164 protein-coding genes, 5 pseudogenes and 2 riboswitches (2 of these 171 cut by a window edge) are annotated in these 230,686 nt (G+C 73.7%); of the genes and pseudogenes, 105 read left to right on the forward strand and 64 right to left on the reverse strand.

What is annotated here, in order from left to right; translation table 11 throughout:
- Nucleotides 1-1,316 carry the 3' portion of an SDR family NAD(P)-dependent oxidoreductase gene (locus J5Y05_RS05905; RefSeq protein ID WP_210868766.1) on the forward strand. 160 nt of this gene lie to the left of the window's left edge, so only the last 1,316 of its 1,476 coding nucleotides appear in the window; its start codon lies off the left edge, out of view; its stop codon occupies nucleotides 1,314-1,316.
- 516 nt (nucleotides 1,317-1,832) lie between these two features.
- Nucleotides 1,833-2,006, forward strand: a complete 174-nt coding sequence (locus J5Y05_RS05910; protein ID WP_210868769.1) for a hypothetical protein — start codon at nucleotides 1,833-1,835, stop codon at nucleotides 2,004-2,006.
- Nucleotides 2,007-2,102: 96 nt separating this feature from the next.
- Here J5Y05_RS05910 and J5Y05_RS05915 read toward each other — a convergent pair whose 3' ends face one another.
- Nucleotides 2,103-3,443, reverse strand: a complete 1,341-nt coding sequence (locus J5Y05_RS05915; protein WP_210868771.1) for an amidase — start codon at nucleotides 3,441-3,443, stop codon at nucleotides 2,103-2,105.
- A 292-nt stretch (nucleotides 3,444-3,735) separates the two neighbouring features.
- Between J5Y05_RS05915 and J5Y05_RS05920 the strand changes: the two genes are divergently transcribed.
- Nucleotides 3,736-6,786, forward strand: a complete 3,051-nt coding sequence (locus J5Y05_RS05920) for an alpha-mannosidase (RefSeq protein ID WP_210868773.1) — start codon at nucleotides 3,736-3,738, stop codon at nucleotides 6,784-6,786.
- Complete coding sequence (locus J5Y05_RS05925; RefSeq protein WP_210868775.1) at nucleotides 6,783-7,805, forward strand: aldo/keto reductase; 1,023 nt, start codon at nucleotides 6,783-6,785, stop codon at nucleotides 7,803-7,805. The genes J5Y05_RS05920 and J5Y05_RS05925 overlap by 4 nt, the downstream gene beginning before the upstream one ends.
- A 53-nt stretch (nucleotides 7,806-7,858) precedes the next feature.
- Here J5Y05_RS05925 and J5Y05_RS05930 read toward each other — a convergent pair whose 3' ends face one another.
- On the reverse strand, nucleotides 7,859-9,346 hold the full coding sequence (locus tag J5Y05_RS05930) for a lipase maturation factor family protein (RefSeq protein ID WP_210868776.1): 1,488 nt from the start codon (nucleotides 9,344-9,346) through the stop codon (nucleotides 7,859-7,861).
- Between the two features lie 115 nt (nucleotides 9,347-9,461).
- Here J5Y05_RS05930 and J5Y05_RS05935 point away from each other — a divergent pair, with 115 nt between their 5' ends.
- Nucleotides 9,462-11,549 carry a SpoIIE family protein phosphatase gene (locus J5Y05_RS05935; protein ID WP_210868778.1) on the forward strand — a complete coding sequence of 696 codons (2,088 nt, stop codon included), beginning with the start codon at nucleotides 9,462-9,464 and terminating at the stop codon, nucleotides 11,547-11,549.
- 38 nt (nucleotides 11,550-11,587) lie between these two features.
- Nucleotides 11,588-12,451, forward strand: coding sequence for an Fpg/Nei family DNA glycosylase (locus J5Y05_RS05940; protein ID WP_210868789.1), 864 nt, complete (start codon nucleotides 11,588-11,590; stop codon nucleotides 12,449-12,451).
- Between the two features lie 15 nt (nucleotides 12,452-12,466).
- On the opposite strand, the gene J5Y05_RS05945 is transcribed toward J5Y05_RS05940, so the two are convergent.
- The 3 genes from J5Y05_RS05945 to J5Y05_RS05955 all read right to left on the reverse strand — a co-directional run bounded on the left by J5Y05_RS05945 (nucleotide 12,467) and on the right by J5Y05_RS05955 (nucleotide 14,584).
- Nucleotides 12,467-13,135: a zf-HC2 domain-containing protein gene (locus J5Y05_RS05945; RefSeq protein ID WP_210868791.1), complete on the reverse strand. Its 669-nt coding sequence runs from the start codon at nucleotides 13,133-13,135 to the stop codon at nucleotides 12,467-12,469.
- A gap of 251 nt (nucleotides 13,136-13,386) precedes the next feature.
- On the reverse strand, nucleotides 13,387-13,902 hold the full coding sequence (locus J5Y05_RS05950; protein ID WP_210868793.1) for a hypothetical protein: 516 nt from the start codon (nucleotides 13,900-13,902) through the stop codon (nucleotides 13,387-13,389).
- A gap of 136 nt (nucleotides 13,903-14,038) precedes the next feature.
- The gene (locus tag J5Y05_RS05955) at nucleotides 14,039-14,584 is read right to left on the reverse strand and encodes a sigma-70 family RNA polymerase sigma factor (RefSeq protein ID WP_210868795.1); all 546 of its coding nucleotides are present in this window, start codon (nucleotides 14,582-14,584) and stop codon (nucleotides 14,039-14,041) included.
- A 232-nt stretch (nucleotides 14,585-14,816) separates the two neighbouring features.
- Here J5Y05_RS05955 and J5Y05_RS05960 point away from each other — a divergent pair, with 232 nt between their 5' ends.
- Nucleotides 14,817-15,965 (forward strand): CapA family protein, encoded by a 1,149-nt coding sequence (locus tag J5Y05_RS05960; protein WP_210868797.1) that lies wholly within the window; start codon nucleotides 14,817-14,819, stop codon nucleotides 15,963-15,965.
- A 33-nt stretch (nucleotides 15,966-15,998) separates the two neighbouring features.
- Here the strand turns inward: J5Y05_RS05960 and J5Y05_RS05965 are convergent, their stop codons facing one another.
- Nucleotides 15,999-17,441 carry an amino acid permease gene (locus J5Y05_RS05965; protein ID WP_210868799.1) on the reverse strand — a complete coding sequence of 481 codons (1,443 nt, stop codon included), beginning with the start codon at nucleotides 17,439-17,441 and terminating at the stop codon, nucleotides 15,999-16,001.
- A gap of 241 nt (nucleotides 17,442-17,682) precedes the next feature.
- Here J5Y05_RS05965 and J5Y05_RS05970 point away from each other — a divergent pair, with 241 nt between their 5' ends.
- Nucleotides 17,683-18,525, forward strand: a complete 843-nt coding sequence (locus tag J5Y05_RS05970) for a polysaccharide deacetylase family protein (RefSeq protein WP_210868800.1) — start codon at nucleotides 17,683-17,685, stop codon at nucleotides 18,523-18,525.
- Between the two features lie 33 nt (nucleotides 18,526-18,558).
- Here the strand turns inward: J5Y05_RS05970 and J5Y05_RS05975 are convergent, their stop codons facing one another.
- A complete protein-coding gene (locus J5Y05_RS05975; RefSeq protein ID WP_210868802.1) occupies nucleotides 18,559-19,224 on the reverse strand; it encodes a class F sortase in 666 nt (221 codons plus the stop codon).
- 332 nt (nucleotides 19,225-19,556) lie between these two features.
- Here J5Y05_RS05975 and J5Y05_RS05980 point away from each other — a divergent pair, with 332 nt between their 5' ends.
- Nucleotides 19,557-20,054 (forward strand): hypothetical protein, encoded by a 498-nt coding sequence (locus J5Y05_RS05980; protein ID WP_210868804.1) that lies wholly within the window; start codon nucleotides 19,557-19,559, stop codon nucleotides 20,052-20,054.
- Nucleotides 20,055-20,227: 173 nt separating this feature from the next.
- Here the strand turns inward: J5Y05_RS05980 and J5Y05_RS05985 are convergent, their stop codons facing one another.
- The 3 genes from J5Y05_RS05985 to J5Y05_RS32165 form a co-directional block, all read right to left on the reverse strand.
- Nucleotides 20,228-20,752: a hypothetical protein gene (locus tag J5Y05_RS05985; RefSeq protein ID WP_210868806.1), complete on the reverse strand. Its 525-nt coding sequence runs from the start codon at nucleotides 20,750-20,752 to the stop codon at nucleotides 20,228-20,230.
- 184 nt (nucleotides 20,753-20,936) lie between these two features.
- A complete protein-coding gene (locus J5Y05_RS05990; RefSeq protein ID WP_210868808.1) occupies nucleotides 20,937-21,701 on the reverse strand; it encodes a bestrophin-like domain in 765 nt (254 codons plus the stop codon).
- A gap of 15 nt (nucleotides 21,702-21,716) precedes the next feature.
- A complete protein-coding gene (locus J5Y05_RS32165; protein ID WP_281730664.1) occupies nucleotides 21,717-21,848 on the reverse strand; it encodes a hypothetical protein in 132 nt (43 codons plus the stop codon).
- 912 nt (nucleotides 21,849-22,760) lie between these two features.
- Between J5Y05_RS32165 and J5Y05_RS06000 the strand changes: the two genes are divergently transcribed.
- The 3 genes from J5Y05_RS06000 (at nucleotide 22,761) to J5Y05_RS06010 (ending at nucleotide 26,944) form a co-directional block, all read left to right on the forward strand.
- Nucleotides 22,761-23,672 (forward strand): SCO0930 family lipoprotein, encoded by a 912-nt coding sequence (locus J5Y05_RS06000; RefSeq protein ID WP_210869738.1) that lies wholly within the window; start codon nucleotides 22,761-22,763, stop codon nucleotides 23,670-23,672.
- A gap of 318 nt (nucleotides 23,673-23,990) precedes the next feature.
- The gene (locus J5Y05_RS06005; protein WP_210868812.1) at nucleotides 23,991-24,803 is read left to right on the forward strand and encodes an SAM-dependent methyltransferase; all 813 of its coding nucleotides are present in this window, start codon (nucleotides 23,991-23,993) and stop codon (nucleotides 24,801-24,803) included.
- A complete protein-coding gene (locus J5Y05_RS06010) occupies nucleotides 24,800-26,944 on the forward strand; it encodes a putative bifunctional diguanylate cyclase/phosphodiesterase (protein WP_210868814.1) in 2,145 nt (714 codons plus the stop codon). The genes J5Y05_RS06005 and J5Y05_RS06010 overlap by 4 nt, the downstream gene beginning before the upstream one ends.
- A 155-nt stretch (nucleotides 26,945-27,099) precedes the next feature.
- Here the strand turns inward: J5Y05_RS06010 and J5Y05_RS06015 are convergent, their stop codons facing one another.
- Entirely contained in the window at nucleotides 27,100-27,984 is an 885-nt protein-coding gene (locus J5Y05_RS06015; RefSeq protein WP_210868816.1) for a LysR family transcriptional regulator, read from the reverse strand.
- Between the two features lie 131 nt (nucleotides 27,985-28,115).
- On the opposite strand from J5Y05_RS06015, the gene J5Y05_RS06020 reads away from it, so the two are divergent.
- The 6 genes from J5Y05_RS06020 (at nucleotide 28,116) to J5Y05_RS06045 (ending at nucleotide 34,370) form a co-directional block, all read left to right on the forward strand.
- On the forward strand, nucleotides 28,116-28,787 hold the full coding sequence (locus J5Y05_RS06020; RefSeq protein WP_210869739.1) for a succinate dehydrogenase: 672 nt from the start codon (nucleotides 28,116-28,118) through the stop codon (nucleotides 28,785-28,787).
- 2 nt (nucleotides 28,788-28,789) lie between these two features.
- Nucleotides 28,790-30,739, forward strand: a complete 1,950-nt coding sequence (locus J5Y05_RS06025) for a fumarate reductase/succinate dehydrogenase flavoprotein subunit (protein WP_210868818.1) — start codon at nucleotides 28,790-28,792, stop codon at nucleotides 30,737-30,739.
- Nucleotides 30,736-31,485, forward strand: coding sequence for a succinate dehydrogenase/fumarate reductase iron-sulfur subunit (locus J5Y05_RS06030; RefSeq protein WP_210868820.1), 750 nt, complete (start codon nucleotides 30,736-30,738; stop codon nucleotides 31,483-31,485). Before J5Y05_RS06025 ends, J5Y05_RS06030 begins: the two co-directional genes overlap by 4 nt.
- Nucleotides 31,486-31,772: 287 nt before the next feature.
- Nucleotides 31,773-32,543 carry a GNAT family N-acetyltransferase gene (locus tag J5Y05_RS06035; protein WP_210868822.1) on the forward strand — a complete coding sequence of 257 codons (771 nt, stop codon included), beginning with the start codon at nucleotides 31,773-31,775 and terminating at the stop codon, nucleotides 32,541-32,543.
- Nucleotides 32,543-33,379 (forward strand): lysophospholipid acyltransferase family protein, encoded by an 837-nt coding sequence (locus J5Y05_RS06040; protein WP_210868824.1) that lies wholly within the window; start codon nucleotides 32,543-32,545, stop codon nucleotides 33,377-33,379. The genes J5Y05_RS06035 and J5Y05_RS06040 overlap by 1 nt, the downstream gene beginning before the upstream one ends.
- Before the next feature lie 70 nt (nucleotides 33,380-33,449).
- Nucleotides 33,450-34,370 carry a DUF2382 domain-containing protein gene (locus J5Y05_RS06045; RefSeq protein ID WP_210868825.1) on the forward strand — a complete coding sequence of 307 codons (921 nt, stop codon included), beginning with the start codon at nucleotides 33,450-33,452 and terminating at the stop codon, nucleotides 34,368-34,370.
- A 45-nt stretch (nucleotides 34,371-34,415) separates the two neighbouring features.
- Here the strand turns inward: J5Y05_RS06045 and J5Y05_RS06050 are convergent, their stop codons facing one another.
- Together J5Y05_RS06050 and J5Y05_RS06055 are read right to left on the reverse strand one after the other, a co-directional pair.
- The gene (locus J5Y05_RS06050; RefSeq protein ID WP_210868827.1) at nucleotides 34,416-36,767 is read right to left on the reverse strand and encodes an ATP-binding cassette domain-containing protein; all 2,352 of its coding nucleotides are present in this window, start codon (nucleotides 36,765-36,767) and stop codon (nucleotides 34,416-34,418) included.
- 157 nt (nucleotides 36,768-36,924) lie between these two features.
- Nucleotides 36,925-37,974, reverse strand: a complete 1,050-nt coding sequence (locus J5Y05_RS06055) for an LLM class flavin-dependent oxidoreductase (protein WP_210868829.1) — start codon at nucleotides 37,972-37,974, stop codon at nucleotides 36,925-36,927.
- Nucleotides 37,975-38,041: 67 nt separating this feature from the next.
- Between J5Y05_RS06055 and J5Y05_RS06060 the strand changes: the two genes are divergently transcribed.
- Nucleotides 38,042-38,533 (forward strand): phosphatase domain-containing protein, encoded by a 492-nt coding sequence (locus J5Y05_RS06060; RefSeq protein ID WP_210868830.1) that lies wholly within the window; start codon nucleotides 38,042-38,044, stop codon nucleotides 38,531-38,533.
- A gap of 40 nt (nucleotides 38,534-38,573) precedes the next feature.
- On the opposite strand, the gene J5Y05_RS06065 is transcribed toward J5Y05_RS06060, so the two are convergent.
- Nucleotides 38,574-38,792 carry a dodecin gene (locus J5Y05_RS06065; protein ID WP_210868832.1) on the reverse strand — a complete coding sequence of 73 codons (219 nt, stop codon included), beginning with the start codon at nucleotides 38,790-38,792 and terminating at the stop codon, nucleotides 38,574-38,576.
- A 355-nt stretch (nucleotides 38,793-39,147) separates the two neighbouring features.
- Here J5Y05_RS06065 and J5Y05_RS06070 point away from each other — a divergent pair, with 355 nt between their 5' ends.
- Entirely contained in the window at nucleotides 39,148-40,350 is a 1,203-nt protein-coding gene (locus tag J5Y05_RS06070) for an extracellular solute-binding protein (RefSeq protein ID WP_210869741.1), read from the forward strand.
- A 46-nt stretch (nucleotides 40,351-40,396) separates the two neighbouring features.
- On the opposite strand, the gene egtD is transcribed toward J5Y05_RS06070, so the two are convergent.
- The 5 genes from egtD to J5Y05_RS06095 form a co-directional block, all read right to left on the reverse strand.
- Entirely contained in the window at nucleotides 40,397-41,359 is a 963-nt protein-coding gene (egtD, locus tag J5Y05_RS06075; RefSeq protein ID WP_210868833.1) for an L-histidine N(alpha)-methyltransferase, read from the reverse strand.
- Complete coding sequence (locus tag J5Y05_RS06080) at nucleotides 41,356-42,243, reverse strand: class II glutamine amidotransferase domain-containing protein (protein WP_210868836.1); 888 nt, start codon at nucleotides 42,241-42,243, stop codon at nucleotides 41,356-41,358. The genes egtD and J5Y05_RS06080 overlap by 4 nt, the downstream gene beginning before the upstream one ends.
- Nucleotides 42,243-43,562: an ergothioneine biosynthesis protein EgtB gene (gene egtB, locus J5Y05_RS06085; protein WP_210868838.1), complete on the reverse strand. Its 1,320-nt coding sequence runs from the start codon at nucleotides 43,560-43,562 to the stop codon at nucleotides 42,243-42,245. Before egtB ends, J5Y05_RS06080 begins: the two co-directional genes overlap by 1 nt.
- Entirely contained in the window at nucleotides 43,559-44,863 is a 1,305-nt protein-coding gene (gene egtA, locus J5Y05_RS06090; RefSeq protein WP_210868840.1) for an ergothioneine biosynthesis glutamate--cysteine ligase EgtA, read from the reverse strand. Before egtA ends, egtB begins: the two co-directional genes overlap by 4 nt.
- A 302-nt stretch (nucleotides 44,864-45,165) precedes the next feature.
- A complete protein-coding gene (locus tag J5Y05_RS06095) occupies nucleotides 45,166-45,618 on the reverse strand; it encodes a type II toxin-antitoxin system PemK/MazF family toxin (protein ID WP_210868842.1) in 453 nt (150 codons plus the stop codon).
- A 218-nt stretch (nucleotides 45,619-45,836) separates the two neighbouring features.
- On the opposite strand from J5Y05_RS06095, the gene J5Y05_RS06100 reads away from it, so the two are divergent.
- The 5 genes from J5Y05_RS06100 (at nucleotide 45,837) to J5Y05_RS06120 (ending at nucleotide 48,715) form a co-directional block, all read left to right on the forward strand.
- The gene (locus J5Y05_RS06100) at nucleotides 45,837-46,727 is read left to right on the forward strand and encodes an NAD(P)-dependent oxidoreductase (protein WP_210868844.1); all 891 of its coding nucleotides are present in this window, start codon (nucleotides 45,837-45,839) and stop codon (nucleotides 46,725-46,727) included.
- Nucleotides 46,728-46,922: 195 nt separating this feature from the next.
- Nucleotides 46,923-47,348, forward strand: a complete 426-nt coding sequence (locus J5Y05_RS06105; RefSeq protein ID WP_210868846.1) for a PPOX class F420-dependent oxidoreductase — start codon at nucleotides 46,923-46,925, stop codon at nucleotides 47,346-47,348.
- Nucleotides 47,349-47,415: 67 nt separating this feature from the next.
- Complete coding sequence (locus J5Y05_RS06110; protein ID WP_210868848.1) at nucleotides 47,416-47,850, forward strand: PPC domain-containing DNA-binding protein; 435 nt, start codon at nucleotides 47,416-47,418, stop codon at nucleotides 47,848-47,850.
- 84 nt (nucleotides 47,851-47,934) lie between these two features.
- Nucleotides 47,935-48,360 (forward strand): CBS domain-containing protein, encoded by a 426-nt coding sequence (locus tag J5Y05_RS06115; RefSeq protein ID WP_210868850.1) that lies wholly within the window; start codon nucleotides 47,935-47,937, stop codon nucleotides 48,358-48,360.
- Between the two features lie 10 nt (nucleotides 48,361-48,370).
- Nucleotides 48,371-48,715 (forward strand): DUF6343 family protein, encoded by a 345-nt coding sequence (locus tag J5Y05_RS06120; protein WP_210868852.1) that lies wholly within the window; start codon nucleotides 48,371-48,373, stop codon nucleotides 48,713-48,715.
- A 230-nt stretch (nucleotides 48,716-48,945) separates the two neighbouring features.
- Here the strand turns inward: J5Y05_RS06120 and J5Y05_RS06125 are convergent, their stop codons facing one another.
- On the reverse strand, nucleotides 48,946-49,509 hold the full coding sequence (locus tag J5Y05_RS06125; RefSeq protein ID WP_210868854.1) for an NADPH-dependent FMN reductase: 564 nt from the start codon (nucleotides 49,507-49,509) through the stop codon (nucleotides 48,946-48,948).
- A 121-nt stretch (nucleotides 49,510-49,630) separates the two neighbouring features.
- On the opposite strand from J5Y05_RS06125, the gene J5Y05_RS06130 reads away from it, so the two are divergent.
- Both J5Y05_RS06130 and J5Y05_RS06135 read left to right on the forward strand, forming a co-directional pair.
- Entirely contained in the window at nucleotides 49,631-50,386 is a 756-nt protein-coding gene (locus tag J5Y05_RS06130) for a TetR/AcrR family transcriptional regulator (RefSeq protein WP_210868856.1), read from the forward strand.
- A 131-nt stretch (nucleotides 50,387-50,517) separates the two neighbouring features.
- A complete protein-coding gene (locus J5Y05_RS06135) occupies nucleotides 50,518-51,570 on the forward strand; it encodes a LacI family DNA-binding transcriptional regulator (protein WP_210868858.1) in 1,053 nt (350 codons plus the stop codon).
- A gap of 140 nt (nucleotides 51,571-51,710) precedes the next feature.
- On the opposite strand, the gene trxA is transcribed toward J5Y05_RS06135, so the two are convergent.
- Nucleotides 51,711-52,112 (reverse strand): thioredoxin, encoded by a 402-nt coding sequence (trxA, locus tag J5Y05_RS06140; protein ID WP_210868861.1) that lies wholly within the window; start codon nucleotides 52,110-52,112, stop codon nucleotides 51,711-51,713.
- A 131-nt stretch (nucleotides 52,113-52,243) separates the two neighbouring features.
- On the opposite strand from trxA, the gene J5Y05_RS06145 reads away from it, so the two are divergent.
- Nucleotides 52,244-53,677, forward strand: coding sequence for a dihydrolipoyl dehydrogenase family protein (locus J5Y05_RS06145; RefSeq protein ID WP_210868863.1), 1,434 nt, complete (start codon nucleotides 52,244-52,246; stop codon nucleotides 53,675-53,677).
- Nucleotides 53,678-53,761: 84 nt separating this feature from the next.
- Here J5Y05_RS06145 and J5Y05_RS06150 read toward each other — a convergent pair whose 3' ends face one another.
- Together J5Y05_RS06150 and J5Y05_RS06155 are read right to left on the reverse strand one after the other, a co-directional pair.
- Entirely contained in the window at nucleotides 53,762-54,406 is a 645-nt protein-coding gene (locus J5Y05_RS06150) for a peptide deformylase (protein WP_210868865.1), read from the reverse strand.
- 122 nt (nucleotides 54,407-54,528) lie between these two features.
- Entirely contained in the window at nucleotides 54,529-54,891 is a 363-nt protein-coding gene (locus J5Y05_RS06155; RefSeq protein ID WP_210868868.1) for a tetratricopeptide repeat protein, read from the reverse strand.
- 191 nt (nucleotides 54,892-55,082) lie between these two features.
- Here J5Y05_RS06155 and J5Y05_RS06160 point away from each other — a divergent pair, with 191 nt between their 5' ends.
- The gene (locus J5Y05_RS06160; RefSeq protein ID WP_210868870.1) at nucleotides 55,083-56,048 is read left to right on the forward strand and encodes a pirin family protein; all 966 of its coding nucleotides are present in this window, start codon (nucleotides 55,083-55,085) and stop codon (nucleotides 56,046-56,048) included.
- Between the two features lie 1,411 nt (nucleotides 56,049-57,459).
- On the opposite strand, the gene J5Y05_RS06165 is transcribed toward J5Y05_RS06160, so the two are convergent.
- A complete protein-coding gene (locus tag J5Y05_RS06165; RefSeq protein ID WP_210868872.1) occupies nucleotides 57,460-59,304 on the reverse strand; it encodes a caspase, EACC1-associated type in 1,845 nt (614 codons plus the stop codon).
- 4 nt (nucleotides 59,305-59,308) lie between these two features.
- The gene (locus J5Y05_RS06170; RefSeq protein WP_210868874.1) at nucleotides 59,309-59,722 is read right to left on the reverse strand and encodes a hypothetical protein; all 414 of its coding nucleotides are present in this window, start codon (nucleotides 59,720-59,722) and stop codon (nucleotides 59,309-59,311) included.
- A 350-nt stretch (nucleotides 59,723-60,072) separates the two neighbouring features.
- On the opposite strand from J5Y05_RS06170, the pseudogene J5Y05_RS31575 reads away from it, so the two are divergent.
- Nucleotides 60,073-60,633, forward strand: a pseudogene (locus J5Y05_RS31575) (SDR family NAD(P)-dependent oxidoreductase); the annotation flags it as partial.
- 105 nt (nucleotides 60,634-60,738) lie between these two features.
- Here J5Y05_RS31575 and J5Y05_RS31580 read toward each other — a convergent pair.
- Entirely contained in the window at nucleotides 60,739-61,803 is a 1,065-nt protein-coding gene (locus J5Y05_RS31580; RefSeq protein WP_247614047.1) for a tyrosine-type recombinase/integrase, read from the reverse strand.
- A gap of 13 nt (nucleotides 61,804-61,816) precedes the next feature.
- Here J5Y05_RS31580 and J5Y05_RS06180 point away from each other — a divergent pair, with 13 nt between their 5' ends.
- Nucleotides 61,817-63,109, forward strand: coding sequence for an IS256 family transposase (locus J5Y05_RS06180; RefSeq protein ID WP_247614048.1), 1,293 nt, complete (start codon nucleotides 61,817-61,819; stop codon nucleotides 63,107-63,109).
- Nucleotides 63,110-63,313: 204 nt separating this feature from the next.
- On the opposite strand, the gene J5Y05_RS06185 is transcribed toward J5Y05_RS06180, so the two are convergent.
- The 4 genes and pseudogenes from J5Y05_RS06185 to J5Y05_RS31585 all read right to left on the reverse strand — a co-directional run bounded on the left by J5Y05_RS06185 (nucleotide 63,314) and on the right by J5Y05_RS31585 (nucleotide 65,678).
- The gene (locus J5Y05_RS06185) at nucleotides 63,314-63,535 is read right to left on the reverse strand and encodes a hypothetical protein (RefSeq protein WP_210868876.1); all 222 of its coding nucleotides are present in this window, start codon (nucleotides 63,533-63,535) and stop codon (nucleotides 63,314-63,316) included.
- A 263-nt stretch (nucleotides 63,536-63,798) separates the two neighbouring features.
- A complete protein-coding gene (locus J5Y05_RS06190; RefSeq protein ID WP_210868878.1) occupies nucleotides 63,799-64,344 on the reverse strand; it encodes an HAD domain-containing protein in 546 nt (181 codons plus the stop codon).
- A gap of 34 nt (nucleotides 64,345-64,378) precedes the next feature.
- On the reverse strand, nucleotides 64,379-65,071 hold the full coding sequence (locus tag J5Y05_RS06195) for a class I SAM-dependent methyltransferase (protein WP_210868880.1): 693 nt from the start codon (nucleotides 65,069-65,071) through the stop codon (nucleotides 64,379-64,381).
- A 1-nt stretch (nucleotide 65,072) separates the two neighbouring features.
- Nucleotides 65,073-65,678: pseudogene (locus tag J5Y05_RS31585) on the reverse strand (hypothetical protein).
- A 223-nt stretch (nucleotides 65,679-65,901) separates the two neighbouring features.
- Here J5Y05_RS31585 and J5Y05_RS06210 point away from each other — a divergent pair.
- From J5Y05_RS06210 to J5Y05_RS06220, 3 genes are all read left to right on the forward strand, one after another.
- Nucleotides 65,902-67,257, forward strand: a complete 1,356-nt coding sequence (locus J5Y05_RS06210) for an NsdA family TPR-like regulatory protein (protein WP_210868882.1) — start codon at nucleotides 65,902-65,904, stop codon at nucleotides 67,255-67,257.
- A gap of 1 nt (nucleotide 67,258) precedes the next feature.
- A complete protein-coding gene (locus J5Y05_RS06215; RefSeq protein WP_210868884.1) occupies nucleotides 67,259-67,795 on the forward strand; it encodes an NUDIX domain-containing protein in 537 nt (178 codons plus the stop codon).
- 98 nt (nucleotides 67,796-67,893) lie between these two features.
- Complete coding sequence (locus tag J5Y05_RS06220) at nucleotides 67,894-69,627, forward strand: AIPR family protein (RefSeq protein WP_210868886.1); 1,734 nt, start codon at nucleotides 67,894-67,896, stop codon at nucleotides 69,625-69,627.
- On the opposite strand, the gene J5Y05_RS06225 is transcribed toward J5Y05_RS06220, so the two are convergent.
- On the reverse strand, nucleotides 69,618-69,890 hold the full coding sequence (locus tag J5Y05_RS06225) for a CPCC family cysteine-rich protein (RefSeq protein ID WP_210868888.1): 273 nt from the start codon (nucleotides 69,888-69,890) through the stop codon (nucleotides 69,618-69,620). The two genes, J5Y05_RS06220 and J5Y05_RS06225, sit on opposite strands and share 10 nt — an antisense overlap.
- Before the next feature lie 379 nt (nucleotides 69,891-70,269).
- Entirely contained in the window at nucleotides 70,270-70,404 is a 135-nt protein-coding gene (locus J5Y05_RS32170; protein WP_281730665.1) for a hypothetical protein, read from the reverse strand.
- Nucleotides 70,405-70,643: 239 nt separating this feature from the next.
- Here J5Y05_RS32170 and J5Y05_RS32175 point away from each other — a divergent pair.
- The 5 genes and pseudogenes from J5Y05_RS32175 to J5Y05_RS31600 all read left to right on the forward strand — a co-directional run bounded on the left by J5Y05_RS32175 (nucleotide 70,644) and on the right by J5Y05_RS31600 (nucleotide 73,571).
- Nucleotides 70,644-71,862: pseudogene (locus J5Y05_RS32175) on the forward strand (beta-ketoacyl-[acyl-carrier-protein] synthase family protein).
- Between the two features lie 200 nt (nucleotides 71,863-72,062).
- A complete protein-coding gene (locus J5Y05_RS06235) occupies nucleotides 72,063-72,497 on the forward strand; it encodes a PaaI family thioesterase (RefSeq protein ID WP_210868890.1) in 435 nt (144 codons plus the stop codon).
- A gap of 126 nt (nucleotides 72,498-72,623) precedes the next feature.
- A pseudogene (locus tag J5Y05_RS32180) lies at nucleotides 72,624-72,809 on the forward strand (LLM class flavin-dependent oxidoreductase); the annotation flags it as partial.
- Between the two features lie 70 nt (nucleotides 72,810-72,879).
- Nucleotides 72,880-73,350 carry an LLM class flavin-dependent oxidoreductase gene (locus J5Y05_RS32185; protein WP_281730691.1) on the forward strand — a complete coding sequence of 157 codons (471 nt, stop codon included), beginning with the start codon at nucleotides 72,880-72,882 and terminating at the stop codon, nucleotides 73,348-73,350.
- On the forward strand, nucleotides 73,350-73,571 hold the full coding sequence (locus tag J5Y05_RS31600) for a hypothetical protein (RefSeq protein WP_247614049.1): 222 nt from the start codon (nucleotides 73,350-73,352) through the stop codon (nucleotides 73,569-73,571). The genes J5Y05_RS32185 and J5Y05_RS31600 overlap by 1 nt, the downstream gene beginning before the upstream one ends.
- 174 nt (nucleotides 73,572-73,745) lie before the next feature.
- Here the strand turns inward: J5Y05_RS31600 and J5Y05_RS32585 are convergent.
- A pseudogene (locus tag J5Y05_RS32585) lies at nucleotides 73,746-74,054 on the reverse strand (AfsR/SARP family transcriptional regulator); the annotation flags it as partial.
- Nucleotides 74,055-74,355: 301 nt separating this feature from the next.
- On the opposite strand from J5Y05_RS32585, the gene J5Y05_RS06250 reads away from it, so the two are divergent.
- Nucleotides 74,356-74,796 (forward strand): cysteine hydrolase family protein, encoded by a 441-nt coding sequence (locus J5Y05_RS06250; RefSeq protein WP_307853720.1) that lies wholly within the window; start codon nucleotides 74,356-74,358, stop codon nucleotides 74,794-74,796.
- A 445-nt stretch (nucleotides 74,797-75,241) separates the two neighbouring features.
- Here the strand turns inward: J5Y05_RS06250 and J5Y05_RS06255 are convergent, their stop codons facing one another.
- Together J5Y05_RS06255 and J5Y05_RS06260 are read right to left on the reverse strand one after the other, a co-directional pair.
- Nucleotides 75,242-75,871: a DUF6236 family protein gene (locus J5Y05_RS06255; protein WP_307853770.1), complete on the reverse strand. Its 630-nt coding sequence runs from the start codon at nucleotides 75,869-75,871 to the stop codon at nucleotides 75,242-75,244.
- Between the two features lie 21 nt (nucleotides 75,872-75,892).
- Nucleotides 75,893-76,237 carry a hypothetical protein gene (locus J5Y05_RS06260; protein WP_210868893.1) on the reverse strand — a complete coding sequence of 115 codons (345 nt, stop codon included), beginning with the start codon at nucleotides 76,235-76,237 and terminating at the stop codon, nucleotides 75,893-75,895.
- A 387-nt stretch (nucleotides 76,238-76,624) separates the two neighbouring features.
- Between J5Y05_RS06260 and J5Y05_RS06265 the strand changes: the two genes are divergently transcribed.
- The 7 genes from J5Y05_RS06265 (at nucleotide 76,625) to J5Y05_RS06295 (ending at nucleotide 131,074) form a co-directional block, all read left to right on the forward strand.
- Nucleotides 76,625-77,680 (forward strand): FecCD family ABC transporter permease, encoded by a 1,056-nt coding sequence (locus J5Y05_RS06265; RefSeq protein WP_210868895.1) that lies wholly within the window; start codon nucleotides 76,625-76,627, stop codon nucleotides 77,678-77,680.
- Nucleotides 77,681-77,682: 2 nt separating this feature from the next.
- Complete coding sequence (locus tag J5Y05_RS06270; RefSeq protein WP_307853721.1) at nucleotides 77,683-78,789, forward strand: FecCD family ABC transporter permease; 1,107 nt, start codon at nucleotides 77,683-77,685, stop codon at nucleotides 78,787-78,789.
- A 177-nt stretch (nucleotides 78,790-78,966) separates the two neighbouring features.
- Nucleotides 78,967-79,185, forward strand: a complete 219-nt coding sequence (locus J5Y05_RS06275) for an MbtH family protein (RefSeq protein ID WP_210868900.1) — start codon at nucleotides 78,967-78,969, stop codon at nucleotides 79,183-79,185.
- Complete coding sequence (locus J5Y05_RS06280) at nucleotides 79,182-81,236, forward strand: multicopper oxidase family protein (RefSeq protein WP_210868902.1); 2,055 nt, start codon at nucleotides 79,182-79,184, stop codon at nucleotides 81,234-81,236. The genes J5Y05_RS06275 and J5Y05_RS06280 overlap by 4 nt, the downstream gene beginning before the upstream one ends.
- A gap of 160 nt (nucleotides 81,237-81,396) precedes the next feature.
- Nucleotides 81,397-98,757 (forward strand): non-ribosomal peptide synthetase, encoded by a 17,361-nt coding sequence (locus J5Y05_RS06285; RefSeq protein WP_210868904.1) that lies wholly within the window; start codon nucleotides 81,397-81,399, stop codon nucleotides 98,755-98,757.
- Complete coding sequence (locus tag J5Y05_RS06290) at nucleotides 98,754-114,197, forward strand: non-ribosomal peptide synthetase (RefSeq protein ID WP_307853723.1); 15,444 nt, start codon at nucleotides 98,754-98,756, stop codon at nucleotides 114,195-114,197. The genes J5Y05_RS06285 and J5Y05_RS06290 overlap by 4 nt, the downstream gene beginning before the upstream one ends.
- The gene (locus J5Y05_RS06295; RefSeq protein ID WP_210868908.1) at nucleotides 114,194-131,074 is read left to right on the forward strand and encodes a non-ribosomal peptide synthetase; all 16,881 of its coding nucleotides are present in this window, start codon (nucleotides 114,194-114,196) and stop codon (nucleotides 131,072-131,074) included. The genes J5Y05_RS06290 and J5Y05_RS06295 overlap by 4 nt, the downstream gene beginning before the upstream one ends.
- Nucleotides 131,075-131,121: 47 nt before the next feature.
- Here J5Y05_RS06295 and J5Y05_RS06300 read toward each other — a convergent pair whose 3' ends face one another.
- Nucleotides 131,122-132,111: an ABC transporter substrate-binding protein gene (locus J5Y05_RS06300; protein WP_210868909.1), complete on the reverse strand. Its 990-nt coding sequence runs from the start codon at nucleotides 132,109-132,111 to the stop codon at nucleotides 131,122-131,124.
- 146 nt (nucleotides 132,112-132,257) lie between these two features.
- On the opposite strand from J5Y05_RS06300, the gene J5Y05_RS06305 reads away from it, so the two are divergent.
- The 7 genes from J5Y05_RS06305 to J5Y05_RS06335 all read left to right on the forward strand — a co-directional run bounded on the left by J5Y05_RS06305 (nucleotide 132,258) and on the right by J5Y05_RS06335 (nucleotide 138,998).
- On the forward strand, nucleotides 132,258-133,061 hold the full coding sequence (locus J5Y05_RS06305; protein ID WP_247614051.1) for a siderophore-interacting protein: 804 nt from the start codon (nucleotides 132,258-132,260) through the stop codon (nucleotides 133,059-133,061).
- A gap of 5 nt (nucleotides 133,062-133,066) precedes the next feature.
- Nucleotides 133,067-133,879 (forward strand): alpha/beta fold hydrolase, encoded by an 813-nt coding sequence (locus tag J5Y05_RS06310; protein ID WP_210868911.1) that lies wholly within the window; start codon nucleotides 133,067-133,069, stop codon nucleotides 133,877-133,879.
- Nucleotides 133,876-135,597: an ABC transporter ATP-binding protein gene (locus J5Y05_RS06315; RefSeq protein ID WP_210868913.1), complete on the forward strand. Its 1,722-nt coding sequence runs from the start codon at nucleotides 133,876-133,878 to the stop codon at nucleotides 135,595-135,597. Before J5Y05_RS06310 ends, J5Y05_RS06315 begins: the two co-directional genes overlap by 4 nt.
- A complete protein-coding gene (locus J5Y05_RS06320; RefSeq protein ID WP_210868915.1) occupies nucleotides 135,590-137,314 on the forward strand; it encodes an ABC transporter ATP-binding protein in 1,725 nt (574 codons plus the stop codon). The genes J5Y05_RS06315 and J5Y05_RS06320 overlap by 8 nt, the downstream gene beginning before the upstream one ends.
- An 80-nt stretch (nucleotides 137,315-137,394) precedes the next feature.
- Nucleotides 137,395-138,081 carry a TetR/AcrR family transcriptional regulator gene (locus tag J5Y05_RS06325; protein WP_210868917.1) on the forward strand — a complete coding sequence of 229 codons (687 nt, stop codon included), beginning with the start codon at nucleotides 137,395-137,397 and terminating at the stop codon, nucleotides 138,079-138,081.
- On the forward strand, nucleotides 138,081-138,464 hold the full coding sequence (locus tag J5Y05_RS06330; RefSeq protein ID WP_210868919.1) for a siderophore-interacting protein: 384 nt from the start codon (nucleotides 138,081-138,083) through the stop codon (nucleotides 138,462-138,464). The genes J5Y05_RS06325 and J5Y05_RS06330 overlap by 1 nt, the downstream gene beginning before the upstream one ends.
- Before the next feature lie 102 nt (nucleotides 138,465-138,566).
- Nucleotides 138,567-138,998, forward strand: coding sequence for a hypothetical protein (locus J5Y05_RS06335; protein WP_210868921.1), 432 nt, complete (start codon nucleotides 138,567-138,569; stop codon nucleotides 138,996-138,998).
- Between the two features lie 227 nt (nucleotides 138,999-139,225).
- Here the strand turns inward: J5Y05_RS06335 and J5Y05_RS06340 are convergent, their stop codons facing one another.
- Nucleotides 139,226-139,882 (reverse strand): TetR/AcrR family transcriptional regulator, encoded by a 657-nt coding sequence (locus J5Y05_RS06340; protein WP_210868923.1) that lies wholly within the window; start codon nucleotides 139,880-139,882, stop codon nucleotides 139,226-139,228.
- Between the two features lie 138 nt (nucleotides 139,883-140,020).
- Here J5Y05_RS06340 and J5Y05_RS06345 point away from each other — a divergent pair, with 138 nt between their 5' ends.
- Nucleotides 140,021-141,031 carry a glycoside hydrolase family 113 protein gene (locus J5Y05_RS06345; RefSeq protein ID WP_210869747.1) on the forward strand — a complete coding sequence of 337 codons (1,011 nt, stop codon included), beginning with the start codon at nucleotides 140,021-140,023 and terminating at the stop codon, nucleotides 141,029-141,031.
- Between the two features lie 141 nt (nucleotides 141,032-141,172).
- Here the strand turns inward: J5Y05_RS06345 and J5Y05_RS06350 are convergent, their stop codons facing one another.
- Nucleotides 141,173-142,084, reverse strand: coding sequence for an alpha/beta hydrolase family protein (locus J5Y05_RS06350; RefSeq protein ID WP_210868925.1), 912 nt, complete (start codon nucleotides 142,082-142,084; stop codon nucleotides 141,173-141,175).
- 103 nt (nucleotides 142,085-142,187) lie between these two features.
- Between J5Y05_RS06350 and J5Y05_RS06355 the strand changes: the two genes are divergently transcribed.
- The 7 genes from J5Y05_RS06355 to J5Y05_RS06385 all read left to right on the forward strand — a co-directional run bounded on the left by J5Y05_RS06355 (nucleotide 142,188) and on the right by J5Y05_RS06385 (nucleotide 150,128).
- Nucleotides 142,188-142,763 carry a TetR/AcrR family transcriptional regulator gene (locus tag J5Y05_RS06355; protein WP_210868928.1) on the forward strand — a complete coding sequence of 192 codons (576 nt, stop codon included), beginning with the start codon at nucleotides 142,188-142,190 and terminating at the stop codon, nucleotides 142,761-142,763.
- A gap of 155 nt (nucleotides 142,764-142,918) precedes the next feature.
- Nucleotides 142,919-144,343, forward strand: coding sequence for a DEAD/DEAH box helicase (locus J5Y05_RS06360; RefSeq protein ID WP_210868930.1), 1,425 nt, complete (start codon nucleotides 142,919-142,921; stop codon nucleotides 144,341-144,343).
- A 217-nt stretch (nucleotides 144,344-144,560) separates the two neighbouring features.
- Nucleotides 144,561-144,803 carry a DUF5302 domain-containing protein gene (locus tag J5Y05_RS06365; RefSeq protein WP_210868932.1) on the forward strand — a complete coding sequence of 81 codons (243 nt, stop codon included), beginning with the start codon at nucleotides 144,561-144,563 and terminating at the stop codon, nucleotides 144,801-144,803.
- A gap of 398 nt (nucleotides 144,804-145,201) precedes the next feature.
- Entirely contained in the window at nucleotides 145,202-146,707 is a 1,506-nt protein-coding gene (locus J5Y05_RS06370) for a Y4yA family PLP-dependent enzyme (protein WP_372450461.1), read from the forward strand.
- The gene (locus J5Y05_RS06375; protein WP_210868934.1) at nucleotides 146,704-148,044 is read left to right on the forward strand and encodes a pyridoxal-phosphate dependent enzyme; all 1,341 of its coding nucleotides are present in this window, start codon (nucleotides 146,704-146,706) and stop codon (nucleotides 148,042-148,044) included. The genes J5Y05_RS06370 and J5Y05_RS06375 overlap by 4 nt, the downstream gene beginning before the upstream one ends.
- A 4-nt stretch (nucleotides 148,045-148,048) precedes the next feature.
- On the forward strand, nucleotides 148,049-149,257 hold the full coding sequence (locus tag J5Y05_RS06380; protein WP_210868936.1) for an aminotransferase class V-fold PLP-dependent enzyme: 1,209 nt from the start codon (nucleotides 148,049-148,051) through the stop codon (nucleotides 149,255-149,257).
- A 103-nt stretch (nucleotides 149,258-149,360) separates the two neighbouring features.
- On the forward strand, nucleotides 149,361-150,128 hold the full coding sequence (locus J5Y05_RS06385) for a class I SAM-dependent methyltransferase (RefSeq protein ID WP_210868938.1): 768 nt from the start codon (nucleotides 149,361-149,363) through the stop codon (nucleotides 150,126-150,128).
- Nucleotides 150,129-150,230: 102 nt separating this feature from the next.
- On the opposite strand, the gene rpsR is transcribed toward J5Y05_RS06385, so the two are convergent.
- The 4 genes from rpsR to rpmG are packed head-to-tail and all read right to left on the reverse strand — an operon-like array spanning nucleotide 150,231 to nucleotide 152,123.
- Nucleotides 150,231-150,467, reverse strand: coding sequence for a 30S ribosomal protein S18 (rpsR, locus tag J5Y05_RS06390; RefSeq protein WP_210868940.1), 237 nt, complete (start codon nucleotides 150,465-150,467; stop codon nucleotides 150,231-150,233).
- A 36-nt stretch (nucleotides 150,468-150,503) separates the two neighbouring features.
- Nucleotides 150,504-151,658 (reverse strand): CobW family GTP-binding protein, encoded by a 1,155-nt coding sequence (locus J5Y05_RS06395; RefSeq protein WP_210868942.1) that lies wholly within the window; start codon nucleotides 151,656-151,658, stop codon nucleotides 150,504-150,506.
- Nucleotides 151,658-151,912, reverse strand: coding sequence for a type B 50S ribosomal protein L31 (locus J5Y05_RS06400; RefSeq protein ID WP_210868944.1), 255 nt, complete (start codon nucleotides 151,910-151,912; stop codon nucleotides 151,658-151,660). Before J5Y05_RS06400 ends, J5Y05_RS06395 begins: the two co-directional genes overlap by 1 nt.
- A 46-nt stretch (nucleotides 151,913-151,958) precedes the next feature.
- Nucleotides 151,959-152,123 carry a 50S ribosomal protein L33 gene (rpmG, locus tag J5Y05_RS06405; RefSeq protein WP_210868946.1) on the reverse strand — a complete coding sequence of 55 codons (165 nt, stop codon included), beginning with the start codon at nucleotides 152,121-152,123 and terminating at the stop codon, nucleotides 151,959-151,961.
- A 67-nt stretch (nucleotides 152,124-152,190) separates the two neighbouring features.
- Here rpmG and rpmB point away from each other — a divergent pair, with 67 nt between their 5' ends.
- Nucleotides 152,191-152,427: a 50S ribosomal protein L28 gene (gene rpmB / locus J5Y05_RS06410; RefSeq protein ID WP_210868948.1), complete on the forward strand. Its 237-nt coding sequence runs from the start codon at nucleotides 152,191-152,193 to the stop codon at nucleotides 152,425-152,427.
- Complete coding sequence (gene rpsN, locus J5Y05_RS06415) at nucleotides 152,427-152,732, forward strand: 30S ribosomal protein S14 (protein ID WP_210868950.1); 306 nt, start codon at nucleotides 152,427-152,429, stop codon at nucleotides 152,730-152,732. The genes rpmB and rpsN overlap by 1 nt, the downstream gene beginning before the upstream one ends.
- 144 nt (nucleotides 152,733-152,876) lie before the next feature.
- Here the strand turns inward: rpsN and J5Y05_RS06420 are convergent, their stop codons facing one another.
- Both J5Y05_RS06420 and otnK read right to left on the reverse strand, forming a co-directional pair.
- Nucleotides 152,877-153,536 (reverse strand): class II aldolase/adducin family protein, encoded by a 660-nt coding sequence (locus tag J5Y05_RS06420; protein WP_210868952.1) that lies wholly within the window; start codon nucleotides 153,534-153,536, stop codon nucleotides 152,877-152,879.
- Nucleotides 153,533-154,813, reverse strand: a complete 1,281-nt coding sequence (gene otnK / locus J5Y05_RS06425) for a 3-oxo-tetronate kinase (protein WP_307853726.1) — start codon at nucleotides 154,811-154,813, stop codon at nucleotides 153,533-153,535. The genes J5Y05_RS06420 and otnK overlap by 4 nt, the downstream gene beginning before the upstream one ends.
- Before the next feature lie 222 nt (nucleotides 154,814-155,035).
- On the opposite strand from otnK, the gene J5Y05_RS06430 reads away from it, so the two are divergent.
- The 4 genes from J5Y05_RS06430 (at nucleotide 155,036) to J5Y05_RS06445 (ending at nucleotide 159,369) form a co-directional block, all read left to right on the forward strand.
- Nucleotides 155,036-156,424 (forward strand): homoserine dehydrogenase, encoded by a 1,389-nt coding sequence (locus J5Y05_RS06430; RefSeq protein ID WP_210868954.1) that lies wholly within the window; start codon nucleotides 155,036-155,038, stop codon nucleotides 156,422-156,424.
- A gap of 31 nt (nucleotides 156,425-156,455) precedes the next feature.
- On the forward strand, nucleotides 156,456-157,919 hold the full coding sequence (locus tag J5Y05_RS06435; protein WP_210868956.1) for a GntP family permease: 1,464 nt from the start codon (nucleotides 156,456-156,458) through the stop codon (nucleotides 157,917-157,919).
- 124 nt (nucleotides 157,920-158,043) lie between these two features.
- Nucleotides 158,044-158,862 (forward strand): DeoR/GlpR family DNA-binding transcription regulator, encoded by an 819-nt coding sequence (locus J5Y05_RS06440; RefSeq protein ID WP_210868958.1) that lies wholly within the window; start codon nucleotides 158,044-158,046, stop codon nucleotides 158,860-158,862.
- A 153-nt stretch (nucleotides 158,863-159,015) separates the two neighbouring features.
- Nucleotides 159,016-159,369, forward strand: a complete 354-nt coding sequence (locus J5Y05_RS06445; RefSeq protein WP_307853727.1) for a zinc ribbon domain-containing protein YjdM — start codon at nucleotides 159,016-159,018, stop codon at nucleotides 159,367-159,369.
- Nucleotides 159,370-159,616: 247 nt separating this feature from the next.
- Here the strand turns inward: J5Y05_RS06445 and J5Y05_RS06450 are convergent, their stop codons facing one another.
- Together J5Y05_RS06450 and aztA are read right to left on the reverse strand one after the other, a co-directional pair.
- Entirely contained in the window at nucleotides 159,617-160,693 is a 1,077-nt protein-coding gene (locus tag J5Y05_RS06450; protein WP_210868962.1) for a fatty acid desaturase family protein, read from the reverse strand.
- 180 nt (nucleotides 160,694-160,873) lie between these two features.
- Nucleotides 160,874-161,617: a zinc ABC transporter ATP-binding protein AztA gene (aztA, locus tag J5Y05_RS06455; RefSeq protein ID WP_210868963.1), complete on the reverse strand. Its 744-nt coding sequence runs from the start codon at nucleotides 161,615-161,617 to the stop codon at nucleotides 160,874-160,876.
- 15 nt (nucleotides 161,618-161,632) lie between these two features.
- Between aztA and aztB the strand changes: the two genes are divergently transcribed.
- The 4 genes from aztB to aztD all read left to right on the forward strand — a co-directional run bounded on the left by aztB (nucleotide 161,633) and on the right by aztD (nucleotide 166,118).
- A complete protein-coding gene (aztB, locus tag J5Y05_RS06460) occupies nucleotides 161,633-162,487 on the forward strand; it encodes a zinc ABC transporter permease AztB (RefSeq protein WP_210868965.1) in 855 nt (284 codons plus the stop codon).
- A gap of 21 nt (nucleotides 162,488-162,508) precedes the next feature.
- Complete coding sequence (locus tag J5Y05_RS06465; RefSeq protein ID WP_210868967.1) at nucleotides 162,509-163,744, forward strand: hypothetical protein; 1,236 nt, start codon at nucleotides 162,509-162,511, stop codon at nucleotides 163,742-163,744.
- Nucleotides 163,741-164,730, forward strand: a complete 990-nt coding sequence (aztC, locus tag J5Y05_RS06470) for a zinc ABC transporter substrate-binding protein AztC (RefSeq protein WP_210868969.1) — start codon at nucleotides 163,741-163,743, stop codon at nucleotides 164,728-164,730. Before J5Y05_RS06465 ends, aztC begins: the two co-directional genes overlap by 4 nt.
- 188 nt (nucleotides 164,731-164,918) lie before the next feature.
- Nucleotides 164,919-166,118, forward strand: coding sequence for a zinc metallochaperone AztD (gene aztD, locus J5Y05_RS06475; RefSeq protein WP_210868971.1), 1,200 nt, complete (start codon nucleotides 164,919-164,921; stop codon nucleotides 166,116-166,118).
- Between the two features lie 138 nt (nucleotides 166,119-166,256).
- Here aztD and J5Y05_RS06480 read toward each other — a convergent pair whose 3' ends face one another.
- Entirely contained in the window at nucleotides 166,257-166,649 is a 393-nt protein-coding gene (locus J5Y05_RS06480) for a hypothetical protein (RefSeq protein ID WP_210868973.1), read from the reverse strand.
- A gap of 434 nt (nucleotides 166,650-167,083) precedes the next feature.
- On the opposite strand from J5Y05_RS06480, the gene J5Y05_RS06485 reads away from it, so the two are divergent.
- From J5Y05_RS06485 to J5Y05_RS06540, 12 genes are all read left to right on the forward strand, one after another.
- The gene (locus tag J5Y05_RS06485; RefSeq protein WP_210868975.1) at nucleotides 167,084-168,745 is read left to right on the forward strand and encodes an ABC transporter ATP-binding protein; all 1,662 of its coding nucleotides are present in this window, start codon (nucleotides 167,084-167,086) and stop codon (nucleotides 168,743-168,745) included.
- On the forward strand, nucleotides 168,742-170,985 hold the full coding sequence (locus tag J5Y05_RS06490; RefSeq protein WP_247614054.1) for an ABC transporter ATP-binding protein: 2,244 nt from the start codon (nucleotides 168,742-168,744) through the stop codon (nucleotides 170,983-170,985). The genes J5Y05_RS06485 and J5Y05_RS06490 overlap by 4 nt, the downstream gene beginning before the upstream one ends.
- Before the next feature lie 274 nt (nucleotides 170,986-171,259).
- Complete coding sequence (locus J5Y05_RS06495; protein WP_210868977.1) at nucleotides 171,260-173,050, forward strand: siderophore-interacting protein; 1,791 nt, start codon at nucleotides 171,260-171,262, stop codon at nucleotides 173,048-173,050.
- Nucleotides 173,043-174,161, forward strand: coding sequence for a FecCD family ABC transporter permease (locus J5Y05_RS06500; RefSeq protein ID WP_247614055.1), 1,119 nt, complete (start codon nucleotides 173,043-173,045; stop codon nucleotides 174,159-174,161). Before J5Y05_RS06495 ends, J5Y05_RS06500 begins: the two co-directional genes overlap by 8 nt.
- Nucleotides 174,158-175,225, forward strand: a complete 1,068-nt coding sequence (locus J5Y05_RS06505) for a FecCD family ABC transporter permease (protein WP_307853728.1) — start codon at nucleotides 174,158-174,160, stop codon at nucleotides 175,223-175,225. Before J5Y05_RS06500 ends, J5Y05_RS06505 begins: the two co-directional genes overlap by 4 nt.
- Nucleotides 175,222-176,076 (forward strand): ABC transporter ATP-binding protein, encoded by an 855-nt coding sequence (locus tag J5Y05_RS06510; RefSeq protein ID WP_372450462.1) that lies wholly within the window; start codon nucleotides 175,222-175,224, stop codon nucleotides 176,074-176,076. The genes J5Y05_RS06505 and J5Y05_RS06510 overlap by 4 nt, the downstream gene beginning before the upstream one ends.
- Nucleotides 176,073-177,065, forward strand: a complete 993-nt coding sequence (locus J5Y05_RS06515) for an ABC transporter substrate-binding protein (protein ID WP_210868979.1) — start codon at nucleotides 176,073-176,075, stop codon at nucleotides 177,063-177,065. Before J5Y05_RS06510 ends, J5Y05_RS06515 begins: the two co-directional genes overlap by 4 nt.
- A 302-nt stretch (nucleotides 177,066-177,367) precedes the next feature.
- A riboswitch (cobalamin riboswitch) is annotated at nucleotides 177,368-177,541 on the forward strand.
- 186 nt (nucleotides 177,542-177,727) lie between these two features.
- Nucleotides 177,728-179,251 (forward strand): CoA-acylating methylmalonate-semialdehyde dehydrogenase, encoded by a 1,524-nt coding sequence (locus tag J5Y05_RS06520; protein ID WP_210868980.1) that lies wholly within the window; start codon nucleotides 177,728-177,730, stop codon nucleotides 179,249-179,251.
- Nucleotides 179,252-179,257: 6 nt separating this feature from the next.
- Nucleotides 179,258-180,406, forward strand: a complete 1,149-nt coding sequence (locus J5Y05_RS06525) for an acyl-CoA dehydrogenase family protein (protein ID WP_210868983.1) — start codon at nucleotides 179,258-179,260, stop codon at nucleotides 180,404-180,406.
- Nucleotides 180,403-181,470: an enoyl-CoA hydratase/isomerase family protein gene (locus tag J5Y05_RS06530; RefSeq protein WP_247614056.1), complete on the forward strand. Its 1,068-nt coding sequence runs from the start codon at nucleotides 180,403-180,405 to the stop codon at nucleotides 181,468-181,470. The genes J5Y05_RS06525 and J5Y05_RS06530 overlap by 4 nt, the downstream gene beginning before the upstream one ends.
- A complete protein-coding gene (mmsB, locus tag J5Y05_RS06535) occupies nucleotides 181,467-182,366 on the forward strand; it encodes a 3-hydroxyisobutyrate dehydrogenase (RefSeq protein WP_307853730.1) in 900 nt (299 codons plus the stop codon). The genes J5Y05_RS06530 and mmsB overlap by 4 nt, the downstream gene beginning before the upstream one ends.
- Nucleotides 182,363-183,154, forward strand: a complete 792-nt coding sequence (locus J5Y05_RS06540) for an enoyl-CoA hydratase (RefSeq protein ID WP_210868985.1) — start codon at nucleotides 182,363-182,365, stop codon at nucleotides 183,152-183,154. Before mmsB ends, J5Y05_RS06540 begins: the two co-directional genes overlap by 4 nt.
- Nucleotides 183,155-183,200: 46 nt before the next feature.
- Here J5Y05_RS06540 and J5Y05_RS06545 read toward each other — a convergent pair whose 3' ends face one another.
- Nucleotides 183,201-184,643 (reverse strand): short-chain fatty acyl-CoA regulator family protein, encoded by a 1,443-nt coding sequence (locus tag J5Y05_RS06545; protein ID WP_210868987.1) that lies wholly within the window; start codon nucleotides 184,641-184,643, stop codon nucleotides 183,201-183,203.
- Between the two features lie 290 nt (nucleotides 184,644-184,933).
- Between J5Y05_RS06545 and J5Y05_RS06550 the strand changes: the two genes are divergently transcribed.
- From J5Y05_RS06550 to J5Y05_RS06560, 3 genes are read left to right on the forward strand one after another with little or no spacing between them, the layout of a single operon-like run.
- Nucleotides 184,934-186,442, forward strand: coding sequence for an MmgE/PrpD family protein (locus tag J5Y05_RS06550; protein WP_210868989.1), 1,509 nt, complete (start codon nucleotides 184,934-184,936; stop codon nucleotides 186,440-186,442).
- Nucleotides 186,442-187,362 carry a methylisocitrate lyase gene (gene prpB, locus J5Y05_RS06555; protein ID WP_210868991.1) on the forward strand — a complete coding sequence of 307 codons (921 nt, stop codon included), beginning with the start codon at nucleotides 186,442-186,444 and terminating at the stop codon, nucleotides 187,360-187,362. Before J5Y05_RS06550 ends, prpB begins: the two co-directional genes overlap by 1 nt.
- A gap of 19 nt (nucleotides 187,363-187,381) precedes the next feature.
- The gene (locus J5Y05_RS06560; RefSeq protein ID WP_210868993.1) at nucleotides 187,382-188,518 is read left to right on the forward strand and encodes a bifunctional 2-methylcitrate synthase/citrate synthase; all 1,137 of its coding nucleotides are present in this window, start codon (nucleotides 187,382-187,384) and stop codon (nucleotides 188,516-188,518) included.
- Between the two features lie 61 nt (nucleotides 188,519-188,579).
- Here the strand turns inward: J5Y05_RS06560 and nrdF are convergent, their stop codons facing one another.
- The 7 genes from nrdF to J5Y05_RS06595 all read right to left on the reverse strand — a co-directional run bounded on the left by nrdF (nucleotide 188,580) and on the right by J5Y05_RS06595 (nucleotide 197,040).
- On the reverse strand, nucleotides 188,580-189,602 hold the full coding sequence (nrdF, locus tag J5Y05_RS06565) for a class 1b ribonucleoside-diphosphate reductase subunit beta (protein ID WP_210868995.1): 1,023 nt from the start codon (nucleotides 189,600-189,602) through the stop codon (nucleotides 188,580-188,582).
- Between the two features lie 35 nt (nucleotides 189,603-189,637).
- A complete protein-coding gene (gene nrdE / locus J5Y05_RS06570) occupies nucleotides 189,638-191,845 on the reverse strand; it encodes a class 1b ribonucleoside-diphosphate reductase subunit alpha (RefSeq protein ID WP_443742823.1) in 2,208 nt (735 codons plus the stop codon).
- Nucleotides 191,800-192,234: a class Ib ribonucleoside-diphosphate reductase assembly flavoprotein NrdI gene (gene nrdI / locus J5Y05_RS06575; RefSeq protein WP_210868997.1), complete on the reverse strand. Its 435-nt coding sequence runs from the start codon at nucleotides 192,232-192,234 to the stop codon at nucleotides 191,800-191,802. Before nrdI ends, nrdE begins: the two co-directional genes overlap by 46 nt.
- Before the next feature lie 175 nt (nucleotides 192,235-192,409).
- A riboswitch (cobalamin riboswitch) is annotated at nucleotides 192,410-192,629 on the reverse strand.
- 283 nt (nucleotides 192,630-192,912) lie between these two features.
- Nucleotides 192,913-193,422: an Ig-like domain-containing protein gene (locus J5Y05_RS06580; protein WP_210869764.1), complete on the reverse strand. Its 510-nt coding sequence runs from the start codon at nucleotides 193,420-193,422 to the stop codon at nucleotides 192,913-192,915.
- Nucleotides 193,423-193,625: 203 nt separating this feature from the next.
- Nucleotides 193,626-194,642 (reverse strand): IPT/TIG domain-containing protein, encoded by a 1,017-nt coding sequence (locus J5Y05_RS06585; RefSeq protein WP_210868999.1) that lies wholly within the window; start codon nucleotides 194,640-194,642, stop codon nucleotides 193,626-193,628.
- A 207-nt stretch (nucleotides 194,643-194,849) separates the two neighbouring features.
- Entirely contained in the window at nucleotides 194,850-195,596 is a 747-nt protein-coding gene (locus tag J5Y05_RS06590) for an IPT/TIG domain-containing protein (RefSeq protein ID WP_210869001.1), read from the reverse strand.
- Nucleotides 195,597-196,242: 646 nt separating this feature from the next.
- Entirely contained in the window at nucleotides 196,243-197,040 is a 798-nt protein-coding gene (locus J5Y05_RS06595; RefSeq protein ID WP_210869003.1) for a sulfite exporter TauE/SafE family protein, read from the reverse strand.
- Nucleotides 197,041-197,126: 86 nt separating this feature from the next.
- Between J5Y05_RS06595 and J5Y05_RS06600 the strand changes: the two genes are divergently transcribed.
- The gene (locus J5Y05_RS06600; protein WP_210869005.1) at nucleotides 197,127-197,894 is read left to right on the forward strand and encodes an AraC family transcriptional regulator; all 768 of its coding nucleotides are present in this window, start codon (nucleotides 197,127-197,129) and stop codon (nucleotides 197,892-197,894) included.
- 135 nt (nucleotides 197,895-198,029) lie between these two features.
- Here the strand turns inward: J5Y05_RS06600 and J5Y05_RS06605 are convergent, their stop codons facing one another.
- The 3 genes from J5Y05_RS06605 to J5Y05_RS06615 all read right to left on the reverse strand — a co-directional run bounded on the left by J5Y05_RS06605 (nucleotide 198,030) and on the right by J5Y05_RS06615 (nucleotide 202,168).
- Nucleotides 198,030-199,991: a serine/threonine-protein kinase gene (locus tag J5Y05_RS06605; protein ID WP_210869007.1), complete on the reverse strand. Its 1,962-nt coding sequence runs from the start codon at nucleotides 199,989-199,991 to the stop codon at nucleotides 198,030-198,032.
- 158 nt (nucleotides 199,992-200,149) lie between these two features.
- Nucleotides 200,150-200,959 (reverse strand): ABC transporter ATP-binding protein, encoded by an 810-nt coding sequence (locus J5Y05_RS06610; protein WP_210869009.1) that lies wholly within the window; start codon nucleotides 200,957-200,959, stop codon nucleotides 200,150-200,152.
- A gap of 285 nt (nucleotides 200,960-201,244) precedes the next feature.
- Nucleotides 201,245-202,168 (reverse strand): LysR family transcriptional regulator, encoded by a 924-nt coding sequence (locus J5Y05_RS06615; RefSeq protein ID WP_210869011.1) that lies wholly within the window; start codon nucleotides 202,166-202,168, stop codon nucleotides 201,245-201,247.
- A gap of 142 nt (nucleotides 202,169-202,310) precedes the next feature.
- Between J5Y05_RS06615 and J5Y05_RS06620 the strand changes: the two genes are divergently transcribed.
- The 12 genes from J5Y05_RS06620 to J5Y05_RS06675 all read left to right on the forward strand — a co-directional run bounded on the left by J5Y05_RS06620 (nucleotide 202,311) and on the right by J5Y05_RS06675 (nucleotide 214,413).
- Nucleotides 202,311-202,793, forward strand: coding sequence for an ester cyclase (locus tag J5Y05_RS06620; RefSeq protein ID WP_307853733.1), 483 nt, complete (start codon nucleotides 202,311-202,313; stop codon nucleotides 202,791-202,793).
- Between the two features lie 180 nt (nucleotides 202,794-202,973).
- Nucleotides 202,974-203,879 carry a LysR family transcriptional regulator gene (locus J5Y05_RS06625; RefSeq protein WP_210869013.1) on the forward strand — a complete coding sequence of 302 codons (906 nt, stop codon included), beginning with the start codon at nucleotides 202,974-202,976 and terminating at the stop codon, nucleotides 203,877-203,879.
- Nucleotides 203,880-204,293: 414 nt separating this feature from the next.
- Nucleotides 204,294-205,859 carry a 4-hydroxyphenylacetate 3-hydroxylase N-terminal domain-containing protein gene (locus J5Y05_RS06630; protein ID WP_210869015.1) on the forward strand — a complete coding sequence of 522 codons (1,566 nt, stop codon included), beginning with the start codon at nucleotides 204,294-204,296 and terminating at the stop codon, nucleotides 205,857-205,859.
- 95 nt (nucleotides 205,860-205,954) lie between these two features.
- Nucleotides 205,955-206,890: a VOC family protein gene (locus J5Y05_RS06635; RefSeq protein WP_307853734.1), complete on the forward strand. Its 936-nt coding sequence runs from the start codon at nucleotides 205,955-205,957 to the stop codon at nucleotides 206,888-206,890.
- Entirely contained in the window at nucleotides 206,887-207,663 is a 777-nt protein-coding gene (locus J5Y05_RS06640) for an RraA family protein (protein ID WP_247614059.1), read from the forward strand. Before J5Y05_RS06635 ends, J5Y05_RS06640 begins: the two co-directional genes overlap by 4 nt.
- A 4-nt stretch (nucleotides 207,664-207,667) precedes the next feature.
- A complete protein-coding gene (locus J5Y05_RS06645; protein ID WP_210869017.1) occupies nucleotides 207,668-208,090 on the forward strand; it encodes a cupin domain-containing protein in 423 nt (140 codons plus the stop codon).
- 57 nt (nucleotides 208,091-208,147) lie between these two features.
- Nucleotides 208,148-209,695, forward strand: coding sequence for an aldehyde dehydrogenase family protein (locus tag J5Y05_RS06650; RefSeq protein ID WP_247614060.1), 1,548 nt, complete (start codon nucleotides 208,148-208,150; stop codon nucleotides 209,693-209,695).
- A gap of 13 nt (nucleotides 209,696-209,708) precedes the next feature.
- Nucleotides 209,709-210,110, forward strand: a complete 402-nt coding sequence (locus J5Y05_RS06655; protein ID WP_210869018.1) for a RidA family protein — start codon at nucleotides 209,709-209,711, stop codon at nucleotides 210,108-210,110.
- Between the two features lie 77 nt (nucleotides 210,111-210,187).
- Entirely contained in the window at nucleotides 210,188-211,651 is a 1,464-nt protein-coding gene (locus tag J5Y05_RS06660; protein ID WP_307853735.1) for a purine-cytosine permease family protein, read from the forward strand.
- A gap of 87 nt (nucleotides 211,652-211,738) precedes the next feature.
- Nucleotides 211,739-212,323 (forward strand): flavin reductase family protein, encoded by a 585-nt coding sequence (locus tag J5Y05_RS06665; protein ID WP_210869020.1) that lies wholly within the window; start codon nucleotides 211,739-211,741, stop codon nucleotides 212,321-212,323.
- Nucleotides 212,320-213,513 (forward strand): acyl-CoA dehydrogenase family protein, encoded by a 1,194-nt coding sequence (locus J5Y05_RS06670; protein ID WP_307853737.1) that lies wholly within the window; start codon nucleotides 212,320-212,322, stop codon nucleotides 213,511-213,513. Before J5Y05_RS06665 ends, J5Y05_RS06670 begins: the two co-directional genes overlap by 4 nt.
- Before the next feature lie 78 nt (nucleotides 213,514-213,591).
- On the forward strand, nucleotides 213,592-214,413 hold the full coding sequence (locus tag J5Y05_RS06675; RefSeq protein WP_210869022.1) for a fumarylacetoacetate hydrolase family protein: 822 nt from the start codon (nucleotides 213,592-213,594) through the stop codon (nucleotides 214,411-214,413).
- 83 nt (nucleotides 214,414-214,496) lie between these two features.
- On the opposite strand, the gene J5Y05_RS06680 is transcribed toward J5Y05_RS06675, so the two are convergent.
- The 3 genes from J5Y05_RS06680 to J5Y05_RS06690 form a co-directional block, all read right to left on the reverse strand.
- Nucleotides 214,497-215,675 carry an MBL fold metallo-hydrolase gene (locus tag J5Y05_RS06680; RefSeq protein ID WP_210869024.1) on the reverse strand — a complete coding sequence of 393 codons (1,179 nt, stop codon included), beginning with the start codon at nucleotides 215,673-215,675 and terminating at the stop codon, nucleotides 214,497-214,499.
- A 525-nt stretch (nucleotides 215,676-216,200) separates the two neighbouring features.
- The gene (locus tag J5Y05_RS06685; RefSeq protein WP_210869026.1) at nucleotides 216,201-217,853 is read right to left on the reverse strand and encodes an amidohydrolase; all 1,653 of its coding nucleotides are present in this window, start codon (nucleotides 217,851-217,853) and stop codon (nucleotides 216,201-216,203) included.
- A gap of 117 nt (nucleotides 217,854-217,970) precedes the next feature.
- The gene (locus J5Y05_RS06690; RefSeq protein ID WP_210869028.1) at nucleotides 217,971-219,302 is read right to left on the reverse strand and encodes an MFS transporter; all 1,332 of its coding nucleotides are present in this window, start codon (nucleotides 219,300-219,302) and stop codon (nucleotides 217,971-217,973) included.
- 170 nt (nucleotides 219,303-219,472) lie between these two features.
- Here J5Y05_RS06690 and J5Y05_RS06695 point away from each other — a divergent pair, with 170 nt between their 5' ends.
- Complete coding sequence (locus J5Y05_RS06695) at nucleotides 219,473-220,369, forward strand: LysR family transcriptional regulator (RefSeq protein WP_210869030.1); 897 nt, start codon at nucleotides 219,473-219,475, stop codon at nucleotides 220,367-220,369.
- Nucleotides 220,370-220,383: 14 nt separating this feature from the next.
- On the opposite strand, the gene J5Y05_RS06700 is transcribed toward J5Y05_RS06695, so the two are convergent.
- From J5Y05_RS06700 to J5Y05_RS06710, 3 genes are all read right to left on the reverse strand, one after another.
- A complete protein-coding gene (locus J5Y05_RS06700; RefSeq protein ID WP_247614336.1) occupies nucleotides 220,384-221,793 on the reverse strand; it encodes an oxygenase MpaB family protein in 1,410 nt (469 codons plus the stop codon).
- A gap of 104 nt (nucleotides 221,794-221,897) precedes the next feature.
- On the reverse strand, nucleotides 221,898-222,581 hold the full coding sequence (uppS, locus tag J5Y05_RS06705) for a polyprenyl diphosphate synthase (protein WP_247614061.1): 684 nt from the start codon (nucleotides 222,579-222,581) through the stop codon (nucleotides 221,898-221,900).
- A 329-nt stretch (nucleotides 222,582-222,910) separates the two neighbouring features.
- Nucleotides 222,911-223,474, reverse strand: coding sequence for a hypothetical protein (locus tag J5Y05_RS06710; protein WP_247614062.1), 564 nt, complete (start codon nucleotides 223,472-223,474; stop codon nucleotides 222,911-222,913).
- A gap of 441 nt (nucleotides 223,475-223,915) precedes the next feature.
- Here J5Y05_RS06710 and J5Y05_RS06715 point away from each other — a divergent pair, with 441 nt between their 5' ends.
- From J5Y05_RS06715 to J5Y05_RS06730, 4 genes are all read left to right on the forward strand, one after another.
- Nucleotides 223,916-225,550, forward strand: coding sequence for an ABC-F family ATP-binding cassette domain-containing protein (locus tag J5Y05_RS06715; RefSeq protein ID WP_210869033.1), 1,635 nt, complete (start codon nucleotides 223,916-223,918; stop codon nucleotides 225,548-225,550).
- Nucleotides 225,551-225,758: 208 nt separating this feature from the next.
- The gene (locus J5Y05_RS06720; RefSeq protein WP_210869035.1) at nucleotides 225,759-228,671 is read left to right on the forward strand and encodes a Na+/H+ antiporter subunit A; all 2,913 of its coding nucleotides are present in this window, start codon (nucleotides 225,759-225,761) and stop codon (nucleotides 228,669-228,671) included.
- Nucleotides 228,668-229,435: a Na(+)/H(+) antiporter subunit C gene (locus J5Y05_RS06725; protein ID WP_210869036.1), complete on the forward strand. Its 768-nt coding sequence runs from the start codon at nucleotides 228,668-228,670 to the stop codon at nucleotides 229,433-229,435. Before J5Y05_RS06720 ends, J5Y05_RS06725 begins: the two co-directional genes overlap by 4 nt.
- Nucleotides 229,432-230,686, forward strand: the 5' portion of a protein-coding gene (locus J5Y05_RS06730) for a Na+/H+ antiporter subunit D (RefSeq protein WP_210869038.1). The gene runs 497 nt beyond the window's last position; 1,255 of the gene's 1,752 nt are visible here — the first part of the coding sequence; the start codon lies at nucleotides 229,432-229,434; the stop codon falls past the right edge of the window. The genes J5Y05_RS06725 and J5Y05_RS06730 overlap by 4 nt, the downstream gene beginning before the upstream one ends.

Genomic DNA, 230,686 nt, shown 5'->3' on the forward strand with positions numbered 1-230,686 from the left:
ACGTCTACCGCATGGTCAAGCAGCGCCGCCGCCAGGAGCGCCGGGCCGCCAAGACCGCCCACGACAAGGCGGTCACCGAGGCCACCGCCACCGGCTCCGCCGAGCGCATCGACGACGAGACCGAGGGCATCCTGCCCTCCTCGCGCACCGAGGAGGGGCGGCTCGCCGGGATACTCCGGCGCCCGCGCTCCTGCTACGTCTGCAAGGCCCGGTACGTCGAGGTCGACTACTTCTACCACCAGCTCTGCCGGGAGTGCGCCGCCGAGAACCGCACCCGGCGCGAGGCCCGCACCGACCTCACCGGCCGGCGCGCGCTGCTCACCGGCGGCCGGGCCAAGATCGGCATGTACATCGCGCTCCGGCTGCTGCGCGACGGCGCCCACACCACGGTCACCACCCGCTTCCCCAACGACGCGATCCGCCGCTTCAAGGCCCAGCCGGACAGCGCCGAGTGGGTCCACCGGCTCAAGGTCGTCGGCATCGACCTGCGCGACCCCGCCCAGGCCGTCGCCCTCGCCGACTCGGTCGCCGCCGAGGGCCCGCTCGACATCCTGATCAACAACGCCGCCCAGACGGTACGGCGCTCCCCGCGGGCCTACAGCGAGCTGCTCGCCGCCGAGTCCGCCCCGCTGCCCGCCGGGGAACTGCCCGCCTCCGAGGTGATCGGCACCTACGGCTCCGGCGCCGTGGCCGAGCTGCCCGTCGCGGGCGGCGGCGCGCTGAGCGCCCAGGACGTCACCGGCCTCGCGCTGGTCTCCGGCTCGGCGTCGCTGGAGCGCATCGCCTCCGGCACCGCCATCGACGCGGGCGGACTCGTCCCCGACCTGCACGACACCAATAGCTGGGTCCAGACGGTGGAGGAGGTGACGCCGGTCGAGCTGCTGGAGGTCCAGCTCTGCAACTCGACGGCGCCCTTCATCCTGATCAGCCGGCTGCGCCCGGCGATGGCCGCGACGGCGGCGGGACGCGCGTACATCGTGAACGTCTCCGCCATGGAGGGCGTCTTCGCCCGCGGCTACAAGGGCGCCGGGCACCCGCACACCAACATGGCCAAGGCCGCGCTGAACATGCTGACCCGCACCAGCGCCCAGGAGATGTTCGACAAGGACCGCATCCTGATGACCGCCGTGGACACCGGCTGGATCACCGACGAGCGCCCGCACCCGGACAAGGTGCGCCTCGCGGAGGCCGGCTTCCACGCCCCGCTCGACCTGGTCGACGGCGCCGCCCGCGTCTACGACCCGATCGTGCGCGGCGAGGCGGGCGAGGAGCTGTACGGCGTCTTCCTCAAGGACTACGCGCCCGGCAAGTGGTGACCCCGGCCCCGCGAGCGCGGGCCGACGCGGCGGGCCCCGGGCCCGGTTGACGCCCCTCGGGGCGTCCCGGACCCGGGGCCCGCACCCGTCCCGGGCGGATGTGCGGGCCGCGAGCGTCCGTGCGGCCCACGCGATCAAACACGGACCGTCATCGCAGGGACGATCGGGACATCCGCCGAACGGGTGAGACCGGGCACGGTGTAAAAGTGGTCGAACTCGGTCAAAATGGGCTCAACTGGCCACAGAATGGCAGGCAATGCTTCCCCCATCTTTTGAGCCCTATAGAGCGCACGGCCGCTCATTTGGTTAATCTGGACCGGACGGGCGGCAACACGGGGTCCCACCCACACCCACGGTCCGTCATGGGACAAGCCGGTTCACCACGGCCTGCTCTCTCCTGCGAGATGCCGGCGCCACCGCGTCCGAACCGAACGAACCAGACCCGACGGGCGCCGGGTGCCGGTGGCAGACCGGCCGACGGGCCCCAAGGGTGACCCGACACATAAGGAGTGCGCGGTGACACCGGAGACGACCAACCCCGATCAACTCACCCTGGAGCGCGTCGAGCGCGCCACCCGCCGGCCCGGCGAGCTGGGCAGTCTCGACGTGTGGGCCCGGTCCGCCCCCATCCGCCTCGCGGGGTACGAGGACGACCTCGCCGAGCCCCACATCCTGCCCAGCGTGGACTGACCCCGCCACAGGAGCCCGCGGAGCGCGGTGACCGCATGGGCGTGCCCCCGCCCACGCCCATGCAGCCGGCCCGGCCCGGCCCAGCCCGCCCGCCGGCTACAGCGGCGCCGTCCGCCGCCACGGGCGCAGCTCCTCGATCCGCTCGGCCAGCCCGAGCAGCACCGTCTCCGACCCCGGACGCCCCACCAGTTGCACGGCACACGGCGCACCCGAGGGCAGCACGCCGAACGGCACCGCCATCGCGGGCCAGCCCGTCAGGTTCCACGGCGGAGTGAACGGCGAATACGACGAGTTGGCCATCACGTTCCGCAGCCAGCCCCGCTCGTGCCACGGCCCGGCCAGGGGGGAGCGGCGGGCCAGCGCCGGGGTGAGCAGCACGTCGTACTCGGTGAAGAACGGCTCCAGCCGCCCGCGCAGCTCCTCGCGCCCCTTCCCGGCGGCGGCCGAGCGGGCGAAGCGCCGGCCGATCGCCGCGTGCACCCGGGTCCGCCGCACCAGCCGGCGCGGGTCCAGCTCCCGCGCGTCCACCGACGTACCGGCCGACCAGTGGCGCAGCGCCGTCACCCCGAGCGAGGACGGGTAGGGCGGATCGGCCCGCCGCACCTGGTGACCGGCGCGCATCAGCACCCCGGCCGCCTCCCGCAGCGCCTGCCGGTACGGCGCGGAGACCGTGACACCGGCCATCGGGCTGCGCAGGGACGCCGCGACGCGCAGACTGCCGCCGGGCTCCCCGCCGCCGGGCCGCCCGTCCGCGAGGACGTCCAGCATCAGCCGCGTGTCCTCGACCGTCGTGGCCATCGGACCGTTCTCCGACATGCCGAACCAGTCGCCCTCGCCGATGCCCGCGGGCACCACCCCGTGCCCCGGCTTGATGGTGACCAGACCGCAGTTGGCGGCCGGGATGCGCAGCGAGCCCATGCCGTCGTTGCCCAGCGCCAGCGGCACCATTCCGGCGGCGACCGCGGCGGCGCTGCCGCCCGAGGAGCCGCCCGCCGAACGGGACGGGTCCCACGGGTTGCGGGTGATGCCGTACACGCCGTCGGTGGTGCCGAAGACACACAGCTCGGGCACGTTGGTCAGGCCCACCACCACCGCGCCGGCCGCCCGCAGCCGGGCCACGGTCACGTGATCCGCCCCGGCGGGCGCCCCGGGGGTCGCGGCGGAGCCGACGCGCAGCGGCTCGCCGCCGACCGCCACGTTGTCCTTGATGGCCACCGGCACGCCGGCCAGCGGCAGTTCGGCCAGATCGCCACGGGCGCCGACCTCGTCGGCCTCGGCGAGCGCGGCCTCGGCGCGTACCGTCCGGAAGGCGCCGATCCGGCCGTCGAGCCGCTCGATCCGGGCGAGGTGGGCGGCCACCACCTCGCGGGGCGTGGCGCGCTTCTCGCGTACGGCGGCGGCGATCTCGGCGGCGGTCCGGCCGGCCCAGTCGGTCACGGAGGGCTCCTCGCTGTGCGGTGGACGGGCCACCTGGGGATGGGGGACACCTGTGCCCCAGCACTCTGCCCCGCGGACCGCCCCCACGTCGAGCGCGGGCTGCTCCGAAGCGCCCTGGCCCGCCCCGGCCCGCCCCGGACCGGTCCGCGCGTGAGGTCCGTGGTCCGGCGCGGGGTTCGCGGGGCCCGGGGCGGGGGAGCTGTACTCCTCGTCGGTCCCTTCCGCCGCGCCCCCGCGCCCGGAGGGGCCCGGCCGTCCCGCAGGCCGCCCTCCCCGACCCCGGAGCGCCCCCATGCACGACGACCGCAGCCTCGTCGAAGGCCGCCTCAGGCGCGTCCTCGACGAGCGCGTCCGCCCCGCCGTCCACCCCGAGACCGTGCCCCTGGAGGTGGCGGTGTGGCACGCGCCCGGCGAGCCCGTCCCGGTCGCCGAGGCACTGGCGGCCACCCCCGAGCCCATCGCCCCCGGCACCGCCTGGGGCGCCCCCTGGGGCACCAGTTGGTTCCGGGTGACCGGCACCGTCCCGACGGCGTGGGCCGGCCGCAGCGTCGAGGCCCTGCTCGACCTCGGCTTCGACGACTCCGAGCCCGGCTTCCAGTGCGAGGGCCTGGTCCACGGGGCCGACGGAGCCCCGCTCAAGGGCCTCAACCCGCTCAGCCAGTGGGTGCGCGTCGCCGCCCCCGCCCGTGGCGGCGAGGCCGTGCGCCTGTACGTCGAGGCCGCCTCCAACCCCGTCGTCCTCGGCCCGCGCGGCTTCGCCCCCACCCCGCTCGGCGACCCGGCGACCGCCGGTGACGCGCCCCAGTACCGGCTCGGCCGCATGGACCTCGCCGTCTTCGACGAGACGGTCTGGAACCTCACCCTCGACCTGGAGGTGCTGGGCGAGCTGATGGCCGAACTGCCGGTGGACGCGCCCCGCCGCTGGGAGATCCTGCGCGCCGTGGACACCGCCCTGGACGCCCTCGACCTCCAGGACGTCGGCGGCACCGCCGGCCGGGCCCGCGAGCGGCTCACCGGCGTCCTCTCCGCGCCCGCCGTGCCCTCCGCGCACCGCGTCAGCGCCGTCGGCCACGCGCACATCGACTCGGCGTGGCTGTGGCCGCTGCGCGAGACGGTGCGCAAAGTGGCCCGTACCGTCACGGGCATGACCGCGCTCCTGGCGGACGAGCCGGAGTTCGTGTTCGCCATGTCGCAGGCCCAGCAGTGGGCGTGGATGCGCGACCACCGGCCCGACGTGTGGGCGCGGATGCGGGAGGCGGTCGCCGGCGGGCGGTTCGTGCCGACCGGCGGCATGTGGGTGGAGTCGGACACCAACATGCCCGGCTCCGAGGCGATGGCCCGCCAGTGCGTGCACGGCAAGCGGTTCTTCCTCGACGAGTTCGGCATCGAGAACGACGAGGTGTGGCTGCCGGACACCTTCGGCTTCGCCGCCGGGCTCCCGCAGATCGTCCGCGCGGCCGGCTGCCGGTACCTGCTCACCCAGAAGATGTCCTGGTCGCGTACGAACACCTTCCCGCACCACACCTTCCTGTGGGAGGGCATCGACGGCTCCCGGGTCTTCACCCACTTCCCGCCCGTCGACACCTACACCTGCTCGATGCGGGGCGCCGAGATCGCGCACGCCGTCCGCACCTTCCGCGAGAAGGGCGTCGCCCGCCACTCCCTCGCCCCGACCGGCTGGGGCGACGGGGGCGGCGGCACCACCCGCGAGATGATCGGCAGGGCGGCCCGGCTGCGCGACCTGGAGGGGTCGGCGACCGTGACCTGGCGGACCCCGCACGACTTCTTCCGCACGGCCGAGGCCGAGTACCCCCACCCGCCGGTCTGGGCGGGGGAGCTGTACCTCGAACTGCACCGCGCCACCCTCACCAGCCAGGCCGCCACCAAGCGCGGCAACCGCCACAGCGAGCACCTGCTGCGGGAGGCCGAGCTGTGGGCCGCCACGGCCGCCGTGCGCACCGGCTTCCCCTACCCGTACGAGGCACTGGACCGCATCTGGAAGACGGTCCTGCTCCACCAGTTCCACGACATCCTGCCCGGCTCCTCCATCGCCTGGGTGCACCGCGAGGCCCGCGCCGCCTACGCCCGTCTGGCGGCGGAACTCGGCGGCATCGTCGACGCCGCCCAGCGCGCCCTGGCCGGCGAGGGCACCACCCCGCTCCTCTTCAACGCCGCCCCGCACCCCCGCGACGGCGTCCCCGCCGGCGCCGCCGGCGCCGCCGATCCGCCGCGCCGCACCCGCCCGCGGCCCCGCCCCGGCGGCGGACACGTCCTGGACAACGGGCTGCTGCGCGTCGAGATCGACGCCCGCGGCCTGGTCGTCTCCGTCCACGACACCGCCGCCGGCCGCGAGACCATCGCCCCCGGGCAGGCGGCCAACCTCCTCCAACTCCACGCCGACTTCCCGAACATGTGGGACGCCTGGGACGTCGACGCCTTCTACCGCAACACCGTCACCGACCTCACCGACGCCGACGAGGTCGCCCCCGGCGCCGACGGGTCCTCGGTGCGCGTCGTCCGCTCCTTCGGCGCCTCCCGCGTCACCCAACTCCTCTCCCTCACCGAGGGGGAGCGCCGGCTGGAGGTGGAGACCGAGGTCGACTGGCACGAGACGGAGAAGTTCCTCAAGCTGGCCTTCCCGCTCGACGTGCGCGCCGAACAGTACGCCTCCGAGACCCAGTTCGGGCACGTCCACCGTCCCACCCACACCAACACGAGCTGGGACGCGGCCCGTTTCGAGGCGTGCAACCACCGCTTCGTCCACGTCGGCGAACCCGGCTGGGGCGTGGCGGTCGTCAACGACGCGACGTACGGCCACGACGTCACCCGCTCCGTGCGCGCCGACGGCGACCTCGGGACGACGACCACGGTCCGCGTCTCCCTGCTGCGCGCGCCGCGCTTCCCCGACCCCCACACCGACCAGGGCGTCCACCGCTTCCGGCACGCGCTGGTGCCGGGCGCGGAGATCGGCGACGCGGTCCGCGAGGGCTGGCGGATCAACCTGCCGGAGCGCCGCCGTACGGGCGCGGGCGCCGTCGCCCCGCTGATCACGGTGGACCGGGACGCGGTCGTGGTCACCGCCGTCAAGCTCGCCGACGACGGCAGCGGTGACGTGGTGGTGCGCTTCCACGAGGCGCACGGCGGCCGGGTCCGGGCCACGCTCACCTCCGGCTTCGGGGCCGACGGCGTCCAGGAGACCGACCTGCTGGAGCGCCCGCTGCCGCGGACCCCGGCGCCCCGGCTCGACGGCGACCGGATCGCCGTCGCACTACGGCCCTTCCAGCTCATGACGCTGCGGCTGACCCGCCCGGCGACCGCCACGGCACAGGAGGGGACCGCATGACGGGCACACCCCAGGACCCGGCCCCCCGCACCCGGCTCGGCGCCGGGCCCGTCGAGGTCGGACCCCTCGGCTTCGGCGCCGCCGCCATCGCGGGCCTGTACACCGAGGTCCCCGAGGAGCAGGCGCACCGGGCCGTCGACGCCGCCTGGGACCGCGGCATCCGCTACTTCGACACCGCCCCGCACTACGGACTGGGCCTGTCCGAACGCCGGCTCGGCGCCGCCCTGCGCACCCGGCCCCGGGACGCGTACACCCTTTCCACCAAGGTGGGCCGGCTCCTGGAGCCGCTGCCGGGCGGCGCGGGGCCCGGCGACGACCTCGCCGGAGGCTTCGCCGTGCCCGCCACCCACCGCCGGGTGTGGGACTTCAGCGCCGACGGCGTACGCCGCTCCCTGGAGGCGAGCCTCGAACGCCTCGGCCTGGACCGGGTCGACCTCGTCTACCTCCACGACCCCGACGACCACGCCGAGGAGGCGTTCCGCGAGGGGTACCCCGCCCTGGAACGGCTCCGTGCCGAAGGCACCGTCCGGGCGATCGGCGCCGGCATGAACCAGACCGCGATGCTCACCCGGTTCGTCCGCGACACCGACGTCGACGTGGTGCTGTGTGCCGGCCGCTACACCCTCCTCGACCAGAGCGCGCTGGCAAGGCTGCTGCCCGCCGCGCTCGACCGCGGCACCTCCGTGGTGGTCGGCGGCGCCTTCAACTCCGGGCTCCTCGCCGACCCGGGCCCGCGCGCCACGTACGACTACGCCGCGCCGCCGGCCGGGCTCCTGGAGCGCGCCCTTCGTCTGAAGGGGCTCGCCGAGCGGCACGGCACCTCCCTGCGCGCCGCCGCCCTCGCCTTCTGCGCCGCCCACCCGGCCGTCGCGTGCGTGCTGGCCGGGGCGCGGTCGGCGGCCGAGGCGCACGACTGCGCCGACCGGTTCGCCGAGGCGGTGCCCGCCGCGTTCTGGCAGGAGCTGCGGGACGAGGGCCTCCTGCCGCCCCGGGCGCCGGTCCCGGGGGACCCCGGCTGAGCGGACCGCCGAGCGGGGGCGCACCGGGGTCGGGGCCGCGCGCCCCCGGCGGGTCAGCGCGGGGCGGGCCCGTCCTGCCCCGGCTCGGAACCCGGCTCGGGACCCGGCCCCGCCCCCGGCTCGGAACCCGGCTCGGGCCCGGCCAGCCGGGTCGGCGGCAGGTACTCCCGGACGACCGTCCGCTCCCACCACGCCCCCGTCGCCCGCCGCTCGTCCCGGTGGGTGAACCGGTACCGGAACAGCCGGGCCCGTACGTAGCGCGGCGGCGCGTCCGCCGGGAACGGCGAGCGGCGCAGCAGCCGCAGCGTGTCCCGGTCGTTCTCCAGCAGCCGTTCCACCAGCGCCCCGAACCAGGACGCGGCGTACGCCGGGGACAGCGCGGCGAACCACATCAGCCAGTCCAGCCGCAGGTGGTACGGGGCGAACTGGCGCGGCCGGCGCCGTGGATCGCCGGGCTTGCCCCGGAACTCGTACTCCCGCCAGTCGGAGTCCTCCCGGGCCACCGCGTCGGCCGTGCCCTCGATCACCACCTCGTACCGCACCCGGTTCACGCTGCCGAAGGCGCCATAGGTGTTGACCAGGTGCAGCGGGTCGAAGGAGCGGTTCATCACCTGGCGGCGGGAGACCATGTTGAGCACCGGGCGGTGGCTGAGGAACACCAGCAGCGCCGCCACCGCGAGGACCAGGGCCTCGTACCAGAGCGGCGCCCCGGGAAGCGACGGCGCGGAGCCGGGGAAGCGTACGGCCGACAGGGCCAGCACGATCGTGAGCCAGTTCAGCCAGGCGAAGTTCCCCGACAGCACCAGCCACAACTGGGTCGCGGCCATCAGCCCGGCGGCGGCCGTCGCCACGGGCTGCGGGGCGAACAGCAGGAAGGGCACCACGAGCTGCGTGACGTGGTTCGCGGCCACCTCCACCCGGTGCACCGGCCGCGGCAGCAGGTGGAAGAAGCGGCTCAGCGGGCCCGGCATCGGCTGGGTCTCGTGGTGGTGGTCCAGACAGGTCAGCCGCCGCCAGCACTCGTCGCCGCGCATCTTGATCAGCCCCGCCCCGAACTCCACCCGGAAGAGCAGCCAGCGCAGCAGGAACAGCACCAGGACGGGTGGCGCCACCTCGTCGTTGCCGAGGAAGACCGCGAGGAACCCGGTCTCCAGCAGCAGCGACTCCCAGCCGAACGCGTACCAGGTCTGCCCCACGTTGACCACCGACAGGTACAGCAGCCACGGCACCAGCCACAGCAGCATCGCCGCCCAGAGCGGCACCAGGGCGTCCACCCCCGCCACCAGCCCCGCCGACACCGCGCACCCCGCCCAGGCACAGCCCGCGAAGAGGCGGTCCGAATAGCGCAGGTGGAACAGGCTCGGCGCCCGCCGGAACGGCACCCTCGCCGTGTACCGGGGCACCGGCAGCATCCCGCGCTCGCCGATCAGCGCCCGGAACTGCCGCACTGCCGTCAGGAACGCGACCAGATACACGACGGCCAGCGCCCGCTGGAAGACCAGCCGGCTCAGCCAGTACTCCGGTGCGGTGAACCACTCCACACGCCGCTCCTCTCCTGCCGGCCCCGGGTACCCCGACCGGAGCGGTGGCCCCCTGGGCGATCCGGGCGGCGCCGTCGGAGTCGAGGATTCGGATAAATCCTGGCAAGGTGGGGCCATGGCTGATCGGGGAGCGAGCGCCCCGTCACTCCCGGACGAGCGGCCGGCCCATCCGGACCCGATCCTGGCGCTCAACCGCATGGGCACCTTCGACTGGGACCTGGACTCCGGGGTGCTGCACCTGGACGCCCAGGCCCTGGAGGTGTTCGACCTGCGCGCGGGGGAGTACGACGGACGCCCCACGTCGCTGGCCCCACGGGTGCCCGGCGCGGAGGGCAGGCGCCTGGACACCCTGGTCACCCGGGCGATGAAGGACGGCAGGGAGAACTACGGCACCTACTTCCGCACGCGGCGCCGCGACGGCACCCTGCGCTGGAGCCACACCCAGGGCTGCATCCGGCGCGACGCGGACGGCCGCCCCCGCCGCATCATCGGCATCCTCCGCGACGCCACCGCGGAACTCGGCGACATCGAGGCCCGCCGCGACCGGGCCGCCCTCGACGAGGCCCGCCGCCAGACCAACGTCGTGCAGCTCACCACGGCCGCCCTCGCCCACGCCCGTACCGTCGACGACGTCATCGACGTCCTCAAGGACACCCAGGGCCTCACCCACCTCGGCGCCGCCAGCGTCGTGATGGGCCTGGTGGAGGCCGACCGCATCCTCCTGGTCGCCGAGGGCCCCGAGGGCAGCTTCGTGCCCGGCACCCGCGTCACCCGGGTCGACGAGCCCTACCCGATGAGCGAGGCGGTGCGCACCCTCAGCCCCTGCTTCATCGAGTCGCCGCAGGAGTTCGCCGAGCGCTACCCCATCCTGTGGCCGCACCTCACCGGCCTGCGCGTCACCTCCGCCGCCTACCTGCCGCTCATCGCCCAGGCCCAGCCGCTCGGCGCCCTCGGCCTGCTCTACAGCGACCGGCACGGCTTCTCCCCCGAGGAACGCAACGTCCTGGTCGCCCTCGGCAGCAGCATCGCCCAGAGCCTCCAGCGCGCCATGCTCTACGAGCAGGAGACGGACCTCGCCGAGGGGCTCCAGCAGGCCATGCTGCCGCGCACCATCCCCAGCGTGCCCGGCTGCGACGTCGCCGTCCGCTACCGCGCCGCCGGGATGAACGGCTCCCTCGGCCGCGACATCGGCGGCGACTGGTACGACGTGATCCCGCTGCCCGGCGGCCGGGTCGGCGCCGTCATCGGCGACGTCCAGGGGCACGACACGCACGCCGCCGCCGTCATGGGCCAGCTCCGCATCGTGCTCCGCGCCTACGCCGCCGAGGGCCACCCCCCGGCCGTGGTGATGGCACGGGCCTCGGTCTTCCTGCACGAACTCGACACCGACCGCTTCGCCACCTGCCTCTACACCGAGATCGACCTCGCCACCGGGGTCGTCCAGGCGGTCCGCGCCGGGCACCTCGACCCCCTCGTACGGGACGGCGACGGCGTCTGCCGCCGGGTCCCCGTCGAGGGCGGGCTGCCGCTCGGGCTCTCCGCCGAGTTCGACCGGCTCGCCTACCCGGTCGCCACCCTCGATCTGGACCCGGGCCACACCCTCCTGCTCTGCACCGACGGACTCGTCGAACAGCCCGGCGTCGACCTCGACGAGGGCCTGCGCGTGCTCACCGCGCTCGTCGACGCCGGCCCGCCGGACGTGCGCGACCTCGCCGACCGGCTCATCGACGTCGCCGAGGAACGCCGCGGCGACGACGACGTCGCCCTGCTCCTGCTGCGCCGCCGCGGACTCGACGCGCCCCGCACCAGCGACCGGCGGCGCCGGCACGTGCCGCCCGGCGACGCCGACGCCCTCACCGACGCCCGGCACCTGATCCGCTCCGCGCTGCGCGCCTGGGGCGCCGACGACCGGTCCGACGAGATCGAACTCGTCGCCGACGAGCTGACCACCAACGCCCTCGTGCACACGGAGGGCGCCGCAGACGTCACCCTGCGCATCCTCACCGGAGAGGAGCGACGGCTGCGCGTCGAGGTCGAGGACACCTCCAGCGCCCTGCCCCGCCGCCGCGACGCCGGGGAGTCCGGGGTCTCCGGGCGCGGGCTGATGCTGGTCGACTCGCTGGCCGACGCCTGGGGCATGGAGGCGCGCGGCGGCGGCAAATGCGTCTGGGCCGAGTTCGTGCTGCCGCCCCGGGACGGCTGAGCCCGGCGGACTCCCGCGCGGGGTGGCACCCTGGAGCCATGCCCGAACTGCCCGAGGTCGAGGCGCTCAGGGACTTCCTGACCGAGCACCTCACCGGGCGTGAGATCGTCCGGGTGCTGCCCGTGGCGATCAGCGTCCTGAAGACGTACGACCCCGCGCCCGCCGCCCTGGAGGGGCGCCGGGTCACCGCCGTCCAGCGGTACGGCAAGTTCCTCGACGTGGCGACCGAGGGCGGCCCGCACCTGGTGACCCACCTGGCCCGCGCCGGCTGGCTGCGCTGGAAGGACCCCCTGCCCGACGGCGTGCCCCGCCCCGGCAAGGGCCCCCTCGCCCTGCGCGTCGCCCTGGAGACCGGCGCGGGCTTCGACCTGACGGAGGCCGGCACCCAGAAGCGGCTCGCCGTGTACGTCGTCACCGACCCGACGCTGGTGCCCGGCGTCGCCCGGCTCGGCCCCGACCCGCTCGCCGACGACTTCGACGAGGCCCGCTTCGCCGCCCTGCTGCGGGACGAGCGCCGGCAGCTCAAGGGCGCCCTGCGCGACCAGAGCCTGATCGCGGGCATCGGCAACGCCTACAGCGACGAGATCCTGCACGCCGCGAGGATGTCCCCGTTCAAACTGGCCGCCTCCCTCACCCCGGAGGAGACCACCCGCCTCCACACGGCCCTGCGCACCACGCTCACCGAGGCGGTCGAGCGCTCCCGGGGCCTGGCGGCGGGGCGGCTGAAGGCCGAGAAGAAGAGCGGGCTGCGGGTCCACGGCCGCACCGGCGAGCCCTGCCCGGTCTGCGGGGACACCATCCGGGAGGTCTCCTTCAGCGACTCCTCCCTCCAGTACTGCCCCACCTGCCAGACCGGCGGCCGGCCGCTCGCCGACCGGCGGCTCTCCCGGCTCATCAAGTAGCGGGCGGACCCGGGATCACGGCCCGTCCGTCGCCTTCGGGTCCAGCGTCACCAGCCGGTCGCCCTCCGCCGTGCGCACCTCGTAGCGGACGATGTCGCGGGGGTGCAGCGCCGCCCCGCCGCGCAGGGTGTTGGGCCGGGCGTCGTGGTCGGGGACGCTCCAACTGGCCACCGTCTGTTCCGAGCCGTCGCCGCCGATCGCGATCAGCCGGCAGGTGCGCGGCCCCGCCGCGTCCTTGACCTCGATCTCCACGTCGGTGCCCCAGGCCCGGTCCTCGGTGGTCAGCCGCGCCCACACGCCGGTCCGCTCGTCCGTCGCCGCGAAGCGCACCTCCGGATCGCCGGCCGGGGCGGCGAAGAGCACCACGGCCGGGCCGGCCACGGCGCACACCACCGCGGCGGCCACGACGTACAGCATCCGCCGCCGTCCGGCCCGGCGGCGGGCCGCCACCGCGGCCACCAGCCGGTCCAGCATCCTCGGCGCGGGCCGGGCCAGCGGCGGCACGAGCCGCGGCGTGGCCTCCCGGAACAGCATCAACTGCCGTGCGGCCGGGCCGAACTCGGTCACCTGCGCGGCGCACCGGGGGCACTCCATGAGGTGGTCCTCGAAACGGAACGCTTCCGCCTCGTCCAGCACGCCGAGCGCGTAGGCGCCGACGTCGCGATGCCTTTCCAGGGACCTCATGCCGAATCCTCGTGCCGTTGGGTGCGGGTGGGGTTACTCCGTGCTCCCACCCGTACGCAGCGCACCTCCGAATCACTCAAGCCACGTACCGAATCGAAACCAGACGGTAATCAAGACCTTCGGAGCGGTTCGCTCCGCGGATTGGTCGCCGGTCGAGGAAATGTCCGGCGGACGACGGCCGCGGGCCCGAGGAGACCGAAAACCGCCGCACCGGTCCCCGGAAGACGCCGGTCTCCCGGAAGGCGTGGTGTCTAGAAGAGGTGGATGGCGAGGTGGCCGAGGGGGAGTCCCAGGCGCCAGGCCGGGGTCCACACCTTCGGGCCGTCGTCCTCGCCGGTGGCCGGCATCCCGCCGGGTACCGCGTTCAGGTCCGGGGCGAGCAGCTCGGTCTCCCGCAGCCAGCGCCAGGCGGCGCGGGCCAGGGCGAGATCGGGTGCGGTCCGCCCGCCCGCCGGGGTAGCGGCCTCGGCCTCGGCCAGGCGCCGGTCCACCCAGGTGTGCCAGGGCTGGTCGTAGGCGGTCAGGTCGAGCCAGGTCTCCAGCCGGGTGACGACCCGGATGCCGCACAGGTCCTCGTCGCTGCCGGAGAGGAAGACGGTCAGCGCCAGCGCGTCCCGTCCCGCCCGGAACTCGAAGGACGTCGGCGGCATCAGATCCCCGGTGCGCAGCAGTTCGTCGGCGATGTACTCGGCGTACAACCAGGCCATGGGGACGGTGAGTTCGTCCCCGTCCGGCCCCTCCGTGCCCTCGTGACCTCTGTGCAGCATCCCTTCCTGCCCTCCTCCGGTGCGCGCGTCGCCCGACGGGGGCGTGGGCCCCGTCCGGACACGGACGAGGACAGCCGATTACCCAACCGGGGTCCCAGGCAAGGCGCTTTACGGAGGCTTGACCCGGCAGTCGGTTTCACCGCAGGTCGGCGGCGTATCCCGGCAGCACCCGGCGCAGGGCGCGCAGCGCGTAGTACGCGCGGGACTTCACGGTACCGGGCGGGATGCCGAGGGTCGCCGCGGCCTCCGCCACACTCGCCCCCTGGAAGTACACGAGCACCAGGACTTCACGGTGGCGCGGAGTGAGGGTCTTCACAGCCCGGCGTACGTCGAGGGCGGCGGCGGCCCGTTCGGCGTGGTCGGCCGAGACCCGGGCGTTCTCCAGCACCGCGTCGCCGACCTCGGCGGGCCGCGCCTGCCGGGCCCGGCGCGCGTCGATGGCGAGGCGCCGGGCGACGGTGAGCAGCCAGGGCCGTACGGAGTCGAAGTCGTCGGCGCGCAGGGCCTCGGGGTGCTGCCAGGCGCGGACCAGGGTCTCCTGCACGAGATCCTCGGCGCGCTGCCGGTCTCCGTCGCAGAGCCGCAGCAGCAGCGCGAAGAGCGGCCGGCCGTGCTCGCGCTGGAGGGCGGCGAGCTCGTGCTCGGCGGTGGTCAGGGTGGGGAGGGTGATTCCGGCCGTCATGGCCGTATGGCATCGCAGGGTGCCCTCCGGGGACAGGGCGCGCGCAGCGGCGTGCGACGGACGGTCGATCGCGTCGACGAACGGTTCGACGAACGGTCGGCGCACCCCGTTCGCGCACGCCGGTCGGGCTAATGAGCGTGTCGGTACCGCCGGTGACGGCGGGAGCCTCCTTACCTGTTCGTGCGTAAATGTGACTAGTTTTCGGTGAGTCCGACCACAGCGGAGTGAACGGATGATCACACGCAGCCGCCAGGTGGCCCTGGCCCTGACCGCCCTCCTCGCCGCCGGTGCCGCCTGCCAGGCGCGCGGACACCAGCCCGACGCCCGCCCCGCACCGCCCGCCGCGGACACCGGCGCCTTCACCCTGGTCGCCACCGGCGACGTCCTGCCGCACGACTCGGTCCTCGAACGGGCCCGCTTCGACGCGGGCGGCACCGGCCACGACTTCCGCCCCATGCTCGCCGGCGTCCGGCCCGTCGTCGCCGCCGCCGACCTCGCCCTGTGCCACCTGGACACCGTGTACGGCGCCGACGGCGACCACGCGGGCCGCCCGGCCTTCGGCTCCCCGCCGCAGATGGCCGAGGCGCTCGCCGCCACCGGCTACGACGGCTGTGCCACCGCCTCCGGCCACAGCCTCGACGACGGCGCCGAGGGCATCGCCCGCACCCTGGACGCCCTCGACCGGGCCGGCATCCGGCACGCCGGCACCGCCCGCACCGAGGCCGAGGCCCACACCGCCGGCGTCCTGCACGCGGGCACCGCCCAGGTCGCCCACCTCTCCTACACCACGCACACCGACGGTCACCCCCTGCCACCGGGCCGGCCCTGGGCCGTCGGCCTCCTCGACGAGGCGCGGATCATCGAGGACGCGCGGGCCGCCCGCGCCGCCGGAGCCGACGTCGTGGTCGTCTCCCTCCACTGGGGCACCGAGTGGCAGGACGAGCCCGACGAGCGGCAGGCCGCCCTCGCCCGCTCCCTCACCGCGGCCCGCTCCGGCACGCTCCCCGCCGTCGACCTGATCCTCGGCACCCACGCCCACGTCCCGCAGGCGTACGAGAAGGTCAACGGCACCTGGGTGGTCTACGGCATGGGCGACCAGATCGCCGGCGAGACGGCCGACGACCGGGGGCGGCGCGACCCGCGCGCCAACCAGTCCTCCCTCGCCCGCTTCACCTTCGCCCCGCCCGGGAAGCCGGGGGAGCGCTGGCGGGTGACCAGGGCCGAGTTCCTCCCGCTCCTCTTCGACGTGGACGCCGGCCGGGTGGTGGACCTCAACCGCGTCCTGGACGAGGGCGCCGACGTGCGCGCCGTGCGCGACCGCGTCCGCGACGTGGTGCTCGCCCGGGGCGCGGCGCGCGACGGACTCGTGATGGCGCGGTGACCGGCCCGGCCGGCCCACCCGGCGGGGAAGACGTCAGCCGCGGCCGGAACCGTCCGCCGCCCGCTGGGAACGCGCCAGTTCGGAGCGCCGGTAGGAGTAGGCGAAGTAGATCACCACACCGAGGGCGAACCAGACGGCGAACCGCACCCACGTCTGCCACTGGAGGAAGGTGATCAGCCAGACCGAGAAGACCACCCCCAGCGCCGGCACCACCGGCATCCACGGGGTACGGAAGGACCGCGGCAGGTCCGGCCGCCGGTAGCGCAGCACGATCACCGCCGTGCACACCACCACGAAGGCGAGCAGGATGCCGATGTTGGTCAGCTCGGCCGCCTCGCCGATCGGCAGGAAACCGGCGATCAGTGCCGACGCCGCCCCCACGATCCAGGTGACCCGGGTCGGCACGTGCCGCGTCGGGTGCGTCTTGGCGAACCACCTGGGCAGCAGCCCGTCCCGGCTCATGCTGAACCACACCCGGGTCACGCCCAGCATGAAGGTGAACATCACCGTCAGGATGCCGATGATGGCGCCCACCGCGATGACGTCGGCGAGACCGCCCAGCCCCACCGACTTGAACGCCGTCGAGAAGCCGCTCTCCTTGTCGATGCTCCGGTAGTCCTGCATGCCCGTCAGCACCAGGCAGGCCGCCACGTACAGCACCATCGAGATCACCAGCGAGTAGATGATCGCCTTCGGCATGTGCCGCTGCGCGTCCTTGGACTCCTCGGCCGCCGTCGACATGGCGTCGTAGCCGAAGACGGCGAAGAACACCGTCGCCGCGCCCGTGAACGCCCCGCCGACCCCGTAGGGGAAGAACGGGTCGTAGTGCGAGGTGTCGATGTGGAAGACGCCCACCGCGATCACCAGCAGCACCACCAGCACCTTGAGCACGACCACGACCATCTCGAACCGTGCCGCGTTGCGGATGCCGAGGGTCAGCAGATACGCGATCAGCAGGCAGAGCACCGCCGCGAACAGGTCGACCCGGTGCCCCTCGCCGGTGCCCGGGGCGCCCAGCATCCACCGCGGCAGGTCCACGCCCATCTCGCCGACCAGGAAGCCGAAGTAGCCGGAGATGCCGATGGCGACCACCGCCACGATCGCGGTGTACTCCAGCAGCAGGTCCCAGCCGATGAACCAGCCCGCGAACTCGCCGAGCACCACATAGCCGTACGTGTAGGCCGAACCGGCCTTCGGGATCATCCCGGCGAACTCCGCGTACGACAGCGCCGCCGCCGCGCTCGCCGCACCCGCGATCAGGAACGAGACCAGGACCGCCGGACCCGCGGTGCCGTTGGCGACCGTCCCGGCCAGGGTGAAGATGCCCGCCCCGATGATGCCGCCCACGCCGATCGCGGTGAGCTGCCACAGCCCGAGCGAACGCACCAGTCCGGTGCCCTCGCCCGCCTCCGTCTCCTCGATGCTCTCGATGGGTTTGCGCCGCAGGATGCCCTCGCCCATGCGGAGCCGGGCCATGCGCCTCACCTCTTCGTGGTCGGCAAACGGCTGACGGGGGATCAGGATGGCGCAGAGTGGCCGAGCGCGAAAGACGTTCCCCGCACCCGGCACGGGATCTCCGCACCGGCTCGCGCCGACCGCCCCGAGCCCCCTCGCGCGCGCCGGCGCGGGTCCGGCCGCTCGGCCGGGCGGGTGGAATCGCACCGCCGCCCCGGTGTTGCTCAGGTGCGCCGGTGTCCCCCCGGGCGAGTCATGAGACATGACGAAGGACCAGTTGCTCACACGGCGCCGGGCGCTCCTCGCCGGCGCGGCGGCGGTGACGGCCGCCGGCACCGCCGGGGCGCTCGCGCTGGGCCGGGGAGCGCCGCCCGCCCGGCCGCCCGTCTCCGCACCCGCCCCGGGCACCGTGCCGTCCCGCCCCCTGAAGCCCTCCGCCTACCGGCTCGACCCCCTCACCGGCTACGGCGCCCCCCGGCCCGCGCCCCACCGCCCCCCGGTGCGCAGCGAACCCCTGCTGAGCATGACCGGCCGCGGGCGCACCATGCTGCTCACCTTCGACGACGGCCCCCACCCCCGCTACACCCCCCAGATCCTGGACACGCTGGCCGAGTACGAGGTCCGCGCCACCTTCTTCGTCTGCGGGGAGATGGCCGAGGCGCACCCCGCCCTGGTGGCGCGGATGGCCGAGGACGGTCACATCGTCGGCAACCACACCTGGACCCACCCGCTCCTGACCAGCCTGCGGCACGGACGCATCCGCTCCGAGATGGAACGCACCAGCGAGATCGTCGAGAAGGTCTACGGGAAGCGCCCCCAGTGGTTCCGGGCGCCCTACGGGGCGTGGAACCGCTCCGTCTTCCAGCTCGGCGCCGACCTCGGCATGGAGCCGCTGGCCTGGACCGTGGACAGCCTCGACTGGACCACCCCCGGCACCGGCACCATCATCGAGCGGATCGAGAAAGGCGCCGCCCCCGGCGTCGTGGTGCTCTCGCACGACGCCGGGGGCGACCGTTCGCAGAGCGTCGACGCCCTGCGCTCCTACCTGCCGCGCCTGCTCGACTCCGGCTACCACCTCACCGTGCCCCGACGGCAGTTCACCTGACCCGCCGCCCGCCCGCCCGTCCGGCCGGACCGCTCAGCGGACCTCGACCAGGCGGGCGAAGGCGACGACGTTGCCCTCGTAGCCGTTCTGCTGGGAGAAGCCGCCGCCGCAGGTGATCACCCGCAGCTCCGGGGCGCCCTTGGAGGCGTAGACCCGGTCGCCGGGGAAGTCGTCCTTGGCGAACACCTCGATGCCGTAGATCTCGAACACCGCGGTCTTCCCGTCCTGCCGGGAGACCTCGACGCGGTTCCCCTTCTTGAGGGCCCCGAGGCCGTAGAAGACGGCGGGGCCCTGCTTGTTGTCGACGTGGCCGACGACGACCGAGGTGCCCTTCTCGCCGGGGGTGACGGCGCCCGAGAACCAGCCCGCCAGGTTCGGGTCCTCCGGCGGCGGGGCGTCCACCCAGCCGTCGGCGTCCAGACCGACCGGCATGACCGGCGCGTCGACCTGGATGGCGGGGATGGTGACCCGGTCGGGGAGCCCGTACGGCAGCGGGGCGGGCCCCGCGGCGGGGAGCAGGGCCTCGGCGGCGCGGGTGTCCGAGGCCGCCGCGGAGGCGGGCTGCGGCGGGCCCTCGTCGAACTCCCCGGAGCCGTTGCGGATGAGCGCGAGGCCGGTCAGCAGGACCAGCGCTATTACGCCCCAGGGGGCGCGCTTGCGCCGCCGCTCCTCCTCTTCGGCCAGCTCCGACGCAGACATTCGCCATCCCCTCTCGACCCGGCCGTCGCCGGGGCGTTCGCGCATACGAGAACGCTAAGCGCGGCGCACCCGGGCGGCGACGGGGGCGGATGCGAACGGGTGGCGTGCCCCCTCTTCCGCGCAGGCCACGGGATTTCCCCCGGCCGGACGCGGGTGACAGTGTGTGACCTGCGGTGATGACCGGCGGCGCGGTGCCCGCCCGGAACGCCGCTCACCAGGACGGACCAGCGCCGACATGCGGTGCGGTGCCCGGGAACTGAGGGTTTTGCCGAAGACGCTTACTCGCCGATCGACCGGGGACGGGTCCCGGGGCGTCTTTCGCGGAGGATCACATGCGCAAGACTCGTGCCCTGGCGGCTGCCGGAGCCGCGGTCGCCGTCCTCGGGCTGGCGGCACCCACGGCCACCGCCGGCGGCGACCACCACGACACCCCGAGCAACATCGTGGCGCTGCCCAGCGTCATCGCCCGCGGCGGCCAGCTCACCGTCACCGTGGACGGCTGCCCGCAGGGCGGCACGATGACCTCGGACGCCTTCCGGACCACCCATCTGACGCCGGTCCGGGGCGCCAACGAGACCTCCCGGGGCACCGCCACCATCGACGAGGACGCCCGTCCGGGCTCGTACGACATCACTGTCAACTGCTCGGGCCGGCGGCTGACCCGGCCGGCCGCCTTCACCGTCATCGGCGGGGTCCGCGGCGGTCTGGGCGGCAGCAGCATCACCGGCGCGACGCCCGCCGACATGGCGATCGGCGGCGGACTGGTGACCGCGGCCGTCGCCGGCGCCGGCCTGTTCTGGATGCGCCGCCGGGCCGAGCGGCGGATCTGAGCCCCGCCGCCGGCCCGTACGGCCCGGCCCCCGGGGAGGCGGGCCCGCGGGCTTCTTCCCTCCGGAACGCGGACCGGTGTCGCACGGCCGGTCCGTCCCACCCCGCCCCGCACGGCGCTTCGCCCGGACCTCCCCGAGGGGTCCGGGCGAACGCCGTCCGGGTCCGGGCGCCGTCAGGAGCCGTCCCCGGCGGAGCGGCGGCGGGTGAGGCGGTGGGCGGCGCCGAGCGAGCCCGCCACGAGCAGCGCGCCCAGGCCGATCCGGGCCGGGTCGAGGCCGGCGATGCTGCCGCCCTCGCCCGCGTGCACGCCCTTGGGGTGGTGCGTCGGCGACGGCGGATAGGTGTGGCCGCCGCCCGCGATCGTGATCCGGGTGGTGCCGCGCGCGCCGTCACAGGTGAACGTGACCTCGTAACTCGTTCCGGGCCGCGCGTCCCGGTAGACCACGGCCTTCGCCGAGGACTCGGTGCGCGGGATGGTCACCGTGTCGAACACCCGGGACTCCACCGTCGCCCGGCCCCGGCAGCCGCCCCGGTCGCGTTCCACGCGCAGGGTGACCTCCCCGCCGGGCGCGACGGTGGCCGGATGGACGCTGAAGCCGAACGGCGTGACGCCGCCGCCGGCTCCGGCGGCCGGGGCGCAGGAAGCGAGGACGCCGGCGCCCAGCAGGGCGGCCGAGGCGACGGGTAGCGCGCGCATGGTGAGCCTCCGGGGGTCGAGGAGTGGCCGCGGACCTCTTCCGCTCGCGCCGGGAAAGCACCTCGATGCCCGAAACGCTAGGAAGACACGCCGGGTGGCGCGATTCCAGTCGCGCGAACGGGTCAACCGGGTGGGCCGCGCGGGGGACGCGGCCCGCCCCGTCCGGCCGGATCACCCCCTCCGGTCAGCCCCCGGCGCCCGGGAACAGGTTCAGGAACGGCTCCGTCGTCGCGGCGACGCCCCGGCTGTAGGGCGCGTCGAAGTCCCAGATCAGGAAGAGCAGGAAGGCGATCAGCGCGGAGAACAGCCCGGCGAGCACGAGTTCGCGGGCCGTGCGCCGGATCTGGAGCGCGAAGACCATCCCGACGGTGATGACCGCGCCCACGATCAGCCCGAACCACACCACCCCCGGCATGGTGGCCCCGGTCGCGTCGGCACGGGCGTTGCGTGCCTGGTCCGCCGCGGCGACCTGGTCGACGAGCGGCTGGTACGCCTGGGCCTCGAAGTCGTTCTTCGGCTCGTAGTCGGTGACGTCCGCGCGGACCCGGGCGAGGAGTTCGGTGCCGCGCTCGGTCAGCCGGTCCTCGTCGGCCATGGTCTTCCACTCGGTGGTCACCACGTGTCCGACATAGGCGTCGACATCCGCGCGGATGCGGTCGCGGACCTCGGGCGGATAGATCCGGACCCGCTCGGAGACCTCGTGCAGCGCGACGGCCTCTGCCTGTACGTGGTCCTCGGCGGCGCTGCGCGCCTCCCAGACCCCGGCGATGGCCAGGCCCAGGACGATGGCGTACACGACACCGATCCACATGGTCATGTACTCGATGACGTCGGGGGTCTCGGTGATGTCCTCGTCGTCGGAGGCGGTGCGCTGCCGCAGCAGGGTGACGATGATGACGACAACCCCGGCGGCCAGCATCGCGAGGGTCAGAACAAGCCATTCCGGCACGGATTCCTCCAGGGGTCAGCGGGCGCGCAGCGCGGCGACGGCGACCACCGCGGGCACCGTGATGAGCAGGACGAAGACGACGGGCGAGGTGGCCCCGCGCGGGGAGCGCCGCGGCGCCGGGGCGGCCCGGTGGCGCGGGTAGTGCACCGGCGTCAGCGAGGGGCGGGGCGCCGGTGCGGCCGACGGGACGGACGACGGCGCCGGACTTGGCGGCGCGGGCGGGGGAGGCGGCTCCGTCCGGGGCGGGGCGGGCCGCTCCGGGACGGGCCGGGGCGGCGCGGGCGGTTTCGCCGCGGGCGGCGGCGTGGGCGTGGGCGTCGGTGCGGGCGCCGGCTTCGGAGGCACCGGCTTCGGTTCGGGCGGGGGAGGCGGCGGCGGGGGTGGGGGTGGAGGTGGCGGAGGAGGAGTCGGGGTGGGCGTCGGCGTCGGCGCGGGGCACGGCGGGAAACCGGGCCACGGGGGGCTCCCGGCGACCGCCACCGCCTCGGTGCCGCCGGGGCCGGTCACGGCCCACGCGCAGGCGTCGGCCCGCGCCGGATCGGCGGGGGCGCCGGCGAACGCGAACACCAGCGTCACCAGGGTCAACGCCCGTAAGGCGGCGGGGGATCGGGGCGATTCGGGTGCAGGCACGACGCAGATCATGGAGGGCGCCGGGCCGGGCCGCGCCGGAGTACCCGGCGATTGCCCCTAATGAGGGAACCTGCCCCGCCCCCGGTTTGCGGCCCGCCCACCCCGCCGCACCGACACCCGCACCCACGTCCCTCGTACCCGCGTACGAACGAGGGGCGCGCGGGGGGACGCGGGCGCCCGGCGCATCAGTGGGGGCGCCCGGCGCATCAGCGGGCGGCGCCCGCGTATCGGCAGGGTCGCCAGGGCGGCGGGTCGGCCGAGTGGCGGGTCGCCGGGACGGCGGCCCGACCGGACGGCGGCCCGGCAGCGCGGCGGGCCGAAAGAAATCCTCGCCGGAGTTGAACACAACCGGCACCCGTGTGCGTACCCAGGGTCGTGCCGCGGCGCAGCAGGGCGCTGCAACACCTTTGCGATGATCGGGGATTGACGATGAAGACCTCCTGGCGGAGCGCCTCGCTCGCGGCGATCGCCGTGTCGGTGCTGGCGCTGACGACGGCCTGCGGCCAGGACGGCGGCGGTGCCGCCCAGAGCGTGGGCGCCACGGCGGCCCCCGGCGACGTCGGCGAGATCGGCACGGGCGCCGGGATCGGCGCGAGCGCGCCGGCCGAGGCGAGCCCGGCCGTGCCCGCCGGAAAGCTGTCCGTCTCCACGGACGCCGTGATCGGCAAGCTGGTCACCGACGGCACCGGCCACACCCTCTACCGGTTCGACCAGGACACCGCCAAGCCGCCCAAGACGACGTGCGAGGCCGACTGCGCCACCGCCTGGCCGCCCGTCGCCGCCGACGACGCCCTCGCCGGCGAGGGCATCGACAAGGCGCTGCTCGGCGAGGTCACCCGCGCCGACGGCACCAAGCAGCTCACCATCGCCGGCTGGCCCGCGTACCGCTACGCCAAGGACGGCGCCGCCGGCGACGTCAAGGGCCAGGGCGTCAACGACAAGTGGTTCGCGCTCGCCCCCGACGGCAAGAAGGCCAAGGCCCCCGGGCTCTCCACCCGTAAGGACCCGAAGCTGGGCGAGATCGTCGTCGACAAGAACGGCATGACCGTCTACCGCTTCATGAAGGACGAGGCGTGGCCCAAGCCGGTCTCGGCGTGCACCGGGGAGTGCCTGGAGAAGTGGCCGGTCGTCGCTCCCGTCGAGGAGGGCGACACCAAGGGCGTCGTGAAGAAGAACCTGATGACCTTCACCCGGCCCGACGGCGCCAACCAGCAGACGGTGAGCTGCTGGCCCATCTACACCTTCGTCGGTGACGAGAAGCCCGGCGACACCAACGGCCAGGGTGTCGGCGGCACGTGGTACGCCGTCGCCCCGGACGGAAAGCCGGTCGGCGCTCCGTAGCGGGACGACGGCTCCCCTCCCCGGGGCCGACGCGGCGCCCGCCCCGACACCACCGCCCACGCGAAGGGAGGTCCGAGGCGGGCGGCAGCACCACAGCACCACCGGGCGTACGACCTTTGGGCCGCCCCCACCGCCGACCGGCGGCGGGGGCGGCCCGTTTCACATGCCTTTGCCACGCCTTGCCCCAGGATGGCGCGGGGCACGTGCCGGGGGCAGTGACCGGGAACGGACGGTCAATTTCCGTTTGGGCTCGCCCCTTTGGCGGACGATCAGTAGCCTCGGCTCGAACACCGGATCGCCTATGCCTTGGAGAGCTGGATGGAGCGTCCCGCCTGGGCCCCTCGGAGCATCGACATCACGGTGCCGAGCGTGTCCCGCATCTACGACTTCTACCTGGGCGGTTCGCACAACTTCGAGGTCGACCGCGAAGCCGCCCGCAAGGCGATGGAGTTCCTGCCGGGACTTCCCGGGATCATGCGGGCCAACCGGGCGTTCTTACGGCGGGCCGTGCGCTACGCCGCCGAGGAGGAGGGCATAGCCCAGTTCCTCGACATCGGCTCCGGCATCCCCACCTTCGGCAACGTGCACGAGGTGGCCCAGCGCAGCCGGCCCGGCGCGCGCGTGGTCTACGTCGACCACGACCCGGTGGCCGTCGCGCACAGCCAGGCGGTCCTGGCCGGGAACGAGGACGCGGACGTCGTCGCCGCCGACCTCCGCAAACCCGCGGAGATCCTCTCCAGCGCCCCGGTGGAGCGGCTCCTCGACCTGAACCGGCCGGTGGCGCTCCTGCTCGTCGCGGTACTGCACTTCGTGGAAGACGCGGACGACCCGTACGCGGCCGTCGCCGGGCTGCGCGACGCGCTCGCCCCCGGCAGCCTGCTCGTCCTCACCCACGCCTCCTTCGACGGTGCCCCGTCGCTCGCCGCGCGCGGCGACGGCGCCGCAGGCGTGTACCGGGACATCCGCAACCCGCTGATCATGCGCTCGCGCGAGGACGTCGCGCGGTTCTTCGAGGGGTACGACATGGTGGAGCCCGGAGTGGTGGCGATGGGGCGGTGGCGGCCCGAGGCGGCGGAGGACGACGACCCGTACGCGTTCTCCGGCCTCGCCGGCGTGGGGCGTACAGCATGACCGCGGAGCCGGGCGGGCCGGAGGACAGACTGCGCCGGTTCGCGACGATCTGGAGCCGCGCGGTCTACCCGGTGGCCTCCACCTCGTCCACCCGGCCGGAGTTCGAGCGGGAACTGCTGCCGCTGGCCCGCCGGCTGCGCGAGGTCCTGCGGGCCCGCGGCTTCGACGCGCCCGAGGCCCGCGCGGTCGGCGCCGCCCTCGTCGACGCCCACTGCACCGACCCCGACACCCTCGCCCGCACGCTGGACTGCGTCGACGCCTACCTGGTGCTGTACTGCGCGGAGGAAGGCGACCCCGAGCACCTGCGGGCCCGTTCGGCCCGGTTGCAGCACGCCGTGGCGGCCGGGTTCGCCGCCGCGCTGCGCGAGAGGACCCTGGCCGAACAGGAGGCGATCGCCCAGGCCGCGCTGAAGGCGCAGGGCGTGGTGGCCGAGGCGCTGCACGCCAGCGAGGCCCGCTTCCGGGCGGTCTTCGAGGGCGCGGCCATAGGCATCGGCATCGCCGACCTGGAGGGCAACATCCTCCAGGTCAACGGGGCGCTCACCCGCATGTTCGGCCTCAGCGACACGGGGCTGCGCGCCCGCCGGGTCCGCGACTGGACCCACCCCGACGACGCCCCGCAGACCTGGCGGCTCCACGACGAGCTGGTGCGCGGCGAACGCGAGCATTACCACGTGGAGAAGGCTTTCTACCGGCCCGACGGCACCGTCCTGTGGACCAACCTCACCGTCTCCCTGCTGCGCGACGCCGACGGCAGCCCGCAGTACCAGCTCGCGCTGATGGAGGACACCACCGAACGCCGGCTGCTCAACCTGCGGCTGCGCTACGAGGCCACGCACGACGCGCTGACCGGCCTGCCCAACCGCAGCTTCTTCTTCGAACGCCTGGAGAAGGCCCTCGCGGCCGGCCCCGGCCACCGCTTCGGCCTGTGCTACCTCGACCTCGACGGTTTCAAGACCGTCAACGACAGCCTCGGCCACGCGGCCGGCGACCGGCTGCTGGTCGAGGTCGCCGACCGGCTCCAGGCGTGCGCCACCGCGCCCGGCGAGATGGTGGCCCGCCTCGGCGGCGACGAGTTCGTCGCCCTCACCGCCGGACCCGACACCGGGCCCGGCGTCGACGCCCTCGCCACCCGCATCATGAACGCGCTGCTGGCGCCGATCAGCGTCGACGGCCGGGAGCTGACCGTGCGCGGCAGCATCGGCGTCGTCGAGGGACCGGCGGGGGAGCGCAGCCCGGCGGAGGTGCTGCGCAGCGCCGACATCACCATGTACCGGGCCAAGTCGGCCGGCGGCAACCGCTACGAGCTGGCCGACCCGGAGGCCGACGCGCGGGTCATCACCCGGCACGGACTGACCACCGCGCTCCCGGCGGCGCTGGAGCGGGGCGAGTTCTTCATCGAGTACCAGCCGCTGGTGCACCTCGGCGACGGCGGGGTGCGCGGCGCCGAGGCGCTGGTGCGCTGGCTGCACCCGCAGCACGGGGTGCTCGGCCCCGACCGGTTCATCCCGCTCGCCGAGCACACCGGACTGATCGTGCCGCTCGGGCGCTGGGTGCTGGAGCAGTCCGTACGCCAGGCCCGCACCTGGCGGGAGCGGTACGGCACCGGCGGGGCGCCCGCCCCGCTGCGCATCAACGTCAACCTCTCGCCCTGCCAGCTCACGCACCCCGGGCTGGTGCGGGACACCGTGGAGATCCTGGAGCGGGCGGGCGTCGAACCCGACGCGCTCTGCCTGGAGGTGACCGAGTCGGCGCTGATCGGCGCCGACGACGACCTGCTCAAGCCGCTGCGCCGGCTCGCCGAGATGGGCGTCGACATCGCCCTGGACGACTTCGGCACCGGCTACTCCAACCTGGCCAACCTGCGCCGGCTGCCGGTGAGCATCCTCAAGCTGGACCGCTCCTTCACCCAGAGCATGCAGCGGTTCCCGGCCGACCCCGTCGACCTCAAGATCGTCGAGGGGATCGTGGCGCTCGCCCACAGCCTGGACCTCACGGTGACCGTGGAGGGCGTCGAGACCGGCGCGCAGGCCGAGCAACTGCGGGTCCTGGGCTGTGACACGGCCCAGGGCTGGTACTACGCCCGTCCCGGCCCGCCGGAACGGCTGCACGACCTGGCCCTGGTCGACGCGACGGCCTGACCACCGGGTCCCGCGGGGCCCGACCGCCCGGTCGTGCGGGCCCTGACCGCCGGGTCCCGCGCGGCCGGGGCGTCCGGTCGCGCGGGACCCGGTCCCCACGGCGCCGCCACGCCGGGGGGGCCGGGGCCCCGCGCCGCCCGCCCGGCCCGGCGGGGTCAGCGTTCGAGCAGCATCCGCTGGAGCTCCCGGGCCGCGCGCGGCGGTGCCACGTCGCTGCGGTGGGCCAGCGCGATCGTCCGGTACAGCCCCGGCCGGGCCAGCGGGGTGACCCGCAGCCCCCGCCCCGCGCGGGTGGCCACCATCCGCGGCACCACCGCCACCCCGAGCCCCGCCCGGACGAAGCCCAGCACCGCGTCCATCTCCCCGCCCTCCACCGCGAAGTCCGGCTCGAAGCCCTCCGCGCGGCACGCCGCCACGGTCAGTTCCCGCAGGTCGTAGCCGTGCCGGAACATCACCATGCGCTCGCCCTCCAGATCGGCGATCCGCACCGCCCGCCGCCCCGCCCCGGGCGCCGGCGCCTCCGGCGACGACACCACCACCAGGTCCTCCCGCAGCAGCTCCACCGTGGTCAGCGCGGGGGACGCGGTCGGCAGCGGCAGGACCACCAGCGCCAGGTCGAGCGCCCCCCGGGCCAGCCCCCGCACCAGGTCGTGGGAGCCGCCCTCCTCGATCAGCAGGCGGATACCGGGATAGCGGTCGTGGAAGGCGCGGAGCACGTCCGGCAGCAGACCCGTGCACAGGCTCGGGGTGGCCCCCAGCCGCACCCGGCCCCGCCGCAACTGCACCAGTTCCTGCACCTCGTACCGGGCGGTGTCCGCGTCGGCGAGGATGCGCCGGGCCAGCGGCAGCAGCGCCTCCCCGGCGTCCGTGAGCGTGATGTTGCCCCGCGCCCGCAGGAAGAGATCGGCGCCCAACTCCCGCTCCAGCGCCTTGATCTGCTGCGACAGCGAGGGCTGCGCCACGTGCACGGCCTCCGCCGCCCGCGTGAAGTGCCGGGTCTCGGCCACCGCCACGAAGTACTGGAGCTGCTGCAACTGCATACCGCAATCATACGTTGCTGATAGGAAAGCCCTATGGAAACGACCGGGACCATGTCTTGGACCGATAGGCCCTGGTGCCCGTAACGTCCTGTGACATGGCTCTGGCAACGCGGACGGACCGACGGCCGTCCATGGCGCGCACCGTGTGGGACTCGACCGTCGGCAAGAAGACGGTGATGGCGGTCAGCGGACTCGTCATGCTCCTCTACCTGGTCGCCCACATGATCGGGAACCTGAAGATCTACTTCGGCGCCGAGGAGTTCAACCGCTACGCCCACTGGCTGCGCACGCTCGGCGAGCCGATCATGCACTACGAGTGGACCCTGTGGCTGGTCCGCGTCGTCCTGGTCGTCGCCGTGGTCGCGCACGCCGTCTCCGCGTACCAGCTCAGCCGCCGGGACATCAAGGCCCGGCCCAGCAAGTACGTGCACAAGAAGGCGCGGGCGAGCTACGCCACGCGCACCATGCGCTGGGGCGGGATCATCCTCGGCCTCTTCATCGTGTGGCACATCCTCGACCTGACCACCGGCACCGTGCACACCGGCGGCTTCGAGGCCGGCAAGCCCTACCAGAACGTCGTGGACACCTTCTCCACCTGGTACGGCAACGTCATCTACCTCGTCGCCATGCTCGCGCTCGGCCTGCACATCCGGCACGGCTTCTGGAGCGCCGCCCAGACCCTCGGCGCCGGCAGCCGCACCCGCGACCGCGCCCTGAAGACCGTCGCCAACGTCCTCGCGCTGCTGCTCACGGCCGGTTTCATCGCCGTGCCCGTGGGCGTCATGACCGGAGTGGTGAGCTGAAGATGACTTCCTACGCCGACTACACGACCGGTGCCCCGGTCACCGACACCAAGGCCCCCGGCGGACCGATCAACGAGCGCTGGGACACGCGCCGCTTCGAGGCGAAGCTGGTCAACCCCGCCAACCGGCGCAAGCAGACCGTCATCGTCGTCGGCACCGGGCTCGCCGGCGGCTCCGCCGGTGCCACCCTCGCCGAACAGGGCTACCACGTCGTCCAGTTCTGCTACCAGGACTCCCCGCGCCGCGCCCACTCCATCGCCGCGCAGGGCGGCATCAACGCCGCGAAGAACTACCGCAACGACGGCGACTCGATCCACCGCCTCTTCTACGACACCGTCAAGGGCGGCGACTTCCGCTCCCGCGAGTCCAACGTGCACCGGCTGGCGCAGATCTCCGTGGAGATCATCGACCAGTGCGTGGCGCAGGGCGTGCCCTTCGCCCGCGAGTACGGCGGCCTGCTCGACACCCGCTCCTTCGGCGGCGTCCAGGTCTCGCGCACCTTCTACGCCCGCGGCCAGACGGGCCAGCAGCTCCTGCTCGGCGCCTACCAGGCGCTGTCCCGGCAGATCGCGGCCGGCACCATCGAGATGCACGCCCGCACCGAGATGCTCGACCTGATCGTCGTCGACGGCCGGGCCCGCGGCATCGTCGCCCGCGACCTGGTCACCGGCAAGATCGACACCTACTTCGCGGACGCCGTGGTCCTCGCCACCGGCGGCTACGGCAACGTCTTCTACCTGTCGACGAACGCCATGAACTCCAACGCGACCGCCGTCTGGCGGGCGCACCGGCGCGGCGCCTACTTCGCCAACCCCTGCTTCACCCAGATCCACCCCACCTGCATCCCGCGCACCGGCGACCACCAGTCCAAGCTGACGCTGATGAGCGAGTCGCTGCGCAACGACGGCCGTATCTGGGTGCCGAAGCGCAAGGGCGACGACCGGCCGCCGAACGAGATCCCCGAGGACGAGCGCGACTACTACCTGGAGCGCATCTACCCCTCCTTCGGCAACCTCGTCCCCCGCGACATCGCCTCCCGCGCCGCGAAGAACGTCTGCGACGAGGGCCGCGGCGTCGGCCCCGGCGGCCAGGGCGTCTACCTGGACTTCGCCGACGCCATCGCGCGGATGGGCCGCGAGGCGGTCGAGGCCAAGTACGGCAACCTCTTCGACATGTACCAGCGCATCACCGACGAGGACCCCTACCGGGTGCCGATGCGCATCTACCCCGCCGTGCACTACACGATGGGCGGGCTCTGGGTCGACTACGACCTCCAGACCACCGTCCCCGGCCTCTTCGCCATCGGCGAGGCCAACTTCTCCGACCACGGGGCCAACCGGCTCGGCGCCTCCGCGCTGATGCAGGGCCTGGCCGACGGCTACTTCGTGCTGCCGGCCACCATCAACGACTACCTGGCCCGCAACCCGCACAAGGACGAGGTGGACACCTCCCACCCCCAGGTGCAGGAGGTGCTGGCCGAGACCGAGGACCGGCTCAACCTGCTGCTGTCCGTCGACGGCGACCGCACCCCGGACTCCTTCCACCGCCAGATCGGCGAGCTGATGTGGGAGTTCTGCGGGATGGCGCGTACCGAGTCCGGTCTGCGCAAGGCCCTGGAGTCGCTCCCGGCGATCCGCGAGGAGTTCTGGCGCCGCATCAAGGTGCCGGGCACCGGCGAGGAGTTCAACCAGTCGCTGGAGAAGGCCAACCGCATCGTCGACTACCTGGAGCTGGCCGAGCTGATGTGCCTCGACGCCCTGCACCGCTCCGAGTCCTGCGGCGGTCACTTCCGCGAGGAGTCCCAGACCGCCGACGGCGAGGCCGAGCGCAGGGACGACCGGTTCTCCTACGCCGCCGCCTGGGAGTTCACGGGTACGGGCGAGGCCCCGGCCCTGCACAAGGAAGACCTGGTCTTCGAGTACGTCCACCCCACTCAGCGGAGCTACGCATGAAGCTCACCCTGCGCGTCTGGCGGCAGAAGAACGCCGGCGCCGACGGTGCCATGTCCACGTACGAGGTGGACGGCATCTCGCCCGACATGTCCTTCCTGGAGATGCTCGACACCCTCAACGAGGAGCTGATCCTCAAGGGCGAGGACCCGGTCGCCTTCGACCACGACTGCCGTGAGGGCATCTGCGGCGCGTGCTCGCTCGTCATCAACGGCGACGCGCACGGCCCCGAGCGCACCACCACCTGCCAGTTGCACATGCGGTCCTTCTCGGACGGCGACACGATCGACATCGAGCCGTGGCGGGCCTCCGCCTTCCCGGTCGTGAAGGACCTCGTCGTCGACCGCTCGTCCTTCGACCGCATCATCCAGGCCGGCGGCTACGTCTCCGTGCCGACCGGTGCCGCGCCGGAGGCCCACGCCACGCCGGTGCCGAAGCCGGACGCCGACTTCGCCTTCGAGCACGCCGAGTGCATCGGCTGCGGCGCCTGCGTCGCGGCCTGCCCGAACGGCGCGGCGATGCTCTTCACCTCCGCGAAGATCAACCACCTCAACGTGCTCCCGCAGGGCGCCCCCGAGCGGGAGACCCGGGTGCTCGACATGGTGGCGCAGATGGACGAGGAGGGCTTCGGCGGCTGCACCCTCGCCGGGGAGTGCGCCACCGCCTGCCCGAAGGGCATCCCGCTCATGTCCATCACCAGCATGAACAAGGAGTGGCTGCGCGCCACCCGCAAGGTGGCCAAGCGCTAGGTGTACTGACCCTCAGCGCTGTTGACGCGGGCCCCAGCCCCCGGGGCCACGACAGTCGTTCGCCGGGAAGGTGCGGACGGGCGGGGCCGGGTGTGGTGCTCATTCCCGGCCCCGTCTCGCATTCCCGGACCGGCGTCGTTCAGCATCCCCTCACCCTCCCCTCATCCCGTCTCCCGGCCCAGGTCACGCGGACGCCAACCGGCAACGGAAGAACAGGAGCGACGGGACCGTACCCCACGGCCCGCCGCCCGCTGCCGCCGCACCGGCCCCCAGTCAGGAGACCCGCCATGACCGGCGTACTGGCCCTCGACCGTCCCCCGCAGCCCCCCGCGCCCACCCGCTACACCGTCTCCCTCGCCCGCGACGAGGAGGACGTACGGGCCGCGCAGCGGCTGCGGTACGACGTCTTCGCCGGGGAGATGGGCGCCCTGCTCGCCACCCCGCAGCCCGGACTCGACATCGACCCCTTCGACGCCCACTGCGACCACCTCCTGGTCCGCGAGGAGATCACCGGGCAGGTCGTCGGCACCTACCGGCTGCTGCCGCCCGAGCGCGCCGCCGTCGCCGGACGGCTCTACGCGGAGGGCGAGTTCGACCTCGCCCCGCTCGCCCCGATCCGGCCCGGCCTGGTCGAGGTCGGCCGGTCCTGCGTCCACCCCGACCACCGCGACGGCGCCGTCATCGGCCTCATATGGGCGGGCCTCGCCCGCTACATGGCCGAGCGCGGCCACGCCTGGCTCGCCGGCTGCTGCTCCCTCCCGCTCGCCGACGGCGGACGCGTCGCCGCCGCCACCTGGGAGCGGGTACGGGACCGGCACCTGGCCCCCGAGGAGTACCGCGTCCGGCCGCTGCTGCCCTGGCAGCCGCGGACCGCCGTGCCCGCCGGCCGCACCGACGTGCCCGCCCTGCTGCGCGGCTACCTCCGCCTCGGCGCCTGGGTCTGCGGCGAGCCCGCGCACGATCCCGACTTCGGCGTCGCCGACCTGTACGTCCTGCTGCCGATGAACCGGGTCGACCCCCGCTACCTGCGGCACTTCCTCTCGCTCCTCCCCGCCTGATGGACACCTGGTCGCCCACCGCGCCCTGCACCCCCGCCGCCTGCGTGCGCCGGGGAGCGGGCCCGGCGGCGCTCCCGCGCGCCCTGGCGCGGCTCGTCGCGGTCACCGCCGTGCTGGCCGCCGGAGCCGCCCTGGCGCCACTGCGCCGCCTCGTCCCGGACGCCTGGGTGCGGCGCTGGTGCCGGGCGCTGGTCCGCGCCGCCGGCGTCCGGGTCCGGATCAGCGGCGCCGCCGCGCCCGCCGGCGGGCTGCTGCTCGTCGCCGACCACGTCTCCTGGCTGGACATCCCGCTGCTCGCCGCCGTGCGCCCGGCCCGCATGGTCGCCAAGAGCGAGATCCGCCGCTGGCCGGTGGCGGGGGCGCTCGCCGCGCGCGCGGGCACCCTCTTCATCGAGCGGGACCGGCCGCGCGCCCTGCCCGGCACCGTCGCCCGGATCGCCGGGGTACTGCGCGCGGGGGCCGCCGTCGCGGTCTTCCCCGAGGGCAGCACCTGGTGCGGCCTCGCCCGGGGGCGCTACCGCCGGGCCGTCTTCCAGTCCGCCCTGGACGCCGGGGTGCCGGTCCAGCCGGTCCGCGTCCGCTACCGCACCGGCGCCGGGGCGACCGCCACGGCCGCCGCGTTCGTCGGCGAGGACACCCTGCTCGCCTCCGTCTGGCGGGTGGTCTCGGCGCGGCACCTGAGCGCCGAGGTGGACGTCCTCCCCGCCCTCCCGCCCGGCCGTCACCGCGACCGCCGCTCCCTGTGCGCGGCGGCCCGGTCCGGACACGCGGGGGTCCCGGCCGCCACGCTCGGTCATCACGGCGCGGCGGAGTCGCAGAATATGTGTCTTTTGTGACAGATGTTCCGTTTTCTTGTTGCCGATACGGACAACCGGAGGGCAGGCACCGGAAGGAGGGTGATGACAGATGATCACCCGTGAAGAGATCGCCAACGTTCTGGACCAGCCGGTCTACGACGGCGACGGCAACAAGATCGGCGACGCCAAGCACGTGTTCTTCGACGACATGACCGGGCGACCCGAGTGGGTGACCGTCAGGACGGGCCTCCTCGGCTCCAACGAGTCGTTCGTGCCCGTCCACGACGCCTCGCTCGTCCAGGACCACCTGGAGGTCCCGTACCGCAAGGACCAGGTCAAGGGCGCACCCAGCGTCGACGTCGACGCGGGCGGCCATCTGTCGGAGAGCGAGGAACACCGGCTCTACGACTACTACGGCATCAACTGGGACAGCGTGCTGAGCGAGGCCGAGCGGCCCGCCCCGGACGACACCACCGCCGCCGGGACCGCGGCCGGGACCGACACCGGCATGGACACCGGTACCGGCACCGGCATGGGCACCGGCATGGCCGCGGGCGCCGCCGGAGCGGCGGGCCTGGCCGGGACCGCGGACACCGCCGGACGCCGGGGCGAGGCCGGGCGGACCGGACCGGGCGACGACGCCATGACCCGCTCCGAGGAGCAGATACGCGTCCGGGTCGAGCGGCGCGAGAGCGGACGGGCCCGGCTGCGCAAGTACGTCGTCACCGAGGACGTCCAGCAGACCGTCCCCATCAGCCACGAGGAAGTCCGCGTGGAACGGGAGCCGATCACCGAGGCCAACCGCGAGGCGGCCCTGTCCGGGACCGACATCGGCGAGGCCGAGCACGAGGTCGTCCTGCACGAGGAACGCCCCGTGGTGGAGACCGAGACGGTCCCCGTCGAGCGGGTCCGGCTCACCACCGAGCAGCACACCGAGGAGGAGACCGTACGGGGCCGGGTGCGCAAGGAGCGGATCGAGGCGGAGACCATGTCCGACGAGGAAGGCGACACGTGGCGGGGCCGCGAGTGAGTGGCGGCGGCCGTCACCACCCCGGCACGCGCCGGTGAAGGCGCTTCACCGGCGCGTGCCGCCGTCCGCCAGCGCCCGCGCCAGATAGGGCGCCGTCGCGCTCTCCGCCGCCCGCGCCACCTCGGCCGGCGTCCCGGCCGCGACGATCCGGCCCCCGGCGTCGCCGCCGCCCGGACCCAGGTCGATCACCCGGTCCGCGCCCGCCACCACGCTCATGTCGTGCTCGACGACGACCACGGTGTGCCCGGCGTCGACCAGCCCGTGCACCTGGCCCATCAGCACCTCGACGTCGGCCGGGTGCAGCCCCGCGGTCGGCTCGTCCAGCAGGTAGAGCGTGTGCCCGCGCCGGCCCCGCTGCAACTCGTTCGCCAGCTTGACGCGCTGCGCCTCCCCGCCGGACAGCTCGGTCGCGGACCGGCCCAGGCGCAGGTAGCCGAGGCCGACCGCCAGCAGCGCGGACAGACCGCGCGCCACCGCCGGCCGGTCGGCGAAGAACACCGCCGCCTCCTCCACCGTCAGGTCGAGCACCTGGGCGATGTTCCGCCCCCGGTACGCCACCTCCAGCGTCGCCGGTTCGTAGCGCGCCCCGCCGCAGTCCGGGCAGGGCGCGTACGTGCTCGGCAGGAACAGCAGCTCCACGCTGACGAACCCCTCGCCCTGGCAGGTCTCGCAGCGCCCGCCGGAGGCGGTGTTGAAGGAGAACCGGCCGGCGCCCCAACCGCGCTCGCGGGCCGCGTCGGTGTCGGCGAAGAGCCGGCGCACCACGTCGAACAGCCCCGTGTACGTGGCCAGGTTGGAGCGCGGGGTGCGCCCGATGGGTTTCTGGTCGACGCGGACCAGCCGTCCCACGCCCGGCAGGTCCTCGGTGATCGCGCCGATGAGCGTCGACTTCCCGGAGCCCGACACACCGGTCACGGCGGTGAGCACGCCGAGCGGCACCTCGGCCCGCACCCCGCGCAGGTTGTGCCGGGTCACCGGGCCCACCGTCAGCGTGCCCCGGGCCTCGCGCACCGGCCGGGCGGGCGCGGTCCGGCCGCCGAAGAGGTACCGGGCCGTCGCCGACCCCGCCGCCTGGGCCAGCCCGTCCACCGGGCCGCTGTACAGCACCCGGCCGCCGTGCTCCCCCGCCCCCGGGCCGACGTCGACGATCCAGTCGGCCGCGCGGACCACGCCGAGGTGGTGCTCGACCACGAACACCGAGTTCCCGGCCGCCTTCAGCCGCTCCAGGATCGTCAGCAGCGCCTCCGTGTCCGCCGGATGCAGCCCCGCCGACGGCTCGTCGAGGACGTAGACCACGCCGAACAGCCCCGAGCGCAACTGGGTCGCCAGCCGCAGCCGCTGGAGTTCGCCCGCCGACAGCGACGGCGCCGGCCGGTCCAGGCTCAGGTAGCCGAGGCCCAGTTCGACGATGGGCGCCACCCGGGAGACGAGGTCGGCGGTGAGCACCCGCGCCGTCTCGCCCTCGGTGGGCAGCACGCCGGTGAGGTCCGCGAGCGGCAGCGCGGCCAGCTCGGCGACGGTCCGCCCGCCGACGGTCACCGCCAGCGCCTCCGGCCGCAGCCGGGCCCCGCCGCACACCGGGCAGGGCTCGCTGGTCAGATGGCGCTCCGCCCGCGCCCTGAGCGCCGCGCTCCGGGACTGCGCGAAGGTCTTCAGGACATGGCGGCGGGCACTGGTGTACATCCCCTGGTACGGGCGCTGGACGCGGCCCGCCTCCCGGACCGGGTGCACCGTCACCACCGGCTGCTCGTCCGTGAACAGGATCCACTCCCGCTCCCGCGCCGGCAGCTCCCGCCAGGGCCGGTCCACGTCGTGGCCGAGCGCGTCCAGGACGTCCCGCAGGTTCTTGCCCTGCCAGGCACCCGGCCAGGCCGCCACGGCACCCTCGCGGATCGAGAGCGACGGGTCGGGGACGAGCGACTCCTCGGTCACGCGGTGCACCCGGCCCAGCCCCTCGCACTCCGGGCACGCCCCGGCCGCCGTGTGCGGGGAGAAGGCGTCCGAGTCCAGCCGCGGCGCCCCCGGCGGATACGTCCCGGCGCGCGAGAAGAGCATCCGCAGCGAGTTGGAGAGGGTGGTGACCGTGCCGACCGAGGAGCGCGAGGTCGGCGCCGCCCGGCGCTGCTGGAGCGAGACGGCGGGCGGCAGGCCGGTGATCTCGCCCACCTTCGGCGCCCCCACCTGCTGGATCAGCCGGCGCGCGTAGGGGGCGACCGACTCGAAGTAGCGCCGCTGCGCCTCCGCGTAGACGGTGCCGAAGGCCAGCGAGGACTTGCCGGAGCCCGACACCCCGGTGAAGACGGCCACGACGTCGCGCGGGACGTCGACGTCCACGCCCTGGAGGTTGTGCTCACGGGCGCCGCGCACCCGGACGTAGGGGTCGTGGGGGCTGTGCATGGGGGCTCCGTACGGGGTGGGGTCGGGTGCGGTCGGGCGGGCGGGGGCTCGGTCGGCGACGGAGGACGGAGGAGGACAGGGGGCGGAGGACGGAGGGCGGAGGACGGGGGCGGAGGTCACGGTGGTCGCCGTCGCGGAGGGCCGTGACGCTCCGTCGTCATCGTCCGCCGTCCGCGCCCCCGGGACAAACCGCGGCGTCCCGCGCCGGGCCGGCTCCGACGATCCGGGCCAGCCCGCGGTAGGAGTCCAGCAGGGCCGTCCGGTCGTACGTACTCGTCGTCACCAGGACCTCCTGGGCGCCCGTGGCGCGCAGCAGCGCCTCCAGCTCCCGCGCGACCTGCTCCTCGGTGCCCGCGATGTGCCCCTGGAGACCGGCGTCGTACAGCTCGCGCTCCTTCGCGGTCATCGTGCGGGCCTCGACCGCCTCGGGCGGGGCGAGCGGCGGGAAGGAGCCGCGGGTGCGGGCGTGCGCCATCGACCACGCCTCCGGCACCAGCAGCCGCCGCGCCTCCTCGGGCGTCCCGGCCACGGCGACGGTCCCCGACACGACGACGTACGGCTCCGCGCTCCAGGGGGAGGGGCGGAACCCGGCGCGGTAGCGCTCGATGCCGCGCAGCATCCGGTCCCGGCCGCGCAGGTCCCCGATGACCATCGGCAGCCCCGCCCGCGCGGCCACCTCCGCGCCCTCGCCCATCGCCAGCACGAACGGCGGGACGCGCAGCCCCTCGGCGGGGCGGGCCCGCACGCCCGTGGGGGAGGTGCCCCGGAACCAGCCCAGCAGCTCCGCGAGCTGTCCCTCGAAGTCCTCCGCGTCCTCCTTGTCCCGGCCCAGCGCCCGGCGCACCCCGTCGGTGAAGCCCACCGAGCGGCCGAGCCCCATGTCGATCCGCCCCGGGAAGAGCGACTCCAGCACGCCGAACTGCTCGGCGACGACCAGCGTCCGGTGGTTGGGCAGCATCACGCCCCCGGTACCGACCCGGATGCGGCGGGTCGCCCCGGCCACGGCGGCGGCCAGCACGGTCGGCGCCGAACCGGCCACCCCGGGCACCCCGTGGTGTTCCGCCACCCAGAAGCGGTGGAAGCCGAGCCGTTCCGCCTCCCGGGCCAGCGCCACGGTGTCGCGCAGCGCCCGCGCGGCGTCGTGGCCCTCCCGGACGCGGGAACGGTCGAGGACGGAGAACGGGGTGGAGGCGATCACGGAGCTCACATCAGGTTCAACGCCCGCGCGCCGCCGGGATTCCCCGCGCCGTTCCGGGCTCGCCTACGGTGGGGGCGTGACCGACCGCCTCGCGCGCCCCCTGGCCGTGTTCGACCTCGACAACACCCTCGCCTCCACCGCGCACCGCCAGCACTTCCTGGAGCGCCGGCCGCGCGACTGGGACGCCTTCTTCGCCGCCGCGCCCGACGATCCGCCGCTCGCCGAGGGCATCGCCCTGGTGCGCGAGAGCGCCCGCGTCTGCGAGGTGGTCTACCTGACCGGGCGGCCCGAGCGCTGCCGGCGGGACACCCACGACTGGCTGTCCGCGCACGGACTGCCCGAGGGGCCCGTGCACATGCGGCGCGACGCCGACCGCAGGCCGGCCCGGCTCACCAAGCTGGAGGTGCTGCGCCGGCTCGCCCGTACCCGCGAGGTCCGGGTCCTCGTCGACGACGACGCCCTGGTCTGCGAGGACGCCCGCCGGGCCGGGTTCACCGTGGTCCGGGCGGACTGGGCGATCCCCTCGGCGGCACTGAGGGACGCGCAGGAACGCCAGGGCCGCACCTGACGGACCGGCGGGCCCGGCACGCCCCGGCCCCGTCCGGACGTCAGTCCTCGGTGCCCTCCAGGCGGAAGCCGACCTTCAGGCACACCTGCCAGTGCGCCACCTGCCCCTCCTCGATCTGGCCGCGCACCTGCGTCACCTCGAACCAGTCCAGGTTGCGCAGGGTCTGCGAGGCACGGGCGATCCCGTTGCGGACGGCCTGGTCGACGCCGTCGGGCGAGGTGCCGACGATCTCCGTGACCCGGTAGGTGTGGTTCGACATGCCGGTGCTCCCTTCCGCGCGGGCACGGCGGCGGCGGTCCCGCCCGCGCCGTACGTCACTCCACGGTGCCCCACCCCGGCGCCGGGCGCGAGGCGGCGACGGGGCGGCCGGCGGACCGGCCAAAGCGCCATGACCTTCGCATTGGTCTTGACCTTCCGATTGGTCCATACCAAAATCCCAGTCACCCGTTCGAGCCATTGGCTCGTCCCCCACGTCGGGTCTCCCTTCGCGTGCGCAGGACTCCGGTCCGCCCGCCGCCCCCCTGTCCGCCAGACAGAAAGACCCCCTCGTGAGACGTCGTCGCCTGCTCGCCCTTGTCTGTGTCTCCGCCTCCCTGCTCGGCGGCTGCGGCCTCATGTCCGAAGGCGGCGCCGACGACCGGCGTTCCGTGACCGTGTGGCTGATGAAGAACAGCGCCTCGCAGGACTTCCTGCGCCGCTTCACCGAGGAGTTCGAGCGCGAGCACCCGCGGCTCTCCCTCGACATCCGCATCCAGGAGTGGACCGGCATCGGCGAGAAGGTGCAGGCCGCGCTCAAGGCCGACGGCGGGGACGACGGCCCGGACGTCGTCGAGGTCGGCAACACCCAGGTCCCCCAGTACGCCGAAGGGGGCCGCCTCCAGGACCTCACACTGGAGGCCATGCGCGACTGGGGCATCCGCGAATGGCTGCCCGGCCTCGCCGAACCGGGCCAGTACATGTCCCAGCAGTTCGGCATCCCCTGGTACGCCGCCAACCGCGTCGTCATCTACCGCAAGGACCTCTTCGAGGAGGCCGGGATCGGCGAGCCGCCCCGCACCCGCGAGGAGTGGATCACCGCCACCGAGAAGCTCGACACCGCCGGCGCCCAGGGCATCTACCTGGCCGGACAGGACTGGTACACCCTCTCCGGCTTCATCTGGGACGAGGGCGGCGAACTCGCCCGGCAGGACGGCGGCATCTGGAAGGGCTCCCTCGACAGCGCCGCCGCCCTGCGCGGCATGGAGTTCTACCGCGAACTGCACGCCCTCGGCCGGGGCCCCGCCGACGCCGACGAGGAACACCCGCCGCAGGCCGGGGTCTTCGCCAAGGGACGGGTCGGCCAGATCATCGCCGTGCCCGGCGTCGCCCAGAGCATCGTGCGCGAGAACCCCGAACTCAAGGGCAAGCTGGGCTTCTTCCCCGTCCCCGGCAAGACCGCCGACCGGCCCGGCGCCGTCTTCACCGGCGGCTCCGACCTCGTCGTCCCCAAGAACACCGACAACCTGGAGGGCGCCGTCCAGGTGATCGAGGCCCTCGCCGGCGCCAAGTGGAACACCGAACTGGCCCGCGCCATGAACTACGTCCCCAACAAGGAGTCCCTCGCCGACGCCGTCGCCGGCGAGGAGGGCGTCGCGGCCATGGCGGCCGGCGCCGCACACGGCCGCGCCACCCCCGGCACACCCCGCTGGGGCGCGGTCGAGGCGGACAACCCGATCAAGGAGTACATGACCAAGGTGCTCACCGGCGGCGACCCCCGGGAGGAGGCCCGCCGTCACTCCGAGCGCATCACCGAACTGCTCGACCTCAACGCGCGCTGACGCGGCGGCGCGACACCCCGCGCCACCGCGTCCCCGGCCGGCCGGCTCAGCGCACCACGCTCAGCGACAGGGCGAACCGCCCCTCGCCGTCCGTCCACCAGTGGAACAACTCCAGCCCGGCCTCCGCGAGTTCGGCGCCCACCCCCTCGCGCCGGAACTTCGCGGACACCTCGGTCCGCAGCTCCTCCCCGGCGGCGAAGTGCACCGCCAGCCCGAGTGCGCCGACCTTCACCGTCTGCGCGGTGCGCGCCCGCAGCCGCATCTCGATCCACTCCCGTCCGGCGTCCCACAGCGCCACGTGGTCGAAGGCGTCGAGGACGAAGTCGGCGCCGAGTTCGCGGTTGACCACCGCCAGCACGTTCTTGTCGAACGCGGCCGTCACCCCGGCCGCGTCGTCGTACGCCCGCACCAGCACCCCCGGGTCCTTCACCAGGTCCGTACCGAGCAGCAGGGCGTCGCCGGGGGCGAGCATCGCCCGCACCGAGGCGAGGAACGCGGCGCGTTCGGCTGGCAGCAGGTTGCCGATGGTGCCGCCGAGGAACGCCACCAGACGCGGACCCGGCGTCACCGGCAGCGTCAGCGCCGAGGTGAAGTCGGCGAGCAGCGCGTGCACCTCAAGGCCGGGCCGCTCGGCCGCGAGCGCCCGCCCGGCCCCGGTCAGCGCGCTCTCGCTGACGTCCACCGGCACATAGGCGCGCAGCGCGGTGAGCGCGTCGAGCAGGTACCGCGTCTTCTCCGAGGAACCCGAGCCCAGTTCCACCAGGGTGCGGGCGCCGGTCGCGGCGGCGATCTCCCCGGCCCGGTCCGCGAGGATCTCGCGCTCGGCCCGGGTGGGGTAGTACTCGGGGAGCGCGGTGATCTCCTCGAACAGCTCGCTGCCCCGGGCGTCGTAGAACCACTTGGGCGGCAGCCACTTCGGGGTCGCGGTCAGACCCCGCAGGACGTCGGCGCGCAGCGCCGCCTCCGTGGCGTCCTCGGGCAGCGTGCGGGTGAGGCGGAACGGGCTCACGTACGGGACTCCTTCACGGCGGCGGACGGGGAGGCCGGGGCGGGCGCGGGCGCGGCGCCGCCCGGCTCCTCCAGCGGGGTGAGCCGCACCGTCGTGCGGCTCGCGACGAGCAGGGTGCGGTCGGGCACCTCCCGCCAGCGCGGGTCCTCGTCGTACGGCTCCGAGGCGACGACCGTGCCGCCGCGGGGCCGGGCCAGGTACCACAGGGTGTCGCCCCAGGCGGTGGCGGCGATCGCCTCGCCGTCGGTCAGCAGCAGGTTCAGCCGCGAGCCGGGGGCCGCCGCGGCGACCTCCCGGACCGTGTCCGCCAGGGCCCGGCCCGCCGTGTGACCGGGGCCGGTGCGCCGCCCGCCGGCCCCGGGGGTCGGCACGACGGCCGTGCCCCGCCCCGGCTCCCGCGCGGCCCCGGCGCGCAGCCGGTGCAGGACCAGCGCCCACACCAGCGCCGAGTCGTTGCGCGCCTCCAGCGACAGCAGTTCCCGCGTCGGCAGCAGCGCCGCCGCCCGCGCCAGCGAACCGGGCCAGCCGGTCACCGCGCCGTTGTGGCTGAACAGCCAGGTCCCGGCGGTGAACGGCGCCGCCGCGGCCTCCGCGTCCGCACCCGTCAAGGTCGCGTCCCGGACGGCCGCCAGCAGCGCCCGGGTGCGCACCACCCGGGCCAGGTCGGCGAAGGACTGGTCCGCCCAGATCGGCCCCGCGCGCCGGTAGCGGGCCGGCACCGGATCGTACGGGGCGTACCAGCCGACGCCGAACCCGTCGGCGTTGACCGTCCCGTACCGCTGCCGGCCGGGCGCCCAGGACTGGCGGTACAGCCCCTGCGGGGGCTCCACGAGCAGCCGGCCCAGCGGCTCGACGGGCCCCAGGTAGGCGATGTGACGGCACATCAGGCGACCTCCGCCGACCGGGCGGTGCGGAAACCGGAGAAGATCTGCCGCCGGACGGGAAGGTCCCAGTTGCGGAAGGTGCCGCGGCAGGCCACCGCGTCCACCGCGAACGAACCGCCGCGCAGCACCTTGTGCCCCGGCCCGAAGAACACCTCCGAGTACTCCCGGTACGGGAAGGCCCGGAAGCCCGGGTACGGGGCGAAGTCGCTCGACGTCCACTCCCACACGTCGCCGATCAACTGCCGTACCCCGAGCGGGGAGCGCCCCGCCGGATAGCTGCCCACGGGCGCCGGGCGCAGGTGCCGCTGGCCCAGGTTGGCGTGGTCCGGGCCCGGATCGGCGTCGCCCCACGGGAAACGGGCCGAGCGGCCGGAGGCCGGGTCGTGCCGGGCGGCCTTCTCCCACTCGGCCTCGGTGGGCAGCCGCCGCCCGGCCCAGCGGGCGTAGGCGTCCGCCTCGTACCAGCTCACATGGACCACCGGCTCCCCGGGCGGCACCACCTCCGTGACGCCGAAACGGCGCCGCAGCCACTGCCCGCCGTCCCGGCGCCAGTACAGCGGGGCGCTCAGCCCGTGCCGGCGGACGTGGTCCCACCCCTCGGGCGCCCACCAGCGCGGCTCCGTGTAGCCGCCGTCCTCGATGAACCGCAGGTAGGCCGCGTTCGTCACCGGCGTGGTGTCGAGGAAGAAGGCGTCCACCTCACGCCGGTGCGCGGGCCGCTCGTTGTCCAGCGCCCACGGCTCGGTGGAGGTGCCCATCGTGAACGGGCCGCCCGGCACCAGCACTTCGGCCGGCCCCGTGAACGGTTCCACCGGATCGGGGGCGGGCGCGGTCAGCGCGGGCGGGCCGGTGCGCAACTGGTGGGTGATGAGCATCGTCTCGTCGTGCTGCTGCTCGTGCTGGGCGACCATCCCGAAGGCGAAGCCCGCCTCGGTCAGCCGGCTCCCGCGGAACGCGGCGGCCTCCAGCACGTCCAGCGCGCGAGAGCGCACCTCGGCCGCGTACCGGCGGGCCTCCTCGGGCGGCAGCAGCGGCAGCCGGGGCCGTTCGGCGCGGGGGTGTTCGAAGGCGTCGTAGAGGCTGTCGATCTCGGGGCGGATCGCCTCCTGCCCGGCGACCGCCCGCAGCAGCCACAGCTCCTCCTGGTTGCCGATGTGCGCCAGGTCCCACACCAGCGGCGACATCAGTGGCGAGTGCTGCGCGATCAGGTCGGGCTCCTCGACGCAGCCGGTGAGCAGCGCCGTGCGGTCGCGGGCGGCGACGAGGGTGGCGAGGGCGCGTTCGCGCACCGCCTCGGGGTCGGTGACGGGGTCGGTCATGGGCGGATGTCCTTCCCGTGCGGATGACGGAGCGTGCCGTCGGGCCGGTCCAGCAGATCGTCGGCCGGGCACCGGCCGCGCACGACATAGCGGTCCAGATACCCCGTGACGGCGTCGGTCACGGCGGTGGTGGCGCCGAGCCGGGGCAGCGCGTCGATCGCCGCCGCGAAGCAGACGCCGGCCGCCTCCCGCAGCTCGGGGTCGGCGAGAGCGGCGCGTGCCGCGTCCCGCCACAGCGGATTGTGCGGGGCGGGCAGGCCGAGGGTGCGCTCCGTGAGGGGCTTCACCGCCCGGTAGGCGGTCTCGGACGCCTGCGGATCGTCGAACAGCGCCGCCGCCACGGCCAGCGGCACGATCCAGCCGTCGTCCCCGGGCTGCGCGTCGATCATGCGCAGCTCCAGGTGGCCGCGCGGCCGGACCGGCGGGAAGACCGTGGTCAGGTGGTAGTCGAGGTCGTCCCGGGTCGGCGCCCTGGGCGAGCGGGAGCGGGCCCACTCCCGAAAGCTCAGCCCCTCCGGCACCTGCCAGGGCCCCTCGTCCTCGGCGCGTACGCACATCACCGGGGCGTCCAGCACGTGCCGGGCCCACGAACGGCGCGGCGCGGCGTCCAGCGGTGCGCCGCCGGCCCGGCCGACACCGAGCTGCGTCCACCGGAGCTGCCGGGTGGAGCGCCAGCCGGTGGGCCGGCCGGCGACGACCGGGGAGTTGGCGAAGGCGGCCACCAGGACGGCGCCGAGGTGGTGCGCCAGCCACCAGCGCCGCACGTGCCCGAGCGGCCCCGGCTCCTCGTGGCCCGCGTCCACGCACACCTGCACCGAGGCCGAGGTGCACATCATGGCGCGGCCGGCCGGCCCGGTGCGGTCGAGGCACGCCTCCATGGCGTCGTAGCGAGGCCGGCGCAGATAGCGCCGGGGCGGGTGCCAGGGGTCGTGGCCGATGCCGACGAGGGCCAGTCCCTCCTCGCGCAGCACCGCGCGGACGGCGTCGAGGTCGGCGGAGACGGCGCCGACGCACTCCATGAGGGAGGTGGCGGGGAGCGAGCTGAGTTCGAGCTGGCCGCCGGGTTCGATGGTGAGGGCCGAGTTCAGGGACACGGTCCGCAAGGTCGCGTAGACCGCGTCGAGCCGGTCGTGGGGGACGGGGCGGCGGGGGGCGGCCCGGTCGTGGACGAGCCATTCCACCTCGACGCCGAGGCGCCGCGGTGGCCCGGTCTTGAAGCAGATGCCCTGGACCAGGGCCTCGGCCTCGGCCTCCCCGATGGCGGTGCGTGACCCTGCCGGGCCACGTAACGAATCTGACATGTCGGGATCTTCCTCCCTGAGATTCCACCAGCCCCGGCCCGGGGTCCGCCGGGCCGGAGTGGTGCGCTCACCCCAGCCAAGACCCTCGTGCCGCTCGGCACAAGGATGCGTATCGGGGCGATTCGCCTCGGTTCTCTCCATGGTTCCGCGAGGCTCCGGACGGTCCCGGCAGGGCCGGGTCCGGGGGGAATCCGGGGCACCGCCCCACCAGGATCACTCAGGTTTCCCGCGTGGGCACGGCGGACCGGTCCGGGCGGGAGCGCCGGGCGTGACCCCGGGCTCCGCGCTCCGGCCGGCCGGCGTCAGCTCCAGCCGTACCGCTGCCGCAGCCGGTCGCGGACGAGGCCGAACCGCATCCGGTCCAGGGCGCACGCCTCCCGCCGCATGCCGTCGTCGTGGAGCCGCAGCACCCGGTCCACGTCGACCCAGGAATCGCGCCCCGACCGGTCCCAGGGGCCGCTGCCGATCGGCACCCACTCCCGGTCGCCGTCGTGCCGCTTGCTGGAGAGCTGCACGGCCAGCACGGTCCCGGCGGGCTCGCGGGCGACGACCAGCACCGGCCGGTCCTTGCCCCGGCCGTCGTTCTCCTCGAAGGGCACCCATGTCCAGACGATCTCGCCGGGATCGGGGTCCCCGTCGTGCGCGGGGGAGTACTCGGTACGCACCCGGCCCACCTCGCGGGGGTCGGCCTCGGTGGTGGCGGCCGGGCCGTCGCGGCCGGGCACGTTCTCGTAGGGGTCTGACGTCTCAGGCATGAAGGCACTCACGGCCGTACGGTACGGGACACCGCCGTCCGGGTGATCAAGGTCCCCCCGCGGCGGTCCGGGACGCCCGCACCGCGCGCGGGCCGACCCGAGTGGCACCGCCCGCCCCGAACGGCCAGCATGCAACGCAGGACCACCGGACCCCACCCGCGACTCCCCGGACCGCAGGCCCGCCGCCCCGGCCCGCACGAGCGCAGAAAGCCGACGTCATGACCGAGAAACCCGCCGTGACCGTCCTGGGCACCGGCATCATGGGCGCCGCCATGGCCCGCAACCTCGCCCGCGCCGGACACTCCGTGACCGCGTGGAACCGCAGCCGCGCCAAGGCCGAACCGCTCGCCGCCGACGGCGTCCGGATCGCCGACACCCCCGAGGACGCCGTCCGGGGCGCCGACACCGTCCTGACCATGCTCTACGACGGCCCGGCCGCCCTGGACGTCATGCGCCGGGCGGCGCCCGGACTGCGGCCCGGCGCGGCGTGGGTGCAGTCGGCCACCGCCGGTATCGACGCCATCGGCGAACTGGCCGATTTCGCCCGCGCCCACGGCCTGGTCTTCTTCGACGCCCCCGTGCTCGGCACGAAGGAGCCCGCCGAGGCGGGCCGGCTCCTCGTCCTCGCCGCCGGGCCCACCAAGGTCCGCGACGCGGTCACGTCCGTCTTCGACGCCATCGGCTCCCGCACCGTGTGGACCGGCGAGGACGGCGCCGCCGGCAGCGCCACCCGGCTCAAACTCGTCGCCAACAGCTGGCTCATCGCCGCCACCAACGCCCTCGGCGAGATCCTCGCCCTCGCGGGGGCGCTGGAGGTGGACCCGGACCGCTTCTTCGACGCCATCTCCGGCGGACCGCTCGACATGGGCTACCTGCACGCCAAGGCCAAGCTGATCCGCGACGGCGCCCTGTCGCCGCCCCAGTTCGCGGTCGCCACCGCCGCCAAGGACGCCCGCCTCATCGTCGAGGCCGGCACCCGCCACGGGCTCCGCCGCGACGTCGCCGAGGCCGGCGCCGGGCGCCTGGAACGGGCCGCCCGGCAGGGCCACGGCGACGAGGACATGGCCGCCTCCTACTACGCCAGCTTCGACGGCGGCCCCTCCCGCTGAACACGACCCCCGCCCGGCACCGGACACGGCTTCCGCCTCGGCGCCGGACATGACTCCTACCCGGCGCCGGAAACGCCCCCGGCCCCGGCGCCGGAAACGCCCCCCGCCCCGGCGCCGGACATGACTCCCGCCCCGGCGGGGAAGCGGGAGAACGGAAGACCGGACCGACCAGCCACCACACCGGGAGGAACCCCCATGTCCAGGCCGCCGCTGCCGCCCGAGGCCGTCGCCCTGCTGCGCCGCCCCAACCCCTGCGTCATGGCCACCCTCCGCTCCGACGGCGCCCCCGTCTCCACCCCCACCTGGTACCTGTGGGAGGACGACGGCCGGGTCCTGGTCAACCTCGACGAGGGCCGCGTACGCCTCGGGCACCTGCGCCGGGACCCCCGGGTGACGCTCACCGTGCTCGACGCGGACTCCTGGTACACCCACGTCACCCTCATCGGCCGCGTCGCCGAACTCCGCGACGACACCGGCCTCGTGGACATCGACCGGCTCTCCCTCCACTACGGCGGCAAGCCCTACCCCGTACGGGACCGGAGCCGGGTCAGCGCCCTCGTCGAGGTCGAGCGCTGGCACGGCTGGGGCTCCCTGAAGGACAGCGACCAGGCGTCGGGGTGAGCCGCGGGCCGGGGGCGGTACGGCCCGACCCCGGGTTGCCGTGGTGGCCGCCGGGTACCCGGCGGCCATGAAGTGGCGACAGGTGCAGGACGGCCCGTCGGCCGTGTACGTGGTGGTGCTCGACCCCGGCGAGGAGGCCGTCGACCGGCTCACCGCCTTCGCCCGGGACCGGTCGCTCGGCGCCTCCCAGGTGACCGCGGTGGGCGCCTTCTCCCAGGCGGTCGTCGGCTGGTTCGACCGGGCGGAGCGCGACTACCGCCCCCTGCCCGTCGGCGAGCAGTGCGAGGTGCTGTCGCTCCTCGGGGACGTCGCCGTCGGCCCCGGCGGACCCGTCCCGCACCTGCACGCCGTCCTCGGACTCCCCGACGGCACCACCCGCGGCGGCCACCTGCTCTCCGGCCGGGTCTGGCCGACCCTGGAGGTCATCGTCCGGGACAGCCCCGCCGAACTCGCCAAGACCCACCGCCCCGACCTCGGCCTCGCCCTGATCGACCTCGGCTGAGCGGCGCCGGGGCGGTTTACCGGGCCGGGTACGGGCTACGCGGCCCGCACGAAGTCCCACGGCAGCCCATCCACGGAGGCCCCCATGACACGGCGGATACGGGACGTGATGTCACCGGCGGCATCGGCCGTCGAACCCATGACCACGGTGGCGCGGGCGGCCCTGCTGATGCGCGAGGAGGACGTCGGGGACCTCCTGGTCACCTACGACTGCGACCTGTTCGGCGTGGTCACCGACCGCGACATCGTGCTGCGCGCCGTCGCCGAGGGCCGCGACCCCGGCACCACCACGGTCGGCGCGGTCTGCACGCCGCCGCCCGTGGTGACCCTCGCCCCCGAGGACACCACCGACCACGCGGCCGACCTGATGCGGCGCCACGCCGTCCGCCGGCTCCCGGTGGTGGAGCGGGGCGGCGTCCCGGTCGGCGTCGTCTCCCTCGGCGACCTCGTCGTCTCGGAGGACCCCGGCTCGGCGCTGGCGGACATCAGCAGGGCCGCCCCCGACCACTGACGGAGGAACCATGAGCGACCGACGCCCCCACGGCGCCACGGACCCGGTACCCCGCGCCCGCTCCGGCGTGATCGGCCGCCGCTTCCCGCGCACCGGCACCGAGCCGGTCACGGCGCAGAGCCCGCTCGGTCTGCGCCTGCTGCTGTCCGCCGTCTTCCTGCCGCTCTTCGTGGCGGGCGCCGCCTACTTCGCGGTGTGGGCCGCGGACTCCGGTGCCCGTGACACCCCGAGCCGCGGGGCCCTCGTCGTCTTCGCCATCGTGTGCGCGGCGCTCGCCCTGCTCGCCGCGGCGGATCTGATGGTCGTCCTGCGCCGTCTGCGCCGCGAACGCGGCACCCCCTCGCCCTCGCCCTGAGCCGGGCGGGGCCGGGCGGGGCCGGACGGGGGCTCGTGCGGTGTTCGCGCGGGGGCTCGGGGAGTCCCGCGGAGTCTCACGGGGTCTCACGGGTCCGTACACAGACCGGACGGGTCCGTACACAGACCGGACGGGACCGTACACAGACCGGACGGGTCCGTACACACGCCGGACGGGACCGTGGGGCGGTGCGCCGCGGTCCCGTCCGGCACGGGGCGTCGGGGTGCCGGTCAGGCGGCGACGGTCTCGGCGGCGTGGCCGTGCAGGCGGGCGACCACCTCGGAGAGCTGCCCCGCGACCTCGGCGTCGTCGGCCGGGTGGGTCTCGGCGAAACGGGTCACCGAGCTGGGGATGGACAGCTTGACGTCGTCGAGGACCTTGCCGCCGGCGATGCCCACGGCCTTGCGGGTCTCGTCCTGCGCCCACACGCCGCCGTACTGGCCGAAGGCGGTGCCGATCACGGCGACGGGCTTGCCGCCGAAGGCGCCGGCGCCGAACGGGCGGGACAGCCAGTCGATGGCGTTCTTCAGGACGGCCGGAATGGTGCCGTTGTACTCGGGCGAGAAGAGCAGGAAGGCGTCGGCGGAGCCGGCGACCTCGCGCAGGCGGGCCGCGGCGGCCGGTACCTGGCCCTCGACGTCGAGGTCCTCGTTGTAGAAGGGGATGTCGGCCAGCCCCTCGTACACCTGGACCTCCGCGCCCTCGGGGGCGAGCCCGACGGCGGCCTCGGCGAGCTGACGGTTGTGCGAACCGGCGCGAAGGCTGCCGACGAGCGCAAGGATGCGGACAGACATGAGTCACTCCCAGGGGACTGCTGAAACATGGCGACAATGATCCGGACCGAGGTCCGTTTAACTTTCTAGCATCTTAAGCGGACCAGGGTCCAGTTTCTTCCCGATGCTTTACGCTGGCTTCATGTCCGCCGCCCTGTCGCCCTCTTCCGAGCCCCGGGACGCCGACCACCCCGAGGCCGAGCTGCTACGGCTCGGCGCCCTGCCCCCGGCGGACGAGCCCTGCCTGCGCGCCGACGCCGCGCGCAACCGCGCCCGGCTGCTGGAGGCCGCCGCCCGGCTGGTGGCCGAGCACGGCGCGGCCGGCCTCACCATGGAGGCGGTGGCCACGGCGGCCTCGGTGGGCAAGGGCACCGTCTTCCGCCGCTTCGGCGACCGCACCGGCCTGCTGACGGCACTGCTCGACCACTCCGAGAAGAAGTTCCAGGCCGCGCTGCTCGCCGGGCCGCCCCCGCTCGGCCCCGGAGCGCCGCCGGAGGCACGCCTGCGGGCCTTCGGCCGCGCCTCGCTGCGCCGCTGCGTGGACGGACTCGCCCTCCAGCTCGCCGCCGAGCCGGTCCCCGAGCGCCGCTACACCTCCCCGCCCCGCCGCTTCCTGCGCGGACACCTCGTCCTGCTGCTGCGGGAGGCCGCCCCGGACGCGGACGCGGAGATCCTCTCCCACACGCTGATGGCCCACCTCGACCCGGCCCTCGTCCACCACCTCACCGCGCAGTGCGGCATGCCCCTGGAGCGGCTGGAGGCGGGCTGGCTGGATCTCGTCGCCCGCGTGACCCGCACCCCGTACGAGGAGGAGGCGCCGGCGCCCGAGCCCGCCGGAGGCCGCGAGGAGCCGCCCGGCTGCTCCGAGCAGGACGGCTGTCTCCTCCCGCCCTGCTGAGCGGCGCCCCGCGCACCGGCCCCGCCGACCGCCCCCGCGCATCGCACCGGACGGGTGAACGACCCCCGGAAGAGGCCGAGTTCACCCACCCGGCCCCGGGTCCGCCCGGCTCTGCCAAGATGCCGTACGTCATGGTGCAGATTCCGAGAACACCCGACCCCGCGCCCCCGGCGCCGCTCCCCGTCCCCACGAGCACCGACGTGGCCCGCCGGGCCGGCGTCTCCCGCGCGACCGTCTCCTACGTCCTCAACGGCAGCGGCACCGTCCGGATCAGCGAACCGACCCGCCGCCGCGTCCAGCAGGCCGCCCGGGAACTCGGCTACGTCCCCCACGCCGCCGCCCGCGCCCTGCGCTCGGGGCACAGCCGCATGGTCCTGGTGACCGCCCCCTCCTACCCGGCCGGACCGATCTACCACCGGTTCCTCGACGAACTCCAGTGGGCGCTCGGCCGGCTCGGCTACACCGTCGTCCAGCACGGCACCGCCCCCCGCCACGGCGCCCGCGGTCCTTACAGCGACGACGCCGCCCGCACCTGGGCCGAACTCCGCCCGGTCGCCGTCCTGGTGCCCGGCTCCGGCCTGCGCCCCGACGCCGTCGACCTGCTCAGACGCTCCGGCGCCCGCGCCGTCCTCACCCTCGGCCCGGAGACCGTCCCGGGCGCCCACGCCCTGCTCACCGACCACGAGGCCGTCGGCCACCGCGCCGGCCGCCACCTCCACGACCGCGGACGGCGCCGCATCGGCGTCGTCGTCCCCACCGAACCCGGCCACGAGGTCTTCGCCACTCCCCGCCTCGCCGGTGTCCGCCGCGCCGTCGCCGGCACCACCGCCACCGTCACCGAACTGCCCCTCGCCTACGCCGAGGGCGACGCCGCCCGGCTCGCCGCCGACTGGGGCCCGCTCGGCCTCGACGCGGTCTTCGCGTACAACGACGAGTACGCCATGCTGCTGATGCGCGCCCTCCAGGACGAGGGCCTGGGCGTCCCCGAGGACGTCGCCCTGCTCGGCGCCGACGACCTGATGCTCGGCCGCCTGCTGCGGCCCCGCCTCAGCACCGTCCACCTGGAACTGCCCTCCGGCCGGGACCTCGCCGCCCTCGTCGACCGCGCGGTCCGCGACCCCGCCGCCCCACCCGAACGGCACACCGTGCTGGGCGCCCAGGTGGTCCACCGCGAGTCGAGCTGACGCGGGGAGCGGGCGGGGTCCGTACGACGAAGGCCGTACGGCGAAGGCCCGGTGCCGTACGGGCCCCGACGTGAGCGGGCCGGGTGGGCGGCGTCTCCCGCCGTCCACCCGGCCCGTACGACCCGCTCCGAGGGCGTGCCTCAGCCCGCCTGCCCGTCGGTGCCCGCCTGCCCGGCCTGCGCCTGCTGCTCCGCCACCGACTTGCGGACCTCGTCCATGTCCAGCCGCCGGGCCTGCCCGATCACGTCGGTCAACGCCTCCTCCGGCAGCGCGCCCGGCTGCGCGAACACGGCCACCTGATCCCGGACGATCATCAGCGTCGGGATCGACTGGATGCCGAAGGCCGCGGCCAGCTCCGGCTGCGCCTCGGTGTCCACCTTGCCGAACACCAGGTCGGGGTTCTGCTCGGCGGCCTTCTCGTAGACCGGGGCGAACTGACGGCACGGGCCGCACCAGGACGCCCAGAAGTCGATCAGGACGAACTCGTTGTCCGTGACCGTCTGGTCGAAGTTGTCCTTCGTCAGCTCCACGGTGCTGCTCATGACGTCATCCCTCTTCCTGTGGTCGGTCCCCGCCGTCGGCGGAAGCCGTCCGCACAACGCGGCCGAACCGGTGGCTATTCCGCGCACGTACCCCTGTGGCCGGGCCGCACACCACCCCCCACACTGGCCCCATGACGCAAACGGAATCCAACGCGTACGACGTCGTCGTGATCGGCGCGGGCCCCGTGGGCGAGAACGTCGCCGACCGCACCCGCGCGGCCGGACTCTCCACCGCGATCGTGGAGAGCGAGCTGGTCGGCGGCGAATGCTCCTACTGGGCCTGCATGCCCAGCAAAGCCCTGCTGCGCCCCGTCATCACCCGCGACGACGCCCGCCACACCCCCGGCCTGGACCGGGCGGTCCGCGGCCCCCTCGACACCACCGCGGTCCTCGCCCACCGCGACGACTTCACCTCGCACTGGAAGGACGACGGCCAGGTCGCGTGGGTCGAGGGCATCGGCGCCGACCTGTACCGAGGACAGGGCCGGCTCGCCGGACCCCGCACCGTGGAGGTCACCGGGCCCGGCGGCGCGGCCCTCACCCTCACCGCCCGGCACGCGGTGGCCGTCTGCACCGGCAGCCGCGCCGCCCTCCCCGGCCTGCCCGGACTCGACGCCGTACGCCCCTGGACCAGCCGCGAGGCCACCAGCGCCCGCAGCGCGCCGGGCCGGCTGATCGTGGTCGGCGGCGGGGTCGTCGCCGTCGAGATGGCCACCGCCTGGCAGGCCCTCGGCGCCCGGGTGACGCTCCTGGTGCGCGGCAAGGGGCTCCTCGCCCGCATGGAGCCGTTCGCCGGGGAACTGGTCGCCGAGGCCCTCACCGGGGCCGGCGTCGAGATCCGCACCGGCACCTCCGTCGACTCCGTCACCCGCGAGAACGGCACGGTCGTCGCCGTCACCGACGCGGGCGACCGGGTCGAGGCCGACGAGATCCTCTTCGCCACCGGCCGCGCCCCGCGCACCGACGACATCGGCCTGGAGACCGTCGGCCTGGAACCGGGCTCCTGGCTCCCCGTCGACGACAGCCTCCTCGTCGACGGCCACGACTGGCTCTACGCCGTCGGCGACGTCAACCACCGCGCCCTCCTCACCCACCAGGGCAAGTACCAGGCGCGGATCGCGGGCGCCGCCATCGCCGCCCGCGCCGCCGGGGACTCCCCCCTGGAGTCCGAGCCGTGGGGCGCCCATGCCGCGACCGCCGACCACGAGGCCGTGCCGCAGGTGGTCTTCACCGACCCGGAGGCGGCGGCCGTCGGCCTCTCCCTCGCCGAGGCCGAGCAGGCCGGGCACCGGGTCCGCGCCGTCGACGTGGACCTGTCCACGGTGGCCGGCGCGAGCCTGTACCGCGACGGTTACACGGGCCGGGCCCGCATGGTGGTCGACCTGGAGGACGAGATCGTCCGCGGGGTGACCTTCGTCGGGCCGGGCGTCGGGGAACTGATCCACTCCGCCACGATCGCCGTCGCCGGCCGCGTGCCGGTCGACCGCCTCTGGCACGCGGTCCCGTCCTACCCGACGATCAGCGAGGTCTGGCTCCGGCTGCTGGAGACGTACCGGGACACGTAGGGGGCGGGGGCCGGGTCCGGAGGACGCCGGAGGGCGCCGGAGGGGTGGGCGGGGGCTCCGGGCGCGGCTCCCCGGCCGGGTGTCTCAGGGCAGGTCGAAGCCGAGGGCGGCGGCGGCCCGCCCCGGCGTGGGCTGGGCCCAGCGCTCGGCCACCGCCTGGTTCGAGGCGAGCGAGCGCGGCTCCGCCCGGTCCACGTACAGCGTGCCGTCCAGGTGGTCCGTCTCGTGCTGCACGATCCGCGCCGGCCAGCCGGTGACCACCTCGTCCAGCGGGCGTCCGCGCTCGTCCACCCCGGTCAGCCGCACCGACGCCGGCCGCGCCACGACCGCCTGCCAGCCCGGCACGCTCAGGCAGCCCTCGTAGAACGCCGCCCGAGCCCCGCCGACCGGCTCGTACACCGGGTTGACCAGCACCCGGAAGGGCACCGGCACGCGCCCGCGCGCCGTCCGCACCTCGTCCGGGACCGTCGCCGGGTCCTCGATCACCGCGATCCTGAGCCCCACGCCCACCTGCGGCGCGGCCAGGCCCACGCCCGGCGCCGCGTGCATGGTGACCCGCAGGGCCTCGACGAACCGGGCCAGCAGGTCCGGCCCCAGTTGCCCGTCGTACGGCTCGGCGGGGCGCCGCAGCACCGGATCGCCGGCCGCGACGATCGGCACCGGCCCACCCGCGCCGACCAGCGCCTCGACCCGTTCGGCGAGAGACGCGCGATGCATCGGAGTTCCCATGCGCCTCAGCATGGCACGGCCCGCGCGGCGCACCGGCGCGTCCGTCCGGTGTGCGGCCGGAACCGGACGGCCGGCGCGCGCGTCCCACGAGGGCCGTGCTCGGGCGTGCGCCCGGCGGTTGTTCAGGCGGTCGCCGGCGTGTTCTCGGGGAAGTCCCCGGTGAACGCGGCGGCGATCCGCAGGTGCGTCTCCGCCTCCGCCTGCCGCCCCTGCCGTTCGAGGGTGCGGCCCAGCATCAGCCGGGCGTAGTGCTCGACCGGATCGCGCTCGACGATGACGCGCAGCTCGGCCTCCGCGCGCCGCAACTGGGCCGAGTGGTAGTAGGCGCGCGCCAGCAGCAGCCGCGGCCCGGTCTCGCCGGGCACCTCGTCGACGAGCCCGCCCAGGACCCGCGCGGCGGCGGCGTAGTCCGATGCGTCGAAGAACTGCCGCGCGCGCTCCCAGCGCTCGGCGGGCGTTCCGTGCTCGTAGTACGTCGTGTCCACTCCCGACCTCCTTCGCGTACGACCGGCAACCGCCAAAGTTGGTTGAATATTCCATCACCTCGCCCGGCCCCGCCGCCCCCGGCGCCCCTCGGGCACGCGGCGAGGCCCGGCCGGACGCGGGGCAGGAGAGGGGAAACGGCGACGCCCGGCGAAACTGACGCGGGGGCCGGACCGGGGCTAGGGTCGGCGCCATGAGCAATCTCGATCGCGAGGCGGTTCCCGCCCTGTGCGGAGGCCGCGGCTTCGTGGTGGCCGAGCCCGTACGGGAACTCCTCAGCCCCCGTCACGTCCAGCTCGGCGAGTCCACCGAGGTCCGGCGGCTTCTGCCCAACCTGGGCCGGCGCATGGTCGGCGCCTGGTGCTTCGTCGATCACTACGGCCCGGACGACATCGCCGACGAGCCCGGCATGCAGGTGCCGCCCCACCCGCACATGGGCCTGCAGACGGTGAGCTGGCTGCACGAGGGCGAGGTCCTGCACCGGGACTCCACCGGCAGCCTCCAGACGATCCGCCCGCGCCAGCTCGGCCTGATGACCTCCGGCCGGGCGATCAGCCACTCGGAGGAGAGCCCGCGCTCGCACGCCCGTTACCTGCACGGCGCCCAGCTCTGGGTCGCCCTGCCGGACGGCCACCGCCACACCGACCCGCACTTCGAGTTCCACTCCGAGCTGCCCCAGGTGACGGCACCGGGGCTGACGGTCACCCTGCTTCTCGGCGAACTGGACGGCGCGGCCTCGCCGGGCACCACGTACACGCCGATCATCGGCGCCGACCTGGTGCTGAGCGGCGGCGCGGACGTCCGCCTCCCGCTGGAGCCGGACTTCGAGTACGCCGTCCTGGCCATGTCCGGCGAGGTCCACGTCGACGGCGTGCCGGTACTGCCGGGCTCGATGCTCTACCTGGGCTGCGGACGCGACGAACTCCCCTTGCGCGCCGAGTCCGACGCGGGCCTGATGCTGCTCGGCGGCGAGCCCTTCGAAGAAGAACTGATCATGTTCTGGAACTGGATCGGCCGCTCCCAGGAGGAGATCGAACAGGCCCGCCGCGACTGGACGGAAGGCACCCGCTTCGGCGAGGTGAAGGGCTACGCCGGCGCCCCGCTACCGGCCCCGAAGCTCCCCCCGACCCGTCTGAAGCCACGGGGGAGGGTGCGCTGACCCGCGGTTACGTCTGACGGGCTGATGATGGCCAGTCGGTCGGCCGTCCTATGTCGTCCCAACCCTTTGCTCACTCACCTCTGTCGCGATGGCTGACGCACGAACTTGCTGTTCAGACTGTCGTTTTGTAAGGGTTCTACAAGAGCGGTGCCTCCCTGTAGCCGCATCGCCGCACAGGAGAAGGCAGAGTGAGAGGCTCGCCGTCGGGTGTGCGCCGGCTGCGGCACGCGGTTCACCGACGAATGGTGGAAGCCATCGAGCCCGCCGAGTGGGATGCCCCGCGCGAGATCCACCCGCACGTGTGCGACGACTGCAAGCAGCAGGCCGTCACCGCCGAAAGCCACGTCGAGCTGGCCGGGCACGAGCACCAGGAGCACGACCAGGCCGTGCCCGAGCAGACGGTCGGCGGCGCCTGGCTCTCCCGGTTCCGCCGCTGGGGCGAGCGGACCCGGCTGTCATTGGCGGTGCCGGGACGGGTGGCTCCTGATCCTGCCGGTGACTATCGGGCGAGCTCCGCCGATGTAGGTGTCCTCGTAGGCGCTGCGCTTGTACGCGGTGCTGTCCTCGGGCGCGACGGCCAGTGCGTCCAGCGCTTTGCGGACGGTCAGGGTGACGGCGCCCCTGGGTGCTGCGGCGACCTGGGGGGTGCGGCATGGGCGGAGGTGGGAAGGAGCGGAGTGGTCGCGGCGGCGACGAGCGCGAAGGTACGGCGCCGGGTGTGTCTTTTCGAGGAACCGGCTGGTCGCGCTCTTGCTACCAAGGGACGGTGCCGACGCGTCCGGGACCGGAGACACGGTCACTTGATAGAGGGGAGGAACCGCGGGAAGAGCACCCGACCCGTGCACGCTCCCTGCACGGTCGAGGGGGACTTGCCGGCACTCACCGCAAGCACCGTTGCCGTACTAGTTCCTGTCCGGTGGCTGCCGCCACGACGGCCTGGGCTGCACGCGGCCCTCCGGTGCGCAAGGTCATCCGCCGCGCGGCCTATGGAGCGGGCGACTTGACGTTCAGGCCACCCGGTCCCCCGCCAGTCCGCATGACACCCGTAGACGTCCGTCGGAGTCCAACGCACATCAACGGAGAAACGCCTGCTCAGCGCACCGCAAGCAGCTCCGCCGCAGGTCAGGATCGGGTCGAGTCATTCCGCTTCAGCGTCTGAGACGTTCAGCTGAAGGCCGTCTGACCTGCGGGGGGCGGGTTGGGCGGCCTTTTCGGTCCGCACGGAGTCCGCAGCATGCTGGTTGGAGAGGGGCTGTTTCTTCCGTGGGACGGGCATCCGAGGCTTCCTCCGCGGTAACGGCGCCGAAGCTCCCCGAACCAGCCTGATCCGGAGGATGGTGGTTGACGCCCACTCTCCTGGGAGCGAAATGGGTCGCGGATCCGCGTCCCGTCTATCGGGGAACGGGCGGGCTCACATGGGCACCGCATGGACGTCGCCTCGGGCATCAGTGGCATAGACGACACCTTTGGAGACCGTGAGCGAGCCCTGGCGGTCCGGACCCACCAGCAGGTCGTGTGAGCGGATCCTCCGACCTGTCAGCAGGTCCCGTTTGACCAATTTCGCGGCGCGGTCAGCCGTGAAAAGGGCTCCATCTGCAAGGGATGGTCCGGTGAGAAGACGGCCGTCGGTCCTTATCTCCTTGTCCCACAAGGGGATGCCGGTCCTGGTGTCGAGAGCCACGAGTCGGTTGTCCATGTCACCGAAGACCATCACGCCATCGGTGGCGACCGGGGTCGAGGTGAGGCGGGCCGTGGTGTCGAACGACCACAGCACCTCTCCGTTCTCAGGGCTCACCGCCACGATCCTCTGCGACGGCGAACTTCCTTCTGGCCGCAGCGCCACGTAGATTCCCAGGCTCGTGGCCGACCAGTCCGGAGACAGGGCAGTCCCTGCCGTGTAGGACCAGACCACCCTCCCTTCGGAGACGGCCACGACGCGATCCGAGTCGAAGTCCGCCGGGTCACCTCGCATCCGAGAAGACGCCGCAGTGAACAGCGTGTACCCGGCGGCCTCCCGGGGCGCGGAGGTGACGGTGATTCCTTCCAGGGTGAGAGGGGCAAGCGGCTCCAACGTCGAGGGGGTGAAGGTGCGGACAGCGCCATCCTGAGTGGGGGCGTACAGCACCCCCTGGGAAATTCCCAGCAGACCGTCGCGTACGGCAACGGCAGAAGACCTTCGGCGCCTTCCGGTCCGCAGGTCGGTCATCTGCACGTGACCTTCCTTGTCAGTGATGTAGGCGGCGTCCCCGTGAAGGGCGGGGCTGCTCGGGTACCACATCTTGATCAGGGGAGACCGTCGCCGAGAAGCGAGGTCGATCGCGTGCAGCCTGTAGGGCGCGTGTACCACGAGCACGCCGTCGGACAGGACGGGCTGCCGAGCGGGGCCCTCGGCTGCGCGAGTCCGCCAGGGTTCAGGCCGCTGCGGTGACCGGGGCGCCGCAGCCCCACGACTCCGGCTGCCCGTACCACCGGTCGGTGAGGATCGTGGCTTCCGCTTCCTCCGTACCTTGGCCAGTGCGATGTCGTAATGCACCTCGCCGCCCAAACAAGGGGTCTGCGCGGCTCCCTCGTGATGGAGGCGTTCGCAGGCGAACCGGTAGAGCTCTTGGAGGCCGACGACGCCGTCGCCGTCGAGATCGGCGGTCCCGGTGGAGATCCCGTCGATGAGCGTCCCCGTGAAGAGGGACGGTGCGGGCGTACCGGTGTCGAGATGCGGCCCTTCCCAGGCTGCCTGCGCACGAGTACCCGCAGTAATGATCACGCGGCCCCGGCCTGCCAGCGCCTCCGCGAACCGCGGCGACGCATCGCCCTTCGCACCGGGAAGGAAGAGGCCGCTGTAGCAGCAGTCGAGGATCACGACGATGCTCCGCGCACGGCATTCGTCCATGATCTCGTGTAGGGAGGTCGCGGAGATCGTGGTGAAGTCGGGCCGGTTCGGATTCGTCTCGCGGAGGGCGAAGTGAAGCTTGCCGCCGAGCGGGCTCTGGACCCCGTGACCAGAGAGGTAGAGGAGGCGCACGTCGTCTCCCCGGGCGCCGAGGAAGAGGTCGGCGATCGCCTGCTCTACCGTGGAACGGTCGGCGTCGATGAGTGTCCGTACCTCGAAGGCGCCGATCCGCGTGTCGCCCAACAGGGCCTCCAGGCGCGTGCAGTCCACCTCGGGTGAGCGGAGTGCCGACAGTTCAGGGTGGTCGTAGGTTCCCGTGCCGATGAGGAGTGCCCGGCGGGTACCGTCGCCGAACGGCTGAGTGGCCATACGGTCAGGGCCGCCCAGAGGAGCGATCTTCGGACCCACCACGAGGCGGAACCTCGTGGTGGGCGAGGAACTCGTCGATCAGCCGCGCCCGCTCCGTGGTCGTGGCGTCGGTCAACTCGATGACGTGGCCCTCCCGCTCCACCCTGATTCCCCGCACGGGCCGGTTCTTCAGCCATGTGTCGGCGAGGAGCAGAAGCTGGCGCAGGATGAAGGAAGTGGCCGTGACGACGAGCGACCCGGCGGCGATCAACTCGCCGCTCTTGGCTCCCTCCGGGACGCCGCCCGCGGAGCGTCCAGACTGCACGTCTACCACGTCCACGTCCGCGATGAGGCGGCGTAGCTGACCTCGTAGACGCAGTAGTTCGTCATCGTGGGAGTCGGCGAGCCCGAGAAGGTCCAGCCGTACCGTTTGGTGCAAAGTTCCCGTCCTCCGCTATCCACGTTCTCCAGGTACGACAGTGTAGGAGGCGGACGGATCAGCACCGAGTCGGCGCTGGGGCGGGCCCACGCCGCTGGACGTGTGGAGGTCGGAGAGGTGCGCCCCGCTACCCCGCCTCCTGCACTCACCGCACCTCGCCCTCCATCACCGTCCCCGCCGGCATGAGGCCGAGGGCGCGGGTGACGTGTTGGGAGGAGAGGCACCCAGTTGGGCCAGCCCTGCGTGCAGTCCGGTGCGCGGCACTGCCCCGCGGCATGCGGTGTGCCGGCCTGGCGTCTCCGTCGGCGGCGCCCAGCGGATCACGGTCCGTCAACGAGGAGGAGTCCGTCATGAGCAGGGTCTGGCTGGTCACCGGGGCGAGCGGTGGGTTCGGGCGGGCCAGCATCGTGGCAGCGGTGGCAGCGGTGGCAGCGGTGGCAGCGGTGGCAGCGGGGAGACCGTTGTCGCCCCGGCGCGCTAGGTCGAGTCGCTCACGCCCTCGCCGCCCAGCTCGGACAGATCGAGGCGCTCGCACTCGACGTCACGACAGGGCCCGGATGGACGCCGTCGTCGCCGGGGTGGTCGAGCGGCACGGGTGGATTGACGTGCTGGTCAACAACGCGGGCCGCACCCAAGTGGGGCCAATGGAGGAGGACGGACGTCGCGCTGCGCTCCCTCTTCGAGGTGCAGTCTTCGGGTCCGCGGCAATGACCCGTGAGGTGCTGCCGTGCATGCGGGACCGCCGGTCCGGCGCGATTGTGCAGATGAGCGGTATGGGTGGTCAGACGCCCGCCGTCGGGTTCTCCGCTTACAGCGGTACCACGTTCGCTCTGGCGGGCACGTCCGAGGCGCTCGCGGACGAAGTGGCGCCGCTGGGCGTCGGGGTGCTGATCGTCGAGCCCGGCGCCTTCCGCATCTCGCTCTTCACCAGCGTCACCGTCAGCACCGGGCCGCTGCCCGACTACGAGGGGACCGTGGGCGGCACCCGGCCATGGTCGGGTGCCGGCGATGGCGGACTAGTCCGCGTACGCCTTGTCGACGGCGGCCCGGGTCCGCTCCTCGGAGTCGGGCCACAGGTGGGTGTAGATGTTCAGCGTCATGGCCGCGTTGGTGTGGCCGAGACGCTCGGAGACCGTCTTCACGGACTCGCCGTGCTTGATCAGCAGGCTGGCGTAGTGGTGCCGGAGGGCGTGGGGTCCGGTGCCCTTCGCTATGCCGGCCTTCGCGCAGGCGGGCCGCCAGGATCCGTCCATGAAGTGCGTGTAGACCACGGGTCCGCCCTGCGGCGCCGTGAACATCCAGCCCTCGGGCCCATCGGCGGGAAAGTCCCGCAGGTGGGCCTTCATCGCATCCACCGCCATGCGGGGGAGCGGGACCGTGCGGTGCGAGCGAGCGGTCTTGGGCGGGCAGACGTACACGTCGTGCTTGGCGGTCTGCTGGATCTGCTGCTCGACCGAGACGGTCGCGTGCAGCAGGTCCACGTGCCGGAGCTGGAGGCCGAAGAGCTCGCCGGGGCGGAGCCCGGTGGCCGCTCCGAGCAGCACGAGGCCCTTGTATCGGGCGGGTATCTCGTCGGACAGCGTCCGTACCTGCTCGACGGCCAAGGGCACGATCTTCTTCCGGGGCACCGAGGGCAGTTTCGCCTCGGCGCACGGGTTGTGGGGGATCATCCGGTCACGGACAGCCGCCCGGAAGACAGCGTTGACTGTGTTGAAGACCGTCCGTGAGGTGCTGGCGGCCAGCCCGTGCGAGGTGGTCAGGCTGGTGACCCAGCTCTGTACGTCGCCAGGCTTGATGGCGCCGAGTGCCCGCTTCTCCCAGGCCGGGTAGACGTAGCAGCGCAGGTGCTGGGCCACCGCCTTGGCCGTGGAAGGCCGGTGCGGCTGGATGGACCGCCATTCCTCCGCGTACTCCTTGAAGGGCTTCTTCGCCGAGCGCGGGTCGACGTACTGACCGGTGACCAGGCTGGCCGTGACCTCGTCAATCCACCGCTGGGCGTCGATCTTGCGGTCGAAGTGGCGGGCGTGTTCCTTGCCGTCGAGGTCGGGGACTGTAAGACGTTCGGTGTAACCCCCGATCATGGAGGATGCATCGATGACCGGTGAGAACGTGACCGGGCACGAGGCCGTCGAGCCGGCAGCGGCGGTGCCGGCGAAGGCCGTGGACGACCATCTGATCGACGAGCTGGTGGGCCGGGCCCAGGCCGAGGGCCTGCAGCTGACCGGAGAAGGCGGGCTGCTGCAGCAGCTGACCAAGCGGCTCCTGGAGTCCGCCCTCGAGGGAGAGATCACCGACCACCTCGGCTATGACAAGCACGACCTGGCGGGCAAGAACAGCGGCAACTCCCGCAACGGCAAACGCTCCAAGACCGTGCTCACCGACGTCGGGCCGGTGGAGATGACCGTGCCCCGCGACCGGGAGGGTTCCTTCGAGCCGAAGATCGTCAAGAAGCGGCAGAAACGCCTGACCGGTGTCGGCGAGATGGTCATCTCGCTGTCCGCGAAAGGGCTGACGACGGGCGAGGTACAGGCCCACCTGGCGGAGGTCTATGGCGCCGAGGTGTCCCGGCAGACGACCTCCACCATCACCGACAAGGTCCTGGAGGGCATGGCGGAATGGCAGAACCGCCCCCTCGACGTCGTCTATCCAGTGGTCTTCATCGACGCCATCCACGTGAAGATCCGCGACGGGGCCGTCGCCAACAGGCCCATCTACGTGGCCCTGGCCGTCACGGCCGAGGGCCGGCGGGAGATCCTGGGACTGTGGGCCGGGGACAGCGGCGACGGCGCCAAGCACTGGATGCACATCCTCACCGAGATCAAGAACCGCGGCGTGAACGACGTGCTGATGCTGGTCCGCGACGGGCTCAAGGGCCTGCCCGAGGCGGTCGAGACGGTCTGGCCGAGGACGATCGTGCAGACCCGCGTGGTGCACCTGCTGCGGAACTCCTTCCGCTATGCCGCCCGCCAGGACTGGGACAAGGCCGCCAAGCTCCTCAAGCCCGTCTGCACCGCCGCCACCGAAGAGGCCGCCCTGGACCGGTTCGCCGAGTTCGCCGATGCCTGGGCCCGGAAGTACCCGGCGATCGTGAAACTGTGGGAAAACGCCTGGGCGGAACTCACCCCGTTCCTGCGGTTCGACACCGAGATCCGCCGCATCGTCTGCACCACCAATGCCATCGAATCGGTCAACGCGCGGATCCGCCGGGCGGTCAAGACCCGCGGCCACTTCCCGAACGAGCAGGCCGCGCTGAAGTCCGTCTACATGGCGATCACGTCGCTCGACCCCACCGGCAAGGGCCAGGCCCGCTGGACCATGCGCTGGAAGACCGCGCTGAACGCCTTCGACATCACCTTCGACGGCCGCCTCTCAGCAGCCCGTCAGTAGCTCCAAACACCCTGGTTACACCGCTCGTTTGACAGACCGGGGCCACACGACCCGATGAGCGCAGTCGGCACCAATAACGGTATGGGGCCGGGTTCAAGGGCCAAGCTTCAAGATGGTGCTCACTGGTGCCGCCCCGAGGATTCGGCGCAAGTCACGGAGTGCCTTCTCCGATGGCGCGGGCACGGCAGTCCGTCAGGCCGACGATCAGAGATATCGCCTCAGCCAGTCGGGCATGCTCGGCTCGTCAAGTCCCCAGGACTCCTGGAACGATTCGTCCTCCTGCCAGGTGTTCTCATCGCCGTCGAAGAACTTCTGCCGGTGACACTTGTACTTGACGACGGTGTCGCCTTCGAGCCTGTACTCGTTCCAGTAATAGTTCTGCTTCCCGTGGCCTTCCCACTCCTGGGTCCTGTAGATCGTCGTCATGAAGTCGGAGTGTAGCCAGGGCGCTGAGGCGGCGTTGCGCCTTGGCTAGGGTGTTGGCCGTTCACGGTGCGCCTGTAGCTGTGGCCCCTATCGACGTCTTTCGGCTGGACGAGGTCGAGAAGGAACGCGGTGGACTCCAAGAGGCGCTGGACGGGCTCCGCGAGGAACAGGCGGCCCGCACGGGAGAAGCACCCCGCTCATGCAGGCAGAGCCCACGGCCACCCTGATGCCCTCGCTGCTCATGGCAGCGAGGGCATCAGTCGTCAGGTGGCGCGGTCTGTGGGTAGCTGCAAGACCCACTTCGTGACCTCAGTCAGGTGCTCGGGCTGCAGCCCGAGGTGCGGGTCGGGCTGGATGAGGAGGGTCGCCGTTCCGCGGGCGGTGCGTTCCTTCGCCCAGGCGTGGTCGAGATCGGTGAAGTCGTCGTCGATCCAGACGGTGGGAGCGTCGCCGAGCCATGCGTCGACGTGGTCGCGCTTCCAGAGGTAGCCGTTGGGGTGGCTTGTGGTGATCTGCAGACGCGGGAGATCGACGTACGGCAGCGTCGGGAGGCCCAGAAGGGGCCCGATGAGGGTGGTGGAGTCCTCGCGCCAACTGGTGCACCAGGCCGGGGTGACCAAGCCGGTGCGGATGACATCCATGAGAAGGCGGCCATGGTCGGGATTGAGCCAGACGGTGACCGGGTTGTCGGCGCTCCGGCCGGTGGGGACGACGTCGTGGCGGGCGTGGGTGGCCGGGGGCGAGCCGTCCGCGTTGGGGAAGGGTATGAGGACGCCATCGATGTCGAGGAGCAGGTAGGGCAAGCGCATCGGTTCCTCCGGGGAAGCCGGGGTGAATGGCTGGTCAGAGCTTGCGGGCGCGGATCAGCAGGGTGGTGGGCCAGTGGCCCATGCGGGGGTCGTGGAACTCCTGGGCCGAGGTAGGCCAGAAACCCGCCCGGCTGAGGTGCTTCTCCCAGCGGCCCGTGGAGAACTCCCAGCGGGCAACGGGTAGACGGGTGCGATCAGGAAGAGTGACGTGGTCGCGACGAGGCCGGTCGTCGCCGGAGGGGCTTCGGCCGCCGCGCTGCGGGTGGGGGACAGAGAAGGCCAGCACTCGTCCGGGCGTGAGGTGCTGGGCTATGGCCGGGAGCAGGAGTTCGGGGGCGACGAGGCCGACGGCGCCGAAGACGGAGTAGATCGCGTCGAACTTTTCGTCGGAAGCGTGCAGGTAGTGCAGGGCGTGGCCTGCGACGAAGGTGAGGTTGTTCAGCCGTCCGTAGTGGGAGCGGGCGCGGCGGACCTGGAGGCCGACCAGGTCGACGCCGGTGACATGGGCGCCGTGGCGGGTGGCGAGGTGGGCGGCGTTGTGGCCGGGGCCGCAGCCGAGTTCCAGGAGTCGCTTGCCGCGCAGGTCGGGGCTGAGGATCTCGGCGCCGGGTCCTTGGCCGGGTCTCGTGGTCCATTCCATCCGGGCGGGTACGGAGAGGGGTTCGGCGAGTCCGGCGGCGGTGCGCTGGAGGGCATGGGCGTGCCATGGGGAAGCCTGGGCGAGCACGTCAGATCTCCAGGAGGTGGAGGACGTCGGTGAGGTGGCGGCGGACGACCTTGATGTAGGCGGGGTCGGTGGCCGGGTCGTTGATCCAGCGGATGGACTGTTCCATGAACCACTCGACGGCCCACATGCGGTGCCAGCCCAGGGCCCAGCTCTCGGCGGTGAGCCCGCCGCGCGGGGCGAGGGCGTCGGGGGTGCCGCCGGCGGTGACGTACTGCTCCAGGAAGACGCGCAGGCGGACGGGGTGCGGGGGCTCGATGGTGCCGTGCCAGCTGGCGAGGTGCTCCTCGCGGAAGAGGTAGGCGTACACCTCGTACGCGGTGGCCAGGACGCGGGCCGCGTCGGAGGTGGACTCGCTGTGCTGCTTGATGAAGTCGAGCGCGAGCTGCTCGACCGCGCTCTCGGTCGTCTCGTCCACGTCCAGGAGCTGGGACTTGACCAGCTCCCAGTTGGCGACGAGTCAGGTGCTCGACTCGAAGCGGAAGAAGTACTTGGCTGGTTCGATCGTGATGCGCCGGCCGTCGGCTTGGATGTCGGACAGGCGGCTCCAGCGCGGGTCGAACGCCTTGGGCAGCTCGACCGTGATGGCCGTGGTGTCGATGGTGGTCACGGTGTCTCCGTCTCTGATCGGCCGGGTTCGGGCACAGGAATGCCCGAGCCCGGTGTGGGCGTACGGAACTTCGGGGTGCCGCCCGGACCAAAGGGGAGCCTGGATCACGGTCGCGCCGTTCCGGGCGGCTGCTGATAAGTGAACCGGTGGTCACGCTCAGTGGGTACGGTGGAAGGCAGTTGAAGCGGTATACGCGGTTTACAGCACCGGAGTGGAGGCGATCGTGGCGGCGCAGAGAGGCCCCAACTCCCGTCTGCGCGAAGTCATCGACGCGGCCGACTGCACCTACGAGGCCCTCGCCCGGGACGTGCGACGTGTCGCCGCCGAGAACGGCGAGATCCTCCAGACCAACAAGTCGGCCATCTCGCACTGGGTGAACGGCACCCGTGCCCCGTCGGGCCGGGTAGGCCAGTACCTGGCCGAGGCGCTGTCCCGCCGAGCGGGGCGCACGGTCACCCAGACCGAGATCGGCCTCCAGGCCGGTGATGACGAAGAGTCGGCGGAATCCGACCCCGTCCTCGCGGTCACCGACCTGGGCCGGGCCGACGTCGAGCGCCGCCGCTTCCTCGCCATCGCGGCCTTCACCACCGCCGGCGTCGCCATGCCGCTTGGCTACGACCATGAGGGCACCGCCCGCATGCTCCGCGCCCGCACCGGCACGTCCCTGGTCGGAGCGGAGGACGTGGACGTCGTACGCCAGATCACTGCGGCCTTCAGCGCCGCCGACGAGCGCCTCGGCGGCGGGCACGGCCTGACCACCGTCACCGCGTACCTCGCCGACACCGCCGCCCCCATGCTGCGCGGACGCTTCCCCAGCGAAGCCTTACGCCGGGCCGCCTTCGGCGCCGTCGCCGAACTCGCCTACCTCGCAGGCTGGAAGCACCACGACCTCGGCCAGGAAGGCGCGGCTCAGCGCTACTACCAGGTCGGCTACAAGCTCGCGTGCGAAGCAGACCCCTATGGCCATGCCGCCTGGATGATGCGGGCCCTCGCCCACCAGGCCCTCAGCCTCAAGCAGCCCCACCACTGCGTAGACCTCGTCGAAGGCGCCCTACGCACGGGTCTCGGCCACGTCGACGGCCAGACCGAGGCCCTCCTCCACATCACCCACGCCCGCGCCTACGCCGCCACCGACGAGAACTCCTTGGCCGCGCGCGCCCTGCTCGCCGCCGAGGACGCCCTCCTCCGCGACGACGGTCCCCAGCCCAGCTACTCCCGCGTTAGCGGCCCCGCCGCCGGCACCGTGGCCAGCCACACCGCCCGCACCCTGACCGACCTCGCCGACCACATCGGCACCGAACAACAGCACCGCGACGCCCTCACTCGCTGGGACCCCGAGAAGTACAAGCGGGTTCACGCGCTCACCCACGCCGACCTCGGCGACAGCCTCGCCGCTCAGGCCCGCGCCGACGAAGCCGTCGCCGCCTGGACTCAGGCCCTGATCCTCATGGAGGGCATGACCTCCGACCGCACCCGCAAGGCGATCACCTCAATCCGCTCCACGCTCGCGGTCTACCAGCGCCGCAAGGTGCCTGGCGCCGCCGATCTCGCCCGCCGCGCCCGCGAGGCCCTCGCCTAACATGCCCAACAACCCGCCCGACGAAGGGAACACCGTGGCCCAGCAGACCGACGACCAGCCGAAGGCCCTCAAGCCGGCGCTCGAATCGATGACCCTGCTGGTTGCCGCTGTCATCGTCCACGACAAGGCCACCAACCGCGTCGTCCTCCTCCAGCGCAGCGAGAACGCCAAGTTCGCCCAGGGCATGTGGGACCTCCCGGTCGGCAAGAGCGAACCGGGCGAGCCCATCACCGAAACCGCGGTCCGCGAGCTCTACGAGGAGACCGGCCTCACAGTGAAGCCCGAGTCCCTCAAGGTCGCCCACATCATCCACGGCGCCCGGGGCGTCGAAGCCCCCAACGGCTTCCTCACGGTCGTCTTCGCCGCCCACGAATGGACCGGCGAACCCGAAAACCGCGAGCCCCGCAAGCACTCCCAAGTCCGCTGGGTCGACGCCAACGCCATCCCCGACGCCTTCGTAGATACCACGGCAAGTGCTCTCAGCCACTACCTGGATGGAGGCGCACAAGTTTCACTTGATGGCTGGCTGCAGATGTAGCGAGCAGAAAGAACGAGGGTTGACCTCTCGATAGGCCGAAAACAAGCAGACGCACCGAAATGCTATCCCCTAAAACAGATTTCAAGGACGGCGGAGCTATGACTAGCAATGACCTGGTTCTCATCGATCAGCTCCTCAAGCAGCGACAGCAGGAGCGAGTGACCCCGCTCGCCGATGACAAAGCATTTGAAGTTTTTGCTTGCGAACAGGCGGTGACTCTCGGAGAGCTGTCGCTGGAGGAAATCGAGGCAGGAGTTCTCGGAGGTGGTGACGACGGGGCTATCGACGGGGTCTATGTCTTCCTGGGTGAACAACTGCTGATGGAAGATAGCGAAGTCCTCACGGAAGATTTCAAGGCGACGACTGTTGAGCGCGGCACGCGGCTGACGCTTTGGATGGTTCAGGCCAAGACTACTCCGTCATTTACGGAAACTGCCCTCGATCTGGTTTCCTCGTCTGCTCGTCGCCTTCTCGACTTGTCCGCGTCTGAAGAGGACTTGCGTCAGCTCTATAATGATTCTGTTGTTGAGCGGGTTGGGCGGTTCCGTACCGCATTGCGGGCGCTGGCCACGAGGCATCCGAAAATTGAAATTCGGTTCTCGTATGTAACGCGCGGGGAAGCTGAAACGGTTAATGCTAAAGTCCTAATCAAGGTGCGTGACTTGGAGTCGCAATTCTCCAGGGTTATGGCCGGTGCAGTGGGGAAAGTGGAGCTTCTGGGGGCGGCAGAACTCTGGAAGCGCGCCAACTCTGCACCCTCCTACACTTTGACACTCCCCTTCCAGGAAAGTATCACGCATGGTACTAGCCATATCGTGCTCGTCAAGATTCGAGACTACCTGGCATTCTTGCGTGATGAGGATGGTTCTCTGCGGCGCCATATCTTTGACTGGAATGTGCGTGACTACCAGGGCGAAGTCGAAGTAAATCGCGAGATTCGAGCTTCGCTAGTAGATGATAACGCTCCTCAGTTCTGGTGGCTTAATAACGGTGTCACCATCGTGTGTTCCCGGGTTTCCACCGTGGGTAAGGAGCACTCTCTCGATGACGTGCAAATTGTCAATGGCTTGCAGACCTCTCACACCTTGCACCGAACGCTAGAAGAACTGGCTGTTAGTGACGCAGAACACCCTGCACTCGAACGCTTGCTCCAGGTCCGGGTGCTGGTGACGGAGGATGCCAGCGTCCGTGACAAGGTAATTCGAGCCACGAACCGTCAGACCAGCGTTCCGGTTGCTTCATTGCATGCCACGGATGAAATTCAGCGCCAGATCGAGAAATTTTTCCTGGAAAATGACTGGTTCTATGATCGCCGTAAGAATTACTACCGGAATCAGGGTCGACCTGCAGGTCGAGTGGTGAGTATCCCGCTGCTGGCTCAGGCTGTTATGGCGATGGGGCTCAGCCAGTCACATAACTCTCGCTCTCGGCCATCCAGTTTGCTCAAGGATGATACCGAATATAAGCGAATCTTCTCCGCCGGCATTCCCCTCAACGTTTACCTATGGCTTGCGCGAACTCAGAGCGAGGTAGATTCCTTCCTCTCGTCTGAGGCCGCCGGTGCTCCTGCGGCCGAGCGAACCAATCTGCGCTTTCACTTGGCCATGCTGGCTGTGGCTGAACTGATGGGTCGACGGGTCCGTAGCCCGAAGCAGCTCAAGCAACTTGCCGCTGATGATCAGCACAGTACCCCGGAGCTCCTTTTGGGGCAGCTGCGATTTCTTCGTGGTCACTTTGAGGAGCACGCCAGCCGTACTGGCGACACGCAGGACAAGATCGCGAAGCGTTCCGATTTTGTGGAATCTCTTCTCGGAGCAGCCGGCTACCTCTGAGTATTTGGGCCATCCCAGAGAGCGTGCGTGGCAGCGTCGGTGCTATTCCGTGTGCAATGGATAAACTCGTCGCAGGCGCCGAATTCCTGGTAGTTCCGCTGGGCCTTGATCAGGGAGACCTGGTTCGCGCCGCCGCCCATGGTCGGCCAGCGGAACTGGACCCCGTCGTCCTCCCAGAAGCAGACGGGGCAGATCTCGTACGAGCCGGGCATCGCGTCCAGCACGGGGTGCCCGCAGCAGGGACAGGGGTAGCGGTCGCTCACCTGGGCAGTCTCCTTGCCGGTTCCGCCGGTGCGCCATGGTTTTCTTGGCTTCCGCCCGCCCGGCCAGTCCGCAGCCAGTCCGCAGGACACCCGTAAACGGCCGTCGGGAGCCAACGCATGCCAACGAGGAATCCCAGGTCAGGGCCATGCGCGAGGCTCTGTCGCAGGTCAGGATCTGGCTTCAGACGTTTGGCTTCAACGTGTAGCGGGTGATATGCCACCACGTTGCTGATCTGGCAAACGTGCAGGTCAGAAGGGGGCCGACTTCTCGGATTCGGGCCCTGGTTTTTCCCGTACCGGGATGCCGTGAGGTCCCCGTGCTGGACCGCGGGCCACAGCTCTGCGAGAGGGTGTGCGGGAGTGGTCGACCGGTCCACGCTCACACTTTCTTCACGGTCGGCCGGATCTGAAGACTCTCGGGGAGACGAATCCGCACGTGCCCGACGTTGTCGATCTCCTTGCCGGAGCGCGTCCTGAAGAAAAGCGTCGCCTGGGCGCTGACCGGGTTGTTCACCCGTGCGGAGATTCTCGGGGAAGCCGATCTGGCCGCCGCCCCGGCCCGAGGCCCCGTGATCGCTCCGCGCCTCCGTCCCGCCTCGTCCCCTCTCCCCTTCTTCCCCGAGGAGCTGAATCGATGGATCAGGCCAATCCTTTCGACACCGCGGACCGCCTTGCTGCACCGCAGCGAATACCGGAGACCCCGACCGTCGGCGGCGAGGTGCGGCTGATGGAGGAACGGAGCGCTGCGGCCTGATGTCGGGCTCGGACATCGCGGTCACAGGGCTGGGACTGGTGACCCCCGCGGGCATCGGCGTGGAGACCTGCTGGGGCACCGTCCGCGCGGGCAAGCCGGCCGCCGCGCCGGATCCCGTCCTGCACGACCAGCCCGTACGGATCTCCTGCCGAGTACCCGGATTCGATGCCGAGCGGCTGCTCGGGGCCCGGCGGGCCCACCGCCTCGACCGGTTCGTGCAGTTCGCCCTGGTGGCGGGGGGCGAGTCGGTCGCCGATGCCGGACTGGACCCCGGTACCTGGGACGGTGCCCGGGTGGGGGTGGTGCTGGGCTCGACGGGCGGCGGATCGGGGACCGTGGAGGAACAGCACCGGGTGCTGCGGGAGAAGGGGCTGGGCCTGGTCTCGCCGCTGCTGCTGCCCATGCAACTGCCCAACATGGTGGCGGGGTAAGTGGCGATCGAGTTCGCCGCGCGCGGGTCCAATCTGGTGGTCGCCACCGCCTGCGGCTCCGGGGCGAGCGCCATCGGCACCGCGCGGACCTGCTGACCCTCGACCGTTGTGACATCGTGCTCACCGGCGGCAGCGAGGCCCTGGTCACTCCGCTCGTCATGGCCGGGTTCGCCAAGATGAAGGCGCTGTCGCGGCGGCTCGACGACCCGGCGGGCGCCTCCCGCCGCGACGAAGCCGACCGGGACGGCTTCGTCGCGGCGGAGGGCGCGGGCGTGCTGGTGCTGGAACGGAGCCGGGACGCGCGGGCCTGCGGGGCCCGGCTCCGCGCCCGGATCGTGGGCTACGGGGCCAGCGCCGACGCCCACCACATCACCTCGCCTGATCCGGACGGTACCGGGCTGTCGCTGGCGATGCGCTCGGCCCTCGCGGACGCGGGGGCGGGCCCGCGAGACGTCGGCCACGTCAACGCCCACGGCACCTCCACGCCTCTCAACGACCTGGTGGAGGCCCAAGTCGTCGGACGGCTCCTGCCGCAGCGACCGCTGGCCACCTCCACCAAGGGGGTGACCGGACACCTGATGGGGGCCGCGGGTGCGGTGGAGGCCGCGTTCACCGTGCTGTCGGTGGAGCACGGTCTGGTGCCGCCCACGGCAAATCTCAGCCAACTGGACCGCGCGTCGACGTCGACGTGGCGCGTTCGGCCGAGGCCGTCGCCGTCGACCTGACGCTCAGCAACTCCTGTGGATTCGGGCGACAGAATGCCGTGCTGGCCGTGGCTCGAGCGTGACCCGGCCGACGGGAGTCAGGGGTCGCGCCCGGTGGCCTCCTCGTCGAGCGGCGGTGCGCGACACCCATCCCCGGGATGTGACCTGTTCTCGTACGTGGGATCCGTTCTCGCCACGGCGGCGTCGACACCCCGGTGCCGCGATGGCACGATCCTCACCGCATGTAACGAACCACTCACCCGCATAGGAAAGGAAGCACACCATGTCCCCTTCCGAGACATCAGCCCCCGCCCTCGCCGATCTCTTGGCGGCGATGCCCTTCGCGGCCCGCCTGGGCGTGGAACTCCACGAGGCTGTCCCCGACCGGGCCGTGGGCAGCCTGGGCTGGTCCCCGGAGTCCTGCACCGTGGGCGGCGTGCTGCACGGGGGCGCGCTGATGGCGCTGGCCGACTCGGTCGGAGCCGTCTGCGCCTATCTCAACCTTCCGCCGGGCGCGGGCACGTCCACGGTGGAGTCGAAGACCAACTTCCTGCGCGGAGTGGCCTCCGGGCGGGTCCATGCGACGGCCCGCCCGCTGCACGTCGGCGGCACCCTGGTCGTCGTCCAGACCGACCTGCGCGATGACAAGGACCGCCTCGTCGGGCAGACCACCCAGACCCAGATCGTGCTCGCCCCGAAGGATGGCGCCAGGGGCTGACCCGTACACGGGGACGGCGGCGCCCGCGTCCCTTTCGGCCGGGCGGCCACGCCGCACCCTCACGTACGTCTCTCCGACCGGAAGGTAAGCAGCCATGGCCGCTGAACAACACCCCTGCGCGTCGGCATCCTCCTCCCCACCCGGGAGCAGGCCATCTCCGACAGCGTCGCCGCCTTCCCCCTGCTGGACTTCGCCCGTCAGGCCGAGTCCCTCGGCTTCGACTCACTGTGGACGGGCGACTCGCTGACCGCCCGGCCGCGACTGGATCCCCTGGTGGTGCTGGCCGCCGCCGGGGCGGTCACCTCCCGCATCGTCCTGGGCACCCGCGGCACTCACGCCCGCCCTACGCCATCCGCTGATCGGCGCCAACACGATCGTCGCACTGGACCACGTGTGCGGATCACGCCTGGTTCTCGGTCTCGGTTCGGGCTTTTCCGTGCCGGAGACCGAGGAGGAGTTCCGTGCGGTGAGGGCGGAGTTCTCCGGCCGCGCGGGCCGCCTGGATGGGACCGTCGCCCTGTGGCACACCGCCTGGCAGCGGCCGGAAGACGGCGGCAGCGTCGACTTCACCGGGCGGCACTTCCAGGCCGAGGGCCTGGACCGGCTGCCGCCGCCGCACGGGCCGGGCGGGCCGCCCCTGTGGCTGGCGGGCAGCGGCACCCCGCGCGTCGTGGAGCGAGTGGCCCGCCACTACGACGGCTGGATGCCGTTCCTGCCGTACGCCCGTGCCTACGGCGAGGCGCGGGACCGCGTCCAGCGGACGCGGGAGGCGGCCGGCCGGCGGACGCCGTCACGCCCGCCCTGTACGACACGCTCACCGTCGACCCGGACCCCGCACGGGCGCGCGCCGTGATGGAGGACTACATCCTCCATTACCACGGGCGCACCCTCGACCAGATGTCCGCGATCCAGACGTCCTGCTGGCGCAGCGCCGAGGCGTGCGCCCGGTGGCTCGCCCAGTACGTACGGGCCGGTGCCCGTCAACTGATCATCCGCGTCGGCTCGTTGAGGCCGGAGAACCAGCTCAAGGAGATCGCCACCGTGGTCCTGCCGTGGCTGCGCGTACTGGGCTGACGGCGACGGTGCGACAGGGGGGCGAGCACCGAGCCGTTCCCGGCACTCATCTGCCGATTCGTGAACGCGGCGTACGGGGCGGGCCGTTGACCGGTCTGTCCCGTACGGCGCGTTCAGGACATGAAAGCAGGGATCACGCCCGAGTGGTTTCCGGCAGCCAGCTCGGCGTCGAACATGAGTCTCGAGAGTCCTTACGCGGTACGCTTCGTAGCGGGCGGCTGCCTGCCTGCATAAATCGGTCTCCACGAATCCACCGAAGACTGGGCCGCGCCACCTCACGAGGGCCGCCCGCAGTAGTCCGGCTAATTCAGGGGGAGGAATATCGGGGCGGGCTTCGACCTCACTCACGACTCTGACGAATTTCATCGCGTCGAGTTCCCCAGGGGCCAGAGTCAACCGGTAGCCGGTCGGGTGCGTGGCCAGCCGAGGGGTCGGACGATCCGGTTCGAGAGCACGCAATCGGTGCCGCAGCCATGCTGACATGGGCTTGCAGGGCGTTGGTCTGCATGTCTTCACCGTCCGCCCGACCTGGCCCGGTCGGCCCTCCACACACAATGCCCGCTCACGCGCGCGTTAGCCGTTCTTTTCTGGACAACCGGCGTTTCCCGCCCCCGGTGCCGAGACACCGTCAAAAGACCAACGGGGCAACCGGACGCTCGCCCCGTTCAGATGGTCAGAATGACATCAGTTGTATATCGGGCGAATGTCAGGGTCGCCCGTCGAATAGCGCGGACGGTCTTGAGAACGGCACTTCTGATCCTTCCGAGGGCTGCGCGGCGGCACGGTGCTCGGTCTGGACCGGCCGCACGCCCTGCGCTTCCTCCCGCACGCCGACCGCGACTGGCACCGACCGGGCCCTGCCGAGGTGTGGGGCCGGATGGGCCGTCGTCCCGATGAAGCCCTGATCCGTAAGCCCTCCTACGGGGCGTTCTACGACACCCCCCTCGACACAATGCTGCGCAACCTCGACCGCGACACGGTCATCGTCACGGGAACGCTTACCAACTACTGCTGCGGCACCACGGCCCGGCAGGCATACGAACGCGGCTACAAGGTCGTCTTCGGGTCCGATGTCACGGCCACCGATGACGAGTCGCGACAGGAACCGGAACTCGCTGTGCTGCGGCAGGGTTTCGCGCTCGTACCGACCACCGAAGAGATCACCAACCGACTGACCGCAGCCACCTCGGCATCAGACGACGAGAAGCGGGCGAGCGCGGAGTGAGCGCACGGTGCGCGGCCGGCCGCCGCCCTGGGGCCGGGGCCGGGTGGCGTGCCGGCAGACGATGAGGTCGCGGTGCTGGCGCAGGACCGTGTCCGGCCGGATCAGATCGCATCCGGCGTAGCACCTCGCGGGACACGCTGTGGAGCAACGACGCCGGGAACGCCTGGTCGCCGACGTCGAACCGGACCCGCTGCCCGCCCAGCCGCCGCTCCAGGACGGCGATCTGATGGCGCAGGGCAAGGATTTTGATGTCCTTCTCCCAGTCGCTCGTTGGTAGCAGCCGCCGCATTGGGAACGCGCTCGTCATGCACGGGTACGTCAGTCTCAACAGCACGGCCGATCACCATGCCGCCTCCGCCGTCCCCCGGGCGAGACGCCGACTCGGGCAACCAACGGGCACGCGGCATGAGCAGCCGGATCAGAGTTTCCCGATCCTGTACGTGCGTCAGGCCAGGGTTCCGCCGGCCCGGTGCAGGTAGCTGAAGTCGTGGTCCCGGCGGGCCCTGCTGATCGGGCGGATCTCGCGAGTGGCCACGTTCAGCGCGTAGCCGCCCACCGCTCCCAGCACCCAGGTCAGGCCAGGCTGCACCACGCTTCCGGCGGCGGCCGCGAGGGCCAGGGTCACCATCACGGACCGGTTGACCCACACCATCCGGCTGCTCCTGGCCGCCGCCCGGTAGTCCTCGACGGACTCTTCGATCTCCCGGTGCAACTGGGCCAGGACGTCGGCGGGGTGCTCGTAGTGGCGACGGAGGTCCCCGAGCATGCGGTGTAGAGCCCGCATCAGGCGGTGCCGCTCGTCGGCGTATCGCTCACGGAAGGCGACGACGTCGACGGTCGGGGTGCCGGGGGCGGGCACGGGCAGCAACTTGCCTAGCTCCAGCTCCCAGGCGGGCAGCCGGTCCTCGCCGGCGGGGCTCAGGGCCCAGGCGTACGCGTCCGCGCGGTCGGTGCAGGGGACGTACGAGACCCGGCGGTCGGCGGCGATCTCGCGGGCCAGGGTGCCGATGACCAGTTGTTGGACCTCCGGCGGGACGACGAGGCTCCAGGGGCCCCGCCTGTTCGGCCAGGCCAGGCCGAGTGAGAGGAGTTCCCGCTACAGCCAAAGGCTCGTCTTCGAGTTGTAGAGGTACGCGTCCGGGAAGGAAAGCTGTCGGCGGTTCGGGTAGGCAGCCATCCTGCGCAGCTCCTGCACCAGGAACCGGGAAGCCTGGCCGTGGCCCCATTCAGGGTCTTCCAGCTCCTCCATGCTGTCCCGGTCAAAGGTGAGGGGCGTGTACAGGCGCTGTTCCCGCAGCTCGTTCAGCTCCGCGGGCACGGCGAAGCGGTACTCCCGGTGACCCTGCGGCACGATGGACGCGATGCCGTCCCAGTAGAGCAGCGCTTGGTGCAGGATCTCCGTCGGCGGCTTGACCAGCGGGTAGTACAGCAGGACGGCCAAGAGGACTCCCTGTCCGCGAACTCACCGCCCGATGGCGGGACTTCACGTCAGCGGATGCCGCGCGGGAACCGTCGGCACTCGGGCTGCCGGTGACGGGCGGCCGGGCGGCGACGTCCGCGATGGCTTCCCAAGGCCCCCGCTTGTTAGTTTAGCCTTGCCTATGTTGATCGGGCTGCCGAGCGGGCCCGAGAGGGTGTCAAGTGGTGTGGGGCGGGCGGATGGACGGCGTGTGGTGAGGGCGCGGGGACTTTCCGGAAGGGAGCGACCACGGGCGTTACGTCCGGAGGGCGGCGGAAGGCCGGGACCCCGCATCGCCGCGGTGTCCGGCGGGTCCACCGGCTCTCCCGCGTGCGCCGGCCCGGCTGCCGCGGCCCGGTGAGCGGCCCCATGGCGCAGGAAACGTCTCCGCCGTCGGCGGCTGCCGTCGCGTCCCAACCGGCCCCCGTCCGGGTCCTGTTCCGCGGCGGCGGTCTTCTCGGTCTCGGCTGCGTGCTCTTCCTGCTGGTGCTGCTGAGCACCTGGCTGGGCACCAAGGACACCTCCCTCGCGCAGGTGTGGAGCGCGCTGTGGGGGGACGACGGCTCGTACGCCACCGGCGTCATCCGTGAACTGCGGCTGCCGCGCACGCTGGTGGGGCTTCTGGTCGGTGCCTCCCTCGGCGTCGCCGGGGCGCTGATGCAGACCGTCACCCGCAATCCGCTCGCCGACCCGGGCATCCTCGGGGTCAACGCCGGGGCCTCGGCGGCGGTGGTGTTCGCGATCGGGGTCATCGGGCTCGGCGACTTCACGTCCCTGGTCTGGTTCTCGTTCCTCGGCGCGGCCTTCGCGAGCGTCGTGGTCTACGTCCTGGGCGCCTCGGGCCGGGGCGGGCCGACGCCGGTGCGGCTGACGCTGGCGGGCGCGGCCATCAGCGCCAGCCTCGGGGGAGTGATCGCGGGGCTGACCGTGTTCGACGCGGCGACCTACGACTTCCTGCGGTTCTGGATGGTCGGCTCGCTCGCCGGACGCAGTCCCGAACTCGTCCTGGAACTCGTGCCGTTCGTCCTCGTCGGGGTGGTGGCCGCGATGGTCCTCGCGCCCTCCCTGAACGCGCTCGCCCTCGGCGACGAGCTGGGCAGGGGGCTCGGCGTCCATCTCGGCCGGGTCCGCGCCGGGACCGTGGTCACCGTCACCCTGCTCTGCGGGGCGGCGACCGCCGCGGCCGGGCCGATCGGCTTCGTCGGTCTCGTGGTCCCCCTGATCGCACGCCGGCTCACCGGCCCCGACCTTCGCTGGTCGCTGCCGTACTGCGTGCTCATGGGGCCGGTCCTCGTGCTGGTCTCCGACATCGTGGGCCGGGTGGTCCTGCCGACGGGCGAGCTGGAGGTCGGCGCGGTGACGGCGGTCGTCGGGGCGCCGGTGTTCATCGCGATGGTGCGACGGTTCAAGAAGGTGTCCCTGTGACGGTGACGCAGACGAAGCCGGCGAAGACGTCCGGGTCCGCCCGGCCCGTGCTGTCGGTGCGCTGGGGCCGGCTCTCCTTCCGCCTGCACCGCCGTACGGCCGCGGTGGGGGCGGCCTCCCTGGCGGTGTCGGCGCTGCTCCTCGCGGTGAGCCTGTGCACCGGCGCCTACGCGGTGGCGCCCGGGGACGTCGCGCGGGCCCTGTTCTTCGGCACCGGCGAACGGCTGGCGGTGCACTTCGTCAACCAGGAGCGGCTGCCCCAGGCGCTGCTCGCCGTCCTCGTCGGCTGCGCGCTCGGCATCAGCGGCGCCATCTTCCAGAACGTCTCCCGCAACCCGCTGGCCAGTCCCGACGTCATCGGCTTCAACAGCGGTGCCGCGACCGGCGCCATCACGGCCATCGTGTTCGGCGGCGGCGCCGCCGCGACCGCCGCCGGCGCGATCGGCGGGGGCCTCGCCACGGCGGCGGTCGTGTTCCTGCTCGCCGGCAGCGGGGGGTTCAACGGGGTGCGGCTGGTCCTGATCGGGCTCGGCGTCACGGCCATGCTCGGTTCCGTCAACTCCTACCTGCTCACGCGCTCCACCCTGCACAACGCGCAGAACGCGCACGTCTGGCTGATCGGCACGTTCAACGGCCGCTCCTGGAGTTCCGTCCAGATCATGGCGGTGGCGCTCGCCGCTCTGCTGCCGGCCTCCGTCGTCCTCAACCGGCAGTTGCGGATACTGGAGATGGGCGACGACCTGGCCCACGGGCTCGGTGTCCGGGTGATCCGGGCGCGGCTGGCCCTCACCCTGCTCGGGGTGGGGCTGTGCGGTGTCGCGGTGGCGAGCGCCGGACCGGTGCCGTTCGTGGCGCTCGCCGCGCCGCAGATCGCGCTGATGCTCACCCGGGGACCGGTGAGCGTGATCGCCGCGGGCGTCACGGGGGCCGCCCTCCTGTCGGGTGCGCATCTCGTCTCCCACCAGTTCCTTCCGCTGCTCGCCCGTCTCCATCTGGTCGCGGAGACGCAGCGCGACGGGCAGTTGCCGGTAGGCGTCACGACCGGCGTGCTCGGCGGTGCCTACCTCGCCTGGGTGCTCTTCCACCGGCGCCGTGCCGGGGCGGTCTGACACCGGTCCGGGGGGAAGGGGCACGTCGGTCGGCGAGCCCCTTCCGGGCCGGTCCCGTGAGGCCCCAAGGGGCTTGTTCCGTACGGGAGTTGATGGCCTGAAGTGGCGGGTGGTGTGGTATTGCTCCCCTCGAATAACTAAGGCTAGGCTTACCTAAGTTGACTCGAAGGAGGAGTTGTGACCAACCCGTTCGAGGACGAGGACGGCGTGTACCTGGTACTCGTCAACGACGAAGGACAGCACTCTCTCTGGCCCTCTTTCGCGGAGGTTCCCGCCGGATGGACCGTGGTCCACGGCGAGGACACCCGCACCGGGTGCCTGGAGTACGTCGAGAAGAACTGGACCGATCTCCGGCCCAAGAGCCTGATCGAGAGCATGGCTGCCGACGCCTCATGACCACCTCGTCGACATCCGGCCGGGACCTGCTCGGCAGACGCGGCTTCCTCGTCGGCGTCGGCACGGCCGGCACGGGTGCCGCCCTGGGAACGGGCGTCCTGCTCACCCGGGGCGGCCCCGCGGCCGGGCCCGTCCCGCCCCGGCCCGCCCTCATGACCGCCGCGCTCGGCACCCCGCTCGCCACCCTCCCGCACGCCGTCGAACAGGCCCGCGCGGCCGGGAACCGGGCCGGCGGCGCCGCCGGCCGGGCCGCGGCGGCGGCCACGGCACTCAGGCCCTTCGTCGACCGGCTGCCGGTGCCCCCGGTGCTGCGCGGCCGTGACGGCGCCCTGACCGTCTCCCTGCGCACCGCGAGCGTGCGGCTGCACCGGGACCTGCCCGCCACCCGCCTGTGGACGTACGAAGGGTCCCACCTCGGCCCCACCATCGAGGCGCGCAGCGGCAGCCGGCTCCGCGTGGCCTGGGAGAACGACCTGACCGGTGCCTTCCCCGTCCCCGCGGTCCGCGTCCCCTTCTCCTACGAGGAGGGCCGGCCGCTGATGTGGGACCGCCCCGGACGCGAGGGCGGCACCCCGCGCGAGGACGTCGCCGCCCTGCCGCCCTGGACCGCCGTGCACCTGCACGGGGCGGTGACCGGCGGCGGCAACGACGGCTGGGCGGAGAACGCCGTCCTGCCCGCCGACGCCCAGCTCTCCGAGTACCGCAACCAGCAGCGCGCGAGCGGCCTGTGGTACCACGACCACGCCATGCACATCACCCACCTCAACGTGATGACCGGCCTGGCCGCGGGCCAGTACCTCGTCCGCGACGACGAGGAGGCCGGCCTGCGGCTGCCCCGGGGCGAACGCGAACTGCCCCTGGTCCTCTTCGACCGCAACCTCGACCTGGACGCGGACGGCGGGTTCACCGGGGGCCTGCTCTACAAGGGGATCGTGGTCGTCGACGACCCCTACGAACTGGTACGCCCCTTCACCGGCCCCTTCACGCTCGTCAACGGGAAGATCTGGCCGTACCAGGAGGTCGACGCCGGCTGGTACCGCCTCCGGCTGCTCAACGCCTCCAACAACCGGCCCTACCTGCTGAAACTCCTCGACGAGGAGGGCCGCCAGGTGCCCCCCGAGGCGTTCGTGCAGATCGGCACCGACGCCGGACTGCTGCCCGCGCCCGCGCCGCTCAAGGACGGCGTCTCCCTCACCCCCGCCGAACGGGCCGACGTCCTCGTGGACTTCTCCCGCTATCGCGGGCAGCGGCTGCGGCTGGCCAACACCCTGCCGGAACCGGGCATCCGCGCCGAGGTGCTGGAGTTCCGGGTCGGCTCACGCGCCGAGGGCGGCGGCTACTCCGTACCGGGAAGGCTCGCCCGCTCCTTCCGCCCCGTCGACCGGGGGAAACTCGCCGGGACCCGGGAGCGGATGGTGATGGTGACCCCCGTCTACCCCAAGGACCCCGAACTGTGGGAGATGGAGGAGACCGAGGCCCCCCAGGGCGAACTGCCCATCGACGGCATCGTCCAGTTCGAGGACGCCCTCGGCCGGGTGCGCACCTTCCGGCGCGTGTCGTCCACCTACGACGACCCCGTCGCCTTCACCGTCCCGGCGGGCTCCACCGAACGCTGGACCTTCCTCAGCCTGGAACAGTCCGAGGGCTCCTACCCCCACCCCATGCACCTGCACGCCACCGCCTTCCAGGGCCTCAGCCGCGACCTGTACGACGTCAGCACCTTCACCTTCTTCGAGCGCGAGGGCGGCGGCTACGGAGCCGGCACCTCCGCCCCGCTGAGACGGAAGGCGGCCCGCGCACTGACGCCCGCGGAGAAGGGCCCGAAGGACACCATCGCCCTGTACCCCGCGGAGATGATCACCGTGGCCGCCGAGTTCCAGGACGTGCCCGGCCGCTTCATGCACCACTGCCACATCTACGAGCACGAGGACATGATGATGATGCGCCCCTTCGTGGTGCAGCCGAGACAGGTCATCGCCCTCGCCCCGCACGGCGCCCACGGCACGCCACCCTCCGGCGGCACGTCCGCCGCGCGGCACGGACAGCACTGACCCCCCGCACACCACCGGACCGGGCACGACGCGCCCGAGGCCCCACCACCCGCGCTCCCCGCCCGGGTGGTGCCGGGCATGCCCCCGGCCCCGGTGACCGGTCCCCTCCGCAGCCCCTCACCGCCGGACCACGGTGAGACCGCACGCCGGGAGAATGCGCATGACCACCGACCTCGACCGTCTGCCGCTCACCGCGGCCCAGCAGGGCCTGTGGACCGCCCAGCGGCTCGACCCCGCCAGCCCCGCCCACCTCACCGCCGAATACGTGGAGTTGACCGGCCCGCTCGACGCGAGACTGCTGTGCCGGGCCGTGACGGACGCCGTGGCGGAGACGGACGGACTCACAGTGCGCTTCCTCGTCGAGGCGGACGACGACGGGGAACGGGTCTGGCAGCGGCCGGGCGCCGTCCCCCCGCGGCAACCCGACGTCCTCGATCTCACCGGCGAGGACGATCCCCGGTCCGCCGCCCTGGCCTGGATGGAGCGGGAACGCTCCGTCCCCGTCGACCTCGAACACGGCAGGCTCCACCGGCACGCCCTCCTGCGCACCGGCGAGACGACCTGGCTGTGGTACCACCGCTGCCACCACATCCTCCTGGACGGCTACGGCTTCCATCTCCTCGCCGACCGCGTCGCCCGCCTCTACCACGCCCTGGACACGGGGACCGAACCCCCCGCGCGCACAAGCGCCTCGCTGCGCGAGGCGGTCGCCGAGGACCGGGCGTACACGGGCTCCGAGGAGGAGCGCGCCGACGGGCGATGGTGGCGCGGCCGACTCGCCGACCGGCCCCACCCGGTCACCTTCGGCGAGGCACCCCTCCCCGGCGCCGCGCACGGTTTCCGGCGCCGGCGACGTGCCCTGCCGGCCTCGGCGGCCGACGCGCTGGCCGGGTTCGCCCAGCGGGCCAAGGCCACCTGGCCGGAGGCCGTGCTGTCCGCGTGGGCGCTCTACCTGACCGGCCTCACCGGCACCCGCGAGGCGGTGATCGGCCTGCCCGTCAGCAACCGGACCAAGGGAGCCCTGCTCCGCGTCCCCACCACCGCGGTCAACGTCGTCCCGCTGCGCGTACCGGTCGACGACCGCGAGACGCCGGCGGAGCTGCTGCGCCGCGTGACCCTGGCGATGCGCGCCGTGCGCCGGCACCAGCGCTACCGGGGCGAACAACTCCGGCGCGACCTCGGCCTCTTCGGAGACGGCAGGCGTCTCGCCGGACCGCAGGTCAACATCAAGCCCTTCCCCGCCGTGCTCTCCTTCGGCCGGTGCACCGGCACCGTGCACTCCCTCGCGGCCGGCGCGGTCGAGGACCTCACCGTCAGCGTCAGCGGACAGCCCGGCACCAGCGGCCTCGACCTCACGTTCGACGCTCACCCGGCCCGCTACACCGACGCCGAACTCACCGCGCACGCCGACCGGTTCACCGACCTGCTCCGCCGGCTCCCGGACACCCCGGCGCACACCCCCGCCGGGCGGCTCGCCCTGGCGAGCGAACGGGAACGGCACCTCCTCACCGGGACTTGGGCACACGGGCCCGACGCACCCGACCGGGCACCCGTCCTGGACCGCGCCTTCGCCGCACAGGTCCTCCGCACCCCCGGAGCACCCGCCCTGCGCAGCGGCGACCGCGAGCTGACCTACGCGGAACTCGACCGGCGGGTGGAGACGCTGAGCCGCCTGCTGCGCTCCCGCGGCGCCGGCCGCGGCACCCTCGTCGCCGTCTGCCTGCCGCGCACCGAGGCACTCGTGATCGCCCTGCTCGCCGTCGTCCGCGCGGGCGCCGGCTACGTACCGCTCGATCCCGCCTACCCGGACGACCGGCTGCGGCAGATGCTGACCGACAGCGAGCCGGTGCTGCTGCTCACCGACGCCCCGGGCGCGCGGGACAGCGGCGTACCCGAGGTGGCGGTCGCCCCCGACGGCACGCCCGACGGCGCCCGGGACGACGACGGCGCTCCGGACGATCAAGGCCCTCCGGACGGCCACGGTGCCCGGGACGACCACGGTGCCCGGGACGACCACGGTGCCCGGGACGACGAGGTCACCCGGGACGACGGCGCCCCGGACGGCCACGGCCCCGTGGGCGGCCCGACGCCCCGGCACGCCCCCGGGGACACCGCCTACGTCATCTACACCTCCGGCTCCACCGGGCGGCCCAAGGGCGTCGTCGTCTCCCACGGCGCGCTCGCCAACTTCCTCGCGGCGGTGCGGGGGACGCTGGACCCCCGCCCCGGTGACCGGCTCCTCGCGGTGACGACGGTGTCCTTCGACATCGCCGCGCTGGAACTCTTCCTTCCACTGGTCACCGGGGGCACCGTGATCCTCGCCGCCCGGGAGGACGTACGGGACCCCTTCGCGCTCGCCGCCCTGGTACGGACCCACCGGCCGGACCTCGTCCAGGCCACGCCCTCCCTGTGGCGCGTCCTCGCGGAGGCCGACCCCGGTGCCCTGTCGGGAGTGCGCGTCCTGTGCGGCGGCGAGGCCCTGCCACCGGACCTCGCCCGCCGTCTCGCCGGACTCGGCGCGGACCTGACCAACCTGTACGGACCCACCGAGACCACCGTCTGGTCGACCGCCGCCGTCCTCGACGAGGGCGCCCTCCCACACGTGGGCCGCCCGCTGCGGCACACCCGCGCCTACGTCCTCGGCACCCGGCTCACCCCCCTCCCGGCGGGCGTCGCGGGCGAGTTGTACCTCGCCGGGGACTCCGTGGCCGACGGCTACCTGGGGCGGGCGGCGCTGACGGCGGAGCGGTTCACGGCCGATCCGTACGGTCCGGCGGGGGAGCGGATGTACCGCACGGGGGACGTGGCCCGGTGGCGGGAGGACGGCACGCTGGAGGTGCTGGGCCGCGCCGACCACCAGGTGAAGATCCGCGGTCACCGGGTCGAGCCCGGCGAGGTCGCCGCCGCCCTGGCCGGGCACCCCGGGGTACGGGAGGCCGCCGTGGTCGCCCGGACGACGGGCGCCGCCGCCGAACCGTCCCTCGTCGCCTTCCACGCCGGCACCGCGAAGGAGCCCGAACTCCGCGCCCACCTCGCCCGCCTGCTCCCCGCCCACCTGGTGCCGGCCCGCTTCCACGCCCTGCCCGCCCTGCCGCGCACCCCCAACGGCAAGACCGACCTCGGCGCACTGCCACAGGCCGGTGCCGCGACCGACGAACGGCGACGCGCGCCGGCGACGGCCACGGAGGAGTCGCTCTGCCGCCTGTTCGCCCGGGTGCTCGGCATCCCGGAGGCCGGGGCCGACGACGACTTCTTCGCCCTCGGCGGCCACTCGCTGAGCGCCGCCCGCCTCACCACCGCCCTGCGCGCCGAGGCCGGGGTCGAACTGGCGGTGCGCGCCCTCTTCGACCACCCGACACCGGCCCGGCTCGCCGGTGCCGTCGAAGCCGCCCGGGGCGCCCGCGAGCCCCTGGTGCCGCAGCCCCGGCCGCACCGGCTGCCGCTCTCGCCCGGACAGCGCCGCCTGTGGTTCCTGCACCAGGCCGAAGGGGCGGGCGCCGCCTACAACATCCCGCTCGCGGTCCGCCTCACCGAGGCGCCGGACCCGGGCGTCCTCACCGCCGCCGTGAAGGACCTGTTGCTGCGGCACGAGGTGCTGCGCACCGTCTTCCCGGTCACCGACGGGGAGCCCTGCCAGCGGATACTGGACCCCGCCGCACTGGAGCCGCCCGTACGCCTGCACCGCGTGACGCCGCGGGAGCACGACGGGGCCCTCGCCGAAGCCGCCGCGGAACCCTTCGACCTCGCCCACGAACCCCCGCTGCGCGTCCACCTGTTCGAAACCGAAACCGAAACCGAAACCGACGCCGACACCGACACCGACACCGAAACCGACGCCGCCCGCACCCTGCTTCTGGTGCTGCACCACATCGCCGCCGACGAATGGTCGCTGACACCGCTCCTGCGCGACCTCGGCGCGGCACTGGCCGCACGCGGCACGGGCCGCGCCCCGGACTTCACGCCCCCGCCCGCGCAGTACGCCGACTACACCCTCTGGCAGCGGCGCACCGCCCGCCGCGACGAGGCCGAGCACCTGGCGTACTGGCGGGAACGACTGCGCGACGCGCCGGAACAGACCGAGCTGCCCTGGGCCCGGCCCCGGCCGCCCGAGGCCGGCGGTGCCGCCGCCACCCACGCCTTCACCCTCGACACCCGCCGCTACGGCCGTGTGGCCGACCTGGCCCGCCGCACCCGCACCAGCACCTTCATGGTGCTGCACGCCGCCCTCGCGGTGACCCTGTCCCGGCTCGGCGCGGGCGACGACATCGTCCTCGGCGCCCCGGTCGCGGGCCGCGACGACGAGGCACTGCGGGACGCGCCCGGCTTCTTCATCAACACCCTCGCCCTGCGCACCGACCTGAGCGGCAACCCGAGCGCCGAGCAACTCATGGAACGCGTCCGGGACACGGACCTGGAGGCGTTCTCCCACCAGGAGCTGCCCTTCGAGCGGGTCGTCGAGGCGGTCAACCCGGCCCGGATCGCCGGTGTGTCCCCGCTCTTCCAGGTGCTCTTCGCCCTCCGTGAGGAGTTCGGCGACGCCGCGGCGCTGCCCGGCCAGAGCGGCAGGCCCCGGCTGGTGCGGACCGGGGACGCCAAGTTCGACCTCCAGGTCACCTTCAGCGAGGACCGGGAGTCCGGCACGGCGGCAGGGCTCCTGGAGTACCGCACCGCCCTGTGGCAGGCGCCGGACGCGGAGCGCTTCGCCGACGCCCTCGTGCACGTGATCGACCGGCTGACCGCCCATCCCACGCGCCCGCTGTCCGCGCTCCGGATGCCGCCCGGCGACGAACACGAGGAGGCACGCGAGGCCACCACCCGTACCCTCCCCGCCACCGGCCCCGCCCTGCTCTTCGCCGAGCAGGCGGCCCGCACCCCCGACAAGCTCGCCCTCGTCAGCGGCACGGAGGAACTGACCTACCGCCGGCTGGAGTCCCGCGCCGCCCGGCTGGCGACCGTGCTCGCCGAACACGGAGCCGGCCCCGGCACCCTCGTCGGCGTCAGTCTCCCGCGCGGCACCACGCTCCTCGTCACCCTCCTCGCCCTGGCCCGCACCGGCGCCGCCTACCTGCCCGTCGACCCCGGCTTCCCCGGCGAACGCGTCCGCCTCCTGCTCGCCGACGCAGGCCCCGCCCTGCTGATCACCACCCGGGCACCCGAGGGCGCCCTGCCACCGGAACGACTGCTCGACCCGGACGACCCCGCCTTCCGCGCCCGGGTGGAGGCCGCCGGCGAACTGCCCCCGCCCGCGCCCCGGCACGGCGCCCACCCGGCCTACGTCATCCACACCTCCGGCTCCACCGGCACCCCCAAGGGCGTGGTGGTCACCGAGGCAGCCCTGACCAACTTCCTGCTGTGCACGGCGGACACGCTCGCCTTCACCGGCGACGAACGGCTCCTCGCCGTCACCACCGTCGGCTTCGACATCGCCGTACTGGAACTCTTCCTGCCGCTGGTCACCGGCGGCACCGTGATCCTCGCCGGACGCGAGGAGGTCCGCGATCCCGCGCTGCTCGCCGCCCTCCTCGGCCGCAGCGCGGCCACCGTCATGCAGGCCACCCCCTCCCTCTGGCGTGCCCTGGTGGAGGAGGCCCCCGAAGCCCTGCGCGGAGTGCGCATCCTGTGCGGGGGCGAGGCGCTCGCCCCCGACCTGGCCACCGCCCTCGCCGGGCTCGGCGCCGACCTGACCAACCTGTACGGGCCCACCGAGACCACCATCTGGTCCACGTCGGCGCCCCTGGACCGGCGGGACGCCACCGCCCCGCACGCCGGCCGGCCCCTGTGGAACACCCGCGCCCACGTCCTCGACCGCTTCCTCGCCCCCGTTCCCGCGGGCGTTCCCGGTGAGCTGTACCTCGCCGGGACCGGGCTCGCCCAGGGGTACCTGGGGCGTGCGGCGCTGACGGCGGAGCGGTTCACGGCCGATCCGTACGGTCCGGCGGGGGAGCGGATGTACCGCACGGGTGACCTCGCCCGGTGGCGGCGGGACGGCACGCTGGAGGTGCTGGGCCGCGCCGACCACCAGGTGAAGATCCGCGGTCACCGGATCGAGCCCGGCGAGGTCGCCGCCGCCCTGCGCGCCGACCCGCGGGTACGTGACGCCGCCGTGACCGCCCACACCGCGCCGGGCGATCCCGCGCCCCGGCTCGTCGCCTATCTCGTGGGCCCGCGTGACCAGGAGGAGGCCCGGCAGGTCCGCGAGGACGTCACGGACCGGCTCCCCGCCCACCTGGTGCCCTCCCTGTGCCTGACGCTCGACGCGCTCCCGCGGACCCCCAACGGCAAACTGGACCGGGCGGCCCTGCCCGCCCCCGTGCCCGCCGCCCGCACCTCCCGGGCGCCGCACGGCCCGCGCGAGGAAGCCCTCGCCGCCCTCTTCGCCGAGGTGCTGGGCGGTGTCGAACCCGGCGCCGACGACGACTTCTTCGCCCTCGGCGGCCACTCCCTGCTCGCCGCCCGGCTCGTGTCCGGGGCCCGGCCGCTGCTCGGCGACGACCTCACCGTCCGGCACGTCTTCGACACCCCGACCGTCGCCGGACTCGCCGCCCGCAACGGCACCGCACCCCGGAGCCTCCCGCCCCTGACCCGGCGCGAACGCCCCGCCCGGCCCCCGCTCTCCCCGGCCCAGGACCGGCTGCGCTTCCTCGACTCCCTCGGCGGCACCGGCACCTCCTACCACCTGCCGTTCGTGCTCACCCTCACCGGGGACGTGGACCTGGCCGCCCTGCGCGCCGCCCTCACCGACCTGACCGGACGCCACGAGGTGCTGCGCACCGTCTTCCCCGACGACGGCGACGGACCCTACCAGCGGGTCCTGGACACGGCGCCGCCCGTCGAGCAGGCGCGGGTGCGCGACGAAGCCGAACTGGAGCAGCGCCTCACGGAGTTGAGCGCGCGCCCCTTCGACCTGGCCGCCGACCCGCCCCTGCGGGTCACGGTCCTCACCGGCGCCGGCCGGGTGACCGTACTGCTCCTGCTGCACCACATCGCGGGCGACGAGTGGTCCGTCGCCCCGCTGCTCACCGACCTGTCCACCGCCTACGCCGCGCGCCACGCCGGGCGGGCGCCCGACTGGGACCCGCTCCCCGTCGACCACACCGACTACGCGCTGTGGCAGCGGGAGTTGCTGGACGACGGCCACCTCGAACCCGAACTCGCCTACTGGCGTGAAGCGTTGAGCGGCGTCCCGGCGACCCTGGAACTGCCCGCCGACCGGCCCCGGCCCGCCCGCCCCACCGGCCGCGGCGGATTCGTCCCCTTCACCGTCCCGGACGCCACGGCCGCCGCCCTGCGCGAAGTGGCCCGGGACACCGGCACCACGCCGTTCATGGTGGTGCAGGCGGCGCTCGCCGCGCTGCTGAGCGCGCTCGGCGCGGGCGAGGACATCCCCCTCGGCGTGCCCACCGCCGGCCGGGAGGAGCGGCACACCGAAGACCTGGTCGGCTTCTTCGTCAACACCCTCGTCCTGCGCACCGACCTGACCGGCGCCCCCACCTTCCGGGACCTGCTCGACCGGGTCCGGGCCACCACGCTCGACGCCTTCGACCACGCCAGGGTGCCCTTCGAACGGGTCGTCGAGGCGGTCCGGCCCGAACGGGCCGCGCACAACCCGCTGTTCCAGGTCATGCTCACCTACCGCAAGCGTGGCGCGGTGCCCTTCTCGGCGCCGGGCGTGGCGGCCGGCTTCGCGCTGCGGGAGACCGAGACCGCCAAGTTCGACCTCGTGGTGGGCCTCACCGAGCACCTCGGCTCGCACCGCCTGGACGGCGCCGTCAACTACAGCGCCGACCTCTTCGACCGCGCCACCGCCGAGCGCCTCGCCGCCCGCCTGGTCCGGCTGCTGGGCGCGGCGGTCGCCGCCCCCGACACGCCCGTGCACCGGCTCCCGGTCCTCGACGACGAGGAACGCCGGACCGTGCTCACCGGCTGGAACCCGGCCGGCGGTCCGGAACCCGGCCCCGACCTGCTCGACCGCCTCGGCGCGGCCGTCACCGCGTACGCCGGGCGCACCGCCGTCACCTGCGGCGGGCACAGCGTCGACCACGGCACCCTGGACCGGCGCACCAACGCCCTGGCCCGCACGCTCATCGCCCGCGGCATCGGCCCCGAGGACCGGGTCGCCCTGCTGCTGCCGCGCTCCACGGCCCTGGTGGAGGCCGTGCTCGCGGTGACCAAGGCCGGTGCCGCCCACGTGCCGGTGGACCCCCGGTACCCGGCCGCCCGTATCGCGCACACCGTCCGGGACGCCGCACCCGCGCTCGTCGTCACCGCGGGCGGCACCGAGGCACCCGCCGGCGTCCCGGTGCTCGACCTCGACGACCCCCTGGTCCGCGACGCGCTCGCCGGTGCCCCGGACGGTCCCGTCACCGACGCCGAACGCACCGCACCCGTGCACCCGGACCACGCCGCCTACCTCATCTACACCTCCGGCTCCACGGGCACCCCCAAGGGCGTCGTGGTCACCCGACGCAACCTCACCCGCCTCTTCGACGCCACCCGCGCCCTCTTCGGCTTCGGCCCCGACGACGTGTGGACCCTCTTCCACTCCTACGCCTTCGACTTCTCCGTCTGGGAGATGTGGGGCGCGCTCCTGCACGGCGGCCGGCTCGTCGTCGTCCCGCACGAGACGACCCGGTCGGGACCGGACTTCCTGCGCCTGCTGCACGAGGAGCGCGTCACCGTCCTCAACCAGACCCCCGCCGCCTTCGGCCAGCTCACCGAGTCCCTGCCCGGCCGGGGCGTGCCCCCCTCGCTGCGCTGGATCGTCTTCGGCGGCGAGGCCCTGGAACCGGGCCGCACCCTGCCCTGGCTCACCGGCCCCCGCCCGCCGCGGCTGGTGAACATGTACGGCATCACCGAGACCACCGTCCACGTCACCGCGTACGAACTCACCCGCGCCCGCGCCGAGGACGCCGCGCGCCGGGGGGTGAGCCCCGTCGGCCGCGCCATCGACGACCTGCGCCTGTACGTCCTGGACGGCGGACTGCGCCCGGTCCCGCCCGGCGTGACGGGCGAACTCCACGTCGCCGGCGGCGGACTCGCCCGCGGCTACCACGGCCTGCCCGCGCTGACCGCCACCCGCTTCGTCGCCGACCCCTTCGGCCCGCCCGGCAGCCGCATGTACCGCAGCGGCGACCTCGCCCGCTGGTCCGCGACCGGTCGGCTCCAGTACCTGGGGCGGGCGGACGACCAGGTCTCCCTGCGCGGCTTCCGGGTGGAGACCGGCGAGATCGAGGCGGTGCTCGGGCGTCACCCGGGCGCGGGCACGGCGGCGGTCGTCCTGCGCACCGACCTGCCCGCGGGTCCCGGACTCGTCGCCTACACCACCGGCACCGCCTCGGCCGAGGCACTGCGCGGGGCCTGCGCCGCCGACCTGCCCGAACACATGGTGCCCACCGCCTTCGTCACCGTCGACGCGCTGCCGCTCACCGCCAACGGCAAGCTCGACCGGGCCGCCCTGCCCGCCCCGAGGACACCCCGGCCGGCCGGGGGAGGGGCCCCTCGCACCGAACGGGAGAAGATCCTCGGCGAGCTGTACGGCAGCGTCCTCGGCGTCCCGGCCGTCGGCGTCGACGACGACTTCTTCGCCCTGGGCGGACACTCGCTGCTCGTCACCCGCCTCGCCAACCGCATCCGGGCCGCACTCGGCGTCGAGGTCTCCGTCCGGACGCTGTTCGAGGCCCGGACCGTGGCCGCGCTCGCCGCACACCTGACCGCCGCCGCGGGCGACACCACCCGGGCGCCCATCGCCCCGCTCACGGCCGCCGAACGGCCGGCCACGCCGCCGCTCTCGCCCGCCCAGGCCCGCCTGTGGTTCCTGCACCGGCTCGGCGGCTCCGCCCCCACCTACACCGTGCCGCTGCTGCTGCGGCCCGCGGCGCCCCTGGACACCGAGGCCCTGACCGGCGCCGTCCAGGACCTCGTGGAGCGGCACGAGATCCTGCGCACCGTCTATCCCGCGCCCGACGGACACCCCGTGCAGCGGGTGCTGCCCGCCGCCGGGACACCCGTCGGCCCCCCGGTCCGCACCGCCGACCCGGTCGCCACGGCCCGCGCCCTCGCCGGCCAGGAGTTCGACCTGGAGTCCGAGCCGCCCCTGCGGGTCCACCCGCTCCACGGCCCCGGGCAGGAGCGCGCCCTGCTGCTCGTCCTGCACCACATCGCCTTCGACGAATGGTCCCTCACCCCGCTCGTCGACGACCTGGCCCGCCTCTACACGGCCCGGCTGCGCGGCACCGGCACCCCGCCGCCCCCGCGCCACCAGTACGCCGACTACAGCCTCCGGCAGTCACGGACACCGGCCGCCCGCGAGCGGCACCTGCTCGACCACTGGCGCGAGCGCCTGGCCGGCGCCCCCGCCGAGATCCCGCTGCCGCTCGACCGGCCCCGCCCCGCCGGGGTCGACCAGCGGGGCGACGCGGTGGAGTTCACCGTGCCCGGTGACATCCGCCGGGCCGCCGAAGCGCTGGCCACCGACACCGGCTCCACGCTGTTCATGGTGGTGCACGCCGCCCTCGCCGCCCTGCTCACCGCGCACGGCGCGGGCACCGACCTGCCGATCGGCACCGTGCTGAGCGGACGCACCGACCGGGCCCTGGAAGAGGTGCCGGGACTGATGGCCAACACGGTCGTGCTGCGCACCGACACCTCCGGCGACCCCACCTTCCGGGAACTCCTGGACCGGGTCCGCGCCACCGACCTGGACGCCTTCGACCACGGTGAGCTGCCCTTCGAGCGCCTGGTCGACGCCCTGGAACCGGAGCGCTCCCTCTCCCGCCACCCGCTCTTCCAGGTGGCCCTGGTGCACCAGCGGGCCCCCGGACGCGGCGCCGACTTCGACGGCGTGCCGGTGGACGTGGAACCGGTCGAGACCAAGGGGGCCAAGTTCGACCTGACACTGGCGGTGGTCGAACGACCGGGCGAGCCGCACCTGCTCGCCGCGTTCACCTACCGCACCGCCCTCTTCGACGCCGCGACCGTGGCAGCGCTGGGGCGCCGGTTCACCGCCCTGCTCGGCTGGTGCGCCGCCCACCCCGACCTGCCCCTTGCCGAGGCGCCCGTCCTGGCGGACGCCCGGGAACGGCGCGCGGTGCTCGCCGCCGCCACCGGCGAGGCCCGCGCCCTGCCGGAGACCACACTGCCGGACCTGGTCCGCCGCCAGGCCCGCCGCACACCCGGGCGGCAAGCCCTGACGGACGGCGAACGCACTTGGTCCTACGCGGAGTTCGACGACGAGGCGGACCGTCTCGCCCGCCGTCTCGCCGGTCTCGGGGCGGGCCGCGGCCGGGTGGTCGCCGTCGCCCTGCCCCGCTCGCCCGAACTGGTCCTCGCCGTCCACGCCGTACAGCGCGCCGGGGCCGCGTACGTGCCCATCGACCCCGACCTGCCGCCCGCCCGCATCGGGGACCTGCTCGCCGACTCCGCCGCGCACTGCGTCGTGACCACCGGCGCCCTCGCCGGCCGGGTCGCCCCGGCCGGTCTTCCCGTACTCGACCCCACCACGACCGGCACGCCGGCCGGTGACGTGCCCCGACCGCCCGGCCCCCGGCCCGCGGACCCCGCGTACCTGCTCTTCACCTCGGGCTCCACCGGGCGGCCCAAGGGCGTCGTCGTGCAGCACACCGCGATCGTGAACCGGCTGCTGTGGGCGCAGGACACCCACGCCCTCGGCGCGGACGACCGGGTCCTGTTCAAGACGCCCGCGAGCTTCGACGTCTCGGTGTGGGAGCTGTTCTGGCCGCTGCTGGCCGGGGCCACCCTCGTCACCGCGGCCCCCGACGACCACCGCGACCCGGCGGCCCTCGCCCGGACCATCCGCGAACACTCCGTCACCACCGTGCACTTCGTGCCGTCCATGCTCGCCGCCTTCACCGCCGTCGCCGACCCCGCCGACTGCCGGGGACTGCGCCGCGTCATCGCCAGCGGCGAGACACTGCCGCCCGCCGCCGTCACCGCCGTCGCCCGCCTCGCCCCGCACGCCGAACTGCACAACCTCTACGGCCCCACCGAGGCTGCCGTCGACGTCACCGCCCGGCACACCACCGCGGCGGACGCCACGCGGACCGCCGTGCCCATCGGCCGGCCGGTGTGGAACACCCGGGCCCTGGTCCTCGACGCCCGCCTGCGCCCCGTGCCGCCCGGCGTACCCGGCGAGTTGTACCTGGCCGGCGCCCAACTCGCCCTCGGCTACCACCGACGCGCCGCGCTCACCGCCGAACGCTTCACCGCCGACCCGTACGGACCGCCCGGGACCCGCCTCTACCGCACCGGCGACCTCGCCCGATGGAGGCACGACGGGCAACTGGACCACCTCGGGCGTGCCGACGACCAGGTCAAGCTGCGCGGCCGGCGCATCGAACCGGGCGAGGTCCAGGCCGCCCTGGACGCCCACCCGGCCGTCGCGCACAGCGCCGTCACCGTGTGGACCGACCCGGCGACCGGCGCCGGACACCTCGTCGCCCACGTCGTCCCCGCCCACCCGGGCACACCGCTGCCCGACCTCACGCCGTACCTCGCCGAGCGCCTCCCCGCCCACCTGGTGCCCAGCGCCGTCGACCCGCTGGAGGCGCTGCCGGTCACCGCCAACGGCAAGCTCGACCGGTCCGCGCTGCCCGCACCCCGGCTCGGCGCGGACCCGGCGGGAGCCGAGCCCGCCACGCCCGGGGAGAAGCGGCTCGCCGGGCTCTTCGCCGACCTGCTGCACACCGAACGGGTCGGCGTAGACGACAGCTTCTTCGCCCTGGGCGGCGACAGCATCCTGTCCATCCGGCTCGTCGCCGCCGCCCGCACCTCCGGCATCCTCATCACCCCGCAGGACGTCTTCCGGCACCGCACCGTACGCGGCCTGCTCGCCGCCGCCCGCCCCGGCGAACCCGCCGACCCCCCGGACGCGCCCGCCGGGCTCGACCCTCAGGGGCCGTGGCCCCTCACCCCGCTCCAGGAGGGCCTGCTCTTCCTCTCCCGGTACGACGCCCGGGGCGACGGCGCCGCCGCGCTCGACGTCTACCACGTGCAGGTCGTCCTCGCCCTCACCGGCCCGGTCGACGCCGAACGGCTGCGGGCGGCGCTCCAGCGGGTGGTGGAGCGGCACACACCCCTGCGCACCGGCTTCACCCGGACCGGCACGGGCTGGGCGCGGCGGGTGCGGCCGGCCCGCGCGGACGTCACCGAACTCGACCTCACCCGCCGTGGCCCGCGCGAGACCGAGCGCCGCGCCCGGCGCCGCGTCGAGGACGAACGCGTACGCCGCTTCGACCTGGACGCACCGCCCCTGCTGCGCTGCCTGCTGGTGCGCCGCGACGCCACCCGCACCGACCTCGTCCTGACCGGGCACCACCTGGTCCTCGACGGCTGGTCCCTGCCCCTGCTCGTCCGGGAACTGCTGCGCTCTTACGGAGGCGGCGAACTCCCCGGCACCGGGCCCGACCACCTCGCCCACCTGAGGTGGCTGCGCACCCGGGACCGACCCGCCGCCGAGGCCGCCTGGCGCACGGCCCTGGCGGGCCTGGACGGTCCCACCCTTCTCGCCCCGGACACGCGGCACGAGACCGAACTGCCCGAGGAGTGCGTCCGCCGCGCGGGCACCGCCCTGACCGCGCGCCTGACCGCCTTCGCCCGGAGCCGGGACCTGACCCTGGCCACCCTCCTCCAGGCCGCCTGGGGCCTCGTCCTGTCCGCCGCCACCGGCCGCCGGGACGTCGTCTTCGGCAACGTCGTCTCCGGCCGCCCGGCCGAGGTGCCCCACGTCGACGAGATGATCGGCCTGTTCGTCAACACCGTCCCGGTCCGGGTCCGTACGCGGCCCGGACAGACCCTCGGCGAACTCCTCACCGACGTCCGGGACGCCTTCACCGGGCTGCTGCCCCACCACCATCTCGGTCTCGCCGACATCCAGCGGGCCACCGGCCACGGCACGCTCTTCGACACCCTCACCGCGCTGGAGAACTACCCCGCCGACCCGCCGGACGCCCTCGCCCAGGCCGCCGGGATCGGTGTCGCCGAGGTGCGGGGCCGCGACGCCACGCACTACCCGCTCACCTTCGTCGCCGTACCGGGGGACGAACTCACCCTGCGCGTCGCGTACCAGCCGGGCCGCTTCACCGCCGCCGAGGCCGAACGGTACGCCGAGCGGGCCCTGCACGTGCTGCGGCTGTTCACCGAGGCACCCGACACCCCCGTCGCCGCCCTCGACCCGCTGCTGCCCGCCGAACGCGCCGCCCTCGGCGCCCACGGGCACGGACCGGCCGCGCCCGCACCGGCGACCTGGGCCGAACTGGTCGCCCGCCAGGTGGCGGCGCGGCCCGCGGCGCCCGCCGTCGAAGGCCCGCGGGAGACCCTGACCTACGCCGAACTCGACTCCCGCGCCCGGTCGCTGGCGGCCCGGCTGATCGCCGCCGGACTGCGCCCCGGCGCGATCGCCGCGGTGGCGCTGCCCCGCTCGGTGGACCTGGTCGTCGCCCAGCTCGCCGTCCAGCAGGCCGGTGCCGCCCATCTGCCGGTCGACCCCGGCTACCCGGCCGAGCGCGTACGGTACATGCTCGACGACGCGGCCCCCGCCCTGGTGGTGAGCTGCCGGGAACTGGCCGACCGCTTCCCGGACGCCCTCCTCGTCGACGACACCCCGGCGGAGCCGGCCCCCACCCCCGACGACCGGCCCTCCCTCCCGGTCCGCGTCACCCCCGGCCACCCCGCCTACGTCATCTACACCTCCGGCTCCACCGGACGCCCCAAGGGCGTCGTCAGCACCCACGCCGGACTGGCCGCCCTCGCCACCGCGCAGGCCGAACGGCTCGGCATCGACCCCGCCGGCCGGGTCCTCCAGCTCGCCTCGCCCTCCTTCGACGCCTCCGTCATGGAGAGCCTCATGGCCCTGGCCACCGGCGCCACCCTGGTCATCCCGGAACCCGGACCGCTCGCCGGGGAACTCCTCGGCGAGACCCTGACCGCACGCCGTGTCACCCACGCGCTGATCCCGCCGACCGCCCTGACCGGACTCGCCCCCGAGGACGCCGCCACCCTGCGCACCCTCGTCGTCGGCGGCGAGGCGTGCACCACGGCGCTCGCCGCCCGCTGGGCACCCGGCCGCCGCATGGTCAACGCCTACGGGCCCACCGAGACCACCGCCTGCGTCACCATGAGCGCCCCGCTCGACGGCCGTGCCACGCCCCCCATCGGCACGCCCCTGCACGGCGTGCGGCTGCACGTCCTGGACAGCATGCTGCGGCACGTCCCGACGGGCGCCACCGGCGAGCTGTACGCCGCCGGGCGCGGCGTCGCCATGGGATACCTGGGCCGGCCGGGCCTCACCGCGAGCCGCTTCACCGCGGACCCGTACGGCCCGCCGGGAGCCCGCATGTACCGCACCGGCGACCTGGTCTCCCGCGACGCCGACGGCCGGCTCCACCACCACGGCCGCGCCGACGACCAGGTCAAGATCCGGGGCTTCCGGGTCGAGCCCGGCGAGATCACCTCCCTCCTGGAGGCCCGCCCCGAGATCCGCTCGGCGGCCGTCGTCGTCCGCGCCGCACCCGGGGACGCCTCCGACGGGCTCCGCCGGCTGGTCGGCTACCTCGTCCCCGGGCAAGCGGAGTCGGTCGACACCGAACGCGTACGCGCCGACCTGGCCCGCACCCTCCCCGACCACATGGTGCCGGCCGCGTTCGTCACCCTGCCCGCGCTGCCGCTCACGCCCAACGGCAAGCTGGACCGCAAGGCCCTGCCCGAGCCGGACTTCACCGCCGTCGTCGGGCACACCGCCCCGGAAGGGCCCCTGGAGGCCACGCTCGCCGAGGTCTTCGCCCAGGTGCTGGGCGTGCCCGAGGTGGGCGCGGAGGACGGCTTCTTCGGCCTCGGCGGCGACAGCATCCTCTCCCTCCAACTCGTCTCCCGGGCACGGGAGGAGGGGCTGCGCATGACGCCGCGCGACGTCTTCGAGCACCCCACCGTGCGCGCGCTCGCCGGGCTGCTGGCCGGCCGCGGCACGATCGCCGACGGCGGCGAGACGCCCGGCGCGCACGGCAGCGCACCGCTCACCCCCGTCATGCGCTGGCTCCTCGAACGCGGCGGCCCCATCGGCAGGTTCAGCCAGTCCATGGTGCTGACGCTCCCCGACGGCATCGACGCCGCCGAGCTGGACACGGTCCTGGACGCCGTGGTGCGACGGCACGAGGTGCTGCGCGCCCGCGTCGACACCGAGGCCGCCACTCTCCTTGTCCCCGGCCCCGGCCCCGGCCCCGACGACGGCGACCGCTTCCACCTGCCCGACCGCCGGGAGACCGGCGCACCACCGGACGCGGCGTCGCTCGGCCGCGACGTGGACGACCTGGCCGCCGAACTCGACCCGGGCGCCGGACACATGCTCCGCACCCGCTGGTACCCGGCGCCGGGCGCGGGCGCCGGCCGCCTCCTCCTCGTCGCGCACCACCTGGTCGTGGACGGCGTCTCCTGGCGCATCCTCCTCGACGACCTGGACCGGGCGTGGCAGGCCGTACGCGCGGGCCGCCCGCCCGCACTGGCCGGCGTGCCCACCCCCTTCCGACGCTGGGCGCGGGAACTGCCCCGGCTGGCCGCCGCGCGCCGGAGCGAACTCCCGCTCTGGCACAGCGTCCTGGAGGCCCCCGCCGGCCTGCCCGGCGTCCGGCCCGACGCGCCGTGGGGCACCGTGGCCCAGGCCCGCCACCGGACCTTCGTCCTGTCGCCCGAGGACACCGCGCCCCTGCTGACCCGGGCCGTGGAACGGTTCGAGGCGTCGGTGCAGCACCTCCTGCTCGCCGCCCTCGCCACCGCCGTCCACGCCGTCGACGGCGGCCCCACGGTCCGCTTCCTCACCCACGTCGAGGGCCACGGCAGGGAGCAGCAGATCCGCGAGGGGTTCGACCTCTCCCGCACGGTCGGCTGGTTCACCTCCCTGTACCCGGTCGCCCTCGAAGCGGTCGCGGGCGAGAGCTTCGCGGACACCGTCGCCCGGGTACGCGCCGACCTGCTCGCCCTGCCCGACAGCGGCATCGGCTACGGCCTGCTGCGCCACCTGTCGCCCGAAGCCGAAGCCGAAGCCGAAGCCGACGCCGGCGCCGAAGCCGAAGCCGACGCACCGCTCGCGGGCCGGCCCGCACCGGTCCTGTCCTTCAACTACCTGGGCCGCTTCGGCACCCCCACGGACCACGCCGCGCCCTGGACGGCGGCGGCCGAGGCCCCGGTGCTCGGCGGCTCCATCGACCCGGACCTGCCCATGGCCCACGCACTGGAGATCAACGCCGTCACCCGCGACACCCCGCACGGGCCGCGCCTGCACACCCGCCTCACCTGGGCGCCCTCCGCCGTCGACGACGCCGATGCCGAGAACCTCGGGGCCCGCTGGCTCGACGCCCTGCGCACGGCGGCCCGCCAGGCCCGTACCCCGGCACCCGAGACCCCCGCACGCCCGTCGCCCGAGAGCCCCGCACGCCCGGCACCCGGGGCGGCGGCCCTGTCACCCCTCACCCCCGAACAGACCGCACGGCTCGCAGCCCGATGGAGGAACCGGTGAGCGCCGAGAACGGCCCCGACCACGGCCTGGACGACATCCTTCCGCTGACACCCCTGCAAGAAGGGCTGCTGTTCCACTCCGGCCTCGACCCCTCGGGCCCGGACGTGTACACCCTGCGGCTCGTCCTCGACCTGACCGGTGCGCTGGACGGCGCCGCCCTGCGGCAGGCCGTCGACACCGTGCTGCGCCGCCACCCGAACCTGCGGGCCGCCTTCGTCGACGAGGGCCTCGACCGGCCGGTGCAGGTTGTACCGTCCTCCTGGTCGGTGCCCTTCCGGGAGGCGGACCTGCGGGAACTCGACCCCGACCGCCGGGCGCGGGAGGCCGGGCGGTTCCTGGAGGAGGAACGGGCCCACCGCTTCGACCCGGCCGACCCCCCGCTGCTGCGCCTCACCCTGCTCCGGCTCGGCGACAGCGCCCACCGGCTCGTCGTCACCGCCCACCACGCCCTGCTCGACGGCTGGTCCATGCCGCTGTTCGCCCGGGAGCTGTTCGCCGCCTACGCCCTGCACACCCGCGCGCCCGGCGCCGCCCCGCTGCCCGAGGTCCGCCCCTACCGGGACTTCCTCGCCCACCTCGCCACACGGGACCGCGCCGCCGCCGAAGCCGCCTGGCGCGAGGCCCTGGCGGACCTGGACGAGCCCACCCTGCTCGCGGCCCCGGCCCCCACCGCCGCCGCGCCCGGGGCGCCCCGGAGCACCGACCTGCGGGTGCCACCCGGCACCGCGGCGGGGCTCGGCGCCCTGGCCGCCGGCCACCGGCTCACCGCCGCCACCGCGTACCAGGCGGCCTGGGGCATCACCCTGGCCCGGCTGACCGGCCGCCACGACGTCGTCTTCGGCACCACGGTCTCCGGCCGGCCCGCCGACCTCGACGGCGCCGAGTCCATGATCGGCCTGTTCATCAACACCCTGCCCGTGGTGGTCCGGGCGTCCCCGTGGCGTTCGCTCGCCGCGACCGCCGCCGGCCTCCAGCGGGAGCGCACCCGGCTCCTGGACCACGAGCACCTGGGGCTCGCCGACATCCAGCGGCTCGCCGGACTCGGTCCGCTCTTCGACACCCTGATCGTCGTGGAGAACTTCGGCGTGGACTCCGGGGCCCTCGCCGAGGCCCAGGCGGCCGGCGGCCTCACCGTGACCTCCGCGACGGGGGAGGACGCCACCCACTACCCGGTGACCGTCGTCGTCCACCCCGGCCCCGAACCCCGCATCACCCTGCGGCACCGCCCCGAGCTGGTCCCCGAGGAGCAGGCACGGGCACTGGGCGCCGCCTACGTCCGGGTCCTGACCGCCCTCGCCGACCGGCCCGACACCCCCGTGGGCGCCGTCGAACTCCTCGCGGCGCACGAGCGACGCCGCGCCCTGGAGGACGGCGCCGCCCTGGACGAGGAGGCTCCGCCCGAGGACAGCATCACCGCGCGCTTCGCCAGGACGGCCGCCCGCACCCCGGACGCCGTCGCCGTCACCGACGCCCGCGGCGCGCACACCTACCGCGACCTCGACGCGCACTCGGGGCGCCTCGCCCGGCTCCTGAGCGAGCACGGCGCCGGGCCCGGCACCTTCGTCGCCGTCCGCCTCGACCCGTCCTTCGAGCAGGTCAGCGCCCTGCTCGGCATCCTCAGGACGGGCGCCGCCTACCTGCCGCTGCCCTCCGGCCTCCCCGAGGGCCGCGCCGCGGCCCAGCTCCGTACCGCCCGCCCGGTCGCCGGGCTCACCACCACGGCCCCGCGCGCCCACCTGCCGGCGGACACCGGAACCGCCTGGATCGCGCTGGACGACCCCGCCGTCACCGCCCGCCTGGCGGAATCCGCCCCCACCGCCCCGGTCGCCGTGCCCGCCGCGGCCCCCGCCTACGTCATCCACACCTCCGGCTCCACCGGCACCCCCAAGGGCGTCGTCGTCGGACACCGGCAGGTCCTGCGGCTGCTCGACACCACCGACGAGGCGTTCGGCTTCGACGGCGACGACGTGTGGACCCTCTTCCACTCCTACGCCTTCGACTTCTCCGTCTGGGAGATCTTCGGCGCGCTGCTGACCGGCGGCCGGCTCGTCGTCGTACCCCCCGCCACGACCCGGGCCCCGGAGGAGTTCGCCGCGCTGCTGCGCCGCGAGGCCGTCACGGTGCTCAACCAGACCCCCTCCGCCTTCCACCAGCTCACCGACGCGATCCTGGCCGACGGCGGACCCGAGGGGCTCGCCCTGCGCGTCGTGGTCTTCGGCGGCGAGGCCCTGGAGCCGGACCGGCTGCGCGACTGGCAGCGCGCCGCGGGCGCGGGCGGGCCCGAACTCGTCAACATGTACGGCATCACCGAGACGACCGTCCACGTCACCCACCACGTGCTGGAGGACGCACCGGCCCCGGGGGGTCCCGCCCGCCCCATCGGACGGCCCCTGGACGACCTCGCGATCCGCCTCCTGGACACCGCGCTCCGCCCGGTCGGCCCCGGGCTCACCGGTGAGATCTACGTGGCCGGACCGGGCCTCGCCCACGGCTACCTCGGCCGGCACGCGCTCACCGCCGGCCGGTTCGTCGCCGACCCCTACGGTCCGCCCGGCACCCGTATGTACCGCAGCGGCGACCTCGCCCGCTGGACCGGGGACGGCGACCTCGACTACCTCGGACGCGCCGACGAGCAGGTGCAGATCCGCGGGTTCCGGGTGGAGCCCGGCGAGGCCCGCGCGGCCCTCGCCGACCTGGACGAGGTCGCCGACGCGGTGGTGCTGGCCCGCCCGGGTCCCGACGGCGCCACCCGGCTCGTCGCCTGGGTCGTCCCCGCCGGGGACCCGGTGGACCCCGCGCGGCTGCGCCGCGCCCTGCGCGAACGCCTGCCGGACCACCTCGTCCCCGCCGCCGTCGTCCCGGTCGACGGCTGGCCCCTGACCGGCAACGGAAAGCTCGACCGGGCCGCGCTCCCCGAACCGGAGGACCGTACGGCCGGGGCCGGCCGTGCCCCCGCCACCTGGCACGAGGAGATCGTCGCGGGCCTCTTCGCGGAACTCCTCGGACGCCGCCGCGTCGGCGCCGACGACGACTTCTTCGCCCTCGGCGGCCACTCCCTGCTGGCCACCCGGCTCGCCTCCCGGATGCGGTCCGCCTTCGGCACCGCGCTCTCCGTACGCGACGTGTTCGAGACACCCACCGTCGCCGGACTCGCCCACCGCGCCGCAGACGGCCCCGCGGCCGGCGGGCCGCCGCTGACCCCCCGCGAGCGCCCCGCGCACGTCCCGCTCTCCCCGGCCCAGCGCCGGCTGTGGTTCCTCCAGCAGCTCCACGGCCCCGGAGCCGAGTACAACATCCCCTTCGTGGCGAGGCTCACCGGCCCCCTCGACGTCGCCGCGCTGCGGCAGGCGCTGCGCGACGTCCAGCTCCGCCACGAGAGCCTGCGCACCGTCTTCCCGTCGACCGCGGGCACGCCCCGCCAGCACGTCCTGGCCCCGGACGACCTCGACGACCCGCTGACCGTCCTGGACGCCGGCGGCCGGGACCTGGACACCGCGGTCACCGAAGCCGTCACCGCCCCCTTCGACGTGGAGCACCGGCCGCCCCTGCGCGCCACCCTGCTCCGGCTCGGCGAACACCAGCACGTCGTCGCCCTGGTCGTGCACCACATCGCCGCCGACCAGTGGTCCGCCCGGCCTCTCCTCTCCGACCTGGCCACCGCCTACGCCGCCCGCACCCGGGGCGAGGCACCACCGCTCGACCCGCTGCCCGTGCAGTACGCCGACTGGACCCTGTGGCGGCGCGAACAACTGGGCCAGGACACGGAGGACACGGAGGACACGGACGACGGGGAGGGCACCGGCCCACTCGCCGGGCAACTGGACTACTGGAAGAAGCAGTTGGCCGGCTCCCCCGAGGAGACCGCGCTGCCCGCCGACCGGCCGCGCCCCGCGGCCCCCAGCTTCCGCGGCGGCTTCGCCCGCTTCACCGTGCCCCCCGGGACACACCGGGCCCTGCGCGCCCTCGCGCGCTCCGCCGCCGGCTCCCTGTTCATGGTGAGCCACGCCGCCCTCGCCGCCCTGCTCACCCGGACCGGCGCCGGCACCGACGTGGTGATCGGCACCCCCGTCGCCGGACGGCACGACAGCGCCCTGGACGACCTGGTCGGCTTCTTCGTCAACAACCTCGTCCTGCGTACGGACACCTCCGGCGACCCGGACTTCGCCACCCTCCTGGAGCGGGTGCGCCGTACCGACCTGGCCGCCTACGCCCACGCCGACGTGCCCTTCGAGACCCTCGTGAACGAGCTGAGCCCGCACCGCTCGCTCTCCCGCCACCCGCTCTTCCAGGTGATGCTCGCCTACGAGAACCGGGCCGCCGACGAGATCGGCCTGCCCGGCCTCACCACCACCGCGATCCGCTCCGGCGCCGGGGCCGCCAAGTTCGACCTCACCTTCACCCTCGTGGAGCGCGACGGCGCCGACGGCCTCGAAGGCGTCCTGGAGTACGCCCGCGACCTCTTCGCACCCGCCACCGCCGAGGCGCTCGCCCGGCGCTACGTCCGGCTGCTGACCGCGGTGGCCGAGGACCCCGCCGCCCCCCTGCACCGGATCGACCTCCTGGACGCCGCCGAACGCGCCGCGCTCCTCGCCGCGCCCCGCGCCGCCCGGCCCCCGCTTCCCGACGCCTCGGGCACCCTGCCCGCCCTCTTCGCCCGACAGGCCGCCGCACACGGCGCGCGGCCCGCGCTCGCCGGGCCGACCCTGGCCGGCGACACCCGCGTCGAACTGACCTACCGGCAGGCCGACGAGGCGGCCGACCGCCTGGCCGCCCTGCTGACCGCGCACGGCGCCCGGCCCGAGGACCGCGTCGCCGTCGCCCTGCCCCGCACCGTCGAGGCCGTCGTCGCCATGCTCGCGGTGACGAAGGCCGGCGCGGTCTACGTCCCGGTCGACCCCGGCTACCCCGGCGAGCGCATCGCCCACATGCTCACCGACTCCGCCCCGGTCCTCACCCTGACCGCCCCCGGCGCCGCCCTCGACGGCACCGACTGCCTGGAGCTGGACGCCGGCTTCCTGACCGCCGACGGCCCCGTACCCGGGCCACCGGGGTGGGCGACCCTGACCTCCACCTCGGCCGCCTACGTCATCTACACCTCCGGCTCCACCGGCCGCCCCAAGGGCGTCGTCGTCTCCCACGCCGGACTGCCCGACCTCGCCGCCACCCTGCGCCACGGCTTCGGCGCCGGTCCCGGCTCCCGGGTGCTCCAGTTCGCCTCGCTCAGCTTCGACACCTCCGTCTGGGAGATCGTCATGGCGCTGACGTCCGGCGCCGCCCTGGAGATCGTCCCCGCCGACCGGCGGCTCGGCGCCCCGCTCGCGGACTTCCTCACCGCGCACTCCGTCACCCACCTCACGGTGCCGCCCGCGGTGCTCGCCGCGCTGCCGCCCACCGCCGTCGCACCGGGCAGCACCCTGATCGTCGCGGGCGAGGCGTGCTCGCCCGACCTCATCCGGGAGTGGGCCGGCCGCACCCGCATGTTCAACTCCTACGGCCCCACCGAGACCACGGTCGACGCCACCCTGTGGCGCTGCGCGGCGGACGGCCTGCGCGGGCCCGCCCCCATCGGCCGGCCGGTCGACGGCACCGCCGTGTACCTGCTCGACGGCCGCCTCCGGTTGGTCCCGCCCGGCACGGTCGGCGAACTGTACGTCGCCGGAACCGGACTGGCCCGCGGCTACCTCGGCCGGCACGCGCTCACCGCCGGCCGGTTCGTCGCCGACCCCTACGGCCCGCCCGGCACCCGCATGTACCGCACCGGCGACCTGGCCCGCCGCAACGCCGCAGGGGAGCTGGAGTACCTGGGCCGCGCCGACAACCAGGTCAAACTGCGCGGGTTCCGCATCGAACTCGGCGAGGTGGAGCGCAGCCTGGCCGCGCTGCCCGGCCTCCGGCAGGCCGCCGCCGTCCTGCGCGAGGACGTCCCCGGGCGTCCGATGCTGGTCGGCTACGCGGTGCCCGAGCCCGGCGCCCGGCCCACCGAACAGGCACTGCTGGAGAGCCTCGGGCGGGAACTCCCCGACTATCTGGTGCCCTCCCGGCTGGTCCTCCTGGACACCCTCCCGCTCAGCCCCAACGGCAAGGTCGACCGCACGGCGCTGCCCGCACCGGCCCGCACCACCGGCACCGTCCCGGCCGCGGACGGCCCGGCCGGCGAACTGGCCGCGCTCTTCGGCGAGATACTGCGCCTCGGCACCGTCTCGGCCGACGACTCCTTCTTCGCCCTCGGCGGCGACAGCATCTCCTCCATCCAGCTCGTCGCCCGCGCCCGCGCCGCGGGACTCGACCTCACCGCCCGCCAGGTCTTCGAACTGCGCACCCCGCGGGCGCTCGGCGCGGCCGTCCGGCCACTGCGCGGCCACGCCGACACCGCCGAGGACCGCGGGCCGGTCCCGCTCACGCCGCTCATGCGCTGGCTCGAACGCCGTCCCGGGCACTGGCGCACCTTCCACCAGGCCGTGCTGCTCACCGTCCCCGCGGACCTCGGGGAGAGCGCGCTGCGCGGCGCCCTGGACGCCGTGGTGGCCGCGCACGGCATGCTGCGCACCCGTACCGCCACCGGCCCGGACGGCCGGAGGGTCCTGGTGAGGGCGCAGGAGCCCGCGTACGAGATGACCGTGGCCGACGCGGCCGGCACCGACGAGCGCGCCCTGCGCGAGCTGATCGCCCGGCACTCGGGCGCCGCGGTCCGGCGCCTCGACCCGGACGAGGGCCGGATGACGCAGGCGGTGTACTTCCCGCGCGGCGACGGGAGGGACGGGCGGCTGCTGCTGGTCGCGCACCACTTGGTGGTCGACGCGGTGTCCTGGCGCATCCTCGTGGCCGACCTGGAGGGCGCGGCCCGGGGAGCCGAGGTGCCGCCGCCGACGGGGACGAGCTTCGGACGCTGGTCCCGCGACCTGGGCGAGACGGCCGGGGCCCACGCCGCGGAGCGCGCCCACTGGGAGGGCGAACTGGCCGCGGCACGGCCGCCGTTCCCCGCCCCGGCCGCCACCGGGGAACCCGCCGAGCTGCGCACGGTCGTGCCCTCCGCCCTCACCGGCGACCTGCTCACCCGGGTCGCCTCCGCCTTCCGCGCGGGCCCCGACGAGATCCTCCTCGGCGCCCTGGCCCACGCGCTGGACGTGCGGGAGGGCGGCGTCCTGGTGGACCTGGAGTCCCACGGCCGTCACGAGGATCTGGTCGAGGGCGCGGAACTCTCCCGCACCGTCGGCTGGTTCACCACCCAGTACCCCGTCCGCCTCGCACCGGGCGACGGTCACGTCGGCGAGACGGTGAAGAGCGTCAAGGAGAGCCTGCGCGCGGTGCCCCGGCACGGCACGGGCTACGGGCTCCTGTACGACCAGGCCGCGAGCGGAGCCCAACTCTCCTTCAACTACCTGGGACGTTTCGGTTCGGGGGACGAAGACGGCCACTGGGCCCCGGCCCCCGAGTCGGACGCCGTCGACGGCGGCGCCCTGCCCGTACTGACCGACGGCCACGTCCTCGACCTGCACGCCTCCACCCTCGACGGTGCCGACGGGCCGGTGCTGACCCTGCGCTGGACGTACGACGCGGGTGCGCTGGACCGGCGCCGGGTGGCGGAACTGGCCCGGCGCTTCACCGGCCACCTGTCCGAACTGGCCGCACGCGCCGCCGAACCGGGCTTCGCGGGCCCCACACCCGGCGACTTCCCCCTGCTCGCGCCCACCCCCGCCGAACTCGCCGAGATCGCGGCGGCCGGCCCCGTGCCGCGCACCCTCCTGCCGCTCGGCCCGCTCCAGGAGGGCCTGGCCTACCACGCGCTGTCCGACCCCGACGCACCGGACGTCTACCTGGTCCAGCTCGAACTGGAACTGACCGGCGACCTGCACGGCGAGCGGCTGCGCCGCGCGGCACAGTCCGTCGTGGACCGGCACGAGGTGCTGCGGGCGGGCTTTCGCCAGGTGTCGACCGGCCGCCTCGTGCAGTACGTGGCCGACGCGGTGCCCGTGGAGTGGCGCGAGGCCGACCTGCGCGGCCACCGGGACGACCTGGCCCGGCTCGCCCGGGAGGACCGGACCCGGCGCTTCGACCTCGACGCCCCGCCCCTGGTCCGCTTCACGCTGGCCCGGCTCACCGACGACACCTGGCACCTGCTGTTCACCAGCCACCACCTGCTCCTCGACGGCTGGTCCTCGCCGCTGCTCCTCACCGACCTGTTCACCGCGTACGCGGGCGGCACCCCGGCGGCCCGCCGGCCGTACGCGGATTACCTGGCCTGGCTCGCGCGCCAGGACCGTGACACGGCGCTGGAGGCATGGCGCCGGGAGCTGCGGGGAGTGGAGGCGCCCACGCTCGTCGCCGACGGCCGGGCCGCCTCGGGCGCCCACGAGCCCGGCGAGACCGCACACGTCCTGCCGCCGCGCCTCCACGACGCGCTGACGCAGACGGCCCGTGCCACCGGCACCACCCTCAACACCCTCGTGCAGACCGGCTGGGCACTGGTCCTGTCCCGGCTGACCGGACGCACCGACGTGGTGTTCGGCGCCGCCGTCTCCGGCCGCCCCGCCGACCTCCCCGGTGCCGACGCCATGCTCGGCCTGTTCGTCAACACCGTTCCCGTACGCGTGGACACGGCACCCGGGAGGAGCCTGCACGACATCGTCACCGCCCTGCACGACCGCCAGGCGGCCCTGCTCGACCACCGGCACCTCGGGCTCGCGGAGCTTCAGCGCGCGTCGGGCCTGCCGGTCCTGTTCGACACCATGACCGTGTTCGAGAACTACCCGTTCGACGAGGACGCGCTCGCCGCGAGCGAGGCGGCGGCCGGGCTCACGGTCCGCGGTGTCGGCGGCCGGGACGCCACGCACTACCCGCTCACCCTCTCCGTCACCGCGCACGGCGGACGCGTCCGGCTGCTGCTCAAGCACCGCGCCGACCTGTTCGACGAGGAGGTGTCCCGCCGCCTGCTGGACGGGCTGGTCACCGCGCTCGAAGCCCTCGCCGCCGGCCTCCACCGCCCCTGCGGCACGCTGGACGTCCTGCCCGTGGCACCGGCGCCCGCCGCGCCCCGTCCCGTCCCCGTCGCGGACGCCGGACTCACGCCGGCCGGTGTGGTCGCCCGCCACGCCGCGGCGGACCCCGGAGCCGTCGCGGTACGCGGCCCGGACGGCACTCCGCTCCTGACCTACGCCGAACTGGCCCGCCGGGCGGCGGTGTTCGCGGACCGCCTGCGTGCCGTCGGCGCCGGTCCCGAGACGCCGGTGGGCATCCTGGCACCGCGCTCGCCCGAACTGGTCGTCGCGCTGCTCGCCGTGAACTGGGCCGGCGCCGCCTACCTGCCGCTCCATCCGGACTGGCCCGCCGCCCGCCGCCGCGCCGTCCTGGACGCCGCCGGGGCCGTCGCCCTGATCGCCCACGACGCCGACGCCGACGCCGTCCCGGCCGGGTGCCCCGTACTCGCCGAGGAGGCGGGTCAGGACACGGCCCCGGGCGCCGCCACGGCACCCGTCCGCGTCCCCGGCACGGCACTCGCGTACGTGATGTACACCTCCGGGTCCACCGGCGAACCCAAGGGCGTGGCCGTCACCCAGGACGACATCCGGACGCTCGCCGCCGATTCCCGGTTCGGCCCGGACGCGCACCGCCGGGTGCTGCTCCACTCCCCGCACTCCTTCGACGCCTCGACCTACGAGCTGTGGGTGCCGCTGCTGCGCGGCGGCGAGATCGTCCTGGCCCCCGTCGGGGTGATGGACCCGCACCGCTGGCGGGAACTGCTCCGCCGGGGCCTCGCCGACGCGGCCTGGTTCACCGCCGGCCTGTTCGACCTGCTCGCCCAGGAGGTCCCGGAGGCGTTCACCGGCCTGCGCGAGGTGTGGACCGGCGGCGCCGTGGTGCCACCGACCGCGGTGCGCGCCGTCCTGGCCGCCGCGCCCGGCCTGCGGATCGTCAACGGCTACGGGCCCACCGAGACGACCACCTTCGCCACCGCGGGACCCGTGGACCCCGCCGCCCTCGACGGCCCCCTGCCGATCGGCCGGCCCCTGGACGGCATCGCCCCGCGTGTCCTCGGCCCGGCGCTGCGCCCGGTCGCCCCCGGCGTGCCCGGCGAGCTGTACCTCGCCGGCGCCGGAGTGGCCCGCGGTTACCTGGGCCGGCCGGAGCCGACCGCCGAACGCTTCGTCGCCGATCCCTTCGGCCCGCCCGGCGGACGCATGTACCGCACCGGCGACGTCGTCCGCACGCGGCCCGACGGGGCGCTGGACTTCCTCGGCCGCGCCGACGACCAGGTCAAACTGCGCGGCCACCGCGTCGAACCCGGCGAGGCCGAGGCGGCGCTCGCCGCCCTGGACGGCGTCGCCCGCGCCGCCGTCGTCCTCCGCGAGGACCTGCCCACCGGCCCGGCGCTGGTCGGCTACACCGTTCCCGCCGGTCCGCCGCGACCGGCGGCGGAACTCCTCGCCGCGCTGCGGTCCCGGCTGCCCGCCTACCTCGTGCCCGCGGCCCTGGTCACCGTCGACGACATCCCGCTCACCGCCAACGGCAAGACCGACCGAGCGGCCCTCCCCGCCCCGGACGGACGGCGGACGGGCGGCGGCGGGCCCGGCACGGGCGGCGGCCCGCGCGAGGAACTGCTCTGCCGCCTGTTCGCCACGGCCCTCGGCCTGGAGAGCGTCGGTCCGCACGACGACTTCTTCGCCCTCGGCGGCCACTCCCTGCTCGCCATGCGCCTCGTGGGCACCGTCCGCACCGCCCTGGACACCGCTCTGAGCGTGCGCGACCTGTTCGCGGCGCGCACGCCCGCCGCCACCGCCGCCCTGCTGCGGCCCGGCAGCCGCTCCCTGCCGCCCCTGACGGCGCGAGGGGGCACCGCGCGCCCGGACAGGGTGCCGCTGTCGCCCGCCCAGCGGCGGCTGTGGTTCCTCGACCAACTGGAGAGCGAACCCTCCGCCGCGTACAACGTGCCCGTCGCCCTGCGCCTGACCGGAGCGCTCGACGCCGCCGTCCTGCGCGAGGCGCTCACCGACCTCGTCACCCGGCACGAGGTGCTGCGCACCGTCTACCCGGACCACGACGGGGTGCCGTACCAGAAGGTGCTGGACCCGGCCGGCGCGCGGGTGGAGACACGGGTGGTGTCCGCCCTCGCGGCCGACGACCCGGCGGCCGTCACCGCCCTGGAGAGCGAGGCCGCCCGGCCCTTCGACCTGGCCCGCGACCTCCCGCTGCGCGCCCTGTGCCTGCGCGTCCCGGACGGCGACGTGCTGCTGCTCGTGCTGCACCACATCGCGGGCGACGAGTGGTCGTTGCGTCCCCTGCTCGACGACCTCTCGACCGCCTACGCCGCCCGGTCCGCGGGCCGGGCGCCCCGGATGCCCGCCCTGCCGGTGCAGTACGCCGACCACACCCTCTGGCAGCGCGAGGTCCTCGGCGAGGAGAGCACCGGGGACAGCGCGGTCGCCCGGCAACTCGCCCACTGGCGCGAGCGGCTCGACGGCGCACCCCCCGAACTGCCGCTGCCGGCCGACCGCCCGCGGGGCCCGCGCGCCGGACACGACGGCGGCGTCGTCGAGTTCGAGGTCCCCGAGGACGTCCGCCGGGGCCTGGCCGACCTGGCCGTGCGGACCGGGGCGACCCCGTTCACGGTCGCCCACGCCGCCCTGGCGGTCCTGCTCCGGCAACTGGGCGCGGGCGACGACGTGCCCGTGGGCACCCTCGTCGCCGGACGCGAGGAGGCCGCCCTGCACGACATGGTGGGCTTCTTCGTCAACACGCTCGTGCTGCGCACCGACGTGAGCGGCGATCCCACCCCGGCCGCGCTGGTGCGCCGCGTCAGGGACCGGGACCTGGACGACTTCGACCACGCCGACGTGCCCTTCGAACGCCTCGTCGACCTCCTGGACGGGGAACGCTCGCTCTCCCGCCACCCGCTGTTCCAGGTGATGCTCAACCTCCAGACCCGGGTGGCCCGGGGCCCCTCCTTCGCGGGCCTGGACAGCACCCCGTTCCCCGTGCGGACCGGCACCGCCAAGTTCGACCTGACCTTCACGATGGTGCGGGAGGAGGGACCCGACGGCGCTCTCGGCGGCGGCATCACCTACCGCACCGACCTCTTCGACCACGAGACCGCCGAGGCGCTGGCCTCCCGCTTCCTGCGCGTCCTCGCCGGCTTCGCCGCCCGCCCCGACGCACCGCTGAGCACCCTCGACCCCTGCGACGGGCCCGAGCGCGACCGGGTCCTCGTCGCGTGGAACAGCGCCGAACCGCCCGTCGCCGAACCGCCGTGCCTGCCCCGGGACTTCGCCGCGCAGGCGGCCCGCACCCCCGACGCACCCGCGGTCGTCACCGACGAGGCGGTCCTCACCTACGGCACCCTCCTGGACCGGGTGCGGGGCGCGGCCGACGCGCTGCGCGCCGCCGGGGTCACGGACGGCGACCTGGTTGCGGTCCTGCTGCCGCGTTCGCCGGAGCTGGTGGTCGCCGCCCACGCCGCGCACCACGCCGGGGCCGCCCACATGCCCCTGGACCCCGCGCACCCGGCGCCCCGCCTGGCCCGCATGCTGGCCGCCAACCCGCCCCGCGTGGTCATCACCGACCGGGCGACCCGCGCGCTGCTGCCCGCCGAGGGCCCCTGGCGGGTGCTCCGGACCGAGGAACTCCCGCTCACCGGCGAGGCGCTCCCCCCGGCGCCGCGTCCGGCACAGTCCGCGTACGTCATCCACACCTCCGGCTCCACCGGCGAGCCCAAGCCGGTCCTCGTGCCGCACGGCGCGCTGGCCAACCGGCTGGGCTGGACCCGGCGGAACCACCCGCTGGGCCCGGGGGACCGCATGCTGCTGAAGGCCGCTCCCGGCTTCGACGTCTCGGTCTGGGAGATCTTCGGCCCGCTGCTCGACGGAGCCGCGGTGGTCGTCGTACCGCCCGAGAAGCACCTCGACCCGGCGTACGTGGCCGCGCTGATCCGGCGCCACGACGTCACGGCCGCCCACTTCGTGCCCTCCCTGCTCGCCCTGTTCGCCGCCGAGCCGGAGGCGGCCCGCTGCACCGGCCTCAGGTGGATCTTCAGCGGCGGTGAGGCCCTGGACGACGCCCTCGTGCGCGCCTGCGCCGACCGGCTGCCCGCCACCGTCGTCAACCAGTACGGCCCCGCCGAGGCCGCCGTCGACGTCACCGCCCGCCCCGCCGCCCTCGGCGAGCACACCACGGTCCCGCTCGGCCGGCCCGGCGCCGGCACCCGCGCCTACGTCCTCGACACCGCCCTGCGCCCCGTACTCCCCGCAGTGACCGGTGAGTTGTACCTGGCCGGCGCACAGCTCGCCCTCGGCTACCTCGGGCGGCCCGGGGAGAGCGCCGAACGGTTCGTCGCCGACCCCTTCGGGCCGCCCGGCACCCGGCTCTACCGGACCGGCGACCTCGCCCGCTGGAACCGGGACGGCGAGCTGGAGTTCCGTGGCCGCGCCGACGACCAGGTGAAGCTGGCCGGGGTCCGCGTGGAACCCGGCGAGGCGCGCGCCGCGCTCCTCGCCCATCCCGACGTGCGGGAGGCCGCCGTACTCGTCCGCGACGGACGGCTGCTCGGCTACGTCACCACCGGCTCCGCGGCCCTGTCCGGCACCGACCTGATCGGCCACCTGGCCGCCCGACTGCCCTCGTCGGCGGTCCCCGCGGACGTGCTGGTCCTCGACGCGCTCCCGCTCACCGCCGCCGGCAAGCTCGACCGGGCCGCGCTGCCCGCACCCGAGCCGCGCGCGAAGGCCACCGACCCGGCACCCACCGGCGCCGCGGAGACGATCCTGTGCGCACTCTTCGCCGAGCTGCTCCGACTCCCCGCGGCCGGCCCCCACGACAGCTTCTTCGCCCTCGGCGGCGACAGCATCTCCTCCATCCAACTGGTCGGCGCCGCACGACGGCGCGGTCTCCTGCTGACCCCGCGTCAGGTCTTCGAACAGCGCACCCCGGCGGCGCTGGCCGCCGTCGCCCGGCCGGTGCGCGAGGAGCGGGCCGTCCACGACCCCGGCACCGGCGAGGTGCCGCCGACCCCCGTCATGCACGCGCTGCGCGAACGCGGCGGCGACCACCGGCGGTTCAGCCAGTCGACGCTGGTCACCGTCCCCGCCGAGGTCACCGCCGACCGGCTGGAGACGGCCCTGCTCCGGCTCAGGGAGCACCACGCGATGCTCCGCGCCCGGCTGGACACCTCGGGCGGCTGGTCGCTGCGCGTTCCCGAGGAGACCCCGGCCGTCTCCATCCTGCGCACGGTGGAGGTGAGCGGCGACGACACCGAGCTGACCGAGGCGGTGCGCCGCGAGTCCGCCCGCGCCGTGCGCGAACTCGACCCCGAGCGGGGCGAGATGCTGCGGGCCGTCTTCCTCGACCGGGGCCGGTCACGCGCGGGCAGGCTGCTGCTGCTCGCCCACCACCTGGTCGTGGACGCCGTGTCCTGGCGGGTGCTCCTGCCCGACCTGGAGCAGGCGTGCGCCGCGGACCGGCCCGACGGCCCCCTGCCGCCGGTCGAGGTCTCGTTCCGCGCCTGGGCCCGCGCGCTCGCCGCGACCGCGTCCGACTGCCGAGGCGAACTGCCGTACTGGACCGGGGTGCTGAGCGGTGAACCATCCGGCCCGCCCGCCCCCGACCCGCTGCGGGACACCCCCGACACGGTCCGACGGCACGTCACGACGGTCCCCGCCGAGACCACCGAGGCGGTGCTCGGCGAGGTGACCGCCGCCTTCCACTGCGCCGACCAGGACGTGCTGCTGACCGCCCTCGCCCTCGCCGTCGGCGCCTGGCAGGGCGGCGGCGACCCCCTCGTACGCCTGGAGGGCCACGGCCGCGACGCCGGCGTCCTCGGCGAGCGCGAACCCTTCCGCACCGTGGGCTGGTTCACCACCGTCCACCCCGTGCGGCTCGGCCTGGGCGGCGCCGACCCGGCCCGCGCGCTCGACGACCCGGCCGAGGCCGGACGCGCGCTGAAGCACGTCAAGGAGGTGCTGCGGTCCGTCCCCGGCCACGGCGCGGGGTACGGCCGGCTCCGCCACCTCGACGCGGAGTCCGGCCCGGTGCTCGCCGCCCTGCCCGAGCCGCGTATCGGCTTCAACTACCTCGGCCGTCACGACGTGTCCGACGACGTGTCCGACGACGCGCCCGCCCCGGCCGACGGCGAGCGCGCCTGGACGCCCGCCCCGGAATCCGCAGCCCTGTGGCGCGAACCCGCGGCCCTCGGCGTCGACCTCGCCGTCGACCTGAACATGGCGGCACTGCGCCGCACCTCGGGCACCGAACTCTCGGTGACCTGGCAGTACGCCGAACGGATCGTGCCCGCCGAGCGCCTGGCCGCCCTCGCCGCCGACTGGCGGCGGGCCCTGGACGCCCTCGTGGCCGCGGCCCGCTCCGCGGCGGGCGGACACACCCCGTCCGACCTCGACCTGCTCACCATCGGCCAGGACGAGATCGACGCATTCGAAGACGAGTGGAGGACCCAGTGACCACCGGCGTGCCCTCGGGGCTGCGAGACATGCTCCCGCTCTCCCCGCTCCAGCAGGGGTTGTACTTCCTGTCGTCCTACGACGACAGCGCGCCGGACGTCTACACCGTGCAGATCGCGGTGGAGCTGCGCGGCCCCCTGGACACCCCTCGGCTGCGCCGTGCCGCCGAGGCCCTGCTCCAGCGGCACCCCAACCTGATGGCCGCCTTCCGGCAGCGCGGCAACGGCGAGCCCGTCACGCTGATCCCGCACCGGGTCGACCTGCCCTGGACCGAGGTCGACCTCTCCCGCACGGACCCGGAGGAAGCCGCGGACCGTCTCGGCCGGCTCACCGACGCCGACCGGCTCGCCCGGTTCGACCTGGCCACGCCCCCGCTGATCCGCCTCACCCTGGTCAGGACGGGGGAGGAGCACCACAGGCTGCTCTTCAGCCACCACCACCTGCTGCTCGACGGCTGGTCCACCGCCCGCGTCCTGCAGGAGCTGTTCGCCCTCTACGACGCGGACGGCGACCCCGCCGCCCTGCCGTCCGTCCCGCCCTTCCGGGACTACCTCGCCTGGGCCGCCCGCCGCGACCGGGCCGCCGACGAGGCCGCCTGGCGGCACGCCCTGGACGGACTCGACGGCCCCACCGTCGTCGCCCCCGCCCTCTCCGGCACCCCGGCGGCCGAACCCGCCACCCTGGACGTCGCCCTGGACCCGGACCTCGGCGCCGCCCTCACCGCCACCGCCCGCCGCCTCGACGTGACCGTACCGGTCGTCGTACAGACCCTCTGGGCGCTGGCCGTCGCCGCTCTCACCGGACGCGAGGACGTGGTCTGCGGCACCACCGTCTCCGGCCGCCCCGCCGAACTGCCCGGCGTCGAGCACATGGTGGGGCTGTTCATCAACACCCTGCCGTTCCGGGTGCGCCTGGACACCGACCCGGGCCTCGCCCTCGCGGAGCTGCTGCGCCGTCTCGCGCGGGAGCAGACCGCCCTGCTGCCCCACCACCACATCCCGCTCGCCGACGTGCAGCGGCTGGCCGGCTCGGGCGGTCCGCTCTTCGACACCCTGTGCGTCTTCGAGAACTACTGGGTGGACGGCGGCGAGGGCAGGAAGGGCGACGGCCTCCGCGTCGCCGCCGTCACCGGCCGGGACGCCACGCACTACCCGCTCACCCTGGTCGCCGCCCAGACCCCCGACGACGCAGTCGCCCTGCGGCTGCGCTACCGGCAGGACCTCTTCACGGCCGCCGACGCCGAACGGATCGCCGCCCGCCTGCGCCGCGCCGCCGAGGAACTCGTCCGCGACCCCGAACGCCCCCTGGCGCGACTGGACCTGCTCACCGCCGACGAGCGCGAACAGGTCCTGCGCGCCTTCAACTCCGACACCACCGACGTCGAACCCGCCACCCTCGGCCGCCTCTTCGAACGGCAGGCCGCCGCCCACCCCGGCCTGCCGGCCGTCGTGGACGGTCCGGCCACCCTCACCTACGCCGAACTCAACACCCGCGCAAACCGGTTGGCGCACCACCTGATCGGCCTGGGAGTGGGCCCCGAGGACGCGGTCGGCTGCGCGCTGCCGCGCGGTGTGCACACCGAGGTCGCCATGCTGGCCATCGCCAAGGCCGGCGGGGTCTTCGCCCCGCTCGACCCGGACCACCCCGCGAAGCGCCTCGCCCGGCTCGTCCGTTCCCTGGACGCCCGCGTCGTCCTCACCCCCGCCGGGACCACCGCCGAGGAGTGGGCCCCGGGCGCCACCGTCGTCCACCCCGACCTCGTCGACGAGGGACCCACGCACGACCCCGACGACCACGACCGCCGGGCCCCGCTGCGACTGGACAACAGCGCCTACGTCATCTTCACCTCCGGCTCCACCGGCGAGCCCAAGGGCGTGGTGATCCCGCACCGCCCGCTCGCCGACCTCGTCGCCTGGGCCAACGCCCGCTTCCGCACCCGACCCGGCGACAGGGTCACCCAGTTCGCCTCGCCCGTCTTCGACGTCACCTTCTGCGAGCTGGCCAACTCCCTGTTCTCCGGCGCCACCCTCGTCGTCGTCCCCGAGGAACGGCGGGCCGGGGAACCGCTGACCTCCTTCCTGCGCGAGGCGGACATCGACCTCGCGGTCATCCCGCCCTCCGTCGTCGCCAGCCTCCCGGCCGACGCCGGTCTCCCCGCCGGCATGGAACTGATCGTCGGCACCGAGGCGTTGCCGCCCGAGACCGTCCGCGCCTGGGCCGCGCGCCACCGCATGTACAACGCCTACGGCCCCACCGAGGCCGTGGTGAACTCCGCCACCTGGCCCGTGCCCCGCGACTGGAGCGGCGGCCCCGTCCCCATCGGCCCGCCGGACGTCAACAAGCGCGCCTACGTCCTCGACCGCCACCTGCGCCCGGTCGCCCCCGGCGTCCTGGGCGAGCTGTACCTCGCCGGCGCCGGCCTGGCCCGCGGCTACCTCGGCCGCCCCGGCACCACCGCCGACCGCTTCGTCGCCTGCCCCTTCGCCGGGCCCGGCACGCGCATGTACCGCACCGGGGACCTGGCCCGCTGGAACGCGGCCGGGGAGCTGGAGTACGCGGGCCGCACCGACCACCAGCTCAAGATCCGCGGGTTCCGGATCGAGCCGGCCGAGGTGGAGGCCGTACTGACCCGGCACCCGGACATCGCCCGCGCCGTGGTCACCGGGCACCGGGACGACCGCGGCGTGAAGCGGCTCGTCGCCCACGTCGTCCCGGCCGGTGAGCGGCGGCCCGCCCTCGCCGACGTGGCCGCCTGGGCGGGAGGGTCGCTGCCCGAGCACATGGTGCCCTCCGCCCTCGTCGTCCTGGACGCCCTGCCGCTGACCCGTGCCAACAAGATCGACCGGGCGGCGCTGCCCGCCCCCGAGTTCACCACCGCCACCGGCACCACCCCGCCCCGTACCGAGACCGAGCGGGTGCTCGCCGCCCTGTTCACCGAGGTCCTCGGCATCCCGGACGTCGGCGTCCAGGACGGCTTCTTCGCGCTCGGCGGCGACAGCATCTCCTCCATCCAGCTCGTCGGCGCCGCCCGCCGCAAGGGGCTGCTGCTGCGCCCGCGGGACGTCTTCGAGGGCCGCACGGTCGAGGCCCTGGCCCGGCTCGCCCGCCCCACCGCCACGCGGAGCCGGCCGCCCTCGGGCGACGAGACCGGGCACGCCCCGCTCACCCCGGTCCTGCGCAGGCTGGTGGAAGGCGGCGGCCCGATCACCGGCTACCACCAGTCCACGGTTCTGTACACGCCGCCCGGCACCCGCGCCGCCCACCTGCGCGCCGGTCTCGCCCAGGTCCTCGCCCACCACGCGGCCCTGCGCGCCCGCCTGACCGCCGACGGTCTGGACATCCCGCCGCCCGGCACCCCGGACGCGGCCACCCTCCTCACCCGGGTCGACGCCGTCGCGCTGCCCGGGGCCGGACTCCGCGCCGCGCTCGGCGAGCACGCCGCCCCGGCCGCCGCGGCCCTGGACCCGTACGCGGGGACCATGGTGCGCGCCGTGTGGCTCGACGCGGGCCCCGACCGCGACGGCCTGCTGGCCGTCCTCGTCCACCACGCCGTCGTCGACGGCGTCTCCTGGCGGGTGCTGACCGAGGACCTCGCCACCGCCTTCGAGGCCGCCCGCACCGGTACCCCGGCCGCCCTGCCCCCGGTCGGCACCCCGTGGCGCACCTGGGCCGCCGGGCTCACCGAGGCCGCCGCCCGGCCGGAGCGACGGGCGGAGGCCGGGCACTGGCACTCCGTCCTCACCGGCGCCACCGACCGGCTGGCCGCGCCCCTCGACCCCGGCGTGGACACCCACGCCACCCTGCGCACCGTCTCCGTACGACTGGAGCCCGGCACCGCCGGTACCCTGCTCGGCCCCCTCACCGCGCGCTACCACACCGGACCCGACGCCGTCCTGCTCACCGCGCTCGCCCTCGCCCTGGACACCCTGCGCGGTCGCCGGGCGCCCGTGACGGTCGACGTGGAGGGCCACGGACGCGTGGAGGAGGCGGTGCCCGGCGCCGACCTGTCCCGCACCGTCGGCTGGTTCACCAGCCTCCACCCCGTACTCCTGGACCTCACCGGCGCGTCCGGCTCCCACGACACCGCCCTCAAGCGGGTCAAGGAGCAGCTCCGGCAGGCCCCGGACCACGGCATCGGCCACGGACTGCTGCGCCACCTCGCCCCCGGCACCGACGCCGGACTCGCCGCGCTGCCCCAGCCGGAGATCGGCTACAACTACCTCGGCCGCTTCGGCACGCCCGACGACCCCACGGGTGCCGGGCCCCGGCCCTGGAGCCCGGCCCGGACCGGCTCCCTCGGCGGCGGCGCCGACCCCGGCCTGCCCGCCTCGCACACCCTCCAGCTCGACGCCTCCGTCGTGGACACCCCGGACGGCCCCGTCCTGCACGCCGCATTCCGCTTCCCCGAACGCCTCCTGGACACCGCCACCGTGGAACGCCTCGCCCGCCTGTGGCTGGAGGCCCTGCGCACCCTGGGGCGCCTCGCCGAGGACCCGGCGTCCGGCGGACACACCCCCTCCGACTTCCCGCTCGTGACCGTGGACCAGCACGAGATCGACGCCCTGGAGGAACACGGCCCGCTCGACGACCTGCTGCCGCTCTCCCCGCTCCAGGAGGGCCTCTTCTTCCTCGCCGGGCTGGGCGCCGAAGGGGAGGGGCCCGACGTCTACACCACGCAGCTCGTCCTCGACATCGAGGGCGACCTCGACGCCGAGCGGCTGCGCGCGGCTGCCCGGCACCTGCTGCGCCGCCACCCCAACCTGCGGGCGGGCTTCCACACCCGGCCCGGCGGCGACCCCGTACAGGCCGTGCCCGCCCACGACCACATGCCCTTCGCCGAACACCGGCTCGGCCCCGACCAGGAGCAGGAGGCCCGCTCCCTGCTCGCGGAGGAACGCGCCCGCCCCTTCGACCTCGCCCGCCCCCCGCTGATGCGGCTCACCGTCGTCCGCCTCGGCGAGGACCGCCGGCTCCTCGCGATCACCTCGCACCACATCCTGCTCGACGGCTGGTCGGGGCCGCTCCTCGTACGCGATCTGCTCGGGCTGTACCACGGCGAGCCCGAGCCCGCGCCGCGTCCCTACCGAGACCACCTGCGCCGGCTCGCCGGACGCGACCGGGAGGGCACGGCCCGCGCCTGGCGCGAGGCGCTGGCCGGACTCGACGGACCGACCCGGCTCGTGCCCACGGCGGCGGGCATGCCCGCGGGCGTGCCCGAACGCGTCGAGGTGGAGCTGCCCGACGGTCTCGCCGGACGGCTGACCGCCTTCGCCCGCGAGCGGCAGGTCACCGTCAACGCCGTGCTCCAGACGGCGTGGGGCCTGCTCCTCGGCCTGCTCACCGGGGGCGACGACGTCGTCTTCGGCGTCACCGTCTCCGGCCGCCCCGCCGACCTCGACGGCGCCGAGTCCATGATCGGACTCTTCATCAACACCGTGCCCGCCCGGGTCACGGCCCGCCCGGACGACACCCCGGCGGCGCTGGTGGCCGACGTGGCGGCCCGGCAGGCGGCGCTCATGGACCACCAGGACGAGTCGCTCAGCGAGATCCTGCGCGCCTGCGGACACCGCGAACTCTTCGACACCCTCGTCCTGTTCGAGAACTACCCGGTCGACGGCGAGCGACTGCGCCGCTCCGAGGCCCGCGCCGGAGTGCGCGTCACCGCCGCCGAGGGCCACGACGCCACCCACTACCCGCTCGTCCTCGTCGCGCTGCCCGGCACGGACCGGCTCGCACTCGCCCTCGACCACCGGCCGGAACTCCTCGACCGCGCGGCCACCGAGCGCCTCGCGCGCCTCCTGAGCGACATCCTCGCCGGCATCGTCGACGCGCCGGACCGTCCGGTGCACACCCTGCGTCCGGGCGGGGCCCGGCCGTACACCCTGCGCGGCCCGCGCCAGGAGATCACCGAGGCATCCCTCGCCGAGCGCTTCCTCGCACGGGCGGCGGCTGCCCCGTCCGCGACCGCGCTGGTGACCGGCGGACAGGAGTGGACCTACCGGCGGCTCGCCGACCGCGTCGGCGTCCTCGCCGAGCGGCTGACCGCCCGCGGCGCGCGCCCGGGGACCCTGGTCGGCGTCGCCCTGCCCCGCGGCGCCGACCTGGTCGCCGCGCTGCTCGCGGTCGCCGCCACCGGCGCCGCGTACCTGCCGGTCGACCCCGGCTTCCCCGCAGACCGCATCGCCTTCCTGCTGGACGACGCCCGGCCGCTGCTGCTCCTCGAACCCGGCTCACCGCTCCTCGACGACGGCCCGGCGGCCGGGCCCGCACCCTTCACACCGGTCCGCCCCCACCCGCACGGCACCGCGTACGTCATCCACACCTCCGGCTCCACCGGAACCCCCAAGGGCGTCGCCGTCACCCACCGCAACCTGGCCAACCTGCTGGACGCCATGGCCGACGTGACCGGGACCGGCCCCACGGACCGGCTCCTCGCCGTCACCACGGTCAGCTTCGACATCGCCGTACTGGAGCTGTTCACCCCGCTGGTCACCGGGGCCACCGTCGTCCTCGCCGACCACGACCAGGCCCGCGACCCGAGGCTCCTGGCGGCGCTGGCCGCCCGCACCGGCGCCCGCGTCCTCCAGGCCACCCCCTCCCTGTGGCGGGCGGTGGCGGAGAGCGCACCGCAGATCCTGCCCGGCCTGACCGTGCTGAGCGGCGGCGAACCCCTCGCCCCCGACCTCGCCGCCCGCCTCGCCGGGGACGGCGCCCGGCTCGTCAACCTCTACGGCCCGACGGAGACCACCGTCTGGTCCACCGCCGCCGAACTCCCGCACCCCGCCACCGACCCCCACGTGGGCACGCCCCTGCGCAACACCACCCTGCACGTCCTCGACGGCTGGCTGCGGCCCGTGCCGCAGGGCACACCCGGTGAGCTGTACATCGGCGGGGCCGGAGTCGCCGCCGGCTACCTCGGCAGGCCCGGCCAGACCGCCGGACGGTTCGTCGCCGACCCCTACGGCCCCCCGGGCGAACGCCTCTACCGGACCGGCGACATCGCCGCCTGGCGCCCGGACGGCACCCTGCGCGTCCTCGGCCGCGCCGACCACCAGCTCAAGGTGCGCGGCCACCGCGTCGAACCCGGCGAGATCGAGGCCGCGCTCCGCGCCCACCCCGGCGTCGGCGACGCCGTCGTCACCGGGCGGCCCGACGCCACCGGAGCCGTACGGCTCGTCGCCCACGTCACGGGCGACACCGAGGGGCTGCGCGAACACCTCGCCGCCCGGCTGCCGGAGTACCTGGTGCCGTCGGTGCTGGTGCCGCTGGCCGAACTGCCGCTCACCGCCAACGGCAAGGTCGACCGGGCCCGGCTGCCCGGCCCCGGGTCCCTCTCCGCGCCGTCGCGGGCCCCGCGCGATGCGCGGGAGGAGGTGCTGACCGGGCTCTTCGCCGACGTGCTCGGCCTGCCGTCGGCCGGCCCCGACGACGACTTCTTCGCCCTCGGCGGACACTCCCTGCTCGCCATGCGCCTCGCCAACCGCGTCCGGTCCGCCCTCGGCACCGGCGTCGCCCTGCGCGACGTCTTCGACCACCCCACGCCGGCCGCGCTCGCCGCGGCCGTCCTGCCCCGGCCCGGCGACCGCCTCCCCCCGGCCCGGCGCACCCTGGAGCCCGGGACCCGGCTGCCGCTCTCCTCCGCCCAGCTCCGGCTGTGGTTCCTGCACCGGCTGGAGGGCCCCGGCGCCACCTACAACCTCTTCTTCGCGCTGCGGCTGGGCCGCGGGCTCGACGTGGCCGCCCTGCGCGCCGCCGTCGGCGACCTGGTACGGCGCCACACGAGCCTGCGCACCGTCTTCCCCGAGGACGAGGGCACCCCCTACCAGCACGTCCTCGACACCGATAGCGCGCTGCGCGCCCTGCGCCTGGACCCCCGCCCGGTGCCGGAGGACGCCCTGCCCGAGGCCCTGCGCGCCGAGGCGACCGCCGCCGTCGACCTGACACGGGAGATCCCCCTGCGGGTCCGGCTGCTGCGGGCCGGCCCCGACCACGTGCTGACCGTGATGCTGCACCACATCGCCGGCGACGAGTGGTCGATGCGCCCCCTCACGGCCGACCTGCGCACCGCCTACGCCGCACGTGCCGAGGGCCGGGCCCCCGACTGGCCCGAACTCCCCGTCACCTACGGCGACTACGCCCTGTGGCAGCGGGAGGTCCTCGGCGACGAGGACACCCCCGGCAGCCCCGCGGCGATCCAGGCCGCCCACTGGCGCACCGTGCTCGCCGGCGCCCCCGGGGAACTCGCCCTCCCCTACGACCGCCCCCGCCCCGTCGCGGACGATCCGGCGGGCGCCACCGTGGAGTTCACGGTGCCCGCGCGGGCGCACCGCGCGCTGCGCGCCCTGACCGCCGAGACCGGCACCAGCCTCTTCATGGCCGCCCAGGCCGCACTGGGCGCCCTGCTGGCCGGGCACGGCGCCGGGACCGACCTGCCGATCGGCACACCGGTCGCCGGCCGCACCGACGCCGCTCTCGACGATCTCGTCGGGCTCTTCGTCAACACCCTCGTGCTCCGCACCGACCTCTCCGGGAACCCCACCTTCCGCGAACTCCTGGGCCGCGTACGGGAAACCGACCTGGCCGCCTTCGACCACGCCGACCTGCCCTTCGAACGGCTCGTGGAACTGCTCTCCCCGGAGCGGGTACTCGCCCGGCACCCCCTGTTCCAGGTGATGCTGGCCTTCCAGAGCCTCACCGGCGAGGCCCCGTCCCTCCCGGGCGTCGAGGTGAGCACCCTCGGCGCGGACCCCGGCACGGCCAAGTTCGACCTCGCCTTCACCCTCGCCGAACGCGCCGGCGCCGACGGCCTCACCGGCCTGCTCACCTACCGCACCGCCCTGTTCGACGCGGCCACCGCCCGCTCCCTCGCCGACCGGTACGCGACCCTGCTCGGCGCCCTCGCCGACGCCCCCGACGTGCCCTTCTGGCGCGTCCCCCTGCTCGATGACGGGGAACTGGCGCGACTGCGCGCCGTGAGCACCGGCGCGTCGCGCCCCCTGCCCGACACCACCCTCCCGCACCTGATCGCCGCCCGGCTGGCCGAGGACCCCCGCCGCACCGCCCTCGTCGACGACACCGGCAGCCTCGACCGGGCGGCCCTCGCCGACCGCACCGGCCGGCTGGCCCGCCTGCTCCGCGACCGGGGCGTGGGCCCCGGCGTCCGCGTCGCCGTCGCCCTGCCCCGCTCCACCGACCTCGTCGTCGCCCTGCACGCCGTCCACCGGGCCGGCGGCGCCTACGTCCCCGTCGACTCCGGACACCCCGCCGCACGCCTCGCCCACCAGCTCACCGACAGCGCGCCCGAGGTGCTGCTCACCGACGGCGCGCACGCCGCCCCGCTGCCCGTCCCGGCGGGCGTACGGCTCCTGCTGCTCGACGACCCCGCCACCCGCGCGGAACTCGCGGCGGCCGAACCGGCCGGCCCGCACCCCGCCCAGCGGGGCGACGACCCCGCCTACGTCCTGTACACCTCCGGCTCCACCGGCCGCCCCAAGGGCGTGGACGTCAGCCACCGCGCCGTCCTCAACCGGCTGCTGTGGATGGACGCCGCCCACCCGCTCGCCGCGGACGACCGGGTGCTCCAGAAGACCCCGGCCGGATTCGACGTCTCCGTCTGGGAGTTCTTCTGGCCGGCGCTCGCCGGGGTGCCCCTGGTCGTCCTCGCCGACGGCGCCCACCGCGACCCGGCCCGGGTGGCCGCCGCGATACGCCGCCACCGGGTCACCGTCGCCCACTTCGTGCCGTCCATGCTGGCCGCCTTCGCCGCCGAGGAGACCGCCGGCCGCACCGGCCTGCGCACCGTCTTCGCCAGCGGCGAGGCCCTGCCCGGACCCGTCGCGCGGGCCCTGCTCACCGCCCTGCCCGGCGTCCGCCTCCACAACCTGTACGGACCCACCGAGGCCGCCGTCGACGTCACCGCCTGGCCCGTCGGGACGGGACCCGTACCGGCCGCCGTGCCCATCGGACACCCCGTGTGGAACACGGGCACCCTCGTGCTCGACCCGTGGCTGCGCCCCGTGCCCGACGGCGTCACCGGCGAGCTGTACCTCACCGGCGTCCAGCTCGCCCGCGGCTACCACGCGCGCCCGGCGCTGACCGCCGAACGGTTCCCCGCCCACCCGTGGGGGCCGCCGGGCAGCCGCATGTACCGCACCGGGGATCTGGTGCGCCGGGGGCCCGGCGGCGCCCTCGTCTTCGCCGGCCGGGCCGACGGCCAGGTCAAGCTGCGCGGACTGCGCGTGGAGACCGGCGAGATCGAGGCGGTGCTCGCCGCCCACCCGGAGGTCACCGCGTGCGCGGTCGTGGTCCGCGAGGACCGGCCGGACCGGCGTGTCCTCGTCGGCTATCTGGTACCGGACGACGCCGGCCGGGAACAGGCCGACATCCGGCGGCACCTGGCGGAGCACCTGCCGGAGCACATGGTGCCCACCGCCCTCGTGGCCCTGGACCGACTGCCCCTGACCCCCAGCGGCAAGCTCGACCGCGCCGCGCTGCCCGCCCCCGACCTCGCCGCCGACGCCACCGGCACCGCCCCGCGCGGCATGCGCGAGGCCCTGCTCACCGGCCTCTTCGCCGAACTCCTCGGCGTCCCCGGGGCCGGTGCCGAGGACAGCTTCTTCGCCCTCGGCGGCGACAGCATCCTCTCCCTCCAACTGGTCGCCCGCGCCCGCCGCGACGGCCTCCTCCTCACCCCGAGGGACGTCTTCGCACACCGGACGCCGGCCGCCCTCGCCCGCGTCGCCGGCGACGGCGCGCACAGCGCCCCACCGCCCGTGCCCGCCACCGGACGCGCCCCCCTCACCCCCCTGATGCGCTGGGCCCTGGACCGCGGCCCGCTGGACGGCGTGTTCCAGTACCAGCACCTCGTCACACCGCCCGGCACCACCCGCGCCACGCTGACCGCCGCCCTGGACGCGCTGCTGGCCCGGCACCCCGCCCTGCGCGCCCGCCTCGTCACCACCGGCGGGGAACACGCCCTCGACCTCCCCGCACCCGGCACCCCGGACGGCGCCGGCGTCCTGCTTTACGCCGACCTCTCGGGCACCGCCGACGACGCCCTGCCAAAGCTGCTCGCCGAGCACGCCGCCCGCGCCGTCGCCGGGCTCGACCCCGCCCACGGACGGATGGTCCGGGCCCTGTGGTGCGACCGCGGACCCGGCCGCGAGGGGCGGCTGCTGCTCGCCGTGCACCACCTCGCCGTGGACGGCGTCTCCTGGCGCGTCCTGCTCCCCGAACTCGCCGCCGCCCACCAGGCCGCCCGCGACGGCCGCGCCTGGCAGGCCCCGGCCCCCGGCACCTCCTTCCGGCAGTGGACCCTCGCCCTCGCCGACGCCGGGCGCGCACGGGCGAGGAGCGCCGAGGCCGAGGTGTGGCGCGAGCGGGACGAACGGGCCCGGCGGCTCCTCGGAGACCGGCCCTTCGACCCCGCCCGCGACACCCGGGAGACCGTACGCACCCTGACCCGCACCCTGGACGGCGCCACCACCCGCGCCCTGCTCACCGAGACGCCCGCCCTGGTCCACGGCACCGTGCAGGACGTCCTCGTGGCCGCCCTCGCCGTGGCCCTCGCCACCTGGCGGCACGAGCGCGGGCAGGGCGGCGAACCCGCCGACGTCGCCGCCGTCGAGGGCCACGGCCGGGAAGAGGCGCTGCTGCCCGGCAGCGACCTGTCCACCACCGTCGGCTGGTTCACCAGTTGGTACCCGGTGGTCCTCGACACCGGCGACGTCTCCCCGGACCAGGCCCTGACCGACCCCGTCGCCGCCCGGCGGCTCCTGGCCACGGTCAAGGAACACCTGCGCCGGACCCCGGACTCGGGCATCGGACACGGACTGCTGCGCCAGTCCCGGGGGCGCCCGCACGGCTCCCACGACCCGGAGATCGTCCTCAACTACCTCGGACGCCTCGACCGCGCCGGAGGGCCGGCAACCCCGGCGGCGGACGCCGAAGCGGCCACGCCCTGGCGCCACGCACCCGAGCCGCTGCCGGCGCCGCACCTCGCGCACCCCGCCGCGGCACCCGTCCTCTTCCCGCTCGAAGTCATCGCCTCCACCGTCGAGGGGGAGGACGGACCCGTCCTCACCGCACGGTGGGCGTACGCCGAGGGGCTCCTCGCCGAGGAGGACGCCCACGCCCTGGCCGGGCTGTGGAGCCGGACGCTGGAAGCCTTCGCCCAACACCGTGCCGCCCCCGCGCACACCCCGTCCGACTTCCCGCTCGTCACCCTGAGCCCCGCGGACGTCGACGCGCTGCACCACCGGCTGCCCGCCCTCACCGACGTCTGGCCGCTCACCCCGCTCCAGGAGGGCCTGTACTTCCTGAGCGCGTACGCGGACGAGGAACTCGACGTCTACACCATGCAGCTCGCGCTCCGCCTGGACGGCGCGGTCGACTCCGCCGCCCTGCACGCCGCCGCCACGGAACTGCTCTCACGCCACGACAACCTGCGGACGGCCTTCGTCGCCACCCCCTCCGGGACACCCGTCCAGGTCGTCCTGGACGCCGCCGCGGTGACCCCCGACTGGACCGACACCGACCTGTCCGGCCTCGCGGCCGAAGAGCGAGAAGAGGCCCTGCGCGCCCTGCTGCACGAGGACCGCACCCGCCGCTTCGACCTCGCGGTACCCCCGCTCCTGCGACTGCGCCTGGTACGGCTCGGCCCGGACGAGACGGTCCTCGTCCTCACCAACCACCACGCCGTACTCGACGGCTGGTCGGTACCGCTCCTGGTCAGGGAGGTCCTGGAGCTGTACGCCACCCGCACGGCGGGGGCCCCGCCACCGCCCCGGCGCCGCCCCTTCCGGGACTTCCTGGCCTGGCTCGCCCGGCAGGAACCCGGGGCGGCCGAACGGGCCTGGCGGCGGGCGCTCGACGGCGTCACCGAGCCCACCCTGCTCGCCCCGCCCTCCGGCGCCGACGGCACCGCGCTCTCGCGCCGGCTGTCGGTCGTCCTCGACGAGGAGCTGCGCACCGGCCTGGACACCCTGGCGCGCACCGCCGACGTCACCCGCAACACGGTCGTCCAGTACGCCTGGGGGGTGCTGCTCGCCCGGCACACCGGCCGCGCCGACGTCGTCTTCGGGGCCACCGTCTCCGGCCGCCCGCCGGAGCTGGACGGCGCGCACGACATGGCGGGCCTGTTCATCAACACCCTCCCGGTCCGGGTCCGCGAGGAGCGCGGCGAGAGCGTGCGGCAGGCCCTGGCCCGCCTCCAGGACGAGCAGTCCCGGCTCTCCGCCCACCAGCACCTCGGCCTCTCCCACCTCCAGCGGATCGCCGGAACCGGCGAACTCTTCGACACCCTCCTGGTGTTCGAGAACTATCCGGTGGACGCCGACGGGCTGCGCCGCGCCGAGCGCTCCGGCGCCCTGGCCGTCACCGGCGGCGAGAGCGCCGACGCCACCCACTACCCCCTCACCCTCGCCGTGGTGCCGGACGCCGGACGCCTCACCCTGGAGTACCGCCCCGACCTGTTCGACGAGGAGCGGGCCGCCGCGCTGCTGCGGCGGCTGGTGCACCTGCTCGGCACGCTCGCCGCCGACCCCGGCGCCCCCGCCCACCGGATCGAGGCGCTGACCCCCGGGGAACGCCACACCCTGCTCGGGGAGCGGAACGCCACGGCCCGCCCGCATCCGGAGCGCACCCTGCCCGACCTGCTCGCCGCCGCGACCGCACGCGGACCCGCGCGGCCCGCCGTGGTCCACGGCGGGACCACCCTCACCTTCGCCGGACTCGCCGAACGCTCCGCCCGCCTCGCCCACGAACTGATCGCCCGCGGTGCCGGTCCCGAGGACGTCGTCGCGCTCATGCTGCCGCGCACCGAGGAGATGCTGGTGGCGATCCTGGCCGTGCTCAAGGCCGGCGCCGCCTACCTCCCGCTGGACCCCGCCCACCCCGACGAACGGCTCGCCTTCACGCTGGACGACGCGGCCCCCGGCGTCCTGCTGACCACCCGGGCACTGCGGACCCGGGTGCCCGACCGCCACGCGGCCGGCGTCCTCGTCCTCGACGACCCCGCCACCCGCGCCCGGCTGGCCGCCCGCCCGTCCACCGACCCCGGCGATGCGGAACGCCTGCGCCCCCTGCGCCCCGGCCACCCGGCCTACGTCATCCACACCTCCGGGTCCACCGGCACCCCCAAGGGCGTCGTGGTCAGCCACGCCAACCTCGTCAACCTCTTCCACAGCCACCGCCGGACCCTGTACACCCCGCTCGCCGAGCGCACGGGACGGGAGCGGCTGCGCGTCGGGCACGCCTGGTCGTTCTCGTTCGACGCCTCCTGGCAGCCGCAGCTCTGGCTCCTGGACGGGCACTGCGTCCACATCCTCTCCGACGACCTGCGACACGACCCCGAAGCGCTCCACCGGTACCTCGGGGACCACCGGATCGACTTCGTGGAACTGGCCCCCTCCCTGCTCGCCCAGCTCGAACAGGCCGGGCTCACCGCCGGCGGCGACTGCCCGGTGCCCCTGCTCGGCGTCGGCGGCGAGGCCGTCCCCGACACCCAGTGGTCCCGGCTGCGCGCGCTGACCACCACCGAGGTGGTGAACCTGTACGGGCCCACCGAGTGCACGGTCGACTCCCTCCAGGCGTTCGTCCGCGACAGCGACCGGCAGGTCGTCGGGCACCCCGTGGACAACGCCCGGGTCCACCTGCTCGACGCCGCGCTGCGCCCGGTGCCGCCCGGCGTGCCGGGGGAGCTGTACGTGGCGGGTGCGGGCCTGGCCCGCGGCTACCTGGGGCGGCCGGGCCTGACCGCCGGGCGCTTCGTCGCCGACCCCTTCGGCGGGGACGGCGGACGGCTCTACCGCACCGGAGACCTCGCCCGCCGGACGCCCGGGGGCGCCGTGGAGTTCCTCGGCCGTACCGACGACCAGGTGAAGATCCGCGGCTTCCGCGTCGAGCCCGGCGAGATCGAGACCGCCCTGCTCGCCCACCCCGGCGTCGCCCAGGCGGCCGTCGTGGCCCGCGAGGACGGCGGTGTCCGCCGGCTCGTCGGATACGCCGCCGGCCGCGAGGGCGCCGCACCGGACCCCGAGGCCCTGCGCGGCCACCTGGCCGCCACGCTCCCGGACCATCTGGTGCCCGCGGCCGTGGTGGTGCTGGACGCCCTGCCGGTCACCGCCAACGGCAAACTCGACCGGGACCGGCTGCCGGCACCCGACTTCTCCCGCGCGGCGGCCGGCGGACGGGCCCCGCGCGGTGCGGCGGAGACCGCGCTGTGCGCCGCCATGGCCACGGTGCTGAACCTGCCCTCGATCGCCGCGGACGCCGACTTCTTCGCCCTCGGCGGCGACAGCATCGTCTCCATGCAGCTCGTGGGGCGGCTGCGCGCCGAGGGCTGGCAGGTGTCGCCGCGCCAGGTCTTCGCCCTGCGCACCCCGGCGGCCCTCGCGGCCGAGCTGAAGCGGGACGCCCCGGCCCGCACGGACGATCCGGCGGGCCGCCGCGGACGGGTACCGGTGACACCGGTCGTCGAGTGGCTGCGGGAACTCGGCGGCCCGCTGGGCGCGTACTCGCAGGCCACGGTGGTCCAGGTACCCGCCGCGCTCCGGCGCCGCGAACTGGACGCCGCGCTCCAGGCCCTCCTGGACCGCCACCACCTGCTGCGGTCCCGCCTGGACCGCTCCGGAGGGGGAGCGTGGTCCTTCCTCGTCCCCGAGCCGGGCACGGTCGACGCGGCCGGGCTGATCGAACGGGTGGACGTCACCGACGTCCCGGCCGGGCGCGAACTGGCCCGCGTGATGGGCGGGAAGCTGCTCGCCACCACGGGCGCGCTCGACCCCGACGGAGGCCGGATGCTGCGGGCCGTCTGGTTCGACGCGGGGCCCCGGCGGCCCGGACGCCTGCTGCTGCTCCTGCACCACCTGGTCGTGGACGGCTACTCGTGGCGCGTCCTGCACCCCGACCTCAAGGACGCCTGGGAACAGGCACGGGCCGGACGCACGCCCGAACTGCCGCCCGTACCCACCTCGTTCGCCACCTGGGCGCGGGAACTCGCCCGCGCCGCCGGGACACCCGAGCGGGAGGCGGAGCTGGACCACTGGCGGCGGACGCTGGCCGCCGACCCCGGCGGCCTGGGGGACCGTCCGCTCGACCCGGCCACGGACACCGTACGCACCCTCGACCACCTGCGCGTCGAACTGCCCCCGGAGATCACCGGGCCCCTCCTGGGCGCCGTGGCAGCCGGCACCGGGAGCACCGTCGACGCCGTCCTGCTGGGCGCCCTCACTCACGCCCTCGCCCGCCTGCGCTCCCGCCGGTCCGGCACGGGGACGGCGGCCCGCACCGTGATCGCCATGGAGGGGCACGGCCGCGAGCCCGACGCCGTCCCGGGCACCGATCCGTCGCGCACGGTCGGCTGGTTCACCTCGGTGTACCCGGTCCTGCTGGACGCCGAGGGCGTCGACCTGGACGCCCCCGACGCGCTGCCGGTGCTCGCCGACCGCGCGGCCCGCGCCCTGGCGGCCGTGCCCGACAAGGGGATCGGCTACGGCATGCTGCGCCACCTCAACCCGCGTACGGGTCCGGCACTGGCGGCCCTGGGCGCACCCCAGGTGCAGTTCAACCACCTCGGCCGCTTCGGCTCGCCGGCCGGGGCGTCCGCGGACGGGGCCGCCGGGCCGGACGGGGACTGGTCGACGGCCCCGGAGACCAGCGGTTTCAGCGGCGGGCGCGATCCGGACATGCCGGTCGGGTACCTGCTCGACATCACGGTGTCGGCGGTCGACGGACCGGACGGTCCCGTGCTGGGCACCGGCATCGTGTGGCCGGGCGCGGCACTGCCACGGCAGGAGGTGGAGGCGTTCGCCCGGGACTGGCTGGCGGCGCTGCGGGAAACGGTACGGGCCCGCACGGAGGCAGGCCCGGGGGAGTGAGGGGACGGCGGTGTGCGCCGGCCGGCGACCGGCGCACACCGGCCGGCTCAGAGCCGCTTCAGCACGGCCTCGATCTCGTCGACGGCGCCGTTGGCGAAGGAGTACGTGCACACCCCGTAGTGCTTGACGGGGTAGGCGTGGCCGGCCTTCACGGCGGGGACGCCCTTCCACAGCTTGTTCCCGAGGAGTTCCCGGGTGGGCGGCGGCACGGAGCCGTCGAACTGGCCGACGTAGAGCAGCACGGTGCAGTCGTCGAGGACGTCGAGCTGCTCGTAGCTCTTCTCGACGAAACCGGCCTCGTCGGCGGGGATGCCCGCGCCGATCCTCAGCCCGAGGTCCCGCATCACCGTCAGCAACGGGGAGCCGAGGTAGAACTTGCCGCTCTGCCCGCCGCTCAGGGAGGCCCAGGTCGAGGAGGCGATCTGCTTCTCGTAGGTCTTGCGCACCTGCGCGACCCGCTCCTCGTACGCCTTCCTGGCCTCGGTGAGCCGGTCCTCGCGGTTCACCGCCTTGGCGATCTTGGCGACCTGCTCGTGCCACAGGGCGCCGCTGGTGCCCCATTCGAAATAGGCGACGGGGGCGATCTTCGCCAGCGGCTCCGTCTTGTCCTTGTAGAACTGGTCGAGGATCAGGTCGGGCTTCAGGGCCGCGATGGCCTGGGCGTTGGGGGTGCCGGGGGCGCCGATCGTCCTGACGTCCTTGAGCTTGTCGTAGGAGTCGGCGGGCATGAGGGTCGGTACGGCGGTGCCGTCCGGGACTCCGACGGGGACGAGGCCGAGGTCGAGCAGCATCAGGGCGTCGTAGTTGACGGTGGCGACGACCCGCCGGGGGTTCTCCGGCACGGTGACCGTGCCGTTGTCGGTCTTGAGCTGCCGGGTGGCTCCGGGTGCGCCGTCCTTCGCCGTGTCCTTCCCGGCGTCGTCGTCCGATCCGTTCACGCCGCAGGCGGTCAGCGCGAGTGCCGCTCCGGCTCCCGCCAGCCCGCCGAGGAACCTTCTGCGGTCGAGGGCGACCGGCAGGGTGCGCGAACGCGTCATGTCCGTTTCTCCTTCGGGGGTTTCGGGCAGGGGCGGAGGACCCACACCCGGATGAGCCAAGGTTAGCCTTGCCTAACCTATAGGCTGTGCGGGCGATCGAGATACAGGTGACACGCCCAACTCGCCAGCGACGAGGAGAAGTTGACATGATCGGCCGGTCAGCCCAGGAAACTCCCCGAACGAGCCGCAGGCCGGGACGGCTCCACGTCACCCGGGTCGGCGCGGTCCGCGACCTCACCCCCCGGATGAGGCGCATCACCTTCACCGACCCGGAACTGACCGGCTTCCTCAGCAACGGCACCGACCAGCACGTGGCGATGTACTTCTACGAACCCCACGTCACCCTGCCCCGCCCCTTCACCACCGAGACGGCCCGCGCGCTGCTCCCCGAGGCCCGCCCCCGGCTGCGCCGCTACACCATCCGGCACCACCGTCCGCACAGCGGCGAGGTCGACATGGACTTCGTGCTGCACGGCGCCGACCAGCTCGCCTCCGGCTGGGCCGAGCGCGCCCGGCCCGGTGACGAGGCCATCTGGTTCGGCCCCAGCCCCGCCCACCCGCTCGACACCGAAGCCGCCTGGACCGTCCTGCTCGGCGACGAGACCGCCCTGCCGGCCATCGCCGTCATCCTCGAAGAGCTGCCCGCCGGCCACCCCGTGACCGTCCTCGCCGAAGTCGCCGACGCCGAGGAGGAACTCCCGCTCCCCACCCGCGCCGACGCCCGGGTGCGCTGGCTGCACCGCCGGCGACGCCCGGCAGGGGAACTCCTCGTCCGGCACGCCCGTGCCCTGCGCACACCACCCGGCCGCGGCCGGGTCTGGGGCGGCGCCGAACGCGAGGTGATCCGCACCCTGCGCGGCCACTTCACCCGGACCCTCGGCATGGACCGCTCCGACACCCACCTCACCGCCTACTGGACGCGCGGCGAGACCCAGGACAGCGAGGTCTGAGGCGCGTGCCCACCGTCCCCCTCAACGGCATCGACCTCTCCTACGACGACCAGGGAACGGGCGACCCCGTCGTCCTGGTCATGGGCTCCGGCGCCTCCCGCCGCCTCTGGCACCTGCATCAGGTGCCGGCGCTGACCGCCGCCGGACACCGCGTCGTCACCCTCGACAACCGGGGCATGCCCCCGAACGAGAAGCCGGCCGGCGGCATCACCCTCGCCGCCATGGCCGGCGACGTCCTCGCCCTCATCGACCACCTGCGCCTGCCCCCCTGCCGCCTCGTCGGCTACTCACTCGGCGCGTCGGTCGTCGCGGAAGTCCTGCTCACCCGGCCCGAGGCGGTCCGCCAGGCCGTCCTGCTGGCCGGACGCGCCCGGACCGACGCCTTCGGCCGCGCGATCACCCGCGCCGAACGCGCCCTCGCCGACAGCGGCCTCCCCCTCCCCCCGGCCCACCACGCCGTGCACAGCGCCCTGCGCTACCTCTCGCCCACCACCCTCCGCGACGACCAGGCCGTCCAGGACTGGCTGGACCTCTTCCAGCACGCGGCGCAGCCCGCCGGACCCGGCCTGCTCGCCCAACTCGACCTGGACGACGCCGGCGACCGGCGCGCGGAGTACCGCACCATCCGTACCCCCGCGCTCTGCGTCGGCTTCCGCGACGACACCGCCGTACCCGCCGCCGCGACCCGGGAACTCGCCGACTGCCTGCCCGGCGCCCGGTACCTCGAACTGCCCGACTGCGGACACTACGGCCACCTCGAACGCCCCGCCGAGGTCAACGCCGCCCTGCTGGACTTCTTCGCCGGAAGTGAGGCATGACGACCACACCCCCCACCCCGACGCGGGCGGAGCACTCCGGCACCGCCGACGCGCTCCGCCTCCTCGGCGGCTGCCTGCGCGAGCGGACCGGCCTGCTCACCCTCGCCGCAGGCGGCGGACTCCTCTACCAGGCGGCACTCATCGCCATCCCCTGGTGCGTCGAACGCGCCGTCGACCAGGGCCTCGTCGAAGGCGACGGCGACACCCTGCGCACCTGGGCACTGGCGGTCCTCGCGGCCGGTGCCGTCGCCGCCCTCGCGGAGATGGTCCTCGGCTGGTTCTCCACGCTGGCGGCCACCCTGGAGGGCAACCGCCTCTACACCGCCCTCGCCGACCGCGTCGCCGCCCCCGGCCCCCGGCGACTCGCCCACTTCGGCGAGGGAGACCTCGGCATGCGCGGCACCCGGGACATCGACCTCGTCCGCACCTGGCTCATGGGCTTCGCCTCGTTCGTCACCGGTGTCGGCGGCTTCGTCCTGATGATCGTCGCCATCGTGCGCCTCGACCCCCTCCTCGCGGTGGTCTGCCTGCTGTGCGTCCCGCCCCTGGTGTTCCTCAACACCTACTGGTTCCCCCGGCGTTTCGGAAAGGCCAACGCCGCCCTCTCGGCCGCCCACGCCGCCCGCGCCGACGCCGTCGAGGAACTCCTCTCCGCCCAAGCGGCCGTCCGCGGCCTCGGCGGCGAGAGCGCCCTGGTACGCCGCCACGACGCCCGCAGCGCCGACGTCACCCGGCACACCCTGGTCACCGCCCGGATCTCCGCCGACTGGGCGGCACTCTCCCCGTTCGTGCCCGCCCTCGCCATCGGCGCCGGACTCGCCTTCGGCGGACTCGCCGTGCTGCGCGGCACCATGTCCGTCGGCGGCATCGTCGCCTTCACCAGTTGGATGAGCATGCTCGTCCTGTGGGTCGGCGTCCTGACCATGCGCCTCGGCCAGCTCAGCCAGGCCACCACCGCGGCCCGCCGGCTCCAGGAGGTGCTCCGGCCCGGCCCCGGTGAACGGGACGGCACCGCCCCCGCCCTCCCGCTCCCCGCCGCCGGCGACCTCGTCGCCGACCGGGTGAGCGTCCGCGCCGGCGCCAGGACCGTGCTCCCGCCCACCCGGCTCACGGTCCGGCCGGGCGAGTTCGTCGCCCTCACCGGCCCGACGGCCTCCGGCAAGACCACCCTGTTACGCGTCCTCGCCCACCTCACCCCCGCCGACGAAGGCACCGTCCGCTACGGCGGCGTACCCCTCGACGGGGCCGACCCCGGGGAGGTCCACCGGCGCATCGGCTTCGTCCCGCAGCGCCCCGTCACCCTCTCCGGCACCCTCGCCGACAACCTGCGCCTGGGGGCCGCCCACACCGACGACGAACTCCACGCCGCCCTGCACACCGCCGCCCTCGACGAACACGTCCGCTCCCTGCCCGACGGCCTGGACACGGAGGTCGGCGAGGGCGGCACCACCCTGTCCGGCGGGCAACTGCAACGCCTGGCGCTCGCCCGCGCGCTGCTGCGCCGCCCGGCGGTCCTGCTCCTCGACGACGTCACGTCCGCCGTCGACACCGGCACCGAACGCCTCATCGTCGACCGGCTGCGGGCCTGGGCCGGGCAGACCGCCCTGGTCGTGGCGACCCACCGCCCGGCCCTCCTCGACGCGGCCGACCGCGTCCTGAAACTGGAACCCGCCGGTGCGCCGGCCGGCCGGGAAGCAGAGGTGAGGACCGGTGGCTGAACAGAAGCTCCTGAGCGCGTCCCCCGACGGCCGCCGGGTCCTGCGGCGGGCCTGGAGCCACACCGAGGGCCACCGCCGCCTCGTCGCCCTCGCCCTCGCCACCAGCACCGCCGCCACCCTCACCACCGTGGCGGTCCCCGCCGTCATCGGCCTCGGCGTCGACCGGCTCCTCCAGGGCGACCGCGACGGCCTCCTCACCGCGGCCGGGGCCCTGGCCGTGCTCGCACTGCTGCGGCTGGCGCTCTTCCGGCAGTCGGAGATCCTGCTGATCGAGGCCGGCGAGCGGGTGGTGCGCCGGCTGAGGGAACTCGCCGTCCGACGGCTCTCCCGGGCACCCCTGCGGTTCCTGGAGGCGCAGCCCGCGGGCGACCTGCTGCGCCGCGCCACCACCGAGATCGCCGACCTCGCCGGCTTCGTCCGCGGACAGTTGCCCGACGTCCTGAACGTCGCCGGCTACCTGCTCTTCACCCTCGTCCTGCTGCTCAGCCAGTCCTGGCTCATGACCCTCGCCCTGCTCCTCGTCTTCGTCCCGGCGCTGCTGTGGGTGCTGCGCCGGTTCAAGAAGGCGGCCCCGCCCGCCTTCGCCGCCGAGGCCGCCGCCGCCGGCCGGGTCGCCGCCACGTACCAGGAACTCGTGGCCGCCCGCGAGATGCTGTTCACCCACGGCGGCACCCCCTACTGGCGGCAGCGCTTCGTCCGGGACAACGAAGCCCGCTACCGGGCCGCGCGGCGCACCCAGCGCACGCTGTTCGTGATCAGCCTGTCCAGGATCGTGCAGGGCCTCACCACCGCCGCCCTGCTCCTCGTCGGCGGCCTGCTGGTCTCCGAGGGCCGGGTCAGTGTCGGCGTCGTCGTGGTGTTCGTCCTCGCCACCCGCCAGCTCTTCGACTCCGCGACCCAGGCGTCCAACCTCGTCGGCCAGGTCCAGCACACCGTCACCGGCCTCGCGCGCCTGCTCGACCTGCTGGCCGTCACCGGCCCCGACGCCGCCACCCCGGTCCCCGCGCCACGGGCCACGGCACACGCGGCCCGGCGCACCTCGGCACGCGGGCCCCTGGAAGCGGAGGCCGTGCACTACGCGTACACCCACGGCACCGAGGTCCTGCGCGGGCTCTCCCTGCGGGTGGAGGCGGGGGAGCGGGTGGGTCTTGCCGGCCCGACCGGCGCCGGCAAGACCACCCTGGCCAAGCTCCTCACCGGCCTCTACACCCCCGACCGCGGCCGGGTCCGGTACGACGGAGTCGACCTCGCCGAACTCCCCCCGGACGAACTGCGCAACCGGGTGGTCCTCGTCCCCCAACGGGTGCACCTGATCACCGGATCGCTCCTGGACAACCTCGGCCTCGTCCCCGGTGATCCGGACGAGAGGGCGGTCCGCCGCGCCGTGGAACACCTCGGGCTGACCGACTGGACCGACGCCCTCCCCGGCGGGCTGCACACCCCGCTGGGAGGCGACCGGGGACGGCTCTCCGCCGGGGAGCTCCAGATCGTCGGCCTGGTCCGCGCGGCCCTGCTGGACCCGGCCGTCCTCGTCCTCGACGAGGCCACCGCGGACATCGACCCGGACACCGCGGCCCGACTGGAGACCGCCCTCGACGCCCTGCGCACCGACCGCACCCTGATCACCATCGCCCACCGGGAGGCCACCATCGCCCGCCTGCCCCGCGTGGTGCGCCTCGACCGGGGGGAGGCCGAGTCCTCGCGCCTGACGAGGTAGCCCGGAAGCTTGCCCTCGCCGCCGCCACAACTTAGGGTACCTTTAGTTGCTAGGGGTAACTTCGCTTGTGGGGGTGGCGTGTGGCGCGTGTGGGTGGCCGGCCGCGTCAGATCGGACCGGCCGACATCGTCCGGGCCGGCCGAGAACTGGGCCTGCGGAACCTGAGCATGAACGCGGTGGCGGCGGCGCTGGGAGTCTCGTCCACCGCGCTCTACCGCCACGTGGAGGGCAGGTGGGGACTGGAGCGGCTGGTGGGGGAGAGCATCCTGGCGGAACTCGACTTCCACGACTCCCCGGCTGACGGCCCCGTTCCCCACCTGCTGTCCACCGCACTGCAGTTGCGGTCCTTCCTGCTGCGGCACCCCGGCCTGACCCACTACGTGCAGACCCTGTTCCCCCGCGGCGACGGTGGCCGGCGCCTGCTGGCCGCGGCGGCCGAGTCGCTCGTACGGCGCGGGTACTCCACGGACGCGGCGATCGTGCTCTCCGCCGCGGTCGCCTCCGTGGTCATCGGCTACGCGGCCACCGAGGAAGCGCAGGCCGAGCGGTCCGAGGACCTCGACGAGCAGCGGCGGGGCGTCGAGGAGGGGCTCCTCGCGGACTCCCGTCTCGGGGACGCGCATCGCACGCTGCCCGTGATCGCCGCCGACGAATACGTACGGCTGTGGCTGGGGGCCGCGATCCGCGGGTTCGTGGAGGCCGCGCCGCCGGGACGCCCGGTGGACGAGATCAGGGTGGCGCTGCGTGCCGCCGGAGAGGACCAGTGATGGCCAAGCGTGGCGTGAACGGGGTGATCACGCGTGCCTACGGTGCGCGGGACCACGAGGCGACGGTCACCGGGACGGAGTTGCTCGCGCCCCATTTCCTGCGTGTCCGGATGGCCTCGCCGACGCTGTTGCAGGACGCGGTGGTCGCCCCGGCGGCCTATCTGCGGTTCTGGATGCCGGACCCGGACGATCCCGAGATCGAGCACCAGCGCGGGTACACGCTCGCGGAGGCGGACCCCGCCACGGGGGAGTTCGCGGTGGACTTCGTGCTGCACGAGCCGGCCGGCCCGGCCTCCACATGGGCCCGGCGTGCGGAACCGGGCACGACGGTGCGGGTCACCTCGCTGGGATCGACGCGGCGTCTCTCCGCAGCCCGTCAGTAACCCTCAACAACCCCAGTTACACCGCTTGTTTGACAGACCCTGGTCTGGCAGGCAGCCGACATCCACGCGGCTGACCTCCCCCGCGGAGTCCGCCTGCGCGCGGTGGTCCCCCTCGCTCCTGCCGACTACCACGTTCCCGATCCGGATTCACCCGAGCACCTCGACTACCGCATCACAAAGATCCCGTTCGCCGTGCTGGCCGGGGGCTGCGACGGGGGCGCGGCCATGAACCGCCGCACTTTCGCGAAGAACGCGGCCGGGCGGAACACGGCCCCCTTCTACGAGGTGGACCTCGCCGGCGCGAACCACAATTTCTTCAACTCCGAATGGGCATACGACAACGACGCCAGTTGTGCCCCGCAGGACACCTGGAGCCCGACCCAGGTGCAGGACGCCACGAGCCGGTACATCGTCTCTTTCTTCCGGTTCCACATCCTCGGTGGCCAATCCGTCGAAGACACCGTCCTCCACGGATTTCCGGGGGTCCGGGTCACCACCCATCAGCCGGTGGGCCGACTGACCTCCGGAAGGTGACCGCGGAGCCCGTCGCCTCTCCAGGCACGCTCTGAGACGCGCCTCGTTCCCGGCCGGCCCCGATCTGCCCCGGCGCCTTGCCGTCGGCGGTCCGTCCCAACGCCGAACCAGGCCACCTTCTTACGGCGGAGACCGCCGGTGCTACGGGGAACCACAAGCGACCACGATGCACTTCAGCCACGTGATCGATCCGCGGAACGCCCACTCCTACCCCGGTCGGGGTGACTTCACGGCCGGGTGCGTTGCTCGGCGGCGTCGAACGCGGGCGCGAGCGGAGCCAGTGCCGCGCGGAGTCGGTCGGGCAGTGAGCCGGAGGGCAGGACCAGTTCTCCGGCACCGGAACGCCCGGCGGTCCCCGCGTTCCCAGTCGGCCGGAGCCAGCCTTCCAGCGCGATGCGAACCGCCGCGGCCACGCTCGCCGCGAGAACGCGGGCCGTGTGCGCTCCGGCGTCACCCAGGCGTTCGGCGATCACCGCCGTGAGAGGGGGCTCGATGTCGGCGGTGGTGTCGAGGAACGCGTCGCGCAACGCGGTCCGGGTGGTGATCAGCAGCAGTGCCTCGTGTGCGCGCTCACCGGTGTCGGTGTACTGCTCGACCACTGCTTCGGTGACGGCGTCAGTCAGGCGCACACCTGCGGGCCGGGCCGCGACCGCCGCCGCGATCCGCGCCTCCCGGTCCGCGGTGACAGCGGAGACGATCGCCTGCTCGCGGCTGGCGAAGTAGTTGTTGTAGGTGCGCGGCGAAACCCCGGCCGCTTCGGCGATGTCCTCGACCCGGACCTGGTCGGGGCCGCGCTCCACGGCCAGGCGCAGGGCCGCCCTGCGTAGCGCCTCGCGCGTGGCCTGCTTCTTCCGCTCCCGCAGCCCTGGTGGTGGTGTCGTCACGGTGTCAGCGTCCCACATAGAACTGCGTGCACGCAAACTTGCGTGCACGCAGTTTCCTTGGCAGTCTCGGCCGCCCGAGACCCGACAGGGACCCGCCCGAGACCTGACAGAGAGGGCGTCACCATGCGAGCAAGAGGAATGACCTACGACACCGGGTTCGTCGTGCACGGCCGGATATCCCGCGAGGACCTCGACCCCGCGGTGGTCCGGCGCGAACTCGCCATCATCCGCGACGACCTGCACTGCGACGCGGTCCAGATCATCGGCGGCGACCCGGACCGGCTGGAGCTGGCCGCCGGTGCCGCCGCCGGACTCGGCCTGGAGGTCTGGTTCTCGCCCTACCCGCTGGAGCTGGAACCGGAGCAGATCCTCACGCTCTTCCGCGACTGCGCCGAGCGGGCGGAACGGCTCCGGCGGCAGGGGGCCACCGTCGTGTTCGTCGCAGGGGTCGAACTGAGCGTCATGAACCGCGGGTTCCTGCCCGGCGAGAGCCCCGAGGAGCGGGTCGAGCGGTTGATGAGCCGACCCGAGCGGCGCGCCGAAGCGATGCGCGAACTCGGCCTGCGCGTCAACGCGTTCCTCCACGACGCCGCGGCCACGGTCCGCGAGCGCTTCCAGGGCAGGCTCACCTACGCATCCATCCAGTTCGAGCAGGTCGACTGGGCTCCCTTCGACATCGTGACGTTCGAGCTGATCCGCTCCGCCGAGGTCGCCGACCGGTTCCGGGACGCGGTGCGCACCTTGGCCCAGGGCCCCAAGCCGCTCGCCGTCACCGGGTTCGGCACAGCGGCCTACCGGGGCGCGGGAGACCGCGGCGGGCGGGTGCTGGAAGTGGTCGAGCACGACCCGGAGACCAGGGCCCCTGTACGCCTGAACGGCACGTACGAGCGGGACGAGGCCGGCCAGGCCGCGTATCTGAGCGAACTGCTGGAGATCTTCGAGACCGAGGGCGTGGACAGCGCGTTCGTGTTCTTGTTCGCCTTGCCTGGCTACCCGTACCGCCCGGACGGCGACCCCAGGGACGATCTGGACCGGGCCGGCCTGGGCATCGTCAAACTCCTCGAAGGGCGCCGGGGGAAGACCTACCCCGACATGGACTGGGAACCCAAGGCCGCCTTCGCGGCAGTGGCGCAGCGATATCGGAAATGACGGGCCCCACACGCGGCGGCCGTGGCACCCCGACGACCGAGTCGACGAGAGGGAAACTGCCGGCACGCTCCTCGTTCAGGCCGCCCCCAGGGCCCCGCCCCTGCCACCCCACGATCGGTCGGCGGTGTGGTCCGGCCGGGTTCACTTGCCGGTGATGCTCCACGTGCCGTCGCCGGTCGTGGCGGTTTCGTCAAGGGCGGTCCACGCGGTGTCGTCGAGCTTGAGGGCGGCGAGGAGGTAGGCGGAGACCGCGTCGGCGACGAGGGCGGCGCGGGCGGGGTCCTCGTCGGTGGTTTCGGCGGCCATCTCGCCGACGATGCCGCCCAGGCCGTGCTCGCCCTCGGCGATGACGAGCAGGCTCTTCGGGGACGGGCTGAGGTGGTAGGCGTCGGTGAACCACTCCGGCCCCCGGGTGGAGAGCTGCGACTGGTCCCGGCCGCCCGCGACGACCAGGGCCGGGGTGGTCATCGTGGAGTAGTCCGGCCTCATGAACGGAAGGTGCTCCGCGGCGAACGGGGTGAGCGTGTCGCCGGTTCCGGTCGCGGCGATCAGTGCGCCGGCCGAGACCGCGGGGTGGGAGAAGTCCTCTCCGGGCGTGCCGTCGGCGTCGAGCACGCGCGCGCCGAGGACCGCGCCGGCCGTCTGGGCGCCCCAGGAGTGGCCGGCGACGGCGACGCGCTCGTGGTCGGCGCGGGTCTCCAGGCCGCCCGCCTGGCGAAGGATGTCGCCGAGGCCGTCGAGGACCGCGTGGAGGTCGGCGATCCGCACGCGCCAGATGGTGTCGAAGCGCGGGTCGTCCCACCCGATGCCGTGGCGGCGGGAGTCCAGGTGGGTGGGCTGTACCACGACGAAACCGGCCGCGGCCCACCGGTCGACGAGGGGCTCGTATCCGTCCATGGACCATGCGTTGCCGTGCGAGAAGACGATGACGGGAAGGTCCTGGCCCGAGACCGGGGCGGTGACCTTCACCAGCAGGTCGACGCCGCGGCCGGGCGCGGGGACGGTGAGGGGCTTGACCGAGACGATCCGCTGGTCACGGTGGTGGGAAGGCATGGGGGGGCCTGCGCTTTCTCCATGGGGTCGCTCTGCCATACTTTGGCGGAGCGTTGTTCCGCCAATCTAGCGGAACATTGTTCCGCGAGTAAAGGAGGAGCCCGTGCGGGAACCGGTCGGAGTACGCCAGGCACAGGCGCAGCGCACCCGGAGCGGCGTGCTGGCGGCCGCGGCGGCGGTCTTCGTGGAGCAGGGGGTCCAGGCGCCCATCCGCGACATCGCCGAGCGCGCCGGTGTCGGCATCGGCACGATCTACCGGAACTTCCCGACCCGGGCGGACCTCGTCACCGCCGTCTACCGGCACCAGATCGACACCTGCGTCGCACTCGCGCCCCGGCTCCTGGCGGAATCGGCCTCCCCGTTCATCGCCCTGACCCGCTGGGTGGACGCGTTCGTGGAGTTCCTGGTGACCAAGCACGGCCTCGGCGCGGCACTGGGGTCCGGCGATCCGGGGCTGGAGAACCTCCACACCCTCATGCTCGACACCCTGCTCCCGGCCGGCGCGATGCTGCTGGAGGCGTGCGACGCCGCCGGCGAAGTCAGGCCCGGCATCACCGCCTATACGCTCATGCGCGCCATCGGAAACCTCTGCATCACCGGCCCCGACTACGACCAGGCCGACGCCAGGCACATGGTCGCCACCCTCCTCGCCGGGACCCGGCCCACCCCCACCGCGTGACGGCCGACGGGCACCACCATGCGGCCCGCCGTGTTAACGTCATACGTTTGCGTGGTCGTCGCGGTGGGCGATGGTGCCTGTTCGGTTTCGCTTGTGCGCGGGCTGATCCATCCTGCCGGGCCTTCCTCGGTACGTTCCTCTGCGGAAGGCTCTTCATGAAGCACACCGATGACTCCGGCATCGCCCACGGCGGTCCCGACCGGCCCGGCCGGCCCGGGGACACGACTCCGGCGCCGCCCCCCGCCGTCTCCTTCGCCGGTCTGGGGCTGCCCGCGGAGGTGCTGCGCACACTGGACGGACTCGGGGTGAGCGAGCCCTTTCCGATCCAGGCCGCCACACTGCCCGACGCCCTGAAGGGGCGCGACGTCCTGGGGCGCGGGCGCACCGGCTCGGGCAAGACGCTCGCCTTCGGCCTGCCGCTGCTGACCCGTACGGCCGGGCGGCGTGCCGAACCCAAGCAGCCCCTCGCCCTGATCCTCGTACCCACCCGGGAGCTGGCCCAACAGGTCACCCAGGCGCTGGCGCCGTACGCCGAGGCGCTGCGGCTGCGGATGGCCACGGTCGTCGGCGGCATGTCGATCGGCCGGCAGGTCACCGAAGTGCGCCAGGGAGCCGAGGTGGTCGTCGCCACCCCCGGACGCCTGCACGACCTGATCGAGCGCAACGCCTGCCGTCTGGGACGGGTGCGGATCACCGTGCTGGACGAGGCCGACCAGATGTGCGACCTGGGATTCCTGCCGCAGGTCACCGACGCGCTCGACCAGGTGCGCCCCGACGGTCAGCGGATGCTCTTCTCGGCCACGCTCGATCACGACGTCGATCTGCTGGTCCGCCGCTACCTCCACGACCCCGTCGTCCACTCGGTCGACCCGTCCGCGGGCACGGTCACGACGATGGAGCACCACGTCCTGGTCGTCCACGGTCCGGACCTCTACGCCGTCACCACCGAGATCGCCGCCCGCGACGGCCGCGTACTGCTCTTCCTCGACACCAAGCACGCCGTCGACCAGCTCACCCGGCATCTGCGGGCCAGTGGCGTGCACGCCGGGGCCCTGCACAGCGGCAAGTCCCAGCCACAGCGCACCCGGACCCTGGCGCAGTTCAAGAACGGCAAGATCACCGTACTGGTGGCGACCAATGTCGCGGCCCGTGGCCTGCACGTCGACGACCTCGACCTCGTCGTCAACGTCGACCCGCCCACCGACCCCAAGGACTATGTGCACCGGGCGGGCCGCACCGCCCGCGCCGGTGAGTCCGGCAGCGTGGTCACGCTCGTGACGTCGGGCCGGCGCCGCGAGACGAGCGGCATGCTGGCCGCGGCCGGTATCGAGGCGACCGTCACCAAGGTGCGCTCGGGCGAGGCGGAGCTGAGCCGGATCACCGGCGCCAAGGCTCCCTCCGGCGTCCCGCTGGACGGCGGGCCCGCCGTCCCCCGGCCCAAGAACACCAACACTCCCTTCCGGGGCCTCGGCACCAGCAAGGACACCTCCCGCGGCGCCGGCGGCAAGTCCCGCAGGTCGGCGGAGGCCCGCAAGCTCGCCGAGGCCCGCAAGGCCGCCCTCGTGCGCCGCAACGGCTGAGAGCGATTGCGCCGGCGGCGAATCTCCCCGCCACGGGATCGATGGCCCCCGGCCCCGCCCGAAGCCCGTCCCGCGCCGCCCCCGCCCACGAAGCGGACGCCCCGGCCGCGCGCAGGGAAGCCCGCCGGGACGGCGCGGGATGATGTCGCCGGTGCCGCGCACCGCTTCCGGCATGACAAGCTGTGTTTGCCCCAACCCCCGAACCCAGGAGGTCACCATGACCGCAGAGCCCGTACCCGCGGAAGGTTCGGAGCCGACCGCCTCCGAGACGCCCGCCGTGGCGCCGGACGGCGACGGCAACTACGACCTCAAGGCCAAGTTCCGCGAGGCCCTCGCGCGCAAGCGCGGTGCGCAGGCGGAGGCCGCCGACGTCGCCGCCAACCCGGACGCGTCGAAGGTGCGCGCCGCGCACGGCCCGGCCGCGAGCCAGCGGTCGTTCCGGCGGAAGAGCGGTGGCTGAGTCGATCAGTCCCGCGGACCCGGCCGCTCGGCCGGCCCGCTGAGCGCGCCCCGGCCACCAGGCAGGCCCGCTGAGCGCGACCCGGCCACCAGGCAGGCCCGCTGAGCGCGACCCGGCCACCAGGGCGGCCCGCTGAGCGCCGCCCGCCCGCGCGTCCCGTGCCGTGGCCCGCAACGCGCGCATCCCCCTGCGCGCGTTGCGGGTGAGACGTAGCCGACGGCCCCGGCTGGGGGAAGGCCCCAGCCGCGGCGGGCACGAGCCGGCGGGGCTGCCGCGGTTGCCGTCGATCCCGCCTCTCCCGGACCTTCTGGGCTTAGCGGCACGTGTATTGGGAAACGACTACTGCGGAGCGGCCGTCGTGACCACGACGCGGCGACCGGTTGACCAGGGGGGTACTGGTGAAGGACGCGCCGTTGTATCTGCGCCCGCGGGTGGAGGCGCCGCTCGCTTCGCTTCTTCGGGACGCGCCGTTCCTGCACTCGCTGTGCGACGCGCTCGGATCGCCGCTGAACGTGCTGCTTCCGGAGGCCGTCGCCGAGAACGCCGCGCGCTTCCGGTCCGTCTACCGGCGTCATCACCTCGCCGGCCGTGTGTACTTCGCTCACAAGGCGAATCGTTCCAGCGCCCTGGTGCGCAGGCTGGCCGCCTGCGACCCCGCGGCCGTCGGGGTCGACGTGGCCTCGCTGGGAGAGTTACGGCACGCGCTGAGCTGCGGGTTCACGGGGGATCGGGTGATGGCCACCGGTCCCAAGGACCGGGAGTTCCTGTGGCTGGCGGCCCGGGTGGGAGCGACGGTCAACCTGGACTCGGCCGGTGAGCTGGAACGACTGGCGCGTCTCGTCCGGACGCACGGACTGGGCCGGGTGGACGTGCTGGTGCGGCTGTCGGAGTTCGAGTCGGACGACGGGCACGCGGGAGCCGGCACGCGGGTGCTCTCGCGCCGCAGCCGCTTCGGCACCCCCGTAGCCGGGGCCGACGAGCTGTGGGACGCGCTGGAACGGCACGGGGACGCCGTCGAACTCGCCGGACTGGCATACCACTTGGACACCACCGGGCTGGAGGAGAAGGCCAGGGCGCTGGAGCGGTGTGTGCTGCTGATGGACGAGTGCCGGGCGAGGGGTCTGAGGCCGCGAGCCGTCGACATCGGCGGCGGTTTCGGAGTCGGATACGTCGCCGACGCCGGTGAGTGGGAGCGGTGGACCACGGCGCTCAGCGAGGCGGTGCTCGGCGTGCGCCCGCCCCTGACCTGGCGCGGCCACGGCTACGGGCTGCGCAACGAGGGCGGCACCGTGCGCGGTACGGCCGCGCTCTACCCCGCCCACCGTCCCGTCGCCGGGCCCGGATACCTCGACGCCCTCCTCTCCCGTCCCGCGCCCGTCCTGGGCCGGCCGCCCGCCACGCTGCTGCTGGAGCACCTGAACGATCTGTACGTCGAACCGGGACGTGCCCTCGTCGACCAGTGCGGGCTGTCGCTGGCCCGGGTGCTGGACGTGCGGCCCACGGGGGACGACCCCACCCGCCACCTGGTGCGCCTGGGCATGAACGCCGGGGACGTGAGCCTGGAGGAGCACGGCGTCCTCGTCGACCCCGTGCTGCTGCCGCGCGGCGGCGGCGATGGCGACCGGGCCGGTGACGGGCCCGTCGGGGTCCATCTGGTCGGCAACCTCTGCCTGGAGGCCGACCTGATCACCCGCCGGCTGGTGCACCTGCCCCGGCTGCCGTGCGCCGGGGACCTGCTGGCCTTCGTGAACACGGCCGGATACGCCATGGACTTCCACGCCCACCACGCCCAGCGCCAGCCGGCCGCGCGGACGGTGGCGGTCACGGAGGAGGACGGTGCCTGGCGCTGGTGCCCCGACGAGGACTACTGGCCGCTCACCGACCCGCAGGGAGTGCCGTCATGAGGTACGACAACATCACCGAGGCGATCGGCAACACACCCCTCGTCCGCATCGACCCGGCCGTTCACGGACTGCGCCACATCGATCTGTACGCCAAGCTGGAGATGCTCAACCCCTTCGGGTCCGTCAAGGACAGGCCCGCCTGGCACATGGCCCGCCCGCACCTTCAGGAGGCGGCGGCCGACGGCGGCGGCACGGTCGTGGAACTCTCCAGCGGCAACACCGCCAAGGCCCTCGCCCTGCTGGCCGGCATGCACGGGCTCAGGTTCAAGAGCGTGACCAACCGGATGCGCGTCCCCGAGATCAAGGAGCTGCTGCTCCTGCTCGGGGCGGAGATCGAGGAACTGCCGGGACAGAGCGAGTGCCTGGACCCGACGGACACCGACGATCCGCTGACCCGGTTCCACCAGGCGCTCTCGGAGCCCGACAGCACGTACCTGCACACCGATCAGTACTTCAACCCGCGCAACGTCGAGGCCCACGCCGCCGGGACCGGACCCGAGATCGTCAAGGACCTGGACGGCCGGGTACCCGACTGGTTCATCGCCTGCGTGGGCACCGCCGGCTCCTCGACCGGTGTCGCCAGGGTGCTGCGCGAGCACGATCCGGGGGTGCGCGTCCTCGGGCTGGTCGCCGACAAGGCCGACTTCATCCCCGGCATCCGCACCATCGACGAGGTCCACCAGGTCGGCCTGTTCGACCCGGCGACGTACGACTCCCTCGCGTCGGTCACCTCCCAGGAGGCCATCGACGGAATGGTCACCCTCATCCGCCGCTGCGGGCTGCTCTCGGGCCCGACCGGTGGCGCCGCCTACCAGGGCGCCGTCCGGCACCTGGCGTCCGTCGACGCCGGACTGACGGGCACCGGAAGCCGCCGCACCGCGGTGTTCATCGTCTGCGACCGGGCCGAGAGCTATCTCAGCTACGTACGCGCGCGGCGCCCGGAGCTGCTGGGAGGAACGCGCCGCGGTCACCTGGTCACCTCGCTCACCGACAGCGAGGTCCGCGCCGGGGCCCGGGTCGTCGGCGTCGACGACGCCCGGCGCTGGATGGCCGAGGGCGACCCCCGTCCGCTCGTGGTCGACCTGCGCGGACCGCACGCCTACGCGGCGCTGCACATCGAGGGCTCGGTCAACATCGTCGACGAGCTGTTCGAGGAACTGGTGCGGACCGGGCTGCCGTTCAGCAAGCGGACGCCGGTGCTGCTGGCCTGTCCCGTGGGGGAGAAGTCGCTGCGCTACGCCGCGTTGCTGGCCCGCATGGGCCACCCGGACGTGCGCAGCCTGGCGGGCGGCGTCGTCGCCTGGCGGGACGCGGGCGCACCGCTGGTGAGGGAGTGAGCCGATGAGCGCGGGAGCCCGCGAAGCGGAAGCGGCCTGGCAGCGTACGGTGCGGGAGCAGTTCCCGATCATCGTGGCCCACCCGGAACTGGCGTACCTGGACAGCGCGGCGACCTCCCAGAAGCCCCGGGCCGTCCTGGACGCCGTGCAGACCTACCTCACGACCTCCAACGCCAACGCGGGCCGCGGCACCTACCCGTGGGCCAACCGGACCACGGAGGCGATCGAGCGGGCCCGTGACCGGGTCAAGGAGTTCCTCGGCGACCCGGAGCCGCACCACTCCGCCGTCCACTTCACCAGCGGCACCACCGAGGGCCTGCGCACGGTCGCCCGCGACTGGCTCACCGGGTACCTGACCGACGGCGACGAGATCCTGGTCCCGTTCGCCGACCACCGGGCCAACCTCGAACCGTGGTTCGAGGCCCGGGACCTGCTCGCCGCGCGCGGCGTCGAGGTGCGCGTCCGTGCCCTGCCGTACCAGGAGGTCTCCGGCGACTACGACCACCGCGCGCTCGCCTCCGCCGTCGGTCCCCGTACCCGTTTCGTCGCCGCCACCCACGTCCACCACGTCTACGGCGGCGACATGAACGTGCAGCGGCTGCGCGCCGCCGTCGGCCCGCGCGTGCCGATCTGCCTGGACGCCGCCCAGAGCGTGGGCCACCTCCCCCTGCGCGTCGGCGATCCGGCCCTGGACGTCGACTTCGTCGTCTTCTCCGGGCACAAGGCGTTCGCGCTGCCCGGCACCGGCGCGGTGTGGGCACGCAACACCCGCGGCCCCCTGCTGCGGCCCACCGGATGGCAGGGCACCCCCAACACCGTGGGCGTCGTCTCGCTGCTGGCGGCGCTCGACTGGCTGGACACGGTCGGCGTCGACCGGGTCGGCGCCCACGTCAGTGCTCTGGCCACCCGCCTGACCGACCGGCTGCGCCGCCTGAAGGCGTACGAGATCGTCGGCTGTCCCGCCAGCCTGGCGTCGGACACCGCCCTGCCCGCGGCGCAGCGCCGGCACGGCATCGTCACCTTCCGGCACCGCGACATCCGGTCGGACGACCTCGGCTTCATCCTCTTCAGCCACGGCTTCATGGTCCGAGCCGACAGCCTGTGCCAGGCGGGGACCGATGACGAGGACGGTTCCGTGCGGGTGAGCCTGCACGTGTACAACACCGCGGAGGAGATCGACCGCCTGCTGACCGTACTTGCCTCATTGGGGTGACCTCGGCCGCGCGTGCGATCATCGTGCTACTGATAACCGTTTCCATCTGTAGGCTGTGCGCTGTTCGCGGTGGACGGAGAGACGGAAGAGGTGGCGTGACCGCATGGGCGTGAGCACGGCAGCGGCCAGGACGTGGGTGGAGCGCTGGGAACGGCAGCAGCAGCGGTACGCCGTGGAACGCGAGGAGCGTTTCACCGTGATCTGCGACGTCGTGGAGCACGTCTGCGCCGGCCGCGCCCGCCCCCTCCTGCTCGACCTGGGCTGCGGACCCGGCTCCCTCTCCGCCCGGCTCGCCCGCCGCCTGCCGGGCGCGGAGACCGTCGCGGTCGACAGGGACCCCGTGCTCCTGGAACTGGCGCGCGCGCACCACGGGGACGCCGCCCGCTACGTGGACGCGGTGATCGGCGAGGACGGCTGGACCGACGGTCTCGGGCTGCGCCGCGGTGCGGACGCGGCCGTGTCGACGACCGCCCTGCACTACCTGCCCGCCCCCGTCCTGCTGGAGACCTACCGCGCTCTCGCGGCCCTCCTGCGCCCCGGCGGGGCGCTGGTCAACGGGGACCACTTCCCTCCGGACCTGGGCCCCTGCTCGTATCTGACCGCGCATGTGGGGCGCCGTCGCGCCGAGCGGACGGGGGACCACCGCCACGAGGACTGGGAGTCCTGGTGGCGTGCCGCGGCGGCCGACCCCGAACTGGCGGACCTCTTCGAGCGGCGGGGGCGGAGCGGTCCGTCCTCCGGCGACGACGGCGCCAACCACCATCTCTCCGTCCACCGGCACGCCGAACTGCTGCGCCAGGCGGGCTTCAGCCATGTGGCGCCGGTGTGGCAGGTGGGAGACAGCTCGGTGCTGGTGGCGCTGAAGGACTGACGGTTCTTCCCGTACGCACCCGCCCACCTGCCCCGCCCGTACCGCGAGTTCGGGCCGTTCAGGAGTGCTGCTCCGGGGGAGCCGCGCGCGAGGTGTCGCTCCCTACCGGCTCGCGTACGGCAGGAGCGCCATCTCGCGGGCGTTCTTGATCGCCGTGGCGAGCTGTCGTTGCTGCCGGGCGGTGACGCGGGTGACGCGGCGGCTGCGGATCTTGCCGCGGTCGGAGAGGAACTTCCGCAGCAGGTCGGTGTCCTTGTAGTCGATGTAGGTGATCCCGGCCGCGTCCAGCGGGTTGGGGCGGGGCTTCAGGGGCTTGCGGGGGCCTTGGCGGGGTGCCATGGGTGCTCCTTCGGTGATGCTGCGGAGGGGGCGGGGTCATACGGCGGGGTCGAGGAGGGAGTCGAACGCGGCCGGGAGGTGTCTCCACGCCTCCGGTCCCGCCGCGTACTCGGCGTCGGTGAGCAGGCAGGACTCCAGCACCCGGGCGAGCCCGTCGCGGTCCAGGCCGGGTGAGGTGAAGACGAGGTGCTGGCAGCGGTCGCCGTGCTCGGGATGCCAGTCCAGCGCGGCGGCGGCCCGGCGTACCGGCGCGACCATCTCCCAGGCGGCGTCCGGCAGGGAGGCGAGCCACGGCCCGGCGCTCTCCACGCACAGGGCTCCGCCCGCGGCGTCCCAGGAGAGCAGGGTGTCGGGGCGGTCGGCGAGCCAGAACCGTCCCCGGCTGCGGGCGGCGGCGCAGCAGAGGTCCTCCAGCGCCTGGTAGAGGCGTTCGGGGTGGAAGGGGCGGTGCCGGCGCCAGACGAAGGTGGTGACGCCGGCCGCGTCGGCTTCCTGGGGGAGCAGGGCGCAGGCCGGATGCTGGGCCGAGGCCGCCGCCTCGACGTCGAAGCCGGCGAACGCCAGCCGCGCGAGTTCCGCGGAGCCGGCGTCCACCTGGCGGGCGGTGGGGTGGAGTTGGGTGAGGAGCGCGCGGTCCTCGTCGTCGGCGTCGTCGCTCTCCACGAGGGCGAGGACGGGGGCGTACTCCAGTTGCCTGGCCCAGGTGTCGCCCACGGTGCGCTGGTCGCCGGCGGCAGCCGCGAGGCCCGCCTCGGCGAGGTCGTCGCCGTTGCCGAGACAGGGGAGTACGAGAGCCGGGTCGACCGCCGTGATCACGTTGGTGAGCCGGACCGCGTCGCCGCCGTGATGGACGACCACCTCGGCCATCCCCTTGGGCTCGACGGAGTCCCACAGCTCGACGACGGCGAGCCGGGTGAGGCCGGCAGCCGCGAGCCGTTCCAGCTCGGGAACCAGGTCTTCGCGCAGCGCGCAGCACGCGCAGTCGTTGACCAGCGGGGCATCGCCCCGGGACAACTCGCCCGAGGCGTCGCGCACCTGGCGCACGACGGTGCCGTCGGCCGCCGTGGACAGGTCGTGGTGGAGGGCGACGCTGCCGGGTACGGCGCGCAGGAGGTGGTCCACGACCTTCCGGCGTGCCTCGGAGTGGAGCCCGCCGACGATGACGACGGGCAGTGCGGCCTCGTCCGGCATCAGTTGGCTCCCGGCCGGCCGTAGCGGCGCTCGAAGCGCTCGACCCGCCCGGCGGTGTCCAGGACTCGGGCGGTCCCCGTGTAGAAGGGGTGGCTCACGTCGGAGGTCTCGACGTCGACGACCGGGTAGGTGTTGCCGTCCTCCCAGTCGATCGTCTTGTCGCTGGTCATGGTGGAGCGGGTGAGGAAGGCGTGGTTCGCGGCGCGGTCGCGGAAGACGACGGGGCCGTACGCGGGGTGGATTCCGGGCTTCATGGGTGTCCTTGGGGTGAGGGCCGGCGGCGGTGGGGCGCGGGGGAGGTCAGCGTTCCTCGCGGAAGTCGACGTGGCGCCGGGCGACGGGGTCGTACTTGCGCAGGACCAGGCGGTCGGGGTCGTTGCGGCGGTTCTTGCGGGTGACGTACGTGTAGCCGGTTCCCGCGGTGGAGCGGAGCTTGATGATCGGGCGTACCTCGTTGCGTGCCATGAGGGGTACTATATGGGAATGGTTGTCATTACCAAAAGCAGCCGTCCGACGAGAGGCAGGTAAGACCTTGTCCGCCCACTGCCAACTGACCGGCGCCCAGCCGGGCTTCGGCAACACCATCTCCCACTCGCACCGGCGCACCTCGCGCCGTTTCGACCCCAACATCCAGCGCAAGCGCTACTGGCTGCCGAGCGAGGGGCGGCACGTCCGGCTGACCCTCAGCGCGAAGGCGATCAAGACCGTCGACGGCATCGGCATCGAGGCCGCAGTGGCCCGTATCCGCGCCCGAGGGGGGAAGGTCTGATGGCCAAGAAGAGCAAGATCGCGCAGAACGAGAAGCGCAAGGCGACCGTCGAGCGGTACGCGGCCCGGCGCGCGGAGTTGAAGGAGGTCATCCGCCGGCCGTCCTCGACCGACGCCGAACGCCGGTCCGCCGCCGAGGAGTTGCGCCGTCAGCCCCGCGACGCGAGTGCCACCCGGGTGCGGAACCGGGACAGCGTGGACGGGCGACCGCGCGGCCACCTGCGGAAGTTCGGCCTCTCGCGGGTGCGCCTGCGGGAACAGGCCCACGCCGGCTTCCTTCCCGGAGTCACCAAGTCCTCCTGGTAGCGCTGCCGCTCGCGCTACGGGAGGAGGTGCCGGCCGTGCCCCGGCGGGGTCACGGCCGGCACCGGCATCTCGGGACGTGTGCCCGGAGGCCGGGCCACTGCCAGGGGGGTGGGGCCGGTGGCCGGGCCCCGGCGTCGCCGTGCCTCAGTCCGCCGCGCCCTCCCAGAAGCTGCCGTAGCGGTCGGCCAGGGCCGTCGCCTCCTCGGTGGTGAGCAGGCGTGGGGCGGTGTCCTTGAGGAGCAGGGTGAGACGTGCGACCTCCTCCAGCTCGACGGCGGCGTCCACGGCTCGCGCCAGCGTGTCACCGGCGGTGACGGGGCCGTGGTTTTGCAGGAGGGCGGCGCGGAAGGGGAAGCCGAGGGCCTCCATGCGGCGTGCCTGGCCGAGGTCGCCGGGGGCCGCGTACGGGATGAGCGGGGTCTGCCCCACGCGCATGACGAAGTACGGCGTGAGGGGGGCGAGCGCGCTGCGCCGGGACCAGGCCGGCAGGCAGGAGCAGGCGGCGGCGTGGGCGCTGTGCAGATGGACGACGGCCCGGGTGCCGGGGTCGCGCCGGTAGAAGGCCCGGTGGAGCGGGAACTCCTTGGACGGCGGCGGACCGGCCGTATGCCCGTCGTGCAGCGGCGCCCGCGCGTCCAGCACCGCGAGCCGGTCGGGGTCCAGGGCCTCCAGCCGGGCCCCGGTGGGCGTCATGTAGATGCGGTCGCCGACGCGGACACTGAGGTTGCCGGAGGCTCCCGGGCTCAGTCCGGCCGCCGCCAGTTCGCGTCCGGCCGCGACGAGTTCGTGACGGGCGTCGCTCATCCGAGGTCTCCCCAGGCGCCGGTGAACAGGGACCGTCCGCCGAAGTTCCCCGACTTCAGCGCGAGGTTGTACGAGGCCCCGTCCGGCGCCGAGCCATGTGCCCAGGAGACTCCGGGGGCCAGGGCGGGCCCGAGTTCGAGGCGGCGTACGCCGAGGGCGCGCACCACGCTGCCCGAGGTCTCGCCGCCGGCCACGACGAACTGCCGGGCGCCCGCCCCGGCGAAGGCCACCGCGCAGTCGGCGAGGGCCTCCTCCACCAGTTCGGCGGCGGGCCGCTGCCCCTCGGGCGGGTCGCGCTCGATGTCCGAGAGCGAGCCGACGGCGTAGACGAGGACCGGCCGGCCGGGTGCGGCGGACCAGTGCGCACGGGCCCAGTCGGTGAGCCGGGCGACCTCCGCCGCCGCGTCGGCGCGCAGGGCGGCCAGGTCGAGCCGCGTGCTCGGCAGGTCCGGGAGCGCGGCCTCGGTCTGGGCGCGGGTGGCCGCCGACGCGCTGCCGGCCAGCACCGCGCGGTGTCCGGGGACCACGGGCATGGCCGCGGTGGCCGGGGCGCCCCGCGACGGCAGCCCGAGCGCGAGCCCGGAACCCCCGGTGACCAGCGGGTGGTGAGCGGTGGCGGCCGCGATCCTGGTGAGGTCCTCGTCGTCGATGGCGTCGACCACCACGTAGCACGGTCCGTCGTCCGACGAGGCGTCCAGAGCCGCGCGCAGCGCGCCCGGATCGCCCCGGACCACGTCCAGGCCGACGGCCCGGACGGGGTGGACGGTCTGCGGGGAGAGCAGCCGCACCAGACGGGAGTCGGTCATCGGGGTCAGCGGGTGGTGGCGCATGGGGCTGTCGCCGAGCAACTGGTCGCCCACGAAGAGATGGCCCCGGTAGACGGTGCGCCCGGTGGCCGGGAAGGACGGCACCACCACCGCGGTCCGGGTGCCCATCTCGGCCATCAGCGCGTCGGCGACCGGGCCGATGTTGCCGCGCGGGGTGGAGTCGAAGGTCGAGCAGTACTTGTCGTAGATCCGCTCACAGCCCAGCCGGCGCAGGGCGGCGAGCGCGGCCACGCTCTCGCCGACGGCCTCGGCGACCGGCGCCGTGCGCGATTTCAACGCCACCACCACGGCGTCCATCTCCGCCAGCCCGGCCAGCTCGGCTTCGGTGGGCACGCCGAGGGTGACGCTGGTCCGAACCCCTCTGGCCACCCAGTTCGTCGCGAGATCGGTGGCGCCGGTGAAGTCGTCGGCGATACCGCCCCATCGGAGTGCTGTGTGTGCTCTGCGCACCGTCTGCCACCCGTCCTTGTGTCGTGAACACGCCCGAGAAGGCCCCGTTACCCGGGCTTGTCCCGGACCATCCGGCCGTCTCGACCGTCACACGATCGAGATCTGTGAATCAATGTTACGTACGTTGACGCTCATGTTAATCCACGTTACGTTCACGCTGCGAAGCGGGGAACCGCATGGCAACACACCGGCCCCGCACGGGCCGCTTTCCCAGGAGGGCTCATGAACGTCGACGCGCCGGGCGATCCGCTCACGGCGGGCCCCGTGACCTACGCGCTCACCGGTGCGGGGGGCGGTTTCGCCCGCACCCTGCTGGCGCAATCGCTGCTGATGCCCGGACTCCGTCCGGCCGTGCTCTGCGATCTGGACCCCGACGCGGTGCTCGCCCTGTGCGCACGGCTCGGCTACGACCCGGCCACGCTGTCCGTCGTGTCCGACGCGGACGGGCTGCGGGCGGCGCGCGCCGCCGGGCACACCGCCGTCGTCGCCGACATCGCGCTGCTGGCCGACGCCGCGTACGACATCCTCGTGGAGGCCACCGGCAGCCCCTCGGCCGGGTTCCGCGCCGCCCGGCAGGCGATCGAGGGCCGCCACCACGTGGCGATGGTCAGCAAGGAGGTCGACTCCGTCGCCGGCGTCGAACTGGACCGGCTCGCCCGCCTGCACGGTGTCGTCTACACCCCCGCCGCCGGAGACCAGCCCGCCAACCTGATCGCGTGGTACGACCGGGTCCGCCTCCTCGGTCTGGAGATCGTCGCCATCGGCAAGTCCGGTGAGTACGACCTGGTCTTCGACCCGGCCACCGGCGAGGTGCGCCAGCTCGACCAGACGCTGCACGCCCCCGGGCTCGGCGAACTGCTCGGGCTCGGCGACGACGTGCCCGCCACACTCGCCGCCCGCGCCCGCGCCGTCGCCCCGCTCAAGCGCGCCGCCGCGGCCGACTACTGCGAGATGGCCGTGGTGGCGGCCGGAACCGGCTTCGTACCCGACCGCGAGGACCTGCACTACCCGGTCGCCCGCATCGCCGAACTCGCCGACGTCTACGCCCTTCGGGAGGACGGCGGCGTGCTCGGCAGAGCCGGTGTCATCGACGTGTTCAGTGTGCTCCGGCTGCCGGAGGAGGCCAGCTTCGCGGGCGGCGTCTTCGCGGTCGTACGCACCCACGACCCGGTCACCTGGGAGGTCCTCGCGCGGAAGGGCCACGTCGTCAGCCGAAACGGCCGGTACGCCTGCCTCTACCTGCCGTACCACCTGATGGGCGTGGAGACACCGCTCACCCTGCTGGCCGCCGTACGCGACGGCGTCCCCACCGGCGCCTCCGCACCCGGCCGGTACGCCGTGCTCGCGGGACGCGCCGCCCGTGACCTGCCCGCCGGAACCCTCCTCGCCATGGGCGGCCACCACCACGAGATCGACGGGGTCGCCCCCGTCCTGCTGCCCGCCCCCGAGGCGCCCGCCGACACCGCCCCCTTCTATCTCGCCGCCCACGCCCGCCTCGTACGGGACGTCCCGAAGGGCGCCCTGATCACCCTGCCGGACATCGACGGCCACGATCCCGACCTGCTCGCCGCCTGGCACGCCGGCGCGGACCCCGCCCCGCCGACGCGCTGAGCCGCTCCGACCGAGTACAAAGAGGTATTCCATGTCCGACGCCTACACGCTGGTCGTGTTCGGCGGCGCGATCGTCGCGCTGGTGCTGCTGATCGCCAAGTTCAAGGTCCATCCGGTCGCCACCCTCTTCGTCATCGTCACCACGCTCGGGCTGGTCCTCGGGCTGGGCGGCGAGAAGACACTGAAACTGGTCACCGAGGGGTTCGGCTCGACCATGTCGAGTGTCGGCCTGCTGATCGTCTTCGGCTGCGTGCTCGGCAAGATGCTGGAGCTGAGCGGCGCCGCGCTGCGCATCACCGAGGAGGCGCTGCGCTGGTTCTCCGGCCGGAAGATCCCCTGGGCGATCGCACTCGCCTCGGCCGTCGTCGGCATCCCGCTGATCGCCGACACCGTCGTGCTGATGCTGATCCCGGTCGTCTCCGCCATCGCGATGCGCAGCGGCATGTCGATGATGCGGCTGGGGCCCATCCTCTACATCGGCGCCTACGTGATGACCTCGCTGGTCCCGCCGGGCCCAGGCCCGCTGGCGGCCTCCGCCCTGCTGGGCGTGGACCTGGGACAGGCGATGCTCTACGGCGCGCTGGTCGGCATCCCCGGCATCATCGTCGCCACCCTGGACCTGCTGACCATCAGGACGTACGTCGCGCCCAAGGCCGAGTACGTCGACCACCTGCCCGCCGCCGAGGGCCGCGCCGGCCTTGCCGGCCGTGGCACCGGTACGGGCGGCACGCAGGACGCCGACGGCACGCCCGGTACCCAGGAGAGCGCGGGCACCGGCGGTACGACCCTCACCCAGGAGGCCACCGGCACCGATACCGGGGCGGGCCGGCTGCCGAGCCTGCGCCTCTCGCTCGTCCCGATCTTCGTCCCGATCCTGCTCATCATGCTCGACTCGTACGTCGTGGACATGGTCGGCGAGAAGTCCTCACTGGGCGGGGTGCTGCACTTCCTCGGTGCCCCGCTGATGGCCCTGTTCATCGGCTGTCTCACCGCCCTGCCGCTGTTCGGCCGGGACTGGCGCCGCAAGAGCACGCTCAACGACCTCTTCGAAGCCGGACTGAAGCTGGCGGCCCTCCCCCTCGCCCTCACCGGGGTCGGCGGCGCGCTGGCCCTGATCATCCGGGACACCAAGGTCGCCGACGGCGCCGCCGACGTGATCCGGGACATGGGACTGTCGCCGATCATCGTGCCGTTCCTGGTGGCCGCGGCCATCTGCACGATCACCGGTTCGAACATCCTGGGCGTGATGACCGCCGCCGCGATCATGGAGCCGCTCATGGCCGGGCTGGGCATCTCCGCACTCGCCGTCTACCTGGCCTGCGGCACCGGCGCGCAGATCATGAAGCACGCCAACTCGTCGGGCTTCTGGGTGACCACGACCCTCTCCAACATGACCGTGGGACAGGGAATCAGGTCCATCGGGGTTGCCTCCGCGATCTCCGGCGTGACCGGTTTCGCCATCCTCTACGTCCTGTACGCGATGGGCCTGGTCTGACCGGACGGGCACGCCGCCGGCCCGGGGTACCGTCACACTCCGGCCGCCCGCCCCTGGCGGGCGGCCGGTGGCACGGGAAGCACACCGGAGACGCGCGAGGAAGACACGAGTGAAGGAGACCAGGGTGACCAGCGACGACACCCCCCTCATCCCCGACCAGCGCCGGGAACGGCTGATCGAGCTGCTGCGGGGGCATTCGGTGCTCAGCGTCCACCAGCTCACCGAGATGCTGGGCGTCTCCCACATGACCGTCCGCAGGGACATCGCGGCACTGGAGGCGCAGGGCCGCGCCGTCTCGGTGACCGGCGGAGTGCGCCTGGCCGGGCGGCAGTTGCACCACGAACCCAGCAGGGGCGACAAATCGATGATGGACCAGCCCGCCAAGCTGGCCATCACCCGGGAGGCCGGTGAGCTGCTACGGGACCACACCACGGTCTATGTGGACGCCGGCACCACCTGTCAGGGGCTGGTGCCGCACCTGGCGCGGCGGAAGGGGATGACCGTGGTCACCAACGACTTCACCACCGCCGACGTGCTGATCGACAACCCCGACATCGAGGTGATCCACACCGGCGGGCGCACCGAGCACGCCAACCGGTCCACCGTGGGCCGGCTGGCGGCCCTCACCCTCCAGCAACTCGCCCTGGACATGGCCTTCATCTCCACCAGCTCCTGGGACGTCCGGCGCGGGGTGACCACGCCGTCGGCGCCGAAGGTGGAGGTCAAACAGGCGGCCATGAGCAGCGCCTCCCGCTCGGTGCTGCTGGCGGGCAGCGCCAAGTACGACACCTTCGGCATGTACCGCGTCGCCGCCCTGACGGCGTTCGACACGGTGATCACCGACGACGCGCTGCCCCCGGCCGTCCGCGAGGCGCTGCTCGCCGAGGGGGTCGGGCTGAAGGTGGCCCGCACGGAGGACGGTGGGCGCCCTCCAGCACGCTGACCGAGGCCCCGCCGGCCGGTCCGGGCCGCGTGCCGGGCCGCGTGCCGGGCCGCCTCGTCCGGCGGGCCGGCAGCCCCGGCCGTCCGGCAGGCCGGCGGGCCCGGCCGCCCCGGGTATTCGCCGACCGCACTGATGTCCGGATACGCTCGACGGGTGATGGAGAACCTTCCCCCCTGTCCCGAGTGTGCCTGTGAGTACACCTATGAGATGAATTCCCTCGCGGTGTGCCCGGAATGCGCGCACGAATGGAACCCCGAGAGCGGCGCGGAGGACGCGGGCGCCGGGGAGCGCGTCGTCAAGGACGCCGTCGGGAACGTGCTGCGGGACGGCGACACCGTGGTCGTCGTCAAGACGCTCAAGGTGAAGGGCAGCCCGTCGGGCATCAAGGCGGGCACCAAGGTGCGCAACATCCGGCTGATCGACGGTGTCGACGGTCACGACATCGACTGCAAGGTCGAGGGTTTCGGGGCGATGCGGCTCAAGTCCGGCGTCGTGAAGAAGGGCTGAGAGTTCTCCCGCGAGGTGTCCGCGTCCGGCCGCCCCGGCGTTCCGCGCGACGGTGAGGCCGGTGCCGGGGGTCGGCACCGGCCTCACCGTCGCGATCGCGGCCTCGACTTCCCGGCGCTCGGCACGCGGTACGGAATCGCGTACCGGTTCCTGCTGTCCAGGGTGGCGAAGGAGTCCGCATCCACGGGTCCCTCCCGGGGAGCGCGTCCCCCGGAAGGGCCGCCTCCCTGCTCTCGGTGTCCCGCCGTCACGCCGCCTTGCGTCGCTGCCTGATGGGCTCGCCCACTCGGTGCAGGTGGGTGAGGGCCTCGCGGTAGGACTGGAGCAGGCCGGTCTCGTGGTACGGCACGTCGATCTCCGCGCAGTAGGCGCGGACCACGACCTGGGCCCGCCGGAGGTGAGGGGTGGGCATGCCGGGGAAGAGGTGGTGCTCGATCTGGTAGTTGAGCCCGCCGAGCAGCACGTCGGTGAGCGGGCCGCCCCGCACGTTGCGGGAGGTGAGCACCTGGCGGCGCAGGAAGTCGGGGCGGTCGTCGCCGGTGAAGGTCGGCATGCCCTTGTGGTTCGGGGCGAACGTGCAGCCGAGGTACACGCCGAACAGGCACTGGTGCACGGCGAGGAACGCCACGGCCTTGCCGGGGGAGAGCACCAGGAAGAGCGCGGAGACGTAGGCCGCCATGTGCAGGAAGAGCAGGGCACCCTCCAGCAGGCGGTTCTTCAGCGCCGGGGAGCGCAGCGCCCGCACGCTCGACACGTGCAGGTTGAAGCCCTCCAGCGTCAGCAGCGGGAAGAACAGGAACGCCTGGTGACCGCCGATGAACCGGGCCACTCCCTTGCTGGCGCGGGCCTGGTCGGTGGACCACACCAGGATGTCCGGGGCGACGTCGGGGTCGAGTTCCTCGTGGTTGGGGTTGGCGTGGTGGCGGGTGTGCTTGTTCATCCACCAGCCGTAGCTCATGCCGATGCCGAGGTTGCCGAAGAGACGGCCCCAGACCGCGCTCGCGCGGCGTTTCCGGAACACCTGCCGGTGCGCCAGGTCGTGGGCCACCAGGGCGACCTGGCCGAACATCAGGGCCATGAAGGCGGCGGTCGCCAACTGCCACCACGTGTCGCCCAGCGCGACGAAGGCCGCCCAGCCCGCCGCCAGCAGCCCGATCACCAGACCGAGCCGCACCGTGTAGTACCCGGGGCGCCGTCGCAGGAGACCCGCCTCGGTGATGCGCCGCGACAGCCCGGCGAAGTCGCTGCCGGCGTCGGGGCGGGGTCCGCGCGGCCGTACGGTGGCCGGGCCGGTCGTGGCAGTGGTGTCGGGGGTGATCGTCATACCGGTGAGTCTGGCGGCGGCCGACCCGCCGCCACCAGCCGGTCAGCCTGAGGGCCCGCGGGGGGCCGGACCCCCGACCTCCCAGGGGGATATCCCCACCTCCGCACCCCCTGAGCAGGGCATTCGTCCGGTTCGCCGGTGTCCGTCACCGATCGCGGCGGCGCGTGGCGGACCGGTGGTTCAGCGTGGCTGCCAGAGGTCGGTCAGCGTCGACGGAGTGAGTACCCGGTCCGGGTGTCCCTGTGCGGCGAGGCGACCGTCCCGGAGCAGGAGGCACCTGTCCGCCGCGCGTGCCGCATCGAGGTCGTGGGTGGCCTGGACGACCGTCACCCCGTCCGCGACGAGTGCCGTCAGCAGCGCACCGATCCGTCGCCTCGCCTCCGGGTCCAGGCCCGTGGTCGGTTCGTCGAGAAGCAGCAGGTCCGATTCCTGTGCCAACCCCTGGGCGATGAGCGCGCGTTGACGCTGTCCGCCCGACAGCTCTCCCAGTTGGCGTGCGGCGAGGTCGCCGATGCCGAGCCGGTCGAGTGCGCGGTCGACGGTCGCGTGGTCCCGGCGGGTCAGCCGGCGCCAGGGTCCCCGCTCACCCCAGCGCCCCATCTCCACGGTCTGCCGGACGGTGAGCGGCAGGGCGTCGCCGACGGCCCCGCGCTGCGGAACGAAGGCGGGCGGCCGTGCCCCGTGGTGGCGCAGTGCGCCGGATGTCGGAGGGATCACACCGGCGAGCACGCCGAGGAGGGTCGACTTGCCGCTGCCGTTCGGGCCGACGAGCGCCGTCGTCGCCAAGGCCGGTATCTCCGCGGTGAGTTGGCGGAGGACGGGGCGCCCCGGGTAGCCGGCGCACAGCTCCGTGAAACGGACATGAGGAGCCCGCTCGGGGGGTGCGGGAGGTGAGGAGGGTGGTTTGTTGAACATGATTGTCATTGTAGTGTCGTCGCCATGGAATGGTTGACGGCCCCGTTCGAGGCGACCTTCGTGCAGCGTGCCCTGTGGGGCGGGATGCTCGTGTCCGCGATCTGTGCCCTGGCGGGCACGTGGGTGGTTCTGCGGGGGATGGCCTTCCTCGGCGACGCGATGTCCCACGGTCTGCTGCCGGGGGTCGCGCTGGCCGCGCTGTGCGGCGGGAACCTGCTGGTGGGCGCGGTGGCCAGCGCCGCCGTCATGACGGCGGGCGTCACCGCGCTCGGACGTACGCCGAGACTGTCCCAGGACACCGGCATCGGACTGCTCTTCGTCGGCATGCTCTCGCTCGGCGTGATCATCGTGTCCCGCTCGCAGTCGTTCGCCGTGGACCTGACCGGCTTCCTCTTCGGCGACGTCCTCGCCGTCCGGCGACAGGACCTCCACCTGCTCGCGGCGGCGCTGTCCGCGGCGCTGGTGGTGTCGGCCCTCGGCCACCGCGCCTTCCTCGCCCTGGCGTTCGACGCGCGCAAGGCGCGGACACTGGGCCTGCGCCCGCGCCTGGCCCACGCCGTACTGCTCGGCCTGCTCGGTCTGGCCATCGTGGCCTCGTTCCACATCGTGGGCACGCTGCTGGTCCTCGGCCTGCTCCTCGCCCCGCCGGCGGCCGCCCTCCCGTGGGCGCGCGGAGTCCACGGGGTCATGGCGCTCGCCGCGCTCCTCGGCGGCGCGGCCACGTTCGGCGGTCTGCTCCTGTCCTGGCACCTGGGCACCGCCGCCGGCGCCACCGTCTCGGCCCTCGCGGTGAGCCTGTTCTTCCTCTCCCACGTGGCATCCGGCCTGCGTCACCGCCGTACGCGCCCGGCTCCCGTCCCCGCCGTCGAAGTCGACTGAAGGAAGTTGGAGGCGATCGTCATGACCGTCCCTGGAAACGTCACCCCCCGGGCTTCGGCCGTCCTGGTGCTCACCGCGCTGCTCACCGTGGGTTGTGCGGGGGAGAAGGACAACAGCCCCCGCACCCCGATGAGTTCGGCCTCCGGTACTCCGCACGGGTACGTCGAGGGAGCGCGGGAGGCCGCCGAGCAGCAGTCCCGTCTCCTCCTCAACGACCCCCGCGGCGGCGACAGCCGGGTTCTCGACCTCGTCAGCGGCACGGCGCACGAGACGGCCTCGGTGAAAGGCGCCGTACGGCTGGGCACGGACGGCCGGTTCGGCTACCTCCACTCCTCCGGCGGCACACACGTGATCGACGGCGGCGCCTGGATGGTGGACCACGGGGACCACGTCCACTACTACAGCGCCGCCATACGCGACGTGGGCGGACTCCCCGCGGGCCGCGGGGCCCAGGTGCGCAGCGACGCCGCCGTGACCGCCGTGACCGGCGAGGACGGCCGCACCGTCCTCTACGACCGGGGCGAGCTGGAGAAGGGCACGATCGCCCCTTCCCGGACCCTGACGGGTACCCACACCGGTGCCGTCGTGCCGTACGGGGAACACCTGCTGGCGTTCGAGGACGAGGGCGGCACCGCGCGGCTCGCCGTGCTCGACCGGACCGGTCGGCGCGTCGCCTCCCCCGAGGCCGACTGCGAGGAGCCGCGCGGCGACGCCGTCACCCGGCGCGGCGTGGTCCTGGGCTGCGCCGACGGCGCCCTGCTCGTCCGCGAGGAGAAGGGCGCCTTCACCGCCGAGCGCATCCCGTACGGCGAGGACGTGCCGGCGGCGGAACGGGCCGCCTCCTTCCGGCAGCGCCCCGGCGGCGACACCCTCACCGCGCCGGCCGGAGACGCCGCCGTATGGGTCCTGGACGTCACCGAACGGACCTGGACGCGCGTGGAGACCGGGCCCGTGGTCGCCGCCAACACCGCCGGAAAGGGCTCCCCGCTGCTCGTCCTGGAGACCGACGGCGCGCTGCACGGCTACGACGTCGCCACCGGGAGGCAGACCGCGCGGACCAAGCCGCTCCTGACCGCGCACCAGCGGGCCCGGACCGACGGCAGCGCCCCCGTCATCGAGGTCGACCGCAGCCGCGCCTACGTCAACGACGCCGAGGGCAGGAGGGTGTTCGAGATCGACTACAACGACGGCCTGCGCGTCGCGCGCACCCTCGCCCTGGACATCGCGCCGGTCCTGATGGCGGAGACCGGCCGATGAGCCGGAACGCCGCGCACCGGCGCGTGCGGGTGGGCGTGGCCCGGCTGCGCCGGCTGATCGTGGGCCTGCTCGCGCTGGTCACGGTCGCCGCCGCCTCCGGCTGCACGACCGGCGAGGACCGGCCCCGTATCGTCGTCACGACCAACATCCTCGGCGACATCACCCGGCGGATCGTCGGTGACGAGGCCGACGTCACGGTCCTGATGAAACCCGGCGCCGATCCGCACTCCTTCGGCCTGTCGGCGGTGCAGGCCGCCGCGCTGGAACGCGCCGACCTCGTCGTCCACAACGGCCTGGGGCTGGAGGAGAACGTCCTCCGGCACGTGGACGCGGCCCGCGAGTCCGGCGTCGCCACCTTCGCGGTCGGCGAGGCGGTCGGCCCGCTCACCTTCCGGACGTCCGACGACGGCGGACCCACGGTGGGGGAGGGGCAACCCGACCCGCACTTCTGGACCGACCCCGACCGGGTGCGCAGGGCCACCGGACTCCTGGCCGACCAGGTGATCGAGCACGTCGGCGGCGTGGACGAGGGCACGATACGCGCCCAGGCAGGCCGCTACGCCGGTGAACTCGCCGACCTCACCGCGTGGATGGAGAGATCCTTCGAGCGCGTCCCCGAGGAGCGGCGCGCTCTGGTGACCAACCACCACGTCTTCGGCTACCTCGCCGACCGCTTCGGCCTCCGCGTGATCGGCGCCGTCGTCCCGAGCGGCACCACCCTGGCCTCACCCAGCTCCTCCGACCTCCGCTCGCTCACCGAGGCGATGGAACAGGCCGGTGTACGCACCGTGTTCGCCGACTCCTCCCAGCCGACCCGGCTCGCCGAGGTCCTGCGCACGGAACTGGGCGGCCGGGTCCGGGTCGTACGGCTCCACTCGGAGTCGCTGACCGCCGAGGGCGGGGGCGCGGACACCTACCTGCGGATGATGCGCGCCAACACCGCCGCCATGACCGACGGCCTGACGGCGGGCGCCGACGGCGACTGACGTCGCGGGACCTCCCCGGTCCCCCCGGCCCGACCCTGCCCGGCCCTCCCCGGCATCCCTGAACTGCCTAGAACTTCCTGAACTTCCTGGCCCTCCCGGCCTCCCCGGGACACCGGCCGTCCGGGCCGTACGCCTCACGTCTCCACCGCCGCCACCGGGCGGCACCGAAAGGAACACGGAACACACCGATGAACACGTCGATACGCAGCAGGGCCCTCACCGGCACGGCACTCGCCCTGGCGGTCTCCACCGTACTGACCGCCTGCGGAACACAGGACTCCTCGTCCGCGGCCAAGGCCGAGGGCACCGCGAGCGCCACACCCGCCACCGAGGTCAGGGACCCGCTGGTCGCCACCTTCGACGGCGGCCTGTACATCCTGGACGGCGAGAGCCTGAAGCCGGCCGCGACGATCGAGCTGCCCGGCTTCAACCGCGTCAGCCCCGCCGGTGACGCCGACCACGTCGTCGTCTCCACCGAGACCGGCTTCCGCGTCCTGAACGCCACCGGACAGACCCTCACCGACATCGCCTACCCGGGCGCCAAGCCCGGCCACGTCGTCCGCCACGCGGGCAGGACGGTGCTGTTCACCGACGGCACCGGAGAGGTCAACGTCTTCGATCCCGCCGACCTGAGCTCCGGCGAGAAGCCGAAGGGACGCACGTACACCTCCGCGGAACCCCACCACGGCGTCGCCATCGAACTGGCCGACGGCCGGCTCCTCAGCACGCTGGGCACCGAGGAGAAGCGAACCGGCGCCCTCGTCCTGGACCGGAGGAACCAGGAGATCGCGCGCAACGAGAAGTGCCCCGGCGTGCACGGCGAGGCGGCGGCCCAGGACGAGGCCGTCGCCGTCGGCTGCGAGGACGGCGTACTCATCTACCACCACGGCGAGTTCACCAAGGTCGACGCCCCCGACGCGTACGGACGCATCGGCAACCAGGCCGGCAGCGAGGCGTCCCCGGTCCTCCTGGGCGACTACAAGACCGACCCGGAGGCCGAGTTGGAGCGGCCCACCCGCATCTCCCTCATCGACACCGCGAAGAAGACGCTGCGCCTGGTCGACCTGGGCACCAGCTACTCCTTCCGCTCGCTGGCCCGGGGCCCCGAGGGCGAGGCCCTCGTCCTCGGCACCGACGGCGCCCTGCACGTCGTCGACCAGAACAGCGGCGAGACCGAGAAGAAGATCCCGGTCATCGGCGGGTGGCAGGAGCCGCTGGACTGGCAGCAGGCCCGGCCCACGCTGTTCGTGCGCGGCGCGACGGCGTACGTCTCCGACCCCGGGAAGAAGGCCCTGCACGCCGTCGACCTGGAGACCGGCGAGAAGATCACCTCCGTGACCCTGCCGGAGAGCACCAACGAACTGTCGGGCGTGGTCGCCGGGGACTGAGCGCGCACACCGCCCCCGCGGCCGGGAGGTCGCGGGGGCGGTGCGCACACCAGCCTGCCGAGGGCTGCGACGCTTCGGTTCGGGAACGCCCGGGACGGGCCCGTGGCAGGGCGCGGCGGAGTACCGTCCGCGCCCCGGTCAGTGCCCGTGCGAGCGCATCCACTGCGGCCGGTGCATGGCGGGGCGGCGGTGTCCTGCCGCCTCGTCCACGGTGCTGCCGCCCCGCTCGTCGAGGCGGTCGGCCATCATGTCGCGCTCCGCCGTGGCCTGCCTGGCGGTCTCACGCTGTCGGCGGCCCTTCTTGCTGCGGTGACGCGCCAGCGCCGTTCCGGCCAGGAGCATCCACATGCCCAGGCCGAAGATCAGCGTCAGGGCGATACCGCCGAGAAACGCACCGAGCGTATTGATCGTGAATGGAGTGCTCCCGAGCAGGGTCACGGTGTAGTCCGGACCACCGGACAGGTTGTACGCGATCAGGAGACCTGCGAAGGCGGCGGCGCACGCCATGAGCAGAAGACCCAGCACCAGCATGTTTCTCACCTCGTTGCATGGGGGTGTCCTCCAGTCGAGTCACCACGGGTGCACGGGCAAAACGCGGTCCCGGCGGCCGAGGCGGCGAAAGCCGCCGGAGCGGGCCGCCCACGGGGCCCGGCGCCCGCCCGTGACCTCCGCATACGGTGGCCCGGCGGGCGCGCGCCGCGATCCGTGCCGCCGGCCTCCTGCCCGGAGCGGGCCGACGTTCCGTTGGGACCGGCCGACATGGCGTTATGGGTAAGGTTTGCCTACCCTAACCTGACCTGTTACGTTGTCGTCGCTCCTGGCACCTGATCGTGAAGGGCCCCCGTATGCCTGGCAGCCCGCCCTCGTCCGGGAGTACGCGGACCCCGAACCGTCCGCCGGCCGCGGGCGCCCCGGCCTCGCCGGCCCCCCTGCCGGAACCGCCCGCACCCCGCTTGCCCCGGACGGTGTTCGCGGCGTCCCTGCGACGCAACTCCGGGCGGCTGACGGCCGGCTGGCTGCTGCTCGCGCTGCACCAGACGGCGGAGGCCGCCGTCCCCATCGCCATCGGCCTGATCATCGACCGCGCCGTGGCCACCGGCGACCTCACGGCGCTGGCCCGGTCGGTGGCCGGCCTCGCCGTGCTCTTCACCGTGCTGGCCCTGGCCTGGCGCCACGGAGCCCGGCAGGGCGTGACCTCGCTGGAGCGGGAGGCGCACCTGCTGCGCGTCGACGTGGCCCGTGCCGGGCTGGACCCGCGCGGGCGCCGTACGGGTCTGCGCACCGGCGAGATGCTGACGGTGGCCTCGTCGGACGCGCAGAAGACCGCGCTGATCATCCGGGCGGTGTCCATCGGCATCGGGGCGGTCGCCGCGATCGTCGTCTCCTCCGTGGCCCTGCTCGTCATCGACGTACCCCTCGGCCTCGGCGTGCTGGCCGGGGTGACGCTGTCGGTGCTGCTCAACGGGCGGGTGGGCCCCCGGCTCACCCGGCACAGCGCCGTCCTGCAACAGGCCACCGGGCGCGTCACGGCGATGGCCGCGGACCTGCTCGGCGGGGTACGCACCCTGCGCGGGATCGGTGCCCGGACCGCCGCCTCCGACCGCTACCACGTGGTCGGCCAGGAGGCGCTTCGAGCCGGGCTGCGCGCCGCCACGACCACCGGGCTGTACCAGGGGGTGACGGTGGCGAGCAGCGGACTGTTCCTCGCCGCGGTCGCCGGGTTCGCCGGCTGGTCGGCGCTGACCGGACGGCTCACGGTGGGGCAGTTGGTGACGGTCGTCGGCCTGGCCCAGTTCATCGCCGAGCCGCTGCGCACCCTGGGTTTCTGCGGCCAGATCACCGCGCGGGCCCGTGCCTCCGCCCGGCGCTGGGCCGCTGCCGTGGACGCCGTCCCCGAGATGCCCTCCGGCACCCGCGAGACCGCGCCGGAACAGGCCGGCCTGACGCTGCGTGACGTGGTCCACCGGACGCTGGACGGCCTCGACCTGCACGCCCCGCACGGAGAGTTCACCGCCGTCGTCGCCCACGACCCGCGCGACGCCGACGCGCTGCTCGCGGTGATCGGCGGTCAGGCCGCGGGACACGGGGGAGAGGTCCTGGTCGGCGGTGTGCCGGCCGGGGAACTCGCCCTCGGCGCCCGGCGCGGCACGGTCCTCGTCGAACAGCACGACGTCGCGCTGTTCGAGGGGAGCCTCCGGGAGAACCTGACGGCCGGCGGCGCCCACGGCGACGAGGCGATCGCCGGGGCGGTGGCCGCGGCCGTGGCCGACGACATCGTCGCCCTCCACCCCGCGGGCCTGGAGCACCGGGTGACCGAGCGGGGCGGTTCCCTGTCCGGAGGGCAACGCCAGCGCATCGGCCTGGCCCGCGCGCTGCTGGCCTCGCCTCCCGTGCTCGTCCTGCACGAGCCGACCACCGCCGTCGACGCGGTGACCGAGGAGGCGATGGCACAGCGGCTCGCCGCCCACCGCCGGGGGCACTGCACCGTCGTGATCACCAGCAGTCCCGCGCTGCTGGCCCGCGCCGACCGGGTGGTCGTGATCGAGGGCGGTCGCGCGGTGCGTACCGGCACCCACACCCTGCTCGCCGCGTCGGACCCGGCGTACCGGAAGGCGGTCCTGCGATGAGCGAGCGGACGGGCGTGGCCGCGACGGACGAGCCGGGCGGCGCGGCCGGGAGGGACGAGCGGTCCGGCGGGGTTGTGACCGAGGAGCGGTCCGGCGGGGCCGCGACGGACGGGCGGGACGGCGAGTACGGAGCGGACGACGCGCACGAGTTGCTGCCCGTCGCCTCGCCGCGCCGGACCTGGGCGCTGCTGCGGGCCGAGCTGTCCGGTCACCGGGGGATCACGGCGGCTGCCGCGGTCGTGACGCTGCTGGCCGGCGTCGCGGGACTCGTCGCCCCCTGGGTGCTCGGCGGGCTCGTCGACGACGTACGGGCGGGCGCCGGGACCGACCGGCTGCCGCCGGTGATCGTGGCCCTCGGGACCGCCGCGGTGGCCGCCGGGGTGCTCACCGGGGTCGGCGCCGCCCTGGTCGCGCGGGTGGGCGAGACCGTCCTGGCCCGGGTACGGGACCGGGTGCTCGACCGCGCGCTGCACCTGCCGTCGGCGACGCTGGAGCGGGCCGGCACCGGCGACCTGCTCGCCCGTACGGGCGACGACGTCGCCGTCGTCACCGCGGCCGTCTCCGGCGTCGTACCACCCCTCGTGAACGCCGTGTTCACCGTGGTGCTCACCATCGGCGGGCTGTTCGCCCTGGACTGGCGGCTCGGCCTCGCCGGCCTGGCGGCGGCGCCGGTGTACGTACTGGCGCTGCGCTGGTACCTGCCGCGTTCGGGCCCGCTCTACGCCGAGCAGCGGGTGGCGACCGGTGTGCGCACCCAGGCGCTGGTGACCTCCCTGCGCGGGGCGTCCACCCTGCGCGCCTACCGGTGGGAGGCGGAGCACGTGGGCCGCGTGGACCGGCGGTCGGCGGTCGCCCGCGACGTGTCCCTGACGGTGTTCCGGCTGTTCACCCGGTTCAGCTCGCGGCTCAACCTCGCGGAGTTCATCGGCCTCACCGCCGTCCTCGTCACGGGCTTCGCCCTGGTGCGGGCCGACACGGTGACGGTGGGCGCGGTGACGGCGGCGGCGCTCTACTTCCACCGGCTGTTCAACCCGGTCGGCTTCCTGGTCACGCAGTTCGACGACGTCCAGGAGGCCGGGGCGAGTCTGGCCCGGCTGGCCGGGGTCGCCACCATGAGCCCGCCGCAGGAGCCGGAGGCCCCCGAGACGCCGGCCGACGCGAGCCTGGAACTGCGCGGTGTCACGCACGCCTACGGCGACCGTACGGTGGTGCGCGAGGTGACGCTGCGGGTCGAGCCCGGTGAACGCGTGGCACTGGTGGGCGCCACCGGTGCGGGCAAGACCACGCTCGCCTCCGTCGCCGCCGGGGTGCTGCGGCCGACGGCCGGCGAGGTACGGCTGGGCGGCGCGCGACTCGAACGGATCGGCGAGGGCCGGCTGGGGCGTCATGTCGCCCTGCTCAGCCAGGAACTGCACGTCTTCCACGGCTCCGTCCTCGACAACCTGCGTCTCGCCCGGCCCACGGCCGACGACGAACAGCTCCTGGCCGCGCTCGGTGCCGTCGGTGCCCTGGAGTGGGTACGTGCCCTGCCGGACGGCGCGCGGACCCGGGTCGGCGAGGGCGCCCACCCGCTGACGGCCGCGCAGGCCGGACACCTGGCGCTGGCGCGGCTGGCCCTGGCCGATCCGGCGGTCGCGGTGCTGGACGAGGCGACGGCCGAGGCGGGCAGTGCCGGGGCCCGGATGCTGGAGGAGGCGGCAGAGGCGGCGACCCGTGGCCGGACCACGTTGCTGGTCGCGCACCGCCTGACGCAGGCCGAGCGGGCCGACCGGATTCTGGTGCTCGATCAGGGCGCCGTGGTGGAGAGCGGATCGCACGCCGAACTGCTCGCGGCGCGCGGGCGGTACGCCGAACTGTGGTGGAGCTGGACGGGCCTGCGACCCGCCCCCGAGGACCAGCGGCAACCCGTCCCGGACGGCGGACCGCGGCCCGCCCCGGCCGTCGTGCCGCGGCCCGGCCCGGAGGCGCGACTGCGGCCCGGCCCGGAGGCGCGACTGCGGCCCGGCCCGGAGGCCCGACCGCGGCCCGGCCCGGAAGGCGTGCCGGGCCCCACCCCGGAAGGCGTGCCGGGCCCCACCCCGGACGACGCACCGCAGCCCGACCCGGCCGTCGGGGCGCAGCCCACCCCGGAAGGCGCACCGAGCCGCACCCCGGAAGCCGCCCCGAGCCCCGGTCCCGAAGGCACACCGTCGCCCGGTCCCGAAGACGGCCCCCGGCCCTCCGTCCCGGCGCCCCGCTGAGCCCGGCCGGGGAGCGTCATCGCCGTTCCCGGGCCCGCCGGGCCGGGTCCATGGCGCTCTCCGGCCGGAGCATGACCCCGCTCCGGCAGGGCCCGTCGGGGCGGACCACGGCCCGCTCCGGCAGCGCCGCTTGGGACGGGCTCCGGACCTCTCCGGCAGGCCGCTCAGGCCGCCCGCCCCCGGCCCCGAGGGTTGCGAATGCGTCACGGCCGTGCGGGGCCGACAGGCATTAGGTTAGCCTTGCCTAACTTGTACTGATCTTCACGGAGTGCCCATGTCTCGCTCGTCCCGCCCCCTCCGTATCCATCCGATCGTCATGCGCCGCGTGACGGTGGCCGGAGTCGTCGACGTCACGCCGAACATGCGGCGGATCACGCTGACCGGCGACGAGTTGGCCGAGGGCGTCATGGGGGAGGGGCACCACCGGCCCGCGTTCCGCTCCGACGGCTTCGACGACCACGTCAAGCTCGTCGTTCCCCCCGCCGACGGCGAACTGCCGCGCATCGGCACCCAGGAGGAGAACCGTTTCGCGTGGAATCCCGAGGTGCTCGGCAACACCCGTGACTACACGGTCCGTTCCTGGGACCCGGCGACCCGCTCCTTCGCCGTCGACGTGGTCCGCCACGACCACGGCCTCGCCGCCTCCTGGGCGTTCGGTGCCCGGCCGGGCGACGAGATCCACGTCGCGGGGCCGAAGTCCTGCGCCCTGATCAACACCGACGCCGACTGGCACCTGCTCGCCGGGGACGAGACCGCGCTGCCCGCCATCGCCCGCTGGCTGGAGGAGGCCCCCGAGGGCACCCGGGGCCACGTCGTGATCGAGGTCCCCGCCGAGGCGGACCGCCAGGAGATCGGGACCCGGGCCGACGTGCGCGTCGAGTGGCTGGTCCGCGACGGCGAACCCGCCGGCACCGGCACCCGGCTCTTCGACGCGGTGCGCCGCGTGGAACTGCCCGCAGGACGCGTCTACGCCTGGGTCGCCGGCGAGGCCATGACCATCGCCCCGATCCGCCGCTACCTGCGCGACGAGCGGGGACTGCCCAAGGAGGACGTCGAGGTCGTCGGCTACTGGCGGCGCCCGAAGACCACGACGGCGGCCGAGGAGGCCCCGCGGGACGACGCCGAGCGACTGGTGCCGGTCTCCGCCGACGAGGGCGAGGGGACGTCCGCCGATCTCCTGCTTCAGATCCACGAGATGACCGAACTCGCCCCGCCCGTCATCACCCGGGTCGCCGTCACGCTCGGCGTCAACCCGGCCGTCTCGTACGGCGTGACCACCCTGGACGGTCTCGCCGCCGACACCGGCGTCCCCGCCGCCCGGCTCGCCCCGCTGCTGGACGGCATGACGGCCCTCGGCCTCCTGGAGCGGGACGGCGACCACTTCCGCAACACCCCGCTCGGCGCGGTGCTGTGCGAGGACTCCGCCCACGACGACCTCTCCCTCGACAACCCGGCCAACCGGGAGGCGCTGGCCTTCGTCGACCTCCTGGACGTGCTGCGCGCCGGCGGCCACGCGGAGCGCCTGGGCACCGTGCCCTGGCGCGCGCGGCGCGCGGCCGACCCCGCCCTCGACGCCGCCCACCACGACCGGGCCGCCGAGCAGTTGGCGTACGTCCTCGACCTGCTGCCCGAGGTCCCCGCCGTGCGCGACGCCGGCACCCTCGCCGTCGGCGGGGAGGCCGCGGCCCATGTGGCCGAGCGGATCGCCCGGGGCCGTACCGTGCACCTGCCGGGCACGGACGTGGCCCGCTGGCCAGGACACGACTGCGCGGTCCTGGTCGCCGCCCTGGAGGGCCGCCCCGACGACGAGTGCCGCGACCTGCTGCGCGCGGCGCTGTCGGCGGGCCGCGCCCTCGTCCTGTTCGAGCGCACCAGCGACAAGGCCGCCGTCGACGACCACGCCGCCGAACAGGTGCTCACCGGCCTGGCCGTCACCGGCTTCCCGCTGCGCTCCAGCGACGACATCGCCGGCCTGCTGCGCGAGGCCGGTGCCCGCACCGTCGAACGCACCGTGCTCGGCTGGGGCTTCGGCCCCTTCGGAACCGTCACCGTCGCGCATGTCTGAGCCCACCCGGGCCGCCATCGCCCAGGACGCCTCCGCGTCCGGTACGGGGCACGACGCCTCCGCGTCCGGTACGGGACACGCCGGGACCGCGCCGGACTCCGCCGCGGACCCCGAGTCGTCGGCGCGTATGCCCCTCGTCCTCGCCGGACTCGCCCTCGCCCTCCTGCTGTGCGTCGCGGCCAGTCTCCTCATCGGCGCCGAGAGCATCGCCCCCGGCCGGGTCGTCGACTCCGTCCTCGGCCGCGGCGACGCGCAGGCCGACGCCCTCGTCCTCGACTCGCGGCTGCCGCGCACCGTCGTGGCCATCGCCGTCGGCACCGCGCTCGGCGTCGCCGGCTCCCTCATCCAGGCGTTCACCCGCAACCCGCTCGCCGACCCCGGCATCCTCGGCGTCAACGGCGGCGCGGCGCTCGGCGTGACCCTCGCGCTGTGGGCCGGGGTCTCCACCTCGACCAGCGCCCTGGTGCTGCCCGCGCTGGCCGGCGCGCTGCTGGCCACCGTCGCCCTGCTGCTGCTCGCCTCCGCGGGCAAGGGACCGGCGACCCCGGTCCGTATGGTCCTCGCCGGTGTGGCGCTCGCCGCCGTGCTCGGCGGCTTCACCACCGCCATCCGCCTCTTCGACGTCACCACCTTCGACGGGTACCGCTCCTGGGCCGCCGGGTCGGTGGCCGGGCGCTCGCTCACCGACCTCGCCGGAGTCACCGGATACCTCGTCGTCGGACTGCTGATCGCGCTCACCCTGGTGCGCCCGCTCAACGCGGTCGCGCTCGGCGAGGACACGGCCGCCTCCCTCGGCGTCGACACCCGGCGCGTACGGCTGCTGACCATCGTCTCCGTGGCCCTGCTCGCCGGCGCGGCCACCGCCATCGCCGGACCCATCACCTTCCTGGGGCTGATGGTGCCGCACGTCTGCCGGCTGCTCGTCGGCAACGACCAGCGCCGGATCATTCCCCTGTCGGCGCTGGCCGCCCCCGTCGTCCTGCTCGCCTCCGACATCGTGGCCCGGGTGGCGCTGCCGCTGCGGGAGATGCCCGTCGGCGTCGTGACCGCGTTCGTCGGCGCCCCCGTGCTGATCCGGCTGATCTCCCACCGGAAGGTGCACACCCAGTGACCGCGTGGATGTCGACCGACCAGGGCGACCTGATCGTCCGTGCGCCCGGCCGCGTACGGATCTCCGCGCGGGTGCCCGTGCGCTCCGTCGCCGTGTGTGCCGCGCTGCTCGCCCTCACCGCGGCCGTGACCGTGGCCGCCCTCATGCTCGGCAAGGTGACCTACTCCCCGGCGGAGGTCCTGCGGGCGCTGACCGGCAACGGCACGCGCGTCAGCGAACTCTTCGTCGTGCGATGGCGGTTGCCGCGCGCCGTGGCCGCCGTCGTGCTCGGGGCGATGCTCGGCGTGGCCGGCGCGCTCTTCCAGTGCATCACCCGCAACCCGCTCGGCAGCCCCGACGTCATCGGCTTCACCGCCGGCGCGTCGGCCGGCGGCGTCGCGGTGATCACCTTCGTCGGCTCGGGCCTCGCGGCGGTCACGGGCGGCGCCCTGGCCGGCGGCCTCGTCGTGACCGTGCTCGTGGTGCTCCTCTCCCGCGGCGGCGGCACCGCCGGCTTCCGCCTGGTGATCGTCGGCATCGGCCTGAACGCCATGCTGGTGGCGCTGGAGACCTACCTCTACCTCGTCGCCGACTCCGACATCTCCCAGATCGCCGCGGTCTGGGGCGCCGGTACCCTCAACGCCGTCAGCTTCAGCCACACCGGCCCCGCCCTCCTCGTGGGCGCCGTCGCGACGCTCGTCGTCTGCGCCGGGCTCCAGCGGGCCCTGCCCCTGTTCGACCTGGGAGAGGACGTCGCCGCCGCGCTCGGTGTCCGGCCCGCCCGGCTGCGGCTGCTGCTCGTCCTCGGCGGCGTGGTCCTCGTCGCGGTGGTCACCGCCGCCGCCGGGCCCATCTCCTTCGTCGCGCTGGCCGCACCGCACGTCGGCCGGCGGCTCGCGGGCGCGTCCGGCACCGCTCTCGCGCCCGCCGCCTGCGCCGGGGCCCTCATCCTCGCCAGCGCCGACCTGGTGGCCCAGCACGCCGTACCGGGGGTCGCCCTCCCCGTCGGCGTGGTCACCGTCGCGGTCGGCGGCCTCTACCTCCTGACGCTGCTCGTCCGGGAGAACCGGAAGGGAACCCTGTGAACACCCCCGCCCGTCCGTCGCCGGCCACCTCGCTGCGCGCCGACGACATCACCATGGCCTACGACGGCCGGGTCATCGGCGACCACCTGAGCGTCGGCATCCCCGACGGCGAGTTCACGGTGATCCTCGGCCCCAACGCCTGCGGCAAGTCCACGCTGCTGCGCTCGCTGTCCCGGCTGCTCAAACCGCGCGAGGGCACCGTGTACCTCGACGGCAAGGACATCCACCGGATGCGGGCCAAGGACCTGGCCACCCGGCTCGGCCTGCTGCCCCAGTCGGCGGTGACCCCGGCCGGCATCCCCGTCCTCGACCTCGTACGCCGGGGCCGCTACCCGCACCAGTCGGTCCTGTCCCGGTGGAGCCGGGAGGACGAGCACAGCGTCCGCCGGGCCCTGGAGCAGACCGGGATCACGGAACTGACGACCCGCCCGGTCGACGAACTGTCGGGCGGCCAGCGCCAGCGCGCCTGGGTCGCCATGGCGCTCGCGCAGGAGAGCCCGATCCTGCTGCTCGACGAGCCGACGACGTTCCTCGACGTCTCGCACCAGATCTCCCTGCTGGACCTGTTCGCCGATCTGAACCGCACCGCCGGCCGCACGATCGTCGCCGTGCTCCACGACATCAACCACGCGGCCCGCTACGCCGGACACCTCATCGTGATGTCCGCCGGGCGCATCGTCGCGCAGGGACCCCCGGCCGAGGTGCTCACCACCGAACTCCTCGCCGACGTCTTCGACATCCAGGCCACCATCATCGAGGACCCGGTCAACGGCGGTCCTCACATCATCACCCGGCACCAGGGCCGCCACACGGCGCCCGCTGTGCCGCATCTCCGGAAGGTCGCACCATGAAGTCCATCCCCGTCACGCTCGTCGCGGGCGCCGCCGTCCTGACGCTCGCCCTGACCGGCTGCTCCTCCTCGGGCGAAACCGGTTCCGCCGACACGAAGGGCACCAAGGACGCGAAGTCCACCACCCGCGTCGTCACCGACGCCACCGGCGCCGAGGTCGAGGTGCCGGACACCCCGAAGCGCATCGTCACCCTGCACTACGCCGCCACCCAGCCCGTCCTCGACCTCGGCTTCGAACTGGTCGGCCAGGGCGTCTTCGAGAAGGGCATCATCCCCGAGGACCAGGCCGCCGCGGCGGAGAAGGTCCCGGTCGTCGCCCAGCAGGAGCCCAAGCTGGAGGAGATCGCCGCCCTCGAACCGGACCTGATCTTCGCGCCCAACGTGTACGACGAGGAGACCACCAAGGCGCTGAAGGAGATCGCGCCCGTCTACACCTTCACGCTCCGCGGCGGCGACCGGGCCAAGTGGACGCAGCGGACGGAGGAGGTCGCCGAGGCCCTCGGCGTGCCCGAGAAGGCCGACGAGCTGCAGACCGCCTTCACCGAGCGCCAGAAGGGCATCGCGACGAAGTACGCGGACGTCATCAAGGGCCGCACGGTCGGCGTCATCGGCTCCTACGAGGAGAACAACTTCTACGCCTGGGGCGAGAAGAACATGCAGGGCTCGCTGCTGGTGCCGCTCGGCTTCACCTACTCCAAGCAGGAGAGCGACATCGTCAAGGACCAGAAGGAGCCGGAGGCCACCCTCTCCCACGAGAAGCTGGCGTCCGCGATCGGCGACGCCGACGTCCTCTTCCTCGACTCCAACCTGCGCGGCGAGATCAACGCCTTCATGAAGGACCTCCAGGCCACCTCGCTCTACAGGCAACTGCCGGCGGTGAAGGACGGCCACGTCTACGTGGGCGGCAAGAACACGGTGGCCGGCTACACCGACGCCAACTACACCCTCGACCGCGTCGAGGACGCGCTGAAGGACCTCCAGGCCAAGTAGGCACCCCACCCGTTCGTGGCCCGTGACCGCCCCGGTAACGGGCCACGAACGCGTCATCTCCCGGCGCCACTCCGGGAAGAGCCCACCGCCCGCACCGCGACCGTGTGCCGCCGGTCCCCCGGAGAGGACGGACCGACGAAGACCCACCTGGTAGATGTCGGACCTTGCGTCGGCTGTCCGATGTCTTCGTCCCGCGGCTCACCGAGGAGATCAAGACCCGCAAGGGCTGAACGGCGTGTGCGGGGCCCGTTCTCCGGGGAGGCCCGCCGTGTCCCTGGATTTACTAGGACGTCCGACTATATAGTCGCGGCAAGGCCCGCGGTGCAGGGAAGCCGGTGTGATTCCGGCACGGTCCCGCCACTGTGACCGGGGAGTACGCCGTCGAGCGGTACGCCACTGACGAGCACCATGTCGGGAAGGCGGACGGCGCGCGCAGATCCGGGAGTCAGGATACCGGCCGCGGGATGTTCCGTGTTGTCCACGAGGATGGAGCTGACACGCATGGCACCGGTGTGTACCCACGACCCCGGCGAGCCCGCCGTCTGACGGGCATCCGGCCTCTGCGATCTCGCGCCCTGCGGCACCCGCGCGCGGCATGTCCGTGTGCCCGTGTCCGGCTCGGTGCGCCATCCCCGGACACCTCCTGACGAGAGCAGGCAGTCATGGTCCGTGAGCACGAACGCGCCCCCGTGCGCGAGTTGACGCACTTCGTCGGCGGCAAGCACACCCCGGGAACCTCCGGGGCCCACGGCGACGTGTACGACCCCAACACCGGCGAGGTCCAGGCCCTGGTGCCCCTCGCCGACCGGACGGAGACGGAGGCGGCCGTCGCCGTCGCCGTCCAGGCCCAGCGGGAGTGGGCCGAGTGGAACCCGCAGCGGCGTGCCCGCGTCCTGACGCGCTTCCTGCGCCTGGTCGAGCGGGACGAGGACGAACTGGCCCGGCTGCTCTCCTCGGAGCACGGCAAGACGATCGCCGACGCGCACGGCGACATCCGGCGCGGTCTGGACGTCGTGGAGTTCGCCGCGGGCATCCCGCACCTGCTCAAGGGCGAGTTCACCGACAACGCCGGCACCGGCATCGATGTCCACTCCCTGCGCGCGCCCCTCGGCGTCGTCGCCGGGATCACCCCGTTCAACTTCCCCGCGATGATCCCCCTCTGGAAGGCGGCCCCGGCCCTGGCCTGCGGCAACGCCGTCATTCTCAAGCCGTCGGAACGGGCACCCTCCGTCCCGCTGCGGCTCGCCGAACTCTTCCTGGAAGCGGGCCTGCCGCCCGGCGTCCTCAACGTCGTCCACGGCGCCCGCGAGGCCGTCGACACCCTCCTGGAGGACCCCAGGGTGGCCGCCCTGGGCTTCGTCGGCTCCACCCCCGTCGCCGCGCACGTCTACGCCACCGCCGCCGCCCACGGCAAGCGCGCCCAGTGTTTCGGCGGCGCCAAGAACCACATGATCGTGATGCCGGACGCCGACCTGGACCAGGCGGTCGACGCGCTGATCGGCGCCGGGTACGGCTCGGCGGGGGAGCGGTGCATGGCGATCTCGGTCGCCGTCCCCGTCGGCGAGGAGACCGCGGACGCCCTCGTCGCCCGGCTGCGAGAGCGCATCGCCGCCCTGCGCATCGGCCGCAGCGACGACCCCGAGGCCGACTTCGGCCCCCTGGTCGGCCGGGACGCCCTCGACCGGGTCCGCTCGTACGTGGACCTCGGCGTCCAGGAGGGCGCGGAACTCGTGGTCGACGGACGGGACTTCACCCTGCCCGGCCACGAGGACGGCTTCTTCGCCGGTGCCTCCCTCTTCGACCGGGTGACCCCTGCCATGCGCATCTACCAGGAGGAGATCTTCGGCCCGGTCGTGTGCGTCGTGCGCGCCGCCGACTACGAGGAGGCCCTGCGCCTGCCCAGCGAGCACCTCTACGGCAACGGCGTCGCCATCTTCACCCGCGACGGTGACACCGCCCGCGACTTCACCCGGCGGGTCGACACCGGCATGGTCGGCGTCAACGTGCCCATCCCGGTCCCCGTCGCCTACCACACCTTCGGCGGCTGGAAGCGCTCCGGCTTCGGCGACCTCAACCAGCACGGCCCCGACGCCGTCCGCTTCTACACCCGGACCAAGACGGTGACCTCGCGCTGGCCCGCCGGCCGGCGTGAAGGGGCCAGCTTCACGATCCCCGTGATGGGCTGAACGGCCATGACCGGCACCCTGCTCACCGACGACCAGAAGGCGCTCGTCGAGACCACCCTCGACTTCGCCCGGGACCACCTCGCTCCCAACGCCCTCGACTGGGACCGCGACAAGCACTTCCCCGTCGACGTGCTCCGCAAGGCGGCCGGGCTCGGGCTCGGGGGCGTCTACGTCCGGGAGGAGGCCGGCGGCTGCGGCCTCTCCCGTGCGGACGGCGTCCTCGTCTTCGAGTGCCTCGCCTCGGCCTGCCCCTCCATCGCCGGGTACCTCTCCATCCACAACATGGTCGCCTGGATGATCGACCACTACGGCGACGACGCCCAGCGCGAGCGCCTGCTGCCGCGCCTGTGCGCCATGGACGACCTCGCCAGCTACTGCCTGACCGAACCGGGCGCCGGCTCGGACGCCGCCGCCCTCACCACCCGCGCCGTCCCCGACGGCGGCCACTGGGTGCTCACCGGCGTCAAGCAGTTCATCTCCGGTGCCGGCGCCTCCCAGACGTACGTCGTCATGGCCCGCACCGGCGGCGACGGGCCGGGCGGGGTCTCCGCCTTCCTCGTCGACCGGGACGACCCCGGCGTCGGCTTCGGGCCGGACGAGCGCAAGATGGGCTGGAACGCCCAGCCCACCCGCCAGGTCGTCCTGGACGCGGTCCGCCTGCCCGCCGGCCGGCTCCTCGGCCGGGAGGGCGACGGCTTCCGCATCGCCATGAACGGCCTCAACGGCGGACGGCTCGGCATCGCCGCCTGCTCCCTCGGCGGCGCCCGCAGCGCCCTCGACCGCAGCCTCGCCCACCTCGCCGACCGCGAGGCGTTCGGCCGGCGGCTCCTGGACGCCGAGGCGCTGCGCTTCCGCCTCGCCGACATGGCGACCGAACTGGCCGCCGCCCGCGCCCTGGTCCGCCAGGCCGCCGAGGCCCTGGACCGGGGTGACGCGCAGGCACCGTACCTGTGCGCGATGGCGAAGAGGTTCGCCACCGACACCGGCTACACCGTGGCCGACCGGGCCCTCCAACTGCACGGCGGCTACGGCTACCTCAGCGAGTACGGCATCGAGAAGATCGTCCGCGATCTGCGGGTCCACCAGATCCTGGAAGGAACCAACGAGATCATGCGTGTCATCGTGGCCCGCGGCCTGACGGAGGCGTTCGGATGAGCGGCGTCCGCGTCCACACCACGGGCCGGGCCGCCCACCTCGTCCTCGACCGGCCCCGGGCGCTGAACGCCCTCAACCACGAGATGGTGCTGCGCCTCGGTGAGGCCCTGACGGCGTGGGAGTCCGACCCGGCCGTCGAGACGGTCGTCCTCACCGGCGCGGGGGAGCGGGGGCTGTGCGCGGGGGGCGACATCCGCGTCGTGCACGCCGATGCCCGGGACGGCGACGGCAGTGCCTCGGCCGCGTTCTGGCGCGACGAGTACCGGCTCAACGCCCGCATCGCCCGCTATCCCAAGCCGTACGTGGCCGTCATGGACGGGATCGTCATGGGCGGCGGTGTCGGCGTCTCCGCCCACGGCGGCGTCCGGATCGTCACGGAGCGGTCGGTGATCGCCATGCCCGAGACCGGGATCGGCTTCGTCCCCGACGTCGGCGGCACCCACCTGCTCTCCCGCGCCCCCGGCGAACTCGGCACCCACCTCGCGCTGACCGGCGCCCGCATCGGCGCCGCCGACGCCCTGCTGTGCGGGCTCGCCGACCATTACATCCCCTCCGCGGCCCTGCCGGACCTCCTCGCCGACCTCGCCGCGCTCCCCGCCGCCGACGCCGTCGCCCGCCACGCGCGGCCCGCGCCCGGGGGCGATCTCGCCGCCGCCCGGGAGTGGATCGACGCCTGCTACCGCGCCGACACCGTCGAGGAGATCGTCCGGCGGCTCCTCGACCACGGCGACCCGGCCGCCAAGGAGACCGCCGGGACCCTGCTCACGCGGTCGCCCACCGCGCTCAAGGTCACCCTGGCGTCCCTGCGCCGCGCCCGCCGCCTCGGCTCGCTGGAGAGGGTCCTCGACCAGGAGTACCGCGTCTCCCTCGCCGCCCTGGACGCCCCCGACCTGGTGGAGGGCATCCGCGCCCAGGTCGTCGACAAGGACCGCGCCCCGCGCTGGTCCCCGCCGACCCTCGCCGAGGTCACCGACGCCGACGTCGAGCGCTACTTCGCCCCCCTCGGCGAGCGCGAACTCGGCCTCGCCGCCGAAGCCGGCACCACCGGGGAGGTGGCCCGGTGAACCGGACCGTCGCGTTCGTCGGACTCGGACACATGGGCGGACCCATGGCCGCCAACCTGGTCAAGGCCGGCCACCGGGTCATCGGCCACGACCTCGTGCCCTCGGCCGTGGAGACCGCCGCCGTCGCGGGGGTGGAGCCCGCCGCCTCCGCCGCGCGGGCCGTCGCCGAGGCCGACGTGGTCGTCAGCATGCTGCCCGCCGGCCGCCACGTACTGGGCCTGTACGACGACCTCCTCACCGCCGCCCGCCCCGGCACCCTCTTCGCCGACTGCTCCACCATCGACGTCGCCGACGCCCGCACCGCCCACGAGCGGGCCCTCGCCGCCGGCATGCGTGCCCTGGACGCGCCCGTCTCCGGCGGGGTGGTCGGCGCCGAGGCCGCCACGCTCACCTTCATGGCCGGCGGGGGAGCGGCGGAGTTCGCCGAGGCGCGGCCCCTGCTGGAGGCCATGGGCAAGAAGGCCGTGCACTGCGGCGGGCCCGGCGCCGGACAGGCCGCCAAGATCTGCAACAACATGATCCTCGGCATCTCCATGATCGCGGTCAGCGAGGCGTTCGTGCTCGGCGAGAGCCTGGGCCTCTCCCACCAGGCCCTCTACGACGTGGCCTCGACGGCGTCCGGCCAGTGCTGGGCGCTCAGCGTCAACTGCCCGGTCCCCGGCCCCGTGCCCTCCAGTCCGGCCGGCCACGGCTACCGGCCGGGCTTCGCCGCCTCCCTCATGGCCAAGGACCTGCGCCTGGCCGCCAACGCCGTCCGCAAGGGCGGCGTCCACGCCGAACTGGGCATGCGCGCTGCCGAGTTGTACGCGGCCTACGCCGAACGCGCCGGTGACACGGAGGACTTCTCCGGCATCGTACGTCTCATCAGGGAGCAGAGCGGAGAACAGGACGCATGACCACCGAACCGACCGTCGCGTACGAGACCCTCGTGGTCGAACGCAGGGGCCGCACCGCCCTGCTCACCCTCGACCGGCCGAAGGCCCTCAACGCGCTGAACCTCCAGGTGATGAACGAGGTCGTGGCCGCCACCGAGGCCCTCGACCGGGACCCGGAGTGCGGCTGCATCGTGATCACCGGCTCGCCGAAGGCGTTCGCCGCGGGCGCCGACATCAAGGAGATGCGGCCGCGGGGGTACCTGGACATGTACCTCGCCGACTGGTTCGCCGCCTGGGACCGGCTCGGGCGGCTCCGTACCCCGACCGTCGCGGCCGTCGCCGGCTACGCCCTGGGCGGCGGCTGCGAACTCGCCATGCTCTGCGACATCCTGCTCGCCGCCGACACCGCCGTCTTCGGCCAGCCCGAGATCAAGCTCGGCGTGATCCCCGGGATCGGCGGCTCCCAGCGGCTGACCCGGGCGGTGGGCAAGGCGAAGGCCATGGAGATGTGCCTGACCGGGCGCACCATGGACGCGGCCGAGGCCGAGCGGGCCGGGCTGGTCTCGCGGGTCGTGCCCGCCGGCGAACTGGTCGGGGAGGCGATGGCCGTCGCGGAGACCGTGGCGGGCATGTCGCTGCCGGTGGCGATGATGGCCAAGGAGGCCGTCGGCCGCGCCTTCGAGACCACGCTCGCCGAGGGGGTCCGCTTCGAACGCCGCCTCTTCCACGCGGTGTTCGCCACCGAGGACCAGAAGGAGGGCATGGCCGCCTTCACCGACAAGCGGCCCCCCGCCTTCCGGCACCGCTGAGCCGCATGGACGGACGTGGCTCCGCGATCCCGAGGTCCGGAGCCCGTCACCGTCCGGTGCTCTCCACCGGATACGGCACGTAGGTCCGACGGTCGGGGTCGACGGCCAGGCGTCCGCCCGCCGGGGGGCGGGCGCGCTGGGCGCAGTCACGGCGCTCGCAGATCCGGCAGCCGAGTCCGATCGGCGTGGCGGCCCGGGGGTCGTCCAGGGCCACGCCCTCGGCGTAGACCAGCCGGTGGGCGTGGCGCAGTTCGCAGCCGAGGGCGACGGCGAACTCGGCGCGCGGCGCGTGATGGCCGAAGCCGCCGCGGGTGATGGTGCGGGCGATCCAGAAGTACCGTTTGCCGTCCGGCATCTCGGCGACCTGGGTGAGGATTCTGCCGGGCGCGGAGAACGCCTCGTACACCGTCCACAGCGGGCAGGTGCCGCCGAGCCGGGAGAAGTGGAAGTCGGTGGCAGACTGCCGCTTGGAGATGTTGCCGGCCCGGTCGACGCGCAGGAAGGAGAAGGGCACGCCCCGCCGTCCGGTGCGCTGGAGGGTGCTGAGGCGGTGGCAGACGGTCTCGAAGCCGACGCCGAAGCGGGCGGAGAGCAGTTCGATGTCGTAGCGCACCTCCTCGGCCACCGCGTGGAAGGCGGTGTACGGCATGAGGAGCGCGCCCGCGAAGTAGTTCGCCAGGCCGATCCGGGCCAGTGCCGTGGACTCCGGCGAGGTCAGCCCCGCGGCGCTGTCCGCCAGTTGGCCGAGGAGCGGGCCGTGCTCCAGCAGGGCGAGCTGGGTGGCGAGCTGGAAGGCGCGCTGGCCGTCGCTGAGCCAGGGGGAGAGGAACAGGAGCCCGGTCTCGGGGGCGAAGCGCCGCGAGTCGCCGGTCCGGCCCGCGGCGGCCTGGACGACGCGGACGTGGTGGCGCTCGGCGAGGAGCGCCGTGAGGGGGTCGGCCGCCTTGCCCGGACGCAGATCCAGGGCGTCGGCGGTCCGCTCGGCCTCGGCGTCGAGTGGTTCGAAGTGGTTGTGGTGGGTGTAGAAGAAGTCCCGCACCTCGTCGTGCGGCTCGGCGGGAGGCAGCAGGCCGCCCACCGCCCCGGGAGCGCCGAGCGCGGCGGCCTGTTCGGCCGTGTCGCGGTAGCGGCGGTGCAGGGCGACCAGGGCGCGGGCCACGTCGGGGTGGTCACGGGCGGCCTCGGCGACCTCCTCGGCGGCGGGCAGCGGCCCCCCGCACGCCTCGTCCGCGAGCGCCGCCCGCAGATCGGTGGCGAGCCGGTCCTCGTCGGCGTCGGAGAAGAACTCCGCGTCCACCCCGAAGACCTCCGCGATCCGCAGCAGCACGGACGCGGTCAGCGGGCGCCGGCTCTGCTCGATCTGGTTGGCGTAGCTGGTGGAGATGGAGAGGGCGCGGGCCATGTCGACCTGGTTCATGCCGTGCTCACGGCGCAGCCGGCGGAGCTTGGCGTGGGCGTAGATCTTGCGGTCGGCCGCTCCTCGGGCCACGGCGCACCTCCTTGTCGCAAGCCGGGAAGCGGGGGGACATTCCGCGGGGCCTGGTTGCGAACATAGCATCCGCGACCTTCGCAGAATTCGCAGATTCGCAGCTCCGGGAGGGCGGAAATCCGCAGATTGGAGGAGTGTCCGCGAGGCCGCGGAACGGGCACTGTCGATCACGTAGGCACCGACCGGGCCGACCGGGCCGTACGCACCGTACGCACCGTCCGGGCCCACCGGACCGACCGCCCATCCGCCCATCCGCCCATCCCCCCGTCCGTCCATCCGCGAGGAGTCCCGTGATCGAGCACCCCGTCCGTGTCCACCCCAGCGCCGACCGGCTTCCGCGCGAGGAACAGCTCGCCTGGAAACTGGCGGCCGTGGCCACCGGCACCGAGGAACCGGACGCCGACAGCGCCGCCATGGCCGTCAACCGAGTGATCGACAACGCCTCGGTCGCCGTCGCCTCCCTGCTGCGCCGTCCGGTCGCCGTGGCCCGCGCGCAGGCCACCGCCCACGGCGCCGCCGAGCCCGGCGCCCGCGTCTTCGGCAGCCGCGTCCGGGTCTCGCCCGAGTGGGCCGCCTGGGCGAACGGCACCGCCGTGCGCGAGCTGGACTTCCACGACACCTACCTCGCCGCCGACTACTCCCACCCCGGCGACAACATCCCCCCGCTGCTCGCCGTCGCCCAGCACACCGGCCGCACCGGCGCCGACCTGCTGCGCGGGGTCGTCGCCGCGTACGAGATCCACGTCGCCCTGGTGAAGGGGATCTGCCTGCACGCGCACCGCATCGACCACGTGGCGCACCTCAGCGCCGCCACCGCGGGCGGCCTGGGCGCCCTGCTGCGGCTGCCGACCGAGACGGTGTACCAGGCCGTCCAGCAGGCCGTGCACACCACCACCGCGACCCGGCAGTCCCGCAAGGGCGAGATCTCCAGTTGGAAGGCGTTCGCGCCCGCCTTCGCCGGCAAGGCCGCCATCGAGGCCGTCGACCGGGCGATGCGCGGCGAGACCTCCCCCTCGCCGATCTACGAGGGCGAGGACGGCTTCCTGGCCTGGATGCTGGACGGACCGGAGTCGGAGTACACGGTCCGGCTGCCCGAGCCCGGCGAGCCGCGCCGCGCGATCCTCGACACGTACACCAAGGAGCACTCCGCCGAGTACCAGGCCCAGGCGGTCATCGACCTGGCCCGGAAGCTGCGGGAGAAGACCGGACCGCTGCGGAACGTGCGCTCGATCGTCCTGCACACCAGCCACCACACCCACCACGTGATCGGCTCCGGCGCCAACGATCCGCAGAAGTACGACCCGGCCGCGAGCCGGGAGACCCTCGACCACTCGGTGCCGTACATCCTCGCCGTCGCCCTGGAGGACGGGAGCTGGCACCACGAGCGCTCCTACGCCCCCGAGCGCGCCGCCCGCCCCGGGACGGTCGAGCTGTGGCAGAAGATCACCACGGTCGAGGACCCGGAGTGGACGCGCCGCTACCACGACCCCGACCCGGACCGCCGGGCCTTCGGCGGACGCGCGGTGATCACGCTGGACGACGGTTCGGTCATCGAGGACGAACTCGCCGTCGCCGACGCCCACCCGGCCGGCGCCCGCCCCTTCGAGCGGCCCGGGTACGTCGGCAAGTTCCGCGCGCTCGCCGAGGGCATCGTCACCGGGCCCGCGCAGGACGCGTTCCTGGACACCGCAGCCCGCCTCGCCGAACTGCCGGCGGCCGATCTGGACGGGCTCTTCCCGGCCGTCGACACGGACGCCGTCGCCGCCTACGACGCGACCCTGCCGAAGGGGCTGTTCTGATGGTGCTGCACACGCGGACCACACCCGCCGAACGCCGCCGGGCCTTCCGCGAGCGCCTGGGCTCCGGGCGGCTGCTGCGCATGCCCGGCGCGGTCAATCCGCTGTCGGCCCGGCTGATCCAGGACACCGGTTTCGAGGCCGTCTACCTCTCCGGCGCGGTCCTCGCCGCCGACCTGGGCCTGCCCGACATCGGCCTGACCACCTCCACCGAGATCGCGGCCCGCGCCCAGCAGACGACCCGGGTCACCGACCTGCCCGTCCTCATCGACGCCGACACCGGCTTCGGCGAACCGATGAACGCGGCCCGCACCGTGCAGCTCATGGAGGACGCGGGCCTGGCGGGACTGCACCTGGAGGACCAGGTCAACCCCAAGCGCTGCGGCCACCTGGACGGCAAGACCATCACGCCCCGCGAGGAGATGGCCCGCCGGATCAGGGGCGCCGTCGACGCGCGCCGGGACCCGGACTTCCTGCTGATGGCACGCACCGACGCCCGCTCGGTGGAGGGCCTGGACGCGGCCATCGCGCGGGCGAAGGCGTACGTCGACGCCGGCGCCGACGCGATCTTCCCCGAAGCCCTCACGGACGTCTCCGAGTACGAGGCGTTCCGACAGGCGGTGGACGTGCCGCTGCTGGCGAACCTCACCGAGTTCGGCAAGACCCCCCTCCTCGACGCGGCCACCCTGGAGAACCTCGGCTACGACATCGCCCTCTACCCGGTGACGCTGCTGCGCCTCGCCATGGGCGCGGTCGAGGACGGACTGCGCGCGATCGCCGCGGAGGGCACCCAGGAGTCCCTGCTGCCCCGCATGCAGACCCGCTCCCGCCTCTACGAACTCCTCGACTACGAGGCGTACTCGGCCTTCGACTCGGCCGTCTTCGACTTCACCCTCCCGCCCGGCAACCGACCCGGCACCTGACCCACGAAGGCAGGAACCCATGAGCGCCACCGCACCCGAGATCCACCGCGGCCTCGCCGGTGTCGTCGTCGACACCACCGAGATCTCCACCGTCATCCAGGAGACCAACTCCCTGACCTACCGCGGCTACCCGGTGCAGGACCTGGCCGCCCGCCGCTCCTTCGAGGAGGTCGCCCACCTCCTCTGGTTCGGCGAACTCCCCGACGAGGGACAGCTCCGCGACTTCCAAGCCCGCGAACGCGCCCTGCGCCCGCTGGACCGCACCACGCTGGAACTGCTCGCCAGGCTGCCCGAGACCTGCCACCCGATGGACGTCCTGCGCACGGCCGTCAGCTTCTTCGGCGCCGAGGACCCCACCGAGGACGACGGCAGCCCCGCCGCCAACCGCGCCAAGTCCCTGACCCTGCTGGCCAAGCTGCCGACCGTGGTCGCCGCCGAACAGCGACGCCGCCGGGGCCTCGCCCCGATCCCGCCCGACCCCGGCCTCGGGTACGCGGAGAACTTCTTCCACATGTGCTTCGGCAACGTGCCCGACCCCGACGTGGTCCGCTGCTTCGAGATCTCCCTCACCCTCTACGCCGAACACAGCTTCAACGCCTCGACGTTCACCGCCCGCGTGGTCACCTCCACCCTCTCCGACCTCTACAGCGCCGTCACCGCGGCCGTCGGCGCGCTCAAGGGTCCGCTGCACGGCGGCGCCAACGAGGCCGTGATGCACATGCTGCTGGAGATCGGCGACCCGCGCCGGGCCGAGGCGTGGCTGGACGAGGCGCTGGCGGCCAAGCGGAAGATCATGGGCTTCGGCCACCGCGTGTACAAGCACGGCGACTCCCGCGTCCCGATCATGCAGGACGCCCTCGACCGGCTGGTGGCACGCGCAGCCGACCCCGAGGTGACCCGGCTGGCCACCCTGCACGCGGCCCTGCGGCACGCCATGGCCAACCGCAAGGGCATCCACCCGAACCTGGACTACCCGGCCGGGCTCGCCTACCACCTGATGGGCTTCGACATCCCGGTCTTCACGCCGATCTTCGTGATGAGCCGGATCACCGGCTGGACCGCGCACATCACCGAGCAACTCGCCCACAACGCGCTGATCCGCCCGCTGGCCTCCTACGACGGACGGGACCAGCGGGCGGTGCCGGGAGCCGCGTGAGCCCGGACCGGGGAGGTGCCGAACGGCCGCCGGCCGTACGGCACCTCCGCCGTCCCCGCCCTCAGAAGTCCCAGTCGTCGTCGGAGGTGTCCTCGGCCTTGCCCATGACGTAGGAGGAACCGGACCCGGAGAAGAAGTCGTGGTTCTCGTCCGCCCCCGGCGACAGCGCCGCCAGGATCTCCGGGTTGACCTCGGTCTCCTCCGCGCCGAAGCGCGCCGCGTAACCGAGGTTCATCAGCGCCTTGTTCGCGTTGTACCGGACGAAGACCGCCACGTCGTCCATGAGCCCGAGCGGCTCGTACAGCTCGCCCGAGTACCGCAGTTCCAGGCGGTACAACTCCTCCAGCAGGCCGTACGTGAACTCCCGCATCTCCTCCCGCTCCGCGGGCGTGCGCCGCTCCAGGCCGCGCTGGTACTTGTAGCCGGAGTAGTAGCCGTGCACGGCCTTGTCGCGCAGGATCAGGCGGATCATGTCGGCGGTGTTGGTGAGCAGGGCGTGGGTGGAGAAGTGCAGCGGGAGGTAGAAACCCGCGTAGAGCAGCAGGGAGGACAGCAGCGTGGAGGCGACCTTCCGCTTCAGCGGGTCGTCGCCGTAGTAGTGGCGCAGGACGGTCTTGCACCGTTCCTGGAGGACGTCGTTGCCGACGGCCCAGCGGTAGGCGTCGTCGATCTCCGGGGTGGTGGAGAGCGTGGAGAAGACCGAGGAGTAGCTGCGGGCGTGGACGGCCTGCATGAAGGCGATGTTGGTGTAGACGGCCTCCTCGTGCTCGGTGCGCGCGTCCTGGATCTGCACGATCTCCCCGACCGTGGCCTGCACGGTGTCGAGCATCGTCAGACCCGTGAACACCCGCATGGTGAGCGTGCGTTCCCCGGCGGACAGCCGCTGCTGCCAGGCGTTCACGTCGTTGGAGAGCGGCACCTTCTCGGGCAGCCAGAAGTTGGCGGTGAGGCGGTTCCACACCTCCAGGTCCTTCTCGTCGGTGACCCGGTTCCAGTTCACCGGCCGCAGCCGGGCGGCCGGGTCGTGGCGGAAGGACGGGGGCGTGACCGAGACCTCGGTCAGCGGGGCGGGGGCGGTGGTCATGGCGCGTGGTTCCAGGGGGTCGGGGGCGGTCGGCTTCACAGGGCGCACGAGAGGCAGTTCTCTATCTCGGTGCCCTCCAGGGCCTCTTGGCGCAGGCGGATGTAGTAGAGGGTCTTGATGCCCTTGCGCCACGCGTGGATCTGCGCCTTGTTCAGGTCACGGGTGGTGGCGGTGTCACGGAAGAAGAGCGTGCAGCTCAGCCCCTGGTCGACGTGCTGGGTGGCCGCGGCGTACGTGTCGATGATCTTCTCGTAGCCGATCTCGTACGCGTCCCGGAAGTACTCCAGGTTGTCGTCGTCCATGTGCGGCGCCGGGTAGTAGACGCGGCCGAGCCTGCCCTCCTTGCGGATCTCCACCTTGGCGGCGACGGGGTGGAGGGAGGCGGTGGCGTCGTTGATGTAGCTGATGGACCCGGTGGGCGGCACCGCCTGGAGGTACTGGTTGTAGATGCCGTGCTCCCGCACGGACCGCTTCAGCTCACGCCAGTCGGCCTGGGTGGGCAGGACGATCCCCGCCTCCGCGAACAGCTCCCGCACCCGCTCGGTGGCCGGCTCCCACGCCCGCTCGGTGTACTTGTCGAAGTACGAGCCGTCCGCGTACGCCGACTTCTCGAAGCCGTCGAAGGCCGTGCCGCGCTCGATGGCGATCCGGTTGGAGGCGCGCACCGCGTGGTAGGCGACGGCGTGGAAGTACATGTTCGTGAAGTCCACGCCCTCCTCGCTGCCGTAGTGGACGCGCCGCGAGGCGAGGTAGCCGTGCAGGTTCATCTGGCCGAGGCCGATGGAGTGCGACAGCCGGTTGCCGTGGGCCACGGAGGGCACGGCGTCGATGTCCGACTGGTCGGAGACGGAGGTCAGTCCGCGGACCGCGGTCTCGACGGTCGCGCCGAGGTTCGGGGAGGCCATCGCGGCGGCGATGTTGAGGGAGCCGAGGTTGCAGGAGATGTCCTTGCCGACCGTCTCGTAGCCGAGTGCCGCGTCGTACGTGCTCGCCGTGTTCACCTGGAGGATCTCCGAGCACAGGTTGGACATGTTGATCCAGCCGGGGATCGGGTTGGCCCGGTTCACGGTGTCCTCGAACAGCAGGTACGGGTACCCCGACTCGAACTGCAGCTCCGCGACCGTCTTGAAGAACTCCCGGGCGCTCAGCGTGGTCTTGCGGACGCGCGGGTTGGCGACCAGGTCGTCGTAGTGCTCGCTGACGGACAGGTCGGCGAGCGGCCTGCCGTACTCGCGCTCCACGTCGTACGGCGAGAACAGGTGCATGTCCTCGTCGCGCTTGGCGAGTTCGAAGGTGACGTCGGGGACGACGACGCCGAGGGAGAGCGTCTTGATGCGGATCTTCTCGTCGGCGTTCTCCCGCTTGGTGTCCAGGAACCGCATGATGTCCGGGTGGTGCGCGTGCAGGTAGACCGCGCCCGCGCCCTGCCGCGCGCCGAGCTGGTTGGCGTAGGAGAAGGAGTCCTCCAGCAGCTTCATCACGGGCACCACCCCGGAGGACTGGTTCCGGATCTTCTTGATGGGGGCGCCCTGTTCGCGCAGGTTGGTCAGCAGCAGCGCGACGCCGCCGCCGCGCTTGGAGAGCTGGAGCGCGGAGTTGACGCCGCGGCCGATGGACTCCAGGTTGTCCTCGACGCGCAGCAGGAAGCAGGAGACCAGTTCGCCGCGCTGGGCCTTGCCCGCGTTGAGGAAGGTGGGGGTCGCGGGCTGGAAGCGGCCGGTCATCATCTCGTCCACCAGCCGGGAGGCCAGCGCCTCGTCGCCCGCGCCGAGCAGGAGCGCGGTGGCGACCACCCGGTCCTCGTACCGCTCCAGGTAGCGGGAGCCGTCGAAGGTCTTGAGGGTGTACGACGTGTAGTACTTGAACGCGCCCAGGAAGGTGCGGAAGCGGTGCTCGTGGGCGTACGCCTGACGGTACAGCGCTTCGACGAACTCCCAGTCGTAGCGCCGGATCGGCTCCTCCTCGTAGTAGTCGTTCTCGATCAGGTGGTCGACCTTCTCCTTCAGCGAACCGAACACCACCGTGTTCGGGTTGACGTGCTGGAGGAAGAACTGGCGGACGGCCTCGCGGTCCTTGTCGAACTGGATGCGGCCGTCGCAGTCGTACATGTTCAGCAGGGCGTTCAGGGCGTGGTAGTCCTTGCGCGTGCCGACCGACTCGCGCGGGGCGGCCTCCGTGGCCGCGCTGACGAGGGTGTTCATGCCGCCGGTCGTCCCGTCGCCGTCGATGAGTGTCGTGTCCAAAACCTCTGCAGTCCTTCCCTCACGGCACGGACGTCGCGGTCCGTGCCCAGCAGTTCGAATCGGTACAGCTCCGGGACCCGGCACTTCGCCGCGATGACCCGGCCGGCCAGGCAGTAGTCCGCGCCGAAGTTGGTGTTGCCGGAGGCGATGACCCCGCGCAGCAGGGCGCGGTTGGCCTCGACGTTCAGGAAGCGGATCACCTGCTTGGGTACCGCGCCGGCGCGTTCGCCGCCGCCGTAGGTCGGGGTGATCAGCACGTACGGCTCGGTCGCCCGCGGCATGCCGTCGCGGTGCGGGCGCAGGGGGATGCGCGTGGCCGGCAGGCCCAGCCTCCGTACGAAGCGCTCGGTGTTCTCCGAGACGCTGGAGAAATAGACGAGACCGCTCACCGGTCGCCCCTCCTCTCGCTCGTTCCCGTCTCCGTCCGAGGACCGGGAGGGGAGGAGCGGCGGGACGCGCGCGGCGGGAGACCCGGCGGCGCGGAGAAAACCGATACGCCGCACCCGGGGCCGTGCGTCTGCCACCTGGCCCTCCCTCGGGGCCTCGGAGCGCGCGCACCGCGGTCCGGTGTGCGCACCGGTGGCAGGTCTTCGGACTCGCGGGCGTGCCTCGTGTCGTACGAGGCTCCTACCGGCCGTCGCTTCCCAGGCCCGTCGTGGGCCCAGTGCGTGTGACGGCGGTCGTTCCCGCTCACCGCTGCGGGGCAGTCCCGGATTCCCACCGGGTTCCCTCTTGCGACGCCGGACACAGAGGCATCCGGCGAACCACCAGCACGGCCAACACTACATCTGGATCTCGATGGACGTGCACCACCCACATGTTGTGTCGCAAGAAAAACTTAGGTATACCTAAGTCCTGCCGCGGATCTCCCTCCGCACATGGCGTGGATCATGTCCGCGGGAAGACCCGTGGCCCGGCCCGCGCGTCCGGCCGGCCACCGGCGGGCGGGAGCCCGCCCCGCGGCCCGCACCCCCCGGTCACGGCACATGACGGGCGGCCCCGGCGCACTGGTGCCGAGACCGCCGTCTCCCTGGCTGGCCGCTCGTACGATCTCCCGGCTCAGGAGATCAGCGCCGGTGCCACCCGTTGTGGAAGTTGTAGGTGTTGGTGGAGGTGTTGATGTTGTTGTTGATGTCGCCGACGTTGAAGCCGAACAGTCCGCCGCAGACGAGGAAGCAGAAACCGGGGGACGGGGTGGGGGGAGTGGGAGGAGCCGCCGTGACCTGGACGGTCGTGGTGTTGTTGGAGGCGTCGCAGTCGGCGTTGCCGTTGTAGGCGGCGGTGATGGTGTGGGTGCCGGTCGTGGTGAAGGTGGCGGTGTAGGACGCCTGGCCGTTGGCGTTCACCGGCACGGTGTCGAGCAGGTCGCTGCCGTCGAAGAACGTGACGCCGAGGCCGCCGGTGGGGTCGGCGGGACAGTCGACGGTGGCCGCGAGCTGCACCGGCGTGTCGACCTCGGCCGACGGGGGAGTGGCCGTCACCGTGGTGCTCGACGGTACGGCCCATGCGGGCGAGGCCAGTCCCACGACGGCGGCCAGGGCTGTGGCGACGACCAGTCGCGCTCTGCGGGGTTTCATGCTCACCTGTTCGGCTCCTTGCTTCTGTCGACGCGCCCGCGGGGGCGCGGGCGGAGCTTCACGCTATGGCGGGCTCCCCGGCCCTCCAGGGACGCGGCGCCCACAAGTAACCTGGCTGGATCAGCGGCCCGGACCGGTCGTCGGCCGACTGAGTGGGGGACAGGCCACGGGGTGTACGGGGCGGTCGCTTCCCGCCGCCGGGGTCAGATGCCGGGGGCGGCGACCCGGGTGTAGACCGCCCCGGGGCTCGTGCCGCCCGCGGTGGTGACGGTCACCGTGACCGGCCCCGCAGGGCCCGCGGGGGCGACCGCGGTGATCTGCGTGTCCGACACGACGGTGAACGAGGCGGCCGTGCCGCCGAAGGTGACGGCCGAGGCGGAGGCCAGATGCGTGCCGATGAGGGTGACCACCGTGCCCGCGGCCGTCGGGCCGCTGCTGGGCACCAGCGCCGTCAGCGTGGGCGCGGCGACGTAGCCGAAGGCGACGGGGTTGCTCGTACCGCCCGGGGTGATCACCGTGACCGGTGAACTGCCCGTACCCGGCGGGGCGGTGGCGGTGATCTGGGTTGCCGAGACCACGGTGAAGGAGGTGGCGTCGGTGGAACCGAACCGGACGGCGGTGGCGTTGAGCAGGTCGCTCCCGGTCAGGGCGACCACCGTGCCACCGGCGGCCGGGCCCTGGGCCGGGCTGATGGCGGTGAGCACGGGAGGCGCGGCGTAGAAGAAGAAGGCGTCGGGGGCGCTGGTGCCGCCCGGTGCCGTCACCGTCACCACGGCGGCCCCGGGAGCGCCGGCGGGTGTCACGGCGGTGATCTGGGTGGCCGAGTTCACCAGGAACGACGCCGCCGGGACTCCGCCGAAGGCGACCGCCGTGGCCCCGGTGAACCCGGAACCCGTGAGGACGACCCCGGTGCCGCCCGCCGTCGGGCCGCTGGTGGGCGTCACCGCCGTGACCACCGGCACCTGCGCCACCACGTAGGTGAACGTCACCGAGTTGCTGTTGCCGGTGGGATGGACGATGGTCACCGCTGCCGCGCCCGCGGCGTGCGGGGGGCTCACGGCGGTGATCTGGGTGGCCGAGTTGACGGTGAAGGAGGTGGCGTTGGTGCTGCCGAACCGTACGGCGGTGGACCCCGTCATCCCGGTACCGGTCAGGGTGACGGTGGTGCCCCCGGTGGTGGGCCCCTGCGTGGGGTTGATGCTGCTGATCGTGGGCGGCATGAGGTTGCTCCTTGGGCAGCCTGGGCGAAGCCCGCTCCGACGCCGGCACCGGCGCCGACCGGGCCGGGGGAGTCACCGTGGCCCAGGGCCGTCCGCCGGCTGCGGATCTCGTGGCCGGGCGGCGGGCAGGGCGGGAACCGTCGCTCGAAGAGCGGTGGTCGAGGCAGGGCTGCCGCCCGGCGGACACCGGGCGGCAGCGGGTGCGGATCAGATGCCGGGGGCGGCGACGTAGGTGAAGGCGCCGGTGGCCGTGTCGGAGCCGGCCGCGTTGGTCACCACCACGTCGACCGCGCCGGGGGTGCCGGGCGGGGTCACCGCCGAGAGCGTGGTGGTGTTCACCACGGAGAACGGTGCCGGGGTGCCGTCGAAGGTGACCGATTCGGTGGTGTCGAGGTTGGTGCCGATGATGGTGACACCGGTACCGCCCGACGCCGGCCCGGAGGAGGGGGTGACGGAGGTGACGGTGGGCACGTCCACGTAGGTGTAGGACAGGCCGTTGTTGGTCCCGCCCGCGGTGGTCACGCTCACCCCGACGGGGCCCGCCGCCGCGCCCGCCGGGACGGCGACGGTGAGCTGGGTGTCGGAGACGACCGTCGGCGTGGCGGTGTTGGCGCCGAAGGACACGCTGGTGGCCGTGGCCAGCCCGACACCGTTGATGGTGACCGTGTTCCCGCCCGCCAGAGGACCGGAGGTCGGCGCGAGCGACGACTTGAACGGGGCTCCGACGTAGAAGAACGGAACCGGGTTGCTCGTCCCGCCCGCCGTGGTCACCGTGACCCCGACGGTGCCGGTGCCCGAGGGGGAGACGGCGGTGACCTGGGTCGGTGAGACGTTGGTGACGTTGCTCGCCGGCTTGGTGCCGAAGGTGACGGCGGTCGTGCCGGTCAGGTTCGTGCCGGTGATGGTCACCAGCGTGCCACCGCCGGTGGAACCCTGGTTCGGAGAGATGGGCATGGAGAGACTCCTCGCTGACAGGAGGGAGACAGGGGACATGGCGGAACCGGGAGTACGCCGGGCGGGCCTTCGAGGAGGACCCTCGCGGAAGGAGAGGCGGCTCGACCGTGCCGCGTGCCGAAGGAGTTCACTCCTGGGCGCACAGAAGAAGAACCGGCAGACGCCGCCCTTTGCCGTGATCCCCGGTCATGGGATGGGCGGCCCACCGGTTCGCTGCTTCAAGTAGCCCATGACACGGCGGTTCTGACAAGACGTCCGCCGCATCCTTCGGAAGGCAAGGTGTGTACCGGGGTGGCCGCGTACCACCGGCGTGCGCTCACGGTCTTCGCCCGGCGCGTAAAGAGACCGGCCGGCGCCACAAGTGGCACCGGCCGGCCATCCAACCCCTCGGGGATGCCCATCGTGATCGCGGCTGTCTGCGCCCTCCCCACGTGTGAAGGCCGGCAGTGCACACCGATACCACGCACCCCGAACGGAACGGGCTGCCCATTGATTGGATATGTCCAGTAACTCAGGGTCTCGGCATCCGCCTCAAGTCCCAGAATTCTGGGTCACCTGAATGGAGTAGCCCGGGGTGGTGAACCCGGCTCACGATGCCGCCGGGCGACGGTCACGGCGCGCGGGCCCCACCTCGGGCCACGTCCAGTCAGCCGGACAGCGCCATCGCCATGATGACGGCCGCGAGCAGCGCCGCGTAGGCCCAGGCGTGGGTGCGGTCGGCGATCCGCGGTGGCCGGCGGCGCAGTACGGCGATCACGGGCAGCGCGCCGAGCAGCAGGAGCGCGGCGGCGCGGAGGTCGACGGTGCCGACCAGGTGCGCCGGGAGGTGCGCGGTGACGGGAGCCGCGGAACCGCCCAGGGAGACCACGGTGGCCGGCAGCGCGATCGCCAGGGTGAGCGGGTTGGCCAGGACCGTCGCCACCCGCATGGTGTGCCCGGCCCGCCTCATCGCCGGAACCGTCAGCACGCTCCCGCCCACGCCGAGGAAGGCGGCCACCGCGCCGATCGGCGGCCCCACCCAGGCCGGCAGCGGCTTCGGCCCGCCGGCCGTCGTCTCGGCGCGGGGGCGCAGGAACCCCGGGCGCAGGAGCAGGTCGGCGAGGGTGACGGCGACGTACCCGACGAACGCCCACCTGACCGGCCCGGAGGGCGCGCGCAGGGCGACGAACGCGCCGGCCGAGGCGCCGGCCGCCAGCAGCGGGACCAGCCCACCGCCTCCCCGCAGCCGGTCGAGGACGTGCCGCGGGGTGACGGCCGTGGCGAAGCCGGCGTTCACCACCATGACCACCGCCGAGGTGGCCGTGGCCACCCGCATCGCGTCCGGACCGAGGCCGGCGTCCACCCACATGACCACCGGGACGGTGACGAACCCCCCGCCGAATCCGAAGAGCACCGTCGTGACTCCGGTCAGGACGCCGATACCGAGCAAGAGTGCGAGATCCACGGAGTCCACCCCACCAGCCCCGCGCCCCTTCCCGCATGCGATGGTCGGCGTCATTCCATCGAGTTCCGGCCCCTAGCATGCGAGGGGTGAAGAACATCCCCCTCGACGACGTGGACCACGTGGACCGGGCCGTCCTGCCGATCGGCACCGACTACGCGCCCGGTCAGCTCCTGGACTGGCACGAGCACCGGCGCGCGCAGTTCCTCTACGGCGCCACCGGGGTCATGGTCGTCGACACCGCCGACGGATCGTGGACCGTCCCGCCCGAGCGCGCGCTCCTGATCCCGGCCGCGACCCGCCACCGCGTCCGGATGCTCCAGGTGAGCACGCGGAGCCTGTACATCGAGCCGAAGACCGTGCCGTGGTGGCCCGCCACCTGCACGGTCGTGGACGTACCGCCGCTGCTGCGCGAACTGCTCCTGGCCGCAGTCGAGTTCGAGCCCCAGTACGACCTGTCCGGGCGTGCGGGACACATCGCGGCGCTGCTCATGCACGAGATCGCGGCGCTCTCACCACTGCCGTTCCACATCGGCCTGCCGGCCTCCGACGACCTCGCGGCGCTCTGCCGCGCCTACCTGGCGACGCCCGACGTCACCGTCACCAACACCGCCTGGGCCGCACGGACGGCCATGAGCGAACGCGCCTTCACCCGGCGTTTTCGCAGGGAGACGGGGCAGAGCCCGGCAAGCTGGCGGGCGCGGGCGCGGCTGCTGGCGGCCGTCCCCATGCTGCGATCGGCCTCCGTCACCGAGGTCTCCGGCCGCCTGCGCTACGCCTCCCCCGCGGCGTTCACCGCCGCCTTCACCCGCGCCTTCGGCACACCACCGACCAGATTCCGGCCCGGCCCACGGTGACGTCGACGCACGCGACCCCGGCCGTGCGCAGTCCGCCCGGTGTCGCGGTGATCACTGCCCGGTCGGGCCCTGCCGCCTGGAGCGACGGCAGGGGGACCGGGTGGGGCCGGGGCGGGTGCCCTGACGGGCCGGGGGTCAGCAGGAGGTGAGGTCGGGTTCCGGGCCGGAGTCGCCCATCAGGGGCTTGAGGTGGCGGTCGTAGATGCCGGCCCAGCGTGACGGCTGCCCGGAGGGCTTCGCCATGATGGTGGACAGGGCCGAGCACACCTTGTCGTGCAGCTCCCGGTCGCCGGCCTTCATCGCCACGCCGTAGCCCTCCGAACCGCCGAGGCTCTCCAGGGCCTTGGTCTTCGCGGAGTACTTGGCGGCGAGCCCGGCGACGATGACGTCGTCGGTGGCCACCGCGTAGACGTTGGTGTTCGGGTCCAGCAACGCCTTGACGCAGTCGTCGTAGCCCGCCCGGAGGGTCATCTGGCCGCCGAGCCCCTGCTTCTCGATCCACGGTTCGTAGACCGAGTTCCGGGCGGTGCAGATCTCGGCCCAGCTCGTCCGCTTCAGGTCGCTGAGGTCGTTGAACGGCCGGTTCTTGCGGACCAGCAGCCCCTTGAGCGCGCTGTAGTAGGGGCCGGCGAACCGCACCCCGTCCTTCTTCTCGCGCTCCTCGCTGATGCTGTACGAGGCCAGCACGAGGTGGACCCGGCCCGTCTCCAGGAAGCCGCCGCGGTTCTCCGAGTTGACCTCGACGAACCTGATCCGGTCGTCCTCGAAGCCCATCTCGTGGCCGATCTCCCGGGCGAGGTCGACCTCGAAGCCGCGGTAGGTGCCGTCGACCGCCACGCTCAGTCCGGGCTGGTCCTTCTTGACGCCGATCCGCAGTTCCCTGTCACCGCCGCCGGCCGCGGCGCCCCCGTCCTTGTCCCGCGCCACGCCCCCCTTTCCCGAACTCGCCGCATCGGAGCCGTCGTTCATGTTCCCCCAGGTGAACCACGCCGCGCCCGCGAGCAGCGCCGTACAGAGGACGGCCACCGGCACCTTCCAGCGGTCCCGGCGACCGGCGCGTCTCTCGCGTCTCGCCCCGCCGGACACCGGCCCGGCCGGGGCCCCGCTCCCCGCCGCCTCACCGGAGCCCCCGGCATCCGCGGGCCCTGCGTCCGTCCCGGGCGCCCCGGACGTCGCCGGCTCCGGCTTCGGGACGGGGGAGACCGCGGCCTGCCGCGCGGCCGGGGTGTCCAGGGCCGCGTCCTCGGTGACGGCCTGGAGCATCCGGTCCGCCTCGGCGGCGTCGGGCCGCCGACCCGGGTCCTTCCGCAGGAGCGCCTCGATCAGCGCGCCGAGCGGCCCCGCGTACTTCAGGGGCGGCGCCGGCGCCTCCCGCACGGCGACGAAGACCTCGAAGCTCGTCGCCCCGTCGAAGGGGCGCCGGCCCTCGACCATCTCGTACAGCGTGACGCCGAGCGCCCACAGGTCGGACGCGGCGGACGCCGGACGCGGGTTGGCCGGCGTGTGGCTGAGCAGCTCCGGCGCCAGGTACTGCGGTGTGCCGATGATCTCGTGGGACCGGGTGACCTGCGTGGCGCCCTCGAAGGTGGCGATCCCGAAGTCCATCAGAAGCGCCCGCCCGTCCGGGCGGAACAGGATGTTGTGGGGCTTCACGTCGCGGTGCAGGACGCCGGACTCGTGCACGGCGGCCAGCCCGCGCAGCACCTGGAGGCCGATCCGCGCCGCGTGCGGCACGGACAACTGCCGCTGCTCGCGCAACAGGTCGGCCAGCGAGCGGGAGTTGAGCAACTCCATCACGATCCAGACCTGATTGCCGTCCTCGATGACATCGTGCACGGCGACGACGTTCTGATGCCCGATCCGGGCGATGGCCTGTGCCTCGCGGCGAGCCCTCTGCACCCACTTCGCCTGCGCCTCGGGGTCCGCGGCGCCCGGGTACAGCAGGCCCTTCACGGCCACCTTCCGGTCCAGGCTCGTGTCGAGGGCCTCCCAGACGACGCCCATGCCGCCCCGCCCGAGCTGGCGTTGCAGTCTGTAACGTCCCGCGATCACCATGTCCGGCCCGTCGCCCCGGCCCGCCGTACCCTCGCTGCGCATGTGCTCCCCCATACATTTTCGCTACGGAAAGCCACACTAGACGCACCCTCGGCCATTGCGGTGTCATGCCGGACAGACCGGTGACACCGGCTTCGCCCGGCTCGGGCCCCCGGCGCGGTCCCCGCGTACTGCCTGGGCCCACGGCCCGCGCCCCGGCCTCACCCGGCGCTCCGCCGGGCCCCGCGGCGGGCCGTCACCGCCCAGCGGCCGTCGGTACGGGTGAGGTGGATGGGGTGGTCGAAGCACTTGCTGACCTGGTCGCTGGTGAGGACCTCGTCGGCGGGGCCGGAGGCCAGCCGGCGGCCTTCGCGCAGCAGCATCACGTGGGTGGTCCCGGGCGGCAGTTCCTCCAGGTGATGGGTGACCAGGACCGACGCCAGCTTCGGATAGGTGAGTTGCAGGGTGTCCAGTCGCTCGATGAGCTGTTCGCGGCCGGCGACGTCCAGGCCCGTCGCGGGTTCGTCGAGGAGCAGCAGCCGCGGACTGGGCATCAGCGACCGGGCGATCAGCGTACGGCCCCGCTCGCCCTGGGACAGGGTCGGCCACCGTGCCGCGCGGCGGTCGCGGAGGCCGAGCAGGTCGACGAGGTGGTCCGCCTGGGCCGCCTGCTCGGGGGCCGGGGTCCAGCGGGGGACGCGTTCGAGGGTGTTGGTGGCGCCGGTCAGCACGACGTCCCGGACCGTGAGCGCCGAGCGCAGGTCGTGACGCGGGTTGACGTGGCCCACGTACGAGCGCAGTTGGCGCAGGTCGACGCGGCCCAGTCGGTGGCCCAGCACCTCGACGGTGCCGCGGGTGGGGTGGGTCAGCGCCCCGAGGAGACCGAGCAGGGTGGTCTTGCCCGCTCCGTTGGGGCCGAGCAGTGCCCAGTGCTCGCCGGGGCGGACGGTCAGCGACACCTCGCTCAGGATCGGGGTGCCGTCACGGACGACGTCCACGTCCCGTGCCTCCAGTACCGGTTGCGTGGTCACGAGCAGGCTCCTTCACAGCGGTTGGGGGCCGCTCTCACCGCGTGGACCGACAGGGCGAGAGCGGAGGCGTCCCGGTCCGCGCCCCGGCGGATGACGCCGTTCACGCGGCACCCGGTGCGGGCCGAGGCCGGGCCGCCCGGCCGGTATCGGGGGCGTGCTCGGTGGGGCCGAGGATGTCGAGGTGACGCCCACGATACGGCCTGCCGGGGCGCGTATCGGTTCGTGGTCGGCATACGGACGCGTCGGCCGGAACCCGCCAGGGGAATTCCTCGCCTTCCACCCCCGTCAGCGCCCCTGCCGATCCGCGAAGGGTTCCCGCAGGGCCCGGAGAATGATGGCGTGTGTTTCCACCCCGTCATTCCTGGTGACCTCATTCCTGGTGACCGCGAGAATGCTCCGGCCGAGCCAGTTCGGGTCTTCCACACGCACCAGGGCGATGTTCTCCGGGACGACCGGGGCGAGGATGTCGGGAATGACGCAGATCCCGAGACCGGCGGCGACGAGTCCGAAGCGGCTGGGCCAGGTCCGCGTACGGAAGGCGATGAGCGGATCGGTCAGCGTGGGCCAGGCGCCGAACTGTGGCTCGTCACGGGCACCCTTGCCCACGATCCATGACGCGTGGGCGAGTTCACGCACCGGGACGGGGCCCTCCATCGCGGCGAGAGGGTGCCCGCGTGGCACGCCCACCGTCAGGTCGCCGCCCGGCAGCGGGGCGGTCCGCAGCCCCTCCAGGGCCGGCTGCGGCAGGCCCGGCCCGGAGGCCACGACCGCGACGTCCAGCCGCTTGCCGATGACCTGGTGCACGAGCTGCGGCGAGGACGCCTCGGTGAGCGCGAACGTCAGCCTGGGCTGCTGCCGCACTGCCCTGGCCAGCGCGAAGGGGAGCAGAGCGGCGTTCGCGGCGGGGAAGGCCCCCACCCGGACCCGCACCTCGGGTCCGTGGGTCAGCTCGTTGAGCCGTTCGTCGAGTCGGTCGAGGCCGACGAGGGTCTCGGTGGCGAACCGGGCGACGAGCTCCCCCGCGCGCGTCGTCCTGACGCCGCGCGCGCCGCGTACGAAGAGGGGCTGCCCCGCGGCTTTCTCGGCGGCGGCGACCTGGCGCGAGATGGCCGGCTGGGAGTAGCCGAGGGCGCGCGCCGCGCGGCTCAGGGAGCCGTGCGCGGCCACCGCGCGCACGACGCGGAGAGCGGTGACGCTGAGTTCGGGCACGGCACCATCGTAGGCGGCCGAGCCATGCACAGTCGTCATGGGAACGGGCCGATAATTGCATGTCACGCAGGGCCGGAAAGGAGTTCTCAGGGTCTAGTGTCGAAAGCGGCGGCAATGCCACGCCCCCTGAAAGGATTTCCTGGTGAGCGATTTCATATCCCCTGACGACACCCGTTACGACGAGCGGGCGCGCGCCCTGGTGCGAATCGGCCGCGAGGCGATCGCCGTGGCCGACGACGAGAAACTGGACGCCTACTTCGCGGATGACTTCGTCTTCCACGGCCCCGACGGCGACATGACGTACGCGCAGCTCCGTTCCTTCTTCGCGGCCATGCGCGCCGCGTTCGAGGGGTTCGCGTGCGAGCGGCGCACCATCACCGGCGAGGGTGAGTACATCGGTGTGCGTACCTGTATGTCGGGGCGTTTCACCGCGCCCTTCGAGGCGTCCCCGGTCGGCACGATCGCGCCGACCGGGCGGCCGATGCGACTCGAACTGATCAACGTCTTCCGCTACGACGAGGACGGCCGGCTGGCCGAGGAGTGGGTCCAGTACGACAACGTCGGCTTCCTGCGTCAGCTCGGCGTCGACCTCACCGAGGGGCGCCGACCCCGGAGCACGCCGTGATCAGCCCCTCTTCCTCCGGTCGGCGGCCTGGGTCCTTCTTCTCCGGGAGCACCGCCTGACGGCACCCCGCCCGGGTCGGGCCCACCGTGTCCACGGACCGGGCCGTGGCGGAGTCCTACCCCCTTCTCCCTGGTCAGGTCATGTATTGACATGCCTGAGAAGTCGTGACATTCAGAGGGTATGGACTTTCGCCAGCTCGAGTACTTCGGAGCCGTCGTCGCCGCCGGCTCGGTGTCGCAGGCCGCCAAGAACCTTCACATGACCCAGCCGCCCCTGAGCCATGCCATCACCAAGCTGGAGCGGGAAGTCGGAGTGAGCCTGCTGGAGCGGACGGCCAAGGGCGTCCGTCCCACCCAGGCCGGGCTGCACCTCCTCTCCAAGGCGGAGCGCCTGATAGCCGACCGCAAGCGGGTCGTGGAGACGCTGCGGCTCATGGGCGGGGGCGCGATCGGCGACCTCTACATCGGCGTCGAGCCCATGGTGATCAACGAGATCATCGCCGACGTGCTGGCCGAGTTCCTCGACCAGGCGCCCAAGGCGCGGGTCAGTCTGGTGGACGTCACGCCGGACCTCATCGTGCAGCGCGTGCTCTCCGGGGAGCTGGACATGGGCTGTATTCCCTTCGGTGCCACACAATTCGCGGGGTTCGTCGAGGCCACCTGCGACTGGTACCCGATTATCGACATCGACCTCAAGCTCGCCGTGCCACGCTATCGCGCCGCCGAATCCCACCCGGACGGAAAGGGGTGGGGCCGGTGGATTCTCCCCTCCCGCATTCCGGCGTTCTCCGGTATGCCGGAGGTCGCGGAGAAGGCCCTTTCCGGCGACGAGACCTTCGACGTCCTCGAAGTCTCCACCCCGCAGACCGCCGTCGCCTTTGTCGCCGCCGGGCTGGGCGTCGCGCCCGTCACCCAGCGCCTCGCCGGACGCAGCGACTCCGTCGCCCTGCTGGACCCGCCGGAATGGCTGCGCCCCATGCAGGCCACGCTGTTGTGGAAGCGCGGGGGAGAGGTCACCCCGCTCATGGAGCGCTGGCTCCAGGCGACCCGGACCGTCGCCGACCACCGCCGGACCCTCGCCCACTGACGGCGGCCATACCGGGAACTATGCACCCCTCTCCTGCGGCCTATATGGAAAGCCGGTACGACATCGATCTTTCCGCGCCGTGAAGAGTCGCCATTTCACGTGATGCGCGTCACATCCGCCTGTTTCCGTCTGCGCTGCCGATTCCCGCGCCGGCCCGGGAAGCCGCTGGTCAGCGACGGTTCGCGGCTTCCGGTCCGGCCGCCGGGCCGATGGATGGCCCCTCCATCCGTCGGTTCCCGGGGACTTCGGACCTCTATTGCCCGCGACCTTCCACCGTGCAAGTCTTCCCGGCAATTCGACGACGCGGCAGCCCCGGGCCGAAGAGGGAATGTTCCCGCCACGGCTGCCCGCGTTCTCACTGTGGCGAACCGATGGCCTGACCCGGTTCCGTGAACGACGAGGAGGGGCCGGACAATGACGGCGGAAAGCGCGAACCAGCCGGCACGGAGTCCTGTCGGACGTGACCATCTCCCTTTCACCGGAGATGAATATCTCGAAAGCCTCGACGACGGCCGCGAGATCTGGATCTACGGGGAGCGGGTGGAGAACGTTGCCGAACACCCGGCATTCCGCAACTCCGCCCGCATGATCGCCCGCATGTACGACGCCCTGCACGACCCCGCGCGCAAGGACGTCCTCACCGCCCCCACCGAGTGGGGAGGCTTCACCCACCGCTTCTACCAGGCGCCGCGGACCGTCGAGGAGCAGGTGGCCTCCCGGGACGCCATCGCCGCATGGCAGCGCATCACCTGGGGCTGGATGGGCCGCTCGCCCGACTACAAGGGCTGCTTCCTCGGCACCCTCGGCGCCAACGCCGAGTTCTACCGCGGCTTCGAGGACAACGCCCGCGCCTGGTACCGCAAGGCGCAGGAGAAGACCTGGTACATCAACCACGCCATCATGAACCCGCCGGTCGACCGCGGGCTCGGCGCGGACGCGGGCAAGGACGTGTTCATCCGGGTCACCAAGGAGACCGACGCCGGTTTCTACGTCACCGGCGCCAAGGTGGTGGCCACCGGGTCCGCCCTCACCCACCACACCTTCGTCGGCCACGTCGGCCAGGTCGCCGTACAGGACCCGGCCTTCTCCCCGGTCTTCATCACGCCCACCAACGCCCCCGGCGTGAAGCTGCTCTGCCGCACCTCCAACGAGTACCGCGCGGCCGTCCTGGGCAGCCCCTTCGACTACCCCCTCTCCAGCCGCCTGGACGAGAACGACGCCATCCTCGTCCTGGACAACGTGTTCGTCCCCTGGGAGAACGCGTTCATCTACAACGACCTGGAGCAGGCCAACAAGTACAACATCCACTCCGGCTACCTGGAGCGCGCCTCCCTGCACGGCTGCACCCGGTTCGCCGTCAAGATGGACTTCCTCGTCGGCATGCTCTCCCGCGCCCTCGACGTCACCGGCGCCGGACAGTTCCACGGCGTGATGTCCCAGCTCGGCGAGGTCATCGCCTGGCGCAACACCTTCTGGGCCCTGTCCGACGCGATGGCCAAGAGCGCCGTTCCGTGGAAGGGCGGCATGATCCAGCCCGACCCGCAGTTCGCCGGCGCCTACCGCGTCATGAACCAGCTCGCCATGCCGAAGATCAAGAACATCATCGAGCAGGTCGTGGCGAGCGGCCTGATCTACCTCAACTCCCACGCCAACGACTTCAAGACCGAGGAGATCCGGGGCTACCTGGACACCTACCTGCGCGGCACCGGCGGCATCGACGCCGAGGAACGGGTCAAGGTCATGAAGATGCTGTGGGACTCCATCGGCACCGAGTTCGGCGCCCGCCACGAGCTGTACGAGATCAACTACATCGGCAGCAACGACGTGACGCGCCAGACCAACCTGTTCGGCGCCCGCGGCAGCGGCCTGCTCGACTTCTGCCGGGACTTCGCCCAGAGCGCCATGGACGAGTACGACCTGGACGGCTGGACCGTGCCGGACCTGCGCAACCCCGACGACGTCAGCATCCTCAAGCGCTGACCGTCCGCGGCTCCCCCTCGGCGGGGAGCCGCCCCCTCACCCGGCGGCGCCCTCCGCGCACGCCGCCGTGCTCTCACCCCAGTCGAGGAGGACCCGTGGCCACGGCGATCGACGCTGCCCACGTCACCTACGAAGCACCGGACCTCACGGTGATGGAGGAGTTCCTCACCGCCTTCGGCATGGTGCGCGCCGAAGGGAGCGACGACCGGACCCTGTACATGCGGGGGACCGGCACCCAGCACCACATCCACGTCACCCGCAAGGCCGCCAGGCAGCGTTTCGCCGGTGCCGCGATCGAGGTCGCCGACCACGCCGACCTGGTCGAACTCGCCGCACTGCCCGGCTCCTCGCCGGTCCGGGAGTCGACCGAGCCCGGCGGTGGCCACGAGGTCGTGATGCACACGCCCGACGGCGTCGAGATCCGGGCGATCCACGGCCGGCGCCGGGTGGAACCCCTCGCGGACCGCGAACCGTTCGTCATGAACAACCTCCGCGACAAGAACCGGGTCAACGCCCCCGTGCGCCAGCCCGTCGCCCCCTGCACCATCGCCCGCCTGGGCCACTTCGTGCTCCACGTGCGCGACCACGACGCGACCATGGCCTGGCTCACCGAGCGCTTCAACTTCCTCCCCTCGGACTACTTCGTCCCGCCGGGCGAGGAGGGGCCCGTCGTCGGCACCTTCGTCCGCCTCGACCTGGGCGAACAGCTCGTGGACCACCACTTCATGCTCGTCCTGCAGTCCGACTGGGTCGGCGTCCACCACAGCGCCTTCGAGGTCACCGACATGGACGCCGTCATGTCCTCGCACGACTACCTCGTCGGGCGCGGCTACTCCCTCGACGTCGGGGTCGGCCGCCACCTGCTCGGCAGCCAGATCTTCGACTACTGGAAGGACCCCTTCGGCTTCCGTATCGAGCACTACACCGACGGCGACGTCGTCGACCACCGGCACCGCCCCACCAAGTTCAACGGCACCGCCAGTGACACCACCCAGTGGGGGAACCGGCCGCCCCTGGAGTTCTTCCGATGACCACCACCGGCCCCGCCCCCGCCACGGCCACCACCGGCCCCGCCCCCGACGACGCCCTGCCCGAGAGCGTCCGGGAGCGGCTGATTCGGGCCGGCTCGGCCACCGTCGCCAACATGCTGCTCAGGCGGGGACTGCGCAACACCGTCATGGCCGGCGTCGTCCCGCTCGCGGCCGGCGCCCCGCCCATGGCCGGGCCCGCCCGCACCCTGCGGTTCATCCCGGCCCGCGAGGACCTCGACACCCTCGCCGGATACGCGAGCAGCGAGAACCTCCACCGGCGCGCGATCGAGGAGTGCCCGCCCGGCGCGGTCCTCGTGATCGACGCCTTCGGCTCCACGGCCGCCGCCTCCATGGGCGACATGATGGCGGCCCGGCTGCGGTACCGCGGCGTCGCCGGTGTCGTCACCGACGGCGGCTACCGCGACGCGGAGGCGATCAGGGCGACCGGCCTGCCCTGCCACCACCGGGGCAACGCGCCCAAGGCGACGCCCATCGCCCTGCACCCGGTCGCCCTCGACGAACCCGTCGGCTGCGGCGGCGTCGCCGTCTACCCCGGCGACGTGCTGCTCGGCGACGAGGACGGCGTCGTCGTCATCCCCCGCGAACTCGCCGCCGAGGTCGCCGAGGAGGCGGCCGACGCCGCCGCGTACGAGGAGTTCGCCGCGCTGGAGATCGCCCGGGGCCGGTCCCTGTTCGGACTGTTCCCCGCCACCCCCGAGAGCCGGCGGGAATACGACCAGTGGGTGGCCCGAGGCCGCCCCGGAAGGAAGTGAACGCGTGACCATCGACCCCGCGGCCCTGAAGTCGCTCGAGATCCTGATCCACGCCACCGACCTCAGGGAAGAGGAGTGGATCGACTACCCGGACTACGGGTTCCGCCAGTACTTCCTGCACAAGAACCCCGAGACCGGCGCCAGCATCGCCCTCCTGGAGTACGAGAAGGGCGGCACCATCCCCACCAAGCACACCCACGCCTCGAACCAGTTCATGTACTGCCTCGAAGGCGACTACGAGTACACCGACTCCGGCCTCCGGCTGCGCCCCGGCTCCTTCTACATGAACCCGAAGGACCACCCGCACGGCCCGACCCTGGCCCACGAGCGCAGCGTGCTGATCGAGATCTACGACGGCCCGCACTACTACGAGAAGCCCGAGTACCACACCGACGAGACCATCGGGGACTTCCTTGCGAAGGAGTGAGGCGCCCGTCCGCCCCGCCCGAACCCGCCGCCCGCACCCTGCCGTTGGGGAGTGAAGATGACCCAGACCACCACGAAGCTGTTCGACACCGACGAGGTGCTGGCCACGTTCGGCCTGCACGGGGTGCATTCCGGCACCTACGCGGACGCCCTCGGCTGGGGCGAGACCGAGGGCCGCCCGGTCATCGAGGCGCACTGCCCCGCCGACGGCGAACTCGTCGGCCGCGTCGCGGCCTCGAACGCCGACGACTACGAGGCGCTGGTCGCCGCCGCCGTGGAGACGCAGAAGAGGTGGCGGATGGTCCCGCCGCCCCGGCGCGGCGAATTCGTGCGCCGCATCGGCCAGTTGATCGAGGAGAACCTCGACGCGCTCGCCGCCGTGGTCTGCCTCGACACCGGCAAGTCCACGATGGAGGCCAAGGGCGAACTGCGCGAGGCCGTCGACATGTCCACCCTCGCGGCCGGCCAGGCGCGGATGCTCTACGGCTACACGCAGCAGTCGCAGCGCGCCGAGCACCGCATGTACGACCAGTGGCTGCCGCTCGGCGTCGTCGGGCTGATCAGCGCGTACAACTTCCCGGCCGCCGTGTGGGCGCAGAACGGCTTCCTGTCCGCGATCGCCGGCAACACGGTGATCTGGAAGCCGAGTCCCAAGGTGCCGCTCACCGCGATCGCCGTGCAGAAGCTGGTCAACCGGGCGGCGGCGGAGCTGGGCTGCGAGGGCGTCTTCTCGCTCTTCGTTCCCGAGGACGCCGACGCCGGACGGCTGGTGGCCGACACCAGGGTCGCCATGATCTCCTTCACCGGCTCCACGACCGTGGGCCGCAAGGTCGCGGAGGTCGTCGGCTCGACGCTCGGCCGCCGCTACCAGTTGGAGTGCTCGGGCAACAACGGCTGCATAGTCGACGAGACCGCCGACCTCGAACTCGCCGCGAAGGCACTGACGTTCGGCGTCCTCGGCACGACCGGGCAGCGCTGTACGAGCACCCGCCGGGTGATCGCCCACGTCAGCATCGCCGACGAACTGGTCGAGCTGATGAAGAAGTCCTTCGACCAGATCACCATCGGCGACCCCCGGGACCCCGGCACGGTCGTCGGCCCGCTGATCGACCGGCAGGCCGTCGAGGACTACCGCGAGGTGCTCGCCGCCGCCGAACGCGAGGGCGCCACCGTCGTCCACGGCGGGAAGGTGCTCGACAGGCCCGGCCAGTACGTCGAGCCGGCCATCGTCACCGGCGTCCGGCCGCACTTCGCCATCGCCCGGTCGGAGACCTTCGTCCCGATCGTCTCCGTCCTCACCTACGAGGAGCTGGACGAGGCCATCGAGATCCACAACGGGGTCGCCCAGGGCCTGGCCTCGGGCATGCACAGCACCGACCTGAACCACATCGAGACCTTCCTGTCCGCCCGCGGCAGCGACTGCGGCATCGTGCGCGTGAACATGGGCACCACCGGCGCCGACGTCGGCGCGGCCTTCGGCGGCGAGAAGGAGACCGGCGGCGGGCGCACCGCCGGCTCGGACGCCTGGAAGGGCTTCATGCGCCGCCAGAGCGTGTGCGTGAACTGGGGCGGAACCTCCGCCTGGGACAACCGGATCGACCTCTGAGGACGGCACAGCCATGAAGAAGGAACGTTTCATCTCCGACGCCGTGCGGGAACCGGCCGACCGGATGTGGTCGAACTGCCTGCGCGTCGACGACCTGATCATGATCTCCGGCATGACCGCCCGCGCCCAGGACGGCGAGTCGGTCCTCGGGGACACCGCCTACGAGCAGGCCCGGACCGTCTTCGGGAAGATCAGGCACCTGGTCGAGGCGGCCGGCGCCGTCATGGACGACGTCGTCAAGATGACGATCTTCGTCACGGACATGGGCGACAACGCCGAGGTGTGGAAGGCCCGCCAGGAGTTCTTCTCCGGCGACTTCCCGGCGTGCTCCCTGGTCGAGGTCTCCGCCCTCGCCAAGCCGGAGATCCTCATCGAGATCGAGGCCATCGCGGTGGCCGGTTGCAGCGCGGACTGACCGCTCCCAGCGACACCAGGCGTGTCCTGTTTCCCGCAGGCGGCCGTGGGCGCCCCAACTCACATGGGTAGGACCTCGTGACCACACACACCAAAAGACCCGGACCCAGCTCCACCGACTCCGCCCTGTCCGTCGCGGCGGAGGACCACGCCCTGGTCAGCGTGCCGGCGGCCGATCGCAAGAGCGGCTACCAGCTCGCCCTGAGCCCGGTCAGCGTGGCGACCGCGCTCGTCGTCTTCGCCATCGCGGGCTTCACCGTGGTGCTCGCCGGTTTCGCGGTGGGCATGCTCGTCGGCGCCCTCGTCGCGGGACTCGCCGTCTTCCTCGGCAGGTCCCTGGGACGGATGGCCTTCGAGACCGGCATGTCGAGCACCCTCACCTCCCGCTTCTTCGGATTCGGGCACATGGGCTCGGCGATCGGCTCGGTCATCTTCGCCTTCATGATCCTCGGCTTCCTCGCCATCGAGTCGGCCCTGCTCTACCAGGGCACCCTGCTCATGCTCGACCTGCCCGACAGCTGGCCCGTGCGCGTCCTGCTCTACGGCGCCATGACACTGCTGTGGATCGCGCTGGCCATCTTCGGCCTGAAGCCCGCCCTGCGCGCCTCCGGAGTCCTCACCGCCGTCACGCTCCTGGTCACGGTCTACATGATCGTGCACATCTACGTGATCGAGGGCGCCAGCCCCATGGACGTCTTCACCTACGGCGGCGTCGTCCCCGGCGGCGTCTGGCCCCGCTTCGAGGCCGCGTTCTCCGTGATGGGCGCCACGGCGGGCACGATCGCCCTGGTCACGACGGACTTCGCCCGGTACTGCCGGACCCGCCGCGACGTGACGATCCTGGCCGCCGCCGGACCGATCACCCAGAACCTCGTCATGACCGTCCTGGGATCGCTCGTGGTCATCGGCGGCATGCCGGAGGTCGTGCGCTACCTCATGGCCCACGACCCCGGCCTCGGCCCCGAGGCGGCCAACGCCGCGGGCAGCACCTTCGTCATGCAGAACACCGGCGCCTTCTTCGTCATCTTCGCCGGCTGGGCGGGCTTCGTGACCATCTACGCGGCCCAGGCGAAGGCCCAGGCCATCAACGCCTACTCGGGCTCGCTCTCCCTGGTCAACCTGGCCGACTCGCTCACCGGGAAGAAGCCCGGCCGCGCCGTGATGGTCGTCGTCGGCAACGTGATCGCCCTCGGCATGATCGCCGCGGGCATCCTGGAGCAGTTCAGCTCCTACCTCGCCTACCTCGGCGCCATGACGCTGGGCATGTGCGGCGTGATGATCGCCGACTACTACCTGGTCCGCCGCCGGCGCTACGACGGCTCCGCCCAGCGGGTGGAGAAGTGCAACTGGGCCGGCGTCATCACCCTGGTCGTCTCCGCCGTCACCGGCATCGTCCTCATGGCCACGGACGTCTTCGCCCTCGGCTTCCTCGTCTCCCTCGTGCTGGCCATCGCCCTCTACCCGGTGCTGCGCCGCCGGCTCCCCGAGGGCACCGGCACCACCTTCGTCGCGGGTGAGGAGGCCGCGGCCGAGGCCCACTGACCCCACGCCGGCGGCCGGCCCAGCGGCCGGCCGCCGGACCCGCCCCGGCCCGCAGGGGCCGAACCCACGACGTACAGGAGGTTCGGGATGACCGACATCATGTGGGACTCCGAGATCTACGAGAGGGCGCTCGACACGAAGCCCCTCGCGCCGAGCGACGCCGGCCCCCCGCTCGCCGACCCCCGCCGGCTCCGCGACACGCTGGGCAACTTCGCCACCGGCGTCGTCGTGCTCACGTACCGGTCCGGCGACAGCCACTACGGCGTCACGGTGAACTCCTTCACCTCCGTCTCCCTCGACCCGCCGCTCGTGCTCGTCTCGATGCAGCGGACCTCGCGGGCCCTGACGTACCTGCTGGAACGGCCGTTCACGGTCAACGTGCTCGGCGACGACCAGCTCGCCACCGCCCTCCACTTCGCCGGCAAGCCCCAGGAGGGGCACCTCGTCGAGTGGGCCGGCGACGACATCGCCCCCCGCCTCGACGGCTCCCTGGCGTACTTCCAGTGCACCCCCTGGGCCGGCTACGACGGCGGCGACCACGTCCTGGTCCTCGGCCGCGTCATGGCGTACGGCCAGCGGGACGACACCAGCCCCCTGCTCTTCTACCGCGGCCGGTGGAGCGCCCTGGCCCGCGAGGCCGACGGGGCCGAGCCGGGAAGGAGCCGGTCGTGAGCGGACACACGCACCCGGGCGCCGCCGACGTCGACGCGCTGCTGGCCCGGCTCGCCGCCATCGGGCCGCTGCTGCGGGAGGAGGCCCCGGAGAGCGAACGCCTGCGGCGGCCCACCCCGGCGGTGCAGGACGCGCTCCGCGACAGCGGTGTCTTCCGGCTGATGATCCCCGCCGAACTGGGCGGCATGGACGCCTCCCCGCTCCAGATCCTGCGGGTGACGGAGGAACTGTCCCACGCCGACGCCTCGCTCGGCTGGCTGGTGCGGGCGGTGGCGAGCGAGACCGCCACGGCCGCCGCCCACCTCGGTGACGAGGCCGTGGCCGAACTGTTCGGCGAGGGCCGCCACCCCCTGGTGGCCGGCCAGTCCACCTCCTACACCGGACACGCGGTGCGCGAGCCCGGCGGCTACCGGGTCACCGGCACCTGGCAGTTCGCCCCCGGCGTCTCCATGGCCACCCACCTCCACCTCGGGGTCACGGTCGAGGGCACCGGCGAGCGGCTGGTCTGCCTCGCCCCCCGCGCGGCCCTGCGGATCAGCGACACCTGGGACATGCTCGGGCTGCGCGCCACCGCGAGCCTCGACTACCGCGCCGAGGAGCTGCGGGTGGCGGACAAGCACGTCTTCGCCATCGGCCCGCACGACGTCCGGCGCGGCTCCGCGACACGCGGCCTCAGCCCCGCCCTGATGGCCGGACTCCAGCAGGCCGCCTGGTCCCAGGGGGTCGGCCGCCGCATGCTCGACGAACTGCGCGACCTGACCCGCCACCGGGACCCGGCCGGGGGCTCGCCGGTCACCAGCGACGAGTTCTTCGCCGAGTACGCCCGCCACTACTCCCACGTGCGCGGCACACTCGCCCTGCTCCGCGAGACCTGGCAGGAGAACGAGGCGACGCTCGCCACCGGACGGCCGCTCACCGACGAGCAGGAGACGATGTCCCGGCTCGCGTGCGGCCTGGCCACCCGGACCGCGCTGGAGATCGGCCAGTTGGTGCACCGCTTCGCCGGCGCCCAGGTCATGCGGGACGGCGCCCTCCAGCGCTTCTTCCGCGACAGCCACGCCGGCAGCCAGCACCGCGGCTCCTCGCACATCGTGACGCAGAAATGCGGGCGGATGCTCTCGGGCACCCTGCCCACCGGATCGCACTGGGGCTTCTTCGACCTCGTGATCCCCGAACCGGCCGCCGCCTGACAGAGACCCTGCCCCCGCGCCGCCGCCGTCCCGACGACGGCGGCGGCGCGGCACGCGGGGCGAGAGGAAAGGAACCACGTGAGACTGGCAACCGTGCGCACCCCCGAGGGGACCACCCACGCCGCCCGGCTGGACGGCGAGGAGTACACCGTCCTCCCCGGCCACGCCGACCTCGGCTCCCTGCTGGCGGACGAGGAGTGGCGGCGGATCGCCAAGGACGCCGAAGGACCCCGCCACCACCGCTCCGGCGTCGAGGAGCGGACCGTCGTGCCACGCCCCTCGAAGGTGCTGTGCGCCGGCCTCAACTACACCAGCCACATCCGGGAGATGGGCCGCGAACTCCCCGCCCACCCCACCCTGTTCGCCAAGTTCGCGGACACCCTGACCGGCCCCTACGACGCCGTGGAGGCCGTGGCGGAGGACCCGGAGATGGACTGGGAGGGAGAGCTGGCCCTCGTCGTCGGCCGCACCGCCCACCGGGTGAGCGAGGAGGAGGCCGGCGCCCACATCGCCGGCTACACCGTCGCCAACGACATCTCGATGCGCGGCTGGCAATACCGCACCACGGAGTGGCTCCAGGGCAAGATCTGGGCCCGCTCCACCCCGGTCGGGCCGGTGCTGGTCACACCGGACGAGTTCGACGCGGACACGGCGGTGCTGCGCACCACGCTCAACGGCGAGGTCGTGCAGGAACACGCCGTCGCGGACCTGCTGTTCAGCCCGGCCCACCTGCTGGCGTACGTGTCCACCATGGTGCCGCTGCACCCCGGGGACCTGATCCTCACCGGCACCCCCGGCGGTGTCGGCAGGGCCCGCACCCCGCAGCGGTACCTGGGGCCCGGGGACCTGGTCGCGGTGAGCGTCGACGGTATCGGCACGGTGTCCACGCCGATCGTCTGACCCGCGCCCGAAGACGGACGCCGTCCGCCCGGCCCGGCCCCGTGAGGCCGTGCCGGGCGGACGCGTCGTTCCCGGGGCGCCGGTCAGGCCAGCTTGATCCGCTGGAGGTCCTCACCGACCACGACCTTGCCGCCGTACCCCTTCTGCGCCCACTTCTTCCACTGCCGCGCGTCGATCGGGTTGCGGGCGACCTCGGAGATGTGCGACAGCACCAGCATGTCGACGCCGGCCCGCCGGGCGATCGGGCCGACCTTCTGCACCTCGACGTGGGACTGGAGGAGGTGGTCGACGAAGACCGCGGGCGCGTCGAGCCCCTCCACGCTGATCGCCTCGTGGACGAGGACGTCCGACCCCTTGGCGAGGCGGACCAGGTTGTCGCTGTACGTGGTGTCGCCGGAGAAGGTGACCGAACCGTGGTCGGTGTCGAAGCGGAAGGCGAAGGCGGGGAAGACCGGCCCGTGCGGCACCAGCACGGCGCTCACCCTGACCCGGTCGTCCTCCATCACCAGGAACGGCTTCATCGGCGGCGCGGTGTTCTCGAAGCCGGCGCCCACCTCGGGGACGCGGATCTCGTGGACGTCGGCGAGATCGCGGACGTCCTGGATGCCCATGTCCCGCAGGAAGACGTTGCTGCTGTACGCGTAGGCGGCGTGGCAGTCCTCGGTGAGCTGCCGGATGCCCGGCGTCGGGTTCTCCGGGCTGACCGTCGGCGCCTGGCCACCGCCGAACTTCGGCGGCAGCCCACCGGCCGGCCCCGGGCCGTAGACGGGCACCGGGCGGGTGATGTTGTCCTTCTCCTGGTTGGGGACGCTGCCGCCGAGCAGGAAGAAGTTGTAGTAGTCGGCGACGTGGTCGGCGTGCAGGTGGGTGATGAAGATGCCGCTCAGGGAGGACATCGTCAGGCCCGCGCGCACGTACTGGGTGGCGGCTGCACGCCCGCAGTCGATCACGTAGGTGGCCCCGTCGACGACGAGCGCGGTGGAGATGCCGGTCCGCAGCGGGTCGACGGGCGGGCCCGCCTTGGTGCCGAGCAGGACGAGGTCGAGCTTGCCCCAGCGGTTCCTGCCGGGCTTCCTGGCGGCGGGCCCGGTGCCGGGGGCCGCGGCGGCGGCCGGGGCCGCGACGCCGGAGAGGCCGACGGCCACCGGGGTGATGCCGAGGGCGGTCAGCACGGACCGGCGGCCGAGCCCGCCGCCGGTCTCCAAGGACGCTTCGCCGGTGCCGGCCAAAGGCGTGGCATCGCACAGGTTGCACATGGTCATCCGCCTTGGTGAGAGTGAGGGTGAAGGATGGTGAGGACGCCGTTTCGGGGAATCCGCCGGGCACCGGTGTGAGAATGCGGGGATCGCCCGGAGGTGCCGTCGGCGTCGAATCGCGGCGAAGACTGACACGGCTTTTCCGGCCGGAGCAAGAGGAGCGGGAAAGGCCGGTGAACCGCCGGTTCACCCGCCGTGGACATCCTCATGGAGGGCCGGCGGACCGGGTACACGCCTCTGAACTGGCGCTTTGGCCCGGGAGTTGAGAGGCGAGAGGCGACAGACCCCCTCTCGGTGTGACGCAGGTCACCGTCATGGGGTGTCGTTCCGGAATCGACGGCGCGGGGAATGAGGGCCTTTCCCATACACGTTCCCAGGGAAGGCAGCATAGAAATCGATATGGCGCCGGTCCTTTTCCGGACCGGATTCCGGAGGGAAAGCCGGGCCCGAGAATGCCGGTGGAGGCCCGGCCGCGCGCACGGACCTCCACCCCAGCGGCTCGGCCACCGTCCCCGGCGGCCGGCGAGGCGGTCAGAGCGTCCTCACCGCACCGCCGTCGAACTCGACGGCGCCGCCCACCACCGTGGCGCCCACGGTGACGTCCCGGATGCGGGACGGGTCGACGGCGAAGAGGTCGTCGGAGAGGACCACCAGGTCCGCGAGCATGCCCCGGGCCAGCACGCCCTTGTCGCCCTCCTCGCCGACCGCGTACGCCGACCCGTAGGTGTAGGCGCGCACCGCCTCCGCCACGGTCAGCCGCTCGTCGGCGTTGAAGACCTCACCGCCCGCGGTGACCCGGTTGACCATGTCGTGGATGTTCACCAGCGGGTTCCCGTCGGCGACCGGAGCGTCGGAGGAACCCGGCAGCACCGCGCCGGCCTCCAGCAGCGACTTCATCCGGTAGCACAGGCGGGCCCGCTCGGGGCCGAGCGCCCGCAGCATGCCGTCCCCCAGTTCCGAGACGAACGCCCCCTGCGGCACCGGCACCACACCGAGCCGCACCAGACGGGCCACCTGCTCGTCGCTCGCCACACCGAAGTGCTCGATGCGGTGCCGCGCGTCGCCCCGGGGCGCCCGGAGCTGGGCCGCCTCGAAGGCGTCCAGCGCGGCGTCCACCGCCGAGTCCCCGATGGCGTGCGCCGCGACGGACCAGCCGGCCCGGTGCGCGTCGACCACGAAGTCGCGCACCTCCTCCGCGGTGAACTGCATGAAGCCCTTGTTGGACGGCTCACCGTGGTAACACGTGTGCATCGCCGCCGACTTGCCGATCAGCGACCCGTCCGTGACGATCTTCACCGGCCCCAGCCGCATGCGGTCGTCGCCGAAGCCGGTCCGGATGCCCAGATCGAGGCCGAACCACTCGCGCGGGTTCCGGAACCCCTCCAGGTAGTGCAGCTTGGTGATGTACGGCATCAGCGTGGTCCGCAGCCGCAGCAGCCCCCGCTCCCGGGCGAGCTGGTAGGTGTGGACGTCGGACGGGGAGGCGCCGATCATCTCGTGGGCCCCGAGGCCCGGCTCGGTGACGCTGGTCAGCCCCTGCGACAGGGCCTTGTCCGAGGCCAGCCGCACATGGTCCAGGACCTCCTGCGTGGGCAGCGGCCGGATCACCGAGTAGACGAGCTGCATGGCCCGCTCCTGGAGCAGGCCCTCCGCGGTCCCGTCCGCCAACCGGGCCACGTGCCCGCCGTCCACGTCGGGCACGCCCCGGCCGTCCGCGTACCCGATCCGGCGGAACGCCTCGGTGTTGGCCACGCCCATGTGCCCGGAGACGTGCTCCAGCCACACCGGCCGGCCCCCCGCGGCCTCGTCCAGCGCGCGGGCGACCGGGTGGCCGCCGGTCTTGTTCTGGTCGTAGCCCGAACCGAAGACCCACTCGTCCGGACCGAGGCCGGCGGCCCGCTCGGCCACCGCCCGGTACAGCTCGTCGAGGTCCCCCACGGCCGAGGCGCGCAGGTCGAGCCAGGCCAGGCGGCGGCCCAGCAGATGGGTGTGGAAGTGCGCGTCGTGGAAGCCGGGCAGCACCGGGGCGCCGCCGAGGTCGTGAGTGACGGCGGCGCTCACCCCGTCCAGCTCCTCGTCCAGCCCGACGACGCGCCCGTTCAGCACCCCGAGGCGGGTGGCGGTGGGCCGGGCCGGGTCCATGGTCCGGATACGGCTGTTGACGAATATCGCGTCGATCTGCATGAGGACGTGCGCTCCTAGGGATGCGGGAGGTACGGAGAGAAAGGCGGGGGAGGTGGAGGGGCGGAGGGGCAGAAGGAGGAGGAAAGGCGAGGGGGAGGGGGAGCCGGCCGGGCGGGCTCAGACGGTCTCGGGGACCCGCGTACCGGACCCGGCGGAGCCGGACACCGCGGCGCGCTTCGCGGCCAGCCGGGCGAGGCCGAGGACACAGGCCAGGGTGACGACCAGCATCACGCCGTAGAAGATCCCGATGCCCGCCACGCCCGTGTTGATCAGCACGGTCTGGGCGATCAGCGGGGTCGCGCCGCCGATCAGGGACGAGCAGAGCTGGTAGGCGAGGGAGACGCCGGTGTAGCGGACGTTCGCGGGGAAGACCGAGGCCAGGAAGCTGGAGAGCATCGCGTAGTACAGGACGGTGCCGAGCGTCGGCAGGATCAGGCCCACCGTGATCAGCAGCGGGTTCGCCGTGGAGATCAGCAAGAACATCGGCACCACGATCAGCACCGAGAGCGTCAGACCGCCCGCCATGACCCGGACCGCGCCGAAGCGTTGCGAGAGCCGGGCCGCGAGCGGTTGCAGCAGGAACTGGAGCACCGCGATGACCAGCAGGATGTTGAGCATCGTCTGCCGGCCGACACCGAGTTCGGTGGTGGTCCAGGACAGCACGAAGGTGTTGTTGAAGTAGGCCGCGGCGATGCCCATGATGGACGCGCCCATGCCGAGGGCGACCACGCCCGGCGCGGTGCGCAGCACCTCCATGAGCGGCATCTTGACGACGTCGTCGCGCTCCTTGGCCCGCTCGAAGTCGGCGGACTCCTCGACCTTCAGCCGGATCACCAGGCCGACCACCACCAGGAGCGCGGAGAGCAGGAACGGCACCCGCCAGCCCCAGGTCAAAAACGCCTGGTCGGGCAAGGTGCCGACCAGCAGGAACATCAGCGTGGCCAGGATGGAGCCGGCCGGCGAGCCCTGCTGGACCCACATGCCGGCCGAGCCCTTCTTCTTCTCGGAGGCGTTCTCGGTCGCCATCAGCACGGCGCCGCCCCACTCGCCGCCGACGGCCAGGCCCTGCACGGCGCGCAGCAGCACCAGCAGGGCCGGCGCGGCGAAGCCGATCTGCCCGTAGGTGGGCAGCAGGCCGATGCAGAAGGTCGCCACGCCCATCATCACCAACGTGATGACCAGCGTGTTCTTCCGGCCCACCCGGTCGCCCATGTGGCCGAAGACGATGCCGCCGAGGGGCCGGGCGAGGAAGCCGACCCACATCGTGGCGAAGGAGGCGAGGACCCCGGCGCCGGGCGCGATGTCCGGGTAGAAGACCTTGCCGAAGACGAGTGCGGCGGCGGTGCCGAAGATGTAGAAGTCGTACCACTCGATGGCGGTGCCGACGAACGCGGCGGTCGTGGCTCTGCGGGACGACCGGGCGGAGGCCGACGGGGGAGTGTGGGACATGGGCGTTTCCTCGGAGATCAAACCTCACCACTGTGGTGCTTCGCCGCACACGGGTCGAGCGCGGCGAAACGAGGTTGGATGTATTCACTCCGCTGGGATATGCCCGGTCAAATAGAAGGAGTGCATGCCGGCTATGCCTGAACCGTATTTCCGCAGACAGTAGGGTGAAGATGAAACAGACGGTGCTCCAATACTTTTTGAACGTCGCCGTGCTCGGCAGCGTGTCCAAGGCCGCCGAACGGCTCGCGGTGACCCAGCCGACCGTCTCAAGGCAACTGGCCTCGCTGGAGAAGGAACTCGGCGCCCGGCTCTTCACCCGCACCTCGACCGGCCTGGAGCTGACCCCCGCCGGGCGGAGCTTCCTGCCCGCCGCCCGCGACATCCTCACCCGCATGGAGCGGGGCGCCGAACTGGTGCGGGCGGTGGACGTCGGCCGGCACTTCGGCATCACCGCGGTGGCCCCGACGACCACCATGCACTACGTCCTGTGCCCCTTCCTCGCCCAGACCGGGGCACCCCTCGTCGACGTCCGCGACACCGTCCCCGACCTGGTCTACGGGCAGGTGTCGGACGGGACCGCCGACATCGCCGTCAACTCACGGCCGGCCCCCGTCGAACTCACCGAACGCCGGCTCGCCGAGGTGCCGCTCAACGTGCAGGGCCCGCCCGGCGGACCCTGGTCGGGCCGGGAGGAGATGGAGCTGCGGGAACTGCGCGGCCGGCGCGTGGTGATCCCCGGCCGGGGCAGCGCCGTGCGCGCGGTCTTCGACGCCGCGGTCCGCCGGTCCGGGCTCGACGTCACCGTCCGCGAGGTGACCAGCGCGCCCGTCGCCCAGGCCGCGGCCCGCGCCGGACAGGGGCCCGCCGTCATCATCGAACCGGTGCGCTTCGGCCTGGACGGCGCCCGCCTCACCCTCGGCGGGAAACGCCTGACCATCAGCCTCTACGCGGCCTGGGACCCCGCCCACTACGCGGCCGGCGAACTCGCGGCCTTCGCCGAGCGCCTCGCGGAGTGGAGCACCGACACCGTCTCCGAACCCCTGGCCTGGCCCGCCGGGTCCCACTGACCGCGACGGCCCCCTCACGCCTCCGCGAGCAGGCCGTCATAGGCGTCGGAGCCGCGGCGGCCGGTCATGAAGGCGACGAAGTCCGCGACGAACGCGCTCCGCGCGTAACTCACCCCGGCCTCGGCCATCTCGCGCCGGAAACCGGTGCGGAACAGCGTCCGGTACTCCTCCTCGTCGATGGTCCCGTTGCCGTCCCGGTCGGTGACGTCGAAGAGGACCTCGGCGACCCGGATCAGCGCGGGCCCGGCGAGGGAGGGCACGCCGGCGGCGTACTCCGCGGCGCTCACCCGGCCGTCGCCGTCGGTGTCCAGCGCCTGCTGGAGCTCCCGCCACCAGAGCGCGAACGCGTCGTAGAGCCGGGTCTCCTCCGGTTCGTCCAGGTCGAGGCGGCCGGCGACCTCGCGGGCCATCGCCGCCAGATCGGGCCAGTCCAGATGGCCGTCGCCGGTCTGGTCCAGCACCGTACGGAAGAACTCCTCGGCATCGCGCCCCACACCGCCCGGCGCCCTCTCCTCCGCCTCCGGCGGCAGCGGGGCGAGCAGCCGCAGCAGGGCGCCGGCCCGCTTGAGCCCGTCGCGCACCGCGGTGACCGCGCGGGCCCGGGGATCGTCCCCGTCGGGGGAGAGCAGCAGCAGTCCGGCGAGGCCGTCCGTACTGCTCCAGCCGTCCGGCAGGAAACGGGCCAGACCGACGGCGAGGTACGCGCTCTGGGCCAGCGCCTGCCCGCCGGGCACGTCCGGCAGCCCGGCCCGGCGGCGCAGGGACTCCGGCAGCGAGGCGATGGTGATCGCGCCGATCACCGGCCCGGCCAGCGACCGGCCCGCCGCCCACAGGGGCGCCAGCTCCTCCAGGACCGGGGGAGCGGGCAGGTGGTCGAAGAGCTTGTAGAGGATGACGCGCACCGCCTCGGTGCCCTCCAGCTCCTCCTCCACCACCCGGTCGAAGTACGGCCAGAACTCCTCCACCGTCGCCGGAAGGTCGTCGTCCGCCCCGCCGAGGACCGCCAGATAGGCGCGGAACTCGGTGTACAGCCCCCGCAGGGTGGCCTGGTCGAGGGGCTGTCCGCCGAGCCGGCACATGGTGACCGTGGTCTCGAACAGGGTCGCCACCACCCAGGCGCGGGCCCCCGGGTCCATCGCGTCGTACGGACGGCCCTCGGCGTCGGTGCCCCGGATGCGGGCGTGCAGCCGGTTGAGGCGCGTCGCCTCCCGCTGCCGTACCGCCTCGTCCGCGCCGAACATCCGCTGGAGGCTGAGGAAGGTGTTGCGCAGCCGCCGCCAGGGGTGCGTCACGAAGGTGGAGTTGCCGGCCAGCGCCGCGCCGACCTGGGGGTGTGCCGCCTCCAGGACCGTCGCCCGGATCATGGCGAGCGCCCAGCGCGGGTCGTCGAAGAACCGGTGGAAGTGCGATCCCGGTCCGAACAGGGGCGGCCCCTCCTCCTCGGGGGCCGACGGGCCGGGCGCGCGGTCGTCCGCCGGGGCCGAGGGGCGGGGGACACGGGGGCCGGGGTACGGGGCGCGGCTGTCGGTCACGTCTCTCCGTTCGCGTGCGGTGCGACGCCGCCGAAACGGCGGTCGCGCTGCCGGTAGGTGTGCAGGCACTCCACGAAGTGCGCCGCCCGGAAATCGGGCCAGAGCACCGGGGGGAAGACGAGTTCGGCGTACGCGACCTGCCAGAGCATGAAGTTGGAGATGCGCTGTTCGCCGGAGGTGCGGATGACGAGGTCCACGTCGGGAGTGTCCGGGAAGGGGAGGTGCGCGGCGAAGGTCCGCTCGTCGACCGCCTCGGGCGGCACGCCGGCCCGCAGCAGGGACCGGGCCGCCTCGACGATGTCCCGGCGTCCGCCGTGGTCGAACGCCACGGTCAGCGTCATGCCCCGGTTGGCGCCGGTCAGCAGGGTCAGGTCGGCGAAGTCGCGGGCCAGCGGCGCCGGGACGCGCGAGTCCGACACGCCGAGGAAGCGGCAGCGGACGCCGCGGGCGTGCAGCAGCGGCGCGTGCTTGCGCACCACCCGGCGGACCAGCAGCATCAGGGCGGCGATCTCGTCGCGCGGCCGGCGCCAGTTCTCCGTGGAGAACGCGTACAGGCTCAGCCACTCGACCCCCGCCCGGCGGGCCGCCTCGATCACCTCGATCACGGTGGCCTCCGCCGCGCTGTGGCCGGAGCTGCGCGGCAGGGAACGCCGGCTCGCCCAGCGGCCGTTGCCGTCCATCACGCAGGCCACGTGGCGCGGTACGCCGCGCTGTGGTGCGCCCCGCAGCGGTGCGCCGGCCGCGGTGGGGTGCGCGCCGGGCTCGCCCGGTGCCGCGCCGGGCGCGGCGGCGACGGTCTCGTCCGTGCTCAGAAAGGCCCCCTTCTCCGTTGCTCGTTCCCCGGCCAGCAGAGTGCCGGTACGGCCGCCCCGGCCGCGCGGAACTCGGCCGCGTTCACTCCTTCGGGGAGAGCAGGGGGCGTGTGCGGAGAGCAGGGGGCGTGCGGGCGGCGTGGGGCGGTGGGCCCCGCGCCGCCCGGGTACGGCTCGCGCCGTCGGGGGCCGGCGGGTCAGCAGCCGCCGCAGTTGTAGTAGGTGACGTCCCAGTGGTTGCCCTCGTCGGCGTAGACGTTGCCCGAGGCGGACTGCCACTGCTGGGCGCCGTCACCGCGTACGCCGATGTAGCTGAAGCTGTTCTTGACGTAGTTGTTGAGACAGGTGGACTTGCCGAAGTCCAGCTTGTAGCCGTTCCAGTGCGAGTAGGTGCCCGAGGCGTGCCCGGTCTCGGTCCCGCCGGTGATGTTCAGCGCGCACCCGCTGGCCCGCTTGAGCGTCTGGGCGCCCTGCGCGGTGGCGAGGTTGAGCTGCTCGAAGGAGGTGCAGGTCGAGGTGTTGCGGTCGGAGCAGTTGCCCGAGGACGACCAGGTGACGCCCGCGTCGCGGAACATGGATGTCGCGGTGGCGTGGCTGATCTTGGTGGCCGCGGCGGCGTCGCCGGCGCTGCCGAGGACGACCGCGCCGGGCGCCGCCACCAGGGCCAGCGCCGTGACGAGCGAGCGGATGCGCGTGCCCCGGGAGCGCCGTGAACCGCGCACCGCCGTACGGGGGGAGAGCGGGGCCGTGGAAGACGTCATGGGAACCTCCATGCGTGCGTCATGCTGCCTGTGGGGTGGTTGAGCATGAGGTGCGAGACGATGGTGCCCGAGGTCTACGCGCGTACGCCAGAGTGCCTCACCCCCCATTTCGCCGACGGCGACCTCTGCGGCCCCCGCGCCTCGCCCGCCACCGCCCGAGGCCCGTCCCCTTTTCCTCCGTCACCGCCCGCGAGGCCCGTCCCCTTTTCCTCCGTCACCGCCCCGGACCCGGCTGATAAACTCGACGCCGGTCTCTTCGGCCGCTGTCGAGTGAGGAACGCGCGGACATGGTGGGTGACGACGACGTCATCGGGTGATACCCGGCCCTGACAGGCCACGGCGGGCGCGGAGAGCGCCGACGCGGTGGCCGTCTCGTCGTCCCCTTTTCCCCGCCTGCCGAGGCGCCGTCCCGGCCGCCTCCCTTCCCGCGAAGGCACCTCCATGTCCGACGCCCGCGTCGTCTGTTCCGGCCTGTCCTTCTCCTGGCCCGACGACACCCCCGTCTTCGACGGCCTCTCCTTCACCGTGCCGTCCGGCCGCACCGGCCTGGTGGCCCCCAACGGCTCCGGCAAGTCCACCCTGCTCCGGCTGATCGCCGGCGAACTGCGGCCCACCGCCGGCTCCGTCCGGGTCTTGGGCACGCTCGGCCACCTCCCGCAGACCCTGCCGCTCACCGGTGACCTCACCGTCGCCGAGGTCCTCGGCATCGACGCCGTCGTCCGCGCCCTCGACGCGGTCGAGTCCGGCGACGTGGCCGAGGAGCACTTCACCGCCATCGGCGACGACTGGGACATCGAGGAGCGCACCCACGCCCAGCTCGACCGCCTCGGCCTCGGCGGACTCGCCCTCGACCGGCGCCTGGACACCCTCAGCGGCGGCCAGACCGTCTCCCTCGGCCTCGCCGCCCACCTCCTGCGCCGCCCCGACGTACTGCTCCTGGACGAACCCACCAACAACCTCGACCTCGACGCCCGCCATCGTCTCCACGACGTCCTGGACGACTTCACCGGCTGCCTGCTCCTGGTCAGCCACGACCGCGCCCTGCTCGGCCGCATGGACCGCATCGCCGAACTGCACGCCGGTGAACTACGCATGTACGGAGGGGACTTCACCGCCTACGAGGAGGCGGTGCGCGCCGCGCGGGAGACCGCCGAGAAGAACATCCGCACGGCCGAAGCCGAACTGCGGCGCGAGAAACGGGAGATGCAGCAGGCCCGTGAACGCGCCGAACGCCGCGCCCACAACGCCGCCCGCAACCTGGGGAGCGCCGGTCTGCCCCGGATCGTCGCCGGCGCCATGAAGCGCGGCGCGCAGGAGTCCGCCGGACGGGCCGGGCAGACCCACGCCGCCCGGGTCGGCGATGCCAGGGCCCGGCTCGACGAGGCGGAGCGGTCCCTGCGCGACGAACAGCGCCTCGTCCTGGACCTCCCGGAGACCGACGTGCCCGCCGGGCGCACCCTGGTCCACGGCGAGGGGCTGCGGGTGCGCCGCGGCGGACGCGACCTGTTCGGCGCCGAGGGCGTCACCCTGTCCGTCCGGGGCCCCGAGCGCATCGCCCTCACCGGCCCCAACGGGGCGGGAAAGTCCACCCTGCTGCGCCTGCTGCACGGCGGACTCGCCCCCGACGCGGGCGAGATCCGGAGGGCCGACGGCCGCGTCGCGTACCTCTCGCAGCGGCTCGATCTGCTCGACGAGGAGCGGACTGTCGCGGAGAACCTCGCCGCCTTCGCGCCCCGGCTGCCGGAGGCCGAACGGATGAACCTGCTCGCCCGGTTCCTCTTCCGCGGCGCCCGCGCTCATCTGCCGGCCGGCGTCCTCTCCGGCGGCGAACGGCTGCGGGCCACCCTCGCCTGCGTCCTGTGCGCCGAACCCGCCCCCCGGCTGCTGCTCCTGGACGAGCCGACCAACAACCTGGACCTGGCCGGCACCGCCCAGCTCACCAGCGCCCTCGGCGCCTACCGCGGGGCGTTCGTGGTGGTCAGCCACGACGAGCGGTTCCTCGCCGAGACCGGCGTCGTGCGCCGGCTCCGGCTGGCCGACGGCCTGCTCACCGAGACCGGCCCGCCCGCGAACTGACGGGCCGCCGCCCCCGTGCGCCGACCGGCCGCCGTCCCGAGCACGGACGGACCGCCGCCCCGCGCACCCACCGGGTACGCGGGGGCGGCCGGGGACGCTGTGGTCGGATTCCGGCCAACGCGGCGAGCCTGGCACACCGGACGGGGCGCCCGATATATCCCTATCGGGTGCCCTGCCGTCCCTCCGTCGCCCCGCTCCGCGAGACCGTGTGACCACGCTCGTCCTCGCTCACTTCGCGCTGGCCCTGTTCGCCGCGCCCCTCGTGCGGTGGTGCGGCACCCGGGCCTTCCTCGTCCTGGCCCTGCCGCCCGCCGCCGCCACCGCCTGGGCGGCCGGCCGCTGGAGCACCGCGGCGGCGGGCGGCGCCGACACCACCGTGTGGACCTGGCTGCCCGACTACCACGTCGACTGGGCCCTGCGGCTGGACGCCCTCGCCGAGACGATGGTGCTCCTCGCCGCCGGAGTCGGCTGCCTCGTCCTGCTCTACTGCGTCTCCTACTTCGACGACCACGAGCCGGGCCTCGGCAGGTTCGCCGGGAACCTGCTCGCCTTCGCCGGGGCGATGCTCGGCCTCGTCCTCGCCGACGACCTCGTCCTGCTCTACGTCTTCTGGGAACTGACCACCGTCTTCTCGTACCTGCTGATCGGCCAGAACAGCGAACGCAAGCAGAACAGGCGCAGCGCCCTGCAATCGCTCACCGTCACCGCGCTCGGCGGACTGACCATGCTCGTCGGCTTCCTGACGCTCGGCCAGGCCGCCGGCACCTACCGCCTCTCGCACATCCTCGCCGACCCGCCGCCCGCCTCCCCGGCCCTGACCACCGCCATCGTGCTGATCCTCGTCGGCGCCCTGACCAAGTCGGCGATCTGGCCGTTCAGCCTCTGGCTGCCCAACGCCATGGCCGCCCCCACCCCGGTCAGCGCCTACCTGCACGCCGCCGCGATGGTCAAGGCCGGCATCTACCTCGTGGCCCGCCTCTCCCCCGCCTTCGCCGACGTCACCCCCTGGCGGCCCCTCCTGCTCGTCCTCGGCGCACTCACCATGCTCCTCGGCGGCTGGCGGGCGCTGCGCCTGCACGACCTGAAACTGGTCCTCGCCTCCGGCACCGTCAGCCAGCTCGGCTTCCTCCTGGTCCTGGCCGGGTCCGGAGGCTACGACACAGGGCTCGCCGCCCTCGCCATGCTCCTCGGCCACGCCCTGTTCAAGGCCCCCCTCTTCCTCGTCACCGGGATCGTCGACCACGCCACCGGCACCCGCGACCTGCGGCGCCTGTCCGGGGTCGGGCGGCGGCTGCCCGCCGTCCTCGCGGTCGCCGTCCTCGCCGGGCTCTCCATGGCCGCCGTACCGCCGCTGCTCGGCTTCGCCGCGAAGGAGGCCGCCTTCCAGGCGCTGCTGGCCGGCGGCACCGCCGAACGGTGCGCGCTCGCCGCGACCGTCGCCGGATCGGCGCTCACCACCGCGTACACCCTGCGGTTCCTGTGGGGTGCCTTCGCCCGCAAACCCGGCGTCCCCGACACCCCCGCCCACCGGGTGCCGGCCGCCTTCCTCACGGCACCCGCCCTGCTCGCCCTCGGCTGCCTCGGCCTCGGCATCGGCGCCCGCTCGCTCCAGGGGCTCCTCGGCGCGTACGCCGCGCAGTTCCCGGTGCCCGCGCACCCGTACCACGTGTCCCTGTGGCACGGCGTGGGCACCGCCCTGCTCCTGTCCGCGGTGGCCTGGACCGGCGGTGTCCTGCTCTTCCTGGGGAGCGACCGCGTGATCCGCGTCGGCACCGCCCTCGCCTGGCGCAGCGCCGACCGCACCTTCGGCAGGCTCGTGCTCGGCCTCGAACGCACCGCCCTGCAGTGCACCGGGTTCGTGCAGCGCGGCTCCCTCTCCGGGTACCTGGTGACGGCCCTCGGCGTGGTCCTGGCCGGGCAGATCGCCGTCCTCGTCGCCGACGAACCCTGGGCCGGCACCCCGGCACCCCACCTGTGGGACACCCCCGTCCAGGTCGGCGTCGCCGCCTTGACCTGCGCCGCCGCCCTGCTCTGCCTCGGCGTGCGGCGCCGGATGAAGGCCGTCGTGCTCGCCGGGCTCACCGGCTACGGGACCGCGCTGCTCTTCGTGGTGCAGGGCGCCCCGGACCTGGCGCTCACCCAGTTCTGCGTGGAGACCGTCTCGATGATCGTCTTCGTGCTGGTGCTGCGCCGGATGCCCGTCCACTTCGAGGAGAGCTACAGCTCCCTGCGGCGGGCCCTGCGGATGCCGGCGGCGCTCGCGGGCGGGGCCGCCGTCGCCGTCGTCGTCTGGATCATGGCCGGGCACCGGCGCGGCCCCACGGCGGGCGAGGCGATGGTGGCCGAGGTCGCCGACCACGGGCTCAAGGACGTCGTCGCCACGATCCTCGTCGACCTGCGCGCCTGGGACACCATGGGGGAGTCCGCCGTACTCGCCGCCGCCGCGATCGGCGTGACCAGCCTGCTCTACCTGCACCGCCGCACCGACGCCGAACCGCCCGCGGCACCGCTGCCCGGGGACCGGCCGGAGACGGCGCTCAGCACCACCTGGAGCCTGACCGCGCACCGGCTCGCCGGACTGCCCAGCGGCGACGAGGGCGCCCCCGAACGGACCTGGATCGCGGGCGGCGCCACCCTCGCCCCCGAACGGCGCTCCATCGTCCTGGAGGTCGTCGCCCGGCTGATCTTCCACCCGATCCTCGTCCTCTCCGTCTACCTGCTCATGTGCGCCGAGAACCTGCCGGGCGGCGGCTTCGTCGGCGGACTCGTCGCGGGCGTCGCCTTCATCACCCGCTACCTCGCCGGCGGACGCCACGAGTTCGCCGACGCCGCGCCCTTCGCCCCCGGGCTCTTCACCGGGCTCGGCCTGACCCTCTCCACCGGCGTGGCGCTCGGCGGGCTGGCCCACGGAACGGTGCTGCACGGCTGGACCTGGCACGGCCGGCTCCCCGTGTGGGGCGAGTCCCACCTGTCCACCTCCGTCCTCTTCGACTGCGGCGTCTACCTGCTGGTGCTCGGCGTCGTCCTCGACATCGTCCGCGCCCTCGGCGCCCGTATCGACCGGCACATCGAACGGTCCGCCGCCCACCGCGCCGGACGCCCCGAGGGCGGTGTCGCGTGACGGTGAGCCTGACGCTCCTGGTCACCGCCGCCGTCCTCAACGCGGTGGGCGCGGTACTGCTGCTGACCCGCTCCCTGACCCGCATCCTGATCGGCGCCGTCGTGCTCGGCAACGGCATCAACCTGCTGGTGCTGGCCTCGACCGGCCGGGCCGGCTCCGCCCCGCTGCTCCACCCGCACGTCATCCGCAACCGGCTCACCGACCCGCTGCCCCAGGCCATCGCGCTCACCGCGATCGTCATCACCCTCGCCACCACCGCGTTCCTGCTCTCCCTGGCCTACCGCAGCCACCAGGTCACCGGCTCCGACGAGATCAGCGACGACACCGAGGACCGGCTCGTGGCGCTGCGCGCCGACGTCCTGCGCCGGCGCAGCGAACTGCGCGCCCGCTACCGGCAGGCCCGCACCGGCAGCGGCTCCACCGGCGACGAACGCGCCCGCTACCGCGCCGGACGCCGCCGGCTGCGGGAACGGATGCGGGAGGAACGCGCCTACCAGGCACGGGCGAGGGACGTCTCCGGAAACCTGTGGAACGACATCCTGGGCGCCGACCCGGAGGACTACCGGGTCGGCGCGGAGCGGGGTTCCACCGACGCGGCGGGCCGCCCCGGCCCCGCCCCCGCCCACGACGCCGGGCCCACCAACGACCCGGAGGAGACCGGCCGGGAGCCGGACGGGGACCAGGACGCGCCCGGCGCGGAAGGCACCGGGCGGCCCGACGGCCCCGACGGCCCCGACGACCCCGGCCAGGAAGGACCCAGGTGAACGCGCTCGTCCCCCTCCCCGTCCTGCTGCCGCTGTGCGCGGCGGGCCTCGAACTCGCCATGGGCCCGCGCTTCCAGCGCGCCCAGCGGTTCGTGAGCCTCGCCGTGCTCGGCGCGGTCCTGGTGCTCTCCGTCGCCCTCATGGTGGCCGCGGACCGGCACGGCCCGCTCTCCGTCCACCTCGGCGACTTCGCGCCGCCGCTCGGCATCACCCTCGTCGCCGACCGGCTGGCGGGCCTCATGCTCACGGTCTCCAGCGCCGTCACCCTGCTCGTGCACCTGTACTCGCTGGGCCAGGGCATGGCCGACCGCGACGACGAGACCCCCTTCGGCGTCTTCCACCCCGCCTACCTCATCCTCGTCGCCGGGGTCTCCTGCACCTTCCTCTCCGGAGACCTCGTCAACCTCTACGTCGGCTTCGAGATCATGCTCGTCGCCAGCTTCGTGCTGCTCACCATCGGCGGCACCGCGACCCGCGTCCGCGCCGGCTCCACGTACGTGATCATCTCGCTCTTCTCGTCGATGCTGTTCCTCGTCGCGGTCGCCATGACCTACTCGGTGGCGGGGACGGTCAACTTCGCGCAGCTCGCCGGGCGGCTCCAGGAGGTGCCGGTGGGGGTGCGGACCCTGCTGGAGGCGATGCTGCTGACCGTCTTCGCCATCAAGGCGGCGGTCTTCCCGCTCGCGGCCTGGCTGCCCGACTCCTACCCGACCGCGCCGGCCCCGGTCACCGCGGTCTTCGCGGGCCTGCTCACCAAGGTCGGCGTCTACTCGATGCTGCGTACGGAGACCCTGCTCTTCCCCGGCCACCGCCTCGCCGCCCCGCTGATGCTGGCCGCGCTCGCCTCGATGGTCGTCGGCATCCTCGGCGCGGTGGCCCAGACCGACCTCAAGCGGGTGCTGTCCTTCACCCTCATCAGCCACATCGGCTACATGGTCTTCGGTATCGCCCTCGCCGGCCGCGACGCGCTCAGCGGCGCGATCGTGTACGTGGCCCACCACATCACCGTGCAGACCACCCTCTTCCTCGTCGCCGGGCTCATCGAGCGGCGCGACGGCACCACGGAACTCACCCGCCTCGGCGGCCTGGCGAAGTCGGCGCCGCTGGTCGCCGTGCTCTTCTTCGTACCGGCGATGAACCTCGGCGGCATCCCGCCGCTCTCCGGTTTCCTCGGCAAGCTCGGCCTGATGCGGGCGGGCGTCGAGGACGGCGGCGGCTGGGCCTGGGCGCTGGTGGCGGGGGCCGCCGCGA

The organism is Streptomyces tagetis, assembly GCF_018069565.1.
Taxonomy (GTDB): domain Bacteria; phylum Actinomycetota; class Actinomycetes; order Streptomycetales; family Streptomycetaceae; genus Streptomyces; species Streptomyces tagetis.

Bases quoted from the DNA above. Each gene is read 5' to 3' on its own strand.
- J5Y05_RS06005 (WP_210868812.1), top strand. From the start codon at position 23,991: ATGGAGCGTCCCGCCTGGGCCCCTCGGAGCATCGACATCACGGTGCCG.
- J5Y05_RS06560 (WP_210868993.1), top strand. From the start codon at position 187,382: ATGAGCGCCACCGCACCCGAGATCCACCGCGGCCTCGCCGGTGTCGTC.
- J5Y05_RS06150 (WP_210868865.1), bottom strand. From the start codon at position 54,406: ATGGGAACTCCGATGCATCGCGCGTCTCTCGCCGAACGGGTCGAGGCG.
- J5Y05_RS06680 (WP_210869024.1), bottom strand. From the start codon at position 215,675: ATGACCATGTGCAACCTGTGCGATGCCACGCCTTTGGCCGGCACCGGC.
- J5Y05_RS06605 (WP_210869007.1), bottom strand. From the start codon at position 199,991: ATGCGCAGCGAGGGTACGGCGGGCCGGGGCGACGGGCCGGACATGGTG.
- J5Y05_RS06000 (WP_210869738.1), top strand. From the start codon at position 22,761: ATGAAGACCTCCTGGCGGAGCGCCTCGCTCGCGGCGATCGCCGTGTCG.
- J5Y05_RS06450 (WP_210868962.1), bottom strand. From the start codon at position 160,693: ATGACGATCACCCCCGACACCACTGCCACGACCGGCCCGGCCACCGTA.
- J5Y05_RS31580 (WP_247614047.1), bottom strand. From the start codon at position 61,803: ATGATCGGGGGTTACACCGAACGTCTTACAGTCCCCGACCTCGACGGC.
- J5Y05_RS06515 (WP_210868979.1), top strand. From the start codon at position 176,073: ATGAAGTCCATCCCCGTCACGCTCGTCGCGGGCGCCGCCGTCCTGACG.
- J5Y05_RS06120 (WP_210868852.1), top strand. From the start codon at position 48,371: ATGAGCGACCGACGCCCCCACGGCGCCACGGACCCGGTACCCCGCGCC.
- J5Y05_RS06010 (WP_210868814.1), top strand. From the start codon at position 24,800: ATGACCGCGGAGCCGGGCGGGCCGGAGGACAGACTGCGCCGGTTCGCG.
- aztB (WP_210868965.1), top strand. From the start codon at position 161,633: ATGGAATGGTTGACGGCCCCGTTCGAGGCGACCTTCGTGCAGCGTGCC.
- J5Y05_RS06285 (WP_210868904.1), top strand. From the start codon at position 81,397: ATGACCACCGACCTCGACCGTCTGCCGCTCACCGCGGCCCAGCAGGGC.
- J5Y05_RS05940 (WP_210868789.1), top strand. From the start codon at position 11,588: ATGCCCGAACTGCCCGAGGTCGAGGCGCTCAGGGACTTCCTGACCGAG.
- J5Y05_RS06540 (WP_210868985.1), top strand. From the start codon at position 182,363: ATGACCACCGAACCGACCGTCGCGTACGAGACCCTCGTGGTCGAACGC.
- J5Y05_RS06630 (WP_210869015.1), top strand. From the start codon at position 204,294: ATGACGGCGGAAAGCGCGAACCAGCCGGCACGGAGTCCTGTCGGACGT.
- J5Y05_RS06265 (WP_210868895.1), top strand. From the start codon at position 76,625: ATGGCGCAGGAAACGTCTCCGCCGTCGGCGGCTGCCGTCGCGTCCCAA.
- J5Y05_RS06375 (WP_210868934.1), top strand. From the start codon at position 146,704: ATGAGGTACGACAACATCACCGAGGCGATCGGCAACACACCCCTCGTC.
- J5Y05_RS31600 (WP_247614049.1), top strand. From the start codon at position 73,350: ATGGAGGACTACATCCTCCATTACCACGGGCGCACCCTCGACCAGATG.
- J5Y05_RS06690 (WP_210869028.1), bottom strand. From the start codon at position 219,302: ATGTCCCACACTCCCCCGTCGGCCTCCGCCCGGTCGTCCCGCAGAGCC.
- J5Y05_RS06490 (WP_247614054.1), top strand. From the start codon at position 168,742: ATGAGCGAGCGGACGGGCGTGGCCGCGACGGACGAGCCGGGCGGCGCG.
- J5Y05_RS06045 (WP_210868825.1), top strand. From the start codon at position 33,450: ATGATCACCCGTGAAGAGATCGCCAACGTTCTGGACCAGCCGGTCTAC.
- J5Y05_RS06070 (WP_210869741.1), top strand. From the start codon at position 39,148: ATGTCCGAAGGCGGCGCCGACGACCGGCGTTCCGTGACCGTGTGGCTG.
- J5Y05_RS06365 (WP_210868932.1), top strand. From the start codon at position 144,561: ATGACCGCAGAGCCCGTACCCGCGGAAGGTTCGGAGCCGACCGCCTCC.
- J5Y05_RS06710 (WP_247614062.1), bottom strand. From the start codon at position 223,474: ATGACGTCTTCCACGGCCCCGCTCTCCCCCCGTACGGCGGTGCGCGGT.
- rpsN (WP_210868950.1), top strand. From the start codon at position 152,427: ATGGCCAAGAAGAGCAAGATCGCGCAGAACGAGAAGCGCAAGGCGACC.
- J5Y05_RS06135 (WP_210868858.1), top strand. From the start codon at position 50,518: ATGGTGCAGATTCCGAGAACACCCGACCCCGCGCCCCCGGCGCCGCTC.
- J5Y05_RS06180 (WP_247614048.1), top strand. From the start codon at position 61,817: ATGACCGGTGAGAACGTGACCGGGCACGAGGCCGTCGAGCCGGCAGCG.
- J5Y05_RS06685 (WP_210869026.1), bottom strand. From the start codon at position 217,853: ATGCAGATCGACGCGATATTCGTCAACAGCCGTATCCGGACCATGGAC.
- J5Y05_RS06305 (WP_247614051.1), top strand. From the start codon at position 132,258: ATGATCGGCCGGTCAGCCCAGGAAACTCCCCGAACGAGCCGCAGGCCG.
- J5Y05_RS06105 (WP_210868846.1), top strand. From the start codon at position 46,923: ATGTCCAGGCCGCCGCTGCCGCCCGAGGCCGTCGCCCTGCTGCGCCGC.
- J5Y05_RS06520 (WP_210868980.1), top strand. From the start codon at position 177,728: ATGGTCCGTGAGCACGAACGCGCCCCCGTGCGCGAGTTGACGCACTTC.
- J5Y05_RS06015 (WP_210868816.1), bottom strand. From the start codon at position 27,984: ATGCAGTTGCAGCAGCTCCAGTACTTCGTGGCGGTGGCCGAGACCCGG.
- J5Y05_RS06190 (WP_210868878.1), bottom strand. From the start codon at position 64,344: ATGCGCTTGCCCTACCTGCTCCTCGACATCGATGGCGTCCTCATACCC.
- J5Y05_RS05935 (WP_210868778.1), top strand. From the start codon at position 9,462: ATGGCTGATCGGGGAGCGAGCGCCCCGTCACTCCCGGACGAGCGGCCG.
- J5Y05_RS05980 (WP_210868804.1), top strand. From the start codon at position 19,557: ATGCGCAAGACTCGTGCCCTGGCGGCTGCCGGAGCCGCGGTCGCCGTC.
- J5Y05_RS05960 (WP_210868797.1), top strand. From the start codon at position 14,817: ATGATCACACGCAGCCGCCAGGTGGCCCTGGCCCTGACCGCCCTCCTC.
- prpB (WP_210868991.1), top strand. From the start codon at position 186,442: ATGGTGCTGCACACGCGGACCACACCCGCCGAACGCCGCCGGGCCTTC.
- J5Y05_RS06315 (WP_210868913.1), top strand. From the start codon at position 133,876: ATGACGACCACACCCCCCACCCCGACGCGGGCGGAGCACTCCGGCACC.
- J5Y05_RS06300 (WP_210868909.1), bottom strand. From the start codon at position 132,111: ATGACGCGTTCGCGCACCCTGCCGGTCGCCCTCGACCGCAGAAGGTTC.
- egtB (WP_210868838.1), bottom strand. From the start codon at position 43,562: ATGACCGACCCCGTCACCGACCCCGAGGCGGTGCGCGAACGCGCCCTC.
- J5Y05_RS06585 (WP_210868999.1), bottom strand. From the start codon at position 194,642: ATGCCGCCCACGATCAGCAGCATCAACCCCACGCAGGGGCCCACCACC.
- J5Y05_RS06025 (WP_210868818.1), top strand. From the start codon at position 28,790: ATGACTTCCTACGCCGACTACACGACCGGTGCCCCGGTCACCGACACC.
- aztC (WP_210868969.1), top strand. From the start codon at position 163,741: ATGAGCCGGAACGCCGCGCACCGGCGCGTGCGGGTGGGCGTGGCCCGG.
- J5Y05_RS06145 (WP_210868863.1), top strand. From the start codon at position 52,244: ATGACGCAAACGGAATCCAACGCGTACGACGTCGTCGTGATCGGCGCG.
- rpmG (WP_210868946.1), bottom strand. From the start codon at position 152,123: ATGGCACGCAACGAGGTACGCCCGATCATCAAGCTCCGCTCCACCGCG.
- J5Y05_RS05985 (WP_210868806.1), bottom strand. From the start codon at position 20,752: ATGCGCGCGCTACCCGTCGCCTCGGCCGCCCTGCTGGGCGCCGGCGTC.
- egtA (WP_210868840.1), bottom strand. From the start codon at position 44,863: ATGTCAGATTCGTTACGTGGCCCGGCAGGGTCACGCACCGCCATCGGG.
- J5Y05_RS06500 (WP_247614055.1), top strand. From the start codon at position 173,043: ATGTCTGAGCCCACCCGGGCCGCCATCGCCCAGGACGCCTCCGCGTCC.
- J5Y05_RS05925 (WP_210868775.1), top strand. From the start codon at position 6,783: ATGACGGGCACACCCCAGGACCCGGCCCCCCGCACCCGGCTCGGCGCC.
- J5Y05_RS06165 (WP_210868872.1), bottom strand. From the start codon at position 59,304: ATGGCCACTCAGCCGTTCGGCGACGGTACCCGCCGGGCACTCCTCATC.
- J5Y05_RS06480 (WP_210868973.1), bottom strand. From the start codon at position 166,649: ATGCTGGTGCTGGGTCTTCTGCTCATGGCGTGCGCCGCCGCCTTCGCA.
- J5Y05_RS06655 (WP_210869018.1), top strand. From the start codon at position 209,709: ATGAAGAAGGAACGTTTCATCTCCGACGCCGTGCGGGAACCGGCCGAC.
- J5Y05_RS06435 (WP_210868956.1), top strand. From the start codon at position 156,456: ATGTCCGACGCCTACACGCTGGTCGTGTTCGGCGGCGCGATCGTCGCG.
- uppS (WP_247614061.1), bottom strand. From the start codon at position 222,581: ATGGACGGCAACGGCCGCTGGGCGAGCCGGCGTTCCCTGCCGCGCAGC.
- J5Y05_RS06330 (WP_210868919.1), top strand. From the start codon at position 138,081: ATGGCCAAGCGTGGCGTGAACGGGGTGATCACGCGTGCCTACGGTGCG.
- J5Y05_RS06065 (WP_210868832.1), bottom strand. From the start codon at position 38,792: ATGTCGAACCACACCTACCGGGTCACGGAGATCGTCGGCACCTCGCCC.
- J5Y05_RS06220 (WP_210868886.1), top strand. From the start codon at position 67,894: ATGACTAGCAATGACCTGGTTCTCATCGATCAGCTCCTCAAGCAGCGA.
- J5Y05_RS06160 (WP_210868870.1), top strand. From the start codon at position 55,083: ATGAGCAATCTCGATCGCGAGGCGGTTCCCGCCCTGTGCGGAGGCCGC.
- rpsR (WP_210868940.1), bottom strand. From the start codon at position 150,467: ATGGCACCCCGCCAAGGCCCCCGCAAGCCCCTGAAGCCCCGCCCCAAC.
- J5Y05_RS06020 (WP_210869739.1), top strand. From the start codon at position 28,116: ATGGCGCGCACCGTGTGGGACTCGACCGTCGGCAAGAAGACGGTGATG.
- J5Y05_RS06465 (WP_210868967.1), top strand. From the start codon at position 162,509: ATGACCGTCCCTGGAAACGTCACCCCCCGGGCTTCGGCCGTCCTGGTG.
- J5Y05_RS06495 (WP_210868977.1), top strand. From the start codon at position 171,260: ATGTCTCGCTCGTCCCGCCCCCTCCGTATCCATCCGATCGTCATGCGC.
- J5Y05_RS06665 (WP_210869020.1), top strand. From the start codon at position 211,739: ATGACCGACATCATGTGGGACTCCGAGATCTACGAGAGGGCGCTCGAC.
- J5Y05_RS05970 (WP_210868800.1), top strand. From the start codon at position 17,683: ATGACGAAGGACCAGTTGCTCACACGGCGCCGGGCGCTCCTCGCCGGC.
- J5Y05_RS06395 (WP_210868942.1), bottom strand. From the start codon at position 151,658: ATGCCGGACGAGGCCGCACTGCCCGTCGTCATCGTCGGCGGGCTCCAC.
- J5Y05_RS06590 (WP_210869001.1), bottom strand. From the start codon at position 195,596: ATGCCCATCTCTCCGAACCAGGGTTCCACCGGCGGTGGCACGCTGGTG.
- J5Y05_RS06110 (WP_210868848.1), top strand. From the start codon at position 47,416: ATGAAGTGGCGACAGGTGCAGGACGGCCCGTCGGCCGTGTACGTGGTG.
- J5Y05_RS06345 (WP_210869747.1), top strand. From the start codon at position 140,021: ATGACCTACGACACCGGGTTCGTCGTGCACGGCCGGATATCCCGCGAG.
- J5Y05_RS06030 (WP_210868820.1), top strand. From the start codon at position 30,736: ATGAAGCTCACCCTGCGCGTCTGGCGGCAGAAGAACGCCGGCGCCGAC.
- J5Y05_RS05975 (WP_210868802.1), bottom strand. From the start codon at position 19,224: ATGTCTGCGTCGGAGCTGGCCGAAGAGGAGGAGCGGCGGCGCAAGCGC.
- J5Y05_RS06080 (WP_210868836.1), bottom strand. From the start codon at position 42,243: ATGTGCCGTCACATCGCCTACCTGGGGCCCGTCGAGCCGCTGGGCCGG.
- J5Y05_RS06650 (WP_247614060.1), top strand. From the start codon at position 208,148: ATGACCCAGACCACCACGAAGCTGTTCGACACCGACGAGGTGCTGGCC.
- J5Y05_RS05920 (WP_210868773.1), top strand. From the start codon at position 3,736: ATGCACGACGACCGCAGCCTCGTCGAAGGCCGCCTCAGGCGCGTCCTC.
- J5Y05_RS05955 (WP_210868795.1), bottom strand. From the start codon at position 14,584: ATGACGGCCGGAATCACCCTCCCCACCCTGACCACCGCCGAGCACGAG.
- J5Y05_RS06695 (WP_210869030.1), top strand. From the start codon at position 219,473: ATGAAACAGACGGTGCTCCAATACTTTTTGAACGTCGCCGTGCTCGGC.
- J5Y05_RS05950 (WP_210868793.1), bottom strand. From the start codon at position 13,902: ATGCTGCACAGAGGTCACGAGGGCACGGAGGGGCCGGACGGGGACGAA.
- J5Y05_RS06130 (WP_210868856.1), top strand. From the start codon at position 49,631: ATGTCCGCCGCCCTGTCGCCCTCTTCCGAGCCCCGGGACGCCGACCAC.
- J5Y05_RS06035 (WP_210868822.1), top strand. From the start codon at position 31,773: ATGACCGGCGTACTGGCCCTCGACCGTCCCCCGCAGCCCCCCGCGCCC.
- J5Y05_RS06280 (WP_210868902.1), top strand. From the start codon at position 79,182: ATGACCACCTCGTCGACATCCGGCCGGGACCTGCTCGGCAGACGCGGC.
- J5Y05_RS06430 (WP_210868954.1), top strand. From the start codon at position 155,036: ATGAACGTCGACGCGCCGGGCGATCCGCTCACGGCGGGCCCCGTGACC.
- J5Y05_RS06360 (WP_210868930.1), top strand. From the start codon at position 142,919: ATGAAGCACACCGATGACTCCGGCATCGCCCACGGCGGTCCCGACCGG.
- J5Y05_RS06040 (WP_210868824.1), top strand. From the start codon at position 32,543: ATGGACACCTGGTCGCCCACCGCGCCCTGCACCCCCGCCGCCTGCGTG.
- J5Y05_RS06095 (WP_210868842.1), bottom strand. From the start codon at position 45,618: ATGCCTGAGACGTCAGACCCCTACGAGAACGTGCCCGGCCGCGACGGC.
- J5Y05_RS06350 (WP_210868925.1), bottom strand. From the start codon at position 142,084: ATGCCTTCCCACCACCGTGACCAGCGGATCGTCTCGGTCAAGCCCCTC.
- J5Y05_RS05965 (WP_210868799.1), bottom strand. From the start codon at position 17,441: ATGGCCCGGCTCCGCATGGGCGAGGGCATCCTGCGGCGCAAACCCATC.
- aztA (WP_210868963.1), bottom strand. From the start codon at position 161,617: ATGACAATCATGTTCAACAAACCACCCTCCTCACCTCCCGCACCCCCC.
- J5Y05_RS06715 (WP_210869033.1), top strand. From the start codon at position 223,916: ATGTCCGACGCCCGCGTCGTCTGTTCCGGCCTGTCCTTCTCCTGGCCC.
- J5Y05_RS06525 (WP_210868983.1), top strand. From the start codon at position 179,258: ATGACCGGCACCCTGCTCACCGACGACCAGAAGGCGCTCGTCGAGACC.
- J5Y05_RS06185 (WP_210868876.1), bottom strand. From the start codon at position 63,535: ATGACGACGATCTACAGGACCCAGGAGTGGGAAGGCCACGGGAAGCAG.
- J5Y05_RS06530 (WP_247614056.1), top strand. From the start codon at position 180,403: ATGAGCGGCGTCCGCGTCCACACCACGGGCCGGGCCGCCCACCTCGTC.
- J5Y05_RS06385 (WP_210868938.1), top strand. From the start codon at position 149,361: ATGGGCGTGAGCACGGCAGCGGCCAGGACGTGGGTGGAGCGCTGGGAA.
- J5Y05_RS06640 (WP_247614059.1), top strand. From the start codon at position 206,887: ATGACCACCACCGGCCCCGCCCCCGCCACGGCCACCACCGGCCCCGCC.
- J5Y05_RS05945 (WP_210868791.1), bottom strand. From the start codon at position 13,135: ATGAGGTCCCTGGAAAGGCATCGCGACGTCGGCGCCTACGCGCTCGGC.
- J5Y05_RS06380 (WP_210868936.1), top strand. From the start codon at position 148,049: ATGAGCGCGGGAGCCCGCGAAGCGGAAGCGGCCTGGCAGCGTACGGTG.
- J5Y05_RS06580 (WP_210869764.1), bottom strand. From the start codon at position 193,422: ATGAAACCCCGCAGAGCGCGACTGGTCGTCGCCACAGCCCTGGCCGCC.
- J5Y05_RS06420 (WP_210868952.1), bottom strand. From the start codon at position 153,536: ATGAGCGACGCCCGTCACGAACTCGTCGCGGCCGGACGCGAACTGGCG.
- J5Y05_RS06050 (WP_210868827.1), bottom strand. From the start codon at position 36,767: ATGCACAGCCCCCACGACCCCTACGTCCGGGTGCGCGGCGCCCGTGAG.
- nrdF (WP_210868995.1), bottom strand. From the start codon at position 189,602: ATGACCACCGCCCCCGCCCCGCTGACCGAGGTCTCGGTCACGCCCCCG.
- J5Y05_RS06125 (WP_210868854.1), bottom strand. From the start codon at position 49,509: ATGTCTGTCCGCATCCTTGCGCTCGTCGGCAGCCTTCGCGCCGGTTCG.
- J5Y05_RS06215 (WP_210868884.1), top strand. From the start codon at position 67,259: ATGCCCAACAACCCGCCCGACGAAGGGAACACCGTGGCCCAGCAGACC.
- J5Y05_RS06625 (WP_210869013.1), top strand. From the start codon at position 202,974: ATGGACTTTCGCCAGCTCGAGTACTTCGGAGCCGTCGTCGCCGCCGGC.
- J5Y05_RS06100 (WP_210868844.1), top strand. From the start codon at position 45,837: ATGACCGAGAAACCCGCCGTGACCGTCCTGGGCACCGGCATCATGGGC.
- J5Y05_RS06115 (WP_210868850.1), top strand. From the start codon at position 47,935: ATGACACGGCGGATACGGGACGTGATGTCACCGGCGGCATCGGCCGTC.
- J5Y05_RS06235 (WP_210868890.1), top strand. From the start codon at position 72,063: ATGTCCCCTTCCGAGACATCAGCCCCCGCCCTCGCCGATCTCTTGGCG.
- aztD (WP_210868971.1), top strand. From the start codon at position 164,919: ATGAACACGTCGATACGCAGCAGGGCCCTCACCGGCACGGCACTCGCC.
- J5Y05_RS06400 (WP_210868944.1), bottom strand. From the start codon at position 151,912: ATGAAGCCCGGAATCCACCCCGCGTACGGCCCCGTCGTCTTCCGCGAC.
- trxA (WP_210868861.1), bottom strand. From the start codon at position 52,112: ATGAGCAGCACCGTGGAGCTGACGAAGGACAACTTCGACCAGACGGTC.